Source organism: Kribbella sp. NBC_00889 (genome assembly GCF_045207705.1).
Taxonomy (GTDB): Bacteria; Actinomycetota; Actinomycetes; order Propionibacteriales; family Kribbellaceae; genus Kribbella.
The window spans coordinates 790852-1021537 of the sequence record NZ_CP108783.1 but is presented as its reverse complement, the minus strand read 5'-3'; the positions used below and the strand labels follow the sequence as shown (position 1 = coordinate 1021537).

The window sequence follows — 230686 nt, the reverse complement described above, 5'->3', positions numbered from 1 at the left end:
GTAGCCCGCCCACTCCGGGATGCGGACCCGCAGTTCCTCCACCGGCTCGTTGATGTGGAGCTCGACCTTGCCCTCGACCGGCAGGTGGCTCAGGACGTCGACTGCGTGATGCGCGCGGGTGAGGAGCAGGTTGACGCGGGTGACCTCGGCGTCGCCGGTGACGATGCTGTTCCACGCCCAGAAGAGTCCGCGAACGCCGGAGCCGACGCAGCAGGCTTGTACGTCGTTGGTGTGACCACGGCCCAGGGGTACGTCGGAGACGTAGTCGTTCGGAGCGCCGTACCCGCAGAACGCGCCCAGGACCCGCTCGCCCACGTCGACGTACGTCCGCCAGCCCGGCTCGTCACCCGACCGATCCGGGGCGGACTCCACCCAGCTCACGTCGCGCAACTGCGACGCTGCGAGGTGGTTGCGGACGAATCGCTCCACCACTGACCAGTACGACGTCAGTCCGTTGCCGGCGAGCGTCGTACCCAGTCCGATGAGGTCGACGAGCGAGCAGGTCTCGTGCTCGTAGCGCTGATCGGCCAGGTCACCTGGCGTCCAGCCGTACCTGGTGGCCTGGGTGAGCACCCAGTCGTAGCTGCGCCTGGTGAACTCGGTCAGTCCGTGGTCGCCGGTGTGTCTGGCGAGTCTGGCGAGTCCCTCCAGCGTGCCGACGCGCGTGTGGAAGTGGCCGCTGCGGTACGCGCGGGCCGGGTTGAAGCTGCCGTCGGGGAGGAACACGCCGCTCTTGTCGATGATGAGACGGGCGAACCACTCGCACAGCTCGAGAGCTTCGCTGTTGCCGGTCGCCTGGTGGTACCGCAGCAGCGGCATGATCAGGCGGCCGGAGAAGGACGCGGGGTCGGGCGCGAGGTGGAGGTCGATGGCGTTCGATGATGGCCAGCCTTCGGTGGTGTACTCCGAGGCCGGGTAGAACCAGACGTCGCGTTCTTTGATGGCGATGCGCTTCAGTGCCGCGACTTGTGCGTCTGCTGCCTTCTGTGCTTCCGGATCGCCGGTGGCAACGACCGTGGTCGTCAGGGCGAGCAGAGTGGCGCGCTGGTCGATCAGATTGGCGTTCGGCAGCCAGTGACCGCGCGGGTGGACGCGGCGGTACGTCAGACCGTCGTCGCCGAGCAGTGCGAACAGGGTCTGCCGGTAGCGGTCGGCAACGGCGTCCCAGCGCGGGTCCCAGTGCGAGTTGCTGTCTGGCTTGCCGCCGGTCATCTGGCGGGCCAGCAGGATCGCATCGGTCAGCCGGCCGTGGCTGGAGCCGTAGTCCCAGTCGCCGTGGTCCAGCCGGGCCGGACGGGACAGCAGGTTCGCGCTGAAGAACGGGATGCCGTCCAGGTCCTCGTCGGCCAGGCCGGTCACCGCGTTCATCGCCAGCGCGGCCCGCTCCTCGAGCAGCAGGGTCGCCGGGATCGTCGCCATGAGGAAAACCTTTACCCCCAGCCGGGGCGATGTCAACGGGCTATCCACAGATTGGCTGATCGGCCTTGTTTTCTTGAGGTTTCCCGGCGGAGACTGGCGGGACCCGATCGAAGGAGAATGCTGATGAGGGCAGCTGTGCTGGAGGCACCGCGACAGGTCTCGGTGAGTGAGGTGCCGGATCCGGACGTTGGTGGAGACGTGCTGCTTCGGATGCGTGCGGTCGGGTTGTGCGGGTCCGACCTGCATACCTGGCTCGGGCACCACCCGTTCCGGAAGCCGCCTGTCGTGCTCGGACATGAGGGTGCCGGTGAGGTGGTGGCGTCGGGCGACTCGCGCTTCGGCATCGGCGATCGAGTCGCCGTACTGCCTGCGTTGTCGTGCTGGGAGTGCACGCGCTGCGAGGCCGGGAATCCTCATCTGTGCGTGCACAAACGGGTCCCGGGCAGCGGATGGCCCGGGATGCTCAGTGAGTCCTTCGTCGCGCCGGCGCGAGTGCTGGTGCCGTTGAGCGACGAGATCGGGTACGACGAGGGCGCGATGATCGAGCCTGTCGCGGTGGCCTGGCACTCGACGTCCGGGGTGCGGGCGGGTGATGCGGTCGCTGTGCTCGGTGGTGGGGCGATCGGGGCGCTGGCCGCTGCTGTTTCGCGGCAGCGTGGGGCTCGTGCGGTGCTGGTGAGTGACATCAAGCAGCACAATCGGGACTTCCTTGCGTCGCAGGGCGTTGATGCGGTGGTGGATCCGTCTGACTTGGAGGTTGCCGGGGCTGAGGTCAGTGGTGGGGACGGGTTCGACGTGGTCGTGGTGGCGTCCGGGCATCCGAGTTGTCTGGCGGAGGCGTTGGAGCTGTGCCGGCCGCGGGGGCAGGTGGTGCTGCTGCCGATGTTCGGTGCGGCGCTGACGGTGGATCTGAATCCTGTGGTGCTGAAGGAGGTGACGATCCAGGGGTCGACGATCTACACGCCGGCGGATTTCGCTGCTGCGGCTCGGTTGGTGAACCATCGTGTGCTGGACGTCCGGCCCTACATCACGTCGGTCGTCGGGTTGGGCGAGGTGCCCGGAGTACTCGAGGCGATCGACGCCGGCTCGGACCACGTCAAGACCCAGATCGACCCGACCCGATGAGCCGGTCGGAGGTCGTCGCGACGTACCTGGTGGAGAGCTACCTCCCGCTGGAGCAGGCCGCGGACGTGATCGCAGGCGAACAGTCAACAGGCACGTTCGTAGCGGTCGCCCGCGAGACACCCGAACTACGCGACCGCTTCGCAGCCCGAGTCGTCGGGATCGACCCCGCCGCATCCTCGGGTGCTGACCTTCCTGGTGTGATTCGGCCGGCGGGGGCGCCGCGGCGGAGCGGGCTGGTGCGGATCGCCTTCGGATTGGACAACTTCGGCCCGTCCCTGCCGAACCTTCTGGCCGCGGTCGCCGGCAACCTCTTCGAACTCCGCCAACTCGCCGGCATCCGACTAGTGGACCTGTCCTTGCCTGACGCGTTCGCCGATCGCTACCCAGGTCCGCAGTACGGCGTCACCGGAACACGTCACCTGCTCAACCGACCAGACGGCGTACTGCTCGGCACCATCGTGAAGCCAAGCATCGGCCTGCCGCCCGAGGAGTTGCGGATCCTCGTCCGCGAACTGGCCGAGGCCGGCATCGACTTCATCAAAGACGACGAACTGATGGGCAACCCACCACACTCACCACTCGCCGACCGAGTCAGGGTGATATCCGAGGAACTGGACAAAGTCGCGGCCCGCACCGGACGACGCCCGATGTACGCCTTCAACATCACCGACGACCTGGACCGAATGGCCGCCAACCACGACCTGGTCCACGCTGCCGGCGGAACCTGCGTCATGGTCTGCATCAACCTCATCGGCCTCGCCGGCCTCGCGTGGCTGCGCGAGCGCTGCACCCTCCCCATCCACGGCCACCGCGCCATGACCGGCGTCTTCACGCGAGCACCACAACTCGGCATCGACTTCGTCGCCTGGTCCAAGCTGGCGCGCCTGGCCGGCGCAGACCACCTCCACACCAACGGCCTGTCCAACAAGTTCTACGAAACAGACGACGAGGTACTCCGCTCGATCACCGCAGTCCGCGAACCGCTCCTGGGCGGCTACCAAACCCTCCCCGTCCTGTCGTCAGGCCAGACCCCCGGCCTGGCCCCGGAGACCTACCGCCGAACCGGCACCACAGACCTCCTGGTCCTCGCCGGCGGCGGCATCCACGGCCACCCCGACGGCCCCGCCGCCGGCGTCACCGCCCTGCGAGCCGCCTGGCAATCCACCACCTCCGGCCGCAACCTCACCGATACCGCCCAGCAGGTCCCCGCCCTCCAACGAGCCCTGGAAACCTTCGGCCCCACCAGCACATCCGGGGCGAACGGAGGCGGGCGTGGTTGAGGTTGCGTTCTACGGGGACGACTTCACCGGGTCGACGGATGCGCTGGCCCAGTTCACCCGGGTGGGGCTCAGTGGTGTCCTGCTGGTGACGATGCCTGCGTGGGACGAGCTGCAGGCGTTGGCCCGGCAGTACGACGTGATCGGGGTGGCCGGGATCGCGCGCTCATTGCCACCCGACGAGCAGGAAGCCGAGATCCGCCCGATCCTCCAGGCCTTGCGCGACCTCGATCCGCGCTTCGTCCAGTACAAGGTCTGCTCAACCGCCGACTCCTCCCCCACTCTCGGCAGCCTCGGCCGCGCCCTGGAAGTCGGCCGCTCCATCTTCGGCCCAGCCGTCGTACCAATCCTCATCGCACAACCAGACCTGGGCCGCTACACAGTCTTCAGCCACCACTTCGCCGCGGAAGCAGGCACCATCCACCGCCTCGACCGCCAACCCACCATGTCGTCCCACCCCGCCACCCCCATGCACGAATCCGACCTCCGCCTACACCTGGCGAACCAAACCAACCTCCGCATCGGCGCCATCCACCTGACGTCCTACGCCGACCTCCCCGACCACTACACCAAGTCGACGTACGACGCCCTCATCCTGGACGCCCTCACAGATGCCGACCTCCAAACCATCGCCCGCTCAATCCTCACTCCACCCACCACCCCCACCTTCGCCATAGGCTCCGGCGGCCTCTCCAAAGCCCTAGCCACAGCCCTCACCACCCCGACCACCCAGCAGACGAACCACGCGATGCCTGGTCGGGACGGCCGAGTGTGGGTGGGCCGTGTCGCTGGGCAGGTGCTGGTGGTGTCCGGCAGCCAGTCGCGTCGGACCGCCGAACAGATCGCCCGCGCGGTTGCGTCCGGCTGGCATTCATTGCCGCTCACCTACCCACCGACCGCGGACCCCGACGGCTCACCCGCGGCCGCCCCCGAAGCAGTTCGCGTTCTGAATGGTGGTGCACCTGGGGTCGTGGTGCACACGGGCGAGGCAACTGGCCGAGCCACGGGCGAACTGCTCGGTGCCTTCAGCAAGGAACTGGCCGCAGTCGTGCGGGAAGTCGTTCGCAACACGCAGGTGCGAAGGGTTGTGGTTGCCGGCGGCGACACGTCCGGCCGTGTACTGCGCGATCTCAGAGTCACCGCACTCGAACCATCGCCCACCACCCCGAGCCACCTAGGCCAAGGCCTCACACTCTGCACCGCGATCACCGCAGACCCTCAGCTCAACCGCACCCAGTTCCTCCTCAAACCCGGCCAACTCGGCGACCCAAACCTCTTCGAAGCCCTACGCCAGGCCTGACCGCCCCACGCCCGCATTCTGCGCCCCAACAGCACCACCGGATGGCTGAAGCCGGACACTGCGCCAGACGGCGAGACCGGCGTCCCGGCGGCAGTCCCCAAGAGCCGACGCTCCCGGCTGCGATACGCCGAAACGCAGACTACGAAGCGGCTCCGCCTGCAGGTCACTCCTGCACCTACGGACGCGAGGCGGCAGAACAGAACGCCACGCGGTCCCATGCACACACTCCCACGCACCCCCGCACAGACCGACGCGACGCGGCGGAATCAGAACGCGAGGCGGGTCCATGCACACCCTCACACACCCCCGCACAGACCAACGCGACGCGACGGAAAGCAGAACGCGAGCTGGGTCCGCACAGAGCTTCATGCTCCTCCCGGACGGACGTGGCGCGACGGAAGCAGAGTGCCAGGTGGATCCGTGCAGGCCTTCACACCCCCGCGCACGCAGGTGACGTAGCGGCAAGCAGAGCGCCAAGCGGGCTCGTGCAGCTCATCACGCTCCCGCACAGGCACGACTGACGTCGCGGGAAGCAGAACGGCAGACGGATCCGTGCAGACCTTCACACCCACGCACGGACGTGACGTGGCAGAGCACGGCTGGCCAGTGCAGAGCTTCACGTTCCGCGCGGGCGGATGGGGGCTGGGGGTACTGGGTAAGCCCAGGGATCGTGATGGGCTGCTTCCGCGGGCATGGCTGGGGTGCTGGGGAGAACAGTGTGCGCGTCCGACTGGCTCGTTGAGGTGTCGCCCCAGATCGCTTGACGGGCAGCCTCTCGGAGAGCCGCAGCATCGGTGCGGCGATTGCCTGAGCGCGTAGTCACCCCTGACGCATCGCCTCCACGCCCCTCCCGCGACCGCGTACTGTCCATGCGCGCGGCGTCGTCCGACCGCGCTGCGTCTATCCGGGGCCCGTCTGACCGTACTGCGTCTAACCGCGGTGCGTCTGACCACACCGCGTCCGACCGCGGTGCGTCTGACCGCAGTCCCTCCGACCGCAGTCCGTCCGGCTGGAGTTCGTCCGATCGCGGTGCGTCTAACGGCAGTCCGTCCGACTGGCGTTCGCCTGACCACGGGTCGACGCGCGGACCGTCGTCGGGCAGGCGTCCGCGGAGGGGTTTGACCTGGGGGTTGGGAGGTGCGGCTGAGCGCGGTCTGGCGGTTGGCGATGGTGGGACAGAGTCGCGTTGTCGATGATCAGGTGCTGCGATTGGGTCGGCCCAGGTGGGGCGGGTGACGTGGACTTTGCCGTTGGTGATGGTGATGGTCCAGTGGCCGGCGTGGAGGTCGATGTGGTGGCGGCGGCAGAGCAGGACGAGGTTCCAGATGGCGGTGGTTCCGCCGTCGAGCCAGGAGCGTAGGTGGTGGGCGTCGCAGTGGATGGGTGGGGCGCCGCAGACGACGCAGCCTTTGTCGCGGGCGTTCAGGGCGCGGCGCATGGCGCGGGTGACGAGTCGTTCGGAGCGGCCGACGTCGAGGGGTTCGGAGTTGGAGCCGAGGACGAGCGGGATGATGTTGGCGTCGCAGGCCAGGCGTCTGATCGCGGCCGCGGACAGGTTGTCGCCGTAGACGAGTCCGCCGGTGGCCTCCGCGGTAGCCGACCTCAGATCCTCCAGGTCGATCGTGACGGTGATGTTCGCCTTCGCCCCGAACCCCGGAACCCAACCAGCCGGCCTCGCACCACGGCCGGACTCAGTCGTCGTACCAGCGCCAGAAGCGGTGGTGGTGGTGCCGTGGTCGGCGCCGGCTCCAGGGAGGGTGATGGCGGTGGTGCCGGTTCCGGCGGCGGTGCTGCCCGGTTCGCTGGCGGTGGAGGTGCCGGGTTCGGTGGTGCTGGTGGCGCCGGGGTTGGTGGCGGGGTTGCCGGTGGTGGGGGCGGGAGTGGTGGATCGCGCTGGGACCGGGGTGGGGGGTGCTGGGGTGGGGGGGTGAAGCCGGAGTCGGTGGCGGTGGCGGTGGCGGTGGCGGTGGCGGTGGCGGTGGCGGTGGCGGTGGCGGTGGCGGCGAGGGTTAGGGCGGTGGTGAGGGCGTCGGCTTGGCGCTTTTCGCGGGGACGGGGGTCTAGTTCGCCGTCGAGGGTTTTGTGGGGACGGGCGCCGGTGTGGATGAGGGTGCGGAGGAGTTCGGCGTTCTCGTTGGCCAGGTAGCCACGGAACTTGACGCCGTTCTCGGCGGTGATCAGGGCCAGGGATTCGCGGGCGTAGGCCTTGTGCTCATCGGGTTCGGGGCCGTCGGTGTCGAGGAGGTCGCGGATCTGCTTGGCGGCTTTGCGCAGTTCGCTGGGAGTGAGGTGGCGCGCGAGGGTGACCAGTTGTTGTTCGGCGACCTGGAGGTCTTCGACCGGGACCGTGGTGGGGACGCGTTCCAGGGCGGACACGATCGCTTCGGCCTGGGCGGGCCGCAGCAGCCACGCGGTCGAGCGATCCTCGCCGCCCGCACCCGCACCCTCACCACTGCCCTCACCAGCGCCGCCCTCACCTCCGCCCTCGCCCGCACTGGCGCCCACGCCCGCACTGGCGCCCACGCCCGCACTGGCGCCCACGCCCTCGCTGGCGCCGTCGCCCTCACCCGCGTCGGCGTCGGCGTCGGCGCGGGCGGTCTCCCCGGCGTCGGGGCTGTTGGTGACGGCCTCGGGCTCCGTCAGCCCGTTCGCGATGTCGTCGGACTCGGACTCGGACTCGGCATTTGAGGCCACGTTGTCGACGGGGGCTGTGAGGGCGGTGGTGACGGCTGGGTATTTGGGCAGGGCTCTGGCCAGGCGGACGTCTCGGTGAGCGGTGGGGCGGTCCAGGCGGTAGCGGAACGCCAGGAGTTGGGCGGTGTCGTGGGCGCCGAGGTCGGCTGCGTGGCCGGTGGTGTCCAGGGCGGCGATGAGTTGGAGGCGGTAGGTCTGACGGCGGGCGAGGTCGGCCTCCAACTCGTCGAGAGCGGTCAGCATCTCGCTGCCGCTCATCGACCAGATCGGCCGCTCAGCCAGAAGTTCCATACCGACAACACTAACCACGCCCACCGACAGTTCTCAAACCCAGAACCCCCTATCCACAAGGGGTTTCAGGAACACCGACTTGTCCACAGGGAAGCATGGGTTGTAGATGTTGCTGCGGGCAACTTCAGTCAGGGAAGTAGGCGCAGATCGGTGACCGGGGAGGTTGGGGTGTCGTGGATCTCGAGGGTTCGGGGTGCGGAGTGGACCTGCAGGTTGGTGATGGTGATGTGGCGGACGGTTGGGGCGGAGAGGGTGGGTGGTGGGGTGGGGGTGGCGTGGTTGGTGGTGATGTGGATGGCGGAGGTGGTGACGGAGTCGACCTGGGTGTCTTGGAGGGTGATGTGCTCGATGAGGCCGCCGCGGTCGGGGTGGGATTTGATGCGGAGGGCGTGGTCGATGGCGGGGCCGGTGATGTGGAGGTCTCGGGCGTGGATGGTGTGGATGCCGCCGGAGGTTTCGCTGCCGATGGTGAGGGCGCCGTGGCCGGTGCCGAAGCGGCAGGACTCGACCAGGATGTTCGCCGACGGGCGGGCGACGCGGCGGCCGTCGGCGTCGCGGCCGGACTTGATCGCGATGCAGTCGTCGCCGGTGTCGAAGGAGCAGCCAGTGATGACGACGTCCTGGCAGGAGTCAGGGTTGCAGCCGTCGTTGTTCGGACCGCGGCTGTCGATGGTGACACCTCGGACCAGTACGTCGGTGCAGAACACCGGATGCACCACCCACATCGGCGCGTTCACGATCCGGACGTCCTCGATCCGCACCCGACGGCAGCTGTGCGGCTGGATGAAGCTCGGCCGGAATCCGTGCCCAGGTGGAAACACCCGCTCGTTGACCGGTACGCCGTCGTCCACCATTCGCAGCAGCCGGTTCCAGTCGTCGACCGGCCTGGTGTCCCGCCACCAGTTGTCCGAACTGGCCCCACCGTCCAGTGTCCCGGTCCCGGTCACCGCGACGTTCACCTCGTCGTACGCGTAGATCAGCGGCGAGTAGCTCCAGCACTCGATCCCCTGCCACCGAGTACGGACCATCGGGTACGCCGAACGCTCGGTCGAGAACCGCAAGGTCGCTCCCGCCGACACCTGGAGCTCCACGTTGCTCCGCAGCCGGATCGGGCCGGTCAGGAACAGGCCGGCGGGCACCACGACCCGGCCACCGGTCAGCTCACACGCCTTGATGGCGAGTTCGATGGCTTGTGTGCAGTCCTGGTCCGGGCGGGCGCCGTACTCCGTGATGACGTGGTCAGTCATGCGGCTCCAGGGAGCGGATGCGGAGGGCGTTGGCGAGCGGGACGGCGATCACCCAGGAGGGGTTCCAGGTGTTGCTGTGGCCTCGGCGCTGCCAGTGGGTCTGGAAGAACGCTTCGCCTTGTTCGCCAGGGATCTGGAAGCCCCAATCACCAGGGCCCGCAGAGATGCCTTGGCTCATGGCACCCATCGTGGTGCGGGCTGCGGCGGCCAGGCCGGGGCGGTTGGTGGTGAGGCCGAACTCCAGGAGTTCGTACGTCGGGAAGAACGTGTCCAGGTGATGGTTCTGAACACTGACCGCCGGCCAGCCGATCGCGTTGAAGCCGGCCGCTCGCAGCGGAGAGTCGAGGTCCGGCTCCGGCGACCAGACATAGACCCAGGTGAGGAGCCAGTCGGCAGCGACCTCGGCCCACCGCGCGTAGAGGTCGTCCCCCGTCAGGCGGAACAACTCGTACGCGGCGAGGAAGTAGTACATCCCCGCCTCCTTGTCCTCGCACGCGGCGTCGAGGGTGGAGCGCGCGAACGGGCGGTCGAAGGTCCGCGCGTGCTGCCCGTGATACCGAGTCAGCCACGTCGTTGCCTCCGACAACAACCAGTCGTCCCCGAGGACGACGGACGCCTTGAGCGCCGCCAGCACGCACGGAATGCCGGCCGCGGACAGTGTGGACGCGGCGGGTTTGCCGTCGAGACGCCACCCGATCGGGAACGTGCCGTCCGGAAGCAGCGCACTGCGCAGGAACTTCAGTGCACCGGCGAGCGCATCCGGCCAGGACGGCGGTACCGGCTCACCCTCGGCGCGGAACAGTGTGATGATCGCCGCCAGGTCCGCGATCGTCTCGCCGTACGCGCGGCTCGAGACCATCGCGCGGCCGCCGCTGCGGAAACTGGTCCAGCGGCGGCTGCCGACCTGGTACGCGTTGTGCCGCAGCCCAGGCGTTCGTGTCGAGCTTCCCGCGAGGTAGAACTCGACGGCTGCGCGGCAGCGGTCGATCCTGGTCCGGTCGCCGCTCTCGAAGCCGAGCCGGGCGTCGCACCAGGCGAGCTTCAGTGCCTGGCCGGTCCAGCCGTACATGAAGTGCCGTACCTTCGCGGGACCGTTGCCGACGACGTCGCTGAACTTGGTGTAGCCGGCCACAGTCCCGTCCCGGTACCACCTTTTGTCCAGGGCAATGGTCTTGCGCGCGACGACCTCGTCCAGATCCAGTGGGTGCGCGCCAGGATCGGTGAAGAGTGAGCGGCCGGTTCGGACGAGCTCGCGGAAGGCGTTTCCGCGGTGCTCCTGCGGTCCCCAGTCGACGACCAGCCGCTGGACGTACTCCTCCCCCGGCCGCAACGTCAGGTAGCCGTCCTCGGTCGACTCCGTCTCGGCCTTGCTGACGTATCGGACGTCCTGCTTGCCGTCGAACATCAGTACGCCGCTCAGCGCCGCGATGACAGGCCCCTCCTGACGGATGACCCCGAGCGAGCCGTAGCGGACCAGCCCGTCGCCGGATCGCCGCGGCTCCGGGCGGGAGAAGACGCTCAGCCAACGGCGTTCGCGACCGGTCCGCCACTCCAGGTTCACGCCGGGGATCGGAAGCCGGTCTTCCTCGGCGACGAAGCCCCCACCGGGCTCCGGACCGATCCGGGGTACGGCGCGCGCCGGGTCCGCCGACGGGTTGTCGTTGTAGATCAGCCCGGGGACCGTCAGCTGGCTGTCGGTGACGCGGCCGAGGTCGAGCATCAGTCCGACGGCCAGATCGCCCAACCGCCGTTGGCCGGTGTTGCGCCACCGCAGCTCCAGGTCAAGCCGATCGACCGCGTCGAAGGACAGCCGGATCTCGACCGCGACGGGTCCGGTGCGACAGCCGGCCCGATGCTCACCCGGCCGCCGCGAGATCCACCAGCCCTCCGTCTGCATCACGTTGGGCTGCCATGGTCGCCCGGATGAGCACGTCAGCAGCTCGGCGACTGGGCGCTCCAGGTACGGCGTACTGGCGTCGATGGTGCCTAGGTGGAGGATTACTCCGTGGGAGGTTCGGCGGAGTTCAGCGGTTCGGGGACCGGACGTGAGGGCTGGCATCAGGAGGCTCGGCGGATCTGGATGGCCTGGTACTGGGTGCCAGGGAGGCGGACGGTGAGGGTGTCGATGACTGTCTCGCGGGTGCGGCGGACCGTGTGGTTCCAGACGTCGAGGACGTCCACCTGGTAGGTGCCGGTGGGGAGAGTGAAGGTGCGCTCGGGGAACTGGTGCTCGCCGAGGTACTGCAGGTAGTAGCTGCCAGGTACGGCGAGAGTCGGAGCGTCCCGGTAGTCGTCGATGGGCTCCACTCCGTCGGGCAGCTCGTCCAGGACCTCTCGCAGCAGGCGGAGGCGCTGCGCGACCACACCGGTCGGGCGGACGCCGCCTGCCGACCACGGTCCGCCGTCGGAGCCGACGTACCACTCGCCGTGGGTGACGTGGGCGCCTCGGACGGTTCCCTCCCAGATGCGGGTGAGCAGCTCTTCCGGTCTGAGGCTGGTGGCTGGCGTGGTGCCGTCTCCCTCGTAGCCGCAGGCGTCGACGAGGACGGGCTTGGCGTAGTCGCGGTGGAGGGCCGAGACGCCGCGCAGGTTCTCGAGCGGCACGCTGAGGTGGGTGAACCAGGGTGGACCGGGGTCTACGGCTTCTGGTGCTGCGTGGATGGCGATCAGGTGGTTACTGGAGTCGCACTCCGCGATCAGCTCGGCCAGGTGGCGCGCGGCCGGGATTGCAGATAGGCACCAGCTGACGTTGCGGTAGGCAGCCAGCCGGTTGACCAGGTCTCGGATCGCCGGCTCGTCGGATGGCAGGAGGATCTCGGCGTCGATGTCTGCTGCGAGTAGGTCCCGGACCTGAGCCTCGAGGTGCTGCGGGTTGTCGGCGCGCAGTCGGACCCGGGTGAACGGGGAGGCGGCGAGAGCGCGGGAAGCCGCGGCCCAGCGGTCGCCGGCCCCGGGACCGGTCGGGTCGAGGTGGAACCATGTGGTGGTGAGGGGGTGGTAGGCCGTCCCGTCGGCTCGGCGCAAAGTGGTGCCGTACGAGCGGATCGGCCCGGACGACGTCGCCGGGGTGCAGGTGAACGCGTGCGGGGCAACGGCGGAGCCCGGCGGCGCGTAGTGCCAGGTGCCTTCCAGACTGGGCATGAAGCGGATGAGCCAGCGGTCGTCGGCCTGGAAGGACTCCGCGTAGGCGGACTCGCCGGACTCGTGCCGGAACACCGTCGACACCGGGCCGTCGACCTGCACCTCGAGTACGCCCCAGCGTTCAACCTCGGTCATCGAGTGCCTCGCAGGACTAGGTACGGATGAGTCGGAAGCGGGATGCGGCAGGAGCTGGAGTACGAACCGGCGACAGGCGTGATGGTCAGTGCCCGGGTGTCGATCAGGTCGAACTGGAAGGGATCGCCGGAAGGAAGGTCCAGCTCGACGGCCGACGGTTGGCGGTCGCCCAGGTAGTGCAGGACGCAGCGCTCAGGATCCACGTCGCCGGAAGGCAACCGCGGCAGCTCGGCGAACACCGAGCGAAGGAACGCGATCCGCGCCGGGCTCTCGCCGTACAGCCGACCGCCGACCGAGATCCACGCTCGCGTCTCGCGATCGACGAACGATTCGCCGTGGCCGACGTACCCACCGGCCGTCATGCCCTGCCAGAAGCGGTGCACCATCTCGTCCGCGGTGAGATTCCCCCACCGACGCCCAGCGTTGCCCTCGTAGCCGATCTCGTCGATCACGACCGGCTTCGGGCACGCCCGCCACGCGGCGACCTCGGCGCCGTCCCAGTGCTGCACGCTCTGGTGGGTGATCCACGGCTTGCCGAAGTCGTACGGCGTGAAGACCTCGTACATCTTGGTCCCGTTGTGGATCGACCGCAGCCGCTGGTACGGGTCGTACCGCTGCACCACCTGCAGCAGGCGATCCCAGTCCGCGATCGTCTTCTCCCGGTTGAAGTCGTACTCGTTCGACAGCGACCACCAGACGTTCCGGTACGCCGCCAGCCGCGCGACCACATACCGCAGGTACGCCGCATCCTCCGCAGCCGTCATCCGGTCGAACCCCCAGACCCCGCGGTCGTAAGGGTGGAACAGGATCAGATCGGCCTGGATCCCCAGCGACAGCAGGTCCGCGACCCGCGCCTCGAAGTCGGCGAAGAACGCCGGATCGTACCGGCTGACGTCGACCGATCCCGGTGTGGACCCCGCGAACGGCGTCCGCTCCGGGCGCATGCCGTCGGTCGGCAGCAGGCACATCCGCACCTTGTCGAAAGGTGCCGACCGCAACGATGCCAGCGTCAGCTCCTGCAGATCCTTGGACTGGTACGTCCAGTGGTAGCAGGTGGTACCGATGCAGTCGTACCGGCTGCCGTCGGCGTACGCGAAGTGATGTGCGCCGCGCACCCCGACCGGCCCGTGGTTGCGCGGGCCGGGCGGGATGCACAGCAAGGTACCGCGATGACCGTCGAGCTCGGGTGCGGAGCTGCTCGTGACGTACGACCACTCCCCTTCCCGGTCCGGGCTGAACCGCGCCCGGTACACCCCGTCGCCGTCGTAGAATCCGTCCACCGTCAGCACCCGGTTCCGGTACCGGTAGGCGACCCGGAACTCGACATCGGCGAACGGGTTCCCGTCGGCCGGCCCGGTCAGGGTGAGCTCGTGCACTCCCCACCGCTCCACAGTCATGGCAGTCGGTCTCCCGCCTCGATCCAGTCGGCCGTCAGGATCACGTGCTTGATGGTCTTGCGCAGGTAGGAGTACGCGACGTGCAGCCGGCCGTCGCGGGTCTGCAACAAGGTCGGGTACGAGTACCCGAACTCGTTGTCGCGGTACTCCTCGTCCTGCACCTGCAGGTTCCGCCAGTACGGCCAGGACGCGCCGTCGTCCTCGGACAGCGCCAGGGTCAGCGGAGTCCGCAGCGTCTTCCGCCGTACGCCGCCCTTCCCGTCGGGCACCCAGCGGAACTGGTCCCGCTCGGCCGACGAGTCGTTGAACACGAGCACGAGCCGGCCGTCGGCCAACCGCAGCACCTGGATCGCCGAGTTGTTGTTCGGCAACGCGGTCCGCTCCGGCGCCGACCAGGTCCGGCCGCTGTCCTTCGACACGGACCGATGGATCCGGTCCGCCGCACGACTGCGGAAGTACCCGAGCAGCTCGCCCGGCGCTACCTCGATCGCACTCAGCTGCACCTGCCCGATCGCGTCAGGGAGATCGATCCGCGTCCAAGTCACACCTTGGTCTGTGCTCAGGAGGACGACTGTGGTCTCCGCGGACTTGTCGCAGTCGTAGGCCGGAAGCAACCAATCACCGTTGCTCAGGACAACGATCGGGTTGCGGACGAAGCTGCCCGGCTGGTCGAACAGGACGTCGCTCGGCCCCCAGGTCAGCCCGCCGTCGCGCGAGACGCGGCGCAGCACCCGGGAGGTGCTCTGGTCGTGCGGCTCGTTCGAGGTGTGTAGCAGCCACACCTCCCCGGACGGCGCGACAAACAGCACCGGGTTCTGCTCGGATCGGTCCGGGTCCGAAGACATCGGCACAGGCACCGTCCAGGTGTCCGAGCCGGCGGGGAGCCGGGACAGCACGATGTTCGTGTCCGGCTCCCCCTCCCCCGGCCCGTTGAACCAGGCGCACAACAGATCACCGGCCTGAGTCTCGACCAGCGTCGCCGCGTGACTGTCGCCCGGGTGAAGCGTCGGCAGGAGCGCCACGCCGTCGCGGAGGCGACCGTCGAAGCGTGGATCGATCACCATGTGAATCCGGCGGCGACCTGCGCCTTGATGTAGTCGGGGATGTCCTGCTGCTCGGCCACCTGCAGCGCCGAGTCGACGTCCATCCCGTCGATCAGCACGTGCTGCCGGAACACCTTGTAGAGCGGGATGTCCCAGTACTCGGTGTTCTGGTAGTTCTTCACCACCGCGTTGTCACCCCAGTACACGCCCGACGTGTCGATCCCCTGCAGCTCCGGAATCGCCGTACCGAACGCGTTCACGACCGCATCCGTCTGCCGCACCGCCTTCACGCCGTACGACGAGAGCCGGGTCTGCGCCTCCTCCGACACCAGGTACTTGAGGATGTCGAGGGACTCGGCCTGATGCTGCGACTGCGGCGGGATGTAGGCCGCCCGCGCGTTCGGCTGGTAGATCGCGGTCGAGCCACGCGACAGCACCGGCATGGAGGTGACGCCGATGCTCACGCTCTTGGACCACTCGGCGTAGTCCTCCGCGTCGTCCTCCTCGACGTACAGCGAGCTCAGCGCGTAGGCGTTCAGCTTCGACAGCGTGTGGACCGCCATCGCCAGGTGGCCCGGGAAGCTCATGTCGCCCTTGAAGAAGTCGTCCACCGTGGTGAAGCCGTTGCCCGGCAGCATCAGGAAGCGGTGCATGTTGTCGGCGACCCGCTTCCACTCCGTGGTGGTCAGGCTCACCTTGATGTCCTCGGGGGCCGGCTGCTCGCTGTCGCCGGGGACGAACGGGTACAGACCGAGCTGGTTCAGCGCCAGGTAGTTGTCCGGGTGCTGCATGAACCCCTTGTAGTGGTGGATCCCGTCCTGCCGGGTCAGCCGCTTGGCGATCTTGAAGATCTCGTCGTACGTCGACCCGGCGCGCGGGTAGCGGACGCCGAACTTGTCGAAGATCTGCTTGTTGTAGAGCAGCACGTGCTCGTCGATGAACAGCGGTACGCCGTACAGGCCGCCGTCGGAGCGTGATTTCACCAGTTCGACCGAGCCGAGGTTCAGCGCGGACAGGTCGATCCCGGCCTGCTGCACCATCGACGTCATGTCCTGGACCCAGCCGAGTGGCTCGAGGTCGCGGTCGATCCGGGTCCGCGGGTCGTCGATGATCAGGTCCGGCACCCGGCCGGCCTTGGCGATGTCCTCGTAGCGGATCGGGTAGTCCCAGGTGGCGTACTTCAGCTTCACCTCGGGGAACTTGGCCCGGATCGCGTCGCCGAAGACGGCGTCGAAGTACCGGGTCGCCTCGCGACCGTCGTCGTCGCCGCCGAGTTCGAACGGCTTGAAGTTGACCGCGAAGACGAACACCTCGTCGTCGTCGACGGAGAACGGCTTGCCGTACTTGTTCGGGATCTCGACGGTGCCGGACGCGGACCGAGCGCCGGCGCGCGGGGTGGCGGTGGTCGAACTGGCCGCCGCCGGGGCTGCCTGGAGTGCACCGCCGAGGGCGGCGAGACCGCCGATCAGGGCGGTGTTCCGGACGAAGCCGCGCCGGGACAACCCGGGGGTCCTGTCCTCCGGACTGTTGCCGGGGGCGTTCTGGGTGTCGGACATGGTGAGCCTTCCTAAGGGGCGGTGGCGTCCGCGAGGACGCCCTTCAGATCCAGCTGTTCGGCGAGGTGACAGGCGACCCGCCGGCCGCCGATCTCGCGCAGCAGAGGTACTTCGGTGCGGCACCGCGCTTCGGCGTACCCGCACCGTGGATGGAACGGGCAGCCGGCCGGCACCTTGGACGGATCCGCGATCTCGCCGCGCAGGACGATCCGCGATCGCTGTCCGCGCGAGGCCGGATCGGGATCCGGGACGGCGCTCAGCAGCGCCTCGGTGTAGGGATGCAGGGGCTTGGTGTAGAGCTCTTCGGTCGATGAGCTCTCGACGAGCTTGCCGACGTACATCACGGCGACGTCGTCGGCGACGTGCTCGACGATGCCTAGGTCGTGGGAGACGAAGAGGTAGGTGAGGCCGGACTCCTCCTGCAGGTCCTTCAGCAGGTTGAGGATCTGGGCCCGGACCGACACGTCGAGCGCACTGACCGCCTCGTCCGCGACCACAAGCCGCGGGTCCGTCGCCAGTGCGCGCGCGATGACCACGCGCTGCCGCTCACCGCCGCTGAACGCGTGCGGGTAGCGGTGTGCGTACTCCGCTCGCAGCCCGACACGACGCAGCAGCGCGCCGACCTTGTCGTCGATCTCGTCGCGACCGCCGCCGCGGTGCACCCGCAACGGCTCGGCGATGATGTCGCGCAGGGTCTTGCGCGGATTGAGTGAAGACTGCGGGTCCTGGAAGATCAGCCGCACCTGCGCGCGGTACGGCTTCAGTTGCTTCTCGGTGAGCGCAGCCAGATCGACGCCGTCGAACATGATGCTGCCCGACGTCGGTTCGTAGGCGCGCACGATGCAGCGGCCGAGCGTCGTCTTCCCGCAGCCCGACTCGCCCACCAGGCCGAGCGTCCGGCCGGCCCGGATCGACAGGTCGACACCGTCGACCGCCTTCACCACGCCGCGGTTGCCTCCGAAGAACCCGCTGTGCAGCGGGAAATGCATGGTCAGGCCTTCGGTTGTCAGCAGGTTCATCGGCCCTCCTCGCCGTACAGCAGGCAGGCGACGTCGATGTCGCCGGACCGCACCCGGAGCGGCACGATCTCGTCGCACTTGCCGGCCATGAACGCGTCGCAGCGTGGATGGAACCGGCATCCCGACGGCCGTTCGTACGGCGGCGGCACACTCCCCCGTACGGCAGCCAGCCGGTCCCGACCGCGTTGCCCGAGCCGCGGCACCGAGCGCACCAGCGCCTGGGTGTACGGATGCTTGGGACGGGTCAGCACAGAGGTGGCCGGACCGTGCTCGACGACCTCGCCGAGATACATCACCGCGACCTCGTCGGCGACCTGTGCTGCGACTCCCAGATCGTGCGTGATCAGCATGATCGCCATGCCGAACTCCTCCTGGAGATCCTGCAGCAGGTCGAGGATCTGGGCCTGCGTGGTCACGTCGAGCGCGGTGGTCGGCTCGTCCGCGATCAGCAGCCGCGGCCGGCACGACAGGGCCATCGCGATCATCGCGCGTTGCCGCATGCCGCCGCTGAGCTCGAACGGGTACGAGTCGACCCGGCGATTCGGGTCCGGGATGCCGACCCGGCCGAGGAACTCGATCGCTCGTTCGCGAGCCACGGCCTTGCCGACGTTCTCGTGCAGCCGGATCGCCTCGACGATCTGGTCGCCGATGGTGTGCACCAGGCTGAGCGACGCCATCGGCTCCTGGAACACCATCGCGATGTCGGCCCACCGCACCTGCCGCAGCCGCCTGTCCTTGGCGGCCAGCAGATCCTCCGGGTCGCCCGCGGACTCGTCGCCGTACAGCAGCACCTCGCCGCCGACGATCCGGGCCGGCCGTTCCACCAGGCGCAGGATCGAGCGTGCGGTGACGCTCTTGCCGCAGCCCGATTCACCGACCACGGCCAGCGTGCGACCGCGCCGTACGGTCAGGTCGACACCGTCGACGGCCTTGACCACACCGTCCTCGAGCTCGAAGTGAGTCCTGAGGTCCCGGACCTCCAGCAAAGGCATAGCCATCGGAGTCCTCCTACTTGTAGGGATCCGCGGCGTCACGGAGACCGTCGCCGACGAAGTTCATGGCCAGTACGACGACCACGACCGCGAGGCCAGGGGTCAGCAGCCAGGGAGCGGTGGCGACGGCCCGGATGTTCTGCGCGCCCTCGAGCAGAACGCCCCAGCTCACCGCCGGCGGCTGCAGACCGAGGCCGAGGAACGACAGGCTGGTCTCGCCGAGGATCATCCGGGGCACCGCCATCGACACCGACGCGATGATGTGGCTGGCGAACGACGGCACCATGTGGCCGAAGATGATCCCGCCGCGGCCGACACCGTCCAGCCGCGCGGCCATCACGAAGTCCTCCTCGCGCAGGCTGAGGAACCGGCCCCGCACATCGCGGGCCAATCCGGTCCAGCCGATCAGCGAGAGGATCACCGTGATCGCGAAGTACCGGGTCAACGGTCCCCAACTGCCCGGCAGGGCAGCCGACAAGGCCATCCACAGCGGCAGCGTCGGGATCGACATGATGAACTCGATGACCCGCTGGATCGCGTTGTCGACCCGGCCGCCCAGGTACCCGGAGATACCACCGATCAGCATGCCGAGCAGGAAGCTGGCGAACACCCCGACCAGGCCGATCGACAGCGAGACCCGCGCGCCGAGGATCAGCCGGGACAGCAGATCCCGGCCGGACTGGTCAGCCCCTAGCAGGAAGAACGGGTCGGTCGCCCTGGTCGGGCCGATCAGGTGGATGTCGGACGGGATCACCCCGAGGATCTTGTACTCGTCGCCGTGCACGAACAGGCCGACGTCGATGATCTTGGACTTGTCGACGGTGAAGGTCTGCTCGAACGTCTCGTCGTTGCGGGTGGACGAGAAGCCGTAGACGAACAGGCCGTGCTCGGTCGACACGTTCAGCCGCTGCGGCGGCGCGTAGGGCAGCGAGGTGTGGGCGGTGTCGCTGCCGGACGGCGCGAAGAACCCCCCGAAGGCCGCGACGAAGTAGATCGGGACCAGGACGACCAGACCGATCAGGGCCAGTTTGTGCCGGCGGAACTGCCGCCACATCAACCGCCACTGGGTCTGCGAGACCGTGGTCTGCTGTGCGGCATTCTGCTGGAGCATCCGGCCTATCCCTTCTGGAACCGGGCGCGGATCCGCGGATCCCACCAGGCCAGCGCGAGGTCGCTGAGCATCGTGCCGATCACCGTCAGCGTGCTGAGGATCAGCACGAAGCTGCCGACCAGGTACATGTCCTGGCTCTTCACCGCACCGAGCAGCAGTGGACCACTGGTCGGCAGGCTCATCACGACCGACACGATCGTCTCGCCGCTGATCAGGCCCGGCAGCAACCAGCCGACCGTGCTGAAGAACGGGCTGAGCGACATCCGGACCGGGTACTTGAGCAACAGCTGCCACTCCGGCAGTCCCTTGGCCCGCGCGGTCGCGACGTACGGCTTGTGCAACTCGTCGAGCAGGTTGGCCCGGGTGATCCGGATCAGCCCGGCGGTGCCGGCCACGCCGACCACGACGATCGGGACCCACAGGTGCGAGACCAGGTCGAGCAGCTTGCCCAGGTTCCACGCGGCATCGGCGTACTCCGGTGAGAACAGTCCGCCGACGCTCTGGCCGAAGTACCGGAAGCCGACGTACATCATCACCAGCGCGAGCATGAACTCCGGCACGGCCATCCCGATGAAGCCGAGAAACGACGCGACGTAATCACCGGGCGAGTACTGCCGCAGGGCGCTGTAGATGCCGATCGGGAACGCGATCGCCCAGACGAACAACAGGCTTGCGATCGACAGCACCATCGACAGCAGCACCCGGTTGCCGATCAGGCTGGCCACCGACTGGTTCCAGGCGAACGACTGGCCGAGGTCGCCATGCAGCACCACGCCGGAGATCCAGGTCAGGTACTGCACCAGGAACGGCTTGTCGAGTCCGTAGTGCCGCTTCAGCTCGGCGATCTGCGAGTCCGGGATGTCCTGGCCGCGGGCCTCGGCGTTGGCGATCACCGTTGAGGTGTAGTCGCCCGGCGGCAGCTTGATGACGACGAACGTGACGAACGAGATGGCCGCCAGCGTCACCGCCATCCACAGCAGCCGCCGGACGAGGAAATGCAGCATTATGCCCCGATCGAGAACTGTTCGGGGTGGACGATGCCGGGGGCAACTGCCTCGATCATCTGGTCCGGGACGTTGTGGAAGTCGTTCTTCGCGACGCCGTAGGTGTTCGGGACGCTGCTGGTGCCGATGTAGTAGAACTGGTCGGCCGCGATCTGCAGCACCTGCTTGCCGAGCTCGAGCGTCTTCGCCGCATCCGGCTCCTGCCGGGCCTTGGTGAACAGGTCGAGCTGCTTCTGCACCTCGGGCGGCGGCGTGATGCCTTCCTCGCCGTGCGTCTGGTACCACTGGGCCCAGCCGACGCCGTACCGGGCGCTGCCGTCGTTGGTCGGAACCCAGTAGTGGTCACCGCCGGTACCGGTCGGGAGGACGAAGGTGCCACTCGTCCAGGTGCCGGCGTCGTGGTCGTTGGCCTTGACCCGCTCCTTGTAGAGGTCCTCGCTGACGGCCTGCGTCCGCAGTTCGACCCCGACCGCGAGCCAGCGCTTCTTGACGAACTCGATCGCCTCGACGTGATCCGGGAACGACTCGCTCACCAGCACGGTCACCGACACCGGCTTCCCGTCCGCGCCCAGCCGCCGTCCGTCGGCTGCCTTCTTCGTCAGCCCGGCGGCGTCCAGGTGCTGGTTCGCCTTGGCCACGTCGAACTCCAGGTACTGCGTGGCCAGTTGCTCGTTGTAGTACGGCGAGTCCTTCGGCGGAGCACCCTGCCAGGCCTCACCCTGGCCGGCGTACACGGCGTCGATGATCTCCTTGCGGTTGATCGCGTACGACAGCCCGATCCGGAACTCCTTGTTCGCGAACAGGGCGCGCTTCACCGGGTCCTTGTGCGTCTGGTTGATGCCGATCACCATCGTGTTGGTGAGCTGGGTCGGCACCTCGAAGATCCGGTAGCCGCCCTTCTCCCGGTTCTGCGCCACCACCGGCTTGTTCTGCGGCGTACCGAAGTTGCGGTACTGCATGCCGAACTCGCCGTTCATCACCTTCAGCAGCTCGACCTGGGCGTCCTGGACCACCTCGACCCGGCAGGCGTCGATGTACGGCAACTGCCGGCCCTGGTCGTCGACCTTCCAGTAGTACGGGTTCCGGGTCAGGGTGACCGCGGAGCCCTTGCCCAGCGCGGTCGTCACCTTCCACGGCGCCAGCGTCGGCTGGTCAGGATTCGTCCAAGGGTTCTGCTTCTGTGCGAACAGGTCGGTCCAGCTGCCGACGCCGGCCTTCTTCGCGAGCGCGTTCGCACTCTTGTTGTACTTGAGGTGGAACTGCTGGAAGTAGTGCTTCGGCAGCAGCATCCCGTACGCGCCCTCGCGCAGGAAGATGCCGTCGGCGATCTGGCTGATCAGCGATGGCTGCGGCGCGGTGTAGGTGAGCTTGACGGTCCGGTCGTCGACCTTCTCGATCTTGGCGAGTTTGCCGGTGTCGGGCGAGGCGAAGGCGTCGTAGATGCCGTCCGGATGCAGGCCGGTGTCGCACTGCACCTCGAGCAGCGTGAACAGCATGTCGTCCGCGGTGCACGGCTTGCCGTCGGACCACTTGAGGCCCTCGCGCAGCGTGAAGGTGATCTCCTTGCTGTCGGCATCGACCGTGTACTCGGCGACGTTCGCCTCGATCTCGTCGTACCCCGGTTTGCCGGTCTTGTCCGGCTTCCAGCGGACCAGCGGTTCGTACGCCAGGCCGTTCCACAGCCACTGGGTGTCCTCCTGGGTCAGCATGGCCGAGCGCCAGGTGCCGCCGTACTGCGCCTTGCCTTCCAGCGGCTTGATCACCGGAGGGTTCTTCGGCAGCCGCTGCTCCAACGGCGGCAGGGAACCCTTGTCCACCAGGGCTTTCAGCATCGGCGACTCCTTCTCGCCGGCCGCGGCGACCTGCGCGCCGGAGCCGGCCGGCTTGGTGTCGAAGAAGCCGCAGCCAGGGAGCGTCGCCACTGCCAGGAGACCGAGGCCACCCTGCAGCAGCCGGCGCCGGTCGAACGTGCGTTGCTCTCGGGACATGGTCACTTCCTGCCTCACTGCTCGACCGAGATGTTGCTGAACTTCGCGGTCCCGTAGTCGACGAGGTCGTTGTCGATCTTGCCGCCGTCGATCGCGAATCCGATGTAGAAGGTCCGGCTCGGCATCACGAGCTTCTCGTAGCCGAAGCGGTCCCACGTGGTCTTGTCGGTAGAAATGAAGGCCTCGAACTCGACTTCCCTGGCCTGCGGGCGCTCGCGCCGGAGCAGCCGCAGCCAGTACTGCTTGGTCGGGTCGAGGTAGCTGTCGTCCCATGGCCAGGGACCCACACTGGGGATCGGTCCGTCGGTCTGGATCCGGATCGCCTGCGCCTTCATGCCGCCGTCGTCGGTGACGTCCGGCGCTCCGCTCGCGTTGTCGCCGACCGTGCCCATCCCGCCGGCCACGCCGAATCCGACACCGCCGTACATGAACGGCGCGGCCGGGTCCAGGCTGTCGCGGATCATCAGGCCGGCCGTGATGCCGTTGGCAACCTTCGCGAGGTTGTCGAGCCGGGCGGAGATCTGGGCGACCGATCCGGCACCGCCGACCTGGAGCTTGCGGTAGACGTAGTGGAAGTTGCTGGATCGGCCCAGAATCCGGCCGGATCCCTTGATCGTGAGGATCCCGCCGTCGAGGCTGCCCGACCCCTGTACCACCGGCTTGCCGACCGAGGCGGACGTCCAGCCCGGAGTACCGGCCTGAAGGTTGACATGCACCGGCACCGCGGTCGACTGGGTCGCTGTCCCGTTCCGGTCCGTTGCCCGCGCGGTCAGCCAGTAGGTGCCGTCAGCAACGTTCTTCCATTCGATCTTGTACGGCGCCTTGGCCGCGGTACCGATCAGCTGGTCGCCGGCGAAGAACTCGACCATGGCGAGCTCGCCACCCTTGTCCGCGGCCGCATCCGCCTGGACGGTCACGGTCGGAGCGGTCCGGCCGGGGATCGTCTGGTTGTGCCGCGGGCTGGTGATCCGCACGCTCGGGTTGCCGACCGGGTCGGGCACGATCGAGTTGAGGTAGTTCTCCAGGTAGGTGTAGCCGTTCGGCGCGATCTTCTGCGCGTCGGACGGGTCGTTGGGGTCCAGGCCGTTGGCCTGCTCCCACCAGTCCGGGATGCCGTCGTGGTCGGAGTCCAGCGGTGCCTCGGTCTGGACCAGCGACGGGAAGCCGCCGACCTCCTTCTGCGAGTTGATCAACCGGCCGGTGCCGTTGCGGACGTCGTTGACGACCCGCTCGTCGACCGCGTCCCGCCGCGGCAGGATCGCGCCCGCGTTCGCCAGGACGGCGTCGTACGCCTTGGCCGCCGGCTGCGGCTCGAACGTCCCCGGGATCGGCTGCGGCTCGGACAGTTCGACGATGCCGCCGATCGGGTACCGGATGCCACGCCGGTTGTGCGCGGTGACCTCGGGATAGCCGTCGACGTGGTTGCCGGCCACGTACCACTGGCCGCCGCGGTTGGCGCTCAGGATGACCGGTGCCACTTCGCCCACGGTGGTCGGGCCGGGCTTGTAGTAGTTGCCGACGATGTTGATGCCGTTGGCCCACTCACCGCCGTACACCGAGGTGTAGCCGTGGTCGTAGACCACGTTGTTGAAGTGGTCGACCTCGAGGTTGATGCCCTCGGTGTAGCCGAACCGCGGCTGCCGTCCGCCCTGGTGGGCGATCAGGTTGTGGTGGTAGGTGTTGCGCTCGCCACCCCAGATACCGCCGTACCCGTGCCGGTTCTTCGGGTGCGCGGACAGGGCCAGGCCCTCGGAGACGATGCACCACTGGATCGTGACGTCGAAGTTCCCGTACGGCGACAGGCACTCGTCGACGGCCCAGCTGAAGGAGCAGTGGTCGATGATCAGGTTGCGGATCTCCGGGCTGACCGAGCCCGGCACGTTGGTGTTGAAGGCGTCGTCGGCGATCTCGTTGCGGTCGCTGAGCCGGAACCGCACATAGCGGATCACGATGTCGTGCGCGCTGCCCTTGACCCCGGTCCCGTACCCGGAGACGCAGATGCCGCCGCCGGGTGCGGTCTGGCCGGCGATGGTGAGGTTGTTGCCGGCGATCAGCAGCTGGGACTTCAGCTCGATCGTGCCGGACACCCGGAACACGATGGTCCGGTCCGAGCCGGAGACGCCCTCGCGGAGCGATCCCGGGCCGGAGTCGGCGAGCGTGGTCACCTCGTACACGGATCCGCCGCGGCCACCCTTGGCCCACTTACCGGCGCCCTCGGCACCGGGGAAGGCGGGGAGCTGATCGTCGGCGGCCGCGGCGCGTGCCGTCGCGACGGTCTGGGCCGAGGCCGTCGGGGCGTTGCCGATCCAGGCAGCGGCGCCGACGGCGGCGGTCGTTCCGACGAACGTTCGCCGGGTCCAGCCGGAGGAGATTTCGGTCATCGTCCACGCCTCACTTTGGGCCTCACTTTCGCAGGGGCGGCTGCCGATTGAGCACCAGATGTGAATATCTAGTCGGCATCGAATGGATCGACGGCCTCATGGTTGCCGAGGTTACGAACGAGTGTCAAGAGCATGACGCGGACGATTTGCAATCGTTTGCAGTCACGAGATCGCTCGTCGGCAATCGTTTGCATCGAAGTCTTGCCGGGGCCTTCGCCCTGATGGTTTCCTGTCAGCCATGCCCCTTCGCCCACTCCCCCTCGGCGCCACGAAGATCACCGGCGGCTTCTGGCGGGAGCGCCAGCAGATCAACCGGACGTCGACGATCCCGGCCGCCGGCATGCGGCTCGAGGAGGCCGGAACTCTCGGCAACTTCCGTCGCGCGGCCGGACAAGAGCCGCCCTTCGCCGGGAAGCTCTTCGCCGACACCGACGTCTACAAGTGGCTCGAGGCGGTCGCCTGGGAACAGGCCCGGGAGCCGGCCGACGATCTCGCGTCCTGGCAGACGACTGCGGGCGCACTGGTCGCACAGGCACAGGAACCGGACGGCTACCTGAACACGCACACACGACTGGCACTCGGCGGCCGGCGCTTCGCAGACCTGGAGAAGGGACACGAGCTCTACTGCGCGGGCCACCTGCTGCAGGCCGCGGTCGCCCAGTCCCGCGCCACCGGCGATCGCACGCTGCTCGATGTCGCGCGCCGATTCGCCGATCTGCTGTGCAAGACCTTCGGGCCTGGGCGCTTGGAAGGCGTCGACGGTCATCCGTTGATCGAGATGGCGTTGGTCGACCTCTACCGCGAGACCGGGACGGCGTCGTACCTGGAGCTGGCGTCGTACTTCGTCGGGGCGCGGGGGCGCGGGTTGCTGGTGCCGCCGGGGCACCACGGGCCGGCGTACTTCCAGGACCATCTGCCGGTGCGCGAGGTGCGGACACTCGCGGGGCACGTCGTACGTGCGTTGTACCTGGCCTCTGGAGCGACCGATGTCGCGGTCGAGACTGGTGACGCCGAGCTGCTCGATGCGCTGCGGGAGACGTGGCAGACGATGGCCGACAGCCAGACGTACCTGACCGGTGGCGTCGGGTCGAGGTGGTACGGCGAGGCGTTCGGCGACCCGTTCGAGTTGCCACCGGACACGGCGTACTGCGAGACCTGCGCGGCCATCGCCAGCGTGCAGTGGAGTTGGCGGCTGCTGCTCGCGACCGGCGACAGCAAGTACGCCGACCTGATCGAGCGGACGCTGTACAACGCGGTGATCTCGGGGGTCTCGCTGAGCGGTGACAGCTTCTTCTACGTCAACACGTTGAAGGTGCGGCAGCACGCGTATGCCGACGATCAACGCTCCGCGGTTGCGGGGAGGCAGCCGTGGTACGGGACTGCGTGCTGCCCGCCGAACGTGATGCGTACGCTCTCGTCGCTCGACCAGCTCGTGGCGACGTCGGACGCCGATGGAGTCCAGGTGCACCTTTACGCACCGGCTGTGGTGACCGCTGAGTTGGCTGTTGGCAGGGTCGGGTTCGAGGTGGCGACGCGCTATCCGTGGCACGGCCGGGTGACGGTGACCATCACCGAGACGCCGACGGAGCCTTGGACGCTGGGTCTTCGCGTTCCTGCCTGGGCAGACGGTTCCAGCGTTTCCGGACCGCTACGACGGCAGTGGTCTGTTGGCGACCAAGTGGTGCTGGAACTGCCGGTACAGGCGCGGCGTACTGAGCCGGATGATCGGATCGATTCGGTGCGCGGGTGTGTGGCGATCGAGCGTGGGCCGTTGGTGTACTGCTTCGAGCAGGTCGACCAGGACGTCGTACTGGATGAGACGGCTGTGGTGGCGGGCGACCTGGTCGAGCGGGAACGGCCGGAGCTGCTCGGCGGGGTGACGACGGTCGAGGTGCCGGCGCGGGATGGGCAGACGTTGACCGCGATCCCTTATTACGCGTGGGCGAATCGGACGGTCGGTCCTATGACTGTGTGGGTCGATGCTCGTTAGCCAAGCGCTCGGCGACCGAGCGGTCGGTGATGAGGACGTCGACCCATCCACCCAGCAGCGCGGCGCGGATGGCGGCGTACTTGCGCATGCCGCCCGCGACGCCGACGCTGCGAAGGTCGTCGCTGCGGACCTGAGCGGCCGACAGACCGAGCACCCGCTGGTCGAGCTCGGAGCGGACCGGTTTGCCGGCCTCGTCGAAGAACCGCAGGCAGATGTCGCCGACCGCACCCTGGTCCCGCAGTACCTTCTGGTCCTCGACGGTCATCGCGTTGCCGCTCTCCTTCAGCAGCGGAGACGGCTCGAGACTGCCGATCCCGACCAGCAGCAGCGTGAGTCGAGACCAGGCGTCCATCACCTCGGTGACCACCGGGTCCTTCATCAGCGTGCGCTTCGCGCTCACACTGCCGACCAGACCGGGCACCGGCAGCAGCACAGGCGCGGCGCCGGTGAGATCCGCCAGCCGGCCGACCAGCCGGGCCGCGCGCGCCTGAGCAGCCGGGTTGCCAACGCCACCGAGGACTTGGACGACCTCCTCAGCCACCTGCGTCGACCGCGGCGTCATCGACTCGACCGTGGCGAGCAGCGTCGAACTCCAGGACGAGATGCCGATCCGGTCACCGCCGGTCAGCGTCGTCTCCAGGTACACCGACGCGGCCGCGCCGAGCGCCGGGATGATGTGCGCGTCGTCCTCACCACTGGCGTCGACGACGATCACCTCGCGCAGCCCGTAGCGCTGCTCGATCGCGTCCTCGAGCTCGGTGTGTACGCCGCTCGGCGGGATCACGACCGTACGAACGATGCCGGCCACCACGGCCTGCTTCAGCAGCCGGGACACCCGCGGCTGGGAAATGTGCAGCTGCGCGGCGATCTGTGGCTGGCGCACGCCCTGCTCGTGGTACAGCTTCGCAACCTTGGTGAGCAGCCGCAGCTGCTCAGCCGACGGCTGCCGCCGGACCCCTTGGCGTGGGCCCTCTCCCGCACTCGCCGTCGTCATGCTCAGCATGCTAGTGGCCCCTCGACGAGCCACCTACCGCATCGGAAGGTTCAGATGACCTACTACGAAGACCCTGGACCTGGGTACGGCGCTCTGCCTGCGCGCGCGGCGATCCAGACCGACGCACCGTTGATCAGCCTGAACGGGAGTTGGCGGTTTCACCTTGCGGAGTCGGTGGCCGAGGCGCCGGATGGGTTCGAGTGGGACGACTTCGACGACTCGGATTGGGCCGTTCTTCCGGTCCCGTCCAGTTGGCCGATGCACGGGCACGGGCGGCCGGCGTACACGAATCAGGCGTATCCGTTCCCGGTCGATCCGCCGTACGTGCCGACCGAGAACCCGACCGGGGACCATCGGCTGGTGTTCGAGCTGTCGCCGTCGTGGAGTGGACCGACGGTACTGCGCTTCGACGGCGTCGACTCGTGTGCGCGGGTGTGGCTGAACGGGGTGGAGCTCGGGGTGACCCGCGGGAGCCGGGTGCCTGCCGAGTTCGCGGTCGGTGAGGTACTGCGGCCGGGGCGGAACGTGCTCGCGGTCCGCGTGCATCAGTGGTCGTCCGGGAGTTATCTCGAGGATCAGGACATGTGGTGGCTGCCGGGGATCTTCCGCGACGTCACGCTGATCCCGCGACCGGTCGACGGGGTCGGCGATGTCTTCGTGCACGCTGACTACGCGGATGGTGCCGGGATCCTGAAGGTCGAGGCCAGGCCGGGCGCGGTCGTGCGCATCGCGGAGCTGGATGTCGAGGCGCCGGTCGGCCAGAGGCTGACGATCCCGGGAGTCGAGCCGTGGTCGGCGGAGGTGCCGCGTTTGTACGACGCCGTGGTGGAGACGGCTGGTGAGAGCGTCGCGTTGCGGATCGGGTTCCGCACGGTGGCGATCGTCGACGGGGTGCTCACGGTCAACGGCCGGCGGGTGCTGTTCCACGGGGTCAATCGGCACGAGCACGATCCCGTGCTGGGTCGCGTCGTACCCGAGGAGCGGCTGCGGCAGGAGCTGCTGGTGATGAAGCAGCACAACATCAACGCGATCCGGACCAGCCATTACCCGCCGGGCTCTCGGCTGCTGGAGCTGTGCGACGAGCTCGGGTTCTGGGTGATGGACGAGTGCGACTACGAGACACACGGCTTCTTCCTGCTGGACTGGCGGGGGAACCCGGCCGGCGATCCGCGCTTCCTGGACGCGTCGGTCGACCGGATGCAGCGGATGGTCGAGCGGGACAAGAACCACCCGTGCGTGGTGATGTGGTCGCTGGGCAACGAGGCCGGGATCGGCCGGAACCTCACCGCGATGGCGGAGTGGACGCGGGAGCGGGATCCGTCGCGACCGCTGCACTACGAAGGCGATCCGAGCTGTGCGGACGTGGATGTGTACAGCCGGATGTACGCCGCGCACGCCGAGGTCGAGGAGATCGGGAAGCGGGCCGAGCCGCCGCTGGACGATCCGGTGCTGGACGCGCGGCGGCGGGCGATGCCGTTCGTGCTGTGCGAGTACTCGCATGCCGGAGGCAACGGTCCTGGTGGACTGCCGGAGTACGAGGAACTGTTCCACCGGTACGAGCGGTGCCAGGGCGGATTCCTCTGGGAGTGGATGGAACACGGCATCCTGCGTCCGGACGGCACCTACGCGTACGGCGGTGACTTCGGCGAAGAGCTGCACGACGGCAACTACGTCCTCGACGGCCTCGTCTTCCCCGACCTCACACCCCAGCCAGTCCTCCTCGAAGTCCGCAAAGCCTTCGAGCCCGTCCACCTCACCATCACCGCCAACGCCCTGCACCTCATCAACAGGTACGACGTCCTGGACACCTCACACCTGTCACTCCAGTGGTCAGCCGCGGACGAAGGCGAGGTCATCGCCCGAGGAACTCTGGACCTGCCAACGATCCCAGCAGGCGGCGAGGCAACCGTCCCCCTGCCCTCGATCACCGCGCCGATGCAGAACCGTGAACGCTGGCTGACGGTCCGTGCAGTACTGAACACCGACACCGCCTGGGCATCCACGGGCCACGAGATCGCCTTCAGCCAGACCCGACTCGCGCCGCCGCCGGCCCCCACCCACCGTCCGGTGGGCCAGCCCATCAGACGGGGCGGGCCGGAGGGCGAGGTCCGGCTGGGGGGTGCGCGGTTCTGCGGGAAGACGGGCCGCCTGCTCGGGTTGTCCGGCTGGGATGTGGTGCACGTGCCGTTGGAGTTGTGGCGGGCGCCGACTCAACATGACGCCCGGACGTGGGACGCGACGACGCGAGATCGGAAGGCGCGATGGGCTGCGGCCGGGCTGCATCGGTTGCGGTACCGGACCGTGTCAGTGGAGCCGGCCGGGGACGAACTGGCCGTGGTGACGATGGTCGGCGCCGCGGCCACCGACGCTCGGGTGCTCACGACGTACCGCTGGAGTTCGGACGGCGACCGGGTGACCGCGGACGTCGAAGTCGAGCCGGTCGGCGACTGGACCGTGCCGTGGGCGCGCCTCGGGGTGACGTTCGGCCTGCCGGCAGGGTTCGACCGCGTGACCTGGTTCGGGCTCGGCCCCGGGCAGGCGTACCCGGACTCCCGGGCGGCCGCGCGGGTCGGCCGTTACACCTCGACGATCGACGACTTCCAGGTGCCGTACATCTACCCCCAGGAGAACGGCGCACGCGGCGACGTCCGGTGGGCCGAGTTGTCCGGGACCGCCGGGAAGCTCACGCTGACCGGCGAGCCGCACCTGGCCCTGACTCTCCGCAGATGGACCCTCGCCGAGCTGGCAGACGCCGGGCATCGAGAAGACCTGGTACCCACCGATCAACTCTGGATGACTCTGGACGCCCTCCAGCACGGCCTAGGCAGCCCGACCAGCGGCGCGCCGATCCTCCCACCCCACGACCTACAACCCCGCCCCCACCACTTCCGCTTCAGCCTCGGCTGAGCGGGGGTCAGTGGTAGGTCTGGCTGCTGGGTGGGGCGGATTCTACCCAGGCCAGTACGCCGGTGAGGGCTTCTTCGGTCATGGCGAAGTGGACTGTGCGGTCTTGGAGGGCGGCGTCGACTATGACGTGGCCGGCGTACGTGACGAGGGGCTCGTTGCCCATCGGGCGGCGGGTGGTGATGCCTTCGAGCTGGCGGCGGTTGACGACGAGCTTCGGCCACCAGACCAGGCTGAAGACCCGGAACCACTGCAGCTCGTCACCGACGTAGCGGGCCAGGCCCAGGGCCCAGCCGCGGCCGTGGTCCTTCTCGGCCAACTGCAGGCTGCAATCGAAAGTGCCGCCGTCCCTGGACAACCAGCGACGGCGGCACGCGAACGCGATGATCAGCAGTACGGCGGCAAGCAGACAGACCCCGACGACATCGAGGACTGTCCTCATACCTTGCCGACCTCATTCCCGGTGCCCGATAGCGTACTGCCCCGGGCACCCCGGAGAACCGTACTGTCAGTGACGATGTTCGATTATGACAGGTACCGTCAGGCCGTCTTCTCGGCGGCCCTCACCCGGGCCTCGGCGAGGCGGACCTCGTCGGAGTCCGCATCGGTCTCGCTACCGGTCGCCAGCGCTTCCTCGAGTTCGCGCCGGGCTTCCTCGAGATCGATGTCGTGACCCATCTCGGCGTTCTCGGCCAGGATCGAGACCCGGTCGTTCGCCACCGAGATGAAGCCGTCCGGCGCGGCCGCGACGAAGTACTCGTCGTCGACGGTCCGCACCTGGACGGTGCCGCCCTGCAGCAGGCCCAGCAGCGGCGCGTGGCCGGGCAGGATCCCGACGTCACCGTCCGTGGTGCGGGCGATGACGATCCTGGCCTGACCCTGCCACACGGTCCGCTCGGCCGCGACCAGCGCGACCTCGAGGTGCTTGGCAGATTCGTCGGCCATGTCAGTTTTCCTTCTGCAGCTCGGCCCACTTGCGCTCGACGTCCTCGAGCGAACCGACGTTGAAGAACGCCTGCTCGGCGATGTGGTCGCACTCGCCTTCGGTGATCTTCTTGAAGGACTCGATGGTGTCCTTCAGCGGCACGGTCGAGCCCTTGATGTTGGTGAACTTCTCCGCCATGTAGGTGTTCTGGGAGAGGAACTGCTCGATCCGGCGCGCCCGCGCGACGGTGATCTTGTCCTCTTCGGAGAGCTCGTCCACACCCAGGATGGCGATGATGTCCTGCAGTTCCTTGTTCTTCTGCAGGATCTGCTTCACCCGGACGGCCACGTCGTAGTGCTCCTGGCCGATGTACTGCGGGTCGAGGATCCGCGACGTCGAGGTCAGCGGGTCGACGGCCGGGTACAGACCACGCGACGCGATGTCACGCGACAGCTCGGTGGTCGCGTCCAGGTGCGCGAACGTGGTGGCCGGCGCCGGGTCGGTGTAGTCGTCCGCGGGCACGTAGATCGCCTGCATCGAGGTGATCGAGTGACCCCGGGTCGAGGTGATCCGCTCCTGCAGCACGCCCATCTCGTCGGCCAGGTTCGGCTGGTAGCCCACCGCGCTCGGCATCCGGCCGAGCAGCGTGGAGACCTCGGAACCGGCCTGGGTGAACCGGAAGATGTTGTCGATGAAGAGCAGCACGTCCTGCTCCTTGACGTCGCGGAAGTACTCCGCCATCGTCAGCGCGGACAGCGCGACCCGCAGCCGGGTGCCCGGCGGCTCGTCCATCTGACCGAAGACCAGCGCGGTGTCCTTGAAGACGCCGGCCTCTTCCATCTCGTTGATCAGGTCGTTGCCCTCACGGGTCCGCTCGCCCACGCCGGCGAACACCGACGTACCACCGAAGTTGTGGGCGATCCGGTAGATCATCTCCTGGATCAGCACGGTCTTGCCGACACCCGCACCGCCGAACAGGCCGATCTTGCCGCCCTGCACGTACGGCGTGAGCAGGTCGAGCACCTTGATGCCGGTCTCCAGCATCTCGGTCTTCGACTCGAGCTGGTCGAAGGCCGGCGCCTTGCGGTGGATCGGCCAGCGCTCGGCGATCTCGAACTCGGACTCGTCCTGGTTCAGGCACTTGCCGGTCACGGACCAGACCCGGCCCTTGGTGACGTCGCCGACCGGAACGGAGATCGCCGAGCCGGTGTCGCGCACCTCGACGCCGCGGACGAGGCCGTCGGTGGGCTTCATCGAGATCGCCCGGACGATGTTGTCGCCGACGTGCAGCGCGACCTCGAGGGTGATCGTCTGGGTGACGTCGCCCAGGGTGATGTCCACCTCGAGCGCGTTGTACATGTCGGGCATCGCATCCGCCGGGAACTCGACGTCGACGACCGGGCCGATCACCCGGGCGACGCGACCGACGGCAGTCGAACCGGCCTCGTTGTTCTTCTCGGTAACCGTGGCAGTCATCTCTCTCACTCGCTCCCGGCGTTCGCGTCGGCCAGCGCGCTGGCGCCACCGACGATCTCGCTGATTTCCTGGGTAATTTGGGCCTGGCGGGCCTGGTTGAGGTCCCGCGTGAGCTTCTCGATCAGGTCCTGCGCGTTGTCCGTCGCCGACTTCATCGCCCGCTGCCGGTTGGCCAGCTCGGAAGCGGCCGCCTGCAGCATGCAGTAGTGGATCCGGCTGGCGACGTACTTCGGCAGCAGCCCGTCGAGCACCTCTTCGGCGGACGGCTCGAACTCGTACAGCGGCAGTACGTCGTCCGCCGCCGGCGCCTCCGCGCCCTCGACGACCTCCAGCGGCAGCAGGCGGATCACGTCCGCGCGCTGGGTCAGCATCGACACGAACCGGGTGAAGACGATGTGGATCTCGTCCACGCCGCCCTCCTCGGTCGGGGTCAGGAAGGCCTCGATCAGCGCGTCGGCGATCTCCCGCGCACGGGCGAACGACGGAGCGTCGGAGTCACCGCTCCACGACTGCGCGACCTCGCGCTGCCGGAAGGTGTAGTACGCGATGCCCTTGCGGCCGCTGAGGTACGGGACGACCTCTCTGCCGTCCTCGCGCAGCAGCTGGTTCAGCCGCTCCCCTTCACGGATCACGTTGGCCGAGTACGCCCCGGCCTGACCGCGATCGGAGGTGATCAGCAGCACCGCGGCCCGCTTCGGGTCGGGCTTCTCGGTGGTCAGCGGGTGGTCCACGTTCGAGAACGTCGCCACCGCCGACACGGCACGGGTGAGCTCACGCGCGTACGGACCGGCCGCCTGGGCGCGCTGCTGCGCCTTGACGATCCGGGACGCCGCGATGAGTTCCATCGCCCGGGTGAGCTTCTTGATCGTCGAGACCGAGGCCTTGCGATCGCGTAGCTCCCGCAGATTGGCTGGCACCGTCGATCAGCCCCGCTTCTGCCGGACGATCTGCTCCTGCTCGACGTCCGCCTCGTCCATCGCCTCGGCCTCCGCCTCGGTGCCCAGCAGGGTGCCCTCGGAGGTCTGGAAGGTCGGCTTGAACGCGTTCAGCGCCTCGGTCACGGCCTGGGCCGAGTCGTCGTCGAACAGACCGGATTCGCGGATGCTGTCGAGCACCTTGCTCTCCCGGCGCAGGTAGTCCAGGAAGTCCCGCTCGAAGCGCAGTACGTCGTCGACCGGAACCTCGTCGAACTTGCCCGTCGTACCGGACCAGATGGAGACGATCTGGTCCTCCACCGGATACGGCGAGTACTGCGGCTGCCGGAGCAGCTGGACCAGCCGCTGACCCCGGTCGAGCTGCCGGCGGGAAGTGGCGTCGAGGTCGGACGCGAACATCGCGAACGCCTCCATCGCGCGGAACTGGGCCAGGTCGATCTTCAGCGAGCCGGACACGTTCTTCATGCCCTTGACCTGCGCGGCGCCACCGACCCGGGACACCGAGATACCGACGTCGATGGCCGGCCGGATGTTGGCGTTGAACAGGTCGGACTGCAGGAAGATCTGGCCGTCGGTGATCGAGATGACGTTGGTCGGGATGAACGCCGACACGTCGTTGGCCTTGGTCTCGATGATCGGCAGACCCGTCATCGAACCGGCGCCGAGCTCGTCGGACAGCTTCGCGCAGCGCTCCAGCAGACGGCTGTGCAGGTAGAAGACGTCACCCGGGTACGCCTCACGGCCCGGCGGGCGGCGCAGCAGCAGCGACATCGCGCGGTACGCCTCGGCCTGCTTGGTCAGGTCGTCGAAGACGATCAGCACGTGCTTGCCCTGGTACATCCAGTGCTGGCCGATGGCCGAGCCGGTGTACGGCGCGACGTACTTGAAGCCGGCCGGGTCGGATGCCGGGGAGGCGACGATGGTGGTGTACTCCATCGCGCCGGCCTCTTCGAGCGCACCGCGGACCGCGGCGATCGTGGAGCCCTTCTGGCCGACCGCGACGTAGATGCAGCGGACCTGCTTCTTCGGGTCGCCGGACTCCCAGTTCGCCTTCTGGTTGATGATCGTGTCGACCGCGATCGCCGTCTTGCCGGTCTTGCGGTCACCGATGATCAGCTCGCGCTGACCGCGGCCGATCGGGATCATCCCGTCGATCGCCTTGATACCGGTCTGCAGCGGCTCGCGGACCTCCTGGCGGTCCATCACGCCGGCCGCCTGCAGCTCCAGCGCACGGTCGCCCTCGAGGTCCTTGATCTCGCCCAGGCCGTCGATCGGCTTGCCCAGCGGGTCGACGACGCGGCCGAGGTAGCCCTCGCCGACCGGCACCGACAGCACCGAGCCGGTCCGGCGGACCTGCTGGCCCTCCTCGATCCCGTCGAACTCACCGAGGACGACGACACCGATGTCGCGGACGTCCAGGTTCAGCGCGATGCCCCGGGTGCCGTCCTCGAACTCGAGCAGCTCGTTGGTCATCGCCGAGGGCAGGCCCTCGACGTGCGCGATACCGTCACCCGCGTCGACCACGGTGCCGACCTCTTCGCGGGCCGCCTCCGCCGGTTGGTACTCGGTGACGAACCGATCCAGGGCGTCCCGGATCTCCTCCGGCCTGATCGTGAGCTCAGCCATTGTGTTCCTGCTTCCTTGACCCTGCTGGCCTGTTGTGGCTCTAAAGGCTTTCCCGACCCCTAGCGCCGCTTTATGTCGTTAAGGGGGTTCAGCCCGCGATGCGCCGTTGCGCTTCGTCGAGCCTGGCCGCGATGGTTCCGTCGATCACTTCGTCGCCGATGTCCACCCGCACGCCGCCGACCACGTTGGGGTCGACGATCACGTTCAGCTGGATGTCCCGGCCGTACTGACGGCCGAGTGCCTCGGCCAGCCGGGTGCGCTCGGCCTCGGAGAGGTCGGTCGCGACCCGGACGGTGGCGATGCTGGCGTTGCGCCGGGCCGCCGCGGCGACCTGGTAGGACCGCAGCGACGCCGCGAAGCTCCGGCCGCGTCCGTCCACCGCACGCTCGGCCAGCCGCATCGTGGCGGCGTCGGCCTTGCCCTGCAGCAGTCCGGCGAGCAGCTGCTGCCGGGCCGTGAGCGGGATGTTGTGGTCGCTGAGCTTGTCGCTCAGCCCCCGCTCCACCGCGACGATCCGGTCCAGCCGGAACAGTTCGTCCTCGACGTCGTCCAGCTTGCGCCGGGTGTCGGCGTACGCCACCTCGGCCTCGACACTGAGCTGGTCCAGCGCGTCCGCGAGGTCGCGGCTGCTGACCCAGCGGCCGGCCACGGCGGTGGTCAGGACCTCCTCCGCCGGGGTGGAGATCTTGCCGCCGAGCAACTGCCGGACCAGCGCGACGCGGGCGTCCCGCGGCCGGGCCGGGTCGGTCAGTGCGCGCCGGAGCGCGCCTGTGCCGTCCAGCAGCTTGGCCACAGAGAACAGCTCGACACCGAGCTCATCGGTCACCGTGACACCCGCCAGGGCCTCCCGGGCCTTGGCGAGTGACTCGTTCGATGCGCCGCGCATCAGCCGTCCGTTCCGACGGCCTGACGTGCGGACTCGGAGGCCTCGAGGTCGGCCAGGAACCGCTCGACGGTGCGACGCTGACGCGCCTCGTCCTCGAGCGACTCCCCGACGATGCGGCCGGCCAGCGTGGTCGCCATCGTGCCGACCTCGGCCCGCAGCGCGGCCACGGCCTGCGCCCGCTCGGCGTCGATCTGGGTCCGCGCGTGCGTGACGATCCGCTCGGACTCGGCGTTCGCCTGCTCACGCATCTCCGCGATGATCTGCGCACCCTGCTCACGCGCGTCCTCGCGGATCTTCGCCGCCTCCTGCCGGGCCTCGGCCAGCTGCGCGTTGTACTTGTCCAGAGCCGCCTTCGCCTCGGCCTGGGCCTGCTTGGCCGCATCCATCCCGCCTTCGATCGCCTGGGTCCGATCGGCGTACGCCTTCTCGAACTTGGGCACGACGACCTTGGCGAAGGCGATGGCCAGCAGGATCAGGAAGACGAAACCGAAAATGATCTCGGCGGTGTGTGGCACCAGCGGGTTGACTTGCTCACCCTCCGCGGCCAGCGGTAGCACCTTCGTCAACATGTCTGAATCCTGTCAGTCGGAGGAAAGTAGCTCAGGTACGGAAGACGAAGGCGAGCGCGATACCGATGATCGCCAGCACCTCGGTCACGCCGAAGCCGATCCATGCGATCGACTGCAGCTTGCTCTGCGCCTCCGGCTGCCGCGCGGTGCCGTTGATCACGGCGGCGAAGATCAGGCCGACGCCGACGCCCGGGCCGATCGCGGCGAGGCCGTAACCCAGTACTGCGATGTTGCCGGTGATGTCGAGTGCGGTCATTGCAGTGTGTTCCTTTCGGTACGGATAGCGGCTATCCGGATTTCCGTTACTACGGTCTGTGGGGCGGTGCAGGTACTGCGGATCAGTGCTCCTCGGCGATCGCGCTGCCGATGTACTGCGCGGTCAGCACGACGAAGATGTACGCCTGGATGCACTGGACGAACAGCTCCAGACCGGCGATCGCGAGGCCCATCAACCAGGTCACGACGCCGACGCCGGCCAGGGCGATGTTGCCGGTCTCGAAGACCAGGTACTCGCCGCCGAGCACGAAGACCAGGAGCAGGATGTGGCCGGCGAACATGTTGGCGAACAACCGCAGGCTCAAGGAGACCGGCCGGACCAGGATGTTCGAGATGAACTCGATCGGGATCATCAGCGGCAACAGCCAGACCGGCACACCGGCCGGCATGGTCTGGAGCTTGAAGTAGCCCCAGACGCCGTGCCTCCTGATCCCGACCGCGTTGTAGATCACCCAGGTCATGATCGCCGCCGTGTACGCCCAGCCGATGTGGCTGAACGTGGGGAACTGGACCAGCGGGACGGTCGCGGCGACGTTGTTCAGCAGGATGAAGAAGAACAGGCCGCACAGGTAGGGCACGAAGCGCATGTACTCCGCGCTGCCGATGGCGTCGCGGGCGATCGAGTTGCGGACGAAGTTGTACCCGAGCTCACCGGCGAACTGCAGCTTGCTCGGCACGATCGCCGCCTTGCGGGACGCACCCCAGAAGAACCAGACGATCACGACGACAGTCAGGGCGGACACCAGCACTGGCTTGGTGAACCAGTCCACGCCGTCGATGATCGGCGGAAGGTCGAAGCTTTCGGGACCGGGCGGGTTGAACTCGGTCGGAACGCCGGCAATCACCGGGTCTCCTCTCGCGTCGTGCTCAAGTCGGACGCCTTGTGGCTAAGGGCAGGGCGGCTCAGGGCATGGCGGTCAACAACGTCAGACCCGGCAGGGGTCAGGACCGCGACCCGTACCGGAAGTGCAGCAACAAAACGGTGAGCCCGGCACCGAGGACGATGCCCACCGGGAGTAAGAACTGGGTGCCCAGCAGGCGATCCAACCCGAACCCGATGGCGCCGTACACGACGACTCCGCCGATCAAGTAGGACAGGACCCGCCAGCCGTCGCCCGCATTGCCGGGTGATGGCTTCGGATCCTCGTGCTCGCTCATTGGCACCCGAAAGGTACCAGTCCGCGACACGACCGGTCACATCGGCTCCCGTAACCCTCACCACAGCAGGGAGGTGCTTGATGATGAACTCGCTCCGCTCGTTCAAGCCGCTACCCAAGGTGGTCATGCGGTGACCTCGCCGTCGAGGTCGTAGATCGGGATGCGCAGCCGCGACCAGGCCCAGATCTCGCCGGCCATCCAGCCCATCACGACCACCAGCGCACAGATCCCGAGCACGGTCAGATTCACGTGCCGGGCCAGGCCGTCCGAGCTCAGCGCGACGGCGAGCAGGCCGCCGAAGATCGCGATCCGGCCGGTGTACGACGCCATCGCGACGGCGAGTTGCATCGTCGGGGAGGTCCGGCGGGACAGGTGCAGCGCGAGCAGGCCCGCGCCGGAGAAGACGACGACGATCAAGAACCCCAGCAACGCGCCCCACAGGCCGGGCAGACCGGCCGCGACGGTTGACACCGCGGCCGCGTTGACGCCGACGACGAGCGCGGCGATCAGAGCGCCGCGCAGCATTGCCAGCGCCGGGTGCCGAGTGGCCTGGCCGGCGACTTTCGGGCTGTGAGCCGAGGGAGCCATCTGCTGGTTCCGTCCTGCTGGCGACCGGGTCTCGCGGCTCGGTCGTCGGGTGGGCGGGGTCAGGGGTGTCGCTGTTCTTTGCTGGTGCTTGTGAAAACTAGCACAAAGTCTGCGCGGTCAGCAAAACGAGCGGTCCTGCCGCTGTACACGAACACCCTATCGGTAGGCCACACCGCCGAGTGGTCTGGTCCCTGGTCGTTCTGGGTCAGACCTTGGCGAGCGGTTTCCGGGATCGCCTCGGCAGACCCGTGGTGAGCAGGACCGCGGTGACCGCGACGGCCAGCACGATCAGGGCGGTCCACCAGAACAGGACGAGCCCGAGGACCACCACGCCGTAGGCGATCAGGGCGGTCCACAGGTACATCAGCAGGACCGCGCGACGGTGCGAGTGGCCGCGTTGCATCAGCCGGTGGTGCAGATGGAGTTTGTCCGCCGCGAACGGCGACCGGCCGGCCTTGGTACGGCGTACGTAGGCCATCGTCAGGTCCAGCGCGGGGATCGCGAGCACGGCGATCGGCAGGACCAGCGGGAGCAGCGCCGGCAGCAGGCTGGAGCCGCCGACCTCGTACGGAACCGCGTTCGGATCCATCTGGCCGGTCAGGCTGATCGTCGACGCCGCGAGCATCAGGCCGATCAGCAGGGCACCGGAATCGCCCATGAAGACCCTGGCAGGGAAGAAGTTGTGCGGCAGGAAGCCGAGGCACGCACCGGCCAGCGCGACCGTGATCAGGGTCGACGTCGTCGCCCGGTCGAGGTTCTGCTCGAAGTTCAGCAGGTAGGAGTAGATGAAGAACGCGGTTGCCCCGATCGCGGTGACGCCGGCGGCCAGGCCGTCCAGGCCGTCGACGAAGTTCACCGCGTTGCAGGACACCAGCAGGATGCCGGCGGTGAGTACGGCGAGCTGCGCGGGCGATGGCGACACCACACCGCCGGGCAGTGGAAGCCAGTACAACTGGATGCCCTGGACAACCATCACGCCGACCGCGAGCACCTCGCCGGCCAGCTTGGTGATCGCGTCCAGCTCGTACAGGTCGTCGACCACGCCGACGGCGCAGATCACCACGCCGCCGATCAGGATCGCCCGTGCGTCGTGCGCGACCTGCAGGCTGTTGCCGAGGAACGGCAGGTTGGATGCGACGGCGAACGCGGCGATCAGGCCGCCGAGGATCGAGATGCCGCCGAAGTACGGGATCGGAACCTTGTGCACGTCGCGGGCCCGTACCTTCGCGACGGCGCCGTACCGCAGCGCGATCTGCCGGGCCACGCCGGTCAGCAGAAAGGTCGTGGCCATCGCCACGAACAGGACCAGCAGATACTCGCGCACTAGGTCGCAGGCCTCACATCGTCCGGTTCGGACGGCTTCTCGTCGTCCTTGGCTGGGGACGGCGGCTTGTCGTCCTGCTCGTTGGACGCCGCAACGGGCTCTTCGGTTGGCTTCTCATCGGTCTCGTCCGGCGTCGCTTCCGGCTCGTCGGCCTTCGCTTCCGGCTCGTCGGCCTTCGCTTCCGGTTCTTCGTCCTGCTTTTCTTCCGGCTCTTCGTCCGGCTTGTCGTCGTCCAGGTAGCTGGTGACGCCCGGGACGACGGCCCGGAGCTGCTCCAGCGACAGGGCGCCGAGCCGTACGACGTGAGGCGTGTCGCCGGTGATGTCGACGATGGTGGACGGCTGCCCACCGGTCGCCGTACCGCCGTCCAGGTAGACCGCGACCGTGTCCTCCAGCTGCTCCTCGGCGTCGTACACGTCGAGCGCCGCGGGCCGGCCGCTCTTGTTCGCCGAGCTGACCGCGAGCGGACCGGTCCGGGAGAGCAGTTCGCGGGTGTTCTCGTGGTCGGGCACGCGCAGCGCGACCGTGCCCTGGGTCTCCCCCAGGTCCCACATCAGCGAGGTCTGCGCGTGGCAGATCACCGTCAGCGGGCCGGGCCAGAACTCCTGGCACAGCGTGCGGCCGTCGTCGGGGACGTCGGTGGCGAGCGCGTCCAGCGACTCCACCACCGAGATCAGCACCGGCGGCGGCATGTCCCGGCCACGGCCCTTGGCATCCAGCAATCGCTGGACCGCGTCCGCCTTGAAGGCGTCCGCGGCGATGCCGTAGACGGTGTCGGTCGGAAGGACGACCAGGTCGCCGGCCTCGATGGCGTCCACGGCCGCTCGATAGGCCGGTGCCAGCTCGTCGCCGGTGAAGTCGAAGCGCTCACTCACGCACCGCATCGTGCCACCCGCGACCCCTGCGACTCCAGCCGGGCCACGGCCCGGCGGATCCTGACAAGTGATTGTGAGCTTTCCGGCGGATCGCGCCGGAGACTCCTAGGATCCCGGCATGACTGTGTCGCGTGAGTTCCTTGCCGGGTTGCCGAAGGCCGAACTGCATGTCCACCACGTCGGGTCCGCATCGCCGCGGATCGTCGCCGAGCTCGCCGCCCGGCACCCCGGGTCGCCGGTGCCGGCCGACCCGGCCGCGCTGGCCGAGTACTTCCAGTTCACCGACTTCGCCAAGTTCATCGAGGTCTACCTGAGCGTCGTCGAGCTGATCAAGACGCCCGAGGACGTCCGGCTGCTGACCTACGAGGTCGCCCGCGAGATGGCCGCGCAGAACCTGCGGTACGCCGAGCTGACCTGCACGCCGTACACGTCGGTGGTCCGTGGGATCGCGCCCGAGGCGTACTGCGAGGCGATCGAGGACGCGCGGGTCGCGGCCGAGAAGGAACTCGGGATCACGCTGCGGTGGATCTTCGACATCTCCGGTGAGGACGGGGTGCCGGGCGCCGACGAGACCCTGCGGATCGCGACCAGGATCCGGCCCGAGGGCCTGGTCGGGTTCGGCCTCGGCGGACCGGAGATCGGCGTACCGCGGCCGCAGTTCCAGCCGCACTTCGAGGCCGCGCTCGCCGCCGGACTGCACAGCGTGCCGCACGCGGGTGAGACGACCGGTCCGGAAACGATCTGGGACGCGGTCCGCGTGCTGAAGGCCGAGCGGATCGGCCACGGTACGTCGGCCATGCAGGACCCGGCGCTGGTCGACTACCTGGGTGAGCACCGGATCCCGCTCGAGGTGAGCCCGACGTCGAACATCGCCACCCGCGCGGTCGCGTCGTACGACGAGCACCCGCTGCGCGCGATGGTCGACGCCGGTCTGGTCGTCACCATCAACTCCGACGACCCGCCGATGTTCGGCACCAGCCTGACCAACGAGTACGCCGTCGCCGCCCGTCTGCTCGAGCTCGACGAGGCCGGTGCCGCCGAGCTCGCCAAGACCGCCGTGCGGGTGTCGTTCGCCGAGGACTCAGTGAAGCACGCCCTGCTGCAGGAGATCGACGCCTACGTAGCCGGTTAATTGCTCCGCGTTATCCTTCCGGCGTGAGGGGCGACCTGCGGCCGGACGAGTTGGTCGACCTCGTCTGGGGTGACGCCCCGCCGCTCGTGGTTGGCTGGAGCGATGCGGAAAGTCTGTGAGGTGCTGGCCATGGCCAGTGTGCTGGTCGGCGCGGCTGCCTGCAGTGACGCGCCCGCGAGTGTCGGCTCCGCGCCGACACCGGCGAAGACCTCTCCCCGTCCGTCCGCTCCTGCCACACCACAGCCTCCCCCACCTCCGTCGGGCAACGGCGGCCTGCCGCGGGGCGGGCGAGTGATCTTCCCGAAGTACCAACTCGTCGGGTACGTCGGCCTGCCGGGCTCACCCGCACTCGGGCCACTGGACAAGGACCTGGAGAAGAAGGCTGCGACGCTGGAGAAGCTCTCCAAGTCGTACGCCGCCGAGCGGATACCGCAGCCGGTGATGGAGCTCATCGCGGTGGTCGCGAAGGGGTCGCCGGGCAAGGACGGGCTGTATCGCGGACGGCTGGCGGACGCGGCGATCGACGAGTACCTGACGGTCGCGCGCAAGCACAAGATGTTGTTGCTGCTGGACATCCAGCCGGGCCGGGCGAAGATCCTGCCCGAGGTGAAGCGGCTCGAACGCTGGCTGAAGGAACCCGACGTCGGCCTCGCGTTCGACCCCGAGTGGGCGGTCGGTCCGGGTCAGGTCCCCGGCCGGGTCTACGGTCATACGACCGGCGTCGAGCTCGACAGCATCGCGTCGTACCTGTCGGGTCTGGTCCGCGCGAACAACCTGCCGGAGAAAGTGTTCGTCTTCCACCAGCTCTCCACCCGCATCGTCAGCAACGAGAAGGCGCTGACGAAACACCCCGGCGTCGTCACGATCAAGTCCGTCGACGGCATCGGCGCCCGCACCGACAAACTCGAGACCTGGGGCAAGCTGACGGCCACCCTTCCATCGTCGGTGCACGCCGGCTTCAAACTCTTCTACACCGAAGACACCCGGCACGGTCCGCTGATGACGCCACCCCAGGTCCTCGCCCTCGAACCCCGCCCGGAGTTCGTGGTCTACGAATAGGTGTTAGATCTTGCGGCCGGTGCTGAAGCGATGGCGGCCGGAGAGATCCAGTTGGTCGCGGACCTCGGCGAAGGCCCGGGTGGCGGTGAACACGGCCGGAGCTGATTCGCCTTGTACGTCGGCGTGTTCGCAGGCGAACCAGCCACCTGGTTTGAGCAGGCGGGCCGCAGTGGTCGCGACGACCTTGATCTCGTCGAGGCCGTCATCTCCGGACCACAGGGCCAATGCCGGGTCGTGGTCGCGTACCTCGGCGGTGACAGATTCCCAAGCGGTCAACGGGATGTACGGCGGGTTCGCGATCACCGCATCCACCTGGCCGTCGTACTCCGGGAGACAACCATCGATGTCGCCCTCATGGAGGGTCGCACCGGTGCCGGCCAGGTTGCGGCGGGCCCAGACGCAAGCCTCGGGCGACAGTTCGACCGCGTGGACCGTGCTGTCGGGACGTTCGGTTGCGACCGCACCCGCGATCGCGCCGGAGCCGGTGCACAGGTCGACGACGAGCGGCTCAGGTACATCGACCAGTCGGTCCAGGATCCAGCCGACCATCACCTCGGTCTCCGGCCTCGGCACGAAGACACCGGGCCCGACCGCCAGCTCCCGATAGCGGAAGGCCGCCGTACCGGTCAGGTGCTGGAGCGGTTCACGATGCGCGCGGCGGGCGATCAGCTCGTCGTACCGGCGTACCTGATCCTCGGTCGGGTCGCCGAGATTCAGCCGGCTGGTGCCGGTGACGAAGGCGAGCAGCTCCGCGGCGTCGAAGTCAGGTGACGCGACACCAGCGTCGCGCAACCGGGCGGCGGCGTCGGCGACCAGGATCTTGGTGCTCACTGGGATTCGACGGCCTCGAGCCGGGCGGCGAGGTCGGCGTCGGTCAGCGCCTGGATCACCGGTGCCAGGTCGCCGCCGAGGACCTGGTCAAGGTTGTGCGCCTTGTAGCCGACGCGGTGGTCGGAGAAGCGGTTCTCCGGGAAGTTGTAGGTGCGGATCCGCTCGGACCGGTCGACGGTCCGGATCTGCGAACGACGGGCGTCGGACGCCTCCTGGTCGGCGGCCTCCTGCGCGGCGGCGAGGAGCCTGGCCCGCAGGACACGCATCGCCTGCTCACGGTTCTGCAGCTGGGACTTCTCGTTCTGCATCGACACCACGATGCCGGTCGGCAGGTGGGTGATGCGGACGGCCGAGTCGGTCGTGTTCACGCTCTGCCCACCCGGACCGGACGATCGGAACACGTCGATGCGCAGATCGTTCTGGTCGATCTCGACGTCGACGTCCTCCGCCTCCGGCAGCACCAGGACACCGGCCGCGGAGGTGTGGATCCGGCCCTGCGACTCGGTCACCGGCACCCGCTGGACCCGGTGCACGCCGCCCTCGAACTTCAGCTTCGCGTACGGCGCCTCACCCGGCTCCGGAGTGCCCTTGGCCTTGACGGCGACGGTGATCGACTTGTAGCCACCGAGGTCCGACTCCGCGGAATCCAGGACTTCGGTCTTCCAGTGCTGCGACTCGGCGTACTTCAGGTACATCCTCAGCAGGTCGCCGGCGAACAGCGCCGACTCGTCGCCGCCCTCACCGGCCTTGATCTCGAGGATCGCGTCCTTGTCGTCGCTCGGGTCCCGCGGCACCAGCAGCACCTGTAGGCGCTCGGCCAGCTCCTCGCGACGGGCGGTCAGCTTCGCCGCCTCCTCCGCGAACGCCGGGTCCTCGGCCGCCAGTTCCTTGGCCGCGCCGATGTCGTCCGCGGTCCGCAGCCACTCGTCGTACGTGCGGACCACCGGCGCCAGCGCGGCGTACCGCTTGCCGACCCGGCGGGCGTTGGCCTGGTCGGAGTGCAGCGCCGGATCCGACATCTGCCGCTCCAGCTCGGCGTACTCGGCCTTGAGCGTCTGAACCGCCTCGAACATCGTGCACTCCTCCTCTCGCAACGCCCCGATATCCGAACCGCGCCAGCCCCGCACAAAGGGGGTGCGGGTGGCGAAGCCCCCGCTCGCGGCAAGCGAAGCGCAGCCGCACAACACGCGAAGGCGAGGTGGCCTGCGCTGTCCGCAGGCACACCTCGCCCATCGCCTTCGCCAGCTACTTCTTGGCGTACCGCTTCTCGAAGCGGGCCACCCGGCCACCGGTGTCGAGAATCTTCTGCTTGCCGGTGTAGAAGGGGTGGCACTGCGAACACACGTCGGCGTGGATCACGCCGTTCTCCGCGGTCGAGCGCGTGGTGAACGTGGCGCCACAAGTGCAGGTCACCGTGGTGTCCACATACGTCGGGTGGATGTCGCTCTTCAAAGGATCTCCTAGGTTCAGGTGCCCCGGGTCGCCCGCGGATGCGGACGTGAACCGGAACCGACAGACCAGTTTGCCACCCGGGCGCGGCAAACTGGTAATCGACTGCTTCTCAGTTCCCGTCGTCGGTGCTGCGGGCGCCGCCGGCCGACGGGGTCGTCTTGTTGACCTGGAGCAGGAACTCGATGTTCGACTTGCTCTCCTTGAGCTTGCCGATCAGGAGCTCCAGGGCGGCCTGGCCGTCGAGCGCGGACAGCACCCGGCGGAGCTTCCAGACCACGGTGGTCTCGTCCTTGCTCATCAGCAGTTCCTCGCGGCGGGTGCCGGAGGCGACCACGTCGATGGCCGGGAAGATGCGCCGGTCGGCGAACTCGCGGCGCAGCCGCAGTTCCATGTTGCCGGTGCCCTTGAACTCCTCGAAGATCACCTCGTCCATCTTCGAGCCGGTCTCGATCAGCGCGGTCGCGAGGATGGTCAGCGAGCCGCCGTCCTCGATGTTGCGGGCCGCACCGAAGAACCGCTTCGGCGGGTACAGCGCGGACGAGTCCACACCACCGGACAGGATCCGGCCGCTGGCCGGTGCAGCGATGTTGTACGCCCGCCCGAGCCGGGTGATCGAGTCGAGCAGTACGACGACGTCGTGGCCGAGCTCGACCAGCCGCTTGGCCCGCTCGATCGCCAGCTCCGCGACCGTGGTGTGGTCGTCGGCCGGACGGTCGAACGTCGACGCGATGACCTCGCCCTTCACGGTGCGCTGCATGTCGGTGACCTCTTCGGGCCGCTCGTCCACCAGCACCACCATCAGGTGCACTTCGGGGTTGTTCGTGGTGATCGCGTTCGCCAGCGCCTGCAGCACCATCGTCTTACCGGCCTTCGGCGGCGAGACGATCAGGCCGCGCTGGCCCTTGCCGATCGGGCTGACGATGTCGACGATCCGGGTGGTGAGCACACCGGGCTCGGTCTCCAGCCGCAGCCGCTCGGTCGCGTACAGCGGAGTCAGCTTGTTGAAGTCCTGCCGCTGCTTGGCGATCTCCGGGTCCGCACCGTTGACGGTGTCGATCCGGACCAGCGGGTTGAACTTCTCCTTGCGCTCACCCTCCTGCGGCTGCTTCACCGCACCGGTGATCGCGTCACCCTTACGCAGGCCGTAGCGCTTCACCATCGACAGCGCGACGTACACGTCGTTCGGGCCGGGCAGGTAGCCGCTGGTCCGGACGAACGCGTAGTTGTCCAGAACGTCGAGGATGCCGGCGGCCGGGACGAGGACGTCGTCCTCACTGATCGTCGGCTCCGGGTCGAACCGCTCGCCGCGGCCCCGGTTCCGGCTGCTGTCGCGACCGCTCTGGGTCTCCCGGGTGCGGTCCCGGTCCCGGTCGCGGCCCCGGCGGCGCCGGCGACGGCCCTCGCCGTCCTCGCCGCGGTCGGTCTGGTCCTGCCGGTTCCGCTGGTTGTCCCGCTGGTTGTCGCGGTCCTGGCCACCCCGGGTCTGGGTGTCCCGGTTGCGGTCGCGGTTGCCGTCACGGTTCTGGCTGTCCCGGTCACGGTTCGCGTCGCGGTTCCCGTCCCGGGTGTTGTCGCGGTTCCGGTCGCGGTTGCGGTCACCGTCGCGGTTGTCACGGTTGCGGCTCTCACCGCCCTGCTCGGCCTTCGGCTCGGCCGACTTCGGCTCGGCCGCTTCGACCGGGGCGGAGCCGTTCTGCGCGGTGCTGTCCTGCGCCGGAGCCTGCGCGGCCGGCGCCTCGACCGCGACCGGCGCTGCCGTGGCGTGGTCGGCACCGGACTGGCCGGCACCGTTCTGGCCGACGGTCTTCTCGGCCGCGGCGCGGGTCCGGCGGCTGCCACCCTCGCGCTTCTCGGCCCGCCCGGCGCGAGCGGCCGGGGCGTCGGCCGTGGGCGCCTCGGCGGCACCCTCGTCCAGGGTCGGCTGGCTCGACTTCGGGCGCGAACCGCCCGTGGAGCCACCGGCCTGGGCGGCCTTGATCGCCTCGATGAGCTGGCCCTTGCGCAGCGCGCCGGTGCCCTTGATGCCCAGCGTCCCGGCGAGCTGCTTGAGCTCGGGGAGCAGCATGCCCTCGAGGCCGCCTCCGGCCTTCCGGCGACGCGTGGCGGTGGTGGCCGCGGCGTCAGTACCCGGGGCCGGTGACGTACCGGCTCCGCTGGAGGCTTCAACAGTTTCTGTCACGTGAGGTCCTTCCCACACGGATGGACGATGTCCCTGAAAGGCTCATCGCCCGGAATCATCACCCACGACCGACGAAACGGCGACGTGGGTATCAAGAGGCTCTCGCTCGATCTGAGTCCCTCCGGACGTTTCCGGCGCAGGCGGCGCAAGATCAGTCCGCAGGAGGGTCGCCACACAACACAGGGTGCCGGGAGCACAGCCCGGATCGTGGCGAGAGTTCACCGATCACCTGGAGGGGATCGGGTGAGTCGAGACTAGCACCACTGTGGGTCGTTCTGCTGACTCGAGGGGTACAACGTGTGTGAATTGCCGATCATTCCCCTTCGGCCCCGGCACGCTATCCGGACTCCATCGACCAGACCTGTACGCCGACTGGATCAATGGCCAGGTCGTACCGCGTCCAGCCGTCCGGTGCGTCCGGCGTACCGCGGAAGAATGCGGGCTGACCTGCGGCTTTACCTGCCGGCGCAGAGGTTTCAGCTGGGCGGCCCAGTACGGCGATCGTCGGGCCGGCACCGCTGACGATCGCGGCCAGTCCGCTCCCCCGCAACTTGTGCACCAGCGCCAGGCTCTCCGGCATCGCGGGCTCGCGGTACTCCTGATGCAGGCGATCCTCGGTCGCGATCAGCAACAACTCCGGGCGCGTTGTCATCGCGGCGACCAACAATGCAGCTTTCCCCGCATTCGCGGACGCGTCACTGTGGGAAACAACGCCAGGCAACAATCCGCGCGCCTCCTTTGTCAGAACGCGATTGTCGGGTACATAGGCCACCGCGGCGAGCCCGTCCACAGGGTCCAACCTGATCGCCCGTCCGGCGTCCCCTTCGGTCCACGCGATCGTGAATCCACCCAGTGCGGCCGCGGCCACATTGTCCGGATGCCCTTCGATCTCGTTCGCCAGTACGACGATCCGATCGCGATCCACCGGTACGCCGGCCAGCCCGTACGCCGCCGCGAGTCCGCCGACGATCGCGGCCGAGGACGACCCGAGCCCGCGGCCGTGCGGGATCCGGTTCTCGCACCGCAACGTGAATCCGGGCACCGGCACACCCAACGCATCCAGGCCGGCACGGATCGAACGGACCACCAGATGCGACTCGTCCAGCGGCACCTCGCCCTCACCGGACCCGGTCACCTCGACAGTCACCCCGGATCCACCGGGCGTCACGACCAGGTCGTCGTACAGGGTCAAGGCCAAGCCGAACGCGTCGAAGCCCGGGCCGAGGTTGGCGCTGGTCGCGGGCACCCGGACCCGGACCTGGTCCGGCATCAGGCGAGGCCGGCGACGCGCGCGACGGCGTCGGTGTCGGGGGGTGTGACCGGGGACTCGTCCACCTTCGCGTGATCGAGCGCCGTGTCGATGTCCTTCAGGCCATGGCCTGTGACAGTGATCACGACGGTCGAGCCGCCGTGCAGCCATCCGTTCGCCTTCGCGTGCAGCAATCCGGCGACACCGGCCGCCGACGCCGGCTCGACGAACACGCCCTCGCGGGCGGCGAGCTCACGTTGTGCGGTCAGGATCTGCTCATCGGTGACCATCTCGATGCGGCCGCCGGACTCGTCCCGGGCGGCCTCGGCCAGCGTCCAGGACGCTGGGTTCCCGACCCGGATCGCGGTCGCGGCGGTGTCCGGCTTCTCGACGATCGCGCCGCGCACGATCGGGGCCGCACCCTCGGCCTGGAAACCCCACATCTGCGGGGTCCGCGAGGCCAGCTTGTCCTTGGCGTACTCCTGGTAGCCCTTCCAGTAGGCCGCGATGTTGCCCGCGTTGCCGACCGGGAGCAGATGCAGGTCGGGTGCGTCGCCGAGCGCGTCGCACACCTCGAAGGCCGCGGTCTTCTGGCCCTCCAGGCGGACCGGGTTCACCGAGTTCACCAACGCGACCGGGTAGTGCTTGCCGAGCTCGCGGACGATCCGCAGGCAGTCGTCGAAGCCGCCGTCGATGGTCACCAGCCGGGCCCCGTGAACGATGGCCTGCGCCAGTTTGCCCTTCGCGATACGGCCGGCTGGGATCAGCACCAGCGGGACCAGCCCGGCCCGGACGGCGTACGCCGCGGCCGACGCCGAGGTGTTGCCGGTCGACGCGCACACCACGGCCTTGTCACCGGCCTGCGCGGCGAGCGAGATCGCAACCGTCATGCCGCGGTCCTTGAACGAGCCGGTCGGGTTGTTGCCCTCGACCTTGAGCCAGACCTCACATCCGGTCTGCTCGCTCAGCCACTGCGCGGCCACCAGCGGCGTCCCGCCCTCGCCGAGCGTGACCACGGGAGTGTCCGCCGAAACGGGCAGCCGGTCCCGGTACTCCTCGATCACGCCTTGCCATTGATGAGGCCGCTGCTGAGCCATCCCTTATCCGCCTTCCACCCGCATCACACTGCTGACTTCACGAACGATGTCCATGTCGCGCAGGGTCTCCACGGTTGCGGACAATGCGGCGTCGGTCGCGGTGTGGGTGACCACCACCAACTGTGCGTCGCTCCCCCGGCCCTCCTGGCGGACGGTCTGGATCGACACGTCGTGCTCAGCGAAGGCGTGGGCCACCGCCGCCAGCACACCGGCCTTGTCGGCCACGTCCAGCGACACGTGATAGCGGGTCACCGCGTCACCCATCGGCCGCACGGCCCGCTGGGTGTACGACGACTCGCCGACCCCCGGCACACCCTTGAGCCGGTTGCGCGCGGCGGACACAAGATCCCCGAGGACTGCGCTGGCCGTCGGGGCGCCGCCGGCACCACGACCATAGAACATCAGCTGCCCGGCTGCCTTGGATTCCACGAAGACGGCGTTGTACGCGTCCCGGACGGAGGCGAGCGGGTGGTTCGCCGGGATCATCGCCGGGTACACCCGGGCACTGACCGAGTCGGTCGTCTCGTCCAGCTCACAGATCGCCAGCGACTTCACCACACAGCCCATCTCGCGGGCCGAGGCGATGTCCGTCGCGGTCACGTCGGTGATGCCCTCGCGGTGCACGTCGGCGATGGAAACCCTGGTGTGGAAGGCCAAACTCGCCAGCAGCGCCGCCTTCGCGGCCGCGTCGAAGCCCTCGATGTCCGCAGTCGGATCGGCCTCGGCGTACCCGAGCGCCTGGGCCTCTTCCAGCGCCTCGTCGAACCCGGCGCCGGTGCTGTCCATCTTGTCCAGGATGTAGTTCGTGGTGCCGTTGACGATGCCCATCACCCGGGTCACGTCGTCACCGGCGAGCGACTCGCGCAGCGGCCGAAGGATCGGGATCGCCCCGGCTACGGCGGCCTCGAAGTACAGGTCGCGCTGATACTTCTCCGCGGCCGCGAACAGCGTCGGGCCGTCCTCCGCCAGCAGTGCCTTGTTCGCCGTGACCACGGACGCGCCGTGCTCGAGTGCGGACAGGATCAGCCCGCGGGCCGGCTCCAGCCCACCGATCACCTCGATCACCAGGTCCAGGTCGCCGCGCGACACCAGGGCCTGCGCGTCGGTGGTGACCAGGGACGGGTCGACGGCGATGTCCCGCTCGCGACCGGCCCGGCGTACCGCGATGCCGGCGATCTCCAGCCGGGCGCCCACCCGGGCGGCAAGGTGATCAGCCTGCTCGGTCAGGATCCGCACGACCTCGGTTCCGACCACGCCACAACCGAGCAGGCCGACCTTCAAGGGTTTCTCGTTCACGCGTCCGCCCCCATGTCGAGTGCCAGCAGGTCGTCTTCGGTCTCTCGGCGTACGACGACCCGCGTGTGACCGTCCTTCACCGCGATCACCGGTGGCCGCGGTACGTGGTTGTAGTTGCTCGCCATCGACCGGCAGTACGCACCCGTCCCCGGTACGGCGATCAGGTCGCCCGGCCGCACGTCCGACGGGAGGAACTCGTCCTTGACCACGATGTCACCCGACTCGCAATGCTTGCCGACCACGCGGGCCAGCGACGGCTCGCTGTCGGAGTACCGGTTGGCGAGCGTGCAGGAATAGTCGGCGTCGTACAGCGCGGCGCGGATGTTGTCGCTCATCCCGCCGTCGACCGAGATGTAGGACCGGGAGGCGCCGTAGTCGAGCTCGACCTCCTTGACCGTGCCGACCGAGTAGACCGTGCACATGGCCGGGCCGACGATCGCGCGGCCGGGCTCGATCGAGACCCTCGGCACCTCGACCTCGAAGGCGCGGCACTCGTGCTCGACGATCTTGCCCAGCTCGGTCGCCAGCTGCGCCGGGTCCGACGGGTCGTCCTGGGTGGTGTAGGCGATGCCGAAACCTCCACCCAGGTCGAGATCCGGCATGTCCACGCCGAGCTCCTCGGAAACCCTTGCGTGCAAGGCGATCACGCGCTTCGCGGCGACCTCGAACCCGGACGAGTCGAAGATCTGCGAGCCGATGTGCGAGTGCAGGCCGAGCAGCTCCAGCTCCGGCGCTTCGTTGACCCGGGCAACGGCTTCGAAGGCGGCACCGGAGGTGATCGAGAAGCCGAACTTCTGGTCCTCGTGCGCGGTCGCGATGTACTCGTGGGTGTGCGCCTCGACGCCCGCGGTGACCCGGATCATCACCGGTGCGGTCGTGTTCCGCTCCCGGGCCAGCTCGATCAGCCGGGTGATCTCGTGCTGCGAGTCGACGATGATCCGGCCGACGCCGGCGTCGAGCGCCCGCGCCAGCTCCTGCTCGGACTTGTTGTTGCCGTGGAACCCGAGCCGCTTCGGGTCGGCGCCGGCGCGGAGCGCGACGGCCAGCTCTCCCCCGCTGCAGATGTCCAGGTTCAGGCCTTCTTCCATCACCCACCGGACGACCGTCGTACACAGGAACGCCTTGCCGGCGTAGTACACGTCGAAGTCCTTGAAGGCGTGCTTGAACGCGCGGGCGCGGGCGCGGAAGTCGTCCTCGTCCAGCACGAACGCCGGGCTGCCGTGCTCCGCGACCAGGTCGCGGAGGTCGACACCGCCGATCACCAGCGAGCCCTCGCCGGACTTCTTCGCCGTGGACGACCACAGCTGCGGGACCAGGTCGTTGACGTCGCGCGGGGTGCTCAGCCAGGCGGGCCCGCGGTGCCCGGCCTGCGCGTGCAGGGCCCCCGCCTCGTGCGCCCTCACATCCGCTCCGGTGCGGAGACGCCGAGCAGGTCCAGCCCGTTGGCGACCACAGTCCTGGTCGCGCCGACCAGGGTCAGGCGAGCCTTGTGCACCGGCTCCACCTCCTCGTCGCCGCGCGGGAGCACGCGGCAGCTGTCGTAGAACTTGTGGAAGGCGGACGCGGTGTCCTCCAGGTAGCGCGCGACCCGGTGCGGCTCGCGCAGCTCCGCCGCGGTCGCGACGATCCGTGGGAACTCGGCCAGCGCGCGGAGCAGGTCTCCCTCGCGCTCGTGGCTCAGCAGGCCCGGCTCGAACTCGTCCAGCTTGATGCCGAGCTCGTCCGCGTTGCGCAGGATCGACGCGAGACGGGCGTGCGCGTACTGCACGTAGTACACCGGGTTCTCGCTGACCTGGCGGGTCATCTCCTCGATGTCCAGCGTCAGCGGCGAGTCGACCGGATAGCGGCACAGCGTGTACCGCAGCGGGTCGACGCCGCCCTCCTCGACCAGCTCGGCCAGCGTGACGATGGTGCCGGCCCGCTTGGACAGCCGCATCTCCTCGCCGCCCTTGAGGATCTTCACCAGCTGGCCGATCAGGATCTCGATGTTGTGCTCGGGGTCGTCGCCGGCACAGGCCGCGATCGCCTTCAGCCGGTTCACGTACCCGTGGTGGTCGGCGCCGAGCATATAGATGCAGATGTCGAAGCCGCGCTCGCGCTTGTTCACGTAGTACGCCGCGTCGGAGGCGAAGTACGTCGGTTCGCCGTTCGAGCGGATCAGGACGCGATCCTTGTCGTCGGTGAAGTCCGTGGTCCGCATCCACAGCGCGTCGTCGGCGTCGTACAGGTGGCCCTGCTCGCGGAGCTTCTCGATCGCGTGGCCGACACCGTCCTGCTCGTGCAGGCTGCGCTCGGAGAACCAGACGTCGAACTTGGTCCGGAAGTGCTCGAGCTGCGCCTGCTGCTCCTTCAGCTGGCGCTCGTACCCCGCCTCGCGGAAGGCGACCACCTGCTCGTCGGCGGGGAGGTCGGTGATTCCGGGGACCTCGGCGACGATCTGCTTGGCGAGATCCAGGATGTACTCGCCGTGGTAGCCGTCCTCGGGGATCGGCTCGCCGTGGGCCGCGGCCTGCAGGCTGGCACCGAACTTGTCCATCTGGGCGCCGCGGTCGTTGATGTAGAACTCGCGGCTGACCTTCGCGCCGGCCGCGGTCAGCACCCGGGCCAGGGCGTCGCCGACGGCGGCCCATCGGGTGTGGCCGAGGTGCAGCGGGCCGGTCGGGTTGGCCGAGATGAACTCCAGGTTCACCGTCTGGCCGTGCAGGCTGTCGGAACCGCCGTACGCCGGGCCCGCGTCCACGATCGCCTGCGCGATCTTGCCCTGGGCGTCGGCCGCGACCCGGATGTTGATGAAGCCCGGACCGGCGATCTCCACCGCGGTGATAGCGTCGTCGTCCTGCAGCTTGCCGGCCAGCAGCTCCGCGAACTGGCGCGGGTTCAGCCCGGCGCGCTTGCCCAGCTGCATGGCGACGTTGGTGGCGTAGTCCCCGTGCTCGGGGTTCTTGGGCCGCTCGACCTTCAGCTCGCGCGGCAGCCCGCCCTCGACGGTGATGGTCCCGTCGTCGGCGAGCGCGGCCAGGGCCTGGAGGATCTTCGCAGCGAGCTGTTCCGGAGTCACCGCCTCAGCCTAATGGCCCCGCCCCGAAACCCTTGACTCACCATCCACAGCCCGGTACACGCCCGGGACAGCCAGGCCATCACTGTCAGTGGGTCGCGGTGATCTGGAATTGGGTGTTGGAGGTTAGTTCGGCGTCCCACGGGACGGGTTTGCCGTTGGCGGTGACGGTGAGGGTGGTGCAGGCGTCTGCCAGGCAGCTGCCGTCGTACTTGACGCCCCAGAGGGTGAAGAACTGTTGGAGAGTGGGACGCTCGGCGGTCGTCTTGGCCTCGACGTACACCAGGCCGTCCGCGCTATGCGTATGTACGGCGGCCTGCTCGGCGCGGACCCGGTCGACGCCGACTCCGGCCGGCACCTGCACCGCCTTGCCGTCGACCGAGACCGCGATCCTCACCGTGTACGGCGATGGGCCGGAGAAGTCGAGCGGGAGACGTTCGAACCCCGCCTTGTCGATGTACGACACCCCGTCACGCGGCGCGTCCCACGGCGGCGGACCGGTCCGGATCTCGGCCGGACCGGGCGGCGCGGGACCGACCTGGCAGCTGCCGGCCACACTCGTCACGAGGAGCAGGGCGGCCGCCGTCGCACCCGCCCGGCGCCACCTGCCTGCTCTCATGACGAGCCAGGTTGCCATGGGGCACCGGGAGTGCGGACCGTCGGGGTCAGTACTCCGACGGCATCAGGATCCAGAGCACCAGATAGATCAGGACCTGCGGGCCCGGGAGCAGACAACTGACCACGAAGATCAGCCGCATCGTGTTGGCCGAGATACCGAACCTGCGGGCCAGTCCGGCACAGACACCGCCGATCCAGCGACCGCTCGACGGGCGAACCAGTGTGCTAGCCATGAGTTCAGGTTTCCTTTCCACAGATGGACTTACCACCACTATGACTCCGAATCCGCCCGAGTCGATCCCTCCACACCGGCGATCCAGGGTCCGCTCAGGGTGCCCCGGGCACCCAGCTCGGTGACCCACCTGGGCCCGGTACGCCGGGCGCCGCGCGGAGCGCACCCGATTCGGGACTCCACGCACTTTCCTGCTACTGTTCTGCACGTTCCTGAGCCCCCGTAGCTCAGGGGATAGAGCACCGCCCTCCGGAGGCGGGTGCGCAGGTTCGAATCCTGCCGGGGGCGCGGACGATCTGGGCGATTCATGCTCGCGGAGTGCGCGAGCTGTGGATCGCCCGTCGTGTTTTGTGGGGGTGCGACCCCCACACCCCGCCCGGAGGGGCTTCGCCCCCCGGACCCCCCATGGCGGTGGTTGCTGTGGGTGCCAACGGTTCCGGCGGGAGGTTGCTGTGGGTGCCTACGGCGGTGGTTGCTGTGCCTACGGCTGTGTTGCGGCAGTGGTTGCTGTGGTGCCTGCGGCTCCGTTCGGGGCTGTGGTTGGTGTGGATAGTGCGGGTGCGGTGGGTTATTGGGTGGTTGCTCGTAGTACTGTTTTGGGCTCTCGGGTGAAGGGGACCGGGCCGCGCCAGTGTTCGCGGAGAAACTGATACGTGATCCCTGGCAGCACGAACAGGGCCAGCAGCGCCACTTGAAGCACGGTCGAGGGCGTTCCCACTCGACTGAGGCTACTGCTTGGACACCACCAGTCGGGTCAGACCGTCAGCAGGAGTGCGGCGGCCAGGACGGATCCCACGACCGCGCCGCCGTAGCACAGGATCACGATTGGTACGGCGTAGCGCTTGAGCTGTAGGCCGTCGTAGAGGGTGTAGCGGAAGCGGTGGGCCCAGTGGAAGAAGGCCAGGACGGACAGGCCGAACAGCACCAGCCGGGTCAGCGGATTGTGCAGTACGGCGAACAGGTGCGCATGCGTCGGCGGTGTCAGCCAGTCCAGCGGGAACGCGACGCCGAACAGGAAAAGCAGGATCGGGAGCATCAACGCCGCAACCATGCCGCCGGAGCTGAACAGCATCCACAGCAACGGTTCGGGCGAGCGGCGGTGGTTCATCGCAGCACCAGCCACGCGACGATTGCCGACAGCACCAACCAGGCAAGGTAGTGCGCGGCAACGATCTGCCGCGCCGGCACCCGGCGCCCGCGCGCCTTCACCACCATGGCTCGCGGCGCCAGCCCGAACCAGGTCACCACATGCAGCAGCAGGAACAGCATCGCGATCACGTTGATCGCGACCATCCACCACTCGCCACTGCGGTCCAGGAACCGCTCGTACGACGCCGGCCCGTCGCTGACCGCGTTGACCAGCAGCAGGAGGTAGACCACCGTCCACGCGACGAACACGCTGCTCAACTCGCGGAGCACGAAGAGCAGATAGGAGCGGCGCTCGAGCCACCACAACAGGTGGACCGGCCGCTCGTACACACTCACCGCCGGCTCCTCGGCATCAGCAGGCCCTTGATCGCCTGGGTCGCCGCGGTCAGCTTGTACCGCTGGATCGCGCCCGCCGGGTCCACGCCCTTCGGACACGCGGCACTGCACTCGCCGACGAAGGTGCAGGACCAGATCCCTTCCGGCGACGACAGGACGGCGAGCCGCTCGTCGGCACCCTCGTCCCGCGAGTCGAGGTTGTAGCGCTGCGCGAGCGCGATCGCCGCCGGTCCGACGAAGTCCTGGTCGAGGGCGTACACCGGGCAGGCCGAGTAGCACAGCATGCAGTTGATGCACATGCTGAACTGCTGGTAGTCCTCCATTTCCTCCGGTGTCTGCAGGTACTCGCCCTCTTCGAGCGGGCTGTGCACATCCCGGACCAGCCACGGCTTGACGGTCGGCAGCTTGTCCATGAAGTCGCCGATGTCGACGACCAGATCGCGGATCACCGGGAAGTTGTGCAGCGGCTCGATCCGGATCGGTCCGGGCGCGTAGTCGGTGAGGAAGGTCGCACAGCTCAGCTGGGGATCGCCGTTGACCGTCATCCCGCAGCTGCCGCAGATGCCCATCCGGCACGACCACCGGAAGGACAGCGTGCCGTCCAGATGGTCCTTGATGTAGCTCAGGCCGTCCAGGACCGCCCACTGCTCACGCAGCGGAACCTGGTACGACTGCATGACCGGTTCGGTGTCCACCCCAGGCCGGAAGCGCGCGACCTCGAGGGTGATCTCGTCTGCCATCACTACCTCCCGTACACGCGTTCGCCCGGCGGCCAGCGGGTGATGGTCACCGGCAGGTAGGTGACGCGGCCGGTGCCGTCCGGTTGACGGCTTACCAGCGAATGCGCCAGGAAACGATCGTCGTCGCGAGCCGGGAAGTCGGTGCGCTGGTGTGCGCCGCGCGACTCCTCCCGGCGGAGCGCGCAGGCGATGATGCTCTCGGCAACATCGAGCATGAAGCCCAGCTCGAGCCATGCGATCAGCTCGGTGTTGAAGTTCGTGCTGTGGTCGTCGATCGCCGCGTGCTGGTACCGCAGCCGCAGCTCGGCCAGCCGGTGCTCCGCCTTGGCCAGCGAGTCGCCGTCGCGATAGATCCCGGCGCCGTTCTCCATCGTGGTCTGCATCTCGGTGCGGATGTCCGCGATCCGTTCATGACCCTCGGCACGCCGGGCCAACTCCCCGGACAGCCGCCGCTCCTCGTCCCGGCCCTGCGCCAGCACAGCCTCGGGTACGGCGACCCGGTAGCGGCCGGCGAACACCGCGGCGGCCCGGCCGGCGCGGGTGCCGAACACCAGACACTCGGGCAACGAGTTCGACCCCAGCCGGTTGGCGCCGTTGATGCTGACACAGGCCACCTCGCCGGCGGCGTACAGGCCCTCGAGCGACGTGGCGCCCCGGAGGTCGGTGTGGATCCCGCCCATCATGTAGTGCACCACCGGCCGCACCGGCACCAGTTCCTTCACCGGGTCGATGTTCTGGTAGTTCGTGCACAGCTCGCGGACAAACGGCAGCTTGGCGTCGATCAGCTTCGCGCCCAGGTGCCGCAGATCCAGGTGGACGACCGGTCCGTACGGCGTATCGGTCGTCCGGCCCTTCTCCACCTCATGGACGAACGCCTGGGACAACCGGTCCCGTGGGCCGAGCTCCATGCTGCGCATGACCGGCGTCGGCGACGGCGTACCGAGGTCGTAGTCCTGCAGGTAGCGATAGCCGTCCTTGTTCAGCAGCCAGCCGCCTTCGGCCCGCGTGGCCTCGGTGATGAGGATGCCGGTGAACGGCAGGCCGGTCGGGTGGTACTGCACGAACTCCATGTCCTTCAGCGCCGCACCGGCCCGGTACGCCAGCGCCATGCCGTCGCCGGTCTTGATGTTCGCGTTCGTGGTGAACGGGTAGACGCGTCCGCACCCGCCGGTGCACACGATCACCGTGCTCGCGGTGATGGTCTCGATCCGCCCGGTGGCCAGTTCGATCGCGACCACGCCGTACGCGCGGCCGTCGTCGACCAGGATCTTCGTGACGTACCACTCGTCGTACCGGACGATGTCGGAGTACGAGAGCGCGGTCTGGAAGAGCGTGTGCAGCAGGTGGAAGCCGGTCCGGTCGGCGGCGAACCACGTGCGCTTCTTCTTCATGCCGCCGAAGGCCCGGACCGCGATCCGTCCGTCGGGCTGCCGGCTCCACGGGCATCCCCAGTGCTCGAGCCGGAGCAGCTCGCGCGGTGCCTCGGCGACGAACGCCTCGACCGCGTCCTGGTCGCAGAGCCAGTCGCTGCCGGACACCGTGTCGTACGCGTGCTCGTCGAGGCTGTCGTCGTCGGCGGCAACGCCCGCGGCGCCACCCTCCGCCGAGACCGTGTGGCTGCGCATCGGATAGACCTTCGACACGACCGCCACCCGCAGTGCAGGGTTCGTCTCGGCTACCGCGATGGCAGCACGCAGCCCGGCGCCGCCGCCCCCGATGACCACGACGTCATGGAAGGTGGTCATCAGGCCTCGTGCTCGCCGCTGTGCTCGTCGGACAGGACCTTGCCGTCGTGCCGGACGGTCCGGATCCGCACACTCCCGTCATGGAACTCGTGCTGCATGTGCCGGCAGCCGCAGGCGTAGTGCATGTCGTCGAGCCGGAAGCCCTCGAAGTCGTCCTCCTGGCTTCGGTCCGCATCGCCGAGCCGCCCACAAGGCGCCCGCTCCCCCGTGAGGTGGGTCTTCGTCCCGGTCATCCTCCTACCCCCTAACCGCTCGAGGTGTTTGTGACCTACATCACGCCTCGATAGTGCGCCTAGGTTTTCGCGGCGGCAATGCCTGAGTCGCCGGGAAGAACTACTGCTTGCGCTCTCGCCATTCGCGTTCGAAGGGGAGACGCCAGGCTCGGGGCGCGATCAACTGGTGGATCGCGTTCGGGCCCCAGGTGCCGGGCTGGTAGGGCTTCACCGGCGGCGGATCGTCCAGCAGCAGGGCCGAGCGGTCCCAGAGTGACTCGATGCCTTCCGCGGTCGTGAACAGGGTGTGGTCGCCGCGCATGGCGTCGAGGATCAGGCGTTCGTACGCCTCGAGTACGTCGCCCGCGCTCTCGGTCTCCTGGGTGGAGAACTGCATCGAGAGCTTCTCCAGCCTCATCCCCGGACCGGGGCGCTTGCCGTAGAACGACAGCGAGACCCGGGACGAGTCGGCCAGGTCGAAGGTCAGGTGGTCCGGTCCCTGCGAGCCGACGCCGGAGCCGGCCGGGAACATCGTCTTCGGGGCCTCCTTGAAGGCGATCGAGATGATCCGCTGGCCTTCGGCCATCCGCTTGCCGGTGCGCAGGTAGAACGGCACGCCGGCCCAGCGCCAGTTGTCGATGCCGACCTTCATCGCGATGAAGGTCTCGGTGTCGGAGTCCGGCGCGACCCCGTCCTCGTTGCGATAGCCGCCGTACTGGCCGCGGACCACGTCCTGGGTCTGGATCGGCAGCATCGAGCGGAAGACCTTGTTCTTCTCCTCGGAGATCGCCCGCGGCTCCAGTGCGGTCGGCGGCTCCATCGCGACGAAGGACAGCACCTGCAGTACGTGCGTGACGACCATGTCCTTGAACGCGCCGGTCGGCTCGTAGAACGTGGCCCGCTGGTCCAGCCCGAGCGACTCGGGGATGTCGATCTGCACGTGGTCGATGAAGTTGCGGTTCCAGATCGGCTCGAACAACCCGTTCGCGAACCGGAACGCGAGGATGTTGAGCGCCGCCTCCTTGCCGAGGAAGTGGTCGATCCGGAACACTTGCGACTCGTCGAAGGTCTCGTGCACGAAGTCGTTCAGGTCGATCGCGCTGGCCAGGTCGTCGCCGAACGGCTTCTCCATCACCACCCGCGCATGGTCGACCAGGTCCGCGTCGCGCAGCATCGCGATCACGGACTGGGCCGCCTTCGGGGGCACGGACAAGTAGTGCAGCCGGCAGGCGTCAGGGCCGAGCAGCGCCTCCGCCGACTTGACCGCGGCGGCCAGCGCCTCGGGGCCGGCGGTCACCGGCACGTAGTCGAGCCGGTCGGCGAACTGCGCCCACTCCGCGTCGCTCATCCGGTGCGTGCCGAACTTCTCCACCGCGTCGCGCGCCCGGGCCCGGAACTCGTCCGCGGTTAGGTCCTCGGTCGCCGACCCGATGATCCGTACGTCAGGAGCGAACTTGGACTGCTGCAGATACGCCAGACCGGGCAGCAGCTTGCGCTTGGCCAGGTCACCGGTCGCGCCGAACAGCACGATCACGTGCGGCGCCAGCGGCGCCGGGTCGCGCCGCGACGGCCTCGACCCCGGTGCCGGATACGCGATGGTCTGGGTACGGTCAGGCATTCAGTCCTCCCACGGACGCCACCGGAGCCAACATCCGCAGTGTAGGTGCCTGAGGTGACGCTAGGGGGTGTCTCCCGATCCCGCGCCGTCGCGAGCAGGTGCCCGCCGAGTGCCGCGCAGTAGGCGCGGGATCGGGAGACACCCCCTCGAGGCGTCAGGCGGTTTGCCAGAGTCCTAGGACGTTGCCTTCGGGGTCTTCGAAGTACGCGGCGAAGCCCATGTCGCCGACGGCCATCTTCTCGCCGACCTGCCTGCCGCCGAGGCTCTCCACGGTCTTCAGCGCGGCGTCCACGTCGGCCACGTCGACGGTGATCACCGGGCGGGTGAGCTCCGCCGTGCGCTGGAACATGCCGCCGTTGATGAAGCCGGGCTCGGACGGCATCGCCTGCTCGTCCACCGGTCCGGTCGAGGCCATCGTGTAGTCCATGTCGGGCATCTCCATCAGGTTCCACCCGAACGCCTCGCGGTAGAACGTTCGCGCTCGCTCACCGTCGTCGTACGGAACCTCGAAGTGCACAATTCGGCCGGTCATAGCCATTCCCCTCCCCGGGTGGTCCACTGCTGCCGACGCTAGTCCCGGCAGGTCGTTTGAGCCAGGTCTGGACGAACTACGGTGGAGCTGTCTGTTTCCGTCCGGACCGTTCGTCGGTGGGGTGAGACCGGCTGTGGAGGAGGACCATGAAGTACCTGCTGATGATCTGTGGTGACGAGTCGCATGCGAACGACGGCTGCGGCGGCTGGTCGGAGGAGATGGAGCAACGCGGCGTGGTCGCGGGCGGTGCCGGGCTGCGGCCGCCGGCGGAGGCGACGACCGTCCGGGTCCGCAACGACGAACTGCTGCTCACCGACGGCCCGTTCGCGGAGACCAAGGAGCAGATCGGCGGCTTCGTGCTGATCGACTGTGCCGACCTGGACGAGGCGATCGAGATCGCCGCCAAGCACCCGGCGGCGGGCTACGGCACCATCGAGATCCGGCCGGTGCTGGAGCCACCGCCGGGGGTGAGGTGACGTTCGAGGAGATCTACCGGCAGGAGTGGGGCCAGGTGGTCGCCACCCTGATCCGCGTGACCGGTGACTGGGAGCTCGCCGAAGAGGCCGCGCAGGAGGCATTCGCCGCGGCCCTGGAGCGCTGGCCGCGGGACGGCGTACCGGACAAGCCTGGTGCCTGGCTGACCACCACCGCACGCAACCGGGCGGTCGACTGGCTACGCCGGGAAGCGGTCGGCACCGCCAAACTGCAGGAGGTGGCTGCGATGACCGACGAGCCTGACCCGCCGTACGACGTACCGGACGACCGGCTGCGGTTGATGTTCACGTGCTGCCATCCGGCGCTGGCCATGGAGGCCCGGGTCGCGTTGACACTGCGGACGCTGGCGGGACTCAGTACGGCGGAGATCGCCCGGGCGTTTCTGGTGCCGGAGACAACTATGTCCAAGCGACTCACCAGGGCCAAGCAGAAGATCCAGCACGCCGGCATCCCCTACCGAGTCCCACCGTCGCATCTCCTGCCCGAGCGGACGCCCGCAGTACTGGCTGTCCTTTACCTGCTGTTCAACGAGGGGTACTCCGATGTCGTCCGCAGCAGTCTGAGTGCTGAGGCGATCCGGCTGACGCGGCTGCTCGTGCAGCTCATGCCGGACGAGCCGGAGGCCGCCGGACTGCTCGCCCTCATGCTGCTCCACGACGCGCGCCGTGAGACCCGCCTGACGGCCGACGGCGAGCTGATCACCTTGGAAGACCAGGACCGGACTCGGTGGGACGGCGATCTGATCGCCGAGGGCGAGGCACTTCTCGAGGCGACGCTCCGCCGCGGTGCACCGGGGCCGTATCAGGTGCAGGCCGCGATCGCCGCTTGTCATGCCACCGCGCGGACGGCGGCCGACACGGACTGGCCGCAGATCGCGGCACTGTACGGACAGCTCAAGCAGACGCCGGTGGTCGCGCTCAATCGCGCCGTCGCCATCGGCATGGCCGACGGGCCAGGCGTGGGGCTGCGGCTGGTGGATGACCTGGCCGCGGGTCCGTTGACCGGCTATCACCTGCTCCCGGCGACCCGAGCGGACTTCCTCCGGCGCCTCGGGCGCTGGTCCGAGGCGGCAGCGGCGTACCGGGAGGCGATCGAACTGGCCGGGACGGATGCGGAGCGCCAATTTCTGCGCAGAAGGTTGAGTGAGGTGTCTGTCCGGGCCTGATCCGTTCGTCGGTGGGACGAAAGGAGATTGCTCATGACTGACATCCGAGCGGCCATCGCGGGTGAGCGGACCGACCTCGCCGGCGTCCTCGCCGGTCTGCCCGCGGACGACTGGGACAAGCCGAGCCTGTGCGAGGGCTGGCGGGTGCGCGAGGTCGTTGCCCACATCACCATGCCGTTCCGCTACTCCACACCGCAGTTCCTGCTGGGGATGGTGAAGGCGCGCGGGAGGTTCGATCGGTACGCCGATCTGGCCGCCCGGCGTGACGCGGCGACCTTGAGCGCGGCGGAGCTGACGGCCTGCCTGCGCGACAACGTCGACCACGGGTGGAAGCCGCCGGGCGGTGGGTACGAGGGCGCGCTGTCCCACGACGTGATCCACGGCCTCGACATCACCGTTGCCCTCGGCATCGACCGGACTGTGCCGGCCGACCGGCTGCGCCACATCCTCGGCGACCTGAAGCCACGCCAGCTCAAGTACTTCGGCGTCGACCTCACCGGCATCGAGCTCCGCGCGACCGACCTGGACTGGACCTTCGGCACCGGCGAACCCCTCACCGGCGCGGCTCAGGACCTGCTCCTGATCCTGTCCGGCCGCTCACTCCCTCCCGGCCACCTCACCGGCCCAGCAGCCGCCCGCTTCACAACAGCAGTCACCCACTGATCAGGACAGTTCGGCGATCCACTTGCGCAGGTCGGCGTCGGACACGTCGCTGGCCAGCGTCACGTGCGCGAACGGACCGGCGGCCGTCACGAGCGCGATCGTCACGTCCGTCGGGCTGCTCGCGAAGGACGCCGCCGCCGCGCCCTTGATGTCGACGCCGACCGGGGCGGGGAACGTTCCCGCCGCCTTCAGGATCGAGTCGACAAGGGCTTTTTCGTCCTCGGGGTTGAGCAGCGAGCCCTTCCAATCCTCATCGGGAGCTGCGAAGAGGAAGCCCACCACGGCCGGTTTGCCGGCGCGCGTCATCGGCAGCACCCGGGCGAGTGTGGCGCGGATCCCGTCCGCCGGTCCCGACACGACGACGTACGGACTGCCGGCGTACAGGGCCGTGTTGATGAAGCCACCACCGACGGCCGGAAGCTCGGCGGGGTACATCCCCTGCTTTTCTTCCTCCTCGCCACCCGGCGGCTCGGTCGTCGAGAACGTCTCGGCGCCCGCCGGCACCTCAGTGGAGAACGTGTTCGGCTTGGTATCGACGCCGAAGGTGACCTCCGTCGGGGAGTCCGTGCCGTCGGCCATGAGCAGGCCGGTCGTCTCGTCGAGCGCGATCTCTCGCGCCTCCCGAGGTTCGGTTGGATCGGTCTCGCCAGGCACCACCTCGTCGCAGTGGTAGCGAACCGCGGTCCGGTCGAACAGCGTCTTGGTGCCCAGCTTCTCCGCTCCCGGACAGAACCGCTGGAACTCGTCGCTGTCGGGCCGGTAGAACCACGTGGCGACGGGAATCTCGTTTCGATCGGGATTCTCGTACCGCTGGTACTGCGGGGACTCATCCGGAAGATGCATCAGCAGGGCCTTCCCGTCCCAGACCTGGAAAACCCCGGCATCCGGACCGCTGACCGCCGTGAGCCGGTATCTCCCGCTCTGATCGGCGATGACCTCGTAGGTCTCGGAGGTGCCGCTCTCCTCGCTCACACTGCGCATCCGGACCACGTCCGACGCGGTCCCGCCCCCGTCGGTCTGCTTCTCACCACAGCCACCTGCCGCAGCGACCAGCATGGCGACGAGCACGATCTTCCACGCATTCCCCCACCACACAGCCATGACGACTGCGCTCCTCCCCTGTCGGCCAACTTCAGGGGCGGTTGAGCTCAGTGTGCTCTCCCGGGCCCTGCCTGCACAGGCTCCTCGGTCGAGGGCGGATGCTTCCGTTCGATATATTATTACCAAAGTTGGGATCAATGGAGGCCTGGCCATGAAGGAGTCGCCGACGCCGGTGGCGGATCTGCTGCTGCACCCGGTCCGCTGGCGGATCGTGCAGCGGGTGCTCGGCCGCGAGCTGACCACCACCGAGCTCAAGCACGACCTGCCGGACGTCGCGGCCACGAGCCTCTACCGGCACGTCGCCGTACTGATCGAGGCCGGCTATCTCACCGTGGTGCGCGAGCGGCGGGTCCGCGGTACGACGGAGCGCACGCTGTCGCTGGACCAGACGAAGGTCGGGCGGATCGACGAGCGGGAGGCGCGCGCGATGACGCCGGAGCAGCACCGGCAGGCATTCCTGCTGATGCTGACCCGGCTCGCCGCCGACTTCGACCGCTTCGTCGAGCGCGGCGACCTCTACCCGCGGCTCGATCAGCTGGGCTACAGCCAACTCGCCCTGTACGTCGACGCCGACGATCTCGCCACTCTTCGCGAGGGCCTCAACGCCCTCCTCGAACCCCACCTTCAGGAGCAGCCCGGCAAGGAACGCCTGACCCTTTCGCTGGTCTCGCTCCCGGACGTCTAGGCTGCCGCGCATGCGGGAGATGGTGGTGATCGGGGTCGGTGCGGGCGATCCGGAGCAGGTGACGATGCAGGCCGTCGCGGCGCTGAACCGGGTCGACGTGTTCTTCGTGCTGGACAAGGGCGAGGTCAAGCAGGAGCTCGTGGACCTGCGCGAGGAGATCCTGCGCCGGTACGCCACGGACAAGGAATACCGGGTCGCAGTCGGCCGCGACCCCGAGCGGGATCGGACCACCTCGGCGTACGTCGAAGCCGTTGACGACTGGCGGCGGCGCCGGGCCGATGTGTGCGCTGAGCTGATCGCGGCGAACCTCGGTGAGGATGAGGTGGGCGCGTTTCTGGTCTGGGGCGATCCGTCGCTGTACGACAGCACGCTGGCGATTCTGGATGACATCCTGGCTCGCGGCGACCTGGCGTTCGAGGTCGAGGTGATTCCCGGGATCAGCAGTGTGTCGACGCTGGCCGCTCGGCACCGGGTCGGGCTCAACCAGGTCGGCCGGCCGATCCAGATCACCACCGGCCGGCGACTCGCGAAGGCCTGGCCGGAGGACGTGGACGACGTGGTCGTGATGCTGGACGCGCAGACGGCGTTCACGTCGTACGTCGATGAGGACGCCGAGATCTACTGGGGCGCGTACCTCGGGACCCCGGACGAGCTCCTCATCTCCGGCCCGCTCCGCGAGGTCGCACCCGAGATCGAGAAGGCCCGCGCCGAAGCCCGCGACCGCAAGGGCTGGATCATGGACACCTACCTGTTGCGCAGAGCAGTTAAACCAAAGGTGTAGGCGGTCTGGACTTCGGGCCGACGCGGCGGGTGGGGGGTTGCGCCGAGGGTTTCGGGTATGACGAAGAGACTCTTGGCGATACTTGCGGGCGGGCTTGCTCCGGCCGCTCTTCTGGTGAGTGCGGCGCAGCCCAGTGGGGCTGCGGAACCGACCGTCGTACGGACGGATGCAGGGCTCGTGCAGAGCTCGGCCGTCGGGGATGCGCTGGTCTACAACGGGATCCCGTACGCCGCTCCGCCGGTCGGGCCGTTGCGGTGGAAGGCCCCGCAACCCGCGAAGCCGTGGGACGGCGTACGGCAGTCCAAGATCGGCAACCCGTGTCCGCAGCAGGCCAACCCGGAAGTGCCCGACGGCGCGTCTGCCGAGGACTGCCTCTACCTGAACGTCACGACCCCCGCGGCCAAGTCAGCGAAGCCGCGAGGCGTGCTGCTGTGGATTCCGGGCGGCGGTTTCTTCTCCGGCGCCGGCTACAACTACGGCGCGTCCAAGCTGGCCGCCCGTGGCGATGTGATCGTGGTGACGATCAACTACCGCCTCGGCATCTTCGGGTTCTTCGGCTACCCGGGCCTGCCGGGGTCCGGCACCTACGGCCTTCAGGACCAGCAGGCAGCACTGCGCTGGGTGCAGCGGAACGCGCGAGCCTTCGGTGGCGACCCGCGCAACGTCACAGTGGCCGGTGAGTCAGCCGGCGGCATGAGCGTGTGCGCGCAGCTCACCTCCCCCACCGCGACAGGCCTGTTCGCGAAGGCGATCATGCAGAGCGGCTCGTGCACCTTCAACTGGGACGACAACAGCCAGTACCCGGGCCAGGCGGCCGACGCCCCCTTCATCCCGGTGAGCAGAGTCCAGGCCAACGGCAAGGAATGGGCCGAGGGCAACAAGGACAAGCTCGGCTGCACACCCGGCCAGTCCATGCTCGCCTGCCTCCGGTCCGCGAAGTCCGACGTACTGGTCGAGGACATGCTCCAGTTCACCCAGGTCGCGTACGGCGGCACTGCGACGATGCCACTGAGCCCCGCCAAGGCGCTGAAGGCCGGACTGTTCCACCGCGTGCCGGTCCTGTCCGGCAACAACCACGACGAGGCCGCAGCGTGGCTGGTTGCCTTCGGCGACGTCACGGCCGAGAACTACCCGCAACTGGTGACCAACATGGTCGGCGCACGGCAGGCAGCGAAGGTACTGCGTGAGTACCCGCTCAACCGGTACGAGTCCGCCGCGGCGGCGTGGACTGCAGTCACCACGGACCGGATCTGGTCCTGCACCCAGATCGCCAGCGATCAGCAGGCCGCCGGCAGCGTGCCGGTGTTCGCGTACGAGTTCGCAGACAAGCACTCGCCCCTCGCAGACGACGGACTGGGCGCCATCCACGCCGCGGAGTTGCCGTACCTCTTCCGCCTCGGCAACTACGACTTCCCCTTCCCGGAGCCCCAGCAGCAGCTGTCGAACCAGATGATCGACTACTGGACAGCGTTCGTCCGCAGCAGCAACCCGAACGGCCCCGGCCGGCCGCACTGGTCCCCGACCACAAGTCGCACCGTCACCGGGCTCTCACTGGCTCCCACGGACCAGACCGGCATCCAGGCGGTGAACCTCAGCGCCGAGCACCACTGCGGTTTCTGGGCCGGGATCAGCTGACCTTCCGCACCAGGTCCCAGATCCGCACTACCACCGGGGACAGGATCAGCAGGAGCAGCGCGTAGAACTTGACCCCCGGGACGAGGGTCGCGAGCAGGAAGGCGATCAGCGTCAACCCGGTCAGCGCCAGGGAGCCGACCAGTTCCCGGGTGCCGACCGGGTTGTCCGGGTTCTCGAGTTCCGCATGCCCGTGGATCATCCAGGTGAGCGCCGACTGGCAGATGCTGAGCACCAGAATCGTCCCGGTGTAGAGCCCCGCGGTGAACCGGTCGCTCTCGTAGGTGCCCACGATCTCGGTCGGGAAGGGCAGGAACACGATCGTGAGCAACCAGGCGAGGTTCAGCCGCATCATCGGTGAGGTGTACGCGCGGACGTGCTCGAACACCCGGTGGTGGCCGAGCCAGAAGTTCGCGATCACCACGAAGCTCAGCAGGAACGAGAACAGCTGGGGCCAGTGCTCGGTGATCACCTCGGGCGCGTCCAGCCCGTCCGCCTTGGACTCGGTGACCACCTCGACCAGCGGCAGGATCAGCAGGGTGATGGCGATGGCGACGACCGCGTCGCTGAACAGGACCAGCCGGTCCGGGTTCCTCGTCGTACTCACGGCCGACAACAGTAACGGCCGGTCAGTTCCGCGGAGCCCTCAGCAGAGTGGTCGACAGCACGAGCGCACCGAGGACGAAGGCCGCCGCGGCGAGCCAAGCGACTCCGTAGCCGTCCCGTAGCGCCAGTACGTCGCTCGCACCGTCAGCCAGCCGGCTGGTCGTGGTGGACGCGGCCAGAGTCGCCAGTACGGCGGTCCCCACCGCGGCACCGGCCTGCTGTGCGGTGTTGTTGAGCCCGGAGGCCAGTCCGGCGTCGCCCGCTTCGGCGCCCGACATCGCGAGCATGATCGCTGCCGGGATGGCCAGGCCGATGCCGGCTCCCATCACCGCCAGGACGGGTGCGACATTGACGACGTACGAACCATCGACCGGTGCCTGGCTGATCCAGAGCAGAGCGGCCAGGAAGGCTGTCAGTCCGGCGGTCAGCATGGTGCGTGGGCCGAAACGGACGGTCAGACGTGGCGCGATCGACAGCGACATCAGCGCGTTCATGATCGGCGCCGGAAGGAAGGCCAGGCCGGTGGTGAGAGAGTCGTACCCCAGGACCCGCTGCACATAGAGCGCGGTGGTGAACTGGAAACCGAAGCCGGCCGCGAACAGCAGGACGACTACGACGTTGGCGACCGTGGTCTGGCGCTTGCGGAAGATGTGCAGTGGCAGCAGCGGATTCGTGCTCCGGGCCTGACGGAGTACGAACGCGGCCAGGAGCAGGACCGCCGCGGCGGCCAGGACGAGTGTGCGCGTGAGCTCCGCGTGCGGCTCGGCGGTCTGGACGATCGTGTAGACGGCGAGCGACAGCCCCGCGGTGACCAGGACCGCGCCGAGTACGTCGGCGCCCTTGGTGAGACCGAGCCCCTTCTCTCCTTGCAGGAGCCGTACGGCGAACGCGAGCGAGACGAGGCCGATCGGCACGTTGATGAGGAAGGACCAGTGCCAGCCGACGGTCTGGGTGATCACACCGCCCAGGATCAGACCGATCGACGCACCACTGGCCGAGGTGAAGCTGTAGACCCCCATCGCGCGTGCCTGCTCGCCCGGGGCCGGGTAGAGGCCGACGATCATGCCGAGAATCACCGCCGAGGCGAGCGCTCCGCCGACTCCCTGCAGGAACCGGCCCGCGATCAGCACCTCCGCGCTGCCCGCCGTACCGCACAGCAAGGACGCTGCCGTGAACAGGCCGAGTCCGGCCAGGAAGACCCGCTTGCTCCCGATCAGGTCCCCGATCCGCCCGGCCAGCAGGAGTAGTCCCGCGAAGGCGATCAGGTACGAGTTCATCACCCACGCGAGGCCGGCCTGGGAGAACCCGAGATCACTCTGGATCGTCGGCAACGCGACCGTCACCACGGTGCCGTCGAGGATGATCATCAACTGCATGACGCACAACACCAGCAGGGCTTTCGTCCGTCCGGCCGCCACCGGACGCCCCGCCTGAACCGCCGTTTCCACTGCCATCACCCATCTCCTTGCCCAGCTCGAAGCAGAACAAGTACGACGGTAGCAGATAGTTCCGTACTAGACGATCTTTTGGTGGACTACCTCGCAGTGTGGACTACCTTGTTCGTTGCCGGGCGCGGCGGACCGATACCGCTTCCACCGGGACGGACAGGTGGCCGTCGACCAGGTCGACGAGCGCGTCGACGAAGGGTTTGCGTTCGCTTGCGGTGAGGGCCTCGAGGACGTCGGCGTGGACCCGGTCGACGATGCGCTGCCCCTCGGCGGCGATCTTGGCGCCGGCCGGGGTGACCGCGATGATGCGCGCGCGGCGGTCGGTGGCGGAGGGTTTGCGTTCGGCGTACCCGGCCTCTTCGAGCGCGTCGACGGTGACGACCATCGTGGTCTTGTCCATGTAGGCCAGTTCGGCGATCTGGATCTGGGTGCGCTCCTCCTCCAGGGCGTGCCGCAGTACGCACTGCATCCGCACCGTCAGTCCGATCTCTGCGAGGGCAGCGGACAACTGCGTCTCGAGCACATGACCGGCATGCGTGAGGTAGCCGGTGAGGTCGGGAACCGTACGGGCTGGGGTCTTCGCCATAACCTCCAGGGTAACGCGGGATTATCTACTGCCAGATCATCTCGTGCCGATCATTCTCCGTCGGCTTGGTAGCGGGAATGCGACGTGCAGGGCGGTGTCGTGAAGTCGCGAGTGTGGGGAGTGGGTGGGCGGTTGGGTGGTGGGCATGACTGTTGTTGAGACGCGGGTGGCGGGGGTCCGGTGGTTCGCGGTTGTAGCGGTGACGTTGGGGATTTTCACCATCACCACCACCGAGATCCTGCCGATCGGACTGCTCACCCCGATCGGGTCCACCTTCTCACTCACGCCCGGACGCACCGGCTGGCTGATGACCATGCCCGGCCTGGTCGCGGGCGTCGCGGCGCCGGTGATCACAGTCGCCACCGCTCGGCTGGACCGGCGGCTGATGCTGTGCGCACTGATGGTTCTGCTGGCGGTCGCCGGCTTCCTCGCCGCGGCCGCGCCGGTCTACTGGATCGAACTGCTGGCCCGCTTCCTCGTCGGCCTGACGGTCGGCGGCTTCTGGTCGATCGGCGCCGGTCTGGCCGCGCGACTCGTCCCAGAACGGTGGACCGTCCGCGCAACCGCAGTCATCTTCTCCGCAGTCCCCCTCGGCTCGGTCGTCGGCGTACCGGCGGGCACGGTCCTGGGTGAGCTGGCCGGCTGGCGTACGTCGTTCGCCGTGCTCGGAGTGCTGTCGCTGGTGGCGCTCACTGCTCTCTACCTCACCGTGCCGCCGCTACCGCCGCTGCAGGTGACCAGGCTCGTCGTACTCCGGGATGCGCTCCGTCGGAGCAAGGGCGCGATCGTCGTCACGTGCATGGTCGTGACGGCGCACTTCGCCACCTACACCTACGTGACGCCCTTCCTCCGCGAGGACGTCCGACCGGAGCTGATCGGGGTGTTCCTGCTGGTGTACGGCGCAGCCGGCCTGGTCGGCAACCTCATCGCGGGTACGGCGGTCGCTCGCAGCGTCCACCTCACCTTCGCCGGATGCGCCGCCTGCATCGCCACCGCGACCCTCCTGTTGCCGGTCCTGGGTCGCAGTACGGCGGGAGCCCTGGCCCTGCTGATCGTGTGGGGCATCGGGTACGGCGGTGTGCCGGTCTGCTCGATGAACATGTTCGCCAAGGCTGCACCGGCCTCGCGGGAGGCGGCGACCGTCCTGTTCACCGGTTCGTTCCAGGCCGTGCTCTCCACCGGTGCGCTGCTGGGCGGTCTGGTGGTGGACGCCTGGTCGGTGTCGACCGTCATGGTCGCGGGCGGGGTGTGCGCGGCGCTGACCGCCGGAGTGCTGCTGTGGTCCAGAGCACAGGAGGCGGGGACGTAGCATCCCGGTTGTGTCGAGGACTCAGACGGATCGGTGCCCGGGTGTGCTGGCGGTGCACCAGGCTGCCGACGGAGGACTTGCCCGCGTTCGCCTGCCGGGTGGCGTGGTCCGTTCCGACCAGTTCGACGTACTGCGGACGGCCGCTGCGGACCTCGGGGACGGGCGGCTCGAGCTGACGTCGCGGGCGAACGTGCAGATCCGCGGACTCGCGCCTGATGCGCCGGTGGAGCTGTCTCAGCGGTTGTTCGAGGCCGGACTGTTGCCGTCAATGCCGCATGAGCGCGTGCGGAACATTCTGGCGTCGCCGCTCTCCGGTCTGGACCAGGAGAGCCGGTACGACGTTCTGCTGGTGGCGGCTGCGGTGGACCGGGAGCTGTGTGCCCGGCCTGGGTTGGCTGAGCTGCCGGGGCGGTTCCTGTTCGCGCTGGATGACGGGCGCGGGGATCTGGCCGGGGTGCGGGCGGATGTGTTCGTGCGGGCGGTGGATGAGCGTGAAGGGCTGTTGAGCCTTGGCGCTCGCGGTGTGCGGGTGGGCTGGAGTGATGTGGCTGAGGTGATGGTCGCAGCGGCTGAGGCGTTCCTGCAGGAGCGTGAGGGGCAGGAGTGGCGGATCGCGGAGCTCGAGTGTGGTGAGGAGCGGATCCTCGACCGCCTGGGGTTGCAGGCTACGGAAGAGCTGCCGACTGCTGTGACCACAGTCGGGGCAGGCAAGCATGGAACGGCGCTGGTGGTGACTGTGCCACTTGGGAGCCTCAGCCAGGAACAGTCCGCGGTGCTCGCCCACCTGGGTCAGGACTTGAGGGTGACTCCTTGGCGGTCCGTCGTGGTGCCGGCGGAGGCTGGTGCGGGGTTGGATGGGGTTGGTTTGGTCACAGATCCTGAATCGGCCTGGAACGGTGTGACAGCGTGTGCGGGGCAGCCTGGGTGTGCGAAGGCGCTGGCAGATGTACGGGCCGACGCCGAGCGGGTGACGCCACGGCTGCCGCGGCACGAGCGGCCGATGCACTGGTCCGGCTGTGAGCGGCGCTGTGGCAAGCCGGCCGGCGAGTTCGTCGACGTACTTGCTGTGGGCAACGGATATGTGATCGACGGTGAGCGGATGGGGACGTGGTGAGCGGGTTCGAGTACGTGCGCGACGGCGCGGAGATCTACCGGCGGTCGTTCGCGACGATCCGGGCGGAAGCGGCGCTCGGCGACCTCCCGGCCGACGTCGCACAGGTGGCGGTCCGGATGATCCACGCCTGTGGAATGACCGACCTGGTCGCTGACCTGGCCTGGTCGCCGAACGTGGTCAAGAACGCCCGGACCGCACTCCAGAACGGCGCACCGATCCTGTGCGACGCGCAGATGGTGGCAGCCGGCATCACCCGGCGGCGCCTGCCCGCGGACAACCAGGTCATCTGCACGCTGAGCGAGCCGGGTGTCCCGGAACTGGCCCAACAGCTGCAGACCACCCGCAGCGCTGCGGCCGTCGATCTCTGGCACGACCACCTGGCCGGTTCTGTCGTTGCCATCGGCAACGCGCCGACCACGCTGTTCCGGCTGCTCGAGCTGCTCGAGGACGGCGCGCCGCGACCGGCCGCGATCCTCGGCATCCCGGTCGGTTTCATCGGTGCCGCCGAATCCAAGGACGCGCTGGCGGCGAACGACCTCGGCCTGGAGTACCTCGTCGTCCGCGGCCGCCGAGGCGGAAGCGCGATCACGGCGGCCGCCGTCAACGCCATCGCAAGCGAGGAAGAGTGACAGGCAGACTGTGGGGCGTCGGGCTCGGCCCGGGCGACCCCGAACTGGTCACGGTCAAGGCAGCCCGGTTGATCGGGGCCGCCGACGTGATCGCGTTCCACAGCGCGCGGCATGGCCGCAGCATCGCGCGCTCGGTCGCGGCGCCGTACCTGCGGGACGGCCAGCTCGAGGAGCACCTGGTCTACCCGCTGACCACCGAGACGACCGATCACCCCGGCGGCTACCAGGGTGCGATGGACGATTTCTACACCGACTGCGCGGCCCGGCTGGCTGCGCATCTCGACGCCGGCCGGGACGTCGTCGTACTGGCTGAGGGCGATCCGTTGTTCTACGGGTCCTATATGCACATGCACAAGCGGCTCGCCGACCGGTATCCGTGCGAGGTGGTTCCCGGCGTGACGTCGGTGAGCGCGGCGGCCGCCGTACTCGGGCGACCCTTGTGTGAGCGGGACGAGATCCTCACCGTGCTGCCGGGCACGCTGCCGCCCGACGTACTCGCGGATCGGCTCCGGAACACGGATGCGGCCGCGGTGATGAAGCTCGGCCGCACGTTCGACAACGTGCGGGAGGCGTTCGAGCTGGCCGGGCGCGCCGACGAGGCCTGGTATGTCGAACGTGCGACGACGGAGGCGCAACGCACGGCTCCCCTGGCCGAGGTGGATCCCGAGAGCGTGCCGTACTTCTCGCTCGCGCTGCTCCCGAGTCCGATCAACAACACCTTCACCGCGCCGGCACCCAAGACCGCCACGGACGGATCCGTCACCGTGGTCGGACTGGGTCCGGCCGGGCCGGAGTGGATGACGCCCGAGGTCCGGGCGGCGATCGCGAGTGCCGACGACCTGATCGGCTACGGCCCGTACGTCGACCGGCTGCCGGACCGCGCTCGTCAGCGCAAGCATGGGTCGGACAACCGGGTCGAGTCCGAGCGGGCCGCGTTCGCCCTCGATCTGGCCCGGAAGGGCTCGAAGGTGGTTGTGGTCTCGTCCGGTGATCCCGGCGTGTTCGCCATGGCCAGTGCGGTCACCGAGGTCGCGTCCGAGCCGGAGTACGCCGACATCGCCGTAGGCATCCTGCCCGGGATGACCGCGGCGCAGGCCGTCGCGAGCCGGGTGGGCGCACCGCTCGGGCACGACTTCTGCGTGCTGTCGCTGTCGGACCGGTTGAAGCCGTGGGACGTGATCGCCGGGCGGCTGACCGCGGCCGCCGCGGCAGACCTGGTGATCGCGATCTACAACCCAGCGTCGAAGTCCCGGACCTGGCAGGTCGGCGCCACCCGCGACCTGCTGCTCGAACACCGTTCGCCCAGTACGACGGTCGTCGTCGGCCGGGATGTGGGCGGTCCCGGGGAGTCGATCACCGTGACAACGCTGGCCGAACTGGACCCCGAGCAGGTTGACATGCGCTGCCTGTTACTGATCGGGTCGTCCCAGACCCGCACCGTGCCCCGCCCGGCCGGACCCCTGGTCTTCACTCCCCGCCGATACCCGGCGACGGACAGTGAGCCCACACCAGGGGCCGGTTAAATCCGCCCTCCGGCAGTGTCGGACCAGACTCCGTTGGGTAGGTCTGGCGCGAGGCTGACCAGTGAGGAGAAGCGGAGATGGCTCAGCAGTACGGCGACACCGCCACAGTGCAGTACACCGGCGACGCCGCCACCATGACTGCCCCCGGTTCGGCCGCGCCCGACTCGGACGCGACCACCACCCAGCGCTACGAGGAGGCACGCGCCGCGGCGCACCGTGCGATGAGCAACGTCACGATCGTCCCGACCCAAATGCCGTTACCAACGGCCACCACCGAGCCCATCACCGACCCGGACCTGCTCGCCTACCGCGGCTTCAAGTTCGGCGCTGCCTTCTTCGGCTGGTTGATCTCCATCGCGATGTCGGTACTGCTGCTCGCGGCCGCGGCCGCCGCGGCGGTCGGTACGGCGGAGGTCCTGGACTACTCCCGCGCTGACGCCGAGGCTCAGCCGGGGGCCGCGGGCATCACCGCAGCGTCGGTCGTCGTACTGATGGTGACCCTGGCGTTCTTCACCGGCGGGTACGTCGCCGGCCGGATGGCGCGGTTCGACGGCGGCAGGCAGGGCTTCGGGGTGTGGATGCTCGCCCTGCTGTTCTCGGTGCTCGCGGCCGGTGCCGGGGCCTTCGGAAACAGTCAGTACGGCTGGCTCGACGATCTGAACCGGCCGGACGTGGCGCTGTCCAACGACACCCTGGCCATGGGCGGGATCGTCGCCGCCGCGACCCTCGTCGTCCTCGCGCTGCTGTTCGCGATCCTCGGCGGCAAGGCCGGCCAGCGCTACCACGACAAGATCGACACCCTGCTGGACTGACGGTCACTGACTCACCACGCATGGTCGACGCCCCTGAGGGGTACCGGATGGGGCGACACGGGGCCTGTCTGGTGAGGAGAACTGACCATGGTCCAGCAGTATCGGGACGACACTGACACTCAGCAGGTCGACGAGACGCGTTCGCTGCGCCGAGGCGAGCACGACCATGACTCGCGGCCGGTGGGCCACGTCGACGACGACGTTGACAACGACCGGGACACGCAGCCGCTGCACAGGGCGAACATCCGGACGTCCGCCGCGACCGAGGTGGACCCGGCGTACCGGGGCTTCAAGGGCGGTTCGGCCTTCTTCGGCTGGCTGGTCGCGATCGGGCTGATCGCGCTGCTGACCGGGATCGTCGGCGCGGTCGCGGCTGCGGTCGACTACGCGACCACCATCGACTGGAACGCGGCCGAGTCCGACGCCGGCACCATCGGCATCGCGTCCGGCGCGGTCCTGCTGCTGATCCTCGCGATCGCCTACTACAACGGTGGGTACGTCGCCGGCCGGCTGGCCCGCTTCGACGGTGCGCGGCAGGGCTTCGGCGTCTGGCTGATCGGTTTCCTGGTGACGGTCGTCGTCGCGGCGATCGCCGCGCTGGCCGGTTCGCAGTACGACGTACTGGACCGGGTGGACCTGCCGTCGGTGCCGATTGCGAACGAGACCCTGACCACCGGTGGAGTGATCGCGGTCGTGGCGGCTGTCGTGGTGACGCTGCTCGCCGCGTTGATCGGTGGCAAGGCCGGCCAGCGCTACCACCGCCGCATCGACAGCAGCGTCGACTGAACGGCCTCCGGCCGGTCTGTGCTACAACAGGCCGTAACCAAAGGGGCCCTCGTGGACCAGTCAACGCTCGGCGTCATCGGCCGTTCCCGCAAAGAGAACGAGTACCGGCTGCCGATCCATCCGCACCACTTCGACCGGATCGACGAAGAGCTGCGGCGGCGCATCGTCCTCGAGTCCGGGTACGGCGAGCGGTTCGGGATCTCCGACGAGCAGTTGGCCAAGTCCGTCGCCGGGGTCGTCGACCGGGACGAACTGATCGCTGTCGCCGACGTCGTACTGCTGCCCAAGCCGCAGCCTGAGGATCTCGCCGAGCTCCGGACCGGACAGGTGCTCTGGGGCTGGCCGCACTGCGTCCAGGATGACAAGGTCACCCAGCTCGCGATCGACCGCGAACTCACGCTGATCGCGTTCGAGGCCATGAACCACTGGACCGCCGACGGCCGGTTCAGCCTGCACGTGTTCCACAAGAACAACGAGCTCGCCGGCTACTGCTCCGTGCTGCACGCGCTCGAGCTGATCGGCTCGACCGGCGACTACGGGCGCCGGCTGCGGGCGGTGGTGATCGGGTTCGGCGCGACCGCCCGGGGAGCCGTCACCGCCTTGAACGCGCACGGCGTGCACGACGTCGACGTCCTGACCGGGCGAGGCGTGACCGCGGTCGGTTCGCCGATCCACTCGGCCCGGATCATCCAGTTCGACCACGACGACCCCGAGAACGACGACCCGCGCCTCAGCCACGCGCTGACCGACGAGGGCAGAGTGCCCCTGGCCGGATTCCTGGCCGAGCACGACGTGGTCGTGAACTGCGTGCTGCAGGATCCCGACGCCCCGCTGACGTTCCTGGTCGAGGAGGATCTGGAGCAGTTCGCGCCGGGCAGCCTGATCGTCGACGTCTCGTGCGACCTAGGCATGGGGTTCAGCTGGGCCCGGCCGACCGGGTTCGGCGATCCGACATTCGTGGTCGGTGACCACATCACGTACTACGGCGTCGACCACAGCCCGTCGTACCTGTGGAACTCGGCGACCTGGGAGATCAGCGAGGCCGTGCTGCCCTTCCTCCGCCCGGTGCTCGGCGGCCCCGCCGCCTGGCACGCCGACGCCACCCTCGGCCCCGCGATCGAGATCGAGGCCGGCGTCATCCGCAATCCCGGCATCCTCACCTTCCAGCACCGCTCCCCCGACTATCCCCACCCACGGCTCTGATTCCGGGCATTCGGACGAGCCTTGACCGGCCCGTGCTCCGGATCGGGCCGATCCGGAGCACGGGTACTTCTTGCCGCCTGCACGAGCGGCCACGAAGCTGAGCTGCATGTCCGCTCGCACCGCTCTCGTCGTCGGAGGCACCAGCGGGATCGGCGCGGCGACGGTACGCCGACTCAGCGCCGACGGGCTGCAGGTCGTCGCCGCAGGTCTTGATGCCGGTCCGGCCGAGGTGGAGGTCGACCTGCGTGAGCCAGGCGCACTCGAGCAGCTGATCGGTTCGCTCGACCGGCTGGACATCCTGGTGAACGCGGCCGGCATCATCCGCCGTGGCGACGAGCACCAGCCCGACGTGTTCCGGGAGGTCCTCGAGATCAACCTGACCGGCGCGCTGCGGGCGTCCGAAGCCGCGCACGACCTGCTCGCCGCGAGCCGCGGCTGCATCGTCAACCTCGCCTCGATGCTGAGCTACTTCGGTGGTCCACTCGTTCCGGCGTACAGCGCCAGCAAGGGCGGCATCGTCCAGCTGACCAAGTCCCTCGCGGTCGCCTGGGCGGCCGACGGCATCCGGGTGAACGCGGTCGCACCCGGCTGGATCGCCACGGACCTGACCGCCGCACTGCAAGCCGATCCGGCCGCCGCCGACCGGATCATCTCCCGTACGCCGATGGCCCGCTGGGGAAAGCCCGAGGAGGTCGCCGGGGCGATCGCCTTCCTGGCCGGCCCGGACGCGGGGTTCGTCACCGGCGCCGTCCTGCCCGTGGACGGCGGCTATCAGAGCATGTGAAGGAGCAGTCGATGATCCCGGTTTCAGCAGGTGTTCCGGCGGAGATCGCCGTACCCGCGGTGCCCGACGACGACCGGTTGTGGGTTCAGCAGGCGCCCGGGGTGTGGTTCCGGCCGCTGATGCTGAACACGGTCACCGGCCAGTGGTGCAACCTGCTCAAGGTGACCCGGGCCGGCATCGTGTCCCGGCACCGGCATCCGAGCGCGGTCTTCGGCTACGTGATCAAGGGCAAGTGGCAGTACGACGAGCACGAGTGGGTCGCGGAGACCGGGTCGTTCGTGTACGAGCCGCCGGGCGAGATCCACACGCTGCGGGTGCCGGAGGACTGCACCGAGATGATCACGTTCTTCAACATCTCCGGCGCGATGATCTACGTCGACGAGGCCGGCAACCAGACCGGCTACGAGGACACGTTCACCAAGATCCAGCTGTGCCGCGACCACTACGGCGCGAACGGCCTCGGCGCCGACTACGTGGACCAGTTCATCCGCTAGCCCGGACGACGAGCTCGGTCGGCAGGATGCGGGGACCGTCGTCGGTCCCGTCGATCCGGCGCAACAGCACCTCCACCATCTCCCGGGCGACCAGCTCGAGCGGTTGCCGGATCGTGGTCAGCGGCGGGTCCGACTCCCGCGCGATCCGGGAGTCGTCGAACCCGCCGACGGCCACTTCCTCCGGGACCCGCCGACCTCTCCCTGCCATGCCCGCATCGCTGCCTCCCGGACTGCGCCGGGTCGAGATCGGCTGCCGCGATCTCGACCGTTCCCTCGACTTCTACCAAGCCCTGCTGGGTTTCCGGCCGATGCCGGACGCTCCGCGACCGGCCGACCGCAGACGGTTGCTCGGCCACGGCACCGTGGTCCTCGAGCTCGTCGAGGTCGGGGCCGACGGCAACCAAGGCGGTTGGGTGAACGACGATCTGCAGGGCGGGATCCGGCACCTCGGGATGAAGGTGGCCGGGGTCGACCGGCAGATCAAGCGGCTGGAGGACGCCGGGGTGACCGTGCTGTCGCAGCCCCTCGACGTACTCGGCGACGTACGGATCGCGTTCTTCCTCGACCCTGACGGTGCGCGGCTGGAGTTCATCCAGGGCAATCTGAGCTACGAACGGATCTCGTCGCCGGTGCTCGCGGCGGCCGAGGCCGCACAGGTCCCCGGTGAGGAGCCACGGTTCGATCATGTTGCGGTGACGGTGTCGGACCTGCCGGCCGCACTGGACTTCTGGCGCGACCGGTTCGGGTTCGAGGTGATCGGCGAGATCAGGCATCACGGGGATCCACGGGGGTTCCTGATGACGTATCTGCAGGCCGGTCCGGCGGTGCTCGAGGTGTTCAGCTTCGACGTACCGATCGTGCCGAACGAGCTGTCGGCTGCCGGTCCTGCTGTTCTCGGGCCGCGCCGGCTGGTCCTCGATGCGCCGGGTGACCAGCAACTGGTAGCACCCGATGGGGTGCCTGTCACGATGGGAGGCTCACGGTGAGCCGCATTCTGGTCACCGGATCGAACGACGGGATCGGAGCGGAGATCGCCTGGGTCCTCGACGCGCAGGGCCACGAGGTGATCCGGCACGCACGAAGCGCGGAACGCGGCGGCGGTGCTGGGTTCGTGGTCGGTGAGCTGTCGTCACTGCGGTCGACGCGTGAGATGGCGGCCGACGTACTGCGGCTCGGGGCGCCGGATGTCGTCGTACACAACGCGGGATGGGGTTCCAAGGACGAGAGCCGGCCGGTGACCGAGGACGGTTTGGAGCAGACGTTTCAGATCAACGCGCTGGCGCCGCTGCTGCTGACGGCGTCGTTGCCGAAACCGCGGCGGATCGTGTTCGTCAGCTCGGACTCGATCTCCCGCGGCCGGATTCGCCTCGACGACCTTCAGCACGAGGACGAGTGGACGCAGGACGCGGCGTACGCCGACTCCAAGCTGGCGATGACCGCGCTGGCCTTCGCGGTGGCCCGGCGGTGGCCGGACGTGCTGTCGAACGCGGCCCATCCCGGGTGGGTGAGCACGAAGACGAGCGGCTACGCCGCGCCGCTGACCGTTGCCCAGGGCGCCGATACCCCCGCCTGGCTGGCGGCGTCGGACGATCCGGAAGCGCTCGTCACCGGCACGTTCTTCCAGGACCGCAAGGCGATCGAGGTCAACCCACAGGCGTACGACGTTGACCTGCAGGACGCGCTGCTCACGCGCTGCCTGGAGCTGTGTGAGGCCACTCTGCCCTAGGGCCAGGTCGGAGGTTGCACGGCCTGGACCGCCGTGATGACCTGCTCCAGCGCGGGAGTCCGCGGCCGGTCGCGGTGCACGAAGATTGCTACCTGCCGTTCGACTCCCGCGTCCCTGATCGGGACCAGGCGTACGCCAGTGAGGTTCGCGGTGGTGACGGCGAGCGCGTTGGTGACCCCGGTGCCCAAGCCGTGGCGGACCAGCGAGAGCAGCGTCTGGGGTTGGTTGGTGCGGTAGACACTCTCGGGATTGAGCCCGGCGGACGCGAAGGCCAGGTGTGACTCGAACTGGCGTCCACCGGAGGTCTCCCCGATGGAGATCAGCGGCAGGTTCGCCAACTGGTCGAGCCCGACCGACTCCGCGGAGGCCAGCGGATGGCCTTGCTGGAACACGGCGACCAGCGGCTCGGTCCAGAGGACCTCGTGGTCCAGCGACTCCGAGGCGACCAGCGGATGCACCGGGCGGATCGCCAGGTCCACCTCGCCCCGGCCGAGCGCGCCCTCGAGCTCGATGCTCGGCCCCTCGACCAGATGCAGCCGAACCTCTGCCGGGAGGCGCTGCGCGACCTGCGGGAAGAGCCACGCCGCGGCGCTCGGGTACGTGCCGAAGCGAACCTCTCCCCCGGCGGACGCCAGGTCGTTGAGGCGGCGAAGAATCTCCTCGGCGTGCGGTACCAGAGCCCGTCCTTCCGGGGTGAGGCGCGCCGGGTGAGCCGTGCGGTCGAACAGCTGGACGCCGAGAGCGCGCTCCAGCTCGGCGACGTGCTCACTGATCCGGGACTGGCCGCGGAACACCGCCTTGCCCGCAGCGGAGAAGCCGCCGTGGCGGGCCACCGCGACGAAGCTCACGATCCAGTCCATCCGGAAGCCGTACGCGGCGGTGAGATCCATGCCACAAACGCTAGCCGGGAAGACGCCGCCCGGCCGGGACGTTGGACGTGAGGTGCGAGAGGTCGAGGTGGTGGTGATCGGCGCCGGGCAGGCCGGACTGTCGGCTGCCTACCATCTGGTCCGGATGGGATTCACGCCGTACGACGAGGTCGTCGTACTCGACCGGAATCCGGCGCCCGGTGGAGCGTGGCAGCACCGGTGGGACTCGTTGACCATGTACGACGTCCACGGGATCGCGAATCTGCCCGGGGTGCCGGTGCCGCCGAGTGCTTCCGATGCCCGTGCCAATGAGTTCGTGCCGGGGTATTTCGCGGACTACGAGAAGCGGTTCGGGTTGCCCGTCGTACGGCCTGTCAGCGTTGAGAGCGTGCGGAAGGTGGACGGGCTGTTCGAGGTGCGGACGTCTACTGACACCTATCGTGCGGACGCTGTGGTGAACGCGACGGGGACGTGGAATCGGCCGTTCATTCCTTGGTATCCGGGGATCGAGAGCTTTCGTGGACGGCAGTTGCACACGGCGGACTACCGCGGGGCGGCTGAGTTTGCGGGGCAGCATGTCCTCGTCGTTGGCGGTGGCGCGTCGGCGGTGCAGTTGCTCGCTGAGATCTCCGAGGTCGCGACGACTACCTGGGTGACCCGACGGCCGCCGGAGTGGCGGACCGGTGAGGACTTCAACCCGGAGTACGGGCGAAAGGTCGTGGCCAAGGTCGAGGAACGCGTTCGCGCCGGCCTCCCCCCACGAAGCGTCGTCAGCGTGACCGGCCTCCACCTCCGGGAGCAGGAGCAGGCTGCGTTGGAGCGCGGCGTCTACACCCGCCTCCCCATGTTCACCCGCATCACCTCCACCGGCGTCGACTGGGCGGACGGGCGACGGTTGGACGTCGACGCAATCCTGTGGGCCACCGGCTTCCGCGCGGACCTGGCCCACCTCGCCCCGCTCCACCTCCGCGAACCCTCCGGCGGAATCCGCATGGACGGCACCCACACAGTCCTCGAACCCCGAGTCCACCTCGTCGGCTACGGCCCGTCCGCCAGCACGATCGGCGCCAACCGAGCCGGTTTCACCGCAGCCCGCTCCCTCCGCACCCTCCTGAAACCAGCCGCCGCCTGAACGGCCGTCAGGTGGTGGTGGCCAGGTGGGGTTCGGTGGTGGTGGGCCAGTGGGGGTGTTTGCGGACGGCTATTGGGAGCAGGGTGCCGGTGAGCAGGAAGATGGTGGCTGTCAGCAACCAGCCGGGCCAGCCCCAGCTGACGGCGATGGTGGTGAGGATGAGCGGCGCGATGAGGTCGCCGACTTGGTGACCCATGGCGTAGGCGCCTTGGTATTGGCCCTGGGCGCCGGGTGGGGCGAGTTCGAAGCTGATGCCCCAGCCGCCTGCCGACTGCAGCATCTCGCCCAGGACGTGGATGAGGGCTGCGACGACCAGGAGGCCGACGGTGACGGCGCCTGAGGTGACGTCGGTGAGAGCGAGGACGACGCAGGCTCCGGCGAGGAGTACGCCGGCCCGGCGGCCGGCACGGGCGGCGCCGGGGAGGTGTTCGGTGCCTCGGGCAACGCGGAGCTGGAGCAGGATCACCGCGACCGAGTTGATCACGAGCAGGACGGAGATCAGCCAGCGCGGAGCGTCGGTCGCGGTCGCCACCCACAGCGGGATCGCGATCTGTGCCATCGCGTTGTGCATGCTCAGTACGCCGTCCAACGCGACGAAGGCGAGGAACGGCCGGTCCCTCAACGCGGTCAGTCCGGACGGACCGGTTGCCGACGACACCTTCTTGACCTCGGGCAGGCCGAAGCGGACCAGAGCCGCGGTGATCACGTACGTCGCCGCGTTGGCGAGCAGTGCGGCGACGTACACCTCACGCCGGTCAACCGCGAGAACGACGCCGGCAACAGCCATGCCGGCACCCATGCCGATGTTGGTCGTCACGCGAAGGATCGCCCGCGTGCGGACCCGCTGGTCGGACGGCGACAGACCCGCGATCAGCGCTCCCTTCGCGCCACGTTGACCGGAGTCGGCGATCGCGGTGATCCCGGCGACCACGACGTACGGGAGGAACGAGCGGACCTGCGTCAGCGCGCTCATCGTGATCGCTTGCAAGATTAGGAAGCCGACGTACGCACGGTTCGGTCCGAGACGATCCGCGACCACGCCGAGCGGAGTGCTGGCCACGAGCCCGACCAGGCCCGCGATAGTCAGGCCGATGCCGACATGTCCGACGGACAGGCCGGCTGCCCGCGTGAGATAGAGGGCGCCGACGGCGGCGTACACACCGTTCCCGAACGTGTTGACGAGAGTCGCGCCGATCAACCGACGTACGGCAGGCGGAAGAGAAGCTGTCACCCCCTCACCCAACTACCGCCCGCCCCATCCGCCCGCTGGACTGACAGATCCCGTCAATGCATCAGCCACCGAAGCATTCCTGTGCCGATGTCGCTCGATTCAGTTCCCGACGGTCGTCGAGCTGGCGCCCATCCCCGTCTGGTGGGCTGACCCGCCGGCCTGTGGGTTCGCACACCGCACGCGCCAGGCCAACCCACTGCCTGGTGGGTTAGCCCATCAAACGGGACCGGGTGGTTCGACGACGATGTTTTGTGGCTCGCACGCGATCCCGTGGGGCCGTTTCGGGCGTTGACCACGGCGGTGTTCCGGGCGATCCGCGACATCCCGCTCAGCGCATGATGAGGTTGAGGAGATCCGCGCCTAGGTGGTTGAGGGCGGATTCGTCCAGGCGGTAGGCGACGAAGCGACCCTGGCGTTCGGCGGTGACCAGGCCGACTCGGGTGAGGGCTCGGAGGTGGCGCGTCACCTGAGTCGGGTGAAGGCCCCACAAGGCCGCGATCTCGCCGGCTGTGCGCGGTTCGCTGGCGACGGCTCGGCAGACCTGAAGGCGGTCGGGGGCGGCGAGGGCTTCCAGGCGACCGAGCATCTGTTGAGCGGTCGGTACGGCGGTCCCGACGCCCACCACCGGGTAGATGACAGTCAGCGGCTCCCCAGGGATCTCCCCCAGGAACAGATGCGGCGCGATGTAGTTGCTAGGGACAAGCAACAGCGACCGCTTCGACAGATCGATCCGTTTGCTCTGCACCTTCTGCACCACCGCGCTGTCCCGATCGCGCACGGAGACAGACCCATCCAGCGACCGCAGCATCGCCAGTACGCCGTCCCGCATCGCCAGATCACGGTCCTGCCGCCCACGCGCCGCCAGCGCGTCCCGCGACTCCTCCCACACCGCAGCGAACCACTCCGCCCAGCAAGCATCGAGTAAATCGAGGAAGCGACGTACAGGCTCCTCCGGATCACTCAGCAACGAATCAACCAGCGCAGCGACAGCGCGACCCCGGCTGCGGGCCCAGTGGCGTACGGCGTCCGTGTCTGTGGTCCGACTGCTCAGCGGACGCCCACGCAACGGCCGCACCAGCTCAGCCGCGAGCTCCTCCGGCGCCCGAGCCCGCAGCGCCGCCAGTTCGTCCTGCCACGACGGCATCCCGGTCCCTCTGCTCGTCGCGAAGAACCGCGCCCGGACAGCCCGCACAGTCCACGTCCACTGCGACAACTCACACCGCAGTACGTCGGGCAGTCGTACGGCGGCCGCCCACTCGACGCGATCGTGGTGGGCGGGCTCGGCGAGCACGTGGAGGGCGCAGCCAAGCTCGATCAGGGGTGAGGCGACGTGGCGGATCCGCTCAGGGTCCAGACGGCTCAGGCCGGCGAGAACGGTGGGCACCTAGTACCTCACCCAGGAACGGCCCACTAATCCTTCAGCTTGAACTGCAGTTCGGTGTCCCAGTCGGCCATGTCCGGGACCTCGCGCGGGTCGGACTTGTAGACCTCGAGCCGCGCGGTCCACCTGTCGCCGTCGGCATCCCACTCGAGGCCCTTGTCGTCCGCCCAGGCCAGCAGGTCGCGGGTGGCGTCGACCAGACCGTCCGGGTGGCCGTGGTACGTCGTACTGGCGTAGCGCCCGGCCGGGAGGACGCCGGTGACGATCTCGCCCTCACCGCTGTGCAGATCGTCGACCGGGAACCCGATCTCCAGGACCAGGCCGGCTTCCATGTCAACCACGTCGTACTTGAAGAACGGTGCGTCGTTCGGCGCGATCTCCCGGGCGGCGAGCCAGTCGATCACCTCGCGCATCCGGTCCGCGAACGCACTGATCTGGTTCATGGCGACCTTGCCCCGCAGCGCGACGTACGGCCGCTCCCCCAACTCCACGATGTCCGGCATTCCACAGTCCTCCCGGCTCGGCAACGCGATGACAGACTCAACCTAACGCCTGCTGGATCGCAGCGGTGTTGTGATACTCGCGCCAGCCCGCGATCTTCCCGTCCCGGACCCGCAGTACGCCGATGAAGCGGGCGGCACCGCGGTGCCCGGTGGCGGTGATCTCACCGGCCAGTTCGTACTCGACCACCGCGACCTCGGGATCGAGCGTCTCGTGCAACGCCAGCATGGTGAAGCGGTCGAACCGCACCGGGAACCCGGCCCGCGCCGGTTCCGCGAACGCGAGCCACTCCTCCCGCCCGTCCCACCGCGTCGGCCCGCCTGGTGCGAACGGCACCTCCATCACCACGTCGTCGGCCAGCAGGTCGTCCATGGCGCCCGGATCACCTAACCACCCCTGGCCCATCCGCTCGATCACCGCGTGCAGTTCCGGCATGACACCCCTCCAGAAGATGAGTCACCACTCAGGTTCAGCACCGACTATAGTGAGTGGCCACTCAGGTTTCTAGTCCCGGAGGTCGGATGGCGCGGGCCGATGCGCAGCGGAACCGTACGGCGATCCTGGCCGCCGCAACCGAGGCGTTCGCCGAGCACGGACCGAGGGCGACCACCGAACAGGTGGCGATCCGGGCCGGTGTCGCGGTCGGCACCGTGTTCCGGCACTTCCCGACCAAGGACGCGTTGCTGGTGGCAATCATGAAGGAGTCGCTCCGGCGACTGACGGAACTGGCGGCCGAGTCCACCTTGTTCGAGTTCCTGACCGCGGTCGTCGACGAAGCCATCCGAACCCGGACGGTCGTAGCCGCGCTCGCCGGCCCGGAGCTCGACATCGGCGACGCGTTGCGTGGGTTGACCGACGAGATCGAACGGCTGCTCGAGCAGGCGAAGGAGGCGGGCGAGGTACGGCCCACTGTCCGGGTGGACGAGGTGATGGCCTTGCTGACAGCAACCACCCAGGCCGCGCAGCACAGCACGTGGTCTACAGACCTTCAAGAGCGGACCCTGGCGATCATCTTCAGAGGTCTTGCCTAGGCCCACCCCGCGGCCGTCTACTGAGACTGGGGGGTGCCGCTCATGACGCGGATCAGATTCAAGGTGGCCGCCGCGGCGGTTGCCGTACTACTACTAGGCCCGTCAGCGTCGGCCATGGCTGAGCCCACCACGCCGCTCACCTATGGAGCCGGTACGACGGCCACCCGGTTCACCGGACTCGCGTTCGACACCTGTACGGCGCCGACTGTTGCGCAGATGACTGCATGGAAGGCATCGCCGTACAAGGCGATCGGGATCTATGTCGGCGGGGTGAACCGGAGCTGCGCACAGCCGCAGCTCACCCAGAGCTGGGTCAGCAGTGTGACCCGCATGGGCTGGCGTCTCATCCCGATCTACCTCGGCTACCAGGCTCCCTGCACGTTCCGCTCGAACGCGGTGAAGATCACCGCAGCGTCCGCGGCCGCACAGGGAGCACTCCTGGCAGGTGACGCGGTCACCAAGGCCAGAGCGATCGGACTACTGGCGGGCAGTGCGATCTACGCCGACATGGAGCACTACAACACAGCCGACGCGACCTGCCGGGCCACAGTGCTGCGGTTCCTGTCGTCGTGGACGAAGGAGCTGCACCGCCGCGGCTTCCTCTCCGGCGTCTACGCACACCAGGATTCCGGTGCCCGTCACTTGGCCGAGGTCTACAACTCGACCGCGTACGCCCGGCCGGACGCAGTCTGGATCGCCCGCTGGAACCTCAGCTCGTCGCTGACGAACTGGCCGCTGATCTCCAACCGCTACTGGCTCATCGGCCAGCGAGCCAAGCAGTACCGGGGCGATCACACCGAGACGTACGGCGGTGTCACCCTCAACATCGACAACGACAGTTTCGACGCACCTGTCGCCTCGGTCTGGTACTCCTACACGGTCCGAACGACGATCCATACTTACAGCGGCCCGGGGACCTCCTATCCGGTGCGAGGGACGATCGCCCTGAACGCGGGCGTGCGAATCGTCTGCCAGACGTTCGGCCCGAAGATCGGCGTCACCACGGTCTGGGACAAGCTGATCGACGGGACCTACATCACCGACTACTACGCCAGGACACCGACCAAGCCTGGCTACAGCGCACCGATCCCCGGCTGCAGCAACCCGTTCCAGACGACCGTCGACAACCTGAGCCGCCGGCACGGCCCGGGAACGTCGTACGCCACATACCCGGGCCTGCTGCCGATCGGGTCGCTGGCGTGGGTCACCTGCCAGCGCCCTGGTTCCAAGGTCGGTACGACGTCGGTGTGGAACCGGCTGAGCGACGGCTCCTACGTCACCGACTACTACGTCGCCACGACGAGCAACACCACCTACTCGACACCACTGCGGCGGTGCTGACTCATTGAGCCCACGGCGGCTGGATCGTCGTACCTTCGGCCATGGTGGCGGTGAAGCCGGCGGTGATGGCGACGTGGAGCTCGGCGATGTCCTCGCCGAGGTTGGTCAGCGAGATCGCCTCGCCGGCCGGTACGACGACCGCGTCGCCGGCCGCGAGCTTCTCGCCGTCCGGGGTGACCTGGACGGTGCCGCTGAGCACCATGAACACCTCGTCGCGGTCGATGGTGTGCGGCGCATCGCCGCGGACACCGCGATCGATCGTCAGCTTCCACGTGCACAGACCGGCGGACCCACGGCTCGGCGCGGCCAGTCCGGTGAACTCGACCCCGGGCAACCGGAACCGCGGCGCCTCGGTAGCGCGAATGACCTGCATTGCTTCCCCCTATCAGAGATAGTCAAGCCAACTTGACCAAGTCGGCTTGACTATCATGGCGGTCATGACGCGTTCGGGCAAGCCTGATTTCGGGATCCTGCTGGTGCTGGCGGACCAGGAGTTCGTCGGCGCACTGCGGGCGGCGACGGCGGAGCAAGGGTTCGACGACCAAGGCCGGTCGGACGGTTTCGTACTGCGCACGCTCGGTGCCGGACCGACGACGATCAGCGGGCTCGCGGCGCGGCTGGAGATCACCAAGCAGGGCGCGAGCCAGATCGTCGACGATATGGAACGCCGCGGTTACCTCGAACGCCGCGCGGACCCGTCCGACGCACGGGCCCGCCGGCTGCACCTCACCGACCGAGGCGAGGCCGCACTGCAGGCGGCCCGGAAGTTCCACCAGGCCTACGAACGCAAGCTCCGCCGCAGGTTCGGCGACGAAGCGATCGACACAGTGCGCGGCGTACTGACCGAGATGGCCGGCGAGGCCCAGGTCAGTACGCCGCACTTCAGAGCATTGATGTTCTAGCAGCCCGAGGCGGTGAGTCGCACCCGCCAGACGGGGTTCCATAGGAGTCGTCTGTTCGGACCGGCAACGCTGTTCGGCCTCGGCCGAAACGCCGCAACTCAGGGGAAGTAGGTCGGGAAGAGGTCGTTGGTCGGCCAGGTCTTCACGCCATTGGCAGCGGTCCACAGCGCCGCGTCGATGTCGCCGTACGACTTACCGCTCGCGTCGTCACGGCGGTTGAACAAGGCGGCCCAGCTCATCCCGTTGTAGGTGCGGACCACGATGCTGAAGGTGCCGGGCATGCTGCCGGTGTGCCAGGTGTTGCGGCCGGTGCCGCCGCTCGTGGTCGGACGGATCTGCCAGCCGAGGCCGTAGTACCACCCGTCGGGCTGGATGCCGATCTCGGGCTTGGCCCAGACGCTGTTCAGCGACGTGGTGTTGAGCACGCTCGACGACGCGTCGAACATCTTCGCGAACCGGACCAGGTCCGGAGCGCTGGCGATCCAGCCGCCGTTCGAGTCCTGGATGCGCATGCTGAACGATCCGTACGGCGCGGCAACGATCTTGCCGGTGTTGTCGAGCACCGTCGGCCCGGTGTACTGCGACTCGTACGGCACCTCGCCGGTGTGCTTGGCGATGGTCCAGCCCTGCGCCATCCGGGTGATCTTCAACGGAGCGAGCAACTTCTGCTTCACGTACGTCTCGTAGCTCAGCCCGCTGACCTTCTCGATCACGCGGCCGGCCAGCACATACCCGAAGTTCGAATAGGCGTACTTGCTGCCCGGCGCGAAGTCGAGCTTCTGCCCGGCCATGTACTTGATCTCGTCGGCGTGCTGGAGCTCCATCGGGACGCCCAGGGCCTTGGCGATGATGGCGTCCTTGAAGTTCGGGTCGCCGGAGACGTCGCGGTCGAACCCGCCGAGATGCTGCAGCAGCCGCTTGATCGTGACCGCGGACCAGCGGGTGTCCTTGGTCTGACCGGTCGGCGGCGTGATCGCGATGATGTTGCCGACCGGCGTGGTCAGGCTCAGCTTGCCGTCCTGCACGAGCTTCATGATCGCGGCCGCCGTGAACATCTTCGACACGCTCGCGACGCGGAACAGCGAGGTCGGCTGGACCGTCAGCGCGGTCGACGTACTGTAGCCGCGGGCAAGCACCAGCCGGCCCTTGTACGTCACCGCGAGCTGCCCGCCGGTCACCCCGCGGGCCAGCATGAAGGCCTTCATCTGGTTGTCGAAGCCGGCCAACGCCGACACGGCGGTGCCGGTGGTCTTCCAGGTCGCGGCGGCATCGGCCGAACGACTCAGGGCCGTCCCGGCTCCGGTGCCGACGGCGGCGACCGCCCCGGTTGCGAGCACAAGCTTGCCGAGATTCCGGCGCGTCAGCTCCACGAACGTGTTCTCCTTCGGGTGTTCAAGGCAGGGGTGTAGTGCCCGTGAAGTCTGTCACCGCAAAGGTTCGTTCTAGGGCTCGTCGACCATCGAGGCGTACGAGATCACACCACGACGGATCTGGTCGACGACGGCCCGCGCCGTACCGCGCAGCGGCGTCGGGCCGGCCGCGTCCGCGACCTGCTCGGTCAGATCGATCAGTTGCTTCACCCAACGAACGAAGTCGCCCGCGGCCAGGTCGGACTCGTACAGCACCTCGGCCAGCGACGCACCGGACGCCCATCGGAACGCCGGCCAGCAGAATCCGAGATCCATCGACCGCAGGAAGTCGACCCGCATGTCCCGCTCCAGCGCCGACAGGTCCCGCCAGATCGACCCCATCCGCTCCAGCGCCAGTCGTACGTCGCCGCGCGGCAACCGTGGCGACGTCGGCTCGTCCTTCGACCGCGCCTCGTAGACGAGTGCGGCCAGACACGCGGCCAGCTCCGGGACGGCCAGGTCGTCGAACACTCCTTGCCGAAGGCACTCGGCGGCGACCAGGTCGAGCTCGGTGTAGATCCGGGCTAGTCGATCGCCGGCCTCGGTGGTCTTGTCACCGTCCAGGTAGTGCAGCGCGTCCAGCACCTGGCAGACCCGGTCGAACTGACGGGCGATGGTGTTCGTCCGCTGCTCGATCTTGCGCTGCACCTCGCGGTTCTCCCGGTCGAGCCGGAAGTACCGCTCGGCCCAGCGGGCGTGGTCCTCCCGGTCCGAGCACCCGTGGCACGGATGCGCGCGCAGCTGCGCCCGCATCTCCTGCAACTCCGGATCGTCGGCGTGACTGACGACGTCTCTGCCGCGGGCGCGCGACGGCGGCCCGTCCTCACCGAGCATGTCGGAGCGAGTGCGCAGTACCTGCGCGAGCTCGCGCCGCTGCTGCGGGTTGCGCGGGTTGAACTTCTTCGGGATCCGCAGGCTGCCGATCGCCTCGACCGGGGTCGGGAAGTCGATCATGGACAGCTTGCGGACCTGCCGGTCAAGCGTCAGCACGGTCGGCCGCGGGCCTTCGCGCTCCGACCGCATGCCCGGGTCGAGCACCAGCGCCCAGCCCGCACTCCGGCCGGCCGGGATCCGGATGATGTCGCCGATCCGCAGCTTCTCGATCGACTCCTGCGCCTCGACCCGGCGGTCCAGCTTGCGCCGCTTCGATCCGGAGGCCTCGCGCTCACCGATCCTGCGGCGCAGGTTGGCGTACTCGAGGAAGTCGCCGAGGTGGCAGTCGATGGACTCCTTGTACCCCTCCAGCGCCTCGGTGTTGCGCTGCACCTGGCGGGCCAGACCGACCACGGCCTGGTCGGACTGGAACTGCGCGAACGACAGCTCGAGCATGTCGCGCGCCCGCGTCCGCCCGACCTGGCGGACCAGGTTCACCGCCATGTTGTACGACGGGGAGAACGACGAGCGGAGCGGATACGTACGGGTCGACGCCAGACCGGCGACCGCGCGCGGATCGAACCCGGGCTGCCACAGCACGACCGCATGCCCCTCGACGTCGATGCCGCGGCGACCGGCCCGCCCGGTGAGCTGCGTGTACTCCCCCGGCGTGATGTCGACGTGCGCCTCGCCGTTCCACTTCGAAAGCTTCTCGAGGACGACGGTGCGCGCGGGCATGTTGATGCCCAGGGCAAGCGTCTCGGTGGCGAACACGACCTTGATCAGGCCGCGCGCGAACAACTCTTCGACGACCTCCTTGAACGCGGCCAGCATGCCCGCGTGGTGCGCCGCGATGCCGCGGCTGAGCGCCTCGGAGAAATCGTGGTACCCGAGCACGCCGAGGTCCTCGTCCGGCAGGTCAGCCGTCCGCTCGGCCAGCACCCGCTTGATCTCGTCCCGCTCACTCGGCTTGGTCAGCCGCAGGCCGGACCGCAGGCACTGCAGCATCGCGTCCTCGCAGCCCTTCCGGGAGAAGATGAAGTAGATCGCCGGCAGCAAGGCGCCCGCGTCCAGCTCCTCGACCACATCGGACCGGTACGGCGTGAAGTGCGTCCGGGTCGGCCGGCTCTTCGGGAGATCCCGGCGCCGGCGGGGTTTGCGCGAGTCGTCCCGAAAGATCCGGTTGTCGTCGCGCGCGATCCGGACCAGCTGCGGGTTGACCAGGTCCTTGATGTCGACCTGGTTGGCTTTCGCAGGGTTGCCGGACTTCGCGGGCTTGGGCGCACCGACGCGCGCGGTCGGCGCCTCGCCGGCGAACAGGTCGTGCAGCCGCTTGCCCACCATCACGTGCTGGAACAGCGGCACCGGCCGCTTCTCCTCCAGGACGACGACCGTGTTGCCGCGGACGGTCTCCAGCCAGTCGCCGAACTCCTCCGCGTTGCTCACGGTCGCGGACAGCGACACCACCGAGACCGAGTCGGGCAGGTGGATCAGCACCTCTTCCCACACCGCGCCACGAGCCCGGTCGGCCAGGTAGTGCACTTCGTCCATCACGACGTACGAGAGTCCGAGCAGGGTGGTCGACGCGGCGTACAGCATGTTGCGCAGGACCTCGGTCGTCATCACGACGATCGGCGCCTCGGAGTTGATCGAGTTGTCGCCGGTGAGCAGGCCGACCTTGTCGGAGCCGTAGCGGCTGACCAGGTCGGTGTACTTCTGGTTGCTCAGCGCCTTGATCGGGGTGGTGTAGAAGCACTTCTGCCCGCGCTGCAGGGCCAGATGTACGGCGAACTCGCCGACCAGCGTCTTCCCGGAGCCGGTGGGCGCGGCGACCAGCACCTGGTGGCCGTCCTCGAGGGCGGCACAGGCGCGCAGCTGGAACTCGTCCAGCTCGAAGTCGTAAAGCGCCCTGAACTCCTTCACCGCAGGATGCTCCTGGTCCGAGCGGAAGACAGCATATTTCTCGGACGGGGTGCTCATACCCCCAGGCTATGCGACGCCACCCACAGGAAGGCGCAGGGTCAGGAAATGAGCGGCCCGGTCCAGGGCCTCGTCGGCCTCGTCCATGACGCCGGCCATCAGCGGGTAGACGTGCGGTGCGCCGGCGACGACGTCCAGGCTGACGTCGACGTCGTGCTGCGCCGCGCGGACCGCCAGGCGCAGTGAGTCGTCGAGCAGGACCTCGGCCGATCCGACCTGGATCAGCAGCGGTGGCAGACCGGTCAGATCCGCAAGCAGCGGGCTCGCCAGCTCGTCGCTCGGATCGTGACCGGCGAGGTAATGCTCGGCGTACCCGGCCATGTGTGCACGGCTGAACAGCGGGTCGAGGTCCCCTCGCGCGTCCATGCTCTCGCCGGACAACGTCAGGTCGACCCAGGGCGAGAAGACGGCGGCAGCCACCGGCAGCGGCAGACCTTCACGGCGTGCGGCCACCAAGGTGGCGAGCGCTGCTCCCCCACCAGCCGAATCACCCACGATGACAATTGGCCGCCCACTCCCGAGCAGTTCCTTGTACGCCGCCAACGCGTCGTCGACCGCCGCCGGGAACGGATGCTCCGGCGCGAGCCGGTACTCCAGCGACACCGCAGGCAGACCGGTACGCCGTGCGAGCGGCGCGGCGAGGTTGGCCCCGGTCCGGGCCGAACCGACCACATAACCGCCGCCGTGCAGATAGAGGATCACCGCGTCGCCATCGGCACCCGCGACCTGCACGTCCAGAGCGGGCCGGCCGCCCAGCGTGCGGGGAGTGAGCGTGACGTCGTCGCCCAGCGGACGGTCGGCGAAGATCGCGTCGAAGTCGGCCCGCTCCTGCGCCGGGGTCCGGTCGGGGTCCCGCTTGGTCATCATCGATCGCGCCGCAGCGCGTTGGTCCTGGCTCATCGTCGGTCTCCGTCGCTCAGTGATAGATTCCAGGGAATACAGTTCCTGACAACTACATTCCAAGGAACCTAATTCCCACGAAGCAGGATCTTCCTGTGACTGATCTCACATCATTGTTCACGGACCTGGTCCGGCTGGAGACGCGGCTCTACAACGTCCTCGACGCCCGGCTGAAGACCGAGCACGGCCTGCCGCTCGGCCAGTTCGAGTTCCTGCGCTTCCTGGCGTCCCGCGGTACCGCCCGGGTCTACGACCTGGCGCAGTGGGCCGCGATCACGGTCGGAGCCACCAGCAAGGCCGTCGACCGCCTCGAGGCCGCGGGCCGCTGCCGGCGGATCGCGAACCCGGGCGACCGCCGTTCCTCCCTGATCGAGCTCACCCCCGCCGGCACCGAGATCCTGACCGCGGCGACACCCACTGTCGACGCCGAGCTGGTGACCTGGGTCGGCTCGGTCCTCCCGGCCGAGAACCTCGAGCAGCTCGCCACGATGGTCTCGATGCTCCGCCAGCGCGCGGAGGCCGACCCTCGGACCGACCGCGCCGAGCCCAAGGCGATCCCCGGGAGCTAGGCGGTGCCTCGCGCCGGAAGCATCGTTGCCGGGAGCAACGTCACGGCCGTGAAGAGGAGCACCCACCAGAACGTGTCGGCGAACGCCGCGGCGGGATCGCCGGCGTGGTGGCCGAGACGCGACTGCAGGATCGCAGTCACCACGGCAGCCCCGGCCGAAGCGCCGAGGGTCGTCACCGTGGTGATCAGACTCGTCGCGCTGGGGATGGCCGCTGGGTCCAGACCGTGATAGGCCGCGACCGATACCGGCACGGTGGCCGCCGCGATTCCCATCCCCCAGACCAGCAAGGCGATCGCGAGGACGACGAACGAACTCGTGTCCGTCACCTGCGTGAAGGCGACCGTCGCGACGACGGTGATCCCGACTCCGGCGAGAGCCACGGGCCGGGCGCCGATGCGGTCGGTCAACCTGCCGACGAGAGGCAGGGCAAGCACCGTGCCCAGACTCTGCGGGGCGAGCAGCAGCCCCGCCTCCAGTGCACTGTGACCACGAACCTGCTGGAGGTACAGCGGCATCAGGAGCATCGCGCCGAACACCGAGAAGCGGGACAAGAAGTTCAGCACTGTCGCCACGGTCACCGGACGGTGGCCGAACAGCCTCAGGTCGAGCAAGGGCATCGTCGACCGCAGCGCATGCACCGCGAACGCCGCGAGCAGCAGCAGACCACCGATCGCCGACGGCCACGTCGCCGTACCGCTCAGGGACAGGATGAGGAGTGCGATCGCCGGTGAGACGAGCGCCAGCCCGATCAGATCCAGCCCAGTCGAGCGACGTACGGCGTCGGCCGGAACGGTCCTCCAGGCGAGTGCGATCGCGGTCAGCCCGATCGGCAGGTTGACCAGGAAGATCCACCGCCAGCCGATCGTGTCCACCACCAGGCCACCGAGCGGTGGACCGGCGATCGGCGCGAGCTGGGCGGGAATCGCGACCAGGCTCATCACCCGGCCACGACGGTCGGGACCGGCGGCCTTGGCGAGGATCATCATGGTGAGCGGGATGATCATGCCGCCACCGAGCCCCTGCAGGACGCGGAACGCGATCAGACTGCCCGCCGACCAGGCCGTGGCACACAGCGCCGACCCGGCACAGAAGACAGCCAGCGCCGTCAGCCACATCGCCCGGGCACCGAACCGCTCCACCAGCCGGCCTGTCGTCGGGATCGTGATCGCGATCGACAGCAGGTACGCCGCACTGACCCATTGGACGGTGACCACGGACGCGCCGAAACCGGCGGCGATCCGGGACAGCGCCACGGTCACCATCGTCATGTCGAGCAGCGGGGTGAGAGCTCCGACCATCACCACGCCGCCGAGCTTGAGAATCGATCGATCCAGGGCAACGTCGGTCATCCCCAGCACACTACACCGTGCAGTGTAGTAGCGCTACACTGCACGGTGTAGTCGATCGGGGAGGAGCACCCACGGTGGTCAGGGAAGGGTCGCCGGCCAAACGGGCCGCGATCGTACGCGCGGCGTTGAAGGTCTTCCTCGCCGAGGGCTACGCCCGCGCCGGCGTCGACGCCATCGCCGCCGAGGCCGGTGTCTCCAAGCGCACGATCTACGACTACTACGGCGACAAGGAGCGGCTGTTCCTGGCGGCGATCGCGGAGACGCGCGCGGGCCACGAGAAGGGCTTCGAGGCACTGCTGCAGGAGACCATCGACGACGTCACCGACCTCGAGGACGCACTCTTCCGCTTCGGGCGCGTGTTCGCGACCGAGGTGGCGAAGTCGGCCGAGCGGACCGAGATCCTGCGGCTGATGATCGCCGAGGCGGCCCACTTCCCGCGCTTGCTGGCGGACCGGCCGACCAGGACCGCCCTGGCCGACCGGCTCGAGGCACTGCACCAGCGCGGCCTGCTCGACGTACCGGATCCGGTCGAGGCGGCCGAGTTCCTCGGCGTCCTTGTCACCGGTCCCGTCCAGAACCGGACCTGGTACGGCGCGGTTCCGGTCGATCAGGACGAGATCGATCACCTGGTCCGCAGCGGCGTACGGATCTTCCTGGCCGCCTACGGCAGATGACCGCCGGGCAGGGCGGTCGGGCGGCGGTCGAGGATCAGCCGATGTGGTACGGGGCGCCGTACACCTTCCAGTCGAGTGGGGTGTTCAGGTCGAGGTTCCCGTTGCGGAGCCAGACTCGCTGGGCGGTGTCGACGCGGCTGGTGTCGCTGTGCGCTTCCTCCTGCTTCATCGCCCAGACGCGGGCGTCGAGGAAGGCGTTCAGGTACGTCGTCTCGTTGCCACCCTGCGCCGGCGGCTTGGCCGTCTGCAGCGCGCGACTGCGGATGCCGCCGAAGCTGGTGCCGCCGTTGCCGGGACCGTGCATGACAATCGCGTCGTAGTAGCAGAACTGGCCGAGGGTGCGCAGTCCGTCGGACTTGCCCCGCGACACCGACGGGTTGAAGTAGACCCGGTCACGCTCGTCGTTCTGGCACTGCTGGAACGCGGTGTCATTGGCCGCCGTCTTCCAGTCCTTGGTGAAGTTCGGGTCCAGGCCGTCGTGCGAGTCGCTGCCGTCCACGTCACGCAGGGCGGGCAGGTACTTCTGCAGCACGTTGCCCGGCTTGCGGTCGGCGTACAGCTCGACGAGTTCGAGCATGTCGCCGGTGCCCGAGCAGAATCCGATGATGCCCGCGGTGTAGCCACGGCCGTCGTCGATGTCCTCGATGTAGGTGTACTGCGCCTTCCAGTCCAGCGAGGAGTTCTCCGCGCTGCAGACGATCTGCATCGCGATCCCCTTCTTCGCCGGATCGTCGAGGCCGGTCGCCTGGACCGCGGCGTCGGCGGGCGAGGCGTAGCGGGAGACAAGGGCGGTCGCCGGGGCGGCCGCGAGGGTCAGTCCGAGCAGCAGCGCGGTCCTGCGCGTGGGGCGGGTCTGCATGGTTCCTCCGAGGGGCGTCCGAGGATTACTGTTAGGAAGCTTTCCTATCAGACCAGAGGCAGAGATGAGAACACTTCACTCCGTGAAGATTGTGTCTCAGGCGAAAACGGTCAGTGCACCGGGAGCGATGCCGATGTCGACCGGGAGCGGGCCGAGCACCTCGCCGTCGGCGTACGCCGTGATCCCGGGCGACTCGATCCGGACCGAGCGGCCGCGCGCCGTTCGCAGCATCGGGTGGCCGACGTGGGTGCCCTTGGACAGCTTCGGGAACATCTGCAGCAGGGTGAACCGCGACACCGGCTGGATGATCGTCACGTCGAGCAGTCCGTCGTCGATCTCCGCGCCGGCACAGATCTGCAGTCCCCCGCCGTACGTCGGCCCGGTGCCGACCGCGACCAGCATCGCCTTGGTCTCGATCACCTCGCCGTCGACGGTGACGACGTACTCGAGGGGTTTGAACGTGCGTAGTTCGGCCAGGGTGGCGATCGTGTAGCGAGAGTTGCCCTTCGGCCAGCTCATCGCGTTGGCGCGCCTGTTCACCAGCGAATCGAAGCCGCCGGCCACGACCGTGGTGATGTACTCGTCCTTGGCCACCGCGAGGTCGATCGCGCGGGTCTTGCCGGCCACGATCAGGTCGGCCGCCGCGGCCGGATCCTTCAGTGGTACGCCGATCCCGCGGGCGAAGTCGTTGCCGGTGCCGGCCGGGATCACGCCGAACGGCATCCCGGACTTCGCCAGCACCTGGGCGCCGAGATGGACGGTGCCGTCGCCACCGATCAGCGCGACCGCGTCCGCACCGGACGCGACCACCTCGGCCGAGATCCGGCCGACGTCCTCCGCGCAGGTAGTGGCGTGAACGTCGACGGTGATCCCCGCCGCCGCGAGGCGTTCGCGGACCACCGGAGCCACGCGGGCACCGAGGCCGCGGCCGGAGGTGGGATTCACCACCAGCGCGATCCGTCTGGTCATCAGTCGGCCAGCAGTTCCTCGGCCCTGCGGGCCTTGCGCTTGTCGAGGATCCGCGTGAGCACCTCGGCAATGAAGAACAGCAGACACATGGGGATGGCCAGCAGGCACATCGTGAACGGATCACCTGACGGTGTGGCGACCGCGGCGAAGACGAAGATCACCAGCACGATGTACGGCCGGAACCGGCGCAGCGCGGACGACGGCACCACACCGAGCATGTTCAGCAGCACGACCACGAGTGGGATCAGGAAGGCGACGCCGAACACGATCATCGTGCGCAGCACGAAGTCGAGGTAGTCGGGCAGCTCGACCAGGTTCTGGATGTCGAGTGGGGTGAAGCCCAGCAGGATCTCGATGCCCTTCGGCAGGGTCCAGTACGCGACCCAGATGCCGGCCGCGAACAGCGGAGCGGCGATCCCGGAGAACAGGTAGGCCCACTTACGTTCGTTGCGGTGCAGGCCCGGCGCGATGAACGCCCACAACTGGTAGAGCCAGACCGGCGAAGCAAGGATCAGCCCGAACAGTGCCGAGATCTTGATCCGGAACGTCAGCGCGTTTCCGACGCCGGGGAACGTCAGCTGCGGGGTCTTCACGTTCCCCGCGTCCTTGGCCATCTCGGCGACGCTGGTCAGGAACGGCTTGGTCAGGAACTCGAAGGCCTGGTTGTAGAAGGCCCAGCCGACAATGGTCCCCACCACGATCGCGAGAACGCTGATGAGCAGGCGGTTGCGCAGCTCGATGATGTGCTCGCGCAGGGTCATCCGACCCTCGTCGTCCTTCGGGCGGCGCTCCTTCTTCTCCTTACGCCGCCCGAACTTCACCATTGACACAGCTGGGGCGCTCGGCTCAGTTGGCCGTGTGCGTCGGCGGCAGGCCGTCGCCCGGCGCCTGGCCGTTGACCTGGTTCGGCTGCTGCGCCGGCTGGGCCTGCGGGGCCGCCTGCTGTGTCGGAGCCTGGGCGGACTCGTTGCTGCCCTCGGTCAGCTCCGAGTCCTTCTTCTTCGGGCCGACCTCCTCTTCCCAGATCTTCTTCGACTTGCCGAGCTGCTTGACCAGCGCCGGCAGCTTGGCCGATCCGAACAGCAGCACGACGATCGCGAGGATGACGAGCCACTCCGCGCCCTGCGGCATACCGATGAGCGGTGCTGCCATGTCGATCTCCCTTTCACACACACTTGCCTGGTGGCTCAACGCTGAGTCGTGGGCCGAATACTACGCCGGGGCGTGCTCGCCCCGATGGGTCTGTCCGGACCCGGCCGCGGACTGCGCTGCCTCCAGCTTGGACTGGGCGGCGACCAACTCACGCGTCAGCGCCTTGGCCTGGCCCCATACCTTCTTCGCAAGCAGAGCGAGGACGGATAGCCACACCGCCACGACTGCGAGAAAGAGCAGGAACCAGTACATACCCAGGAGCCTAGCCGGTTCCCGGGCATCGCCCACGCCCCGCGTGGCGTCTCGGCGGACAACGGTGTCGGAACGTGATGGTAAAACCGAGTGTCTCCAGCGGGACATGGCCCGGGCCCGGCGAGTGGGCAGGGTCCGCGGGGACGAGGCTGCGGTACGGCGAGACGAGGGGGCGGTTGATGGTGCGGATCGGGGTCGAGGAGCGGCGGACCCGGCTGGGCCGGCGGCACCGGCTGCTGTCTTCCTGCCACGCGGCGGATCCGGTGGAAGCTGCGGCAGCGATGGTCGCCTTGCACGCCACCGATCCGGCGACCGTGCACCTGTCTGTGGCCGCTCGCGTACCAGGAAGTGACGTGCTGGGCACGGAGCGTGCACTGTACGACGACCGCACGCTGATCCGGATGCTCGGCATGCGCCGGACCGTGTTCGTCGTACCGACGCCGTTCGCGCCGATCGTCCAGGCGGCGTGCACCGACGACATCGCGGTCAAGCAGCGGAAGCTGCTGGTCAAGCACCTGACCGAGTCCGGGGTCGGCCCCGACGCGGACGCGTCCGAGAAGTGGTTGCGGGCGGTCGAAGAGTCAGCCGCGACCGCGCTGACACTGCGCAGATCGGCGACGGCACAGGAGCTGTCCGCTGACGAGCCGCGGCTGCGGACCCGGCTCAACCTGGCGGTCGGCAAGGCGTACGCCGCTCAGCCGTATGTGACGAGCCGCGTGTTGTTCCAACTGTCGGCCGAGGGGCGGATAGTGCGCGGACGGCCGCTGGGGACGTGGCTGAGCGGTCAGCACCATTGGTCGCCGGCGGAGGACTGGCTGCCTGGCGGACTCGGCGACAAGCCCCCGGCCGAGGAGGCCCGGGTGACGCTGGCGCGGGCGTGGCTGTCGACGTTCGGACCGGGAACGGCGGCGGACTTGCAGTGGTGGAGTGGGTGGACGGCCGGCCAGACGAAGAAGGCGCTGACCGCGGTCGAGGCGGTCGCGGTGGATCTGGACGGCCAGGTCGGGTACGTGCTGCCCGGCGACGAGGCGCCTGAGGTGCCGGTGGAGCCGTGGGTCGCGTTCCTGCCCACGCTGGACCCGACACCGATGGGCTGGAAGGACCGCGACTGGTACCTCGGCGAGCACAAGGCGAAGCTCTTCGACAACACCGGCAACATCGGCCCGACCATCTGGGCGGACGGCCGCATCGTCGGCGGCTGGGGACAGCCCGAGTCAGGCGAGGTCCGCTTCCAGCTCCTCGAGGACGTCGGCCGCGAAACCACCCAACTGATCGAAGCCGAAGCCGCCCGCTGGACCACCTGGCTCTCCGGCGTCCGAGTCACCCCACGCTTCCGAGCTCCGTTGGAAAAACAGCTGAGCCAGAACTGACCCGCCCCGCTGTCCCCAGCCCTCCCCCGGCCCCGCTGTCCCCGGCCCTGCTATCCCACCCCAGCCCTCCCCCGGCGCGGCTGTCCCCCTGGCCTCCCGGCTCCGGCTCACCTTCTCTCACCGCGGTGCATTTGAACGGACAACCCCTGAAGTTGCCGCTTGTCCGGTCGTAATTCGACGGGAGAACGGGCAACCCGAGGGGATATCCGCTCAAATGCCCGCACGCGCGGCGGGGACGCTGCCCGGGCTCGGGCGGGGCGCGGGGGTGGAGGTGTCGTCGTACGCGGCGAGCTCACGCTCAGCATCCGGTGCCTGGCCGCATCTGGGGGATACCCCGACTTTCTGGCGATGCTGGCCGGTCGAAGCGAGATCGGGGAGTTCTGCCTGCCGAATCCGGTACACCGCGCTCCCCGGTCCGGCCCTGCAGCTGTTGATGTGCAGATGGACAGGTAGTGCACCGGCGAAACACTGTACGCGCGAGGCGTTTCAGCTCAGGTGCACTGCGGGCTGCTTGACACTTCCTGTCCGAATGCACAGTCCGCCCTCCCGGTGCCTCCTCCGGACGCGCTCACACGACCACGCGCGGAGGGAGAGGGGATCTCCCCTCGGGTTAGGCCCGCTCCCCTTCCATACGAACGGAGAAGGCACCGTTTGAGGGGACATTCCCTCAAACGCACTCGGGCAGGCCGGGGACGGGCGGGGTGGGGCGGGTGGCTGGGGTGGGCTAGTCGTCGTAGGCCGCGAGGGCTTCTCGGGCTGTGGCGGCTATCTGGGTGGTGAGATCGGGTGGGTCGAGGACTGTGGCGGCGCCACCCAGGCGGAGGACGAGGCGCTGGAGCCAACCGGTGTCGGCGACGCGGAGCTTGACGATCAGGGAGTTGCCGGGACCCTCTTCGACGGACTCGTTGGGGTAGTACTCGGCGACCCAGCGGGCCGGCGGGTCCAGCTTCACCGTCGCCAGCAGGTCGCGCTCGGACGGCTGGAACATCCCGTTGGACAGGTCACGTGGCGTCGCCTCGGGCGGCGGTTCGCTCGGCAGGTCCAGCAGCTTCACAGCCGCGATCCGGTCGAGGCGGAACAGCCGCACATCCTCGGCCAGCCGGCACCACGCCTCGAGGTACGTACGCCCCTCCGAGACGACCAGGCGCATCGGGTCCACGTCCCGCTCGGTGGTCTCGTCCCGCGACGGTACGTCGTACGTGAGGTGCAGGCGGCGCTTCCCGGCCAGGGCGCGGTTCACGGTGTCGGCGATCCCCGGGTCGGCCGGCTCGACGTGCACATGAGCGGCCGCGCCCTCGCTCGCCGCCGCAGCCTCGCCGGCAGCGCGCTCCAGCTTGCCGATCGCGCGGTCGACCGCGTCCCGGTCGTTTCCGGCCGTCACCTCACGCAACGTCCGCAGCGCAGTCAGCAGCGCCAGCGCCTCGTCCGCGGCCAGCCGCAGCGGGCGAGCCAGGTAGTCGGCGTTGTTGATGTGGATGACGCCGTCGCCCTCGGCGGCCTCGATGTCGATCTCGATCAGATCGCCCATCTGCGCGCCGGGCAGACCGCAGAACCACAGCACCTTCAGGTCCGCGATGATCTGCTTCGGCCGTACGCCGAACTCCTTCGCGACATCGTCGACTCGGGCGCCGTCGTTCTCCCGCAGATAAGGCACCAACGCCAGCAACCGCTGCACCTGATCCCGAGCATTACTCATCCGCCCGCCACCGTCCGCAGCCTCCACAAGACGCCGTCCAGCACGTCTCCAGGGCCTTCGACGACCGCGTCCGGGCCGTACGACGCGATCTCCTCGGCGAGCACGCCGGAGTCGGCGTACGGGACGTGCAGCAGGTCCCAGCCCTCCTCGTACGGCTCGATGGCGTTGGCGCGGCGGCGCAGGCTGACACAGGAGCCGGTGCGGGCGCGGACCTTCGCCTCCGACGTCGGACGCGGCGGACCCAGCTCGGACACCAGTGAACGCAGGTCGGTGCCCTCGGGCACGGTGAACGCGCGCGGCTCGCCGACCGTCTTCACATCCCCGCCGATCCGGGACAGCCGGAACATCCGGGTCGCCTGACGGTCGCGATCCCGGCCGACGACGTACCAGCGGCCGTGCCAGGAGACGATCCCCCACGGCTCCAGGGTCCGGGTGGTCGGCTCCGAGGCGCCGCTGCGGAGGTGCTGGAAGCGCACCACGGTCCGGCTCACGACCGCCGACCAGAGTGGGTCGAAGGCCGGCTCGGACGCGCCGACGTGCGGCTCGATCGCGCTCAGCGCGGACTGGTCGGTCTGGATCCCGGCGGCCTTCAGCTTCAGCACCGCGGAGGTCGTCGCCTCGGCCAGGCTGGCGTGCTGCCAGACGCGGGCGGCAACGCCGAGTACGGCGGCCTCGTCCGGCTCCAGGTGGACCTCGGGCAGTTCGAACACGTCCCGGCGGATCCGGTAGCCGACCTCGTCGGAGAAGAACTTGTCGATCGTGCCCATCTCGATCGGGATGCCGAGGTCGCGCAGTTCGTCCTTGTCCCGCTCGAACATCTTCTCGAAGGCGTCGTCGGTCTGGCCCGCGTACCCCTCGACGACCTCGCGGATGCGTTCCTTGGTCACGTAGGTGCGCGCGACCAGCAGGCAGATGACCACATTGAGCAGTCGCTCACTCTTGCGCGCCGACACCCGACCACCTTACGGCCTGAGAGCGTCAAATCCCGCCCTCCCGCACCGAAATCTTCGAACACCGGTTCGACCCGATACTCTCGCCCTGTGATTCGGTGGCGGGACGGACAGGTCGTGCAGATCGGACGAGCCTGGGCAGGTGCGGTCGAACTGACGGTAGCCGTGGGCGAACAGACCGTGCGCGCCCTGGCCTATCCAGAGCTGGTCGGTACGCCGGAGCCCGGCGACCGGGTGCTGCTCAACGTCGGCGCGCTCGACAAGGGCCTCGGAACGGGCGGCTACGCGCTGGTGGTCGCCGTACCGGACCGGCTGCCGGCCGACCCCCCAGAGCGCGGTCACCTGGTGAAGGCCCGGTACACGCCGCTGCAGACCATGGTGCTCGGCGCGGACGAGCAGGACTCACCGGACCACGACGTACTGCGTGACGCCGACGACCTGTTCGGTACGCCGGTCGTGGTGGCGGACCTGCATTCGGCGCTGCCCGCCGTACTGGCCGGGGTGTACGAGGCACGGCCGACCACGCGGGTCGTGTACGTGATGACGGACGGTGGGGCGTTGCCACTCGCCTTCTCGCGCACTGTGGCGTCGCTGCGGGACAGCCGGTGGCTGGGTGGGACTGTCACGGTCGGACAGGCGTACGGCGGCGATCGGGAGGCGGTCACGGTGCACACCGGTCTGCTGACCGCCGTACACGTGCTGGCGGCAGAGCTCGTCGTACTGACGCAGGGGCCGGGCAACCTCGGGACCGGGACTCGCTGGGGGTTCTCCGGTGTGCAGTCCGGTGAGGCGGTCAACGCGATCGGGACGCTCCACGGGCGGGCGGTGGCGTCCCTGCGGATCTCTGAGGCGGACCCGCGGCCACGGCACCGGGGGATCTCACACCACAGCCTGACGGCGTACGGCCGCGTCGCCCTGCAGCCGGCGGACGTCGTCGTACCCGATCTGCCCGGTGACTTCGGGGACGCCGTACGGGACGCAGCCGAGCCGCTGAAGGCCCGGCACCGGGTCGTGCGGGTCGGACTGGACGGCCTGTACGACGCTCTGCGGGCCGCACCGGTCAAGTTGTCGACGATGGGACGGGACCTCGACGGCGACCGCGCGTACTTCGAGGCAGCGGCGGCGGCTGGGCGGCACGCAGCGGGTCTGGTAGACGTTCCACCACCTGGAGTGGGGTCTCAGTACTCCTGATCCGGGCGGCTGCGGCGGCCACGCTGGAAGCATGGCAATCATCGCTGCTCCCGAAGCCCCGCTGACCGCTCGGTGGGCCACTCTGCTGTGGCTGCTCGCGGTCGGTGCCGGGGTTGCGGAATCGGTGGTCGGAGTCGCCGGGGCGATCGCAGATGGTGTGTCACCGTCGGCCCTGGTGATGCAGATCGCCGTCCGCAGCCTCATCTACGGCGCACTGTTCGTCGTCATCGACCGATTCTTCCGCCACGGTGTCCCCTGGTCGCGCTACCTCCTGGCCGGCCTGCTGGGCACGGTCGGTATCGCGTCTCTCGTCTATGGACCGGTGACCTGGCTGCTCGACGGCGGAGACTTCACGACGCTGCAGTGGTCTGTGGAGTTCGTGGCCTCAGTTGCGGTGCGCAGTGTGCACATCACCGCGGTGGTGACTGCGCTGGCGCTGACCTTCCACCCCGACACAACCCGCTGGTTCCGCCGCTGAACGCACCAAGGGCCGGTCCCCACCTGGGGAGACCGGCCATTGGGGTAAGCGACTACTGGCCCTGCTGCTTCGGAGCCGGGAACGCGTTCAGTACGTCGATCACCGCGAAGGCGGAGATGGACTTGCCGGAGGCGTCCTTCGACGGGGGCAGCTCGACCAGGACGCGGCTGCCGATCGGCATACCGGCCAGGCCGTCGACCGGACCGGCCTGACCGTTCGGGCCGGGTCCGACCTGGAGCTGGTCGGTCGGGGCCGGCGGCTGCGCCGGCGAGGTCTGGGTGGCGGGCTGGCCGTCCCAGGTGCTGGCCTGCTTCTTGCCGGCGTAGTCGAAGACGGCGTACCGGGTGATCAGCTGGCTGCCCTTCTCGATCGGCTTGCCCTTGCCGAGCGCGATCACAACCGGCTTGCCCGGCTTGGCCGGCGCCTTGAAGCCGGCCGGGACGGTCGCCTTCGGCTCCGCGTTCAGTCCGCCGGTGATCTTGATCTTGGTCGCCGCCGAGGTGGCCGGCGTCGCGTCCAGCGGGGTGTCGTTCCCGGCCGCGCCGACCAGGTCGACGACGAAGATCAGCGTGTCGTCGCCCTTGATCCCGGCCTGCTCGTTGCCCTGCTCCTTGTAGCCCTTGTCGGACGGGATGGACAGCATCACCCGGCTGCCGATCTTCTTCCCGACCAGACCCTCGTCCCAGCCGCCGATCACGCCGCCGACCCCGATCGGGAACGACGACGGCGCACCGCGGTCGTAGGAGTTGTCGAACACCTTGCCGTCGCGCCAGATCTGACCGAGGTAGTTCGCGGTGAGCAACTCGCCCTTCTTGACCTCGGGACCGTCGCCCTCCTTGAGGACCTGGGTCACCAGGCTCTTCTCCGGGTCACCCTCGCGATGGGTGACGGTCGGCTTCTGGCCGAAGTCAGACGTCACCTTGATCCCGCCCGCCCCGAACTCGGGCTTATCCGATCCGCAGGCCACCAGGGAGGACCCCAGTACCGCCACAACGACCAGACTCAACAACTTGCGCACGAAACCAGCACCTCGAAACATCCCGGCGCGCTCCGCGCCGCTCGACACACAGGGGGCAACAACGCGGCCAACCCTAGCCTGCGCGACCAACCCCGCCACCGCCCGGCCGCGTCACCGTTCGGTCACGCCACGCACAGTCACCCGGCCCAGCGACGTACCTGACCTGCGACTACATGCTGGCGATGAGTTTCTCGACGCGCTCGTCGTGGGACTTGAACGGGTCCTTGCAGAGCACGGTGCGCTGGGCCTGGTCGTTGAGCTTCAGGTGCACCCAGTCGACGGTGAAGTCGCGGCGGCGCTCCTGCGCACGCTTGATGAACTCGCCGCGCAGCCGAGCCCGGGTGGTCTGCGGCGGCACCGACTTCGCCTCGAAGACGCGCAGGTCGTCGACGACCCGGGTGACCGCGCCCTTGCGCTCGAGCAGGTAGTACAGCCCGCGCGGCCGGTGGATGTCGTGGTAGGCCAGGTCGAGCTGGGCGACCCGCGGGCTGGCCAGGCCGAGGTTGTTCTGCTGGCGGTAGCGCTCGATCAGGCGGTACTTGATCACCCAGTCGATCTCGCGCTCGATCCCGCTCAGGTCGCCGGACTCGATCGCCTTCAGCGTCCGCTCCCACAGCGACAGCGCCCGCTCGACCGCCGGCGTCCCGAGCTCGCGGCGGTCGACGAAGTCGCGCGCCTTGGTCAGGTACTCCCCCTGGATGTCGAGGGCACTGGCCTCGCGCCCGTTCGCCAGCCGGACCTCGCGGCGGCCGGTCATGTCGTGGCTGATCTCGCGGATCGCGCGGATCGGGTTGTCCAGGGTGAGGTCGCGCATCACGATGCCGGCCTCGATCATCCGCAGTACCAGGTCGGTGCTCGCGACCTTGAGCAGCATCGTGGTCTCGGACATGTTCGAGTCGCCGACGATCACGTGCAGCCGGCGGAACCGCTCGGCGTCCGCGTGCGGCTCGTCGCGGGTGTTGATGATCGGCCGGGACCGGGTGGTCGCGCTGGAGACACCCTCCCAGATGTGCTCGGCCCGCTGTGACACCGAGTAGACCGCGCCGCGCGGCGTCTGCAGCACCTTGCCGGCACCGCAGATCAGCTGCCGGGTGACCAGGAACGGGATCAATACGTCGGCCAGCTTGGCGAAGTCGCCGTGCCGGCTGACCAGGTAGTTCTCGTGGCAGCCGTAGCTGTTGCCGGCCGAGTCGGTGTTGTTCTTGAACAGGTAGACGTCGCCGAAGATGCCCTCGTCGTGCAGCCGCTTCTGCGCGTCCACGAGCAGACCCTCGAGGATCCGCTCACCGGCCTTGTCGTGCGCGATCAGGTCGGTGACCGAGTCGCACTCGCCGGTCGCGTACTCCGGGTGGGAGCCCACGTCGAGATAGAGCCGCGCCCCGTTGCGGAGGAACACGTTGCTGCTCCGCCCCCAGGACACGACGCGCCGAAACAGGTACCGCGCCACCTCGTCGGGGGTCAGTCGGCGCTGACCGCGAAAGGTACAGGTGACGCCGTACTCGTTCTCCAGACCGAAGATTCGCCGGTTCACACACCCCACAGTACGGTGCCGCTCCGACAACCGGGCCATGTCTCAGGCGCGCCGTTCCCCGGCGTTACCCCTTTGATGTCAACCAGCGCGGGCCGAACGGACGTACGCACCTGACTTTCCGCAAGCGACTGGCATCGGGGCAGGTAGGAATTTCCTGGGATAGAGAGATGAAGCGGGCGTGCCGGGCCAGGCGAGTGCGGCGCCACCGGCGCTGGCCGGGGGCTGCACGCTGAAGGTCGGGCCAACTGGTGGATCAGGTCTACAAGCGGAAGATCGGCGGCGGGCGGCCGGCGGAGCCGGGACTGCCGCTGCCCACTGGCTTGGGCAGCGGCTGTCTGTTGTGTCTGAGCTCGTGGCTAGCATCCGGTGGGTGACGGACGTGCGGGCGTACGTCGAGTCCGGCGTACAGCTGGCGATGGACGACGGGACAGCCGCGTGGGTCTTCGAGCCCGAGCGGTGGGGGCGCTGCGGGCAGGGCGCCGACGAAGCTGCGGCGCTCCGCGATCTTGGTGCGGAGCTCGGAGCCGACCTGCGGTGTGTGGTGGTGGAGCGGGTGGTGGGTGACGAGCAGGCGTTCGAGCGGGATCTTGTTCCTGCGGCGGGCGCCGAACGGGCCGCGACGTTGAAGCTTCTCGAGGAGAGCCGGCGGGAGACGGCTGCGCTGATCTCGTCCTGCTCCCCAGCGATGCTCGACTTCGATGATGCTGATCGGGTGCTGCTGTCGTTCGCCGGGTGGCGGACGGTGCGGCAGCTCGCCTGGCACATCGTCGACACCGAGAGCCGGTACTACCTCCCGTCGGTCGGTCTGCCCTACCGGGAGCCGTTGGAGAACTTGGCTGACGAGTTGGAGCAGTCAGCTGAGCATGTCCGCCGTACCGTCGCCACGATGCCGGCGGACCTGGTACGACGGGTCGACGGCGAGGTGTGGACGACAGTGAAGGTCCTCCGCCGCCTCGCCTGGCACGAGCGGTCGGAACTACGCACGCTCCGCCGCCTGGTCGCCCTCGCTCTGCGCTAGCTAGCGCGATCTTCGGAAACAAAGTTGCACCCAGCGACGAACAGTTTCCGGTGATCGGTGCGGGCGCTCTGGGGGTCAGAGGTCGACGAGGTCCAGGAGTTGGCCTAGTTCCTTGGGGTCGAGGGGGCGGAGTTCGCCGGTGTGGAGATTGCCTCGGCGTACCGGGCCGATCGCCGTACGGGTGAGGCGCTTGACCGGGTGGCCGATCGCGTCGAACATGCGGCGGACGATGCGGTTGCGGCCCTCGTGCAGGCTGATCTGGATCAGGGTGCGGCCGCGGATGCTGGAGACGACCTTCACCGTGTCCGCCTGCGCCGGGCCGTCGTCGAGTTCGATCCCGTCGAGGAGCGTGCGGAGTACTGCCGGCTTGACGTTGCCCTCGACCTCGGCGACGTACGTCTTGGAGACCTCGTACGACGGGTGCGTGAGGCGGTGCGCGAACTCACCGTGGTTGGTCAGCAGCAGCAACCCCTCGGTGTCGGTGTCGAGCCGCCCGATGTGGAACAGCCGCTCCGGCCGGTCCTGCACGTAGTCCGCGATACACGGCCGGCCCTGCGGATCCGCCATCGTGGTGACGACGCCGCGCGGTTTGTTGAGCACCAGGTACACGTGCGCACTGACCGGCGGAATCCGCTCCCCGTCGACCCGGATCACCGAGACCTCCGGATCCACCCGCACCCCGAACTCGGTCACCACCGCCCCGTCGACCTCGACCCGCCCCTGCTCGATCAGCAACTCGGCATTCCGCCGACTCGCCACCCCCGCCTGAGCCAAAACCTTCTGCAGCCGAACCCCGTCCTCACCCATCAGACCGACGAACCCCAACCACCCCAGAATCCAACCCACTCACGCCTTCGCCGTCCCCGTCATCCACAGCACCGGACCCACCAGCCCCCCACCCGTCCTCACCCGAGGTCCCGTCCACATCCGAGGCCTCGTCCACATCCGCGGTCTCGTCCTGGTCCGCAGCGTCATCCTGGACCGCGACGTCCAGGTCCCCGTCGTCCGGCCCACCAGCCGCCTGCTCGTCCCCACCCGCGCTCTCGTCCTGCTCCACGGCGTCCAGGTCCCCGTCAATCCCAGCGTCCGCCTCATCCGCAGACTGCCGCTCTGCCGCGTCCGCGGGACCCGCGTCGTACGCCGCGCTCGCGGCAATCTCGCCCTCGAGCTCACCCGGCCCGTCGGAATCCCCTTGGCCGGCGTAGCCGGAGTCCGGATCATCCGCACCCGCGGAACTCAGGTCCCCGTCGATCCCGGCAGCCGCTTCGTCCGCCTCGTCCGCGTGCTCGTCGACCGGTGCCGGCCCAGCGGCAGCAGCTGCGCCCTCACCAGACTCATCCGCCTCGACGGTACTCAGGTCCCCGTCGATCCCAGGGTCCTCGGCATCTGCGGTGTCCAGATCCCCGTCGATCCCGGAATCCGCCTCGTCCTCCGGCTCGCGCTCGACGAGTTCGCCTCCGTCAACGTACGCGGGGATCTCATCCCCCGGCTCCCCCGGCTCCCCCGGCTCCCCGGGCTCCCCGGGCTCCTCGGGCTCCTCGGGTTCTTCGGGATCCTCGGGTTCTTCCGGCTCTTCGGCGGTCGCGGTGGCGGCCTCGGTGGCAGGTGCTTCGGTGGCGTCGTCGGTGGGCTGGTTGGAGGGGGCGGGGATGGTTTGGGCGGCCAGTTCTTCCTCGATGTCGTCCATTTCAGGGAGGTACGGCGCCAGTTCGGGGAGGTCGTCGAGGGACTGCATGCCCATGCGTTCGAGGAAGTACGTCGTGGTGCGGTAGAGGATCGCCTGGGATTCGGTGTCGGCGCCGGCCTCCTCGACCAGGCCGCGGGCGACGAGGGTGCGCATGACCCCGTCGACGTTCACGCCACGGATCGCGGAGACGCGCGCCCGGCTGACGGGTTGCTTGTACGCGACGACCGCGAGGGTCTCGAGTGCGGCCTGGGTCAGGCGTGCTTGCTGACCGTCGAGGACGAAGCGCTCGACGTACGGCGCTGCCTCGACGCGGGTGTAGTAGCGCCAACCGCCACCCACCTCACGGAGATCGAACCCGCGGCCTTGCTCGGTGTACTCCTCGGCCAGCGTGTTCAGGGCTGCCGAGATGTCACCGGTCGGGCGGCCGACCGCCCGAGCCAACGTCAGCACAGGCAACGGCTCGTCCGTCACCATCAGAATCGCTTCCAACGCCCGCCGCATGGTGTCGTCGTCGACAACAACCTCATCCCCCACCGGCACCTCGGTCTGCCCCGAAGGCAAGTACTCCTCGTCATCCCCCACCAGGTCGCCCTCGGCCGAACCGCTGTCCCGGTCTGCCAGGTTCGCATCTGCGATCTGGGGAGCGCCACTGCCCGATTCCGGCAGGTTATCCTCCCCGGTCTCGGCTGAGTCGCTCCCCGAACCGGTTTGGGGAGCATTCTGGCTGCCGGAGTCAGCAGAGGCGGCGTCGTCCGTGGAGGCGGTGGGGTCTTCGGTGGAGGCGGTGGCCACGGTGGTGTCTTCGGGGTTGGTCACTGGGGCACCGTCTCGTCGTCGTCGGTGGGGGGTTCGGCGGGTTCCAGGAAGTCTGGGTCGTCGGGGACCTTGGGGGCTTCACCGTCTTCGGGGTCGGGTGGGTGGAGTTCGTCGAATTCGTCGCTGACGTCGATCTCGCCTTCGTCGGTGCCGGTCCAGCGAATGGTGAGTTCGCCGAGCGGGGTGACCTGGTCGAAGGCGACGGCGGCTTCGCGGAAGAGTTCCAGCAACGCCAGGAAGCGACAGACAGTGGTGACGGTGTCCGGCGAGTCAGCGACCAGCGCACGGAACGTGGTACTGCGCTGCCGACGGAGGCGGTCGACGATGACGAGGGCCTGTTCGCGGACTGTGACCGTCGGCGCGTGCAGGTGCGCCAGCGACACGCCCTCCGGCAGGTTGTCCTTCCGAGCCAGCGCACGAGCAGCCAGCGCAGCCAGCCCGGCCGGATCGATCCCCAGCAGTACCTCGGGCAGCAGCTCGGCGAACCGCGGCTCCACCCCGACCGCCCGTGGGAACCGCCGCGACTCGGCCGCCATCCGGTCCTGTATCAGCGCCGCGATCTGCTTGAACGCGCGGTACTGCAGCAGACGCGCGAACAACAGATCCCGGGCCTCGAGCAGCGCCAGGTCCTCGTCGTCCTCGACCTCGCCCTTCGGCAGCAACCGCGCCGCCTTCAGGTCCAGCAGCGTCGCCGCGATCAGCAGGAACTCCGACGTCTGGTCCAGGTCCCACTCCGACCCGAGCGCCTTGATGTGCGCGATGAAGTCGTCGGTGATGACCGACAGCGCGATCTCGGTGATGTCGAGCTTGTGCTTGCTGATCAGCTGCAGCAGCAGGTCGAACGGCCCTTCGAAGTTGACCAGGTGAACGCTGAACCCCTTGCCCTCGGCAACAGCCGGGGCAGCGTCGTCCGCGCCCAGGTCGAGAGGCAGCGAGTCCGGCGCCACGGTCACTCCGAGGCCTTGAGCCGCCGTACCAGCACCGAGTCCGGTCCGTGGTCGACGAAGTCGGCCAGCAGCACGTCGATCGCCTCCCGGACGATCCGGCCGCGATCGGCGTTCAGGCCGTGCTCCTCGCGCAACGCGAGTCTGGTCTTCTCCAGGCCGATCAGCTCCTCCTCCGTCACGTACACGGTGATCTTCGTGTCGTGCCGGATCCGACCGCTGGACTTGCGGTCGTCGACGACAGCCGTGCGCGACCGGACTCCGGCCGGCGTCGGGCTGTCTGTGGTGGTGCGCTTCTCGGGTCTGGTCTGCTTCGGTGCCGCACCCCCGAAGAGTTCACTGGCACCTGGCAGGCTCACCCGGCGGGACAACGCGCCAGCACCTCCTTGGCAAGGTCGCGGTACTGGGTAGCCGCTTGGGACGAGGGGGCGTACGTCGTGATGGGCTCGCCGACGACCGTGGTCTCGGGGAACTTCACGGTACGCCGGATGACGGTGTGGAAGACGCGTTCGTCGAAGGCCTGGACCACTCGGTCGAGGACCTCCCGGGCGTGCGTCGTACGCCCGTCGAACATGGTGCCGAGGATGCCGACGATCTCCAGCTTCGGGTTGAGCCGGTCCTGCACCTTGCCGATCGTGTCGGTCAGCATGGCCAGGCCGCGCAGCGCGAAGAACTCGCACTCCAGCGGTACGACGATGCCGTTCGACGCGGTCAGCGCGTTCACCGTGAGCAGACCGAGCGACGGTGCGCAGTCGATCAGGATCACGTCGTAGTTGGGGATGATCGGTTCGAGCACCCGCTGCAGGGTGTACTCCCGGGCGACCTCCTGGACCAGCTGGACCTCGGCCGCGGACAGGTCGATGTTGGCCGGCAGCAGGTCGAGGTTCTCCACCCGGGTCGGCCGGATCACCTCGTTCGGGGTGATGTCGCGCTGCATCAGCAGGTTGTAGACCGACAGTTCCAGGTCGTGCGGCTGGACGCCGAGGCCGATCGAGGCGGACCCCTGCGGGTCGAAGTCGATCAGCAGCACCTTGCGCCCGGTCTCGGCGATCGCCGCGCCGAGGTTGATCGTGGTGGTGGTCTTGCCCACGCCACCCTTCTGGTTGCACATCGCGATGACCTGGGCCGGGCCGGTCTTGTCCGGCCGCTGCGGCACCGGCAGGTCCGGTAGTGGCCGGCCGGTCGGCCCGATCTTGTTCCTCGGGCCGTGCGCATCAGTCACAGGTGCGATGTCCTCCGCGGTGAGCTTGGCCGTCGGCCTGGGCATCTCCGCATAGTTGTCGGGTACGGTCAGATTCCGCTGCGGCGCGATCGGTTGGGCAGGCGTCGGCAGCTGCTCGGTGCCCGGGAATGTCGACTCGTTCATGACTCGTCAAACCTTTCAACCGATACGGGCGATCCCAGCGACTGTAAGCGTGCATTCAAGCACTCTCAACCAGCCACTCCGCACCGGGGTGGGGTGGTTTGTCGACATGCCTCCAGACGCGGTCCATCACCGCGCCAGGATGACCAACCGTAGTCAGATGATCGCACACCGTCCCTGAAACGACCGCATCGGCCCTGCCGGGGCTCCCGCGGTGGTGAGCGGTGCCGGAGGCTCAGGACGACAGGGCACGGGGATGTGATGTTGCGTAGACCTCGCGGAGTTTGTCGACGGTGACCAGGGTGTAGACCTGCGTGGTGGTGACGGACGCGTGGCCGAGGAGCTCCTGGACCACGCGGACGTCGGCGCCGCCGTCCAGCAGGTGGGTGGCGAAGGAGTGGCGCAGCGTGTGCGGTGAGATCTCCTTCGCGATCCCGGCGCGCTGTGCGGCCCGGCGCAGTACGGTCCATGCACTCTGCCGCGACAGCCGACCGCCTCGCGCGTTGAGGAACAGAGCCGGCGTACCGCGCCCGCGCTGCACCAGATCCGGACGTCCACGGACCTGGTACGCCGACAACGCGTCGCGGGCGTAGGACCCGACCGGGACGACCCGCTCCTTGCTGCCCTTGCCGCGCAGCAGCACCGCACCGGTTTCCAGATCGATGTCGTCGACGTCCAGTCCGACCGCCTCGGAGATGCGGGCGCCGGTCCCGTAGAGAAACTCCAGCAACGCCGCGTCCCGCGTTGCGAGTACGGCGGGTTCCGCTTCGGCTCCCGCGGCCGCGGCGAGGATGCGCGTGACCTCGTCGACGGAGAGTGCCTTGGGCAACCGCTGCGGTGGCGCCGGCGGCTTCACCGCGGCCGCCGGATCCACTGCGGTCAGCCCTTCACGCAGACAGAACCGGTGAAACCCCCGGACCGCGACCAGAGTGCGGCCCGCACTGGACGCGGTGAGCGGCGGGTGGTCCGCGTCGCCCTCCCGCAGCCGCATCAGGAAGTCGCTCACCACGGCCTCGGTGACGCGGCCGAGATCGTCGATCCCGGCCGCGGCGAGGTAACCGTCGTACCGGCGCAGGTCACGCCGGTACGACGCCAGGGTGTTCGCGGCCAGGCCGCGCTCGACCGTGAGGTGGTCCAGGTACGCGCTGACCGCCCGGCCGATGCTCAGACCAGCACCTCGTCGAGCTTCAGCTGCGGCAGGTCGTGCGCCTCGGCGACCGGGCCGTAGGTGACCTGACCGTCGAAGGTGTTCAGACCGAGGGCGAGGCTGTGGTCGCGCCTCAGCGCTTCCCGCCAGCCCAGGTTCGCCAGCTCGACGGCGTACGGCATGGTCACGTTGGTGAGTGCGTACGTCGAGGTGTTCGGGACTGCGCCGGGCATGTTCGCGACGCAGTAGAACAACGAGTCATGGACCTGGTACACGGGGTCGGCGTGCGTCGTCGGGTGCGAGTCCTCGAAGCAGCCGCCCTGGTCGATGGCGATGTCGACGAGCACGCTGCCCGGCTTCATCCGGCTGACCATGTCGTTGCTGACCACCTTCGGTGCCTTCGCCCCCGGAACCAGCACCGCGCCGATCACCAGGTCCGCCTCGAGCACGGCCTTCTCGATCTCGAACGCGTTCGCCGCGATCGTCAGCAGGTGCCCCTGGTAGATCCGGTCGGCCTCGCGCAGCCGCGCGATGTTGCGGTCGAACAACTGCACCTGCGCCTGCATGCCGAGGGCGATCGCGGCCGCGTTCATCCCGGCGACACCCGCGCCGATGATCACGACCCGCGCCGGGTGCACACCGGAGACGCCACCCATCAGCACACCGCGACCACCGCCGCTGCGCATCAGGTGGTAGGCACCCGCCTGCGGAGCGAGCCGACCGGCCACCTCGCTCATCGGGGCGAGCAGCGGCAGCGACCCGTCCGAGAGCTGGACCGTCTCGTACGCGATACCGGTGATCCCCGACGTCAGCAGCGCGTCGGTGCACTCGCGGCTGGCGGCCAGGTGCAGGTAGGTGAACAGGACCTGGTCCTTGCGCATCCGGTGGTACTCCTCGGCCACCGGCTCCTTCACCTTGAGCACCAGCTCGGCCTCGGCCCAGACGTCGTCCGCGGTCGGCAGGATCCGTGCCCCGGCCCCCACGAACTCGTCATCGGGGATCAGCGAACCGGCCCCCGCATCCCGCTCGATCAGAACCTCGTGCCCGCTGCGCACGAACTCGTGCACACCGGCCGGGGTGATAGCCACCCGGTACTCGTGGTTCTTGACTTCCTTCGGAACTCCGACCTTCACAACTCGCCCTTCTTTCACATTCCAGGTGTGCGGCCCACGTCGTTGTGTCCGCGGCCCGGCGGTGAGGGGTGTGCTGCCAGGTCGCTGCCGAGTGTAAGCCCGCGAAGTTCATACCACCTGATCGGATGGTCTGATCGTGACACGACTCGCTGAATCATTGCCCGGCGGTTCGGTTACACTCTTGTAGGACGCCGTAGCGGGCCGTGACGTTTACGCCGGAATCCCTTATCCCGCAGGCTTTGCGCAATCTTGACGCAATCTCCATTTCTGTCTTAACGCCAGTTTTGCACTGCCCGGAAGGGCAGCGTCCGTCGCTCGTCCGGTGCCCCGTTTGAAACGCTTGAGGAAGGTCGTGACATGGAGCATGAGATCGCTCTGCCGGGCGGCAACGTCGGTGGTGCCGTCCGCGTCGGCGACACCGTGCGGCGGGCCACCGGACCGTGGACGCCGGCCGTTCATGGACTGCTCGACCACCTGGCCGCCGCCGGACTGACCGGCGTACCGCGGGTGCACGGTTTCGACGACAGCGGACGCGAGATCCTCGACTTCCTGCCAGGTACGTCGTACGGCCCCGAGGTGCCCGACGACGTGCTGGCCGACGCGATGCACTGGCTCGCGCAGTACCACCGCGTAGTCGCGTCGTACCGGCCTGTGGGCGAGGTCGTCTGGCGAACGAGCCGCGGTGAACTCGCGGCCGGCCAGATCATCTGCATGCACGACTACGGGTACTACAACTGGATCGGCACCGAGGACGGGTTCAGCGGCGTGATCGACTGGGACATGGCCGGCCCGGGTGTGCCGCTGGACGACATCGCCTTCACCGCCTGGAACACAGCGCCACTCGCGATGCCGATGGATCCCGCCTACCAGGCCGGCCGACTGCGGCTGATGGCCGAGGCGTACGGCGGTGACGTGTTCACGCCACTGCAGATCCTCGAGGGCGCTCCGTTGCGCGCGCAACGGTCTGCTCGCGTCATCCGCGCCGGTCAACTGGCCGGCGATCCGGGCATGCTCAACCTCGCGACCGTCGGCGAACCCGAGCGCACCGAACACCGGTTGAAGGACCTGCGGCGACGGGTCCCGGAGATCGCCGCCCACCTTTGACGTGACAACGATCATTGACGCCCCCTCCGCGTCGTCGGGGATGCTTGTCCGTGGAGCCCGCCCGCTCCGGGTTGCACCCTGAGATCGGTCGACGAGAGGAGAACGACGTGGCGGTCGAACTGGGACGGTTCGGGGTCTGGCACGGATCGCCGCACTGGGGCCCGGAACTGGCGGCCGGGCTGGAGCAGGCCGGGTACGGCACCCTGTGGCTGGGGGCATCGCCCGAGGCGGACCTGCGCGATGCGGAAGTGTTGCTCGCATCAACGAGTTCGGTTGCTGTGGGCACCAGCATCGTGAACATGTGGAAGTCGCCGGCGGCCGAGGTGGCGGCGTCGTACCACCGCCTGGAGGACGAGCATCCGGGGCGGTTCCTGCTCGGGGTCGGCATCGGCCACCGGGAGCGGACCGGCGAGTACCGGTCGCCGTACGAGACGATCGTGAGCTACCTCGACGAACTGGACGACGCGAAGGTGCCGGCCGACCGGCGAGCGCTGGCCGCGCTCGGCCCGAAGGTGCTGCAACTGTCGGGCAGCCGGACTGCCGGCGCGCTGCCGTATCTGACGACGCCGGAGCACACCCGCGAAGCGCGCCGGACCCTCGGCGGCGGGGTGCTGCTCGCGCCGGAGCAGATGATCGTGCTGGAGACCGACGACGAGATCGCGCGGTCCACGGCTCGCGACCGGCTGGCGTCGTACCTGCAGTTGAGCAACTACACCTCGAACTTCAAGCGGCTCGGGTTCACCGACGACGACATCGCCGACGGCGGCAGTGACCGGCTGGTCGACGCCATGGTGCTGCACGGTTCGGCGGTGGAGGTCGCCGACGGTCTGAACGCACATCTGGAGGCCGGTGCGGACCACGTCGCGATCCAGTTGCTGGGGCCCGAGGGGGTCGATCTGCTGCCCGGGTACGAGGCGTTGGCAACGGTTCTCGGATAGGGATCGGCGGAGCCGTCCGACGACGCGCCTGTTCGCCGGACGGCACCCCTTGAATCCCCGCCGGAACGAGGGAACATCGGCAGTAGACGCACCACATCGTGCGGTGCGCTGTGGAGGTGTTTCCCCATGACTGAGCGACATGAGTTGCGTTGGGGCGGCTTCGCCGGACTGGCCTTCGTCGTCCTGGCTCTCCTGGGCAGATTCCTGCCCGGCACCCCTCCGACGGTCGGCGATTCGGACGGAACCATCACCGGCTGGCTGACCGACCACCGGAACTCGATCCTGATCGGCTCGCTGATGTGGTGCGCTGCGGCGGGGTTGATCATCTGGTTCGCCGCCGCGTTCGCCGAGGCGATGCGGGAGCGGGCCGAACGCAGTGACGTCCACCTCGCCCTGCTGGCCGGCTCGGTGCTGGTCGGCAGCGCGATCTTCGTGAACGCCGCCCTCACCGGCGCGACCGCCTTCGGGGTCGACGGCCGGGACGCCGGGTTCTCCTTGATGCTGTTCGAGGTGACCGCGGTGATGAGCACGATGATCGGCTTCGCGGCCGCTCTGCCGTTGGCCGCCGCGGGCATCGGCGTACTGCGGACCCGGCTGATGCCGAACTGGCTCGGGTACCTGGGCCTGCTGGCCGCGGTGGTGTCCTTCGCCGGTGCCTTCGGGGTGTTCGTCTCCGACGGCACGTTCGTTGCCGGTGGCACCTTGATGACCACGGTCCCGTTGCTGCTGTCCTCGGTCTGGCTGGTCTGCGCCGGCGGCTACATGGTGCGCGAACATCTTCCGGAGGTGACCACCGGCGAGGCCGCCGTACCGCAGACCTGAGTGCCTAGAGCATCCTGAAGTCCGCGAAGTCGAACCCTGGTGAGACCACACAGGACACCAGGACGGGTTCGTCGTCGGCCGGACGTGCCGCTTGCCACGCGTTGGGTGGGATCACCACCTGAGGTCGCTGGCCGGCGCGCACGTCCGGTCCCAGGGTGACCGCCTCAGCGGTTTCCGGGGTTTCGCCGTACTCGAGGGTCAACGGGCCGCCCGAGTGCCACAGCCAGATCTCCGCCGAGCGCACCTGGTGCCATCGCGACTCTTCGCCCGGCGCGAGCAGGAAGTAGATCGCGGTCGCACTGGCGCGCGTTCCGCCGTACCCCTCGGGTTCGAACTCCACCTCCGAGCGCCACGTCTCCCGGTACCACCCGCCCTCGGGGTGTGACTCCAGGCCCAGCACATCCGCCAACGCAGGCTTGTCCATGCGTTCATTCTCGGGCCAGCAAGGCTCGCACCGCGGCCACGTCGGCTCCGTCCAGCGATCGGACGAAGCGCCGGAGGACCTCGGCCTGATCCGCTCCGAGTTCCAGAGCCGCGCGCATCTGCTCCGCGACGAGTTCCGCGGCGTCCTTGGTCGGGTGGTAGCGGGCCTGCACGCGGGCGACCAGGCGCTTGCGGCCGAGCCGGGTCAGGATGGTGTGAACCGTGGTGTAGGCGAGGTCGCCGGCCATTGCGGCATGCACTTCGACCGGCGACAACGGTCGCTCGGCGGCCCACAACGTGGCGAGTACCGCACCCTCGAGTTCGCCCGCGCCGCGTCTGGTCCTCATGTCCACCACCTACATCTACAAGCGTTCTCCCGGCCTCCCTTCCGCCTGACGGGTGAGTGCGGGGGTGAGCCGAAGATCAGCCTTGTGCGCTTGTGAACGGAGCCGGAGACTCGGAGCTCCCAGCCCCCAGCTCGCGAGGTGCACCGATGCGAACACTCTTGAGTGAAGTCGAAGAACGCCACGCTGCTCTGCTGAATCTGCTGCAGGCCGCCGCACATCGCGGGTCGCCGCCCCAGCCCGGCGAGGCCCGGATGAACACCGACAGGTTCCTCGCCGAAGCCAGCCGCCACACCGCCGCGGCCACCCGGGTTCTGCTTCCGTCGATCGCGAAGCATCTCCCGGCCGGCCGGGCCGAGGTCCGCGACCACCTGCAGGCGATCCGGCGTCTGGAAGTGACGCTGGTGAAGGCCAAGGCGAAGGAGTACGGCCAAGCCCAGACAGTCCCCCTGCCGTGGGCTTCGGTGTGGGCCGGGGTCCGCACTCACCTCGCCCGGACCATCGCCGCCGAGTGCCGTCTCGCGGCGATGCTCGCCGAGCATCTCGAGTCCGGCGACGACGCCCGCCTGCGCGAACGGTTCACGCGGGCGATCGCCACCTCGCCGACCCGGCCGCACCCACACCTGCCGCACACCGGCCTTCCGGGCTACTGCACGCGCGTGGTCTGGGCGAAACTCGACGCGCTCTGGGACGAGGTCGAAGGCCGGGTGACGTCGGCCGCGCCGACCCGACGGGTGAAGCCGGCCGGCCGGCGGGCACTGGACACACTTCCCCGCCGGTGGCAGACCGGCACGCCCTACTGAGCCTCGCAGGCCGTCTCCGCCAGGAACACGCTGCTGCCGTAGATGTCGTCGGCCGTCAGCGTGATCAGATCCTCCTTACGCAACGGGCGCCGGAGCTCGACCAGCCGCCGGGCCTGCCGGAGACGGGACCGCTCGATCGCGTTGCGCACACTGAGCGCGTTGGAGAACCGAGGCCGGCGCATCCGCTTGGTCAGGTACTCCGAGAACGCGGACTGCGCGGCGTCGTCGAAACGGAAGTTCTCCGACGTCAGCATCAGGTCGGCGATCTGCACGAGTTCGGTGTGGTTGTAGTCGTCGAAGCCGATGTGGTGCGGAACCCGCGAACTCAGGCCGGGGTTGGCCGAGAAGAACGTCGCCATCCGGTCCGGGTAGCCGGCGAAGATGACGACCAGGTCACCCCGCTCGTTCTCCATCTCGGTCAGCAGGATCTCGATCACCTCCTGCCCGTAGTCGCGTTCGTTGTCCGGCCGGAACAGGTAGTAGGCCTCGTCGATGAACAGCACCCCGCCGGCCGCCCGGGCGATCGCCTCCTTCGTCTTCGGCGCGGTGTGGCCGATGAACTGACCGACCAGATCGTCGCGGGTGACGGTGTGCACCCGCGGCGCACGGATGTACCCGAGCGCGTGCAGGATCGCGGCCATCCGGAGCGCCACCGTCGTCTTCCCGGTCCCGGGTCCACCGGTGAAGCTCATGTGCAGCGTGGGCCGCGACGACGTCAGCCCGAACTGACGACGTGCGCGGTCCACCAGCAGGAGCGAGGCGATCTCGCGGACCCGGCGCTTGACCGGGGCGAGCCCGACCAGCTCCGCGTCGAGGGCGGCCAGGGTCTCCTCGACCCTGGCCGCAGCCTCGTCGACCGACAGGTCGAGCTCGGCGTCGTCCGTCAGCACCTCCGGTTCCGCGGCCTCGGCGGCCGCCTCCGGAACCGGGCGAGGGACACCGAAGCCCTTCGGCGTGTCCATCCGTCACCCGTCCCCGTAGCGCGCTCCGGCCGGTCGCGTCGTGGCGTACGACGAGAGGGCGTAGCGCTGGGTCCGGTCCGGCCCCTCGACCCGGGAGAGCAGGAATCCTGGCTCTTCGGCGGGCTTCTGGACGATGAAGTGCATGGCCGTTGTCTGCCGGCCGAGGCTCGCGTCGTACGCGAGCACCCGGACGTAGTGGTTCGGGTACGTCGCCCGGCACTCGTTGATCTGGGCAAGGACACCGTCGGGCTCGTCCAGGTCGAACAGCGGCAGCCCCCACATCTCCCAGTAGACGTTGCGCGGGTGCGGGTCGTCGGTGTACTCCACCGAGACCGGCCAGCCGTTGCGCAAGGCGTAGCGGATCTGGTCGGCGATCTCGTCGTCGGTCAGCGCGGGCAGGTAGGAGAACGTCCCGTGACGCAGTTGCATGATCGTGCTCCCTTCAGTGACTTGCCGTGGCGGTCGGGACGATGTCCGGTGCGTCCGTGCTGGTGTAGTCGAAGGTGACGTCGCCCCAGGTGGACAGCGCGGCCTCCAGCGGTGCACAGGACTTGGCGGCGATCCGCAGTACGTCGGGTCCTTCGCGGAGCAGGTCACGACCTTCGTTGCGGGCCTTGACGACGGCCTCGAGCGCGACCCGGTTGGCCTCGGCGCCGGCCGCGATGCCGAACGGGTGGCCGATGGTGCCGCCGCCGAACTGCAGGATGACGTCGTCGCTGAACAGGTCGAGCAACTGGTGCATCTGGCCGGCGTGGATGCCACCGGACGCGACCGGCATGACTCCGGGCATCGAGGCCCAGTCCTGGTCGAAGAAGATCCCGTTCTGCAGGTTGGCCGGCACGTGGTCGTCCCGCAGCGTGTCGTAGAAGCCGCGGGTCGTGGCCGGGTCACCCTCGAGCTTGCCCACGACGGTCCCGGCGTGGACATGGTCGACTCCCATCAGCCGGCACCACTTCGAGATCACCCGGAAGCTCACGCCGTGCGTCTTCTGCCGGGTGTACGTCGAGTGCCCGGCCCGGTGCAGGTGCAGGAGTACGCCGTTCTGCCGGGCCCAGTGCGCCATCGACTGGATCGCGGTGTAGCCGATGGTCAGGTCGATCATCACGACGACGCTGCCCAGCTCCTTGGCCAGCTCGGCCCGGTTGTACATCTCCTCCATCGTCCCGGCGGTGACGTTCAGGTAGTGGCCCTTGACCTCGCCGGTCTCGGCCACCGCCTTGTTCACGCCCTCCATCGCGTAGAGGAAGCGGTCCCGCCAGCGCATGAACGGCTGCGAGTTGATGTTCTCGTCGTCCTTGGTGAAGTCCAGGCCGCCGCGGCAGGCCTCGTAGACGACCCGGCCGTAGTTGCGGGCGGACAGCCCGAGCTTCGGCTTGATGGTTGCCCCGAGCAACGGGCGCCCGTACTTGTTGAGCAGCTCGCGTTCCATCACGATCCCGTGGGCGGGACCCTGGAACGTCTTGACGTAGGCGACCGGGATGCGCAGGTCCTCCAGCCGCAACGCCTTGAGCGGCTTGAAGCCGAACACGTTGCCGATGATCGAGGAGGTGAGGTTGGCGATCGACCCCTCCTCGAACAGGTCGATGTCGTAGGCGATGTAGGCGAAGTACTCGCCCGGCCGTCCGGGGACGGCGTCCACCCGGTACGCCTTGGCCTGGTAGTGGGTGTTCGCGGTCAGCCGGTCGGTCCAGACCACCGTCCAGGTCGCCGTCGAGGACTCGCCGGCGACGGCGGCCGCGGCCTCGATCGGCTCGACGCCGTCCTGCGGTGTCACCCGGAAGACCGCGAGTACGTCGGTCTCCTTCGGCTCGTAGTCCGGGTTCCAGTACCCCATCCCGGCGTAACTCTGCACCCCCGGGTCCCAGCGTTCCTTGGTCATCGATCGCTCCTTCCAGCTGTCGAGTCACCAGCGTGCGCCCTTCGATACGTCAACTACAATTGAGACTTCTCCGCTGACCGTTAAGCGATAGGTGCACAATGAACTTGCCGGTCGCCGCGACCTGGGGACGCCTTCAGACCTTCCTCGCGGTCTACGAGGGAGGCAGCATCCGCGCGGCGGCCGAGGCTCTGCACGTCACTCCGCCCGCCGTGTCCGCCGCGATCGCGGCACTGGAGACGGCCTTGGGTACGGCGCTGTTCACCAAGTCCGGCCGTGGCATCGTCGCGACGGACGCCGGCGAGACGTTCGCGTCGTACGCGCGCAAGCTGCTCGGTCTTCTCGCCGAGGCGGCCAGTGCCGTTCACGACGCCGATCGAGGCCGGCTCCGGATCGGCGCGGTGGCGACCGCGAGTGAGTATGTCCTGCCGCGGCTGATGGCGTCGTTCGCCGAGGAACATCCGCAGGTCGAGCTGTCGCTCTCGGTCCTCCCCCGCGACGAGCTCTTCGCCCTCGCCCGGGACCACTCCGTCGATGTCGTCCTGGCCGGACGACCGCCGCGCGGGTCCGGCCTGGTCACGCGCGCCCGCCGGGCGAACCGCCTGGTGCTGGTCGGCCGGCCCGGTCGCGACGACGACCCACTCACCACCACCTGGTTGCTCACCGGCCAGGGTTCAGGCACGCGGGACACCACGCTCTCGTTGCTGAGCCGGCTCCAAGCGGCGCCACCGCTGCTGACCCTCGGGACGTCAGGGGCGGCGGTCGCAGCGGCTCGCCAGGGACTGGGCCTGACCTTGGTCCATGAAGAGGCCGTGCTCGGGCAACTCGACGCCGGCGAGCTGGCGCCGTACGCCGTACCCGGGACTCCCGTCGATCGGCCGTGGCATCTGTGCACCACCGCCGACCCGACCGCCGCGAGCCGCCTGTTCCTGCGGCATGTCTGCGATCCCGAGCGGGTGGGGACGGCCGCGTTTCACACCCGGTCTCGCCCGAAGGGGTGAGTACGGCGCCGTCGTACGACCGCATGCTGCTCTGCATGACCACGACGCTGCGCACCGACCTCCCCACCCTCGCCGACACCGCCCGTCGGATGGCCCACGCCGGTCGCGGCATCCTGGCCGCCGACGAGTCCATCAAGACCATGTCGTCCCGGCTCGAACAGGAAGGCATCGCATCGAGTGAGAAGGCGCGACGGGACTACCGCGAGCTGCTGATCACCGCCGAAGGGCTGTCCGACTCGGTCAGTGGGGTGATCTGGTGCGACGAGACGTTCGGGCAGGACCTCAGCGACGGCCGCCCGTTCCCGCAGGCCGCGCGCGAGCTGGGCATCCTGCCCGGTATCAAGGTCGACACCGGCACGAGCAAGCTGCCGGCTGGTGGCGGAGCGCTGATCACCGAGGGGCTCGACGGCCTGGGTGACCGGCTCGCGTCGTACGCCGAGCGCGGAGCCGCGTTCGCGAAGTGGCGTGCGGTCGTCGACGTCGCCACGATCACGCCGTACTCGGCGCGGGCCAACGGTCACGCGCTCGCGCGGTACGCCGCCCTGTGCCAGCAGCACGGCATCGTCCCCATCGTCGAGCCGGAGGTTCTGTGCACCGGCGACCACAACCTGGGTGCGTCCGCACAGGCGTCGAGCCTGGCCCTGAGCGTCCTCTTCGACGAACTCGCCCAGGCCGACGTCGACCTGTCCGGCATCGTGCTCAAGCCGAACTTCGTCACGCCGGGTCTCAATGCCCCCGCTGCTACCGCACGCACAGTTGCCGCCGCGACCTTCGGCGTTCTGTCCGACACAGTTCCGCCTGCGGTGGCCGGAATCGCGTTCCTGTCCGGGGGTCAGCCGACGAGTCACGTCTGCGAGGCGCTTCGGGAACTGCATCGCCTCGGCGACCGCCCGTGGCCGGTCACCTTCTCGTTCGGGCGCGCGCTGGTCAGTGACGCCCTGAGTGCTTGGGGTGGCGACGTACGGAACGTGGCGACTGCCCAGCAGATCCTGGTGGACAACTGCCGTCAGGCCGGCCAGGCGATCCGCTAGAACGGCAGCTCGACCAGCACCGTCGTCCCTCGATCGGGCACCGATTCGATCCGGAGTGACGCTTCGATCAGGGCACAGCGTTCCGCGATCGAGCTGAGCCCGAAGTGCTGCGCACCGTCCGCGTCCCGTGCGCGGGCGGTACGCCGTTCCGCGGGGTCGAAGCCCTTGCCGTCGTCGGCGCAGCCGAACACGATCGAGTCGCCGACCCGCCGCAGTGACAGGACGACGCGATCGGCCTCGGCGTGCTTGACCGCGTTGGCGAGTGCCTCCTGGGCGATCCGGTAGAGGGCCGCGGCGACGTGGTCGGGGATCACGTCCAGGGCCGCCGAGGGATCGACCAACAGGTCGATCGAGGGTGACTCCCCGCCGCTCGCCGCCGTCTGCACGAGGGACTCCATCGCCGCGACCAGGCCCAGGTCGTCCAGCACGAGACTGTGCAGACCGGAGATCGCGGCGCGCGTCTGATGATAGGCAAGATCGGCCAGCTCCCGGGCACTGACGAGCTCCGCCCGGGCCCGCTCGAGCTCCTGCTTCGCCGGTGTCGCAGCCTTGGGGTCGCTGAGCTCGGAGACCGTCAGGTCGGCCGCCGAGAGGTGGAACGCCATCGACGCCAGGGCTGTCGTGACACCGTCGTGGAGATCGAAGGCGATCCGCCGGCGCTCGGCTTCCTGGGCCGAGATCGCCTGCTTGATCAAACGGTCCCGTTCCGTCCGGTGGCGGTTCACCGCCAGCCACAGCTGTTCGGCATGCAGCCGCAGCCCGAGCACGGCGGCGTACGGCTCGGCGAGGGCGAGGTCGTCGGGACCGAACGGCAGGCGCGGACTGCGATGTGCCGCCAGTACGCCGACGATGCGGTCCTCCAGACCGCGCAGCGGCAGGACCATCCTGGCGACGGTTTGCCGGGGCTCCAGCCGCAACAGCTGCCGGTGCAGCGCATTGCGCGGCGAGTCGGATGCAAGGACAACCGGTGTGCCGTTGCGCGCCACCTGTCCGGTCACTCCGAAGCCGACCGGCATACTCAACGCGGCTGCCGACGGGTGCGGCGGCCAGAGGTCAGCGACCGTGAGCTCCTGGCCGTCGCTGGCCAGCAGCAGTACGCCGTCGGCCCGCAGCAAGCTCGCGAGCTCGGCAGCCGTGGGCACGGCGCCTGTGGCGGTGGTCAACGGAACAGACCCTCGCGGAGCGCGACAGCTATGGCGCCGCTGCGGTCGGAGACTCCGAGCTTGCGATACAGGCCACGGATGTGGGTCTTCACAGTGTCCTCACTGACGACGAGCTTGCTCGCGACGCCCTTGTTGGAGTGACCGGAGACGAGGAGCTCCAGCACCTCCGACTCGCGTTGGGTGAGGCCGAGGTGTGCGCCAGGCCAGAACTCCCCCGCGCTGAGCCGCGCCGCGGAGAGTGCCACGCGGCCGGCCAGCGCATGGTCGATGACGGTCTCGCCGTCGCGCACCCGGCGCAGATGCGCCACCAGCTCCTGCCCGTCGATCCGCTTGAGGATGTAGCCGGAGGCACCGACCCGCAAGGCCTGGTACAGGTAGTGCTCGTCGTCGTACACCGTCAGCAGCACTACCTTGGTCTCCGGGTACTGCGCGGTGATCTGACGGCACAGATCGAGCCCGCTCTCCTTCCCGATCCGTACGTCGCACAGCACGACGTCGGGCCGCTCGTCGGCGACCAGTGTGAGAGCCGCCGCGGCTGTGGTCGCCTGTCCTGTGATGACCACCTCGGTGGCGAAATGACCGAGCATCGCGACCAGGCCGTGCAGCACCATCTCGTGGTCGTCCACCAGGACCAGTCGCAGCGGTGCCGTCATAGACCAAGACTAAGCGGAGCAAGCCCGGAAACCTTGTGTTCTCAAGGGGATTCACCCGCATCTCCACCCGGCCGGGTGAGTGCCGGAAGGGGTCTGGCGCGGTCCGCTGGGAGTTCTCCGACCAGGAAGGCCGCACCCATGACCGAACCCACCCCTCGCGTTCCCCCGCCGCTGATCGTTCCGTCGGTCCTGCCCGCGGACTTCGCCTGTCTCGGCGACGAGATCCGCGAGTTGTGCGACGCGGGCGTCGACCGGATCCAGTGGGACGTGATGGACGGGGTGTTCGTCCCGAACCTCACCTTCGGCCCGGATGTGATCGCGGCCGCCCAGCAGCACAGCCGGGTCGCCTTCGAGGCGCATCTCATGGTCGTCGAGCCGGACGAACTGCTGCCGCGGTACGTCGAGGCGGGCTGTGAGCTGGTCATCGTGCACGCGGAGGCCTGCACGCACCTGCATCGCACCCTGGGCCGGATCCGGGACCTCGGCGCCCGCAGCGGTGTCGCCCTGAACCCGCACACGCCCGCCGACCTGGTGGAGAACGTCCTGACCGAGACCGACCTGGTACTGGCGATGACGGTCAACCCCGGCTTCGGCGGTCAGGCGTACATCCCTTCGATCGAGAAGAAGGTGGCGCGGCTGCGGCGGATGATCGACGACTCCGGCCTGCCGATCGAGCTCGAGGTCGACGGCGGGATCACCGCGGAGACCATCACCGGCGCGGCTGCCGCCGGCGCCGACGTGTTCATCTCCGGTTCCTGGATGTCCGCCCACCAGGACGGGAAAGCAGCGGCGGTACGGCAACTGCGCGCCGCCGCGGCGAGTGCTGCACGGAACGAGGAGGCTGCCTGATGACCGAACTCCTGCAGCGGTCCACATCGCCGTCCGTCGAGACCGACCGGCTCGCTGTCGACACCCTGCGGTTCCTCGCCGTCGACATGGTGCAGGCCGCGAACTCGGGGCATCCCGGTATGCCGATGGGCGCCGCGCCGATGGCGTGGGCGCTCTGGAGCCGGCACCTGCGCCATGACCCGGCCGCACCGGACTGGGCCGATCGCGATCGCTTCGTTCTCTCGGCCGGGCACGGATCCGCGCTCCTGTACGGCCTGTTGCACATCTTCGGGTACGACCTTCCCGAGGCCGAGCTGCGCAGCTTCCGGCAGCTCGGGTCGCGCACCCCCGGGCATCCCGAGTTCGGTCATACGGCCGGGGTCGAGTGCACCACCGGTCCGCTCGGACAGGGACTTGGCATGGCGGTCGGGATGGCGCTGGCGGAGCGGATGGAACACGCCCGCTACCCGGAGATCACCGGCCATCACACGTACGCGATCGTCGGCGACGGCTGCCTGATGGAGGGGATCAGCCACGAGGCCGCCTCGCTCGCCGGGCACCTTGGCCTGGGCCGGCTGGTCGTGCTCTGGGACGACAACTCGATCACCATCGACGGAGCTGTCGATCGGTCCTGCAGCGATGACCAGGCAGCCCGCTTCGCGGCGTACGGCTGGCACACACAGACAGTTGCTGACGGCACCGATGTGGACGCCGTCGACGCAGCGATCACCCGCGCCAAGGCCGACCCGCGTCCGAGCTTCATCGCCGTCCGGACCATGATCGGTCACGGTGCACCCGGCGTGGCGGGTACGTCGAAGGCACACGGTTCGCCGCTCGGTGAGGAGTTGGCCGCGGAGGCCAAACGACTGGCCGGCTGGGAGCATGCGCCGTTCGCTGTTCCGGAGCAGGTGCGGGCTGTCTGCGATGAGCTGGCCGCGGCAGGTGCTCGCGAACATGACGCGTGGGACGCGGCGGTTGCGGCGTACACGCCGGAGCGTGCGGCCGAATTCCACCGCAGTCAGGCTCGGCGACTGCCCGATGGCCTCGGAGATGCGTTGCTCGCGGTCGCCGGCGATGCGCCGCGGGCCACGCGGCAGTCGTCCCAAGCCTGCCTCAAGGCGGTGACCGCGCTGATGCCGGAACTAGTCGGCGGCTCGGCGGACCTCGCAGGTTCCACCGGGACTGCGACCGGAGGTGCCGTGGTGACGCGAGACGACTACTCCGGCTCCACGATCGCCTTTGGAATCAGGGAGTTCGGCATGGCCGCGGTCATGAACGGACTCAGCCTGCACGGCGGATTCCGGGTGTACGGCAGCACGTTCCTCGCGTTCGCCGACTACCTGCGCCCCGCGCTCCGGCTCGCTGCTCTGATGCGGCAGCCGGTCATCCACGTGCTGACCCACGACTCGATCGCGGTCGGCGAGGACGGTCCCACTCACCAGCCCGTCGAGCAGATCGAGTCGCTGCGCCTGATCCCCGGACTGCAGGTACTGCGTCCTGCCGACGACGCCGAAACCGCACGGGCCTGGCGGCTCGCGCTGGAGCGGACCAACGGACCGACCGCCCTGATCCTGTCCCGTCAGTCGCTCCCCCAGACCACGCCACTGGATGACCTCGGCCCGCGCGTCGCGGTCGAGCTCGTGGCTACCGGATCCGAGGTCGGCCTCGGCGTGGAGGTCGCGAAGGCGCTGACCGCCGAGGGGTACGACGTTCGCCTGGTCTCGGCAATGGACCGGTCGACGTACGTCGCGGATCCGCACGCGACCACGGTCAGCCTGGAGGCCGGTAGCACCATGGGCTGGAAAGGCGTGGTCGACCTGGCCATCGGGATCGACGAGTTCGGTACATGTGGTCCCGGGGATGAGGTGATGGCGCATCACGGCTTCACCGTGCCGGTGGTGGTCGAGCGGATCCGCGAACACCTGCGGTACCTGAGGTGAACCGGCTGGCCGCTGTCGTGTTCGACGTCGACGGAACGCTGGTCGACAGTGAACGCGACGGCCACCGGGTCGCCTTCAACGCCGCCTTCGAGGAGGCAGGACTGCCCGACCACTGGGACATCGCGACGTACGGAAGGCTCCTCCGGATCACCGGGGGAGCCAGACGCTTGGCAGTCTGGTTCGAGCAGACGGGTCGGTCGTCCGAGGATGCCCGGCGCCTGGCGGAGCGCTTACATGCTCGCAAGACCGCGATCATGCGGGACTTGATCGAGGACGGGAAGGTGCAGGCGCGGCCAGGAGTTCACCGCTTGCTCGACGAGCTCGAGGCGGGCGGCGTACCGGTGCATGTGGCAACGACCGGTACTCGGGCGTGGGTCGAACCACTGCTCGACCGGGCCTTCGGTCCCCGCTTCCAGATCGTTGTCACCGGCACCGAAGTACCCGACCTCAAGCCGAGCCCGGCGGCGTACAACGAGGTGCTGAGGCTGGCCGGCTGTCCGGTCGACCGGACTGTGGCCGTCGAGGACTCGCAGAACGGCGTACGGGCGGCTGTGGCGGCGGGCCTCCGTGTTGTTGCCGCCCACAACGAGTACACCCGGGACGACGATCTGTCCGGGGCGGATCTGGTGGCGGACGGGTTCGAGGATCCAGACCTGGTGGCCTGGTTCCGGCAGTGAAGATGCTGGGAACACGACGGTGCCCCGCAGCCTCGCTGCGGGGCACCGTTGGGTCAGACCGTCCAGGTCGCCAGGACCAGGGCGCGGTCACGCCAGGCCTGGATGTTCGCGTCCAGTACGTCGAGCGGGTTGAACGGAGTGACGCCCTTGATCAGGTCGTCCTCGCGCATGCCGTAGAGGGCGCCCATCGCGAACCGGCACGCGTAGACCTTCGCGCCTTCGTCGATCAGCGTCCGCAACTGCTTGTTGTAGCCCAGGTTGCCCGGGAAGCCCTCGTTGCCGACGGCCGGGTAACCACGGGCCGCCGACGCCATCAGGACGCCGGGTCCGTAGAGGACGAAGGTGAGGTCGAACCCCTTCCGCTGCAGCCGGGTGGCCGTGAGCATGTTGACCAGACCCACAGAACCCTCGAAGGGAACGGTGTGCATGAAGACGTACGCCTTGTCGCCTTCGTTGGCCTGGTAGTCGGGGAATACCTTCTCCTCGACGTCGAAGAGGATGTCGCCCTCCTGGGGCGGTTCGATGGTGACCGTCTTCGGCATGATGCTGACTCCTTCGAGGTGTTGACGGTGCGGAGATGATGGGAGGACCTGCGCCCGGGTCGGGTGCAGGGGTTCACTGGTCGCCGGGCGGGAGGTACTCCGGCTTCGGCCATCCCATCCGGTGGCTGCCGGGCATCGCCTGCATGGTGGCCCGGCGCAGGCCCCAGGGGAGGAACCGGTACACGGGGGCGAAGACCTGTCGCCACCACCGGTCCTTGAGTCCGTGTGGCCGGGCCGGCGGGTTGGCGTCGTACCTGGCGGCCACGCGGCGTTGCGCGTCGCTGAGCAGGGCGTGCTCGGAGTTCGAGCGGAGCCAGCGGAAGAAGGACATGCCGGCCGCCTCAGAGCTTCGCGACGAGCGCTTGCGCGGCCATCGCGATGGGTTCGTTCAGCGCGCCGATCGCGGGCGAGTAGACGTTCTCCATCGTCGCCAGCGTGTCGATGGTGACGCCGGTCCGGGCCACGATGCCGAGGAAGTCCGCGCGCTCCTTGATCCCTTCGCCGCCGATCATCTGGGCGCCGATCAGCCGCCGGGTCTTCGGATCCGCCAGCAGCTTGACCTTGATCGGCTTCACGCCCGGGTAGTAGCGCGCCCGGGTGATGCCGTCGGCGACACCGGTCACGAAGGGCAGGCCGAGCGCGGTGGCGAGGGTCTCTCCGAACGAGACTCCGCCGATCATCCACTGCCCGGCGAGCATTCCCCAGGGCACATAGACCGGGTTGTGCACCCGGTTGCCGCCGGCCGCGTTGATGCCGGCCGTCTTGCCCTGCGCGTACGCGTGGCTGCCCGACAGTCCCTGCAGCGGCACGTTCGAGACACCATGCGGGATCTCGGCGCAGTCACCCGCGGCGAAGACGTTCGGGTCGGACGTGCGCATGCGTGGGTCGACCGCGATACCGCCGGTGCTGCCGAGCTTGATCCCCGCGGCGCCGGCCAGTGCGGTGTTGGCGACCTTGTGGCTGCCGATGACGGCCAGTTGCGCCGGTACGTCGCCGAACGTCGTACTGACGTGGGTGAGCGTGTCCGTGCCGTGGAAGGCGGTCACCCGCTCGCCGAACTTGAGCGTCACGCCCGAGTCGGCCCAGTCCTTGCGGACCGGTTCGACGATGTCCGGGTCGATCACGTCGGCCATCGGCCACGGACCGGGATCGACCAGCGTGACGTTGATGCCTCGGTGCTGCAGGGCCGAGACCATCTCCATCGCGATCGGGCCGGACTCCACCACCACGGCCGACTCGACCGTGTCCAGGTACTTGTCCCACTCCATCGCGGCGCGGATGTTCTTGACGTGGTAGATGCCGCCGAGCTCGACGCCGGGGATGTCCGGGGTGTCGTAGTTCCAGCCGGTCGCGAGGATGAGCTTGTCGTAGCCGACCTCGCCCTCGCCGCCGACCTTGATCGTGCGGGACCGGGTGTCGATGCTCTCGACAGTGGTCTCGTAGTGCACGTCGATGCCCTGGGCAACGTACTGTTCCTTGGTGGCGAGGAACAGTTTCTCGAACGACTCGATCTCCTTGCCGTGCACGAACGGGATCCCACACGGGCTGTACGCGACGTCCTCGTACTCGGTGTAGACCACGGTCTGCACCGACGGGTCCTGGCCCTTGGCGGCACCGGCCACCCCCAGGCCGGCGGCTCCGCCGCCGATCACAACGATCTTCACGAGTACTCACTTCCGTCAGTAGGAACAGCGGCGGTGGACACCGCCTGGGTGCTCAGTCGCACACCGGAGCGAAGGGTGTTGGTCACGTAGCAGACCCGCTCGGCCACCTCGACCAGGCGCTCGAGCTCGGCCTCGGGTGCACCGATCCGGGCGTCGACCCGGATGGCGCCGAACTGCAACCCGTCGTACGTGCCGGTCGCGCGGACCGACAGCTCCGTCAGCTCGATCGAGCGCTTCCGCGCCGCATAGCTGAGCGCCAGCGTGAAACAGGAGGCGACCGAGGCGAGGAGCAGGTCGGTCGGCTGCGGTCCGAGGTCGGTACCGCCGACGCTCAGGGGTTCGTCGACCTCGATCGTGAAGGACCCGGCCTCGACGGAGCAGTGGTATCCGCCGTGCCAGACACCTTCGACGGTGCGGTCGGCTGCCACCTTGCCGTCAGTGCGTGTGGTCGCCATGGCCGTCGTCGCGATGATCATGACCCGCGGGTCGATGACAGAGAACGTCGGCGCGAACGTCGATGTCGTCCGCGGACACCACACCACGCTCGGACAGCAGCGCCTCGAGCGCACCGAGCCAACGGTCGTAGTAGCTGTACTCCCCCGGCTCCGCCTCGCGCCGGGACACCTCGGCGATCAGGTTCTCCTGGAAGTCCTTCCAGGTGAACAGCCCTTGATCGGCCAAGGCCGCCGCGATACCGAAGGCCCTGCTCTCCCACGGTTGCGCGAAGACCAGCTCGCCGTTCGACCGGGGCAGCCCGGCAACGGTGTCTTCGAGTGCGTCCGCGGTCATGAGACCACCTCGGCGACGCCGACCATGGCGTCGCGGGTCACGAGGGCGGCGAGCTCCTCCTCGGACAGGGTTTCGGTGTGCGCCGGGCGGCGTGGCAGAACGAAGTACCTGTTCTCGGCGCTGGAGTCCCAGACCTTGATGGCGATGTCGTCGGCAAGTTGCAGCCCCATCTCCGCGAGCAGCGCCCGCGGCTCCCGGACAGCCCGGGACCGGTACGCCGGATCCTTGTACCAATCCGGCGGCAGCCCGAGCACCGGCCACGGGTAGCAGGAGCACAGTGTGCACACGACGAGGTTGTGCACCTCCTCGGTGTTCTCCACCACCACGATGTGCTCGCCCTGCGGACCGGCGAAGCCGAGCTCCTTGATGGCACCGGTGCCGTCCGCGAGCAGCCGCTCACGGTAGTCCGGATCGACCCAGGCCTTGGCCACGACCTTGGCGCCGTTCAGCGGGCCGACGTCGTTCACATAGCGATTGATGAAACCGTCGAGTACCTCGGTCTTCACCAGGCCGCGCTCGGTGAGCAGCTCCTCGAGCGCCTCGGCGCGCAGGGCGGCCGGTGGCCTGTCGACGGAACGTGGATCAGAACTCACTGGCTCTCCTCCAGGTAGCTCTCGAAGAGGTCGATGAGCAGGGTCGAAGGTTCGGCGTCCGGGCCCCACAGCTCGGTGGACTCGAAGCGAACGGTGTACACGTGCTGGGCGTCCTCGCCGGTGAAATGGGCCGTGCTGTCGGGCAGTACGGCGGCCGGACGGCGAGCCTCGACGGTCCCGGTGCGACCGCGGACATACGCGGGCATCCGGGTGTGGCCGGACTTGTACAGCTCACGGGCCCGGACCCGCTGCCCGGTGTCGAAGGCCGGCTCGTCGTCGATCTGCCGCAACGAACCGGGCCCACCACGCTGGTACGACGGTTTGTTCACCTCGGTGCCGGCCGGCTCGGTGACGTCCTCGCCGGCCAGGCGACGTGCACGGGCTTCGACCGCACCCGGCGCGAGCACACCGCTGTCGACCAGCAGCAGCTCGGCAGCGCACAACCAACGCCCGTAGTACCCGTCGGACAGGTAGTCGATCGGGTGCAGGCGCTCGAGCGCGTGCCGGAATGCGTCCAGGTTGGTCCCCGAGGCACCCATCGACGCGAGGCTGAGTGCGAACGTGCGAGCGTGCCAGTCCTCGGCGAAGACAGGCTCGTCCGGGTCGACCGCAACCGTGCCCCAGCCGTGGGTGCCACCCATGTCGTGAATGCCGTCCACAAGCGGTTCTCCTCGCGTCCGGTGGAATGACCCCGAATCTCTTATCGGATAAGCTAGTACACTATGAGACACACAGATATCCGTCAACCATCGGATAGACTGCGTCTACTAAACGCCGGGGTCGACCGGCAGACGACGAAGGAGCGACCAGTGACACCTCCATCGCAGCGGGCCGCACGGGCCCGCGACGACGCGCCGGCCGAGCGACCCACCGGGCCACCTCTGTCGGAGTCGGCCGTCTCCGAGGTGGTCTCCGGCATCGGCCCGAGGCTGCGCGCTCTGCGCGCCCGGCTCGGACTGTCACTCCAGCAGCTGGCCGAGCGCTCCGACGTGTCGCCGGCCGCGATTCACAAGGTGGAGCAGGGCACGATGGTCCCGACCATCACCACGCTGCTCAAGCTGGCGGCGGCCTTCCAGGTGCCGGTCGCGCACTTCATCGACGAGACCGACGCTCCGGCCACGCCGGTCGCCTTCACCCCCAAGGACCAGCGGCGGATCCACACGTCACACGATGGAGATGTGGTGCTCGGATCGATCTCCGCGGACTCAGGGCCCTTCGACCTGACGGCGAGTGTCAACGAGATCGCAGCGGGCGCACAGTCGGCCGATGACGAACGGCGCTCGGCGGGCGAGACCTTGGTGCATGTCCAGTCAGGATCGCTGGAGCTGACTGTGGGTGCTCAGACCTACCGCCTCACCGCGGGCGATTCGCTGCACTTCCGCTCCGAGGAGAGCCATTCCTGGCGCAACCCGTCCGGCCGCGCCACCAAGGCGGTCTGGGTGTCGCTCCCCGAACGCCGGAACTGATCACCGCACCAGAGCGGAGTGGGGTGTGCCCAGGTCGGTCACGGGGCGCCTGACGTTGGTGCGCAGCGTCACCATCTCGACCAGGTCGAGCAACCGGTTGGCGTAGCCCCACTCGTTGTCGTACCAGCCGAACACGCGGACGGCGTCGCCGTGCGACTCGATGTCCTGCAGGGACACGACGCAGGACCGCGGGTCGCCGATCACGTCGCTGGAGACCATCGGCATGTCACTCACGCCCACGATGCCGGACCATCGCTCGGACAGCGCGGCCTGGATGAAGGCGTCGCGCACCTGCTCTGTGCCGGCCCGGCTGCGGAGCATGCCCACGACATTGCTGAGCGAGCCGTCGGGCACCGGGACGCGCACCGCGACGCTGTGCACGCGGTCCTTCAGGTGCGGCAGTACACGCGCGAGCGCGGTGTCCGCACCTGTTCCGGTCGGGATGATGTTCTGACCCGCGGCACGGGATCGGCGCAGGTCGTGGTGCGGCAGGTCGAGCAGTTGCTGGTCGTTCGTGTACGCGTGCACGGTGTCGACCCAGCCACCCTCGACTCCGAAGGCCTCGTCGAGGATCGCGAGGATCGGCGCGACACAGTTCGTCGTACAGGATGCGTTCGAGATGATCCGGTCCGAGTCCGGGTCGAGACTCGCCTCGTTGACGCCGAGGCAGATCGTCGCCTCCGCCGAGTCGGTCGGGGTGGAGATCACCACTCGCTTCGCGCCGGCCCGCAGATGCCCTCCGGCCCGGTCCCTGCTGGTGAAATGCCCGCTGCACTCCGCGACCACGTCGACCCCGAGCGACGACCACGGCAGGTTCCCCGGGTGGTTCGCCCGCAGTACCCGGATCCGCCGGTCGCCGACCATCAGCTCGTCGTCGGTCGCCACCACCGGTACGCCGAGCCGGCCGTGCACCGTGTCGTGCTGGAGCAGGTAGGCCAGCGTCGACGCGGGGGTCAGGTCATGGACGGCGACGACGTCGACGAACGAGTCACGGGCGATGATGGAGCGCAGCAGCGCACGGCCGATCCGGCCGAGGCCGTTGATCGCGATCCGGGGTGCATCGGTCATCGGGATTCCTCTCGGGGTCTCACACCGAAACCAGCACGGGCACGGCTCTGGCGCCGGCCGTGGAGCGCGCTGGTGGCACCAGGGAGGCAAGTGCCACCAGCGCGTCGAACACGCGGTCACCGTCGGTCCACGCGTGCGCTTCGGCGAAGTCGATCCATTCGCTCGGGGGGATCACCGGCTCGAACTCGCCGTACTCGATCTCACCCCAGGTGGCGGCCATCTCGATGAGCTCCACCAAGGAGGTCATCGGCTGCGCCTCCAGGGACATCAGGCGCCGATGGTGCGCCGGTGCACTCTGCTCGAAGCGGCATCCGCAGCAGTCAGGTCCAGCGATGTACGTGTCCATGAACGGATGCTGCCCCCTGCTGTTGCACAGGTGTTGCACGGCGTTGCAACGGGCCCGGACACGACCTAGTCGTTCCGTCCGGCGGCCACCTGTTCCGCCTCGGCGAGCAGCCGGGCCTCCGCGGCGGCGTACTTCTCGAGCGCGTGATTCGCCCGGTAGCCGAGGTCCACGGCCTTGGCCAGGTACTCCTCGGTCATCGACTGGACGGCCTCCGGCGCGGCGCCGCCGAGGGCGCTGCGGGTCGCGACGATCGCCCGCGGATCGAGGACCGTCCTGATCTCCTCGGCATCGAGATCCAGCGTGCGCCCCACGACCGATGTCGCCGCGCGATCGAGGTCGTCGGAACTGATGTCGACACCCCGGACCCCGCGCCGGCTGGCCTCGCGCACCACCTCGCCCACCACCAGGTACGCCGCCCGGTAGTCCAGGCCGCACCGAAGCATGACGAACTCGGCCAGATCCGTGGCCTGCGTGTACCCCTCCTCCAGCCGCTGCCACATCCGGTCCTCGTTGACGCTGAGCGTGTCCACCACGCCTTCCATCAGCGCGGTGATCCGGGTTGCGAACTCGACCGCCTTGGGGATCTCGCCGTACGCGAAGATCAGGTTGTCGCTGCGGGCCGACGGGCTCTTCACGACCGCCAGGAATCCGGTCAGCCGCCCGATCAGTACGCCGCCACCACCGCGAACGATCGACAACGCGTACGGGTTGCGCTTCTGTGGCATCAGCACCGAGGCACGGGTGTACGGGCCGGCCAGGTCGACGTAGTCGAACTCCTGACTGGACCAGATCTCGAGGTCCTCGGCGAGCTTGGACTGGTTGGACAGCAGGCTGACGCTGGTGCTCAGCACATCGACGAAGGTGTCGGTCTGCCACATCGCGTCGCGGGTGTGCGTGATCACGTCGTCGAACCCGAGCAGGTCCGCGATCACCCGCCGGTCGTCCAGCAACCGGCTGCCGTTGACACACCCCGCGCCGCCGGGACTCGTGTTGACCTGGGCCAGGGCGTCCATCAACCGATCGCAGTCCCGGATCGCCGGCGGCACGAACCCGAGCAGGTAGTGGCCGAACGTCGAGGGCTGCGCCTGCTGGAGGTACGTCTGGTCCGGCATGTACACCTCGCGATAGCGAGCCGCCGTACGGCACGAGGTGGCGGCGAACTCGGAGGCGGCGACCGCGAGCCGGGCGGTCAGTCCGCGCAGGAGGATCCGCAGTGCGACCCGGGCCGCCTCGCGCCGGGGCCGGCCGGCGTGCAACCAGCCGGCGTCGTCGCCGATCGTGGCGACGAAGTGGCGCTCGCGCGAGTTGTACGGTTCACCGTACGCCGCGTCGTACGGGAAGTCCTCGGGCTTGGTGCGATGCGTGTCCAGCAGTACGCCGAGCAGCGCCGCGGCCGCCCGTTCCGGGATGATGTGCCGGTGGCGGAGGTCGAGTACGTGGGCGATGTCGGCCATGTTCAGACCGTGGTGCAGCAGCGGTGCGTCCGCGATCTCCCAAGCGAACCCCGCGTCGATGAGTTGCTGCGCGGGGCGGTCCTTGGAAGGCCCTTCGACCCGTCGGCCCGAGTTCACCGCTGTCATGACGTTGCCTCCTCGCCGACGGCCGTAGGAGTGGCCGCCGGGGTGGTGAGTTCGTCGGCGGCGGCGAGTGCCCCACCGGTGCTCCAGTACAGGACGGGTCCTGACAGCTCGCTGCGATGACTGCTCAGCCACAACAGCGCCTTCGCGTTGTAGACCGGGTCGGCGACGAAACCGCTGTGCTGCAACAAGGCGCCCGCCAATTCGTCAGCCTCCGGCCATCCGCCGCCGTACCCAGGGCCGCGTCCGTCGACCACCCGCCAGCGCGGCAGCGGGCCGGTGGCGCCGATCAGTCGGGCGCACTCATCCGCGCGGGTCGAAACCTGCGCCTCGATCTCCGCGACGGGCCGGGAGACCGAGACACCTACGACCTCGATCCCGGTAGTCGACGCGAGGCCGGCGAGCAGTCCGGCGATGCTGCCTCCGGAGCCGACCGGGATCACGACGCTCGCGGCGCCGATCCGTCGTTCGGCCAACTGCCAGACCAACTCCGCGGCTGCGACGGCGAACCCGCAGGCGCCCACCGGTGTCGCTCCTCCGCGAGGTACGACGTACGGCCGTCGGCCCTCTGCCCGTAGCCGTCCGGCCAGCGCGCCCGCGTACTCGTCCATACTGCTGCGATCGGCGGAGCCGGTGAACTCCACGGCCGCGCCTGCCCTTCTCGACAAGGCCAGCGCGGCTGCACCATCGCGCGGGTTGCCGTAGCAGACCTGCACGACCGCGATGCCCTGACCGGCGGCAGCAACGGCCAGGAGAGCGGCGAAGTTCGAAGGGGGACCACCCGCGACCACGATGGTGTCGGCGTGCAGCGACACCGCGTCCCCGAGGACGTACTCGAGGGTGCGCACCTTGTTGCCGCCCCAGGCGAACCCGGTCAGATCGTCGCGCTTGACGAGTACGTCGCGCAGTCCCGGCGTACCCGCGAGATCCGCGACGTGCTGCAGCGGAGTGGGGAAGGTCCCGAGCGGCACGCGGGGAAGGTCGGTCAGCGCCACGACGCACTCTCCCCGGCGCGGCGTCGGGTGGCCCGCGCCACCACCTCGTCGGCCATGGCAGCAGCGGCACCGGTGTCGAACCGGTCGAGTTCGGCCAGCTCGGCGGGCTCGATCTGCCCGTCGAGCACTGCCGTGAGAGAACGGCCGGAGCCGATCGCGGCGCGGTAGGCGTCCTGCAGCGTGGCCTGCGCTCGGTGCTTACCCAGCCGCGCCGACATCACGCTCAGCAGCCGCTCCGAAGACGCCGTCCCGGTCGCCTCCAGGTTCGCGAGCATCCGTGCCGGGTCGACCTCGAGCCCGCCTACCAGCGACCGCGTCATACCGGACGCGGCGAGAAGGTAATGGCTGAGCTCCGGCAGCACGACCCACTCGGTCTTCCACGAGCGGCCGTCCCGCTCGTGCTCGCCGATCAACGTCTCGGCGAGCACACCCGCCGAGGATCGAACCAGCCGGGCGAGGGTGACGATCTGCTCGGACACCTCGGGATTGCGCTTGTGTGGCATGGAAATACTGCCCACCGTGGTCGACGGCGTCGGCTCGCGCACCTCGGCCAGCTCGGCGCGGGCGAGCATGTAGACCTCGTTGGCGATCCGGGCCATCGCACCGACCGCAACGGCCATCACCTGAGCGAACTCCGCGAGCCGGTCGCGAGTGGTCAACCAGGAGATGGCCGGCTCGGCCAGCCCGAGTCGATCGCAGTACGCCGCCCGCAGCGGCAACGCCTGCGCACCGAAGAACCCGAGCACGCCGACCGCTCCACCAAGCTCGGCCACCAGCCAGCGGTCACGACCCTGGCGAAGACGTTCCAGACTGCGCCCGATCTCGTCGGCCCACGTCGCAGCCTTGAACCCGAACGTGATCGGAGCCCCCGGCTGACCGTGGGTGCGGCCCAGCATCGGCGTCTCGCGGTACCGCGCGGCAAGGGCCAGGAGCTCCGCCTCGATCCCCCAGAGATCCCGCCAGACCAGCTCGCCGACCTCGGCGATCTCCAGCACCTGTGCGGTGTCCGAGATGTCCTGGACGGTGGTGCCGTAGTACACGTGCTCGGCCGCGTCCGCGGGCAGCATCCGCTGCAGCACCTGGATCAGGCCGAGCGTCGAGTGCGAAGTCGTCCGGGTGCCTTCCGCAACGGCTTCCAGATCCAGCTCGTCGCCGCGGAGCCCCGCGATGGCAGCCGCCGACGAGGCCGGGATGATGCCGACGTCCGCCTGGGCCTCGGCCAGCGCGATGATCACGTCGAGCCACCGAGCAACCCGGGTGGATTCGGCGAAGATCCCGCGGCTCTCCGCGGTACTCCACTGGTGCCCGAAGACCGCGGAATCGATCAGATGTGCGTCCATGCGACCCCCGACCGATCGACGATCGTCTCGAGCGCCGCCCGAACCTCGGCCAGCGAGGCACCCCAGGGCACGACCGTTCCGGTCGACTCGCTCTCGATGCCCTCCTGGAGCAGGCAGCAGCGGGTGAGCGTACGCCGGCCGTCCGCCGTCAGCCACTGGCGCGGACAAATGTCGACGCGTTCAGGCGTGCTGCCGTAGAACCACTGGTGGATCTGATTGGACCGTTCACACCCGAGCAGCGTCCAGCCACGCTCCGGTGGTCGCTCGTCCAAGAACGACACCGTGCTGCCCGGGAAGTCCATCCCCGAACCACGACACGGGATCAGCACATCGCGCGGAGGTACGTCGTACGCCTCGGCGAGAAGACGTCGGCTGTCGACCAGCTCCGGTACGACGACGATCGGCGGGAGATCCTCGGCCGTCGCGAGCACCCGGCGTACCTGGTCGAGCAACTTGGCCGGGCCGGGCGGAACGACGTCGACGAGCCTGATCCGGATCGGTGCCGGATTCAGGATGAAGCTCACGTGGGAGTAGGACCCCTCGACCACGACGCACCGGACGCCGGGAAGGGCCTCCGCGGCGGCAGCCAGCTGCGACGGAACGGCGGTGTCGACGGTCTCGTCGACGACCACGGCGCAGTCGTCGGGGCCGGCCAGTACCCGGGCCGCGACGGTCAGCGTGAACAGGTCCGCGGACGGCTTGCGGTCCACCTCGACGAGCGCGACGCGACCTTCGTGCCGGGCCACGATGAACCGGGTCCGGAAGTACACCTCGCGATCGGTGAAGTGATCGGTCAGCCAGACGGGGTCGAGGGTCGGGACGGCCGCGACGGCGACCTGGCGGTAGCGCGACGGGACGACGTTCGGTGCGCCCGGATCCGTCGGCCGGATCAGGACCGGCTCCTCAGTGCGCACGAGCCGAGCTCTCCAGCGTCGCGCCGAGCCCGATCGTGTCGGAGCGGAGTCCGCGGCGCAACGTCTCCAGACCCATCACGTCGTCCACCGCGATGTTGCCGAGGTTCACCTCAGGGCCGAGCCGCCGGATCAGGTGCGCCTGCTGCGCTCGCTGCGGCGCTTCGTAGATGATCAGCTCGGCAGTGGCGGACGAGGCGAGCGCGTCGAGCAGGTCCTCGCGGAGGTAGCCGCCCGCGTCGTACAGACCCACGGTGCCGCTCTCGCGACCCTCGGCCACCAGCCAGCCGGCGCCGGCCTCCAGATCCGTCTCGAGTTCGGTGACCCATTCGGCCGCGGACACAGCGTCACCGGGGTTCTTGCTGCCGACCTCGGCGAAGACCTCGAACCCGAGCGACCGGGCCTGCCGGATGATCCGGTGCTTCTCGGCCAGCAGCATGTCCGTGCTCCCCCGGGACACCTCGACGCACTCGAAACCCGCCCAGGTCGCGAACTCGAAGAACTCGTCCACCCGGCCCTGCAGCCAGGCGATCTCGAGCAGCGTGCCGCCGGTGCACGGCTTGACCTGGTGGTCGCGCAGCGCCCGGACCTTCTCGGCCAGCGCGGGCTCGATGTAGGCCGTACCCCAGCCGAGCTTCCAGACGTCGATCCAGCCGGAGTACGCCTTGAGTACGGACTCCACCCGGTCCAGGGAATACCCTTTGTCCAAGACATGGGTCAGCCCGGCCGACCGTGGCTTGGCGGGTCGCTCCGGCAGCGTCAGGAAGCTCGGACCAGCTCCAGCCATTGCGCCTGCCTCTCCAGCCGACTCGCCCGGGAGGACCGCCCGTCCTCCACTATCAGTGATGTATTTATACCATAGGAGATGGTCGGAGAAACTGGGGAGAGAGGAGCGTCATCCTGATGCCGAGCCATGCGGCGCCCTCGACCGTCTACGTGCTCGGGGCCCTGACGGTCACCGACGCCGACGGTCGTCAGCTCGGCCCGATCCCGGCCGGCCGGGCCGGGATCCTGCTGCGCCGGCTGGTCGCCGCCAGTGGCGCACTCGTGGACATCGACGCTCTGGTGGACGCCCTCTGGGACGAGGACGCTCCGCACAGTGCCGACCGCGTGATCGCCTCGCTGGTGAGCAGGGTGCGCCGGGCGGTCGGTTCCGACGTCATCACCGGGTCCTCGTCGACCGGCTACCGCTTCAACTGCGGACGGGCGTGGACCAGTGACCTCGCGCTCCTGGAGGAGCTGACCAAGTCCGCCCAGGCCCGCGCCGCCCTGAGCCCGGCCGTGACGGTCACCGCGGCGCGCCGTGCCTTCGGCCTGCTCACTCGTGGCCATCCCGAGCTACCTCCCGCCGTCGCCCAACGGACCTGGGCTGAGGACCAGCAGCGCCACGTGGACGCGCTCGCCCGCCGCCTGAACCGGGCCAGCTGGGATGCCCAGGCCCGGCTCGGGATGTGGAGCGAGATCGCGAACCAGGCCGAGTCGGTCCTGTCCCGCTTCCGCCACGACGAGCAGGCCGGCCGCGCGCTGATGAACGCGCAGTGGCACCTCGGCGACCGCGCCTCGGCGTTGCAGACCTACGACGAACTCCGGCTCGAGCTGCGCCGGGAGCTCGAGGTGGAGCCGAGCCCGGAGACCGACGGGTTGTTCAGTGCCATCGTCAGCGGCGCCGACCCCGGACCGATCCTGACGCCTCGCCCAGCGTCCGTCGCGGGCAGCTCCACCCTGATCGGCAGACAGGACGAGTACGCCGCCATGGTCGACCGGTGGCTTGTCGCGGCCGCCGGACAGGCCGGATCGATCGTCGTCACCGGAAGTCCCGGCTCGGGATGCTCCTCGCTCGCGCAGGAGCTGGCCGACTACGCCGAGCGCGGCGGCGCGCGGGCGATCAGGGTGGACTGTTTCGAGGGCGAGCGATCCTCACCGCTCCAGCCGCTCCTGACTGTGCTCAGCCGGATTCTTCTCTCCACCGCTCCCGATGCCCTGCCGGCCATGCTCGGTTCCTGGACGGACACCGCGGTGGAGCTGGTGCCGGACCTGCGTGACGTCGTGGGCGTCACGGAGTACCGGCGTGCGAGTCCGGAGATCGAGCATCGGCGAATCCTCAACACGCTGCGCCATGTGCTTGCGACCGCCGCGGAGGACCAGCCGCTACTGCTGTACTTCGACGACCTGCACCTCGCCGGCACGGCCACGGTGGAGGCACTTCAGTGGCTTCTGCACACGATCGACGACGTACCACTCCTCGTGGTGGCGACCGTTCCGTCCGACCGCCTCGACCCGGAGCTGCGCGCACTGGCGGGCAACGGCGTACTGGTCGAGCTCGGACCGCTGGACGAGTCGGACGTGGCCCTGCTGGCACAACAGGCTGGAAGTGCCACCGAGGCAGCCTTCGTCTGGGAGCTGACGCAGGGCCACCCGATGTTCGTGGTCGAGGTCCTCGCCGCTCTCACCCGCGGCGAGAACAAGGCGGAGATCCCCGGCACGCTGCGCTCGATGGTTCTGGACCGGGTACGGCGCAGTGGCAGCGACGTCGAGGAACTACTCCAGTCCGCATCGGTGATCGGGACCGCGTTCGACGTCGACACCCTCGAGCAGCTCGTCGGCCGCCCGGCGGTCAACCTGATGCCCACCTTGCAGAAGGCGATGGCGGCCGGACTGCTTGCCTCTCGCAATGAGTTGTTCGTCTCGTCGCCGCCGATCCTGGGCCAGGCCCTGTACGACAATCTCCCGGGACCGGTCCGGGTCCTGCGGCACCGTCAGCTGGCGGAGATCTTCTCGGCGCGACCGGAGCTGCGGGCACATCACCAGCAACGAGCCGGACTGACCGAGGCCGCGGCGAGGTCGTGGTACGAAGCGGCCACACTGGCCCGCCGTTCGTTTGCGAACGCCGATGCGGTGCGCCTGTTCACGAACGCCCTCGACACCGCCCGCCAGGCAGACGACCAAGAGCTCGAAGGACTCGCGCTGATCGGACGCGGCGCGGCCGAGGAAGAGCTCGGAGCCTTCGACGCGGCGACGGACGATCACCAGGAGGCCGAGGCGCTCGCGGTCGCCCGAGGTGACCGCTCGCTCCGGGCCACCGCGGTCGAGCGGCTCGGCTGGACGGCGTACTACCGACGCGACGTCGAGGAGGCGGTGGCGCGCGCGGACGAAGCCTCCCGGATGCCCGGCGCCCGACCGAGCGCATGGAATCTGCTCGGGCGGACCAAGCACTGGGCCGGCGACTTCGACGCCGCCCATCGCGCGTACGAGCGGGCCCTGAACGAGAACGGCGACGAGGACGGAGCGGTGAAGGCCTCGGTGTCGAGCTGTCTCGGCGCCCTGCTCGCCCATGCCGACCGGTACGGCGAGGCCATCGAGGTGCTCGACGACGCGGTCGCGGTCTCGAACAGCATCGGCGCGTTCCATCCGCTGCTGCGGGCACTGTTCTTCGCCGGCCTGGCCAGGGGCAACGCCGGCGACCTGTCCGGTGCCCTGACCGTCCTGCAGACGAAGGCACAGATCCTGGAGCGGTACGACGTTTCGTTCTACCGAGCGCGGACGAACACGACCTTGGCCTGGGTGTGGCGCGAACTGGGCGAACCGCTCCGGGCGCACGAGTTGTCGGAGCTGGCCCTGAGTCAGTCCCGTGAGGTGGAGGCGGGCAGCCTGCAGATCGAGCAGGAACTGCATGCCCTCTGCTCGCTGGCGGACAGCGAGCGTCTGGACGGCCAGGCCGACCGCGCGGCCGAACGCCTGGAGATGGCCGGGCGCCTGATCGAGCACTGGCTGCCGTTCCGGTGGCGAGCGGACCTGCGGGTCCGCGAGGTGGCCTGCCGGATGGGGCTCCAGGACCCTGAAGCGCTGCTCGTGGCCGCGCGTGCGGCGAGTTCACTCAAGTACCAGGCCCTGGCGTTCCATCTGCTCGGACGCGGCGAGGAGGCAGCCACCGTCGCCCGGCAGACCGGTTCACTCCTGCTCCTCGGTGAGGTCGGAGCTCCCGACGAGGCACGTACGGCGCTGCGTCGCCTGGAGGCAACGCTCCCCCGCCAGCTCAGGTCGTGCTTTGCGCAGGCGGGGCGGCTGCCGCGCGCCAACTCCTGAGGGTGCCGGCCGCGCCGGCGGCCAGTCCGATGCCCCAGAGCAGCGCGACTCCTGACGATCCGCCGATCGCCGACACCGTCGCGACCGCATGGACGAACGCCGGTTGATCGTGAACTGCCGCGTGCGCCATCAGGTCGTGCACGGGCGCCAGGCTCTGCCCCTGTGCCGCCCAAGTGAGGAACGACCGGCTGAGGTTCGTGGTGGCCGCGGCCCGCGCAACCTCCGACAACCCCTGCGGATCGTCGCCTCGCCAGGCGTGCACCAGCAGGATGCCCGCGAGGACGTCGTCGCCGGTCGGTGTCAGGCCGCCGCCACGACCTTCGAGCAGTTCCCTGGCCGCGGTCAGATCGTCGGTGGCCACGGCACGGCGTACCGAGTCCCAGCAAGAGTGGAGATCGTCGGGCACAGCGAGCCGGCCGCGCATCGCATTGAGTGCGGACGCCGCCAGCTGGAGGTCCCGCGGGCCGGGCATCCGTGGCCTGAAGAGAGCAGCCCCGGCCAGGTCGATCTGCCACTCGGTCGAGCGCAACCGCCCGCCGTCGCGCCAGACCGCGAGTCCTTCCGGTACCCGAGCGGGAGCCTGCTCGACGATCAGGTGGATCGGCCCGGGTGCGACGGCAGGTCCGGCCACGGCGTACATGCCACCGTGGACCTGCACGTAGCAACCGTGCCGGAAGGTGCCGACAACGGTCCCGTACGCGCCGTCGGGATGGGCGGCTGCGACGCCCGCCCCGGCGACGATCGGCGCTAGGTGGCTTGTCACGCGTCAGGCGCGAGACGTCGGTCGAGATCGAGCAAGGCGTCGGTGAAGCACTCGATCGGAGCCCAGGCCACGCCCGCACCGACCTGTCCGGTCCCGGCGGTCGCGTGGATGATGCCGGTGTTCACGGCCGGGGTGATGCCCAGCTCGACCACCTTGCGCACGTCCACGCCGACCGGCGTACCGACGTTGTCGAGGATCGGCAGCCTGAACCGTGGGCTCTCCCCCGCGCAGATGCGCTGCATGCTCCGGGTGGCCGCGATCGCATGGGACATCCGGCCACCGAGGAAGCCGGCCACGGCAGGCGAGTTCGCCGCCGCCGGTCCGCCCAGTCCGACCAGCTCGAGCACCGCGCTGTCACCGATGTCCGGCGCGCTCGTCTCCGGGCCGAAACCCGGGTAGTACAAGGCGTCCTGGATCGGCGGAGAGGGCGCGAGGAACCAGTCGTCGCCACCGCCGGCAAGGCGTACGCCGTACGTCGTCCCGTTGCGGGCCATCGTGGTCACGATGCTCGAATCGCGTACCTCGCCGGCCCATTCCACCAGCGACTTCGCCGCGGCCATGGCCACGTTGAGGAACATCAGGTGGTTGCCACTCAGGAAGGTCGCCACCTCAGCCGTCGCGGGGTGCATACCCCGAACCAGGTAAGGCAGCAGGTCGCGCAGGAACAGGTTGGTCGTCGCCTGCACCCGCATGTGTACGTCGTCGCCCATCGGAACGCCTTGTGCGGCGAGCGCGAACGCATCCACAGGCCCGTGGTTCGACAGCGCTTCCGCCAGCACCGGCCCCACCTTGTCGCGGACGAAGCGGATCCGCTCGATGGCAGCGTCGCTGTCGACGCCGAACCACTGCACTGCCCCCGATCCCTGGTTGATGCTCGAGTACGCCGTCACACCGCCGAGCTCGTTCTGCACGACGTACACCGGCGCGGACGGACCGATCGATGTCGCCATCGGTACGACGGTCCGATGCTCGTTGGCCGGCGCCAGACGGACCTCGCCCGACTCGACCAGCTGTCCTGCGGCCGCCACATCAGGAGCCCAACCCTCCGCCACCACGGCAGCCCGCACCGAGCGCTGGAGCGGATCCGGCATGTCTTCCCACGCGATGGACGGGCCGCAGTGCAGGATGTCGCGCTCGCCCAGGCCCTCGATGACAGCACCAGCGCGGTCGATGCCGACCAGCAGTGGGACGCCCTCGTTGAGCCGTCGGAGCACCTCCGCGTTGGCCTGGTCGATCCGGGCCGCCTGCGGGCCGAGCAGCCGGGACAAGGCCGCCACGGTCCGCGCCTCGCCGCCGCCCGGGATCCGCCAGTCCACGCCGATGACCGGCAGGCCCTGGTCGCGCAGCGCGCTCTCGAACAGGGGGAGCCCGATGTTGATCACATCAACGGCGGCCGGCAGCTCGACGACGGGAGTCTGACTCATCACGTGGCCTTTCCAGGGATGACAGCCGGAGCGGATATCTCTCGACCGATATGGACGTTTATTATAGGATACGAACCATGACCGAGCCAACCCTCACCAGCACCCAGCCGCCCCCAGCACTGGACGAGGTGGTGGCGGTCGTCCGTCAGCACGCGGGCGTGTCCGGGAAGGGCGCGATCGCCCAGGTGTCCGGCTTCGTCGACACCGGCGATCCACTCCACGGCCCGGGTGACGACGGTGCCGTGGTGAAGCTCGACGGAGCACGTGCCGTCGTCTGCGGCGAGGCGATCTCGCCACCCTTCGTGCGGTCCGACCCGTACGGCGCGGGCGTCGCCAGTGTGCTTGCCAACGTCAACGATATCGCCGCGATGGGCGGCGTTCCAAAGGCGATCGTGAACACGGTGATCGGCCGCGACACCGAGGTCGCCGAGGTGTTCCGCGGCATGTCCGACGCCGCGAGGATGTACGACGTACCGATCGTCGGAGGCCACCTGACCCGGGCCGAGACCGACACCTCGCTGTCGGCGTTCGCCCTCGGACAGGTGCGGTCACCGCTCTCGATGGCCCATGTACGACCGGGTCAGGCGGTCATGTTCGCGGCTTGCCTGAACGGCACGATGCGGCCGGACTTCCCGTTCTTCACCTCGATCGAGGAGCAGGCCGAGACCCTGGCCCGCGATGTCCGGCTGCTCGCCCAGGTGGCCGACGACGGCCTGGCCGTTGCGGCGAAGGACGTATCGATGGCCGGCGCGCTCGGTTCGCTGGCCATGCTCCTGGAGTTCACCCGCCACGGCGCCCACATCGACCTGGACCGGATGCCCGTCCCGGCCGACACCGACCCGTTGCGCTGGCTGATCGCCTTCCCGACGTACGCGTTCTGGCTGACCACTCCGGCCGAGCGCGCGGCGGACTGTGCGGCGGTGTTCGAGGCCCACGACCTGGTCTGTGCGCAGGTGGGTGAGGTGACCGAGACGAGTCTGCTGACGATCGGATCCGGCGGCCGCAAGGCGACCCTGATGGACCTGGCCACCGAGACGATCACCGGCCTGTGGGCCTAGCCGGCGCGCAGGTCCTGTACTTCGGCGAGCGGCTCGAGGACGAGCTCGTCCGGTCGGCCTGGCCAGGTGGTGACCGGCGCCTGCGTCAGGTCGTAGACCATCGGCTGATGAGGTAGCCCGCAGTACGGCGCTGCGGCGCCCGCACGTGTCCAGCCGAGACGTTCGAAGAAGCGCACGTTGGGCAATTGAATCTGCGCGAGCATCTGCGCACCGCCCAGCCCGCCGGCCGTCGCGACCGCGAAGCGAACGAGCTCGGCCCCGACCATCGACGACCGGTGCGAGGCAAGGACGGCCAGCCGGTCGCCCTGCCACAGCTCGCCGTCCAGCGGATACAGCCGCACAGTGCCTGCCGCACAGGACCCCTGGGCGGCGAGCACATGGATGGTGCGGGTGTCCCGGTCGTGCGGATCGAGGTCGGTGAACTCCATGATCCGCTGTTCGAGCACGAAGACCCGTTGCCGGATCGCATAGTGCTTGGCCAGATCACGGTCGAGGGCCCGCCAGACGCCGATCTCGGCCGACCGTGTGGTCATGATGCGCTTCGCACCGGCAGGCCGGGCATACCCAGCTGGATGGTTCGCTCGAGGGATCCCAGCGCCGAACACGCCTGACACCGCGCGCAACCGGCCGAGACCTTGTCCGCGGTCAGTCCTCGCTTGACCAGTTCGGGCGCCACCACCCGGGCGATGCTCTCGGTGTAGGCGCGGCTCGGCGGGACGGAGTCGGCCATCAGGCTCCCCGGCACCGGGCGCAGCGGCACGATGAACGGGTAGACCCCGATGTCGATGGCCCGCTTGCAGCCGGCCAGGGTGACCTCGGGATCCTCGCCCATGCCGAGGATGACGTACGTCGACACCTGGCCTTCGCCGAACCGCTCGACGGCGTACTCCCAGGTCTCGAAGTAGCGCTCGATACCGGTACGGGCCTTCGGCGGAGCGACCCGGGCCAGCACCTGCGGATCGAACGACTCGACATGGATGCCGAGCGAGTCGATGCCCAGACTGTGCACCTTGTCGATGACGGCCAGATCGGTCGGCGGCTCGAACTGCACCTCCACCGGCAACCCGGAGGCCTCCTTCATCGCGTGGCCACACTTGCTGACGTAGTACGCGCCGCGGTCCTTGCCCCAGGTCGATCCGGTGGTGAGCGTGATGTCCACGGCACCGTCGAGGTCGCGGGCGGCGACCGCGACCTCGGCGAGCTGCTCGGGCCGCTTCACCTTGACCGTGTTACCCGATGCGAGCGAGACGCCGATGCCACAGAACTTGCACTGGTCGTCGTTGCCCCAGTACGCACAGGTCTGCAGAACGGTGCTCGCCAGCGAGTCCAGATGCATCAGCGCGAGCTTCCAGTACGGCGTACCGTCCGCGGTCTCCAGGTCGTAGAAGCGCGGCCGCCCAGCCGGTGTCGCGGAAGCCAGTCGCACCCCGTCGCGGTAGATCCCGTGCCCGGAGTCCTCCGCCTCGAGCGAGTACGGTGTGTTGGCGACGTACGCGGCGTCGACCGGGACTGTGACAGGCGTGCCCTCGACCCAGATCATGCCCGCGTCCGAGGGCCCGGCACCGCCCGGCCTGCGCTCCAGCGGGCCGCTGACCGTGAGCCCCTTCTCCTGGAGCTCGAGAATCAGGTCACTCAGCCGACTGCCGTCGTCGACGGTGGCGATGGGGGTGCGGGTCTGTGCCGTCTGGGTCACGGGAGGTCCTTCCGAGCGTGTCGACGTGGCCGAGGGTTCGAGGAGCGCAGTTGACCTACCGTATCTCCTGACCGATACATTCGTCTATCATCCGATACGTTCGGCCGCGGCCGTCTCCTCCACGACCTCACGCAGCGCGGCCTCTCCGCTGCGGAACGACGCACTGTCGGAGTACGCGAGGTCCGCGATGCCGGGATCGTCGTCGACGAGGTCGCCGGTGCGCGGGTCGAGCCGGACGACCGTCAGAGTGCGAACCGCCACCCCCGTGCTCAGATCCGGCTGCACCGCGGCGACGATCGCGAGACCGGACCCGAGATGCATCCGGGTGGAGCCATAGGGATCCGCGAACCCGGCCAGCAGATCACCGCTCTCATGCAGGACGACCCAGTCGGCACCGTCAGACCGCGCCGCGGCGATCAGCTCGGTCCTGGCTCGCCTGGTCTCCTCGGCCTGCAGCGCGGCGTGACGCAGCGCGAAGGACGCACCCGCGACCTGATCCAACGGCAGTGCGCCGAGCGCGAGACCCGTGCCCTCCAGTGCGCCGGCCACGATCTCGCCGGCCTGCGGCCAGCGGTCGACCAGCTCGTCGGTCGACCCGACGCCACCCAGTTCGTCGACGATCGCGCGGACCAGCCGGACCGCGAGCTGATAGCGCTCGACGTCGCCGCCACCGATGGAGTACAGGCTCTGTTCCGAGGCTCGCCAGGAGGATCGGAGCGCACGGGCGGTCATCTCGTCAGTCATCGCAGTTCTCCCTGGTCGGTCGCCTCGATGTCTACTATACGACACGTCCATCTGCTATGTTGTGCCATCCGAACGAGGCGGACGCACAGCTGACGTGCACGACAGTAGGAGCCGGATCTATGAGCGACATCGCGGTCATCGCCCTCGGTGGCAACGCACTCACCCGCGAGGACCAGCGGGGCACCTTGGACGAGCAGTACTCGAACGCGCTGGCGATGGCCAAGTCCGTTCGCTCGCTGTTGCGCAAGGGCTGGCAGATCATCATCGTGCACGGGAACGGGCCGCAGGTCGGGAACCTGGCGATCCAGCACGAGGAAGGTGCCCGGCTGGTGCCGGCGCAGCCGCTGTACTCCCTCGGCGCGATGACCCAGGGAGCACTGGGAAGCCTGATCTGCCTGGCCCTGCACGAGGTGTGCGGCCGAGAGATCTCCGGCGCGGTCTCCGTCGTCACGCATATCGTCGTCGACCGCGACGACCCCGCGTTCGCCGCCCCCAGCAAGCCGATCGGGCCGTTCTTCGGTCAGGCCGAGGCAGAGCAGTTCGCGGCCACGCGCGGCTGGACCATGGTCTCGGACGCGGGCCGCGGCTTCCGCCGGGTCGTTCCCTCCCCCACCCCGCAGGCGATCCTCGAGGCGAACGCCGTCGCGGCGCTGACCCAGTCGGGTCACATCGTCGTCGCCGCGGGCGGCGGCGGCATCCCGGTGGTCGAGGAGAACGGCGCCTACCGCGGCGTCGACGCCGTCATCGACAAGGACTTCGCCGCCGAGCGGATCGCCGTCGCGGCGAACGCGACCGCACTCGTCATGGTCACCGGTGTCCCATCGGTGAAGCTCGACTTCGGTACGCCGCAGGAGCGGTCCGTCGAGCAACTGACCGTGACCGAGGCCCGCCGCTACTTGGCCGACGGGCAGTTCCCGCCCGGGAGCATGGGCCCGAAGATGAGCGCCGCGATCAAGTTCGTCGAAGGCTCGGCCTCCGTCGAGCGGCCGCGCTTCGCAGCCATCACCACCCCTGAGCTCGTCTACGCGACCCTCGACGAGCCGCACGGAATCGTCGAGGGCACCCGTGGCACTCGGATCCTGACCGAGGACGTCCCCACCCCTGCCACCACCAAGGAGCTGGTCGGATGAGCACCCGCGTCGCCGTACGCAAGAACTCCTACAAGGACAGCGTGCGCCTCCTCGAGGCCACCCGCGCGATCCTCGGATCGCCCGGAGTGTCCTGGGGCTGGGCCCTGATGGCCACCCCCGCCAACCTCGAGACCCTTGCTGAGCAAGGCATCGCCGGCGATGTGGAGGGCGCGGCGGCCAACGATCTCGTCCTGGCCGTCCGGGCCGAGGACGACGACTCGGCCGCGGCAGCGCTCGACACGGCCTCGGAGACACTCTTCGCCGCGACAGCGCAGGAGGCGGACGGCGACGTACCGAACGCCACCGATCTGGGCGAGGCGCTGGCCGAGAGGCCGGACGCGAACGTCGCGATCATCTCGGTGCCGGGCTCGTACGCCGCTCTGGAGACCCACAAGGCGTTGACGGCTGGTCTGAACGTGTTGCTCTTCAGCGACAACGTTCCGCTGCAGGAGGAGATCGAGCTCAAGCAACGCGCCCGCGACCTCGGCCGGCTGGTGATGGGTCCCGGTGCCGGTACGGCGATGATCGCCGGCGCCGGACTCGGATTCGCGAACCGGGTCAGCGCCGGACCGGTCGGCATCGTTGCCGCCGCGGGGACCGGCGCGCAAGAGGTGATGAGCCTGCTGGACCGCTGGGGAATCGGCGTCTCGCACGTCATCGGCGTGGGCGGCCGCGACCTGTCTCCCGAGGTCGGCGGCCTGATGGCCGAGTCCGCGCTGCGCGCGCTCGACGCGGACGAGCGGACGCAGGCGATCCTGCTGGTGTCGAAGCCGCCGTCCCGTGAGGTCGCAGAACGGCTGCTGAAGGTGCCGTCCAAGCCCACGGTCGCCGCGCTGATGGGCCTGCGGGACAGCCTCTCCACTCCCGACCACGTGACAGTGGTCAACACCCTCGAACGAGGCGCCGCCGAGACGATCGCTCTGGTCGGCGGATCCACTCCGGACCTGGTTCAGGGGACGGCTGAGCAGGTAGCAAGTTTGATCACCGGGCTGGCACCGACGCGACGCAAGGTCGTCGGTCTCTACAGCGGCGGAACGCTCTGCTACGAGGCTCTGACGATCGCCACCGATCACCTGGGGCCGATCCACTCGAACGTCCCGCTGGACAAGTCGCTCACCGTCGACTCGGCGAAGCCCGACTCGCATCTGTTCCTCGACCTCGGCGAGGAGGAGTACACGGTCGGCCGGCCGCACCCGATGATCGATCCGCAGGCCCGGATCGAGTTCCTGGAGCGTCAGGTCGACGACGACGGTGTCGCCGCGGTTCTCCTCGACGTCGTGATCGGCGACGGCGCGCACGACGATCCGGCCGGCATGCTCGCGCCCGCTATCGAGAAGGTGACCGGCTCCGGCGCGATCGTCGTCGCCTATGTTCTCGGCACCGAACTCGACCCGCAGGGGTTCGCGTCCCAGCAGGAAACGCTGCGCCGAGCCGGATGCATCGTCACCGAGACCGCTGCCCGGGCGGCGCTCGCCGCGTCCGCGATCGCACTGCGCGACCCCGCTCTGGTTGCGGCGGAGCTGTAGGCGGTGGCTGCGGTGGATCGCTTACGCCTCGCGCTCACGACGTACTCGGTGAAACCACGCGGTGGGGTCGTGCACACGCTGGAGCTTGCGGAAGCACTGCAGGCCGCCGGGGTGGACGTCACCGTGATCGCGCTGTCCGATCAGGGCAAAGGGTTCTTCCGGGAGGTCGACGTACCGGTACGGCTGGTCGATGCGCCGCCACCGGCGCCGACGCTGGAGGAGCGGGTGTTCCAGTCGATCGCGACGCTGACCGACTTCCTCACCGAGATCGGCGACCAGTTCGACATCGTGCACAGCCAGGACTGCATCTCGGCCCGGGCCGCCGCTCGGGTCCGGGACGCGGGGACGCCGTTCCGGCTGATCCGCACGGTCCACCACGTCGACGACTTCACCACACAGGCGCTGATGGACTGCCAGCGCAACGCGATCCTCGAGCCGGACGACGTACTCGTGGTCAGCAAGCTCTGGCAGGACCTCCTGCTGCGCGACTACGGAGTCGAGGCGCGCATCGTCACCAACGGCGTCCGCACCGACCGGTTCGGCGCCGGCGTCAGCGAGCTGCGTCGCAAGGAGCTGCGGCAGCGGATCAACGCCGGCGACCGTTTCGTCTATCTGACCGTGGGTGGCATCGAGCCGCGCAAGGGCACCGCCTATCTCGTCGAGGCCTTGGCCCGGCTGAAGGCGACGCACCCGAATCCGCCGATGCTGGCGATCATCGGCGGTCATTCCTTCCAGGACTACCGGGCCTACCGCGAGACGGTGCTCGACTCGCTCGAGCCGAGCGGGCTGCGGCTCGGTACGGACGTCGTACTGCTCGGCACCGTCTCCGACGAGGAGCTGCCGGAGTGGTTCGGCGCCGCGGACGGCTTCGCGTTCCCCTCGATGAAGGAGGGCTGGGGTCTGGTGGTCCTGGAGGCGATGGCCGCCGGACTCCCCGTCGTCACGTCCGACATCGACGTCTTCCACGAGTTCCTGACCGACGAGCAGGACGCACTGATGACCGGCGCGGGTGATGCGGCTTCACTCGCACAGGGTCTGGCGCGACTGGTCGACGACGAAGCAACCCGGCACCGGCTGGCCCGACGCGGGCCGGCCGTCGCCGCGGCGTACCCGTGGTCCGGCACTGCCGAGCAACACCTCGAGGTCTATCGCCGAGCACTCTCATCACACACCGAAGGAGAGCCCGACACATGAGCAATGTGACCACCACGGCCGAGCGCATCCCGGTCTGGGCGTATCTGATCGCCGTACTGTCGTTGATCGCCTTGTATCTCATGCTCCAGGACAACGGTGCGGTGCTGTCCACCGTCGCGCCGTACGTCCACGAGTTCACCCACGACGGACGCCACATCCTCGGCGTGCCCTGCCACTAGGGACGCCGCGATGAACCTCTGGCCGTCAACCTTTCGTGCCTCACTCGCCGGCGGACTCGCGGCGGGTGGGGTCGCCGCGGTCTTCAGCTTCGTGGTCGTCGAACCGACCGTCCGGCTCGCCCTGGAGGTCGAGGAGAGCCGCGCCGCCATCGAGCACGCGCAGGGCGAACATACGCATGAGGCCGAGCTCGTCTCGCGCGGCCTGCAGCAGGTCGGCGGAGCGATCGCGGTGATCGTCGCCGCCCTGCTGCTGTCCGTGCTGTACGCCGTCGCCCTGAGCCGCTTCCGCCGGTCGTCGAAGCTCAGCGACCTGACCAGCGCGCTGGTCGTGGCCGGAGGCGGCTTCACGATCTTCGCCCTCGCCCCCGGCCTCAAGTACCCCGCCAACCCGCCGGCCGTCGGCGACCCGGACACGGTCACCGAACGCACGCTCCTCTACGGCTGCGCAATCGCCATCGCGGCTCTGACGGTGGCCGCGTTACTCGCGATCATCCGCACCGCCCGGCGGCGCGGATGGTCGACCACTCGCCTCTCCTGGAGCATCGTCGGCGTTGTGGCTGCCGGTTGCGTTGTCCTCTTCGCCGGACTGCCGGCCGCCCCCGACGCGATTCCCACCGACGTCGGGGCCGGCCTGGTCTGGCAGTTCCGGCTCAGGTCACTCGGCACGCTGGCGATTCTCTGGACCACCTTGGGTCTGGTGACCGGCACGCTGCTGGCCCGGGCGCATCACAGCGCCACGGCGTACGACCGCACTCACCGGGTCCTGAACGGCCGCTGAACAACGTCAATGCCGGGGAGGGACTTACCTTCGCCCGACTCGTCACCCACTGCTTCAGCAACCGATGCTTGCCCGAGGCAACCTGCTGGCCACGTCACGGTCGGGATCCGTGTCATGGGGCGCCGAGGAGCACAGCCTCAGCCAGGTCGTGATCAATGACGATCCCGTTGATCAGTCCAGATGTCAGCGCGGCTCGAACGGCGTCACTCTTGCGTACGTCGAAGGCGATACCGATCCGCGTGGGCACGGAACGCAGCTCGGCTTCGGAGATGCCGATCATCCTTTCGTCGAGCGGCGTCTGCACTTTGCGGCCTTGATCATCCAGGAGGTGACCGACGACCTCTGCACACACCCCCAGCTCTCGAGCAGTTTCCCGGTCGCGTGCCGACGCTGCCTCATAGACCGTCGACAGTCCATCGCCCCACGCGCCGATGCCGATGGCGCAGACTGTCAACTCACGAAACAGCTGTTGGCAGCGCACGAAGTCGGGTTGCTTCCGATAGATTTCCGGACCTGAATCACTCGGGCACACCATCGGCGCGTAGTAGAGGTAGGCCGGTCCCCCACCGGCCCGCGTGAACCGACGTACGGCTTCCATCACATCCCACGCGTCGATCCGCGACACCGCGCCGGTGATCTGCACGACAGCGCACCTGCTGAATCCACCCGGAGGATCTGGGAGTCCCATCAGCGTGCGGGTAGATGAAATGCCCACGACGTCGCGATCGGTCACGATCTCTTGCAGCAGCGAGGTTGCGGCTTGCCCGACGATGCCCCGCAACAACTCCGGAGAGTCGGCCGGCGCCTGGGTCACGGCGCAGTACCGCAGTCCGAAGCGATCCTGCAACTGGACGGACAGATCCATCTCCAAGTCATCGGGCAGGCCGATCTCGATCCGGACCAAGCCAGTCTCCCGAGACCGTTCCAGCAGCCGGCCGACCTGGAACCGGGACAGGCCGAGTTCCTCCGCGATCTGCACGCGAGAACGCTCCTGGAGGTAGTAGCGCCTCGCCACCGCAGCCATCAACAGCATCTGGCTCTGTTTGCCGCGTAGTCGCCGGCCGTCAACCTTCTGCAGGTCAGCACCATCGTCGGTATCGCTCATGTGAGCACTCTAGACCTCATATTGATTCGAGTCATTGTCAGGCAGGCGCCGCGAGTGCCTTAATTCGATGTCCACTCGCTTCCACTGGACCGATCAGATGAGCGATACCGAGAGGCTCTTCGCATGGAACGACACCCCCTGATCGCCGGCACGCGCTGCCGGCGGCGACCTCGACCGGCGGCAGCGCCGTGACCGGCATTCTGGCCGGCCGAACTGGCACGGTCACAGCGTCGGCAACCGCGAAGGCTGCTCCGCACTGGAAACGTGCCTTACAGCGGCACGGCAAGGAGTACCTTCTCTTCGCGGCGTTGGTCGGACCGAACCTCGCACTCATCCTGGTCTTCTCGTACTGGCCGGTGATCTACAACCTCTATCTGAGCTTCACCTCGTGGGACATGATCTCTCCGAGTCCGACCTGGGCCGGTCCGGCGGAGTACCGCGAGCTGTTCACCAGCTCCGACTTCGCCCAGGTGCTGCTCAACACGTTCAAGTTCGTGGCACTGATCGTTGTCGGTGCCGTTGTCGGGGGACTGGCAACGGCTTTGGTCCTCAACCAGCGACTCATCGGCCGTGGTCTGGTGCGAACGGTCAGCTTCGCACCACACATCGTCTCCGGGGCTGCGATCGCCACACTCTGGCTGTTCATCCTCGACCCGAGCTTCGGCCTGCTGCGCGCAGTCCTGGAGCCACTGGGGATCACCTCACCTCAGTGGACGACCAGCTCTCACTATTCGCTCTATGCCCTCGTGATGGTGTACCTCTGGAAGGGAATCGGCTTCTGCGCGATCATCTACGTCGCCGGCATGCAGAACCTCCCCAGTGACCTGTTCGAGGCCGCGACGCTGGACGGTGCGGGTGGCTGGTCGCGCTTCCGCTACGTCACTGTGCCGCTGCTGTCCCCGGTCACCTACTTCCTGGTCGTGACATCGGTCATCGGCACCTTCCAGGCCTATGACGTCACCGCCATCATGACCGGGGGCGGTCCAGGCATCTCTTCGACGACCTTGAGCTGGTTCATCTACCAGAAGGCATTCCAGGCATCCGATGCCGGCCTGGCAGCTGCCGCGGCAGTGGTCATGCTGATCATCCTGCTGGCGATCACCTTCCTGATGACCCGATTCGCCGAGCGGAAGGTGACCTACCAGTGAGCGCCAACACCTCAGCACGGCGAGACACCGCCGGCAGAGCAGTCTCCAGACAGATCGTCATCTACGCACTACTGGTGCTGATCGCTGCTGTCTTCATCATGCCGCTGTACTGGCTGCTCAGCTCAGCGGTCAAACCCAGCGGCGAGATCTACCGCTTCCCACTCCAATGGATCCCGCAGCACCTGCACTGGTCGAACTTTGCCAACGCCTGGCACGACGCGCCGTTCGGATCCTTCTTCATCAACTCGATTGTCGTCACCGTCATCGGAACCACCATCAAGATGCTGTTGGCAACCGGCTCCGCCTACGCCTTCACGTTCCTGCCGTTTCCCTTCAAGCGGGGCATCTTCTTCCTGCTGCTCGGCGCACTGATGACCCCGGGCACGATCACGTTACTGCCCAACTATCTGACCGCCTCCCACCTCGGCTGGGTCGACACCTACGCGGGGCTCATCATCCCTGGGGCCGGATCAGCGTTCGGAATGTTCTTGTTACGCCAACAGATGATGAGCCTCCCGCGCGAGGTGTTCGAGGCCGCCAGCGTCGACGGAGCCGGCCACCTACGGATCCTTCTCCAACTGGTCGCGCCCATGTCTCGGCCGATGATGATCACCGTCACGCTGATCTCGGTCATCGAAGTATGGAACGACTTCATCTGGCCACTGATCATCACCACGACAACCCAGATGCGCACCTTGCCGGTCGGCCTGCTCTACCTGAAATCCCAGGAGGGCTACAACGACTGGGGCGCCATCATGGCCGGCACCGTCATGGTCGCCGCACCCATGATCATCGTCTTCCTCCTGGCACAGCGCTACATCGTCGCCGGATTCTCCGGCGGCGCGATCAAGGGCTGACCCACTCAATGCCGTCACAGCTGGAAGGACCACATCACATGTCCGGAAACAACTCCCCCCTCAGCCTTGGGACCGGGTTGAGCAGACGCTCACTGCTCCAACTGGCCGGCGCCGGCGCTCTCGCAGCTCCTGCTCTTGCGGCCTGCTCAGGTGGCGGTGGCGGCGGAGCAGGGGGCGGGTTCGCTGCAGTCGACGTCAAGGTGCCGGAGAAGTACCGCAAACGCGGTCAGAAGGTCGTCCTGTGGAGCTCGTGGAACGGGAAGCCGGGCAACGTTCTGAACGAGCTGATCAACAAGTTCAACGACTCACAGAACGACATCTACGCCCAAGCACAGTTCCAAGGGAACTACTTCGACGCCACTTCCAAGGTCACCGCCGCTTTGCGAGCGAAGGCCGTCCCCGACATCATGGCGTTCGGTCAGACTGCCTGGCAGGTCTTCTTCCTCAACGAAACGCTCGAAGAGCTCGACAGCTACGTCGACGACGCGTTCACAGCGTCGTTCTACCCGAACCTGTTCGACGCCGGCGTGATCAAGAACAAGCTGTACTGGATCTCGTTCGCCCGCAGCACACCGATCATGTACTACAACAAGGATCTGTTCGCCAAGGCCGGACTACCCGACCGCGGACCTGAGACCTGGACAGAACTGCGGGAGTGGGGACCTGCGCTGATCCAGCAGAAGGCCGCCGGCAAGCCCGTGAAGGTGACCGAACTGTCCGGTGGTGACAGCTGGGAATTCGAAGCCAGCGTGTGGCAGTTCGGCGGACGCATCTCCAAGGGCCTCGACGTCACCATCAACAAGGACGGCGCCGTCGAGTGTGCCGACTGGATGCGAAAGCTGATCTTCGACGACAAGATGGCCGTCCTCTCCCGTGATTATGGGACGAACTTCAACAACGGCCTCGTCGGCACCTACATGAACTCGACCGGGGCGTTGGCCGGCACCTACGAGGCAGCCAAGTTCGAGGTCGGCGTCAGCCCACTGCCCAAACAAGTCACCCATGGAGTACCCACGGGCGGCGGCGGGCTTTCGATCTTCAAGGGCATACCCAAGGAGCGCAAGGAAGCCGCCTGGGAAGTGATCAAGTTCCTCTCCTCACCAGAATCGGCCGCAACCTGGTCATTGGGCACCGGTTACCTACCGGTCGTGAAGGAGGCAGTGAGTCGGTCCGAATACCAGACCGCGCTGAAGAAGGACCCCAACCGCGGCGTGGCCATCGCCCAGTTGGCGCAGGCCGGCCAGCTCGATGAGGTCGACGCCTACGTGCAGAACGCTTCACCCATCATCTACGGGGGGCTGCAGAAGATCTACGGCGACAATCAGCCGGCCCAACAGGTGCTGGACGGCGTCGCCGAGCAGCTCAAGGCCGGCGCGGAGAAGATCAAACCGAAGTACGACAAGCTCGCCGGAGACGAGGGCTGACACCGGTGGCACCGTTTCGCATCACCGGTCACCGCGGCGCCATGGGCTACATGCCCGAGAACACAATCCCCTCCTACCTTCGCGCTGTCCAGGACGGCGTGGACGAGGTCGAACTCGACCTGCGCCTCACCAAAGACGGTCACATCGTCCTCATTCACGACCCGACAGTCGACCGCACAACCAACGGTCACGGCGCAGTCGATGAACTCAGTCTCGCCGAACTGCAACGCCTGGACGCCGGCAACGGCGAGCACATCCCCACCTTCGAAGAAGCGATCGAAGCCCTGGACATCACGATCCTGGCGGAGATCAAAACCGACGCGGTGGTCGAGCCACTGCGCCGCCAGTTGGCCGACCGCGCGGAATTGCGACAGCAGATCCAGCCGATCAGTTTCCACGCCGAGAGGCTTGAACCCCTCGCCGAGGCCTTCGGCGACCTACGCTGCGCACTGTTGTCCGAGACCGGGTCCGAAGAACTGCTGGAGCAGGCACTCGCCATCGGTACCCAGTGGGTCGGGGTCGGATGGCAGGGAAGCAGTCCGGAGCTCATCAAGCAGGCCCACGACAAAGGGCTGGAGTACTGCCTCTGGCCGGCGCCGACCCGAACTGAAGTCGACCGAGCCATCGCCTGGGGCGCAGACGGTGTCACCACCGATCACCCGGCTCGAGTCATCCGGCCCAGTACCGGATCCGTTCCCGTCCCATGAACCTCACGAGGAGACCCGATCTTGAACCAACCAGCCCTCCAAGCGGTCCTGTTCGACATGGACGGAACCTTGTTCGACAGCGAACGCATCTGGGACGTCAGCCTTCAGGACCTGGCGAGCAAGCTAGGCGGCACCTTGTCTCCGCAGGCACGGCTCCGGATCGTCGGCAGCAACCTGCTCAACACCGTCCGCATCATCCAAGACGACATCGGGGTCGACGGCGACGACCAACGCTTGGCGAAGTGGCTGCTCGACCGGACACAGGAACTCTTCTCAGTCGGTGTTCCTTGGCGCCCGACGGCCCGTGAGCTGGTCGCCGGCGTACGTTCCCACGGGATCCCCACCGCATTGGTGACCGGGAGCTACCGGGTGCTGGTCGACGTCGTCCTCGCACAGCTTCCACCGGATACCTTCGACCTAGTGCTGTGCGGTGACGAGGTCGCATACCCCAAGCCCCATCCGGAGTCGTACCTGACTGCGGCGTCCAGACTCGGAGTGAACGTGCACAACGCCGTCGCGATCGAGGATTCGCAGAACGGCATCGCGTCAGCTGCCGCTGCTGGATGTGTGGTTGTCGCCGTCCCAGAGGACCCACGGACTCTCCCCGAAGGACACGGTGCCACCATCGCTGCCTTGTCCTCGATCACCGTCGATTGGTTGAGCATGCTGGTGGCATCACCAACCAGGCCGGCCGGTCATGGCCCGCGCCGGCAAAGTGATGACTAAAGGTTGAGCCGTCGTACTCGTACGTCGTCGTCGCTGGTTGGCGTCGGCTCAGAGGCTCGCGCCGACGTGGGCGACGAGGTCGGCGAGCCGGTTGGAGTAGCCCCACTCGTTGTCGTACCAACCGACAACCTTGACCTGGTTGCCGATCACCTTGGTCAGCGGAGCATCGAAGACGCAGGACGCCGGATCGGTGACGATGTCAGACGAGACGATCGGGTCGGTGGAGTAGCGGAGGTAGCCCTTGAGGTCTCCCTCGGCCGCCGCCTGGACGATCTCGTTCACCTCCTCGACGGAGGTGTCCCGCGCCGCGTCGAAGGTCAGGTCCGTCGCCGATCCGGTCGGCACCGGCACCCGGATCGCGTACCCGTCCAGCTTTCCCTTCAGCTCGGGCAGCACCAGCCCGATGGCCTTCGCAGCCCCGGTCGACGTCGGTACGACGTTGATCGCGGCAGCCCGCGCCCGGCGCAGGTCCTGGTGGATGTTGTCCTGCAGGTTCTGGTCGGCGGTGTAGGCGTGGATCGTGGTCATCAGGCCCTTGGTGATCCCGAGCCCTTCGTGCAGGACCTTGGCCATCGGCGCGAGGCAGTTCGTGGTGCAGGAGGCGTTCGAGATCACCGTGTGCGCTGCGGCGTCGTACTGGTCGTGGTTGACGCCCATGACGATCGTGACGTCGTTGTTGGAGGCGGGTGCCGAGATGATCACCTTCCGGGCGCCGCCGCTGTCGACGTGCGCGCGGGCCAGGTTCGCGTCGGTGAAGAAGCCTGTCGACTCGACCACCAGGTCGACCCCGAGGTCCTTCCACGGCAGCTTCCCGGGATCGCGTTCGGCCAGGGCGACGATCGACGCGTCGCCGACGACGATCGCGTCGCCGGTCGACCGGACGTCGGCGTCCAGCCGGCCGAGGATCGAGTCGTACTTCAGCAGGTGCGCCAGCGTCGACCGGTCGGTCAGGTCGTTGACGCCGACGATCTCGATGTCGGCCCCGCAAGCGCGGACGGCACGGTAGAAGTTGCGGCCGATCCGGCCGAAGCCGTTGATGCCGACACGAACAGTCATGAAAGGGAGCCTCCAGAACCTCGGGGAACAGGGATCAGCGGGTCTTGCCCTGGCGGTCGAGCAGGCGCCAGAGCATCGGGGTGAAGATCAGCTGCATGGCCAGATCCATCTTTCCGCCGGGGCAGACGATGGTGTTCGGACGCGACATGAACGAGTCGTGCAGCATCGACAGCAGGTAAGGGAAATCGATCCCGCGGGGGTCCTTGAACCGGATCACGAGCATCGACTCGTCCGGCGTCGGGATCGTCCGCGCGATGAACGGATTGGACGTGTCGACCACCGGCACCCGCTGGAAGTTCACGTGCGTACGGGAGAACTGCGGGCACATGTAGTTCACGTAGTCGTGCATCCGCCGCAGGATCGTCTCCGTCACGGCCTCGGTCGAGTAGCCGCGCTTGTCCTTGTCCCGATGCAGTTTCTGGGTCCACTCCAGGTTGATCACCGGCACCACGCCTATCAGCAGGTCGGCGTGCTGCGCGACGTCGACCTTCTCGGTGACCACAGCGCCGTGCAAACCCTCGTAGAACAACAGATCCGTAGCACCGGGGAGCTCGGCCCAGGGTGTGAACGTCCCGGGATCCTGCGAGTACGGCGCTGCCTCCTGCTCGTCGTGGAGGTACCTGCGCACGCGGCCACCGCCGCTCTCGCCGTACTGCCGGAACAACCCTTCCAGCTCTTCGAAGAGGTTGGCGTCGGGACCGAAGTGGCTGAAGGTGTGATCCCCCTCGGCGAACGCGCGGGTCATCTCGTCCTTCATCCCCATCCGGTCGTGGCGGTGGAAACTGTCGCCCTCCACGAAGGCGGCGTTCACCTGCTCGCGCCGGAAGATCTGCTCGAAGGTCCGCATCACCGAGGTGGTGCCGGCTCCGGACGAGCCGGTGATCGCGACAACGGGGTGCTTGGCTGACATGGGACCAACTCCTCAGGCGGTGGCGCGGTACAGACCGCGGAAGCCGTACAACGGATTGCCCTGCTGCTCGGGGTCGCCGCCGGACACGGCGTGGTACCGCTCGATCCGGTCGACCTCCTCGCGCGAGCCGAAGATCAGCCCGATCCGCTGGTGCAGTTGCGTGGGCCTGACCTCGAGTACGCGTTCGCGTCCGGTGATCGCGCGGCCGCCGGCCTGCTCGATCAGGAAGGCGATCGGGTTCGCCTCGTAGAGCAGCCGAAGCCGGCCTTCCTGTGCGGGGTCCCTGGAGTCGCGCGGGTACAGGAACACGCCGCCACGGGTCAGGATCCGGTGCGTCTCGGCCACCAGCGAGGCGACCCAGCGCATGTTGAAGTCCTTCTGCCGCGGACCCGTCGTGCCGGCCAGGCACTCGTCGATGTAGCGCTGCACGGCCGGCTCCCAGAACCGGCGGTTCGAGGTGTTGACCGCGAACTCGGCCGTTGCCTCCGGCACCTTGATGTCCTGGCGGGTCAGGAAGAACTCCCCCAGACCCGGGTCCAGCGTGAAGGCGTGCACGCCGGTTCCCACGGTGAGCACCAGAACGGTCGACGGACCGTAGATCGCGTAGCCGCCGGCGACCTGTTCGGTTCCGGGCTGGAGGAAGTCGGCGACCTGGACGTCGGGGCCGGTGACCGGAGCGGCCAGGATCGAGAAGATGCTCCCGACGGAGACGTTGACGTCGATGTTGGAGGATCCGTCGAGCGGGTCGAACACGAGCAGGCAGTTGCCGCGCGGATGGTGCGCCGGGATCTGGTACGGCGCCTCGAGCTCCTCGGACGCCATGCCCGCAACGAGACCGCCCCACTCGTTGGTGCGCATGAAGATGTCATTGGCCAGTACGTCGAGCTTCTGCTGCTGCTCGCCCTGCACGTTGGTCGCCCCGGCAGCGCCGAGTACGCCGGCCAGCGCACCGGACGCGACCCGCTTCGAGATTGCCTTGCAGGCCAGCGCGACGTCGAGGATCAGCGAGTCGACTTCTTCACTCGCACCGGTGTGACGACGACGGTCCTCGGTCAGGAACTGGGTCAGCGTCTGGCGTTCGGTCAGCATGGGCACTCCTTGCGGCAGGGGTGGGCTGCCCCGAGCACACCATTGCCTCCGCCACGCGGCATCCACCCGAGGGGTGACCGCGGGGGTGGGAGTCGTACGCCGGATCACCCACACACTCAGCCCCGCGGGTGAATCGAACCTGCGCACGGCCGCTTACCGTCGATGCAACGCCGTACATCCGTTGCAGGGAGGCCGAAATGCCCACGATGCACGAGACCGCCGCCGCGATCCTGGCACCACCCAAGGGAATGCTGGTCGTGGACGAGTACGCCGAGGCTCTCGTCGGCGCCGACCAGGCTCACTCCTTCGCCGAGGCGGTTCTGCGGACGGAAGGCCTGAGCAACTACGTCTCGGCGGTGCTGCTGACTCCTGGGACCTTCGCCGCGCTCGGGACGACGGAGGCCGCGCCGCTGATTGGTGTGCGCATGACGTCGGCGGAGGTCGACGTACCAGCGGGCGCGTCGTTCGTCGAGTGGCGCGAGAACCTTTCACCGCTTGACGTCCCGCGCGGCTCTGTCCACGTCGGTGTCGAGACGCTGGCGCTGGGCGCGGCGGCGGCGCAGGCCAAGGGAGTCCTTCCCGTCCTCACGATCGCGATGCCGGAGCTCGGCGCGTCCAGCATCGGTGTCACCCAGGCCGTCACGACCAACGCGCTGCTCGCCCTCCGCGCCGAGCTCGACCGGGTCGGCGTCGATCCCCACCACCTGTTGCTGCGGATCAACATGGTCGTGCCCGGACTCACGAACCCGGTGCCGGCGGACTCCGAGCAGGTCGCTCGAAGGACCGTGGCCCTGCTGGAGAAGGGTGTTCCGGCACAGACCCCCGGCGTACTGCTGCTTTCCGGCGGGCAACCTCTCGACCGAGCCTGCGCGCACCTGGAGGCCGTCGCCTCGGTCCCGGGCCAACCCTGGCGAGTGACCTTCGGATTCTCACGCCCGCTGATCGCCGCGGCCGCGGAGGCCTGGCGCCGTGACGCCGACTATGAGCGCGTACTGCTCGACAACTGCAGGCAGGCCAGCGAGGCCGTAGCCGCCGCGCTGGTGTCCGGAGGAGCCGCTTCGTGAGCCATCTCCACGACACGGCCGTCATCGACAGATCCCAGCCGGTCCTGGCGAAGTACCGCGGGGTGATCTGCGATCTCGACGGTGTGGTGTACCGCGGTGCACAGGCAGTGCCGGGTGCGGTTCCGAGTCTGAACGCGATGATCGCCGGCCAGGTGCCAGTCGTGTTCGCGACCAACAACGCATCCCGTTCCCCCGCCGCTGCTCACGAGCATCTGCGCGAGTTGGGGCTCAGCGACGAAGGCTGGTCCGTCGTCACCAGTTCACAGGCGGCTGCGGCGTACCTGGCCGAACGGCTCCGGCCAGGAGCGCCGGTCTTCGCCGTCGGTGGACCCGGCGTACCTGAGGCACTCACCGAGGCAGGCCTCACACCACTTCGGGTCACCGAGCTCGCCGACGGGCAAACAGTCGACGCGGTTGTCCAGGGAGCAGGGCAGGACGTGACCTGGCGCGACCTGGCCGAGGTCGCCTATCTGGTCCAGGCGGGCGCAATCTGGGTCGCCACGAACCTCGACGCGACGGTGCCGACCTCACGCGGACTGTCGCCGGGCAACGGCGCCTTCGTCGGCGCGGTGCAGACGACGACGCCGGCCGCCCCGCACGTGACGGGCAAGCCTGGTACGGCGCTGTTCGACCTCGCCCGTTCCCGACTCGGCTCCGATCGTTCCGAAACCATCATGGTCGGCGATCGCCTGGACACCGACATCGCCGGGGCCGGCGCGGCCGGCGTGGACTCGATGTTCGTGCTGGGCGGCGCCAGCACCCTGCGCGACCTGGCCTTCGCCGAGGACAACGCGCGACCGACGTACTTCGGATTCGACCTGTCGGGTCTGCTCCAACCGGGCCTGTGCCGGCGGCCCGGACCCGACGACGCCGTCGAGCTGTCATCCGAGGGCGTGCTGTCGCTACGACGTCCGGTCGCGCGACATCGGTTGCTCCAGGCAATCGTCTCGGCCGCGTGGCACGCGCGCGACCACGAACTCCCGCTCGTCGCGGACAGCGCCTCATGGGCGGCACTCGAACGCCGGCTGGGCGTCTGAGGCCCGCTCCACCAGCCGCGCCAGGCGCAGCAAGCCCGCATCCCTGGCCGGCAGTCCGAGCAGCTCGAGGCCGACCGGCAGACCCTCGTCCGTTCTGCCCACCGGCAGCGTCAACGCCGGCAGATCGGCCTGCGACGCCACCAGGGTGTTGACGGGCAGCGCGCGGCTCGGCAGTCGGAGCCGGTCCCGGTCCCGCCGCGGCGCAGGCACGCGAACCGTCGGGTACACGAGTGCGTCGAGGCCGCGGCTGGTCATCACATTGACCATCGCTTCGCGCAGCCGGCGCCGCCCGGCCAGCAGTTCCACGCGACCCCGAACACTGGGTGACGAGCGGGTCGCGAGCAGCTCGGCCAGATCCAGCTCTTCGGGAAAGACCCCCTCGTCGTACAGCTCGGTGAAGGACCTGCCCCGAAGCGCCGGACGTGAAGCGAGGAAGGCGTCGAGGTCCGCTCGCGCCGCAACGACGTACGGCGAGCTGTCCCGCAGCAACCCTTCGAGCGCCGGCACCTCGACGTCGGCAACCGGGACGCCGAGTCGTGCGAGTGCTTTGCCGAACACTGTCGAGACCTGGTCCGAGCCGTCCCACCCGACCGGACCGTCCGGCCGGAGGAGGTGACCCAGCCGGTAGCTCTCCAGCGGTCGCGTCGGTTCGCTCACCGGCAGTCGCCCGTCGGAGAGCACGGCCAGGAGGAGCTCGGCATCGTCGACACAGCTGGTCAGTGGACCTGGGGTGTCCTGCATCGACACCAACGCGGACAGCCCGTGGGCCGGCACCAGGCCAGGGGTCGGCCGCATTCCGACCACCCCGTTGAAGGACGCCGGGACTCGCACGGATCCGCCCGTGTCGGACCCGAGTGCGGCCGGCACGAGTCCGGCCGCGACCGCGACCGCCGACCCGCTGCTGGAGCCCCCTGCATCGTGCTGCGGCGACCGGCCGTTGACGGTCCGGACGCCGATGGACGAGTCGAACAACCACGACATCGCGAAGTCCGGGGTCGCGGTCTTGCCGAGAATGATCGCGCCGGCCGCCCGGAGTCGCCGTACAGCTTCGGCGTCGGCCTCCGGAAGGTAGTCACGGAAGGCGTGGCAGCCGAAACTCGTCGGGATCCCGCGCGTCTCGAACACGTCCTTCACCAGGATCGGGATCCCGTGCAGCGGACCGAGGACCTCGCCTGTTCGTGTCAGGTGCTCGTCGGCGGCCGCCGCGTCCGTCGTTGCCAGCGGATTGAGCGCCAGTACGGCGCCCAGCCGCGAGTCGAGCTCGGCGATCCGGTTCAGACACTCGTTGACCAGGGCAACAGAGGTGACGTCGCCGGAGACCTGGTCGCGCCGGAGTGTGGCCAGGTCCGGCCACGCAACTGTCATCACCAGCTGCAGTAGGAGCAGGAGCCCGACGCGCCGGTGTAATAGCCGCAGTCGTGGGATTCCGGACGGGCCGGGCCGACCCATCGCCGGATGATCGTCGCGAGGCTGCACCGCCGGCAGGACGTCCGGGTGACCAGCGTGCCGGAGTCCGGCGTCTCCCAGTACGCCACGGTCTCGGACTCGTGCTCGCCTTGCCGGCCGTCACACTCCGACGACTCGCAGGCCAGCACCACCTCATCCACTTCTGAGCTCTCGATCAACACGGGACTCACCTCCTCAGATCGGAACGCCCCAGGGCCGGGTCTCGAGCTCGAGGCGGTCGGCATCGGCCCGCAGCATCCGGGCCGCGCTCCGATGTGCCTCGACCGATGCCGGGAGCGACGCCCAGTACGGCGTACGCGCGGCCTCGTCCGCCGCAGCCTCCTCCTCGCGCTTCGCGAGGGCGTAGAGCTGCCGGCACAAGGCTGTGATGACGTCTGGCTTCCAGTGGCCTTCGCTGGTGCGGTTCATCGGATCTCCTGGCCTGTGGGGGTCGTGAGGAGATGGTCCGCTGCCCTGTTGCACGGCCGTTGCAGAGGTCTGCAACGGCCGCCAGGGGCTCGTCACACCTCGACCGGCACACCGATCAGAGAGCCGTACTCGACCCAGGAACCGTCGTAGTTCTTGACCGACGGCTGGTCCAGCAGCTCGTGCAGCACGAACCAGCTGTGTGCACTGCGCTCACCGATCCGGCAGTAGACGACGATGTCGGAGGCAGGCTCGCCGCCGGGTCCGGCCAGCGCGAGTCCGGCGCCGGCGTACAGGTCGCGAAGCTGTGCATCGGTGCGGAAGGTGCCGTCGTCGGCCACGGCCTGCGACCACGGCACGTTGACCGCGCCAGGAACATGGCCCGGAACCTGAGGCTGCTCCTGCGGAAAGTGCGCCGGGGCCAGGATCTCGCCGGAGAACTCAGCCGGCGACCGGACGTCGAGGATGCTGTCCCTGCCGATGGCGGCGATGACGTCGTCCCGGTAGGCCCGCAGGCTTCCGTCGGCGGGCTGTGCGCGGTACGCGGCCGGGCGCGGAGTACGCCGACGTACGGTCTCCGCATCGGTCAGCGGCCGCCCGTCGAGCTCCCAGCGCTTGGTGCCACCGTCGAGCAGGCGTACGTCGCGATGACCGTAGAGCTTGAAGTACCAGTAGGCGTACGCCGCGAACCAGTTGTTGTCCCCGCCGTACAGGATCACCGTGTCGTCCGGCGTGACCTGGTGCGTGGTCAACAGCTGCTCGAACGCGTCCTGGCCGATCAGGTCGCGACGGAGCGGGTCCTGAAGATCGGTCCGCCAGTCGAGGGCGAGCGCACCCGGGATGTGCCGAGCGGCGTGCGCGCCACTGTTCTCATCCACCTCGAAGACCACCACGGCGGGATCGTCCAGCTGCTTCTCGAGCCAATCGCCATCGACCAGCACGTGCTCTCGGGCCATCGTTCCTCCTCGTTAGTTAGTGTACTAATCATTAGCGTACGCAAGATTGGTACACTCACGGTGTGGCCGAACGACAGATGAGACAGACCGACCTCGAGAACCCGCTGGCGCTCGAGCACCAGGTCTGCTTCGCGCTGGCGATCGCCGCGCGCAGCGTCATCGCGCTCTACCGGCCCGTCCTCGAGCCGATGGGGCTGACGCACCCGCAGTACCTCGTCATGCTGGCGCTCTGGGAGTTCGAGCCGGTCTCGGTCAAGGACCTGTCCGGGATGCTGCAGCTCGAGCCGGCGACGCTGTCCCCGCTGCTCAAACGTCTCGAGAGCGCGGGCCTGCTGCGCCGGGATCGGGACACCAGGGACGAGCGTTCACTCGCTGTCTCCCTGACGGAGAAAGGGCGGGACCTTCGCAAGGAGGCGCTGAAGGTGCCACCGGCAATCGTCGACCGCCTGGGCATGGACGTCGGCGAGCTGATGCAGCTCCACGAACGCCTGACCCGGGTCATCGCCGCCGCGAAGGAACCCAGCTGACCCGGCCCTGCCGGTCGGGCACAATGCGGGGATGACCGAGCTTCCGTCCGAGTACCACCGCCGCCTTCCGTACGGCGAGCGCATGTCAGCCGAGCCCTTGCTGGGTGGGCCGTTCTTCCCGTTCGAGGGAGATCTCCAGGTCGTCCCGCTGGCCGATCCGGTGTTGCCGGAGCCGCCGCGGCGGGGTGAGGAGGGCGGCGAGCCGTGTCCGAAGTGTGCGGATCCGGATCGGTTCGCGATCTGGCGGGACGAGCAGTGGCAGTTGAAGACCTTCGCTGCGGGTGGGCTGCCGTTCGTAGCGGTTCTGGAGCCGCACGAGCACTACCGGCTGGACAACCTGCCGCCGGAGCTGACCGCGACGCTGGGGCCGCTGATCCAGCGGGTGGCGAACGCGATCCGGCAGATCGATGGCGTGGGGCGGACGCATTTCAGCCGGTGGGGTGACGGGAGCGAGCACTTCCATCTGTGGTTCCTGGCGCGGCCGGCCGGGATGATGCAGCTCCGCGGGGCGATGATCGCGGCCTGGGACGACGTCCTGCCGAAGATCCCCGACGAGGAACTCACGGCCAACGCGCGGCTGGTCGCCGCCGCCCTGGTCGAGGACGGCGGCGAAGCCGTGGGCATCGGCCTGAGCTGACTACCTGACGCCGAGCGACCCGGCGACCAGGATGTCGGTCTTGCGCTGAGGCGCACCGTCGACCGGCGCCGGGTCCTCCGGGGTCGGTACGACGCCGCCGGCCGCGACCCGATCCAGGACCTTGAGGCCGAGCCGGTCCACGGACCCGAAGACGGTGTAGTCCGGGCGCAGCCGCGAGTCTCATGGTCAATCCCCTCAGCCGGTGGCCAGCGTGAAGATCCGCAGGTCGCGGTTCTCCGGAACCGTGATGCTGACCGGAACCTTCGTCAAGGTCACGGGCGCCGTCGCGAAGATGTGCGTGGTGACGTCGTCCCTTCCCCCGCCGGACTCGTTCCGGTACGGCGTGGTCGCGACGATCACGTTGCCGAAGTGGACGGTGTCACCACCCCCGCCGAGCGTCCAGTCGCTGAAGGACAGGTCGACCTGGCTGGTGGTGCCATCGGAGTAGGTCAGCGTCGCGCTGCCCTCCTGGTTGCCGTTGACCGCGCTGCCGACGAACGACAGTTTCGTCGTACCGGCCGGGACGTCCAGGTTGAGCAGTTGCCCGTCGGCCGGGATGTTGTCCGGGTCACCAGTCGGTACGTCGGGCCAGGTGAAGCTCAGGCCCTGCACAGTGGTCGTACCACCGGGTGCCAGCCCGGCCGCAGCCAGCGCTTGTCGCGAGTAGCTCACGCCGCCACCATCGAAATCGGCCTCGGTGTGGTCGCCTGTGTCGTCGGAGCTGGCGACACCTTCGCGCAGTACGAAGAACGAGTTGGGCTGACCGACGACCACCGTGAAGCCGACCTGCGGAAGCAGCGTGCCGTCGGCTGCCTTCATCGACACGGTCACCGGATAGCGGCCGTTGGGTGTGCCGACGGCCGCCGTGATCGTCACGGGTGCGCTGCCGTCCTGGTCCACAGGGAAGGTGCCGCTGGCCGGCGATGCAGTGAGACCTGTCGGAGTCGTGACTGTGTAGCTGACGTCCTGAGCCGTCCCGCTGAGTCGGTGTGCCTTCACCGCGATCGGCGCGCTGGTGGTGCCGGGGGCAACGACCACCCGGCTCGCGTCCGTTGAGGTTTGGAACGGGATCTCACCGGTCCGCCACGATGGCGGTGCGTCCGCCGCGCTGGCACCCCACTGGGTGTTGGGCGTCGTCCCGAGCGTGAAGTCCAGGGTCCCGCCGTGCTGCACGAACGACTCCGGCAGCCACGGCTTGGTCGTCGTACGTCCGTTCACCTTCAGGGATCGCACGTACGGCGCGTCCGCACCGGGAGCGTTGATGCGGATCGTGCGGCCGCCGTCCCGGTGGACGACAGCCTGCGAGAACAGCGGCGCCGCGACCTGCAGCTCCGCGCGGCTCGGTACGTCGGGGTAGAGCCCGAGCGCGGTCCACACGTACCAGGACGACATCGCGCCGAGGTCGTCGTTGCCGGGAATGCCGCCGGTGCTGGTGTTCCACAGCTGGTTCATTGCCTGGCGCAACGTCTCCTGCGTCTGGTACGGCTTACCGGTGTAGTTGTAGATCCACGGCGTGTTGATCGACGGCTCGTTGTCCATCTCGGCGTGCAACTCGCCGGCGCCGGTCAGCGCCCAGGTGCCATCGGGGTTCTTGAAGAACGCGTCCAGCCGCTGGTTGGCCTTGTCCACACCACCCATCGCGTCGACCAGCCCGGCCCGGTTGTGCGGGATCATCCACGTGTACTGCGCACTGCTCCCCTCGGCGAACCCGTCACCCGTCGACGGCGTGAACGCGGGCCAGGCGCCGTTGTCGTCCCGGTTCTGGATGTAGCCGCCGTTCTCCGGGTTGAACACGTTCTGCCAGTACTGCGACCTGTCCAGGAAGCGCTGGTACGTCGCCTGGTCGCCGGTGCGCTGGGCCAGTTGGGCCAGGGCGAAGTCGGCGGTCACGTCCTCGAGCGTCTCGACCGCACCGCCCCAGGCGTTCGACTTGGTCGGGACGTAGTGCAGCGCGAGGTACTTGTCGAGCGACGGCCGCTGCCCGATCGACATCACCGGCTTGCCGGCCGAGCTCAGGTCCTTCTCGGTCGGCACGGTCGCCGCCTTCACCAAGGACTCGAGCGCCGCCCGGGCATCGAAGTTCGTGCCGCCGAAGGCGTAGATCCCGGCGACCGAGGGCGCGGACGGATCTCCGGTCATGACCGACGTACTCCCGGCGGCGTGCGTCCAGCGATCCCAGATCCCACCGTTCTGCGACGCCTGGTTGAGCAAGGATTGCGCGATGTCGCCGGCCTTGCGCGGCTCCAGCAACGTGAGCAGTTCCAGCTGCGAGCGGTAGACGTCCCAGCCGGAGAAGGTCGCGTATTGCGCCTGCTGGCCGTGCGCGAGGCGATGCGGCTTCTGGTCGAAACCCCAGTACTGCCCGTTGATGTCGCTGAACACGTTCGGGTGCAGCAGTGCGTGGTACAGCGCGGTGTAGAAGGTGGTGCGCTGGTCCGCGGTTCCGCCGGTGATCTCGATCCGACTCAGCTGCGTTCGCCACGCCTGCTTGGCCTTCGCGGCAGTCGCCGAGACCGACGTACCGCGCGGGTTCTCGGCGCGCAGGTTCTGCAGAGCGTTGGCCTTGCTCACGTACGAGGTGCCGATGCGCATCGTCACCTTGCTGCTGTCGAACCCGACGTACCCGCCGGAGCCCTTGTCCGGCGGCATCCAGCCGTCGACGCCGTACGACGTACCGCCGCGGGCGCTGGTGCTGCCCGGGGTGACGGTGGTGTCGGTCCAGGTGCCCTGGTTCTTGAACGGCTGGTCGAACTCGGCGACGAAGTGCAAGGTGTAGTAGCTGCGGCGGCCGACGCTGGCGAGGTAGCCGCAGAAGTTGCCGCTCGTCACCGATCCGGAGACTGTGCGCGTGGCCGGGTCGATGCTGATGTCCGCGTCGCTGGAGCCGACCTCGGAGTTCGACGTACGGAAGAGCAGGGTCTTCGCCTTGTCCACGGGGAACGTGAACGCGGCCGAGCCGGTCCGCGTGGTCGCACTCAGCTCCGCGGTCGCTCCCGAGTCGAGGCCCACCTTGTAGTAGCCCGGTTCGGCGACCTCGTTGGCGTGGTCGAACGTACTGGCGTAGATCGCGTCCTTCGCGTCGGACTGCGGCGAGCTGGTCACGTCACCGACGTACGGGAAGATCGGGATGTCGCCCGAACCACCGGCGCATCCGGTGCCACTCATGTGGGTGAGGCTGAACCCGCGGATCGTGGTCGCGGAGTACAGGTATCCACCCGGCGCGGCTGTGCGGTACGCACTCCCCCGGCTCGTCTCCGGGCTGAACGAGAACATCCCGAACGGCGTCACCGCTCCCGGGAACACTTCCCCGAGATTCGACGTACCGATCAACGGATCCACGTGGTCAGCCGGATCCGCCGACACCGTGGTGATCCGGCTGCTCCCGACCACCTCGGGCACCCGCAGTCCGGCAACCACCGGATCAGGCGGCGGCGCGATGGTCGGCCAACCATGGCTTCCACGGCTTCCAGGGCTTCCAGGCGACGGCACGGCCTGAGCCGCGGGAGCCAACGCTGCGATCAGAACACCGGCGAGCAGAAAGCTCGCACGACGGGACGGGGCGGAACGGCGCATGAGCGGCCAACCTTCGACGTCGGAACGGGGCGGAGTGACATCGTTGTCAGCAACAAATACCCTCGCCCGCCCCGCAGGTCAACCCCCAGCAGCTCCCGGAACCGCCGCCCGATGGCGGCTTCTTTCACCACTGACGGCAAGTTGTCCCGCCACCCGTCAAACAACCCGCCAGCGGAACTGGCGAACCCGGGGTCAGCAGGCCCCGGCGTTAGTGGTCCTTGGCGGGCCAGGGGGCGTCGGCGGGTCGGAGGGAGTCGAAGCCGGGGCCGTTGAGGGCGGTCCAGGCGGCGAGGGAGCCCATGACGAGGATGGGGTTGTGGAGATGGCCGGCCAGGGCGGCGCCGACGACGTCGACCAAGGGGGCCCAGACGGTCTCCATGTCCGCCTCCTCGTGGCGGCGTTCGAAGGCCTCGGGGGCCTCGGACAGGTCGCGGGCCAGGAAGATGCGGATCGCTTCGTCGGTGAGGCCGGGTGAGGTGAAGGCGTCGACGAGCACCCGCCAGTCGGCGGCCTTCGTGCCGGTCTCCTCCCACAGCTCCCGTTCCGCGCCGAGCCGGTACTGCTCGCCCTGTACGTCGAGCAACCCCGCGGGCGGCTCGAGCAGCCGGTAGCCGACCGGGTGCCGGTACTGGCGGACCAGCAGCATCCGGTTGGCGCCGTCCAGGGCCACCACCCCGACAGCGCCGGGGTGGACGACCACATCACGCACGAACGAGTCGCGACCGTCCGGCTGCACGGTGTCGCGCCGTACCGAGATCACCCGGCCGGTCTCGTGCACCACCTCGGACGAGGAGACCGGCCACCGCTCGGGGACGTCCTCCAGCCCGCCGCCGAACCGCAGCTCGGGGTGCTCCTTCATCGAGCCTTGACCGCTTCTGGCTTGGCCTTGGCCGCGGGCTTCTTGGCGACGGCGGGCTCCTCGACCGGCAGCCGGGACTCGCGCTGGCGGACGAGCGCCGCGGCGACCAGGCCGGAGAACAGCGGGTGCGGCTTGGTCGGCCGGGACCGCAGCTCGGGGTGGGCCTGGGTGGCGACGAAGTACGGGTGCTGCGACCGGTCCAGCTCGATGAACTCGACCAGCTCGTTGTCCGGGGACAATCCGCTGAACACCAGGCCCGCGGTCTCCAGCTTGTCCCGGTAGGCGTTGTTCACCTCGTACCGGTGCCGGTGCCGCTCCTGCACGGACGGAGCGCCGTACAGGTCGCGGACGATCGAGCCGTCGGCCAGATTCGCCGGGTAGAGGCCGAGCCGCATGGTGCCGCCGAGGTCGCCAGAGCCGGAGACGATGTGCTTCTGCTCCTCCATCGTCGCGATCACCGGCTGCTCGGCGTCCGGGTCGAACTCGCTGGAGTTCGCCTCTACCAAGCCGGCCAGGTCGCGGGCCACCTCGATCACCATGCACTGCAGACCGAGGCACAGGCCGAGGATCGGGATGCCCTGCTCGCGGGCGTACCGGATCGCGCCGATCTTGCCCTCGATGCCACGGACGCCGAAACCGCCCGGGATGCAGACCGCGTCGACGTCACCGAGCAACCGCGCGGCCGCCTCCGGGGTGGCGCACTCGTCGGACGCGATCCAGCGCAGGTTCACCCGCGCGTCGTTGTCGAAGCCGCCCGCCCGCAGCGCCTCCGCGACCGAGAGGTACGCGTCCGGCAGGTCGATGTACTTGCCGACCAGCGCGACGGTGACGTCGTCCTTCGGGTGGTGCACGACCCGCAGCAACTCGTCCCAGCGCGTCCAGTCGACGTCGCGGAACGGCAGGTTCAGCCGGCGTACGACGTACGCGTCGAGGCCCTCGGTGTGCAGGACCTTGGGGATGTCGTAGATGCTCGGCGAGTCGACGGCCGCGACCACGGCCTCCTGGTCGACGTCGCACATCAGCGAGATCTTCCGCTTCACGCCGTCCGGGATCGGCCGGTCGGCGCGGCAGACCACCGCGTCCGGGGCGATACCGATCGAGCGCAGGGCGGCGACCGAGTGCTGGGTCGGCTTGGTCTTCAGCTCACCGCTGGGCGCCAGGTACGGGATCAGGGAGATGTGCAGGAAGAACACGTTGTCCCGGCCGACGTCGTGCCGGACCTGACGGGCCGCCTCGAGGAACGGCAGCGACTCGATGTCGCCGACGGTGCCGCCGATCTCGTGCAGGACGACGTCGACGTCCGCGCCGGCCATCGCCAGCATCCGTTCCTTGATCTCGTTGGTGATGTGCGGGATGACCTGGACGGTGTCGCCGAGGTACTCACCGCGGCGCTCCTTGGCGATCACGCTGGAGTAGACCTGGCCGGTCGTGACGTTGGCGACCTGGGACAGGTCACGGTCGAGGAAACGCTCGTAGTGCCCGATGTCCAGGTCGGTCTCGGCGCCGTCGTTGGTGACGAACACCTCGCCGTGCTGAAACGGGTTCATGGTGCCGGGATCCACGTTGAGGTACGGATCCAGCTTCTGCATGGTGACCCGGATGCCCCGTGCCGTCAGCAGACTGCCGAGGCTTGACGCTGTCAGCCCCTTGCCGAGGCTGGACGCCACACCACCGGTGACGAAAACGTGCTTGGTCTGCTGGGAGTTCGAAGCCCTGTCCACGGGCCTTCAGCCTACCTGCTGTCAAGGGGTGGTCGAAACGAGACCCGCATAGATGTCGAGCAGATTCTTCGCCACGGCGTCCTCGTCCGGCCATCTGGCGGCCAACTCCCGGCCCCGCGTCCGCATAGCGTTCGCCGTGTCGGGCTCGGCCAGCACCGCCCGGACCCCGTCGGCCAGCCCGTCCGCATCGCCGGGGAACGCCAGTACGGCGCTGTCGCCGACCAGCTCGGGTACGCCGCCGACCGCCGTGGCCACCACCGGCACGCCGACCTGCATCGCCTCCTGGAGGACCAGGGCGCGGGCCTCCCAGTGGGAGGTGAGCAGGAAGACGTCGGCCGCGCCGAGGAGGTCAGCCACGTCGGACCGGTGTCCCAGCAATCGCACCGGCGGTTGCTCAGCGTCGATCCGCGCCTGCAGGTTGTCACGCAGCGGTCCGTCGCCCACAACCACGAACACAGCATCCGGAGTGGACTCGTGCACCCGGGCAGCCACGGAGAGCAGGGTCGGATAGTCCTTCTGCGGCGCCAGGCGACCCACAGTGACCACGAGAGGCTGGTCACCGAGTCCGAGTGCCTGACGTACGTCGGCGGCCGGCGTACGGACCTCTGGGAGCGCTGGAGCCGCGACGGGCGCCAGCCGCGCCTGCCGGGCGCCCAGGCTCTTCGCCAGGTCCACCAGGTCGCTAGAGGCTCCTAGAGTCAGGTCCGCGCCCCTGGCCACGAGCCTCTGGCCCAGCCGCATGACCAGTCCGCGCGGTCCAGGTGCGATCACCGCGTTGTGCCAGGTGACGACCAGCGGCCGTAGCCGCGACCGGTCCCGCAGCGCGGCCATGCCGGCGCGGTAGCCATGAGCATGGATCACATCGGACCCGCGGAGCGCGGTCGCCTGCGTCACGACCGTGGCAGCACCGAAGTCGAAGTGCTCCGCAGTACCGGGCGGTGCGCACACGACGACCTCGTGGCCGGCTGCCACGAACCGCGGTACCAGTGAGGCGACGTGCTGCCCGATGCCACCCCGCGACTCCGCGAGCAGCAGGCCGATCCTCATTGCGTCTCCTCTACGAGATTCCGGCGGAGCAGTGCGCGAGTGTCCGCGCGATCCAGTGCGACCGCGACGGCTGCGTACACGATGACGACGGCCAGGCCCGCGAGGACCGCGAACACGAGTGCTCGGCCCACTCCGGCGTCGGCGGCGGGCAGAGCGACCGCCCAGCCCGCGGCACCAGCCAGTACGGCGCCAACCAGCGCAGCCAGCGTGGCACGGGTCAGTCCGGCCAGCACGGCTGGACCGACCTCACGCCACAGGACCACCACCAGGACGACCGCACCGACGACCATGCCGACCGACATCGCGGCCGCCAGCGCGGGAACGGCGTCCCATGACGTCGTCAGAACCACACCGGCCACAGCCACCAGCAGCCACGCGGCAGACGTGACCACAGCGACCTCGCGGCCCGCGTGCCGTGCGTAGAGCACTCGGCCGACGTGCATCAGCACCGCGAATCCGATGACAGCTGGACCAAAGGCGACCAGAGCGTTGCCCAGTGACGTCGCTCGGGCCTCCTGCACCGCACCGTCGTCGTACGCGAAGATCCTCGCGACCGGAACCGCTGTACCGACGAGCAGCGCTGCGCCGACCCCACCGGCCAGCATGACTGCGCGCGTCGACGCAGAGGCGTAGACCTCGAAGCGCTCCCCCGAGTCGAACGCCGCAGCGAGCCGCGGAAACACCGCTGTGGTGATCGGCACGGCCAGTACGGCGTACGGCAGCAGGTAGACCGCGTTCGCCCAGGAGTAGACGGCAATGCTGCCCGCAACGCCTCTGTGGTTGGCCAGATAGGTGGTGACGACGAACGTGAGCTGCTGCGCGATCAGTACGGCGAGACCGGCCAGCGCGAGCCTCCGCAGTACTGGACCGACACCAGGGTCCAACCGCAGCGTGGGCTTGATCGGCAACCGCAGCGTCAGCATCGGGATCAGCACCGTGAGCGCGAGCGCGGCAACGCCCGCTGTGGTTCCCCAGGCCAGGAAATTGGTGGCATCGCGCGACGCCGCATCCGCGTCAGGAGCGTACGCCGCGAAGAGAAGGTAGGTGCCAACGACCACCAGGCTCGAGATGAGTGGCGCCAACGCGCCGGCTGCGAAGCGCTTGTGGGACTGGAGAACGGCGGTCGCGATCACAGCGATCGCGTAACCGAAGACCTGTGGCACGAAGATCACCAGCATGCGCGTCGCGGTTGCGGTGGTACCGGCGCACTCCGCACCGGGATCGAGCATCGCACCTGTGTAGCTGGACGCCAGAACCCACGACAGCAAGGCGAACGGCGCCAGCAGCACGAACGACCAGGACAGCAGCGCGCCGATGATCCGGCCCTGTGCGGCGCGATCGCCACGCATGACCGGGCCGGCCAGCACCGGAATCACCGCACCGGCCAGAGCTCCACCGGCGACGACCTCGAACAGGATGTTGGGAAGCTGGTTGGCGGTCGCGTAGGCCTCGGCCAGGCAACCCGCGCCGACAGTCTTGGAGAACACCAGCCAGCGGCCGAATCCCACTACCCGCGCCAGCACGGTCACCGCGGCGATCAGCAGTGCGGCGCGGGCGACCCGACCGCCCGTGCTCACCTGGGTCGTCGGCCCCACTGGTCGATCTTGTCCAGCACCGGGTTCTCGGCGATGACCTTGGTGAAGCTGACCTTCTCGCTGGCCAGGTTCAGGGCGACGACCGCGGCCAGCGCCAGCGTCTTCAACGGCCGCGGCAACGAGGCTGCCAGCGCCGTCCCGGTGATCGCGCCCAGACCGTTCGCGCCGCAGTCGCCGAGCATCGAGCGCTCACCCAGATCGGACGGCGCCGAGGCCACAGCCGCACCGACGACCGCGCCGGCCGGACCGTTCACGGCCGCCAGCGGAGCGTTCACCGCGGCCACGGCCTTCAGCGCGCGGCCCGGCCGCAGGTCCAGCAGGTTCGTCAGGTTCGCCGTACCCGCGATCAAGGCGCCGTCGGCAACGACACCGGCCAGCGCCTTCGCCCCGGTCGACTTCCGCGGCAGCAATGCGGCAGCGGCCAGGCCGGCGGCACCGACGCCGAGGATCTTCACCGCGCCGCTGGTCACCTCACCGCGCTTCAGTGCACTGAGGTGGCCGCGGAAACCCTTGGCCTGCGTTGTCCCGCGCAGATCGTCGTACGCGCCGACCGCGCCGGAGACCGAGCCCGCGAGGATCGCGGCGGCCTTCACCTTGCCCGGCGTCTTCCCAGCGGCGGCTACACCGGCCAATGCACCGAGGACCGCGATCGGACCCTCCAGCAGGGTGACCGATTCGCCCCGGTGGTTCGTCCGCTCGAACGGCGCCCGGTTCTCCTTGGGCAGCTTCTCCGCGGCGCGCTCGAGCGCAGCGGTGGCGGCTGCCGCGACGGCAGCGCTCAGAATTCCCACGTCAGTTGTCCTTCGTCTGTACGGCCGACGGCGCTACGCCGTTCTTCGCGTCCATGGCGCCGTACTGCCCCGCCTTGCCAGTCGCCTGCTCGGCCAGCGCGAAGACAACAGTCATCCGACCGGAGGGGATGTCGGCCACGTCCACAGAGGAAACGATCTTGGTGGCCTCGGAGTCACTCCGCAAGGCCTTGAGCAGACCACCGTTCTGCGCGGTCTCCGGCGTACCGGCCACCACGACCCCGCCGCTGGCCTGGTCGAGGCCGGTGATGAAGTCCACCGCGTCGCTGTACGACGAGTTGTCCGGCGTCGGGGTCGGCGGCTTCGCAGCGACCACGACGATCAGGCTGGCCCGGTCCTTGATCTGCGACGGCTTGAGCGACAGCAGCTTGGCGCCGGTCAGCCCGCTGAGGATCTTGGTCGACTCGGCGTCGGCCGGCCTGCCCTCTTCCTTGGCCGCGACACCGCGTGCCAGGATCAGCCCGGCCCGCTCGTACGTCGTACTGTCCGGCGGGAACGGGGTGTCCGCGGTGACCAGATCGGTGACGAGCGGCTCGACCAGCTGACGCTGACCGGGGTCGAACAGCTTCGCGTCCAGCGAGACCCGGGTGGTCACCTGGCCGCCGGACTTCTCCAGCTCGTCCTGCAGGCCGTTGGTCAGGTCACCGTCGGCGCCGGGCATGGTGACCACGACGACGCGCTTGCCGTCCAGCTTGCCGTCGGTGAGCCCGGCGGTGACCTTGGCGACGAAGTCGTCGCGGTACTTGTCCAGCGCCTTCACCTGGACCAGCTCGGCCCTCGCGTCGGCGAGCTGCTGGCGGTCCTTCTCGGCCTGGCTCTGGACGAGCTCGCTGCCGGTGCCCTTCAGCGGTCCGGCACCCAGCACCACACCGGCGCCGAGGGCGAAGAAGATCGCCACGATCGAGACGATGTGGTAGCGAAAGTCGATCACGTGAACAGCTCCCGGATCCAGTAGACGAAGTCGCTCCAGCGCGCCCGCAGGATCGACCACAGCACGTCGTCGGCGCCGGCGGCGACCAAGGCCACGCCGAGCGCGAACAGGCCGGCCACAGCCAGCGCGACCACCTGGAGGGTGGACACCCGGCTGCGGTACAGCCGGCTGACACCCTTGGCGTCCACCAGCTTGGCACCGACCCGCAACCGGGTGATGAAGGTGCTCGACATGCCGGGGCGTCCCTTGTCGAGGAACTCCACCAGCGAGTTGTGGGTGCCGACCGCGACGATCAGCGAGGCGCCCTTGGAATCGGCCATCAGCATCGCGACGTCCTCGCTGGTGCCGGCGGCCGGGAACTCGATCGAGTCCACGCCGAGCCGCTCCAGCCGCTCCGAGCCGGGCGCCCGGCCGTCGCGGTACGCGTGCACGACCACCTCGGCGCCGCTCTTGAGCGTCTCGTCCTTGACCGAGTCCATGTCGCCGACGATCAGGTCGGGGACGTAGCCGTTCTCCACCAGCGCGTCCGCGCCGCCGTCGACCCCGATCAGCACCGGCCGGTACTCGCGGATGTACGACCGCAGCGCGACCAGGTCCTCGCGGTAGTCGTACCCGCGGACCACGATCAGCACGTGCTTACCGTCCATCGGCGTATGGATGTCGGGTACGCCGACACCGTCGAGGAGCAGATCACGTTCGCGGCGCAGATACTCCAGGGTGTTGGCGGTGAACGCCTCGAGCTGCGTGGACAGTCCGGACCGGGCTTCGTCCATCAGCTCCGCGACCGACATGCTGTCCTGCGTGATGCCCTTGGCGACGACCTCCTCGCCGCGGTACAGCGAGCCCTCGTTCAGCCGGACCCGCTCGCCCTCGTGCAGCACCGAGAACACCTCGCGGCCGACCCCGTCCACCAGCGGGATCCCGGCCTCGACGAGGATCTCCGGGCCGAGGTTCGGGTAGCGGCCGCTGATCGAGTCGGCGACGTTCACGACGGCAGCGACCCGGCAGTCGACCAGCGCCTCGGCGCTGACCCGGTCCAGGTCGACATGGTCGATGACGGCGATCTCGCCCGGCTTGAGCCGTTTGGTGAGATTCTTGGTACGGCGATCGAGCCGGACCACACCGGTGGTCCCGGGCAGTTCAGTGGGTCGTGCTCTCCGCAGGCTGGGCAGTTTCATCGCGCTCTCATCCTGCCATGTCAAGAGCCCCTATCCGGTCCATTTACCCGCGCGAGGCCTCCTTCACGCACTGAATTAACGGTGACTGTGCGTCAAATCATCCTTTGGGACGATTCTTCTTCCGCGGTTTGTGCCGTTCGGCGGCGAGCGCCAGCAATTCTTCGGCGTGCGCCTGGGCGGCGTCGGAATTCTCCAGGCCGGCCATCATCCGGGAGAGTTCCTTCAGCCGCGCGTCCTCGTCCAGCGCGACCAGACCACTCGTGGTGACCGAGCCGTCGTCGCTCTTCAGCACCACAGCGTGACGGTCCGCGAACGCGGCAACCTGCGGCAGGTGCGTCACCACGATCACCTGCGTCTTCTCCGCCAGCCGGGCCAGCCGCTTGCCGACCTCGACCGCGGCCCGGCCTCCGATCCCCGCGTCGATCTCGTCGAACACCAGCGTCGGCACCGGATGCGTGTCGGACAGGATCACCTCGAGCGCGAGCATCACCCGGGACAACTCACCGCCGGACGCGGCCTTCTGCAGCGGGCGGGCCGGGCTGCCCGGGTTCGCCGCGAAGCAGAACTCGACCTCGTCGATGCCGAACGGCCCGGCCGTGGTCTCGTGCACCTCGACCGACAGCTTCGCGTGCGGCATCGCCAGTCCGGTCAGCTCCTCGGACACTGCGACGCCGAGTCGCTCGGCCGCCTCGATCCGCGCTTCCCGCATCTGCCGGCCGAGCTTCGCGAGCTTCGCGTCGAGCTCGGACAGCTCAGCGGTCAGGAGCTCGACGCGCTCGTCGCTGCCGTCCAGCTCGGCCAGTCTGGATGCGGACCGCTTTGTCCACTCGAGCACCTCGTCCACAGTGCCCTGCTCAGCGCCGTACTTGCGAACCAGACTGGTCAGCAACGCCCGCCGCTCGCTCACCACCGCCAGCCGTGCCGGATCGGTGTCCACATCAGTGGCGTACGACGAGAGCTCGCCGGCCAGATCAGCTGCCAGGTAACCGAGCTCGCCGGCCCGGTCCGCGAGATCCGCGAGCTTCTGGTCGTGCTCGCGTTCCGCGTCCAGCACCTGCTTGGTGAGGGCGAGCAGACCGAGTACGTCGTTCGGCCGGGTGGAGTCCTGGTCCTCTTCGGAGGCCAGCGCGTCGGCTGCCGTGGTGGCCGCCGTACGCAGGCCGTCGGCGTACGCGAGACGGTCCTCCTCGGCGGCGAGCTCGGTGTCCTCGCCCGGCAGTGGCTCGGCCTTCGCGACCTCGTCGAGGCCGAAGCGCAGCAGGTCCGCCTCGGCCAGACGATCACGCTGGCGCGTGGTCAGCTCGATGAGCTCGGCCTCGACCTGACGGTGGCGCTTGTAGGCAGCGACGTACTCCTGCAAGGGCACGAGCAGCGGCTTCCCGGCGAAGGTGTCGAGAGTCTCGCGCTGCCGCGCGGGCTGCAGCAGCCGCCACTGGTCCGCCTGGCCGTGGATCGCGACCAGATCGCCGGACACCTCGCCCAGCACGGACACCGGTACGGATGCACCGCCCAGGAACGCGCGGGATCGACCCTCGGCGGACAGCTCGCGGGCGATCAGCAGCTCGTCGTCGTCCAGCTCGCCGCCGCGGTCCTCGGCCTGCTGCACGATCGACTTCGGCACGCCGCTGGCCCGGCCCTCGACCCGGGCGCGACGGGTCCCGTGCCGCACCAGGCCGCTGTCCGCACGCCCACCGAGCAGCATGTTCACGCCGGTCACGACCATCGTCTTGCCGGCGCCGGTCTCGCCGGTCACCGCGGTGAACCCCGGATCGAGGTCCAGCGTGGCGTCCTCGATCACGCCCAGCCCGGTGATGCGGATCTCAGAGAGCATCAGGTCTCCTGTTGGCTGTTGCTGCCGTTGTCGCCGTTGCGGTGGGTGCTGCCGTTGCGTTTGCGCTCGGCGGCGCCGCGCCAGCCGAGCACCGGGAGGTCGAACTTCGCCACCAGCCGGTCGGTGAACGGCGCCTCGTGGGCCCGGGCGAGCCGGACCGGGGTCGTGCCGCGCCGGACCTCGATCTCGGCACCGGGCGGCACCTCGACCATCCGGCGGCCGTCGCACCACAGCACGCCGCGACCATGCCAGGACGGGACCAGCTCGATCGACAGCCGCGACGTCGGTGCCACCACGATCGGCCGGGAGAACAGCGCGTGCGCGCTCAGCGGCACCATCAGGATCGCCTCGACCTCGGGCCAGACGATCGGACCACCTGCGGAGAACGCGTACGCCGTACTGCCGGTGGGTGTCGCCACGACGACGCCGTCGCAGCCCCAGCGGGACAGCGGGCGGTCGTCCACCTCCACCAGCACCTCGAGCATCTTCTCGCGGGCTGCCTTCTCGATGCTCGCCTCGTTCAGCGCCCAGGTGTCGAAGATCAGCTCGCCGGCCAGCCGGACCTCGACCGCCAGCGTCATCCGCTCCTCGACCGTGTAGCTGCGATCGACCACCACCTGGACGATCCGCTCCAGGTCGTCCACCTCGGCCTCGGCCAGGAACCCGACATGGCCCAGGTTCACCCCGAGCACCGGCGTACCGTGCGGGCGGGCCAGCTCGGCACCGCGCAGGATCGAGCCGTCACCGCCGAGCACCATGATCAGCTCGACGTCCAGCGCAGCCTTCTCGTGGTCGTCGACGACCTCGGCCGGCTCGAGCTTCAGCGCCTCGGCCTCGTCGCCGAGCAGGCGGACCTGCAGACCGGCGTCGGTCAGCAGCCGGTGCGCGGCCCGGGCCACCTCGACCGCCTGCTCCCGGCCGGTGTGCGTCACCACCAGCACGCGCCGCGGCTCGTGCTCTACCACCCTGCCTCCTTCACTGCGGACCGCGCTCGATGGCGGTCTGGAGCATCGTCTCATCGAGAGGCGGTGCATTCCGGCGTATCCACAGGAAGTATTCGACATTTCCTGACGGACCAGGCAACGGGCTGGCGGCCACTCCCTGAATACCCCAGCCGAGTTCCTGGGCCTTGGCCGCAACGCTCCGGACCGCGTCCGCGCGCAACTCCGGGTCGCGGACGACGCCGCCCTTGCCGAGCCGCTCCTTGCCGACCTCGAACTGCGGCTTCACCATCAGCATCAGGTCGCCGTCCGGCGTCACCACCCCGATCAGCGCGGGCAGAACGAGCGTGAGCGAGATGAAACTGAGGTCGCTGACGACGAGCTCAACCGGTTCACCGCCGATGTCGTCGAGGGTGAGCGTACGGACGTTGGTCCGGTCCATCACCGTGACCCGCTCGTCGGTCTGCAACGACCACACCAGCTGGCCGTACCCGACATCGACGGCGATCACGTGCGCTGCCTCGTTGCGCAGCAGTACGTCGGTGAATCCGCCCGTGGACGCGCCCGCGTCGAGGCACCGGCGACCCTTCACCTGAACAGCGCTGAAGGCCTCCAGCGCACCGACCAGCTTGTGCGCGCCACGGCTCGCGTAGCCGGGGTCGTCTGTTTCGGAGGTGTCGACGACGATCGGGGCGTCGGCACCGACACCGGTCGCGGGCTTGGAGGCGACGGTGCCGGACACCTTCACCTTGCCCGCCGCGATCAGCTCACTAGCGTGCTCCCGGGACCGCGCCAGGCCGCGCCGTACCAGCTCGGCGTCCAGCCGGGATCGCTTGACTCCTTTGGCCACTCAGACCTTCCGGTCAGCCACGGTCGCCGTGCTCGGCATCCGCTTCCACCAAGGCACTCTGCAGTCGCTCGTGCAGGTCGGCGTACACCTCGGCGTGCTCGTCTACGGGCCGCTCGCGCAACTCGTCCAGCCGGCCCATCACCTCATCCACCAACGGATGCCCCGCCTCACCTTCGTGCTGGTCGGCCTCGGCCTGATGGTGCTCGGGCTCGGCCTGGTGCTCCGGTTCGGCTTGGTGCTCGGGTTCGGCTTGGTGCTCGGGTTCGGCTGATTCGGCTTCGTAGGGGTGTTCGTATTCCTGCCCAGGCTCGCGGGCGAACTCGGGCCCGAACTCCACCTCGGCCGGATCCACATGCCCAGGCTCACCGGACTCGTCGCCGGATGCCTCGCCTGCCGAGTCGGCGTACTCGAAGCTCTGTGAGCCGGGCTCGGCGTCGTAGTCGGGGACGGCGGGCGCCTCCTCGGCCGGGTGCGGCTCGAACCCCGGCTCGACGTCGGGGTCGACGTCCGGCGGGAACTGCTCGCCAGGATGCTCGGTCACGTCACGCCTTCTTCGCCGTCTTCTTGGCCGCCGCCTTCTTCGCGGCAGCCTTCTTCGCCGCCTTCTTCGCCGCGGACTTCTTGGCCGGATGCTTCGGTGCGTGTACGGCGACATCGCCGGCCGGCCCGGCGGCACGCTCCTCGGCGAGCTCCCTCTCCAGCTTCTGCACCCGGCGGGTCAGCCCTGCGACCTCCTCCGAGCGAACGAACCCGAGCCGCGCCACCGCGCCCTCGACCTCGTTCGACACGATCGCCTGCAGCAGCTGACGGTTGCTCTTGCTGGTGGCAACGATCTCGTCGGTCAGCTCGCTCACCTTGCTGGTCAGCCCGGTCGTCAGCGTGTCCGCGCCGGTCTGCTGCAGCAGTGCCTTCGCCGCCGCCTGGGCTCTCTGCCTGGTGACCTCGGTCAGTCCGCTCGCCAGTTGTACGTAGCCTCGCAGTGCGTCCAGAACCATGACTGCCTCCTCGCTTCGTCCCAGCAACGGTATCGCCTCCCCACCCCAACACCACCCTGCCACCGCCCTTGAGCGGTTTAGCGCCTCAGGTTTCCAGGCCGATGCGGTGGAGCGCGGCGTCGATCGCGATCGAGTCGGGGGTCGGAGCGGGCTTGGGCAGCGGGCGGCGGCTGCGGCCGGCGGTTTTCGCCGTCTTGGCGGCCGGCTTCGGCGGCGCGTCGACCGCGGCCCACACCGCGGACAGGATCGCCCGCAGGCCGTCGTACGGCGCGCCCTCGCCCTTCACCGACACAGCGTTGTTCACTACCTCGGCAGTCCAGCCCTCACACGTGTGCTTGCCGCCCTCGACCGTCACACCCGGCTGCTTCTGCGCCAACGCCCCCAGGCCGGGCGCGATGTACGTCGGACGCTGGTTCTTCGGCGCGCGAGCCAGGTCGTGAGGGTCATTCACACCGGTCGCGACCCACAGGCTCGCGATGCCGACCGCGTGCGCACCCGCGATGTCGGAGTCCAGCCGGTCCCCGATCATCAACGGCCGCTTCGCCTCGAGCCGCTCGATGCTCGTCTCCAGCAGCGGCGGCTCCGGCTTGCCCGCCACGATCGGGTCCACGCCGACGGCGGCCCGGATCGCCTGTACCAGCGTCCCGTTGCCCGGTGCCATCCCGGCCGCGGTCGGGATGGTCAGGTCCAGGTTGGTCGCGTACCACTTCGCGCCCTCGTTGATCGCATGCGCGCCGTCCGCGAGCATCACCCAGTTCACCTCCGGGTGGAATCCCTGAACGACCGCCACCGGGTGCGAGTCGCTGCTCCGGACCGGGTTCATCCCGTACTCCTCCAGCGCGGAGTACAGCCCTTCCCCGCCGACCACGAGCACCGGCGAGCCCTGCGGGAAGTCGTTCGCGACCAGCTTCGCCGCCGCCTGCGCGGACGTGACCACGTCGTCGGCGATCACCTCCAGACCGAACGACGCGAGGTGCTCGGCAACGACCCGCGCCGGCCGGCTCGCGTTGTTGGTGATGTAGCCGATCCGCATGCCCTCCTTGGAGGCCTTGCGCAGGTTCTCCGGCGCGTCCGGAACCGGATCCGGCCCGACGTAGACGACACCGTCCAGGTCGAGCAGCGCCACGTCGTACCGGCTGGCGAGCGGTTCGTCACACGCCGACAGCGGCGGGGGCGCATTTCGTTCCGCGCTCATGCTTCCCGCCGTACGATGCCGCCCATGCCGGATTCGAGGGGGAGCGTGCTACGACTCGACCCACTGCGTGCCTGGCGGTTCGTGGCCGGGAAGGTGAGCGCGCTCGGCGCCGTCACCTCGCCGCCGTACGACGTACTCGAACCCGCCATCGTCCGGCGGCTGACTGACTCTGATCTGCACAACATGGTGAGGCTCATCCTTCCACGCGATCCGGAGCTCGGTTCCGGCCGGTACGACGAGCCGGCCCGACGGCTCGCCGGTTGGCAACGCGCCGGTGTGGTTGTGCAGGACCCACGGCCCGCCCTCTACGTGTACGAGCAGCAACTGGGCAGCGCGCTGCTCTGCGGCCTCGTCGGGTCACTGAGCCTGGATCCGGCCCGCCAAGTGGTGCTGCCCCACGAGGATGTGATGCCGCACTGGGTCGACGACCGGCTCCAGCTGATGGAGGCCACGGACGCCGACCTGGAGCCCATCCTGCTCGCGTACGCCGACGGAGGCGCGGCCAGCGACGCTGTCGACGCAGCACGGGCCGGAGAGCCGTGGGTTGAAGCCGAGACGCAGAACGGCACCGCCCTGCACCGCATCTGGCGCATCGAGGACCCAGCTGTGCTGGCAACCATCTCCGGCGAACTGTCGAAGCACGAGGCGCTCATTGCCGACGGCCACCACCGCTACGCGGCGTACCTGGAACGGCTGAAGCGTGAGCCCGGACGGCAGGGGGCGTCGGTCGGTCTGGCCATGCTCGTCGACCACGGCCGGCACCCACTCACGTTGGACCCGATCCACCGCGTCATACCGGGTCTGGACCTGGCCACGGTCCGCTCCCGTACGCCGGCCGGCTGGCAGGTGCTACCTGGACGCGTACAGGGTGTACCGGACCGGATTGCGGTGACGGATGGGGCCAGCTGGGTGACAGTGCGGTCAACAGCCGGGCAGGAGGCTCCGACGGTCTCGATGCTGCATCGGGAGCTGCTGCCGGTGTGGGGCGTCGTTGAGGAAGACATCAGCTTCCACCACGCGCTGTCAGACGCTCTGGCGCTGGCTGGTCCACAGCAGGCGGTTGTGGAGCTCACAGCGCCCCGGATGGACCAGGTACTGCGCTCCGCCGCGCAAGGCATTGTGCTGCCACAGAAGGCAACATCGTTCGGCCCCAAGCCGCGGGTCGGGCTGCTGTTCCGGACGCTGTGACCGGCTAGGGCCTGTGGTAGAGGCTCAGGAACTCTTCGCGGAGGGGCCTGCGGGCGGCGCGGTGGCGCTCTGTGAGGCGGCCGAGGGTGAACGAGAGCTCTGGGTCGTCCTGGGCTGCTGCGTCCGCTGCCATGGCGGTCAGCGCGTCTGCGGCGGCGCAGTGGTCCTGGTGCTGGCCGAGCAACTCCTGGTACTTGGCGGCCTGGGTCGCGGTCGCCTTCGCTTCGTCACCGAGCACAGCTGCGCTGGTGTCGGCGGCGTACCGGACTCTTTTGGCCAACAGACGCACCTCGTGCCAGTGGTCGTCAACTGTCCAGGGCTTGAGCTTGTCGGCTTCCTGTGTGAACGCCTCGTTCGCCGCGGCCAGCAGCTCAGGCAGGACCTCGCCGCAGGGCTTGCTCGCGTCGGGCTTGAGGTCCGGCGCCGCCGCGACCACTTCGAGGGTCTGCAGGAGTTCCGCCGTACTCTCACCGGTCACGACCTCGGCCGACCGCTTGGCAGCCCGATCCAGGCCCACGGTCAGCGTCGTCAGGATCGTCTCGACGTGCTCCTCGTCGTCCTCGCTGTTCGCGTTCTCACGAACGAGCGCCGCGATCACCTCGAGATCGCGGGCCTCCCCACACGCGTTCGCCAACGCGGACAGGTCGCTCCGCAGCTCCTTCGACCAGTCGCCCGCCAGCAACTTCCGAAACAGCTTCAGATCACTCCGCAACCGCCGGCACGAAACCCGAACCTGGTGGATGGCGTCGTCCTCACCCTTCTCCACCATCAAAACCGCCCCTTGCAACCGAGCAGCCCCCTTGGTGAGCGCGTTCCCCACCAACACCCCCACCGGAGCCTCCGCACTCAAAGCCCCGGCCCAACCACCCAAACTCTCACCCATCACCCCATTCTCCCCGCATCAACCAACAAGCAGAACCTCACCGCCCCACAGTCTCGCTTCCGTGCCCCCGCACGCATCCCACCGCAACTCACGAGCCCCCGCGCAGCCCATCCGACCGCACACTGACGCGGCTCCGTTAGTCTCGTGCTTCGCAAGCTCCGTGCCAGCGTGCTCATGCCCTCGGCGACGCCACGCTCCCGCCATGTGCGTCTTCATCACCGCCCGGCGACACGCGGCGCAGTCTCGCGGCCGTGGCCGCTCTCCCACCGCCGCGCAAACGCGTGTAGCACGGCTGCGCCACGTTCGAGCGCCCGCCGTGCCACTCCCGCTCTCCATCACCGCACAAACCCGCTCGGTGCGCCTGCGCCAAGCTCCAGCGCGCCGTAGGCTCTTCAGCTCCCCGCGGCCGCGCGCAGCGCGGCTATGCGGTTAGTTCTCGGGCTTCTCGGGCGTTTCGGTGTCGGCCGGCGCGGGCTCGTCCGGAAACTCTGCCTCGTCGGCGGGCACGTCGTCTTCATCCACGAGCTCGGCTTCATCTACCAGGTTGGCTTCGTCGGCGGGCTCGTCCACGAGCTCGACTTCATCGGCCTGGTCGGCTTCGTCGGCGGTCTCGGGCTCGTCCGCGAGCTCGGCTTCATCGGCTAGGGCGGATTCGTCCGCCGATTCGGCTTCATCGGTCGTGGCGGGGTCGTCCGCCAGCTCAGTTTCGTCGATGGACTCGGCTTCATCCACCAGCTCGGGCTCGTCGATGGACTCGGCTTCATCTACCAGCTCGGGCTCGTCGGTGGGCTCGGATTCGTCCACCAGGTCTGCTTCGTCGGTGGGCTCGTCGTAGTCGTCGTCTTCGTCCAGGTCGGTGAACTCGAGGCCTTCTAACTGGGCGGCTCGTTCGGCGGCGCCGGTGGAGCCGTCGGCGTCGGCGCCGGCGGCGCGGTGGAACCACTCGAGGGCGTCTTCGGTGCGTCCGGCTGCTTCGAGGGCGTCGGCGTACGCGTATCGCAGCCGCGGCAACCACTCGGCGCGCGTGCGCTTGGTGAGTTCCGGCACCTCGAGTGTCTGGATCGCCGCCGCGAGCTGCTTCATGTCGCGGCGCGCACCGGCCGCCACGATCAGCAGTTCGATCTGCGTGGCCTCCGAGACGTCGTGGACGTGCTTGTCCCGCGCCAGCGCGAGCGCCTTGTCCGGCCGCCCGAGCGCGCGCTCGCAGTCGGCCATCATCGCGAGAACCTCATGGTTCCCGGTCATCCGCCGTACCGCCCGGAACTCGGTCAGCGCCTCGTCGTAATGCTCAGCCAGGTACGCCGTGATCGCCACAGCTTCCCGTACGCCGCCGAGCCGCGCGGCCAACCGCCGTGCGGTACGGGCGTGCTTGTACGCGAGCTCGGGATCGTCGTCGAGGAGCCGCCCGGACGCGACCAGGTGCTGCGCGACGAGGTCGGCGAGGCTCCGCGGCAACGACCGCAGCTCGGCCTTCACACCGCGGTCGAGCTCGGCTCCGGTGATCCCTTCCGGAATCGCCGGGTCGTCCCGACGCGGGCCGGCCTTCTCCTCGCCACGCTCGTCCCGCCGGAACCCGCCGCGGCGGTCATCCCGCCCGTCGCGTTGAGAACCACCGCGGCCGCGCGAGTCACCCCCACGCTCATCCCGCCGAAACGCGCCACGCTCGCCACGAGCCGGCCCGCCCCCACGAGCACCGCCCCGCCCAGACCTCTCGTCAGACCGCGACCCGCCACGCTCATCACGCCGGAATCCGCCCCGATCGCCGGCCCCAGACCGGTCAGCTCCAGACCGGTCAGCTCCACGGAAGCCGCCTCTGTCGCCAGAGCCGGAACGGTCGTCCCGCCGAGCACCGCCACGGTCGTCGCGCCCGGATCGGTCGTCGCGCCGGTAGCCACCACGGTCGTCACCGCCACGCTCATCACGGCGATAGCCACCACGATCACCAGCGCCAGGACGCTCGTCACGCCGGAACCCCTGGTCGTCGCGCCGACTGCCGCCACGCTCATCACGGCGATAACCACCGCGGTCCCCGGCCCCGGCGCGGTCATTCCCGCGATACCCGCCGCGGTCCCCGGCCCCGGAACGGTCATTCCCGCGATACCCGCCGCGGTCCCCGCCCCCGGAACGGTCATTCCCGCGATACCCGCCGCGGTCCCCGGCCCCGGCGCGGTCATTCCCGCGATACCCGCCGCGGTCCCCGGTCCCAGAACGGTCATCCCGGCGATAGCCGCCACGGTCGCTTGACCCGGAACGCTCGTCACGCTTGAAGCCACCGCGGTCGTCGCGCCCAGCGCGGTCGTCCCGTCGGTAGCCACCGCGATCGTCACCACCACGGTCATCCCGTCGGTAGCCACCGCGATCGTCGCCGCCCCGGTAGCCGCCGCGGTCACCGGAGCCTGACCTGTCGTCGCGGCGGTAGCCGCCGCGGTCGCCCGAGCGCTCGTTACGGTCGTCTCGACGGGGACCACCGCGGCCGCCGCCGGAACTACGGCCCGCACCGCCTCGGTCGTCCCTGGTGTAACCGCCAGAGCGGTCGTCTCGACCAGAGCCGCGTCCACCGCCGTCCTGACCGGACAGCTGACCACCGAACGGATCCCGGTCACCCTTGTCATCGCCACGTCCGCCGGCAAAACCCCGCCGGTTCTCGGAACGCGCGTCATCACGATCCCCGTCCCGGTAAGACCCACCAGAACGCGAACCCCCACGTGGCCCGCCGGCCCGTGGTCCGTCGCCGCGACTCGAGGCGCCCCGATAACCACCAGACGAACGCGGCCCACCAGAGCTGCTGGAGCCACCAGTCCCGCCGGCACGCCCACCGCCCGAGGATCGCGGGCCACCAGAGCCGGAACGACCCGAACCGAACCCAGAACGACCGGAACCGGAGTCCGAACGCCCACCACCGGCACGGCCGGAACGGCCGCTGCCTCCGGAGGAACCGCGACGGTCCCCTGAACCGGAGTGAGGATTGCGAGGTGGCGTCGCCACGGTGACTCCTAACGATGCTGAAGTGCAGTAATCGGACAAACGTACCGCCACCTACAACGATCAGCCCCATCGAGGGCTTCCCTGCAGGCGGCTCGTGTGCCGAAGTTGTCCGGACAAATGTTAAGGGCCACCCCTTGTGGGGTGGCCCTTAACAGTGTGAATGTCCGGCGGCGTCCTACTCTCCCACGACCTCCCGGTCGCAGTACCATCGGCGCTGTCGGGCTTAACTTCCAGGTTCGGAATGGAGACTGGGTGTTTCCCCGACGCTATGGCCACCGAAACTCTATCGAAATATCAAACCAACCACTACTGCTCAAACCACACACACCCCCGGCGGGGTGCGGGTGAGGCTGGGGTTGACCGTATTCCGGGAACCGTACAGTGAACGCGAACAACTCTAGTTACATAGCGCAGCTTGAAAGTCTCGGTCCACACACAAGTGTGTGGGTGTGTGACAAGCCCTCGGCCTATTAGTACCAGTCAGCTACACACCTTGCGATGCTTCCACTTCTGGCCTATCAACCCAGTGGTCTACTGGGGGCCTTACCCGGTTAACCCGGTGGGAGACCTCATCTTGAAGCGTGCTTCCCGCTTAGATGCTTTCAGCGGTTATCACTCCCGAACGTAGCCAACCAGCCGTGCTCCTGGCGGAACAACTGGCACACCAGAGGTTCGTCCACCCCGGTCCTCTCGTACTAGGGGCAGCCCTTCTCAAGTCTCCTGCGCGCGCAGCGGATAGGGACCGAACTGTCTCACGACGTTCTAAACCCAGCTCGCGTGCCGCTTTAATGGGCGAACAGCCCAACCCTTGGGACCTACTCCAGCCCCAGGATGCGACGAGCCGACATCGAGGTGCCAAACCATCCCGTCGATATGGACTCTTGGGGAAGATCAGCCTGTTATCCCCGGGGTACCTTTTATCCGTTGAGCGACGGTGCTCCCACATGCCACCGCCGGATCACTAGTTCCGACTTTCGTCCCTGCTCGACATGTCTGTCTCACAGTCAAGCTCCCTTGTGCACTTACACTCGACACCTGATTGCCAACCAGGCTGAGGGAACCTTTGAGCGCCTCCGTTACCTTTTAGGAGGCGACCGCCCCAGTCAAACTACCCACCAGGCACTGTCCCTGATCCGGATAACGGACCAAAGTTAGACAGCCAGAACAACCAGAGTGGTATTTCAACGATGACTCCACCCGAACTGGCGTCCGAGCTTCACAGTCTCCCACCTATCCTACACAAGTTGTACCGACCACCAATACCAAGTTGTAGTAAAGGTCCCGGGGTCTTTCCGTCCTGCTGCGCGTAACGAGCATCTTTACTCGTAATGCAATTTCGCCGAGTCCACGGTTGAGACAGCGCCCAAGTCGTTACGCCATTCGTGCAGGTCGGAACTTACCCGACAAGGAATTTCGCTACCTTAGGATGGTTATAGTTACCACCGCCGTTTACTGGCGCTTAAGTTCAAAGCTTCGCCGGCCGAAACCAGCTAACCTGTCCCCTTAACGTTCCAGCACCGGGCAGGCGTCAGTCCGTATACATCGAATTACTTCTTCGCACGGACCTGTGTTTTTAGTAAACAGTCGCTTGGGCCTGGTCTCTGCGGCCATCACCGCTTCCCCCAGCAAGTGAGGTAACGGTTCCGGCCCCCCTTCTCCCGAAGTTACGGGGGCATTTTGCCGAGTTCCTTAACCATGGTTCACTCGATCGCCTTGGTATTCTCTACCTGATCACCTGTGTCGGTTTGGGGTACGGGCGGCTCTAACACTCACTGCGAAGTTTTTCTCGGCAGCATGGGATCATCCACTTCCCCTAAACGGGTCCGCCTCGGCTCTCAGGCTCAATGAGACACGGATTTGCCTATGCCTCGCCCTACCACCTTGCCCGCGGATCAGCTTACGCCTACCATCGCCGCGGTTGGACTACCCTCCTGCGTCACTCCTCAATGCACCTACTACCACCTCGGGTCAAACCGTCCACCACTCAACCCGAAGGCCTTGTGGATTCTGGCTCTTAGCATCAGCGGGTTCGGTCGGGTCGTGTTAATGCCGGTACGGGAATATCAACCCGTTGTCCATCGACTACGCCTGTCGGCCTCGCCTTAGGTCCCGACTTACCCAGGGCAGATTAGCTTGACCCTGGAACCCTTGATCATTCGGCGGACGGGTTTCTCACCCGTCATTCGCTACTCATGCCTGCATTCTCACTCGTGCAGCATCCACAACTCCATCACTAGGCTGCTTCACACGCTGCACGACGCTCCCCTACCCATCCACACACCTGGACCACACCCCGAAAGGTGAAGCCGGGTACGAGTGTGAATGCCACAGCTTCGGCGGATTGCTTGAGCCCCGCTACATTGTCGGCGCGGAATCACTTGACCAGTGAGCTATTACGCACTCTTTCAAGGGTGGCTGCTTCTAAGCCAACCTCCTGGTTGTCTGGGCAACTCCACATCCTTTTCCACTTAGCAATCGCTTAGGGGCCTTAGCTGGTGATCTGGGCTGTTTCCCTCTCGACTACGGAGCTTATCCCCCGCAGTCTCACTGCCGCGCTCTCACTTACCGGCATTCGGAGTTTGGCTGATTTCGGTAAGCCGGTAAGCCCCCTAGACCATCCAGTGCTCTACCTCCGGTAAGAAACACGCGACGCTGCACCTATATGCATTTCGGGGAGAACCAGCTATCACGGAGTTTGATTGGCCTTTCACCCCTATCCACAGGTCATCCCCCAGGTTTTCAACCCTGGTGGGTTCGGTCCTCCACGCGGTCTTACCCACGCTTCAACCTGCCCATGGATAGATCACTCCGCTTCGGGTCTAGAGCATGCGACTAAAGCGCCCTATTCAGACTCGCTTTCGCTACGGCTACCCCACACGGGTTAACCTCGCCACACACCACTAACTCGCAGGCTCATTCTTCAAAAGGCACGCCGTCACACCCCACAAAGGAAATGCTCCGACGGATTGTAGGCAACCGGTTTCAGGTACTATTTCACTCCCCTCCCGGGGTACTTTTCATCTTTCCCTCACGGTACTAGTCCGCTATCGGTCACCAAGAAGTATTTAGGCTTAGCGGGTGGTCCCGCCAGATTCACACAAGATTTCAAGAGTCCCGTGCTACTCGGGAAAACACTCGAGAGTCACCGTCTTACGCCTACGGGGCCATAACCCACTACGGCTCAACATTCCAGAAGATTCGACTTCAACGATGATTTATAACTCTCCGACACCACGGCATTAGTGTCTGAATGCTCCCACAACCCCACATACGCAACGCACGCCGGCTATCACACGCACATGGTTTAGCCTCATCCGCTTTCGCTCGCCACTACTCACGGAATCACTGTTGTTTTCTCTTCCTGCGGGTACTGAGATGTTTCACTTCCCCGCGTTCCCTCCAGAACCCTATGTGTTCAGGCACTGGTAACTGGCTTTAGAATGCCAGCTGGGTTTCCCCATTCGGACACCCCCGGATCACAGCTTGGTTGCCAACTCCCCGGGGCTTATCGCAGGCTCCAACGTCCTTCATCGGCTCTTGGTACCAAGACATCCACCGATTGCCCTTAGTAGCTTGTCACAAAACAAAACAACAAAATTACGCTACAAAGAGATGCTCGCGTCCACTATACAGTTCTCAAAATACGGGCAGGAACACCAGCCCTTCCATCACCACCTATCGAGTGAACACCCAGCCCCAGGGAAACAACACACCCAGAACAAGACACCCACACCAACGGTTTGGTGAGAGCCGGCCCCAGCCACCCACCACACCAAACCCTCACGGATCCAGTGCGATCGTGACCCAGAGACAACCAGTCCAACTCCCCCACCAAGGGGAAGCAGGCCCGATTTCTCAGGACCCAACAGCGCGCCTCGGCCTCTCACCCGGTCTCACTCACGTTCCACGCACCCACCCACAAGGAGCAGCTGCAGTACTAGATTCGATCGATCGGGATCCAGGCCTAATGGTCAATGTTCCACATTCCGAAGCACCGTCGCCCTGGAACGAACGTCCAGGAAACAACGAATTGACGACCACCCTTGCGGGTCGATCGCCGAATGCTCCTTAGAAAGGAGGTGATCCAGCCGCACCTTCCGGTACGGCTACCTTGTTACGACTTCGTCCTAATCGCCAGCCCCACCTTCGACGGCTCCCTCCACAAGGGTTAGGCCACCGGCTTCGGGTGTTGCCGACTTTCATGACGTGACGGGCGGTGTGTACAAGGCCCGGGAACGTATTCACCGCAGCGTTGCTGATCTGCGATTACTAGCGACTCCGACTTCATGGGGTCGAGTTGCAGACCCCAATCCGAACTGAGACCGGCTTTTTGGGATTCGCTCCACCTTACAGCTTCGCAGCCCTTTGTACCGGCCATTGTAGCATGCGTGAAGCCCTGGACATAAGGGGCATGATGACTTGACGTCATCCCCACCTTCCTCCGAGTTGACCCCGGCAGTCTCCTATGAGTCCCCACCATAACGTGCTGGCAACATAGGACGAGGGTTGCGCTCGTTGCGGGACTTAACCCAACATCTCACGACACGAGCTGACGACAGCCATGCACCACCTGTATAGGACCCTTACGGACCCCCCATCTCTGGAGGATTTCCCTATATGTCAAACCCAGGTAAGGTTCTTCGCGTTGCATCGAATTAATCCGCATGCTCCGCCGCTTGTGCGGGCCCCCGTCAATTCCTTTGAGTTTTAGCCTTGCGGCCGTACTCCCCAGGCGGGGCGCTTAATGCGTTAGCTGCGGCACGGAGGACGTGGAATGTCCCCCACACCTAGCGCCCAACGTTTACGGCGTGGACTACCAGGGTATCTAATCCTGTTCGCTACCCACGCTTTCGCTCCTCAGCGTCAGGTAAGGCCCAGAGAGCCGCCTTCGCCACCGGTGTTCTTCCTGATATCTGCGCATTCCACCGCTACACCAGGAGTTCCGCTCTCCCCTGCCTACCTCTAGTCTGCCCGTATCGGAAGCAGGCTCGGAGTTAAGCTCCGAGTTTTCACTCCCGACGTGACGAACCGCCTACGAGCCCTTTACGCCCAATAATTCCGGACAACGCTCGGACCCTACGTATTACCGCGGCTGCTGGCACGTAGTTGGCCGGTCCTTCTTCTGCAGGTACCGTCACTCTCGCTTCGTCCCTGCTGAAAGAGGTTTACAACCCGAAGGCCGTCATCCCTCACGCGGCGTTGCTGCGTCAGACTTTCGTCCATTGCGCAATATTCCCCACTGCTGCCTCCCGTAGGAGTCTGGGCCGTGTCTCAGTCCCAGTGTGGCCGGTCGCCCTCTCAGGCCGGCTACCCGTCGACGCCTTGGTAGGCCATTACCCCACCAACAAGCTGATAGGCCGCGAGCCCATCCCCAACCGCCAGAACTTTCAACCCCCCACCATGAAGCAGGAGATCATATCCGGTATTAGACCCCGTTTCCGAGGCTTATCCCAAAGTTGAGGGTAGGTTGCTCACGTGTTACTCACCCGTTCGCCGCTCGTGTACCCCCGAAGGGGCCTTACCGCTCGACTTGCATGTGTTAAGCACGCCGCCAGCGTTCGTCCTGAGCCAGGATCAAACTCTCCGTTGAAATCTATATGTCAACCACAACCCCAAAGGGGCCGCAGACAACAGACAAACGAAAAACGATCCTTCGAATCAGAAACAATCAAACTGACTGAATCCATAAAAATACTTCAAAGGAATCCGCCACAGACAACAAACAACCACCCACCGAAACACCATCAAGGCATCCCAGCAGAAAAATCATCCGAAGCCCATGAACGGGGATAATGCATCTTTCGGCATTGACTTTCGGCACGCTGTTGAGTTCTCAAAAATCGGGCGCACACCGCGTCCAGGCTTCTCAGCCAGGACCCCGGGGCAACCTGCGCTACTTTACCGGATCAGAACCACCGGGTCAAGACCCAATTTTTCTGACCTTCCACCCGCATCCAAGCTACCGCCCCGGGTCAGACGACACGGTTCGGCTCAGCTAGCCTTGGGGGGTTCGGAGCGACCGGCCACTTTCGCGTCCCGCGCCTCGCTCCAACAAGAAGAACATTACGTGGCTCGCAGGTAGCCGGTCAAATCGGTTCCCGGTGGGCTGAATCACACGGCTGTAATTTGCTCTCGGCAACCCAGATGTGGGAGTGGAGCCGGCCACCTCAGCCCTGCGCCGCCGACGCCAGAACGCCTGCAAACGAACGCTTCCCGCGCCGCAGCACCAGCACGCCACCCGGCAGCAGGTCATCCGTCCCCGGCACGTACTCGGCGTCCTTCACCTTCTCGTTGTTCAGGTAGCCGCCACCTTCGGCCACTGTCCGTCGGGCCGCGGACTTGCTGGCGACCAGGCCGGACTTCACGAGCAGATCGGCGTACGTCGGCATTGGTTCGTCGGCGCCGAGTTCGACGTGGGGTGCTTCGCGGAGTGCGGCGACCAGTGTGGAGCCGTCCAGAGACGCGAGCTCGCCCTGACCGAAGAGCGCCTTGGACGCCTCCTGCACTCGCCTGGTCTCGTCCTCCCCATGCACAAGCGTGGTGACGTCCTCTGCGAGTAGCCGTTGGGCCTCGCGCGCCTGTGGGCGTTCCTCTGTCGCCTGCTCGAGCGCTGCGATCTCCTCCGCCGTACGGAACGTGTAGAAGCGCACCAGCTGCATCACATCGCGATCGTCGGCGTTGAACCAGAACTGGTAGAACGCGTACGGCGAGGTGAGCTCCCGGTCCAGCCACACACTGCCGGACTCCGTCTTCCCGAACTTCGTCCCGTCGGCCTTCGTCACCAGTGGCGTGGCCAGTGCATGCGCCTTGCCCGACTCAGTACGGCGGATCAGCTCCACACCAGCGGTCAGGTTCCCCCACTGGTCGCTCCCCCCGGTCTGCAGCGTGCAGCCGTAGCGCCGGAAGAGCTCCAGGTAGTCCAGCGACTGCAGCAGCACGTAGCTGAACTCGGTGTAGCTGATCCCCTGCTCCAGCCGGGCCTTCACCACCTCACGGCCGAGCATCCGGTTCACTGGGAAGTGCTTGCCGATGTCCCGGAGGAAGTCGAGGGTGTTGAGGTCCTTGGTCCAGTCGTAGTTGTTGACGATCCGGGCCGGGTTCGGCAGCGCGGTGTCGAAGTCGACGAACTTCTCCACCTGGACGCGGACCTTCTCGACCCACTGGTGGACGACGTCCTTCGGGTTCAGTACCCGCTCGGAGCTCTCCTTCGGGTCCCCGATCAGGCCGGTGGCGCCACCGACGAGGCCGATCGGGTTGTGGCCGGCGAGCTGGAGGCGGCGCAGCGTCAGGAGCTGCAGCAGGTTGCCCATGTGCAGGCTTGGTGCCGTCGGGTCGAAGCCGACATAGGAGGTGATCGGTCCGCTCGCCATGGCCGCCCGGAGAGCGTCGGGATCGGTGGAGTGCGCGATCAGGCCGCGAGTCTCCAGGTCGTCCAGCACCTGGGTACGGCGTTCGGTCCCGCTGTCGGTCACTTGTCTCTCCTCGAGTACGACGGTCAGCTACAAGTGTCCTGTACGACGGGGTGCCGGGGTCAGGTGGGTTCCGGGCGGGTGAGGACGCTGCGGAGTTGCGGACGGAGCGCATGTCCGTCGGGGCCATGGACTGTGGCGGCTGTCGGGCGTTGTGGGTCGTGGGCACCCGGGTCAGGGTTGGGGACGGGCAGACCGTGTGACAGCACCTGCTCAGCAGGCGTGAGCTGACGGATGCCGATCGCCCGGACGTGATCCGGGTGCGTCTGCGCGAAGTCGCCGTACAGCTGAGGGTCGTGCTGGCCGTCGTCGCCGACAAGGACCCAGCGGACGTTCGGGAACTCCTTGGCCAGCCGGCGCAGGGCGGTCCGCTTGTGCTCCTGCCCGCTGCGGAACCATCCGGTGTTGGTCGGCCCCCAGTCCGTCAGCAGCAGCGGGCCCACCGGGTACCCGTGCCGGGCCAGGAAGCGGGTCAGCGTTGGAGCCGTGTTCCAGGCACCGGTGGACAGGTAGAAGATCGGCGCACCCGGGTGGTCCGCGAGCAGCTCGTCGTACAGCTGGGCCATGCCCGGTACGACGCGCCGCGCCTGCTCGTCCCGGACGAACGTGTTCCACGCCGCGATCATCGGACGCGGCAGCATGGTCAGCATCACCGTGTCGTCGATGTCGCTGACCAGTCCGAAGGTGGCGTCCGGGTCGGGCACGAACACCCGCGCCCGCGCTTGCCGGTCGCCGTGCACGCCGAGGTCGATCTCGTGCCATCCCGGCGGCAGCACCACCGGCACGGTCAGGTCGACGAATCCGCCCCGGTCCGTGACGGCGTCGAACGTCTGCCCGCCGACGGTGACGGTCACTGCCACCTTGGTCGCCGGCGCGGTGACGAAGACGCGCCAGCCCCGCATCACCTGGTCCTCGTCGTACCGCGGCTGGTTGCGCGGGTCGCGACCGAAGACGACCCGGGCCAGCACCCGGACGAACTCGGAGGTGCCGTAGCCGACGTGCGGAATGATCCGCTCCCGCCAACCGCGCCGCCGCAGCACCGCTTGCACCCCGATGTTGAACCAGTCCTCGAGACGGGACGCGTAGTGCGGACGGGCCATACTCCGAACCTACCCGGACCAAGGTCCCCTACGCCTGCTCTCCCGGCGGCGCGGGACGACCTTTACCAAACTGCTCGGGAAGCCTCTGGAGAACTGTCGGAGCAGCCTCCTAAGGTCTTCGCATGACACAGACCTCAGCCGCTGTCGGGATGTGCTTCCCGCGGACGTTTCCTGCCGCCCTGGTGACCGACGTGGCCCGCCGCCTGGACACCGGCGGCGCGGATGAACTGTGGATCATCGAGGACTGCTTCTACACGGCCGGACCGTCTCTCGTCTCGGCCGCGCTGACGTCGACCGAGCGCCTCACGGTCGGCCTCGGCATCGTGCCGGCGGTGGCGCGTACGGCGGCTGTCACCGCGATGGAGTTCGCCACGCTGGAGGCGCTCGGCCCGGGCCGCTTCCTGCCTGGCATCGGCCACGGAGTGCAGGAGTGGATGGGGCAGATGGGCGTCCGCCCGAAGTCGCCGCTCACCACGCTCGAAGAGGTGACGACCACGGTCACCAGGCTCCTCGCCGGCGAGAACGTGAGCTTCCAGGGCAAGGCCGTGTACCTCGACGACGTGAAGCTGGACGCGCCTCCGGTCGAGCCGCCGCCGATCCTGCTCGGCGTGATGGGACCGAAGTCGATGGCGTTGGCCGGCCGCGTCGGTGGCGGCATCGTCCTCGCCGAGCCGGCCACTCCGCCGTACGTGCGGCAGTCGGTCGAGTACGCCGGATCGCCGGAGGGCTTCGTGGTCGCGGTGTTCAGCGCCATGTGCATCCGCAGCGACCGGAAGGCGGCTTACGAGTGGACGGCGCCGTGGCTGGGGTGGCGGATCAACGACAACCACCCTGGGGTGACCGCGCTGCCGTTCTTCGCGGACATGAAGAAGCTGTACGACGAGTCAGGCGCCGAGGGTCTCGTGGGGATGCCGACCGACTGGTGGACCGAGATCGGCGCGATCGGGACGCTGGACGACGCGGCCACGCACATCCAGGCGCTCGAGGGGGCTGGGGTGCACCACATCGGTCTGTTCCCGGACCCCGAGGTCGAGCACGGACTCCCCCAACTCGACCACGTGCTGGAGCTGGCGAGTCGCTAAGCCCGACGCTTCGGCACGTGCGGCCGGTACGGCGAGACCGTCGGGTCACCGGGGATCCAGAACCGCCAGTTGCGGTCGGCAGCTTCCCGGAGACCGACCCGAGGACCGGTGGACGGCTCGCCGTCGAAACCGGGACCGGGCAGCAGTTGCACACTCGAGCCCCTGGCCAGCAGGTCGACGCCGTTGTGGTCCCGGCCGATGCCGAGGGCAACGCACAGCCGCGCCGGCCCGCGCGCCAGGTCGCGGTCCGGGTTCACCTTCGGACGCTTGACGGCCGGCCCCTGCCGCACGCCGGATTGGTTGAACTTCACCTGTTGGGTTTCCAGCGGCCCGCGACGTACACGGGCCAGCTCGATGCCCTCGACGATCTCGCCGGCCCGCAGCAGGACGGCCGACGGCTGACCGTCCGGGCCGACGCTGACATTCATGCAGAAGTGCATGCCGTAGGTGAAGTAGACGTACAGGAAGCCCGGCGGGCCGAACATCACCGCGTTGCGCGCGGTCTGACCCCGGTACGCGTGCGAGCCGGGATCGTTCGGGCCGTCGTACGCCTCGACCTCGGTGAGGCGGACTGCCACCGTGCCTTCGTCGGAGGTACTGCGCAGGACCATGCCGAGGAGCTTCGGGGCCACTTCGAGGACGGGATCCGCGAGCAGCGAGCGGCGTACGGGCATGCGCAGCACCCTAAGCGAACGGGCCGACAGAAACTGCCTTCACCCGAGGCGGGTGCTGTGAGCCGTGACCCGGGCCCGAAGCTCCGCGAGTTGTTCGACGACGCGTTCCTGCGCCGTGCCACCGCGGGTGTTGCGGGAGGCCAGCGAGCCCTCGACAGTCAGCACCGAGCGGACCTCCGGCGTGAGGTACGGCGAGATCGCGGCAAGGTCCTCGTCGGTCAGGTCCCACAGCTCGATCCCGCGCTTCTCGCACTCCTGCACGCACGCGCCGGCCAGCTCGTGAGCGACCCGGAACGGGATCTTCTGCCGGACCAGCCACTCCGCGATGTCGGTCGCGAGCGAGAAGCCCTGTGGCGCCAGCTCCTCCAGTCGCTCGGCGTTGAAGCGCAGCGTCCGGATCATCCCGGTGAACGCCGGCAGCAGCACCTCTAGCGTGTCGATGGAGTCGAAGACGGGCTCCTTGTCCTCCTGCAGATCGCGGTTGTAGGCGAGCGGCTGCGCCTTCAGCGTCGCCAGCAGGCCGCTCAGGTTGCCGATCAGCCGGCCCGCCTTGCCCCGCGCGAGTTCGGCGATGTCCGGGTTCTTCTTCTGCGGCATGATGCTCGACCCGGTCGAGAACGCGTCGTCCAGCTCGACGAAACCGAACTCCTTCGTCGCCCAGATGATCACCTCCTCGGCCTGCCTGGACAGGTCGACGCCGATCTGCGCGGTGACGAACGCGAACTCGGCCACGAAGTCGCGTGCGGCGGTCCCGTCGATCGAGTTCGCCGACGAGTCGGTGAAGCCGAGCTCGACAGCGACGAACTGCGGGTCGAGGCCCAGCGAACTCCCCGCCAGCGCACCCGATCCGTACGGCGAGTCGGCCGCGACGCGAGCGTCCCAGTCGGCGATCCGGTCGAGGTCACGGATGAGCGGCCAGGCGTGCGCGAGCAGGTGATGCGAGAGCAGGACCGGCTGTGCGTGCTGCAGGTGGGTCCGGCCCGGCATGGCGACGCCGAGGTGCTTCTCCGCCTGCTCCGCGAGCGTGTTCACCTGCTCCAGCAGCAGCCGGCTGATGACGCGGCCGTGCTCGCGCAGGTAGCTCTTGAACAGCGTGGCGACCTGGTCGTTCCGCGACCGGCCGGCGCGCAGTCGCCCGCCCAACTCTGCTCCCAGCCGATCGAGCAGACCGCGCTCGAGCGCCGTGTGCACGTCCTCGTCGTCCTCAGCCGGCAGGAACTTCCCGGTCAGCACGTCGTCGAGCAGCCCGTCCAGACCGGCCAGCATCGCCGACAGGTCCTCGTCGGTCAGCAGCCCGGCCCGGTGCAGCACCTTGGCATGCGCCTTCGACCCGGCGATGTCGTACGGCGCGAGTCGCCAGTCGAACTGCGTCGACTTGCTCAGCGCTGCCAGCGCATCCGCCGGCCCTCCCGCGAACCGTGCACCCCACAGGGCCACACCTTCTCCGGTACTCAACTCACAGTTCCTTACTTGGGTTCGCGGGCTGCCAGGGACAGGAAGCGGGTGGCGAGGGCGGGGCCGCCGGTGGGGTTGCGGGACACGACCATCACGGTGTCGTCACCGGCGATGGTGCCGAGTACGTCGTCGAGGCCGACGTGGTCGATGGCCGACGCGAAGTACTGGGCCGCGCCCGGCGGGGTGCGGAGGATGACCAGGTTCGCGCTGCCTTCGGCCGACACCAGGACTTCGGATGCGACTCTGGCCAGGCGCGATTCGAAAGCGGCGGCCTCACCGGCTCGCGGCGTACGGTCGCCGCCTTCGCCTGGTACGGCGTACACGAGTTGGCCGGACGAGTCGCGGACCTTGACCGCACCGATCTCGACCAGGTCGCGGGACAGCGTGGCCTGGCCGACGACGAGTCCGGACGCGGCGAGCAGGTCGGCGAGCTCGGTCTGCGATCGCACCGGCTGCCGGCCGAGCAGATCGACGATGCGCTGCTGGCGCGCCGCCTTCGTAGTCGGTACGGCGATGCTCATGCGCCGAAACTCCTCGCGAGCAGCCAGGACAGCAGCGCCTTCTGGGCGTGCAGCCGGTTCTCGGCCTCGTCCCAGACGACCGACTGCGGTCCGTCGATCACGGCCGCCTCGATCTCCTTGCCCCGGTACGCCGGCAAGCAGTGCAGCACGATCGCATCGGCGGCAGCCTTCGACATGAGCTGCTCGGTCACGGCGTACGGGACGAACGGCGCCTCCCGCGCGCCCGCCTCCGCCTCCTGCCCCATCGAGACCCAGGTGTCGGTGGCAACCACATCGGCGCCATCGACGGCCGCGTAAGGATCCCCAGTCCAGGCGACCGAGCCACCAGTCTCGGCGGCGATCTCCGCGGCGCGAGCCAGGATGGCCGGGTCCGGCTGGTACTCCGCCGGTGAACCCACCACCACGTGCATCCCGGCCGTCGCGCCACCCAGCAGGTACGAGTGCGACATGTTGTTCGCGCCGTCACCGAGGTACACGAGCTTGAGCCCGGCCATCGTGCCCTTGTGCTGCCGCACGGTGAGCAGGTCGGCGAGGATCTGGCATGGGTGGAACTCGTCGGTGAGTGCGTTGATCACCGGCACCCGGGACGCCGACGCCATCTCCTCGATCCGGCTCTGCCCGGACGTCCGCCAGACGATCGCCGCGACCTGCCGGTCCAGCACCTTCGCGGTGTCGGCGATCGGCTCGCCGCGCCCCATCTGCGAGGTCTGTGCATCGATGATCAGCGGTACGCCGCCCAGTTCGGGGATCCCGACCGCGAACGAGATCCGGGTGCGGGTCGACGTCTTGTCGAAGATCACCGCGACCGTCTTCGGCCCGGCCAGCGGCTGGTGTCCGTAGCGGTCCTGGGACAGCTGTTGCCCGAGCGTCAGGACCTCGTCCTGCTCGACCGGGCTCAGGTCGTCGTCGCGGAGAAAATGCCGGACAGTCATGCCGCCTCCACGTGGTCGAGCAGCCCGGGCAGGGCCGCAACGAAACTGTCGGCATCAGCCTTGCTCAGGATGTACGGCGGCGCCAGCCGCAACGCGTTCGGAATCGGGTTGTTGATCACGAACCCGGCCTCCAGCGCCAGCGCGGCCACCTGGTCCGACACCGGCCGGGTCAGCTCGATCGCCAGCAGCATCCCGCGGCCGCGCACGTCGGCGATCAGCGGGTGGTCGAGCGCGATGATGGACGAGGCAAGGTGGTTGCCGACAGCATTCACCTGCGCCAGCAGCCCGTCCCGCTCGATCACGGTCAGCACCGCCAGGCCGGCGATCGCGGCGACCGGGTTGCCGCCGAACGTCGTCCCGTGGTTGCCCGGCTGCAACAGCTCCGCCGCGGCACCCAGCCCGATGCAGGCACCGATCGGGATCCCCGCGCCGAGGCCCTTGGCCACCGTCACGAGGTCCGGCGTGATCCCCTCGGTCTCGTACGCGAACCAGGTCCCGGTCCGGCCGATCCCGGTCTGGATCTCGTCGATCCACAGCAGCGCGCGGTGCTCGGAGGTGATCCGCCGCGCCGCCCGCAGGTACCCCGGCGGCGGTACGACGACGCCGTTCTCGCCCTGGATCGGCTCGAGGATGACAGCCGCCGTCTCGTCGTCGACCGCTGCCGCCAACGCGTCGGCATCGCCGTACGGCACGAACTCCACGTCTCCGGGCAGCGGCGCGAACGCCTCGCGGTACGCCGGTTTCCACGTCACCGCGAGCGCGCCCATCGACCGTCCGTGGAACGCGCCGACGGTGGAGACGATCTTGGTCCGGCCGGTCCGCCGGGTGATCTTGAACGCCGCCTCGTTCGCCTCGGTGCCCGAGTTGGTGAAGAACACCTTGCCCGGAGCATCGAACAGACCGAGCAACTTCTCGGCCAGCGCGATCTGCGGCGCGGAGGCGAAGAAGTTCGAGACATGGCCGAGGGTCGCGAGCTGCGATGTCACCGCGGACACCACGAACGGGTGCGCGTGGCCGAGGCAGTTCACCGCGAGCCCACCGAGCAGGTCGAGGTACTTGTTGCCGTCGGCGTCCCACAGGTAGGCGCCTTCGCCCCGCACCAGCACGCGCTTCGGCGCGCCGAACGTGTTCATCAGCGCGCCCGTGTAGCGCTCGGTGAGCGCCGCCTGGGTGCCGTCGACAGTGAGCAGTTCGGTCATGACGGAATCACCTGGGTCCCACTTCCGGCGTCGGTGAAGATTTCCAGTAGCAGCGAGTGCGGCACCCGGCCGTCGATCACGGTCGCCCGGGAGACGCCCGACTCGACCGCGCGCAGGCAGGCCTCCATCTTGGGCACCATCCCGGAGGCGAGCCTGGGCAGCAGCTCGGCCAGTTCGGTGGTGTCGATCTGGGTGATGATCTCGTCGCTGTCCGGCCAGTTCCGGTACAACCCGGCCACGTCGGTCAGCACGACGAGCTTCTCGGCGCCGAGCGCGGAGGCCAGCGCGGCCGCCGCGGTGTCGGCGTTGACGTTGTGCGCCTGGCCGTCCTCGTCGGGCGCGATCGTCGACACCACCGGGATCCGGCCGGCGTCGATCAGGTCGATCACCGCCTCCGGCCGGACGTGGACCACGTCGCCGACCAGTCCGATGTCGACCGACTCGCCGTCGACCAGCGCGCTACGACGCTCCGCGGTGAACAGGCCGGCGTCCTCACCGGACATGCCGACCGCGAACGGGCCGTGCGCGTTGAGCAGCCCGACCAGCTCCCGGCCGACCTTGCCGACCAGGACCATGCCGACGACGTCCATCGCCTCGGGCGTGGTGACCCGCAGCCCGCCGCGGAACTCGCTGTCGATGCCGAGCCGGCTGAGCATGTCGCTGATCTGCGGCCCGCCGCCGTGGACGACGACGACCCGGACCCCGGCGTACCGGAGGAAGACGATGTCCTCCGCGAAGGCCCGCTTCAACTTGTCGTCGACCATCGCGTTGCCGCCGTACTTGACGACCACCGTCTTGCCGTGGAACTGCTTCAGCCAGGGCAACGCCTCGGTCAGGACCGCAGCCTTCTCCACCGCATCCGCGTGACTGGTGCTCATGAGGAGTACGCCGAGTTCTCTTCGACGTACGCGTGGGACAGGTCGGTGGTGAGCACGGTGGCTGATGCTGGGCCGGCGTGCAGGTCGATCACTACGTCGATCTCCAAGCCGCTCAGGTCCGCTTCGGAACGGTCGACGCCCTTGCCGCCGGCAACGCAGATCGGCGCGCCGTTCAGCGTGATGTCGAGCAGCGACGGGTCGAACGCGGTCGGCGCGTTGCCGACCGCCATCGCGATCCGGCCCCAGTTCGGGTCGGAGGCGAAGAAGGCGGTCTTGCAGAGATTGTCCTCGGCAACGATCTTGGCGGCGGCCAGCGCCTCGGCCTCGGTGGCGGCGTTCCGCACGGTGATGCTGACGTGCTTGGTGACGCCCTCCGCGTCGGCCTGCAACTGCTTCACCAGGTCGGCGGCGAGCGTTGTCAGCGCGGCCTCGAAGGCCTCCGGCGTGACGGTGACTCCGGACGCGCCCGAGCTCAGCAGCAACACCGTGTCGTTGGTCGACGTTCCCCCGTCGACGTCGAGCCGGTTGAAGGTCTTGCCGACCGCGTTCCGCAGCGCGTGGTCGAGGTGCGGCTGATCGAGTACGGCGTCGGTCGTGATCACGCTGAGCATGGTCGCCATGTTCGGCGCGCACATGCCGGCGCCCTTCGCGAACCCGCCGATGCTCCAGCCGTCCGAGTGTTTCAGCACGGCCTGCTTCGGCACGTTGTCGGTCGTCATGACCGCCGTCGCCGCCGCCAGGCTGTGCTCCGGCCCATCGCCAAGGGCGGCCACAGCTTTGTCGATGCCTGGGATGAGCGACGACATCGGCAGCCGCTCGCCGATCAGGCCGGTCGAGCAGACCCCGATCTCGGCCGCTCCGACCCCGAGCACCTCGGCCAGCTTCTCCGCCGTCCGGTGGGTGTCCTGGAAGCCCTCCGGTCCGGTGCAGGCGTTGGCGCCCCCGGAGTTCAGCACGACGGCTTTCAACTTACCGGCGGTCAGCACCTGCTGGGACCAGAGCACCGGCGCCGCCTTCACCTTGTTGGTGGTGAAGACACCGGCTGCGACGTCGTACGGTCCGTCGTTGACCACGACGGTGAGGTCCGGCGTGCCGGCCGGTTTGATCCCCGCGATCACCCCGGCCGCACGGATGCCGGCCGGCGCGGTGACCCCGGCGCTCCGATCGACTTGGGTGGACGGGGTGACAGCAAGCGTCACGGTGCAACTCCGATGAGGGGAAGGGCCAGGGTCTCGTCGAGTCCGGCGGCCAGGTTCATGCACTGCACGGCGCCGCCGGCAGTGCCCTTGGTGAGGTTGTCCATCGCGGCCACGATCACGGCGCGGCCGGTGCGCTGGTCGAGCGTGACCTGCAGCTGCACGGTGTTGGCACCGAGAGTGGCCTGTGTCTGCGGCCATTGCCCCTCGGGGAGCAGGTGCACGAAGGGCTCGTTGCGGTAGGCATCCTCGTAGGCCTGCCGCAGCGTCGCGAGATCGGTGCCGTCGGCAACCGGCGCGCTGCAGGTGGCGAGGATGCCCCGCGACATCGGCACGAGCACGGGGGTGAACGAGACACTCACCGGCTGCTCGGCGTACGGCGTGAGGTTCTGCTCGATCTCCGGGGTGTGCCGGTGGACGCCGCCGACGCCGTACGCGGAGGCGGAGCCCATCACCTCGGCGCCGAGCAGATGCGGCTTCGGCGCCTTGCCCGCGCCGGAGGTCCCGCTGACCGCGACCACCACCAGCTGGCTGGGATCGACGAGGCCCTGCTGTACGGCGGGGAGCAGCGCGAGAGTGGAGACGGTGGGATAACACCCCGGTACGGCGACCCGGTTCGACCCGCGGAGCTTGTCCCGTTGACCCGGGAGCTCCGGCAGTCCGTACGGCCACGAGCCGGCGTGCTCACCGCCGTAGAACTCGACCCACACCTCGGCCTCGGTCAGCCGGAAGTCCGCGCCGCAGTCGATCACGGTGACGTCCTCGCCGAGTTGCTCGGCGATTCCGGCGGACTGTCCGTGCGGCAAGGCCAGGAACACCACGTCGTGACCGGCCAGCGTCTCCGCCGTGGTCTCGACCAGGATGCGCCCGGCCAGAGGCACGAGGTGGGGGTGGTGGGCGCCGAGCGCCGTACCGGCGTTTCCTCCGGCGGTGAGGGCTCCGATCTCCACCTCGGGGTGCCCGCTCAGCAACCGGAGCAGCTCACCTCCTGCATACCCACTGGCACCGGCGACCGCCACCTTCACGCTCATGTGAATGAGTATGCCATGGCTTGGAAAAATATCCAACCGATCCCGGTGTGCCGCCCTGTCCATCCTGGCCTGTGACACGCGCCATGTCACGGCCGGGTGGGTCCCGCGTGTCCGCAAGGGGGACGACGACCTGAGGGAGGACGGGATGGCCCGGATCGAGCTGGAGCATCGCAAGACGTGGTTCGTGCGGACGGTCGAGTGGAGCAGCCGGAGGATGTACCGCAAGGTGCCGGATCCGGTGAAGGTGGCGCTGCACAACCGGCGGGTGCTGGTGTCGACGATGCTGCTGGAGGGGTCGGCCGCGCGATGGAAGAAGCTGGACCCGACACTCAAGGCGCTCGCGGTGATGATGCCGTCGGCGCAGATCGGCTGCAGCTGGTGCATGGACTTCGGCTACTGGGAGTTCCACCACGAGGGTGTCGACCCCGCGAAGCTGCGCGATGTGCCAGGGTGGCGGGACAGCGACGTCTACACGGATCTGGAGCGCGCGGTGATGGAGTACGCCGAGGCGATGACGGTGACCCCGCCAACGGTCACCGACGAGCAGGTCGAGCGCCTGCGCCAAGACCTGACCGACGAGCAACTGGTCGAGCTCACGGCACTGGTCTCACTGGAGAACTTCCGGTCCCGCAGCAACGCCGCGCTCGGCCTGACCAGCCAGGGCTTCAAGGAGTTCTGCGAGCTGAGGCCGGCCACGTGACTGATGATCAGCCGGGTCGCGCCGACGAAGAACTCGCTCGCGAGTTCGACGAACACCGGGCGGTCCTGGTAGGAGCGGCGTACCGGGTCGTGGGCAGTGTCACCGACGCGGAGGACGTGGTCCAGGAGGCCTGGCTGCGGTGGGCCGCGATCGACCACGGCGACATCCGCGACCCGCGGGCGTACCTGATCCGCATCACCACGCGGCTTGCGCTGAACCGGCTGCGGGAGCAGAAGGCCCGGCGGGAGCAGTACGTCGGGCCTTGGCTGCCCGAGCCGATGTCGCCGGAGCTCGCGGCACCCGATGCGGATCCGGCGGCGGTCGTGGAGCTCGCGGACTCGGTCAGCATGGCGATGCTGGTCGTCCTCGAGACGCTCTCGCCGCTCGAGCGTGCCACGTTCGTCCTGCGCGAGGTGTTCGATCTCCCGTACGACGAGATCGCGGACACGCTCGGCCGGTCCGAGACCGCGGTCCGGCAACTCGCCCACCGGGCCCGGGAACACGTGCAAGCGCGGCGGCCGCGGCATCACGTCGACAAGGCGCGGCACAGCGAGCTGACGGTGCAGTTCATGGCGGCCGCCGGGACCGGCGATTTCGAGCAGGTCGTGTCGCTGCTGGCGCCGGATGCGGTCCTGATCAGCGACGGCGGCGGCAAGAAGAAGGCGGCCCTCCGGCCGATCCACGGCGCGGCGAAGATCGTTCGCTGGCTGTTCGCGGTGATCGCGGAGAACCCCACCTTCGAGATCCGGATGGGGACGCTGAACGGCGAGACCGCGGCCATCGCCTACGACGGCGACGAGCCGGACACCGTCGCCTTCTTCGAGATGACCGACGGCCTGATCACCGAGATGTACCTGGTCCGCAACCCCGACAAACTCACCGCGGTCCCACCCCGCCACACCCTCGATGCGCAGTCGTAGAGTATCTGCAACTGAGTCGCATCTGGAGGTGGAGTGAAGTACGTGGAGGTCGAGCCGGACGAGGCTCTGGACCCGGCGCTGCGGGCGGATCTGCTGGACACCTGGATCACGGCCACGGACGCCGGTGGCGCGGTCGGCTTCACTGCGCCGGCGCCGGCCGAACAGGTGGCGGAGACGCTGGACGACGCGCTCGGCCGGGTCGCGGCCGGCCTGGACGTGCTCGGCGTCCTGCACAACGGGGAGCGGTACGTCGGGATGGGGCTGCTGGTGACGCGGGGCAGCGCCCTCCAACCGCACTGGCGCACGATGCTGCGCGTGATGGTCCATCCCCAGCACCAGGGCAACGGTGCCGGCCGCCTGTTGATGGAAGGGCTGCGCAGCTCGGCCGTCGATCTCGGTCTGGAGCAGCTCCAGCTGACGATCCGCGACGGCCTGGGCCTGGAGAAGTTCTACGAGCCGCTCGGCTACCGCGTCGTCGGCCGTCATCCGCGCGCGATCCTGGTCGCTCCCGGCGAGTACCGCGACGAGATCATGTTCGTCCAAGACCTCTGACCCAGGTGTCCAACCGCCGAGTCGTGGCGATCGGTCACGAATCGGCTGATGACTGAACCACAATCCACGACTCGGCGTACCCACCAAGGGCTAGCGGCGGGAGCGGACGAGGGCCAGGAGGGTGGCGCCCAGGGCGGTGAGGAGGGTGCCTAGGGTGACGAGGATGGCCGGCGGGCCGCCGGTGGCGGGGAGCTGGGTGTTGTTGAGGGGTTGAGGGTCGGTCGTGGGTGGCGCTCCCAGGGTGACCTTGACCGGGGCGGTGACTGCGGCACCGGTTGCGTCGGTGCGCTGGTACGACACCTTCGCGGTTCCCGTGAAGCCGGCTGCGGGCGTGAGGCTGATGGTGCCGTCCGGAGCGACGGTCCAGGTGCCGGATGCGTCGGTGACGCGCTTCGTGCAGGTGGCCGAGCCGGTGCGCAGGCAGACCGTGCTGGGGTCGATCGCGCCGTCGTCGTTGAGCAGTGGGTTGACCGCGACCGGGTTGCCCGGCGTACCGGTGGCCGTGTCCGCTGTTGCCTTCGCGAGGATCGGCGCTGCCACGGTGACGTCGACCAGCGCCGTGTTCGACGTACCGTTCGCGTCGGTGACCCGGTAGGCGAGGGATCGCGTCGTACCGATGAAGCCCTTCGCCGGGGTGAACGTGATCGTGCCGTCCGCGGCCACCACGAAGCCACCCTCGTCCGGAACGCTCACCGCCTTCTTGTCCTTACCGTCCGCCGGATCACGCAGTACGACGGAGGCCGGCGCGAGCGGCGCGGACGGGTCACCGGGCTTGTCGTTGCCGAGCACCTGGATGACCACGGCCTGGCCGAAGCCGGTCCGGGCGCTGTCGTCGACGGTGACCGGACGCACCGGCACCACTGTCACCGTGATCGTCGCGCGCGCCGAGTTCCGGTTGCTGTCCTTCACCTCGTACGCCGCCGGCCGCGCCGTACCCGTGAACGTCGCCACCGGACTGAAGGTCACCTTGCCCTTGGCAACCGACCACTCACCTTGCCCGGCGACCGTCACATCGTCGACCAACGCGCCGGCCGGACCGACCAACAACAACGTCGCCGGATCCAAGGTCGCATCCGGTCCCGGCTTGTCGTTCGCCAGCGGGTCGACCGTCACCGCCACATGTTGTTTGGTCCGCGCCGCATCAGGCGTCGCCACCGGCCGAGCCTGGACCGCGATCGTCAGGGTGGCCGCACTGATTGTGCCGTTGCTGTCGGCCACCTGATACCCGACCGGCGTCGTCGTACCGGCGAAACCATCCACCGGCGCGAACCTGATCCCACCCGAGGGCTGGACAGTGAACAGGCCTTGCCCCGGCACCTCCAGCGAGGTCACGGCATCGCCGGTCGCCGGATCGAGTAACCGCACGTCGGCGACCGCGAGCGATGCCGAAGCGTCGCCTGCCTTGTCGTTGTCCAGCACCGCGACGGTCACGTCAGTCTCGAAGGGAGTCGACGCCTTGTCGTCCGCAGCGACGGGCACCACCGGCGTCACCGCCACGGCGACGGTCGCGGTCGCCGAGTTCCGGCTCGTGTCAGCGACCCGGTAGACGATCGAGACGACACCGCGGTACGCCGGCGCCGGATCAACCGTGAGCTTCCCGGTCACCGCATCCACCGCGAACGCGGCCTGTCCGGCGATCGTTGCCGTCCGCCCCCAGCGCCCCGCGCTCGCGTCGTACACCTGGACCGAGGTCTTCTCCAGCTGAGCAGCCGTACCCGGCTTGTCGTTGCTCAGCGGATCGACCGTCATCTTCACGTTCTGCTTCGTGGCTGCCGTGTCCCCAACCGCCTCCGGCCCCTTGCCGACCGTGAGGAACAACAGCCCCTCGGCGATCGACCCGTTGTCGTCGGTGATCCGGTACGTCGCCGGGGTCGTCACCCCCTGGTAGTCCTTGACCGGAGTGAACGTGATCGACCCATCATCCGCAGCGGTGTAGCTGCCCTCGCCAGGCTGGGTGATGGTCTTGCGATACCCACCGGCCATGTCCTTCAGCACCAGGCTCGTCCGAACCAGCGGCGCGGACGGGTCGCCCGCCTTGTCGTTGGCCAGCACGTCGACCGTGATCGCGTGGTTGTACGGCGTGATGCCCGAATCGTCCACGGCGACAGGCCAGACCGGGGTGACTGTCATCGTCAGCGTCGACGCGGAGAAGATCCCGTTCGAGTCAGCGACCCGGTAGTTGATCGCCATCGCCTTGCCGCGGAAGGCCGGCAGCGGGTCGAACACCACAGCCCCACTCTGCTGCACGGTGTACGTGCCCTGATTGGCGACCGTGACCTTCTTGAGGTACCCCGCCATCCGAGCAGCCGGGTCCAGCAGGCCGACCGACGCCGGATCGAGCCTGGCGTCAGTGCCCGGGCTGTCGTTGGACAGTAGGTTCACGGTCACGGTGACGTCCTGCAGCGTGGATGCGGTGTCGGCGACGGCGACCGGTGGCAGACCGACGGTGATCCACAGCTTCGCGGTCGCCGGCGTTCCGTTGCTATCGGCCACTTGATAGGTCAGCGGCGTGCCCGGTCCGCGGAACGTCGCGCCCGGATCGAAGGTCACCACTCCCCCGGCCGCCGTGTAGACACCCTCGTTCGGGATCGCGACCTTCGCCTTCAACGAGCCATCCGCCGGATCGGTGAGCAGAAGAGTCCCCGGAACCAGCGGCGCGGTCGCGTCACCCGGCTTGTCGTTCGCCAGCACCTTGACCGTGACGGTCTTGTCGTACGGCGTTGTCGCCGCATCGTCGGCCGCGATCGGAGTGACGGGAGTGATCGTCACCGTGATGGTCGACTTGGTGGCCTGACCGAACCAGTCCGTGACGCGATAGGTCAGCGTGGTCGCCGTACCGGTGAAGCCTGGCAGCGGATCCACGGTGACGGTGCCGTCGGGATTGACCTGGTAGCTGGCCTGACCAGGGATCTTCACCAACTTCTTGAGGGAGCCGTCGGCCGGATCGAGGAGGGCCAGACTCAGCCGGTCGAGGCCGGTGCCCTGTCCGGCCGTGTCGTTCGCGAGCGGGTCGACGTTCAGCAAGAGGTTCTGCTTGCCGGTTGCGGTGTCGGGCTTCGCGGTCGGTGCGGCCGGCTTCGCGATCGTGACGGTGAGCGTCGCGGTGGCCAGCGTGCCGTTCACGTCCGAGACGCGGTAGGTGATCGGCGCCGTGACCCCGGTGTACGTGGGCAGCGGGTCGACCTCGATCCTCCCATCCGGCTCGACCGTGAACGTCGCCTCGCCGGCGACGACCGCCGTCGTCTTCGGCTGATGCGTCTTCGGGTCGAGCAGCCGCACACTGCTCGGGACCAACGGGACCGCCGGGTTGCCCGCGGTGTCATTCGCCAGCACAGCGATCGAGGTAGTGGTGTCGTACGCCGTACTCGCGGTGTCGTCGGAGGCATCGGGTTGGACCTTGGTCACCCGGACCGCGAGGATCGTCGTTCCGAGCGCGCCGTTGCCGTCGGCAACCTGGTAGGCCACCGGTGTCGCCGCGCCGCTGAACGTCCGGACCGGCTCGAACAGGATCCGGCCGTCCGGTTTCGCGGTGTATTTACCCTGGCCCGGAACGACGACCGACGTCCTCGGCTCGGAGCGCGTCGGCGCGTTCAACCGCACGCTGCCCGGAACCAGCGCCGACCCGGTCGGGCCAGGCTTGTCGTTGTCCAGGACGGGAACGAGCACCGACGCACCCTGCAGCATCGTGACCGCGTCCGGGTTCGCAACCGGCGGACCGGGTGCGTCGACCGAGACCGTCAGCGACGCCCACGCCGCGGTCCCGTTCCTGTCCAGCACCTGGTACGTCAACGCCGTGCCAACCCCGTGGAAGCCGCGCACCGGACGAAACGTGACCTTGCCGTCGGCCACCAAGTACGTCGCCTGCCGCGCGATGGTCACCTGGTCGACGAGCTTGTGGCTGAGCGGGTCGACCAGTCGCAGGCTGGCGGGATCGAGCGGAGCATCTGGAGAACCGGGCAGGTCGTTGTCGAGCACCGGTACGACGGCATCCGTGTCGAACGGCGTGGACACGGAGTCGCCGTTGGCCGTGGGATTGACTGGGGTGACCGTGACGACGAGCGTGGACTCGGCGGTCTGCCTGGTGGTGTCGGTGACGCGGTAGCCGATCGACGTACCGACACCGGTGAACTGCGGCTTCGGCACGAAGTCCACGGCGCCGCTGGGCTTGACGGCGTACTCACCCTCGCCGGGGATGACCACCGTCGTCTTGAACGTCGCGTCGGCCGGGTCACGGAGTACGACGGAGCCGGCGACGAGGGTGACGCCAGGGGCGGCGTGGTCGTTGGCGAGTGGCTTCAGCGCGATGCTGACGTTCTGCGGGGTGGTCGCGGTGTCGGGCGTGGCGACCGGACCGGCGGGCAGCGCGACGGTGACGGTCAGCGTCGCGGTCGCCGTACTGCCGTTGCGGTCGGCAACCCGGTAGGTGACCGGCTTGGCCTTGCCCACGAAGCCCGGGACCGGGTCGACGTCGATCGTGCCGTCGGACCTGGCGACGTACTTGGCCTGGCCGACGACGTTCACCATCTCGACGCACTTGTTGCCGTCGACGAGGCAGAGGGAGCCCGACTTGAGCGTCGCGTCCGGGTCGCCGGGCTTGTCGTTGCCGAGCACATCGACGATCCGTCCGGTGTTGAACTCGGTCGTCGCGGTATCGTCGAGCAGGATCGGCGGAGGCGGTGGCGCGATGGTGATCGGGTGGTCCTCGACCTCACCGGCGTCGGCGGCACCGGTCGGTTTCTCCACCTGTGGGTCGTTGTAGCCGATGCGCACCCGCGCGTACGACGCTCCGGCCTTGGGACGGGCGAGCTTGGTCCAGTTGAGAGTGGCCGCGCCCTGACCGGGGGCGAAGGTGGTGCATGCGCGCTCGGCGGGTTGGAAGGAGCCGTTGCGGTCGAGGTCGATCCACGCGCAGACCCGGCCCGACTTGGACGCGCCGCTGAGGGCGACGATCGCGGAGTAGGCGGCCGCGTTCGTGCGGAGCGGCTTGAAGGTGCCGCCGTCGTCAGCCTGATCCGGGGCCTGAGGACCGGTGGTGCCGTTGGCAACGGTCACGTTGTCCTCGGTTGCGTCCTTGCCGAGGTGTACGTCGCTGAGCACCGACCAGGCAGCGCCGTACGACTCGGGGGCGTCGCCGAAGTCCTCGCCGGTGGACGCGAGCAAGGAGAACGCGTCGCCGGAAGCCGGGGTGTTGAACGCCGGGAGCTTCGGGTGCTTGGTGAAGATCGCGGTCACGTCGAAGCTGAGCTTGGTGGCGACGCCGTTGATCCGGACGGAACCGCAGGCGGCGCTTGCGGTGGCGTCGGGGCCGCCGGCGCCGGTCTTGGTGTTGCTGCAGTTCGGGCCGGCGTCATGGTTCGCGGCGGTGATCGTGTCGCTGGTGACGGCGAGATTGTTGCCCTGGCCGACCTTCGTGAGGCTGAGGCCGGCGGTGGTGAGCTTGAGCACCGAGTGCAGCTCGGATTGGGCGGCGGGTTTGTCGCTGACGGTCTGCGTGACCGCGCCGCCGATCCCGGCCAGATGGAGCACCGGGTTGCGTACCGGCTGCGAGAACGCGATCGTCACCGTGCCGCGGTCGCCACAACCTCCGGTGGACGCGCAGGTCCCGGTCTTCACCACGAGATCCTCAGCCGGGGTCGTGCGCGCTATCGGCGGCGCGTACGTGGTCGGCCCGGTCCCCCGCACGCCCGCCGTCGTCGCATCCACCAACTCCGTCTGCCCAGTCACGGTGATCGTCTGCTTGAGTCCCGACCCAGGCATCACCGCGGTCGCCGAGTCCCCCTGCGCGAAAGGCGCCGACGGCACTTCATAGGCGGTTGCGTCCACGCACGGCAGGGCGAGCAGGCCCAACACCAACAGAATGGATGCGCCCGGTCGCGTCGCCCGCATGTGCAGCCCTCCCGAGCAATCACGTTTCCGCATGCTTCGGCCGCGGGGCGGGCGGGCCAGCGTAGAGGTAACGGCCTACGCTGGCCCAATGTTACGGGCTAATCACTCTCCGAGGTCGTAGATCCGGACCTTGCCGATGCTGTGTCGCAACGTGGCCAGCCGGTCGAGCTCGGTGGACACGGTCCCGTCGCGGGCGTCGACGTACAGCCAGCGGACGTCGTACTCGTCGCGGAGCCGACGGAGGCGGTCCGGTGTCGGCGTGGCGAGGGCCTCGGTGGTGAGCGTGACTCGCTCGGGCCAGGGCGACAGCTGTTCGGTGTACCGGCGGCCGCCGACGCCCTGCTCGGCCATCGCCTGGTTCGTGTACGCCCAGCCCTCCATCACGGTCCGGCGACCAGCGATCCCACTGACCAGATAACCGCGGGCATCACACCCAGGCGTCTGCGGTCCGGCCGGACGACACCAAGTGTTCGTGGCAACGACATCGGTCGGCGCGGAGTTCTTCTCGAGCCACAACGCCGCCGACGCCTCGTCCCGATACACCCACCAGTGAGGCGCCCGGTGCGTCTGCGACTTCTCGGTGTCCCCATGCGCCGCGCTCTGCAGGAACGAACTGATCGGCGAGATCGCCAGCAACATCAGTACGACGAGCAGCCCGCCACCCGCCTGCCGGAAGAACAGTCGCCACACCAGCAGCAGCACGACCGTCAACGCGAGTACGACGAGCAGCACGCGCGTGCTCAGCCACAGTTGACGGCCCGGCGAAGCGGCCGGCACACCCCTCGCCCACACCAGCAGACCAGCACAGACCACCGACACGATGAACGCCGTGACCGCCACCGGGATCGGCCGTTGGGCCGCACGCACACTGACGGCCGCGAACCAGCCGGCTGCCGCGAGGCTGAACGGCGCGCTCGTGTAGATGAAGTAGGACTCGCTCACGGACGGGTGGTCGATCAGGAGGTACCCCGCCCAGCCGGCGATCATCGCTCCCAGTAGGAACCACGCGACCGGATCCCGCCGGCCGGCGACGCCGAAACCGGCCCATGCCATCGCCTGAAGAGTGAGCAGTACAGCCAGCAGCAATGTCAGCGTCCCGATCACCGCACCATGCGCCAGCGCGGGCAGGATCAGACCGCCCTCCCCGGGTGGCGTCGTATCACCGGTCGCGGCCGTGTAGACGGGTAGCGACTTCAGAACCGCAAGGAACTGCAGACTCGAACCTTTGGTGCTCCCCGCAACCGTCAGCAACGTCCCGGCACCGACCGCCACGAGCACGACACCGGCGACGATGATCCGCCGCGGCACTCGCCGGGTCGTCACCAGCAGGAACACCGCGGACAGCCCGACGCCCGCGATCAACAGCGGCAACACCGTCGGCTTCGACCCACCGCCGACGATCGCGACGCCGATCACGACCACCCACAACCAGCCCCCGGCGTTCCTGAACAACAGCTCGATCAGCAACACCGCCGCGGTCACACAGGCGACCAGCCCGAACGTCTGCGAGGGACTCAGGAAGCTGACCGGCGGCGCCAGATTCACACTCGTGTCGAAGAACAAGTACAACTGCGGCGCGGCCAGGGCGATGGCCGCGAGCAGGCCGGTCCACCAGGTGCGACTCACGGTCCGCGCCAGCGTCGCGCACACGAGCAGTACGACGACCAGCCACGGCAGCAGCCACAACCGGAACAGCACGATCATCGGCGTCAGCCGGGTAATGTCCACGGCCCCGGCCATGTCGGCGTCCGCGAACCAGTGGTACTCCAGCCGCTCCCCCACCACCTGCGGCAACTCCGGCGGGACCGACCGGGTCAACTCGTTCACCAGTGACAGGTGGTAGAGCAGGTCCGGGTAGTACGCCGACCCGTCCGGCGGCATCGCGTGGTACGCCAGCACGCCGACGGTGGTAGCGCCGACCATGACCGTCGCCGACACGGCCAGTGCCCAGGTCCACGCGACCGGCAGTGGTTTCGGGTCGGCGATACGCCAGCACTCGCGCAGGCGTCGTACCGAGGCGAAGGCGATCAGTACCAGCAAGGGCCAGATGATGAGCCAGCGCTGCCAGCCGAGTGCGGTGAACAGAGCCCAGCCGATCAGCTGCCAGGTCGCACCGACGACGGAGCCGAGGCCGAGGTCCTCCGCCCAGTTGCCTGTACTACGCCAGGCCGCGCGCAGGAGGAGAGTGCCCGGGAGCGCGATCGCCAGCGCGAAGTAGACGGCGTACTTGACGATGGGGCCTGGACCGACGTCGACCGAGAGCAGCCCGATGACCGCGACCAGGAACGGCAGCAGCCAGGGAAGGGACCGCTTCATCGGTGGTGTACCGGTTCCTGATGTCCTTGGTCTTCGAGGCTGTCGTAGCCGACGAGGAACTGCGGCCGGCGCTGGCTGGACTGGAACAGACGGGCGACGTACTCGCCGAGCAGGCCGAGGCAGAGCAGTTGGACCGCGCCGATCACGCTCACCGCGAGCACGGTCGACGTCCACCCGGGGATGCCGCGGCCGGTGAGCTTGATGACGAGCGAGCCGACGACGAACATCACCGACAGCAGGCCACCGAGCAGCCCGAGCCAGGTCGCCAGCCGCAGCGGAGCCGCGGAGAACGCGGTCACGCTGTCGAACGCGAGCCGGAGCATCTTGGTCAGGTTGTACTTCGTCGTCCCGGCGGCCCGCTCGGCCCGGACATAGCGCACCTCGGCGCTCGGGAAGCCGAGCCACGGGATGACCAGGCGGAACACGCGGCCGTCCTCGGGTAGCGCGTTCACCGCGTCGACCACCCGCCGCGACACCAGCCGGAAGTCGGCCGCATCGAACGGGATGTCCTTGCCGACCAGCCGGCAGATCAGCCGGTAGTAGAGCCGCGCCGTCGTCCGCTTCGGCCACGAGTCACTCGACCGGTCCGAGCGAACGCCGTACACGACGTCGACGTCCTGCTCGCGCGCCGCGGCGAGGAACTCGGGGATCACCTCCGGCGGGTCCTGCAGGTCGGCGTCGATCGTGACGACGTACCGACCGCGGGCGCGCCGGAAGCCGGCCGATTGCGCGGCCTGATGACCGCTGTTGCGGAGCAGCCGTACGACGCGCAGTTGCGGCCAGTCCTTGGCTGCCTCGAGGAGGAGCGCGGCGGTCCGGTCCCGGCTGCCGTCGTCGACGACCAGCAGCTCGTAGCTGATCCCGAGTCCGTCCAGCAGCGGGTGCATCCGCTCGAAGAAGATCGGCAGCACTTCTTCCTCGTCGTACATCGGTACGACGACGGAGAGCTCAGGGTCCCGCATGGTCTACAGACCTTCCAGTTCGAACGGCCGAAGGGATGACCTTACTCATGACGCGATCAGGTCGGCGGCGAGATGGCGACCCCGCCGGTCCGCCGCGGATCGCCGACCGCGACCAGCCCGTCGACCGGATCCCAGAACGCGGCCGCGACACCGCCGAAGTACATCGAGTGCGGCGGCATCGGCCGGGTCGGCAGCGAGGTCGTGCCGGACACCGGGAGGTCGTCCTCGTAGTCGACCACCACGTCCTGCCGGACCCGCACGTGCAGCCGCGGATGCTCGACCGCGTCGGCCAGCGGCAGGCCGCCGTGCGTGTAGAGCGCGTACACCTGCGCCAGCGCGGTCGGGATCCGGTCCGATCCGGGTGAGCTGATCGCGAGCACCGCACCGTCGCTGTCGCGGCGGGCCACGCTCGGGGCCATGTTGGAGGTCAGCCGTGTCCCGGGCGCCAGGCTGTGCGGTCCGCCGTGGAGCAGCTCCTGCTCACCGAGCGCGTTGTTCAGCCAGATACCGGTGCCCGGCGTCAGTACGCCCGATCCGTAGCCGGACGAGACCGTGATCGCGCAGGCATCGCCTTCGTCGTCGACCACCGAGACGGTCGCCGTACTGGGTGAGCTCAGCGCACGCAGGTCACCAGCCGCAGCGAGGTCCAGCAGCTTCTTGCTCTCCAGCTGCCGCAGGTCCTCCCCGTCGAGCTCTGCGAGCCGTTGCCCGAGTACGGCGTGCTGCACCTCGACGAGCCGCTCGAGCTCGGACTGGTTCCAGCTGCCGTCCGCGGGTACGCCGTCCAGCAGCGCGAGCATCGCGGCGACTGCGACTCCCCCGACGGCCGGCGGCGGGTTGGTCGCCAGCCGCCACCCGTTCTGCCGGACCATCAGCGCTGGACGTACGACGGCCTCGTACGCCGCCAGGTCCTCGGCGGTCAGGATGCCGTCGTTCTCGGCCATGTCGTGGATCAGCAGCTGGGCGAGCTCACCGGTGTACATGGTCTCGGCGCCGTCGCGGGCGATCAGTTCGAGCGCTTCGGCCAGCTCGGGGATCACCAACGTGGTGCCGGCCTTGATCACCGAACCGTCTTCCTCGTGCACGACCCGATGGCTCGGGTGGTGCCAGCCGAAGATGATCTCGTGGGTGAAGCCGAGGTAGTAGCCCGAGGTCCGGCTCAGCGGGAACCCGTCGCGGGCGACATCGATCGCGGGCTGGACGACCTCACGCCAGGGCGCCTTGCCGGAGCGCCGGTGGGCCAGATCAAGTGCCTTCATCCCGCCGGGGGTCGCGACCGACCCGTGGCCGACGGTGGTCGTCGTCCCGCCGCCGTAGTCGGTGGTGACGTCCCAGACGCCCTGGCCGAACCGCTCGGCGGGCAGACCGCGGCCGGGCATCTCCACCCAGCCGTCGATGGTGACGGCATCGCCGCCGGCGACCTGCAGGGTGACGAAGCCGCCCGAGGCCGGCGAGACCACGCCGATCTCGTTCACCATCGTCACCAGGGTGGCCGCGATCGCGGCATCCACCGCGTTGCCACCTTCGGCCGCGACCCGGACCCCCGCCTCGGCCGCCGCCAGGTTGGGCGCGGCGACCGCCACCCGCGGGTGCCCCCGCCCGGCCATATGACTAGCCGACCCGCTGGACGGCGCCGAAGCGATCGACGGCGACCTGGACCGCGGCCTGCCGCGCGTCGGCCACCTCGTTCTCCTTCAGCGTCCGGTCCGCCGCCCGGAAGCGCAGCGCGAACGCGAGCGACTTCTTGCCCTCGCCGATCTGCTCGCCGGTGTACAGGTCGAACAGCCGGACCGACTCCAGCAACTCGCCGGCGCCCTCGACCAGCGCCGCCTCGACCTCCGCCGCGGCCACGTCGGCCGGGACGATCAGCGCCACATCCTCCTTGGCCACCGGGTACGACGAGAACGGGTGCGCCGCGATCGACGCCGGGCCGGCCGTGATCAGGGCCTCGAGGTCGAGCTCGACCGCACTCGACCGCGCGGGCAGCCCGAATGCCTGGCACACCTTCGGATGCAGCTCACCGGCATGACCGACGACCTTGCCATCGACGGAGAACTCCGCGCACCGGCCCGGGTGCCACGGTGCCTGCTCGCCGTTGCGGACCTTCGGCTCGACACCGACGGCCGCTGCGATGGTCCGGGCGAGCTGGACGGCGTCGGCCCAGCCGACCGGCTGACCCTTCCCCCACCAACCCGTCGGCGTCCGCGAACCGGTCAGCACGACACCGACGTGCAGCGGCTGGTCCGGGAGCGCGTCGTTCAGGGTCTGGATCTCGGCGTCGCTCGGGCGATGCTCGACCGGCAGCAGCGGCGCCGGCTTCGACTCGCGCTTCGGCAGGAACACCAGACCGGTCTGGAAGATGGCCAGGTCGGTGGCGCCACGGCCGACGTTGCGCTCGGCGGTCCGCAGCAGCGTCGCCAGCAGCATGGTCTGCATCGACGGCTCTTCGTCGGATATCGGGTTGACCAGCTTGACCGTCGTACGACGTGGGTCGTCGGCGGGCAGACCCATCGCGTCGAAGTCCGCCGCACCGGTGAACGGGTAGGACACGACCTCGGTCAGGCCGGCACCGACCAGCGCGGTGGCGACCCGGCGGCGACGGCGCTGCGCCACGGTCAGACCCTGACCGCCCGGCGCGGCTGGCAGGATCGACGGCACGTTGTCGTAGCCGAACAGGCGGATGACTTCCTCGGCGAAGTCGTTCGGATCATGCAGATCCGGCCGCCACGACGGCGGCGTCACACTCAACAAGTCGTCCCCGGCCTTCTCGATCGCCGCGACGTGCACTCCCGCCGCAAGCGGAGCCGGCACGGCATCTGCAGGGGCCGGCTCGACAGTGCAGCCGACCGAGCGCAGGTGGCGCAGGGTTTCCTCGATGGTGATCGGGGCTCCGGCCACCCGGGCCGAGTGGTCGGCGCGGATGGTGGTCGGCTCCGGGAGTGCGTGCGTGTCGACGACGGTCTCGTCGGCCTCGATCGTGCCGCCGGCCAGGTCGGCGAGCAGATCGGCGACGCGCTGGGCGGCGTACCGCGGCAGCAGCGGGTCGACCTCGCGCTCGAACCGCCGGGACGCCTCGGACGACAACTTGTGCCGTCGCGACGCGCGGGCGATCACGATCGGGTGGAAGTGCGCGGCCTCGATCACCACATCGGTGGTGGCGTCGGAGATCTCGGTGGACGCACCACCCATCACCCCGGCGACGCCGATCGGGCCCGAGTCGTCGGTGATCAGCAGGTCCTCGGCGTCCAGCTCGCGGGTCTGGTCGTCCAGCGTCATCAGCTTCTCGCCGGCGGTCGCCCGGCGTACGACGATCTCGCCGCTCAGCCGGGCCTTGTCGTAGCCGTGGATCGGCTGACCGAGCTCGAGCATCACGTAGTTGGTGATGTCGACGCCGATCGAGATCGGCCGCATCCCGGACGCGAGCAGCCGCTTCTGCATCCAGCGCGGCGACAGCGCCTTCGGGTCGATACCGGTCACCGTGCGCGTGACGAACACGCTGCACGCCTCGGCATCGTCCACCCGCACCGGGTAGCCGCCCTGTCCCGAGCCGGTCAGCGTGAGACCGGCCGGATCCTTGAGCTCCACGCCGTACGCCGTGGCCGCCTCGCGCGCGACGCCACGGATGGACAGGCAGTAGCCCCGGTCCGGCGTGACCGCGATGTCGAGTACGTCGTCGCGCAGGGCCAGCAACTCGATCGCGTCGTCACCCGGCACGGCCTCACCCGGCTCCAGGACGACGATGCCGTGCGTGCCGTCGTCACCGAGACCGAGCTCCGAGCTGGAGCAGATCATGCCGCTGGAGACATGGCCGTAGGTCTTCCGCGCGGAGATCGCGAACCCGCCCGGCAGCACCGCACCCGGCAGTACGACGACCACCAGGTCGCCGACCTCGAAGTTGTTCGCACCGCAGACGACCCACTGCGGCTCGTCCTTGCCGATGTCGAGCGAGCACCAGCGGATCGTCTTGCCGTTCTTCTGCGGCTCGTCCTCGTACGTCAGCACCTTGCCGACGACCAGTGGCCCGGTCAGGTCCGACTCCTCGACGGTCTCGACCTCGAGGCCGGCCCGGATCAGCTTCTCCCCGACATCGCGGCCGGTGACCTCGGCCGGGAGGTCGACGTACTCACGAAGCCATGACAGTGGGACCCGCATCAGATCTCCATCCCGAACTGGCGGCTGAACCGCACGTCGCCCTCGACCATGTCCCGCATGTCCTCGACCCCGTTGCGGAACATCAGCGTCCGCTCCAGGCCCATCCCGAACGCGAAACCGGAGTACCGGTCGGTGTCGATGCCGCAGGCCTGCAGGACGCGCGGGTTCACCACGCCGCAGCCGCCCCACTCGATCCAGCCCTCGCTGCCACAGGTGCGGCACGGGCGGTCCGGGTTGCCGACGGACGCGCCGCGGCAGACGAAGCACTTCAGGTCCACCTCGGCCGACGGCTCGGTGAACGGGAAGAAGTTCGGCCGCAGCCGGGCCTCCAGGCCCTCGCCGAACATCGAGACGACGAAGTGGTCGAGCGTGCCCTTCAGGTGCGCGAGCGTGATGCCCTCGTCCACCACCAGGCCCTCGACCTGGTAGAAGACCGGCGTGTGCGTCGCGTCCAGCTCGTCGGTGCGGAACACGCGGCCCGGGCAGATCACGTAGATCGGCGGCTTGCGGGTCAGCATCGACCGAGCCTGCACCGGGGACGTGTGGGTCCGCAGCACCTTGCCCGATCCGGCCGGCTCGACGAAGAAGGTGTCCTGCATCTGCCGGGCCGGGTGGTCCGGCTGGAAGTTCAGTGCGTCGAAGTTCAGCCACTCGGCCTCGACCTCGGGGCCTTCGGCGACGTCCCAGCCGAGCGAAGTGAACACGTCGGCGACCTGCTCCGAGATCAGCGACAACGGGTGCCGGGCGCCGAGCTCCGGGGTGTGCCAGGGCAGCGTCGCGTCGACCCGCTCGGTGGCGAGCATCCGCTCCTCGTGCTCGGCCTCCAGTACGGCGAGCCGGCCGGCGAACGCCTCGTTGATCGCCTTCCGGGCCGCACCGATCCGCTGCCCGGCCTCCTTGCGGGCCTGCGGCGGCAGCGCGCCGATCTCCCGGTTGGCAAGCGCGATCGGCGACTTCTCTCCCAGATGCGCGCCCTTCGCGTCCTGCAGGGCGGCCAGATCGGCCGCCTCGGTAAAGGCCTTCAGGGCCTCGTCGCGGGTCCGCTCCACCTCTTCGGCGTGCAACGGCGTCACTTCGACCGGGTCGTAATCAGTGTTGGGACCGGACATGGCTCGCTCTCGATTCGGAACTTCTGCGGATTGCAGTCTAGGAACCTTGACCCGCCAAGCGTGAATCGGCTGTCCATCCAGCGGCGACCCGCCCCGGCGCTGGAGCGCCGGGGCGGGGTATCGGGATCAGGAAGGTGTGTCGGCGGTCGCTGCCGGCACCGGCTCCTCAGGCGCGTTGTCGCTCCGGCGCTTGGGCAGGGCAAGCAACGCGACCACGGCACCGGCCAGGGCGCCGATCCAGCCGACCGTCATCGAGATCGACATGGCCTTGGTGAAGGCGGTGCGTGCGGCGTCCAGGAAGTCCGGCCCCAGTGCGATCGTGTCCGCGATCGACGTTCGGGCCTGCTCCGGGACCGAGTCCGGCAGGGACGAAGAGTAGGCGGCCGCCAGGACACTGCCCAGTACGGCGACCGACAGCGCGGCACCGGTCTGCTGGACCGTGTCGTTCATGGCCGAACCGACGCCGCGGTGGTCCGCCGGGACCGCCGACATCAGCAGCGTGTACGCCGCGGGTCCGGCCAGACCACCGCCGACACCCATGACCAGCAGCCCGACGATCAGCAGGCCGTAACCGGTCGAGTCGGACACCTGGGTGAGGATGCCGAAGCTCCCGGCGATGACCGCCAGACCGATCACGATCAGCGTCCGGTCCGCCAGCTTCTTGCCCAGGGTCGCCCCCAGACCGTTGAACACCGTGGCCGCAACGGCGTACGGGATCAGCGCGAGGCCGGCCTTCAGTGGGGAGTAGCCGAGGACGAATTGCAGGTACTGCGTCAGCGCGAGCAGCAGTCCGCCGGCGGTGAAGGACAACAGCACGATCGAGAAGCTCGTGCCGCTGAAGTTGCGGTCCCGGAAGAGCGCGAGCGGCACCATCGGGTGCTCACTTCGCTTCTCCCACAGCGCGAACCCGGCCAGACCGATCACACCGACCGCCAGCCCACCCAGCACCTTCGCCGAGCCGATCCCGTCGGCCGGGATCGAGATGATCGCCC

213 protein-coding genes, 1 tRNA gene and 3 rRNA genes (2 of these 217 running past the window's edge) are annotated in these 230686 nt (G+C 68.5%); 66 read left to right on the top strand and 151 right to left on the bottom strand.

What is annotated here, in order from left to right; all coding sequences use genetic code 11:
• On the bottom strand, positions 1–1419 hold the 5' portion of the coding sequence (locus OG817_RS05140) for a hypothetical protein (protein ID WP_406052477.1). It extends 309 nt beyond the left edge of the window; the window shows 1419 of its 1728 coding nt (coding positions 1–1419); its start codon is at positions 1417–1419; its stop codon lies off the left edge, out of view.
• Positions 1420–1542: 123 nt separating this feature from the next.
• Between OG817_RS05140 and OG817_RS05135 the strand changes: the two genes are divergently transcribed.
• From OG817_RS05135 to OG817_RS05125, 3 genes are read left to right on the top strand one after another with little or no spacing between them, the layout of a single operon-like run.
• The gene (locus OG817_RS05135) at positions 1543–2544 is read left to right on the top strand and encodes a zinc-binding dehydrogenase (RefSeq protein WP_406052476.1); all 1002 of its coding nucleotides are present in this window, start codon (positions 1543–1545) and stop codon (positions 2542–2544) included.
• A complete protein-coding gene (locus OG817_RS05130; protein ID WP_406052475.1) occupies positions 2541–3824 on the top strand; it encodes a RuBisCO large subunit C-terminal-like domain-containing protein in 1284 nt (427 codons plus the stop codon). Before OG817_RS05135 ends, OG817_RS05130 begins: the two co-directional genes overlap by 4 nt.
• Positions 3817–5121, top strand: a complete 1305-nt coding sequence (locus OG817_RS05125) for a four-carbon acid sugar kinase family protein (RefSeq protein WP_406052474.1) — start codon at positions 3817–3819, stop codon at positions 5119–5121. Before OG817_RS05130 ends, OG817_RS05125 begins: the two co-directional genes overlap by 8 nt.
• A gap of 616 nt (positions 5122–5737) precedes the next feature.
• Here the strand turns inward: OG817_RS05125 and OG817_RS05120 are convergent.
• The 14 genes from OG817_RS05120 to OG817_RS05055 all read right to left on the bottom strand — a co-directional run bounded on the left by OG817_RS05120 (position 5738) and on the right by OG817_RS05055 (position 25120).
• Positions 5738–6727, bottom strand: coding sequence for a DUF222 domain-containing protein (locus tag OG817_RS05120; RefSeq protein ID WP_406057385.1), 990 nt, complete (start codon positions 6725–6727; stop codon positions 5738–5740).
• Entirely contained in the window at positions 6724–8106 is a 1383-nt protein-coding gene (locus tag OG817_RS05115; protein WP_406052473.1) for a DUF222 domain-containing protein, read from the bottom strand. The genes OG817_RS05120 and OG817_RS05115 overlap by 4 nt, the downstream gene beginning before the upstream one ends.
• Positions 8107–8234: 128 nt before the next feature.
• Positions 8235–9353 (bottom strand): glycoside hydrolase family 28 protein, encoded by a 1119-nt coding sequence (locus OG817_RS05110; RefSeq protein ID WP_406052472.1) that lies wholly within the window; start codon positions 9351–9353, stop codon positions 8235–8237.
• On the bottom strand, positions 9346–11253 hold the full coding sequence (locus OG817_RS05105) for a hypothetical protein (protein ID WP_406052471.1): 1908 nt from the start codon (positions 11251–11253) through the stop codon (positions 9346–9348). The genes OG817_RS05110 and OG817_RS05105 overlap by 8 nt, the downstream gene beginning before the upstream one ends.
• A gap of 158 nt (positions 11254–11411) precedes the next feature.
• Entirely contained in the window at positions 11412–12629 is a 1218-nt protein-coding gene (locus OG817_RS05100) for a DUF5605 domain-containing protein (protein WP_406052469.1), read from the bottom strand.
• On the bottom strand, positions 12626–14026 hold the full coding sequence (locus OG817_RS05095) for a DUF5060 domain-containing protein (protein ID WP_406052467.1): 1401 nt from the start codon (positions 14024–14026) through the stop codon (positions 12626–12628). Before OG817_RS05095 ends, OG817_RS05100 begins: the two co-directional genes overlap by 4 nt.
• Positions 14023–15090: an exo-alpha-sialidase gene (locus OG817_RS05090; protein WP_406052466.1), complete on the bottom strand. Its 1068-nt coding sequence runs from the start codon at positions 15088–15090 to the stop codon at positions 14023–14025. Before OG817_RS05090 ends, OG817_RS05095 begins: the two co-directional genes overlap by 4 nt.
• Positions 15084–16625, bottom strand: coding sequence for an ABC transporter substrate-binding protein (locus tag OG817_RS05085; protein ID WP_406052464.1), 1542 nt, complete (start codon positions 16623–16625; stop codon positions 15084–15086). The genes OG817_RS05090 and OG817_RS05085 overlap by 7 nt, the downstream gene beginning before the upstream one ends.
• Positions 16626–16636: 11 nt before the next feature.
• Positions 16637–17644, bottom strand: coding sequence for an ABC transporter ATP-binding protein (locus tag OG817_RS05080; RefSeq protein WP_406052463.1), 1008 nt, complete (start codon positions 17642–17644; stop codon positions 16637–16639).
• A complete protein-coding gene (locus OG817_RS05075; protein WP_406052461.1) occupies positions 17641–18642 on the bottom strand; it encodes an ABC transporter ATP-binding protein in 1002 nt (333 codons plus the stop codon). Before OG817_RS05075 ends, OG817_RS05080 begins: the two co-directional genes overlap by 4 nt.
• 10 nt (positions 18643–18652) lie before the next feature.
• Positions 18653–19747, bottom strand: coding sequence for an ABC transporter permease (locus OG817_RS05070; protein WP_406052460.1), 1095 nt, complete (start codon positions 19745–19747; stop codon positions 18653–18655).
• A 5-nt stretch (positions 19748–19752) separates the two neighbouring features.
• Positions 19753–20751 carry an ABC transporter permease gene (locus tag OG817_RS05065; RefSeq protein ID WP_406052458.1) on the bottom strand — a complete coding sequence of 333 codons (999 nt, stop codon included), beginning with the start codon at positions 20749–20751 and terminating at the stop codon, positions 19753–19755.
• Positions 20751–22739 carry an ABC transporter substrate-binding protein gene (locus tag OG817_RS05060; protein ID WP_406052457.1) on the bottom strand — a complete coding sequence of 663 codons (1989 nt, stop codon included), beginning with the start codon at positions 22737–22739 and terminating at the stop codon, positions 20751–20753. Before OG817_RS05060 ends, OG817_RS05065 begins: the two co-directional genes overlap by 1 nt.
• Before the next feature lie 14 nt (positions 22740–22753).
• Positions 22754–25120: an Ig-like domain-containing protein gene (locus OG817_RS05055; RefSeq protein WP_406052456.1), complete on the bottom strand. Its 2367-nt coding sequence runs from the start codon at positions 25118–25120 to the stop codon at positions 22754–22756.
• Positions 25121–25358: 238 nt separating this feature from the next.
• Here OG817_RS05055 and OG817_RS05050 point away from each other — a divergent pair, with 238 nt between their 5' ends.
• Positions 25359–27110 carry a glycoside hydrolase family 127 protein gene (locus OG817_RS05050; protein ID WP_406052454.1) on the top strand — a complete coding sequence of 584 codons (1752 nt, stop codon included), beginning with the start codon at positions 25359–25361 and terminating at the stop codon, positions 27108–27110.
• Here OG817_RS05050 and OG817_RS05045 read toward each other — a convergent pair.
• Positions 27082–28104 carry a sugar-binding transcriptional regulator gene (locus OG817_RS05045; RefSeq protein WP_360440092.1) on the bottom strand — a complete coding sequence of 341 codons (1023 nt, stop codon included), beginning with the start codon at positions 28102–28104 and terminating at the stop codon, positions 27082–27084. The genes OG817_RS05050 and OG817_RS05045 overlap by 29 nt on opposite strands.
• Positions 28105–28158: 54 nt before the next feature.
• Here OG817_RS05045 and OG817_RS05040 point away from each other — a divergent pair, with 54 nt between their 5' ends.
• Positions 28159–31011 carry a glycoside hydrolase family 2 TIM barrel-domain containing protein gene (locus OG817_RS05040; RefSeq protein ID WP_406052453.1) on the top strand — a complete coding sequence of 951 codons (2853 nt, stop codon included), beginning with the start codon at positions 28159–28161 and terminating at the stop codon, positions 31009–31011.
• A gap of 7 nt (positions 31012–31018) precedes the next feature.
• On the opposite strand, the gene OG817_RS05035 is transcribed toward OG817_RS05040, so the two are convergent.
• The 13 genes from OG817_RS05035 to OG817_RS04975 all read right to left on the bottom strand — a co-directional run bounded on the left by OG817_RS05035 (position 31019) and on the right by OG817_RS04975 (position 41655).
• The gene (locus OG817_RS05035) at positions 31019–31450 is read right to left on the bottom strand and encodes a DUF2550 domain-containing protein (protein WP_131356041.1); all 432 of its coding nucleotides are present in this window, start codon (positions 31448–31450) and stop codon (positions 31019–31021) included.
• A gap of 98 nt (positions 31451–31548) precedes the next feature.
• Positions 31549–31953 carry a F0F1 ATP synthase subunit epsilon gene (locus tag OG817_RS05030; RefSeq protein ID WP_131356043.1) on the bottom strand — a complete coding sequence of 135 codons (405 nt, stop codon included), beginning with the start codon at positions 31951–31953 and terminating at the stop codon, positions 31549–31551.
• A gap of 1 nt (position 31954) precedes the next feature.
• Positions 31955–33409, bottom strand: a complete 1455-nt coding sequence (gene atpD, locus OG817_RS05025; RefSeq protein ID WP_360446564.1) for a F0F1 ATP synthase subunit beta — start codon at positions 33407–33409, stop codon at positions 31955–31957.
• 5 nt (positions 33410–33414) lie between these two features.
• On the bottom strand, positions 33415–34326 hold the full coding sequence (locus OG817_RS05020; protein ID WP_406052451.1) for a F0F1 ATP synthase subunit gamma: 912 nt from the start codon (positions 34324–34326) through the stop codon (positions 33415–33417).
• 6 nt (positions 34327–34332) lie between these two features.
• Positions 34333–35970 carry a F0F1 ATP synthase subunit alpha gene (atpA, locus tag OG817_RS05015; RefSeq protein ID WP_360446562.1) on the bottom strand — a complete coding sequence of 546 codons (1638 nt, stop codon included), beginning with the start codon at positions 35968–35970 and terminating at the stop codon, positions 34333–34335.
• Between the two features lie 88 nt (positions 35971–36058).
• A complete protein-coding gene (locus OG817_RS05010; protein WP_406052449.1) occupies positions 36059–36856 on the bottom strand; it encodes a F0F1 ATP synthase subunit delta in 798 nt (265 codons plus the stop codon).
• A complete protein-coding gene (locus OG817_RS05005; protein WP_406052447.1) occupies positions 36856–37425 on the bottom strand; it encodes a F0F1 ATP synthase subunit B in 570 nt (189 codons plus the stop codon). Before OG817_RS05005 ends, OG817_RS05010 begins: the two co-directional genes overlap by 1 nt.
• A gap of 31 nt (positions 37426–37456) precedes the next feature.
• Positions 37457–37681 carry an ATP synthase F0 subunit C gene (gene atpE, locus OG817_RS05000; protein ID WP_131356058.1) on the bottom strand — a complete coding sequence of 75 codons (225 nt, stop codon included), beginning with the start codon at positions 37679–37681 and terminating at the stop codon, positions 37457–37459.
• A gap of 82 nt (positions 37682–37763) precedes the next feature.
• Positions 37764–38546 carry a F0F1 ATP synthase subunit A gene (gene atpB, locus OG817_RS04995; protein ID WP_396393785.1) on the bottom strand — a complete coding sequence of 261 codons (783 nt, stop codon included), beginning with the start codon at positions 38544–38546 and terminating at the stop codon, positions 37764–37766.
• Between the two features lie 97 nt (positions 38547–38643).
• The gene (locus OG817_RS04990; protein ID WP_393395545.1) at positions 38644–38859 is read right to left on the bottom strand and encodes a hypothetical protein; all 216 of its coding nucleotides are present in this window, start codon (positions 38857–38859) and stop codon (positions 38644–38646) included.
• Positions 38860–38982: 123 nt separating this feature from the next.
• On the bottom strand, positions 38983–39447 hold the full coding sequence (locus tag OG817_RS04985) for a hypothetical protein (RefSeq protein WP_406052445.1): 465 nt from the start codon (positions 39445–39447) through the stop codon (positions 38983–38985).
• A gap of 205 nt (positions 39448–39652) precedes the next feature.
• A complete protein-coding gene (locus tag OG817_RS04980; RefSeq protein WP_360446556.1) occupies positions 39653–40771 on the bottom strand; it encodes an MraY family glycosyltransferase in 1119 nt (372 codons plus the stop codon).
• Complete coding sequence (locus tag OG817_RS04975; RefSeq protein ID WP_406052443.1) at positions 40771–41655, bottom strand: L-threonylcarbamoyladenylate synthase; 885 nt, start codon at positions 41653–41655, stop codon at positions 40771–40773. The genes OG817_RS04980 and OG817_RS04975 overlap by 1 nt, the downstream gene beginning before the upstream one ends.
• 109 nt (positions 41656–41764) lie before the next feature.
• Here OG817_RS04975 and OG817_RS04970 point away from each other — a divergent pair, with 109 nt between their 5' ends.
• Positions 41765–42778, top strand: a complete 1014-nt coding sequence (locus OG817_RS04970) for an adenosine deaminase (protein ID WP_406052441.1) — start codon at positions 41765–41767, stop codon at positions 42776–42778.
• Positions 42779–42907: 129 nt separating this feature from the next.
• A complete protein-coding gene (locus OG817_RS04965) occupies positions 42908–43837 on the top strand; it encodes a hypothetical protein (RefSeq protein ID WP_406052440.1) in 930 nt (309 codons plus the stop codon).
• A gap of 3 nt (positions 43838–43840) precedes the next feature.
• Here OG817_RS04965 and prmC read toward each other — a convergent pair whose 3' ends face one another.
• The 11 genes from prmC to OG817_RS04910 all read right to left on the bottom strand — a co-directional run bounded on the left by prmC (position 43841) and on the right by OG817_RS04910 (position 55847).
• On the bottom strand, positions 43841–44668 hold the full coding sequence (gene prmC / locus OG817_RS04960) for a peptide chain release factor N(5)-glutamine methyltransferase (protein ID WP_406052438.1): 828 nt from the start codon (positions 44666–44668) through the stop codon (positions 43841–43843).
• Positions 44665–45741, bottom strand: coding sequence for a peptide chain release factor 1 (gene prfA / locus OG817_RS04955; RefSeq protein WP_360446551.1), 1077 nt, complete (start codon positions 45739–45741; stop codon positions 44665–44667). Before prfA ends, prmC begins: the two co-directional genes overlap by 4 nt.
• Positions 45742–45913: 172 nt before the next feature.
• Positions 45914–46120, bottom strand: coding sequence for a 50S ribosomal protein L31 (gene rpmE / locus OG817_RS04950; protein WP_130387310.1), 207 nt, complete (start codon positions 46118–46120; stop codon positions 45914–45916).
• Positions 46121–46229: 109 nt separating this feature from the next.
• Positions 46230–48299, bottom strand: coding sequence for a transcription termination factor Rho (rho, locus tag OG817_RS04945; RefSeq protein WP_406052437.1), 2070 nt, complete (start codon positions 48297–48299; stop codon positions 46230–46232).
• A gap of 337 nt (positions 48300–48636) precedes the next feature.
• Positions 48637–49569 carry a homoserine kinase gene (gene thrB / locus OG817_RS04940; protein ID WP_406052436.1) on the bottom strand — a complete coding sequence of 311 codons (933 nt, stop codon included), beginning with the start codon at positions 49567–49569 and terminating at the stop codon, positions 48637–48639.
• Positions 49569–50645 (bottom strand): threonine synthase, encoded by a 1077-nt coding sequence (gene thrC / locus OG817_RS04935; protein ID WP_360446548.1) that lies wholly within the window; start codon positions 50643–50645, stop codon positions 49569–49571. The genes thrB and thrC overlap by 1 nt, the downstream gene beginning before the upstream one ends.
• Positions 50646–50648: 3 nt before the next feature.
• Complete coding sequence (locus OG817_RS04930; RefSeq protein WP_360446547.1) at positions 50649–51941, bottom strand: homoserine dehydrogenase; 1293 nt, start codon at positions 51939–51941, stop codon at positions 50649–50651.
• On the bottom strand, positions 51938–53344 hold the full coding sequence (gene lysA, locus OG817_RS04925; RefSeq protein ID WP_406052434.1) for a diaminopimelate decarboxylase: 1407 nt from the start codon (positions 53342–53344) through the stop codon (positions 51938–51940). Before lysA ends, OG817_RS04930 begins: the two co-directional genes overlap by 4 nt.
• Positions 53341–54999 (bottom strand): arginine--tRNA ligase, encoded by a 1659-nt coding sequence (gene argS, locus OG817_RS04920; protein WP_406052432.1) that lies wholly within the window; start codon positions 54997–54999, stop codon positions 53341–53343. Before argS ends, lysA begins: the two co-directional genes overlap by 4 nt.
• An 85-nt stretch (positions 55000–55084) precedes the next feature.
• The gene (locus OG817_RS04915; RefSeq protein ID WP_406052431.1) at positions 55085–55615 is read right to left on the bottom strand and encodes a hypothetical protein; all 531 of its coding nucleotides are present in this window, start codon (positions 55613–55615) and stop codon (positions 55085–55087) included.
• Positions 55616–55661: 46 nt separating this feature from the next.
• A complete protein-coding gene (locus OG817_RS04910; protein ID WP_131356108.1) occupies positions 55662–55847 on the bottom strand; it encodes a PspC domain-containing protein in 186 nt (61 codons plus the stop codon).
• Between the two features lie 215 nt (positions 55848–56062).
• On the opposite strand from OG817_RS04910, the gene OG817_RS04905 reads away from it, so the two are divergent.
• Positions 56063–56134 (top strand) — tRNA-Arg (locus OG817_RS04905).
• A gap of 280 nt (positions 56135–56414) precedes the next feature.
• On the opposite strand, the gene OG817_RS04900 is transcribed toward OG817_RS04905, so the two are convergent.
• The 8 genes from OG817_RS04900 to OG817_RS04865 form a co-directional block, all read right to left on the bottom strand.
• Complete coding sequence (locus OG817_RS04900; protein WP_406057383.1) at positions 56415–56546, bottom strand: DUF6338 family protein; 132 nt, start codon at positions 56544–56546, stop codon at positions 56415–56417.
• 54 nt (positions 56547–56600) lie between these two features.
• Entirely contained in the window at positions 56601–56954 is a 354-nt protein-coding gene (frdD, locus tag OG817_RS04895) for a fumarate reductase subunit FrdD (RefSeq protein ID WP_396393772.1), read from the bottom strand.
• The gene (locus OG817_RS04890) at positions 56951–57331 is read right to left on the bottom strand and encodes a fumarate reductase subunit C (RefSeq protein ID WP_406052428.1); all 381 of its coding nucleotides are present in this window, start codon (positions 57329–57331) and stop codon (positions 56951–56953) included. Before OG817_RS04890 ends, frdD begins: the two co-directional genes overlap by 4 nt.
• A complete protein-coding gene (locus OG817_RS04885) occupies positions 57328–58071 on the bottom strand; it encodes a succinate dehydrogenase/fumarate reductase iron-sulfur subunit (RefSeq protein ID WP_396393770.1) in 744 nt (247 codons plus the stop codon). Before OG817_RS04885 ends, OG817_RS04890 begins: the two co-directional genes overlap by 4 nt.
• 2 nt (positions 58072–58073) lie before the next feature.
• Entirely contained in the window at positions 58074–59816 is a 1743-nt protein-coding gene (frdA, locus tag OG817_RS04880; RefSeq protein WP_406052426.1) for a fumarate reductase (quinol) flavoprotein subunit, read from the bottom strand.
• Entirely contained in the window at positions 59816–60049 is a 234-nt protein-coding gene (locus OG817_RS04875) for a hypothetical protein (protein WP_131356142.1), read from the bottom strand. The genes frdA and OG817_RS04875 overlap by 1 nt, the downstream gene beginning before the upstream one ends.
• A gap of 100 nt (positions 60050–60149) precedes the next feature.
• Positions 60150–61646, bottom strand: a complete 1497-nt coding sequence (zwf, locus tag OG817_RS04870) for a glucose-6-phosphate dehydrogenase (protein WP_396393768.1) — start codon at positions 61644–61646, stop codon at positions 60150–60152.
• 154 nt (positions 61647–61800) lie between these two features.
• Positions 61801–62178, bottom strand: coding sequence for a VOC family protein (locus OG817_RS04865; protein WP_406052424.1), 378 nt, complete (start codon positions 62176–62178; stop codon positions 61801–61803).
• Between the two features lie 146 nt (positions 62179–62324).
• Between OG817_RS04865 and OG817_RS04860 the strand changes: the two genes are divergently transcribed.
• From OG817_RS04860 to OG817_RS04850, 3 genes are read left to right on the top strand one after another with little or no spacing between them, the layout of a single operon-like run.
• Complete coding sequence (locus tag OG817_RS04860) at positions 62325–62654, top strand: YciI family protein (RefSeq protein WP_360446535.1); 330 nt, start codon at positions 62325–62327, stop codon at positions 62652–62654.
• Positions 62651–63838, top strand: a complete 1188-nt coding sequence (locus OG817_RS04855) for an RNA polymerase sigma factor (protein WP_406052423.1) — start codon at positions 62651–62653, stop codon at positions 63836–63838. Before OG817_RS04860 ends, OG817_RS04855 begins: the two co-directional genes overlap by 4 nt.
• 33 nt (positions 63839–63871) lie before the next feature.
• On the top strand, positions 63872–64501 hold the full coding sequence (locus tag OG817_RS04850; RefSeq protein WP_406052422.1) for a maleylpyruvate isomerase family mycothiol-dependent enzyme: 630 nt from the start codon (positions 63872–63874) through the stop codon (positions 64499–64501).
• On the opposite strand, the gene OG817_RS04845 is transcribed toward OG817_RS04850, so the two are convergent.
• On the bottom strand, positions 64502–65602 hold the full coding sequence (locus tag OG817_RS04845; RefSeq protein ID WP_406052421.1) for a hypothetical protein: 1101 nt from the start codon (positions 65600–65602) through the stop codon (positions 64502–64504).
• Between the two features lie 151 nt (positions 65603–65753).
• On the opposite strand from OG817_RS04845, the gene OG817_RS04840 reads away from it, so the two are divergent.
• From OG817_RS04840 to OG817_RS04830, 3 genes are read left to right on the top strand one after another with little or no spacing between them, the layout of a single operon-like run.
• The gene (locus tag OG817_RS04840; RefSeq protein WP_406052420.1) at positions 65754–66287 is read left to right on the top strand and encodes a hypothetical protein; all 534 of its coding nucleotides are present in this window, start codon (positions 65754–65756) and stop codon (positions 66285–66287) included.
• Between the two features lie 10 nt (positions 66288–66297).
• Positions 66298–67068 (top strand): precorrin-6A synthase (deacetylating), encoded by a 771-nt coding sequence (gene cobF, locus OG817_RS04835; RefSeq protein WP_406052419.1) that lies wholly within the window; start codon positions 66298–66300, stop codon positions 67066–67068.
• A gap of 57 nt (positions 67069–67125) precedes the next feature.
• Positions 67126–68703, top strand: a complete 1578-nt coding sequence (locus OG817_RS04830) for a carboxylesterase/lipase family protein (RefSeq protein WP_406052418.1) — start codon at positions 67126–67128, stop codon at positions 68701–68703.
• Here OG817_RS04830 and OG817_RS04825 read toward each other — a convergent pair.
• The 3 genes from OG817_RS04825 to OG817_RS04815 all read right to left on the bottom strand — a co-directional run bounded on the left by OG817_RS04825 (position 68696) and on the right by OG817_RS04815 (position 71340).
• Positions 68696–69307: a TMEM175 family protein gene (locus OG817_RS04825; protein WP_406052417.1), complete on the bottom strand. Its 612-nt coding sequence runs from the start codon at positions 69305–69307 to the stop codon at positions 68696–68698. The genes OG817_RS04830 and OG817_RS04825 overlap by 8 nt on opposite strands.
• A 22-nt stretch (positions 69308–69329) precedes the next feature.
• Positions 69330–70760, bottom strand: a complete 1431-nt coding sequence (locus tag OG817_RS04820) for an MFS transporter (RefSeq protein ID WP_406052416.1) — start codon at positions 70758–70760, stop codon at positions 69330–69332.
• 97 nt (positions 70761–70857) lie between these two features.
• Positions 70858–71340, bottom strand: coding sequence for a MarR family winged helix-turn-helix transcriptional regulator (locus tag OG817_RS04815; RefSeq protein ID WP_406052414.1), 483 nt, complete (start codon positions 71338–71340; stop codon positions 70858–70860).
• Between the two features lie 145 nt (positions 71341–71485).
• Between OG817_RS04815 and OG817_RS04810 the strand changes: the two genes are divergently transcribed.
• From OG817_RS04810 to OG817_RS04770, 9 genes are all read left to right on the top strand, one after another.
• Entirely contained in the window at positions 71486–72649 is a 1164-nt protein-coding gene (locus OG817_RS04810) for an MFS transporter (protein WP_406052412.1), read from the top strand.
• Between the two features lie 10 nt (positions 72650–72659).
• The gene (locus OG817_RS04805; RefSeq protein WP_406052411.1) at positions 72660–73763 is read left to right on the top strand and encodes a precorrin-3B synthase; all 1104 of its coding nucleotides are present in this window, start codon (positions 72660–72662) and stop codon (positions 73761–73763) included.
• Positions 73757–74392, top strand: a complete 636-nt coding sequence (locus OG817_RS04800) for a precorrin-8X methylmutase (RefSeq protein WP_406052409.1) — start codon at positions 73757–73759, stop codon at positions 74390–74392. The genes OG817_RS04805 and OG817_RS04800 overlap by 7 nt, the downstream gene beginning before the upstream one ends.
• Positions 74389–75915, top strand: coding sequence for a precorrin-2 C(20)-methyltransferase (locus tag OG817_RS04795; protein WP_406052407.1), 1527 nt, complete (start codon positions 74389–74391; stop codon positions 75913–75915). The genes OG817_RS04800 and OG817_RS04795 overlap by 4 nt, the downstream gene beginning before the upstream one ends.
• Before the next feature lie 77 nt (positions 75916–75992).
• The gene (locus OG817_RS04790; protein ID WP_406052405.1) at positions 75993–76727 is read left to right on the top strand and encodes a hypothetical protein; all 735 of its coding nucleotides are present in this window, start codon (positions 75993–75995) and stop codon (positions 76725–76727) included.
• A gap of 87 nt (positions 76728–76814) precedes the next feature.
• Entirely contained in the window at positions 76815–77513 is a 699-nt protein-coding gene (locus OG817_RS04785) for a hypothetical protein (protein WP_406052404.1), read from the top strand.
• Between the two features lie 51 nt (positions 77514–77564).
• On the top strand, positions 77565–78716 hold the full coding sequence (locus OG817_RS04780; protein WP_396393751.1) for a N(5)-(carboxyethyl)ornithine synthase: 1152 nt from the start codon (positions 77565–77567) through the stop codon (positions 78714–78716).
• Between the two features lie 106 nt (positions 78717–78822).
• The gene (locus tag OG817_RS04775) at positions 78823–79500 is read left to right on the top strand and encodes an SDR family NAD(P)-dependent oxidoreductase (RefSeq protein WP_406052402.1); all 678 of its coding nucleotides are present in this window, start codon (positions 78823–78825) and stop codon (positions 79498–79500) included.
• An 11-nt stretch (positions 79501–79511) separates the two neighbouring features.
• Positions 79512–79994 (top strand): 2,4'-dihydroxyacetophenone dioxygenase family protein, encoded by a 483-nt coding sequence (locus tag OG817_RS04770; protein WP_393395433.1) that lies wholly within the window; start codon positions 79512–79514, stop codon positions 79992–79994.
• Here OG817_RS04770 and OG817_RS04765 read toward each other — a convergent pair.
• Entirely contained in the window at positions 79984–80202 is a 219-nt protein-coding gene (locus tag OG817_RS04765) for a substrate-binding domain-containing protein (RefSeq protein WP_406052400.1), read from the bottom strand. The genes OG817_RS04770 and OG817_RS04765 overlap by 11 nt on opposite strands.
• On the opposite strand from OG817_RS04765, the gene OG817_RS04760 reads away from it, so the two are divergent.
• Both OG817_RS04760 and OG817_RS04755 read left to right on the top strand, forming a co-directional pair.
• Positions 80201–80980, top strand: coding sequence for a VOC family protein (locus OG817_RS04760; protein WP_406052399.1), 780 nt, complete (start codon positions 80201–80203; stop codon positions 80978–80980). The genes OG817_RS04765 and OG817_RS04760 overlap by 2 nt on opposite strands.
• Positions 80977–81720 (top strand): SDR family NAD(P)-dependent oxidoreductase, encoded by a 744-nt coding sequence (locus tag OG817_RS04755; RefSeq protein ID WP_406052398.1) that lies wholly within the window; start codon positions 80977–80979, stop codon positions 81718–81720. Before OG817_RS04760 ends, OG817_RS04755 begins: the two co-directional genes overlap by 4 nt.
• On the opposite strand, the gene OG817_RS04750 is transcribed toward OG817_RS04755, so the two are convergent.
• Positions 81717–82610, bottom strand: a complete 894-nt coding sequence (locus tag OG817_RS04750) for a LysR family transcriptional regulator (protein WP_360446482.1) — start codon at positions 82608–82610, stop codon at positions 81717–81719. The two genes, OG817_RS04755 and OG817_RS04750, sit on opposite strands and share 4 nt — an antisense overlap.
• Here OG817_RS04750 and OG817_RS04745 point away from each other — a divergent pair.
• Positions 82609–83721 (top strand): oleate hydratase, encoded by a 1113-nt coding sequence (locus OG817_RS04745; protein ID WP_406052396.1) that lies wholly within the window; start codon positions 82609–82611, stop codon positions 83719–83721. The two genes, OG817_RS04750 and OG817_RS04745, sit on opposite strands and share 2 nt — an antisense overlap.
• A 7-nt stretch (positions 83722–83728) precedes the next feature.
• Here the strand turns inward: OG817_RS04745 and OG817_RS04740 are convergent, their stop codons facing one another.
• The 4 genes from OG817_RS04740 to OG817_RS04725 form a co-directional block, all read right to left on the bottom strand.
• A complete protein-coding gene (locus tag OG817_RS04740; protein WP_406052394.1) occupies positions 83729–84952 on the bottom strand; it encodes an MFS transporter in 1224 nt (407 codons plus the stop codon).
• Positions 84953–85280: 328 nt separating this feature from the next.
• Positions 85281–86336: a DUF5937 family protein gene (locus OG817_RS04735; RefSeq protein WP_406052392.1), complete on the bottom strand. Its 1056-nt coding sequence runs from the start codon at positions 86334–86336 to the stop codon at positions 85281–85283.
• Positions 86337–86362: 26 nt separating this feature from the next.
• Positions 86363–86836 carry a GyrI-like domain-containing protein gene (locus tag OG817_RS04730; RefSeq protein ID WP_406052391.1) on the bottom strand — a complete coding sequence of 158 codons (474 nt, stop codon included), beginning with the start codon at positions 86834–86836 and terminating at the stop codon, positions 86363–86365.
• 37 nt (positions 86837–86873) lie between these two features.
• Positions 86874–87269 carry a nuclear transport factor 2 family protein gene (locus OG817_RS04725; protein WP_406052390.1) on the bottom strand — a complete coding sequence of 132 codons (396 nt, stop codon included), beginning with the start codon at positions 87267–87269 and terminating at the stop codon, positions 86874–86876.
• Positions 87270–87355: 86 nt separating this feature from the next.
• Here OG817_RS04725 and OG817_RS04720 point away from each other — a divergent pair, with 86 nt between their 5' ends.
• Positions 87356–87865, top strand: coding sequence for a TetR family transcriptional regulator (locus OG817_RS04720; RefSeq protein ID WP_406052389.1), 510 nt, complete (start codon positions 87356–87358; stop codon positions 87863–87865).
• A gap of 42 nt (positions 87866–87907) precedes the next feature.
• On the top strand, positions 87908–89206 hold the full coding sequence (locus OG817_RS04715; RefSeq protein ID WP_406052388.1) for a glycoside hydrolase domain-containing protein: 1299 nt from the start codon (positions 87908–87910) through the stop codon (positions 89204–89206).
• 1 nt (position 89207) lies between these two features.
• On the opposite strand, the gene OG817_RS04710 is transcribed toward OG817_RS04715, so the two are convergent.
• Positions 89208–89579, bottom strand: coding sequence for a cupin domain-containing protein (locus OG817_RS04710; protein WP_406052387.1), 372 nt, complete (start codon positions 89577–89579; stop codon positions 89208–89210).
• 64 nt (positions 89580–89643) lie between these two features.
• On the opposite strand from OG817_RS04710, the gene OG817_RS04705 reads away from it, so the two are divergent.
• Complete coding sequence (locus tag OG817_RS04705; protein ID WP_406052386.1) at positions 89644–90108, top strand: MarR family winged helix-turn-helix transcriptional regulator; 465 nt, start codon at positions 89644–89646, stop codon at positions 90106–90108.
• A gap of 98 nt (positions 90109–90206) precedes the next feature.
• Here the strand turns inward: OG817_RS04705 and OG817_RS04700 are convergent, their stop codons facing one another.
• The 3 genes from OG817_RS04700 to OG817_RS04690 form a co-directional block, all read right to left on the bottom strand.
• Positions 90207–91478 (bottom strand): serine hydrolase domain-containing protein, encoded by a 1272-nt coding sequence (locus OG817_RS04700; RefSeq protein WP_406052384.1) that lies wholly within the window; start codon positions 91476–91478, stop codon positions 90207–90209.
• Positions 91479–91550: 72 nt separating this feature from the next.
• Positions 91551–94370, bottom strand: coding sequence for a DEAD/DEAH box helicase (locus OG817_RS04695; RefSeq protein ID WP_406052383.1), 2820 nt, complete (start codon positions 94368–94370; stop codon positions 91551–91553).
• 9 nt (positions 94371–94379) lie between these two features.
• Positions 94380–95270, bottom strand: a complete 891-nt coding sequence (locus OG817_RS04690; RefSeq protein WP_406052382.1) for an alpha/beta hydrolase — start codon at positions 95268–95270, stop codon at positions 94380–94382.
• Positions 95271–95365: 95 nt separating this feature from the next.
• Here OG817_RS04690 and OG817_RS04685 point away from each other — a divergent pair, with 95 nt between their 5' ends.
• Entirely contained in the window at positions 95366–95839 is a 474-nt protein-coding gene (locus tag OG817_RS04685) for a MarR family winged helix-turn-helix transcriptional regulator (protein WP_406052381.1), read from the top strand.
• On the opposite strand, the gene OG817_RS04680 is transcribed toward OG817_RS04685, so the two are convergent.
• Complete coding sequence (locus tag OG817_RS04680) at positions 95836–97188, bottom strand: DHA2 family efflux MFS transporter permease subunit (RefSeq protein ID WP_406052379.1); 1353 nt, start codon at positions 97186–97188, stop codon at positions 95836–95838. The two genes, OG817_RS04685 and OG817_RS04680, sit on opposite strands and share 4 nt — an antisense overlap.
• 74 nt (positions 97189–97262) lie before the next feature.
• Here OG817_RS04680 and OG817_RS04675 point away from each other — a divergent pair, with 74 nt between their 5' ends.
• The gene (locus OG817_RS04675) at positions 97263–97862 is read left to right on the top strand and encodes a TetR/AcrR family transcriptional regulator (RefSeq protein WP_406052378.1); all 600 of its coding nucleotides are present in this window, start codon (positions 97263–97265) and stop codon (positions 97860–97862) included.
• Positions 97863–97896: 34 nt separating this feature from the next.
• Here OG817_RS04675 and OG817_RS04670 read toward each other — a convergent pair whose 3' ends face one another.
• From OG817_RS04670 to OG817_RS04650, 5 genes are all read right to left on the bottom strand, one after another.
• The gene (locus OG817_RS04670; protein ID WP_406052377.1) at positions 97897–98721 is read right to left on the bottom strand and encodes a chitosanase; all 825 of its coding nucleotides are present in this window, start codon (positions 98719–98721) and stop codon (positions 97897–97899) included.
• A 96-nt stretch (positions 98722–98817) separates the two neighbouring features.
• A complete protein-coding gene (locus OG817_RS04665) occupies positions 98818–99690 on the bottom strand; it encodes a diacylglycerol/lipid kinase family protein (RefSeq protein ID WP_396393723.1) in 873 nt (290 codons plus the stop codon).
• Positions 99690–100514, bottom strand: a complete 825-nt coding sequence (gene tatC / locus OG817_RS04660) for a twin-arginine translocase subunit TatC (protein WP_406052375.1) — start codon at positions 100512–100514, stop codon at positions 99690–99692. Before tatC ends, OG817_RS04665 begins: the two co-directional genes overlap by 1 nt.
• Positions 100515–100536: 22 nt before the next feature.
• Complete coding sequence (locus OG817_RS04655; protein WP_396393721.1) at positions 100537–100842, bottom strand: twin-arginine translocase TatA/TatE family subunit; 306 nt, start codon at positions 100840–100842, stop codon at positions 100537–100539.
• A 60-nt stretch (positions 100843–100902) separates the two neighbouring features.
• A complete protein-coding gene (locus OG817_RS04650) occupies positions 100903–101094 on the bottom strand; it encodes a hypothetical protein (RefSeq protein ID WP_131356273.1) in 192 nt (63 codons plus the stop codon).
• A gap of 179 nt (positions 101095–101273) precedes the next feature.
• On the opposite strand from OG817_RS04650, the gene OG817_RS04645 reads away from it, so the two are divergent.
• Positions 101274–102464, top strand: coding sequence for a winged helix DNA-binding domain-containing protein (locus tag OG817_RS04645; protein ID WP_406052373.1), 1191 nt, complete (start codon positions 101274–101276; stop codon positions 102462–102464).
• 724 nt (positions 102465–103188) lie between these two features.
• Here the strand turns inward: OG817_RS04645 and OG817_RS04640 are convergent.
• Complete coding sequence (locus OG817_RS04640; protein ID WP_396393719.1) at positions 103189–104160, bottom strand: helix-turn-helix transcriptional regulator; 972 nt, start codon at positions 104158–104160, stop codon at positions 103189–103191.
• Positions 104157–105113, bottom strand: coding sequence for a helix-turn-helix transcriptional regulator (locus OG817_RS04635; RefSeq protein ID WP_396393718.1), 957 nt, complete (start codon positions 105111–105113; stop codon positions 104157–104159). Before OG817_RS04635 ends, OG817_RS04640 begins: the two co-directional genes overlap by 4 nt.
• Before the next feature lie 87 nt (positions 105114–105200).
• On the opposite strand from OG817_RS04635, the gene OG817_RS04630 reads away from it, so the two are divergent.
• Both OG817_RS04630 and OG817_RS04625 read left to right on the top strand, forming a co-directional pair.
• Positions 105201–106301 carry a DUF3866 family protein gene (locus OG817_RS04630; RefSeq protein ID WP_406052372.1) on the top strand — a complete coding sequence of 367 codons (1101 nt, stop codon included), beginning with the start codon at positions 105201–105203 and terminating at the stop codon, positions 106299–106301.
• Positions 106302–106332: 31 nt separating this feature from the next.
• The gene (locus OG817_RS04625) at positions 106333–106779 is read left to right on the top strand and encodes a hypothetical protein (RefSeq protein ID WP_406052370.1); all 447 of its coding nucleotides are present in this window, start codon (positions 106333–106335) and stop codon (positions 106777–106779) included.
• 52 nt (positions 106780–106831) lie between these two features.
• Here OG817_RS04625 and OG817_RS04620 read toward each other — a convergent pair whose 3' ends face one another.
• Positions 106832–107797 (bottom strand): FKBP-type peptidyl-prolyl cis-trans isomerase, encoded by a 966-nt coding sequence (locus tag OG817_RS04620; protein ID WP_396393715.1) that lies wholly within the window; start codon positions 107795–107797, stop codon positions 106832–106834.
• Between the two features lie 169 nt (positions 107798–107966).
• Positions 107967–109328, bottom strand: a complete 1362-nt coding sequence (pafA, locus tag OG817_RS04615) for a Pup--protein ligase (protein ID WP_112239386.1) — start codon at positions 109326–109328, stop codon at positions 107967–107969.
• 370 nt (positions 109329–109698) lie between these two features.
• Here pafA and OG817_RS04610 point away from each other — a divergent pair, with 370 nt between their 5' ends.
• Positions 109699–110346, top strand: a complete 648-nt coding sequence (locus tag OG817_RS04610; RefSeq protein ID WP_406052369.1) for a DinB family protein — start codon at positions 109699–109701, stop codon at positions 110344–110346.
• Positions 110347–110421: 75 nt separating this feature from the next.
• On the opposite strand, the gene OG817_RS04605 is transcribed toward OG817_RS04610, so the two are convergent.
• From OG817_RS04605 to ald, 7 genes are all read right to left on the bottom strand, one after another.
• Positions 110422–111156, bottom strand: a complete 735-nt coding sequence (locus tag OG817_RS04605) for a pseudouridine synthase (RefSeq protein WP_360446569.1) — start codon at positions 111154–111156, stop codon at positions 110422–110424.
• Positions 111146–112849, bottom strand: coding sequence for an SMC-Scp complex subunit ScpB (gene scpB, locus OG817_RS04600; protein ID WP_406052367.1), 1704 nt, complete (start codon positions 112847–112849; stop codon positions 111146–111148). Before scpB ends, OG817_RS04605 begins: the two co-directional genes overlap by 11 nt.
• The gene (locus OG817_RS04595; protein WP_406057380.1) at positions 112846–113796 is read right to left on the bottom strand and encodes a segregation and condensation protein A; all 951 of its coding nucleotides are present in this window, start codon (positions 113794–113796) and stop codon (positions 112846–112848) included. The genes scpB and OG817_RS04595 overlap by 4 nt, the downstream gene beginning before the upstream one ends.
• Positions 113797–113798: 2 nt before the next feature.
• Positions 113799–114164 carry a hypothetical protein gene (locus OG817_RS04590; RefSeq protein WP_131356301.1) on the bottom strand — a complete coding sequence of 122 codons (366 nt, stop codon included), beginning with the start codon at positions 114162–114164 and terminating at the stop codon, positions 113799–113801.
• Positions 114149–115159 carry a ParA family protein gene (locus OG817_RS04585; RefSeq protein ID WP_396393712.1) on the bottom strand — a complete coding sequence of 337 codons (1011 nt, stop codon included), beginning with the start codon at positions 115157–115159 and terminating at the stop codon, positions 114149–114151. Before OG817_RS04585 ends, OG817_RS04590 begins: the two co-directional genes overlap by 16 nt.
• Before the next feature lie 232 nt (positions 115160–115391).
• The gene (xerD, locus tag OG817_RS04580) at positions 115392–116324 is read right to left on the bottom strand and encodes a site-specific tyrosine recombinase XerD (RefSeq protein WP_406057378.1); all 933 of its coding nucleotides are present in this window, start codon (positions 116322–116324) and stop codon (positions 115392–115394) included.
• Positions 116321–117436 carry an alanine dehydrogenase gene (gene ald, locus OG817_RS04575; protein ID WP_406052365.1) on the bottom strand — a complete coding sequence of 372 codons (1116 nt, stop codon included), beginning with the start codon at positions 117434–117436 and terminating at the stop codon, positions 116321–116323. The genes xerD and ald overlap by 4 nt, the downstream gene beginning before the upstream one ends.
• 357 nt (positions 117437–117793) lie before the next feature.
• Here ald and OG817_RS04570 point away from each other — a divergent pair, with 357 nt between their 5' ends.
• From OG817_RS04570 to OG817_RS04560, 3 genes are all read left to right on the top strand, one after another.
• Positions 117794–118540, top strand: coding sequence for a phosphotransferase (locus tag OG817_RS04570; protein ID WP_396393710.1), 747 nt, complete (start codon positions 117794–117796; stop codon positions 118538–118540).
• 107 nt (positions 118541–118647) lie between these two features.
• Positions 118648–119478, top strand: a complete 831-nt coding sequence (locus tag OG817_RS04565) for an LLM class F420-dependent oxidoreductase (RefSeq protein WP_406052363.1) — start codon at positions 118648–118650, stop codon at positions 119476–119478.
• Positions 119479–119604: 126 nt separating this feature from the next.
• Entirely contained in the window at positions 119605–120300 is a 696-nt protein-coding gene (locus OG817_RS04560; RefSeq protein WP_396393708.1) for a DUF4386 family protein, read from the top strand.
• A 4-nt stretch (positions 120301–120304) separates the two neighbouring features.
• On the opposite strand, the gene OG817_RS04555 is transcribed toward OG817_RS04560, so the two are convergent.
• The gene (locus tag OG817_RS04555) at positions 120305–120724 is read right to left on the bottom strand and encodes a cupin domain-containing protein (RefSeq protein ID WP_396393707.1); all 420 of its coding nucleotides are present in this window, start codon (positions 120722–120724) and stop codon (positions 120305–120307) included.
• Positions 120725–120728: 4 nt separating this feature from the next.
• Positions 120729–121070, bottom strand: coding sequence for a BlaI/MecI/CopY family transcriptional regulator (locus OG817_RS04550; RefSeq protein ID WP_396393706.1), 342 nt, complete (start codon positions 121068–121070; stop codon positions 120729–120731).
• A 146-nt stretch (positions 121071–121216) separates the two neighbouring features.
• On the opposite strand from OG817_RS04550, the gene OG817_RS04545 reads away from it, so the two are divergent.
• The gene (locus tag OG817_RS04545) at positions 121217–121870 is read left to right on the top strand and encodes a hypothetical protein (RefSeq protein ID WP_406052361.1); all 654 of its coding nucleotides are present in this window, start codon (positions 121217–121219) and stop codon (positions 121868–121870) included.
• Here the strand turns inward: OG817_RS04545 and OG817_RS04540 are convergent.
• The 3 genes from OG817_RS04540 to OG817_RS04530 are packed head-to-tail and all read right to left on the bottom strand — an operon-like array spanning position 121864 to position 124711.
• The gene (locus OG817_RS04540) at positions 121864–122832 is read right to left on the bottom strand and encodes an AAA family ATPase (RefSeq protein ID WP_406052360.1); all 969 of its coding nucleotides are present in this window, start codon (positions 122830–122832) and stop codon (positions 121864–121866) included. The genes OG817_RS04545 and OG817_RS04540 overlap by 7 nt on opposite strands.
• A gap of 3 nt (positions 122833–122835) precedes the next feature.
• Positions 122836–123261: a ribulose bisphosphate carboxylase small subunit gene (locus tag OG817_RS04535; RefSeq protein WP_396393703.1), complete on the bottom strand. Its 426-nt coding sequence runs from the start codon at positions 123259–123261 to the stop codon at positions 122836–122838.
• Positions 123262–123274: 13 nt separating this feature from the next.
• The gene (locus tag OG817_RS04530) at positions 123275–124711 is read right to left on the bottom strand and encodes a form I ribulose bisphosphate carboxylase large subunit (RefSeq protein ID WP_396393702.1); all 1437 of its coding nucleotides are present in this window, start codon (positions 124709–124711) and stop codon (positions 123275–123277) included.
• 98 nt (positions 124712–124809) lie between these two features.
• Between OG817_RS04530 and OG817_RS04525 the strand changes: the two genes are divergently transcribed.
• Both OG817_RS04525 and OG817_RS04520 read left to right on the top strand, forming a co-directional pair.
• Complete coding sequence (locus OG817_RS04525) at positions 124810–125709, top strand: LysR family transcriptional regulator (protein WP_406052357.1); 900 nt, start codon at positions 124810–124812, stop codon at positions 125707–125709.
• Between the two features lie 35 nt (positions 125710–125744).
• Entirely contained in the window at positions 125745–126740 is a 996-nt protein-coding gene (locus OG817_RS04520) for a class I fructose-bisphosphate aldolase (RefSeq protein WP_406052356.1), read from the top strand.
• On the opposite strand, the gene OG817_RS04515 is transcribed toward OG817_RS04520, so the two are convergent.
• A complete protein-coding gene (locus OG817_RS04515) occupies positions 126737–127903 on the bottom strand; it encodes a GAF domain-containing sensor histidine kinase (protein ID WP_406052355.1) in 1167 nt (388 codons plus the stop codon). The genes OG817_RS04520 and OG817_RS04515 overlap by 4 nt on opposite strands.
• Entirely contained in the window at positions 127900–128556 is a 657-nt protein-coding gene (locus OG817_RS04510) for a response regulator transcription factor (protein WP_360446396.1), read from the bottom strand. The genes OG817_RS04515 and OG817_RS04510 overlap by 4 nt, the downstream gene beginning before the upstream one ends.
• Before the next feature lie 138 nt (positions 128557–128694).
• Between OG817_RS04510 and rpe the strand changes: the two genes are divergently transcribed.
• The 3 genes from rpe to OG817_RS04495 are packed head-to-tail and all read left to right on the top strand — an operon-like array spanning position 128695 to position 132001.
• Positions 128695–129405, top strand: coding sequence for a ribulose-phosphate 3-epimerase (rpe, locus tag OG817_RS04505; RefSeq protein ID WP_406052354.1), 711 nt, complete (start codon positions 128695–128697; stop codon positions 129403–129405).
• Positions 129405–131324 (top strand): transketolase, encoded by a 1920-nt coding sequence (gene tkt, locus OG817_RS04500; RefSeq protein ID WP_406052352.1) that lies wholly within the window; start codon positions 129405–129407, stop codon positions 131322–131324. Before rpe ends, tkt begins: the two co-directional genes overlap by 1 nt.
• On the top strand, positions 131321–132001 hold the full coding sequence (locus OG817_RS04495) for an HAD family hydrolase (protein ID WP_406052350.1): 681 nt from the start codon (positions 131321–131323) through the stop codon (positions 131999–132001). Before tkt ends, OG817_RS04495 begins: the two co-directional genes overlap by 4 nt.
• Before the next feature lie 53 nt (positions 132002–132054).
• Here the strand turns inward: OG817_RS04495 and OG817_RS04490 are convergent, their stop codons facing one another.
• The 7 genes from OG817_RS04490 to nthB form a co-directional block, all read right to left on the bottom strand.
• Complete coding sequence (locus OG817_RS04490) at positions 132055–132543, bottom strand: MSMEG_0572/Sll0783 family nitrogen starvation response protein (protein ID WP_360446389.1); 489 nt, start codon at positions 132541–132543, stop codon at positions 132055–132057.
• A gap of 73 nt (positions 132544–132616) precedes the next feature.
• The gene (locus OG817_RS04485) at positions 132617–132874 is read right to left on the bottom strand and encodes a hypothetical protein (RefSeq protein WP_360446387.1); all 258 of its coding nucleotides are present in this window, start codon (positions 132872–132874) and stop codon (positions 132617–132619) included.
• A 10-nt stretch (positions 132875–132884) separates the two neighbouring features.
• Positions 132885–134207, bottom strand: coding sequence for an FAD-dependent oxidoreductase (locus tag OG817_RS04480; RefSeq protein ID WP_396393694.1), 1323 nt, complete (start codon positions 134205–134207; stop codon positions 132885–132887).
• Entirely contained in the window at positions 134204–134662 is a 459-nt protein-coding gene (locus OG817_RS04475; RefSeq protein ID WP_406052347.1) for an OsmC family protein, read from the bottom strand. Before OG817_RS04475 ends, OG817_RS04480 begins: the two co-directional genes overlap by 4 nt.
• Positions 134643–134996, bottom strand: a complete 354-nt coding sequence (locus OG817_RS04470) for a nitrile hydratase accessory protein (protein ID WP_396393692.1) — start codon at positions 134994–134996, stop codon at positions 134643–134645. Before OG817_RS04470 ends, OG817_RS04475 begins: the two co-directional genes overlap by 20 nt.
• A complete protein-coding gene (gene nthA, locus OG817_RS04465) occupies positions 134993–135589 on the bottom strand; it encodes a nitrile hydratase subunit alpha (RefSeq protein ID WP_406052346.1) in 597 nt (198 codons plus the stop codon). Before nthA ends, OG817_RS04470 begins: the two co-directional genes overlap by 4 nt.
• Positions 135586–136248: a nitrile hydratase subunit beta gene (gene nthB, locus OG817_RS04460; RefSeq protein WP_406052345.1), complete on the bottom strand. Its 663-nt coding sequence runs from the start codon at positions 136246–136248 to the stop codon at positions 135586–135588. The genes nthA and nthB overlap by 4 nt, the downstream gene beginning before the upstream one ends.
• A 150-nt stretch (positions 136249–136398) precedes the next feature.
• Here nthB and OG817_RS04455 point away from each other — a divergent pair, with 150 nt between their 5' ends.
• Positions 136399–137055 (top strand): helix-turn-helix domain-containing protein, encoded by a 657-nt coding sequence (locus OG817_RS04455; protein WP_406052344.1) that lies wholly within the window; start codon positions 136399–136401, stop codon positions 137053–137055.
• Here OG817_RS04455 and OG817_RS04450 read toward each other — a convergent pair whose 3' ends face one another.
• The 7 genes from OG817_RS04450 to OG817_RS04420 form a co-directional block, all read right to left on the bottom strand.
• Positions 137056–138123, bottom strand: a complete 1068-nt coding sequence (locus OG817_RS04450) for a type I glyceraldehyde-3-phosphate dehydrogenase (protein WP_406052343.1) — start codon at positions 138121–138123, stop codon at positions 137056–137058.
• 19 nt (positions 138124–138142) lie between these two features.
• The gene (locus tag OG817_RS04445) at positions 138143–138469 is read right to left on the bottom strand and encodes a hypothetical protein (protein ID WP_131356373.1); all 327 of its coding nucleotides are present in this window, start codon (positions 138467–138469) and stop codon (positions 138143–138145) included.
• A 65-nt stretch (positions 138470–138534) separates the two neighbouring features.
• Positions 138535–140049, bottom strand: coding sequence for an argininosuccinate lyase (locus tag OG817_RS04440; protein ID WP_406052340.1), 1515 nt, complete (start codon positions 140047–140049; stop codon positions 138535–138537).
• Positions 140046–141041 carry a pyridoxal-phosphate dependent enzyme gene (locus OG817_RS04435; RefSeq protein WP_406052339.1) on the bottom strand — a complete coding sequence of 332 codons (996 nt, stop codon included), beginning with the start codon at positions 141039–141041 and terminating at the stop codon, positions 140046–140048. The genes OG817_RS04440 and OG817_RS04435 overlap by 4 nt, the downstream gene beginning before the upstream one ends.
• Positions 141032–142381 (bottom strand): adenylosuccinate lyase family protein, encoded by a 1350-nt coding sequence (locus tag OG817_RS04430; protein ID WP_406052337.1) that lies wholly within the window; start codon positions 142379–142381, stop codon positions 141032–141034. Before OG817_RS04430 ends, OG817_RS04435 begins: the two co-directional genes overlap by 10 nt.
• The gene (locus OG817_RS04425; RefSeq protein ID WP_406052336.1) at positions 142366–143295 is read right to left on the bottom strand and encodes a hypothetical protein; all 930 of its coding nucleotides are present in this window, start codon (positions 143293–143295) and stop codon (positions 142366–142368) included. Before OG817_RS04425 ends, OG817_RS04430 begins: the two co-directional genes overlap by 16 nt.
• Positions 143285–144079, bottom strand: coding sequence for a phosphosulfolactate synthase (locus tag OG817_RS04420; RefSeq protein ID WP_406052334.1), 795 nt, complete (start codon positions 144077–144079; stop codon positions 143285–143287). The genes OG817_RS04425 and OG817_RS04420 overlap by 11 nt, the downstream gene beginning before the upstream one ends.
• Before the next feature lie 116 nt (positions 144080–144195).
• Between OG817_RS04420 and OG817_RS04415 the strand changes: the two genes are divergently transcribed.
• Positions 144196–147375, top strand: a complete 3180-nt coding sequence (locus OG817_RS04415) for an ATP-binding protein (RefSeq protein WP_406052332.1) — start codon at positions 144196–144198, stop codon at positions 147373–147375.
• On the opposite strand, the gene OG817_RS04410 is transcribed toward OG817_RS04415, so the two are convergent.
• Together OG817_RS04410 and OG817_RS04405 are read right to left on the bottom strand one after the other, a co-directional pair.
• Positions 147326–148138 carry a DUF2877 domain-containing protein gene (locus tag OG817_RS04410; protein WP_406052330.1) on the bottom strand — a complete coding sequence of 271 codons (813 nt, stop codon included), beginning with the start codon at positions 148136–148138 and terminating at the stop codon, positions 147326–147328. The genes OG817_RS04415 and OG817_RS04410 overlap by 50 nt on opposite strands.
• Positions 148135–149562: a DUF1116 domain-containing protein gene (locus OG817_RS04405; RefSeq protein WP_406052329.1), complete on the bottom strand. Its 1428-nt coding sequence runs from the start codon at positions 149560–149562 to the stop codon at positions 148135–148137. The genes OG817_RS04410 and OG817_RS04405 overlap by 4 nt, the downstream gene beginning before the upstream one ends.
• A gap of 77 nt (positions 149563–149639) precedes the next feature.
• On the opposite strand from OG817_RS04405, the gene OG817_RS04400 reads away from it, so the two are divergent.
• A complete protein-coding gene (locus OG817_RS04400; protein ID WP_406052327.1) occupies positions 149640–150620 on the top strand; it encodes an AIR synthase related protein in 981 nt (326 codons plus the stop codon).
• Here the strand turns inward: OG817_RS04400 and OG817_RS04395 are convergent.
• From OG817_RS04395 to OG817_RS04385, 3 genes are all read right to left on the bottom strand, one after another.
• A complete protein-coding gene (locus OG817_RS04395) occupies positions 150617–151153 on the bottom strand; it encodes an MSMEG_0567/Sll0786 family nitrogen starvation N-acetyltransferase (RefSeq protein ID WP_406052325.1) in 537 nt (178 codons plus the stop codon). The two genes, OG817_RS04400 and OG817_RS04395, sit on opposite strands and share 4 nt — an antisense overlap.
• A complete protein-coding gene (locus tag OG817_RS04390) occupies positions 151150–152313 on the bottom strand; it encodes an MSMEG_0568 family radical SAM protein (RefSeq protein WP_396393677.1) in 1164 nt (387 codons plus the stop codon). Before OG817_RS04390 ends, OG817_RS04395 begins: the two co-directional genes overlap by 4 nt.
• An 87-nt stretch (positions 152314–152400) precedes the next feature.
• The gene (locus OG817_RS04385; protein WP_406052324.1) at positions 152401–153057 is read right to left on the bottom strand and encodes a hypothetical protein; all 657 of its coding nucleotides are present in this window, start codon (positions 153055–153057) and stop codon (positions 152401–152403) included.
• 119 nt (positions 153058–153176) lie between these two features.
• On the opposite strand from OG817_RS04385, the gene OG817_RS04380 reads away from it, so the two are divergent.
• The 5 genes from OG817_RS04380 to OG817_RS04360 are packed head-to-tail and all read left to right on the top strand — an operon-like array spanning position 153177 to position 157864.
• A complete protein-coding gene (locus OG817_RS04380) occupies positions 153177–154187 on the top strand; it encodes a carbamate kinase (RefSeq protein ID WP_406052323.1) in 1011 nt (336 codons plus the stop codon).
• Positions 154184–155713: a hypothetical protein gene (locus tag OG817_RS04375; protein WP_406052322.1), complete on the top strand. Its 1530-nt coding sequence runs from the start codon at positions 154184–154186 to the stop codon at positions 155711–155713. The genes OG817_RS04380 and OG817_RS04375 overlap by 4 nt, the downstream gene beginning before the upstream one ends.
• Before the next feature lie 12 nt (positions 155714–155725).
• On the top strand, positions 155726–156907 hold the full coding sequence (locus OG817_RS04370) for an MSMEG_0565 family glycosyltransferase (RefSeq protein ID WP_406052321.1): 1182 nt from the start codon (positions 155726–155728) through the stop codon (positions 156905–156907).
• Positions 156904–157086, top strand: coding sequence for a CbtB-domain containing protein (locus tag OG817_RS04365; protein WP_396393672.1), 183 nt, complete (start codon positions 156904–156906; stop codon positions 157084–157086). The genes OG817_RS04370 and OG817_RS04365 overlap by 4 nt, the downstream gene beginning before the upstream one ends.
• A gap of 10 nt (positions 157087–157096) precedes the next feature.
• Complete coding sequence (locus OG817_RS04360) at positions 157097–157864, top strand: CbtA family protein (protein WP_406052320.1); 768 nt, start codon at positions 157097–157099, stop codon at positions 157862–157864.
• A gap of 112 nt (positions 157865–157976) precedes the next feature.
• Here the strand turns inward: OG817_RS04360 and OG817_RS04355 are convergent, their stop codons facing one another.
• Positions 157977–158768 (bottom strand): sugar-binding transcriptional regulator, encoded by a 792-nt coding sequence (locus OG817_RS04355; protein ID WP_406052319.1) that lies wholly within the window; start codon positions 158766–158768, stop codon positions 157977–157979.
• 389 nt (positions 158769–159157) lie between these two features.
• Between OG817_RS04355 and OG817_RS04350 the strand changes: the two genes are divergently transcribed.
• The 5 genes from OG817_RS04350 to OG817_RS04330 all read left to right on the top strand — a co-directional run bounded on the left by OG817_RS04350 (position 159158) and on the right by OG817_RS04330 (position 163831).
• Positions 159158–160117, top strand: a complete 960-nt coding sequence (locus OG817_RS04350; protein WP_360446335.1) for a sugar ABC transporter permease — start codon at positions 159158–159160, stop codon at positions 160115–160117.
• Positions 160114–160974, top strand: a complete 861-nt coding sequence (locus OG817_RS04345; protein ID WP_360446333.1) for a carbohydrate ABC transporter permease — start codon at positions 160114–160116, stop codon at positions 160972–160974. The genes OG817_RS04350 and OG817_RS04345 overlap by 4 nt, the downstream gene beginning before the upstream one ends.
• Before the next feature lie 77 nt (positions 160975–161051).
• Entirely contained in the window at positions 161052–162398 is a 1347-nt protein-coding gene (locus OG817_RS04340; RefSeq protein ID WP_406052318.1) for an ABC transporter substrate-binding protein, read from the top strand.
• 41 nt (positions 162399–162439) lie between these two features.
• The gene (locus tag OG817_RS04335; RefSeq protein WP_360446566.1) at positions 162440–163105 is read left to right on the top strand and encodes a glycerophosphodiester phosphodiesterase family protein; all 666 of its coding nucleotides are present in this window, start codon (positions 162440–162442) and stop codon (positions 163103–163105) included.
• A gap of 21 nt (positions 163106–163126) precedes the next feature.
• Positions 163127–163831: an HAD family hydrolase gene (locus tag OG817_RS04330; protein WP_406052317.1), complete on the top strand. Its 705-nt coding sequence runs from the start codon at positions 163127–163129 to the stop codon at positions 163829–163831.
• A 48-nt stretch (positions 163832–163879) separates the two neighbouring features.
• Here the strand turns inward: OG817_RS04330 and gap are convergent, their stop codons facing one another.
• Genes gap through OG817_RS04315 form a run of 3 tightly spaced genes read right to left on the bottom strand, consistent with a single transcriptional unit; the run spans position 163880 to position 166886 of the window.
• On the bottom strand, positions 163880–164887 hold the full coding sequence (gene gap / locus OG817_RS04325) for a type I glyceraldehyde-3-phosphate dehydrogenase (RefSeq protein WP_406052316.1): 1008 nt from the start codon (positions 164885–164887) through the stop codon (positions 163880–163882).
• 34 nt (positions 164888–164921) lie between these two features.
• Positions 164922–165797, bottom strand: a complete 876-nt coding sequence (locus tag OG817_RS04320) for a phosphoribulokinase (RefSeq protein ID WP_406052315.1) — start codon at positions 165795–165797, stop codon at positions 164922–164924.
• Positions 165798–165809: 12 nt separating this feature from the next.
• Positions 165810–166886 carry a class 1 fructose-bisphosphatase gene (locus OG817_RS04315; RefSeq protein ID WP_406052314.1) on the bottom strand — a complete coding sequence of 359 codons (1077 nt, stop codon included), beginning with the start codon at positions 166884–166886 and terminating at the stop codon, positions 165810–165812.
• Positions 166887–167083: 197 nt separating this feature from the next.
• On the opposite strand from OG817_RS04315, the gene OG817_RS04310 reads away from it, so the two are divergent.
• Positions 167084–167950 carry a class I fructose-bisphosphate aldolase gene (locus OG817_RS04310; protein ID WP_406052313.1) on the top strand — a complete coding sequence of 289 codons (867 nt, stop codon included), beginning with the start codon at positions 167084–167086 and terminating at the stop codon, positions 167948–167950.
• Positions 167947–168987, top strand: coding sequence for an HAD-IIA family hydrolase (locus OG817_RS04305; protein WP_406052312.1), 1041 nt, complete (start codon positions 167947–167949; stop codon positions 168985–168987). Before OG817_RS04310 ends, OG817_RS04305 begins: the two co-directional genes overlap by 4 nt.
• Here the strand turns inward: OG817_RS04305 and OG817_RS04300 are convergent.
• The 4 genes from OG817_RS04300 to OG817_RS04285 form a co-directional block, all read right to left on the bottom strand.
• Positions 168952–170352, bottom strand: coding sequence for an amidase (locus OG817_RS04300; RefSeq protein WP_406052311.1), 1401 nt, complete (start codon positions 170350–170352; stop codon positions 168952–168954). The two genes, OG817_RS04305 and OG817_RS04300, sit on opposite strands and share 36 nt — an antisense overlap.
• A complete protein-coding gene (locus tag OG817_RS04295; RefSeq protein ID WP_396393659.1) occupies positions 170352–170615 on the bottom strand; it encodes a hypothetical protein in 264 nt (87 codons plus the stop codon). The genes OG817_RS04300 and OG817_RS04295 overlap by 1 nt, the downstream gene beginning before the upstream one ends.
• 13 nt (positions 170616–170628) lie before the next feature.
• A complete protein-coding gene (locus OG817_RS04290) occupies positions 170629–170862 on the bottom strand; it encodes a hypothetical protein (RefSeq protein ID WP_406052310.1) in 234 nt (77 codons plus the stop codon).
• Positions 170863–170954: 92 nt separating this feature from the next.
• Positions 170955–171815 (bottom strand): sulfurtransferase, encoded by an 861-nt coding sequence (locus OG817_RS04285; RefSeq protein WP_406052309.1) that lies wholly within the window; start codon positions 171813–171815, stop codon positions 170955–170957.
• Positions 171816–171877: 62 nt separating this feature from the next.
• Here OG817_RS04285 and OG817_RS04280 point away from each other — a divergent pair, with 62 nt between their 5' ends.
• Entirely contained in the window at positions 171878–172342 is a 465-nt protein-coding gene (locus OG817_RS04280) for a MarR family winged helix-turn-helix transcriptional regulator (RefSeq protein WP_406052308.1), read from the top strand.
• Positions 172343–172373: 31 nt separating this feature from the next.
• Positions 172374–172979 carry a hypothetical protein gene (locus OG817_RS04275; RefSeq protein WP_406052306.1) on the top strand — a complete coding sequence of 202 codons (606 nt, stop codon included), beginning with the start codon at positions 172374–172376 and terminating at the stop codon, positions 172977–172979.
• Here OG817_RS04275 and OG817_RS04270 read toward each other — a convergent pair whose 3' ends face one another.
• The 15 genes from OG817_RS04270 to OG817_RS04200 all read right to left on the bottom strand — a co-directional run bounded on the left by OG817_RS04270 (position 172980) and on the right by OG817_RS04200 (position 190504).
• Positions 172980–173120 (bottom strand): hypothetical protein, encoded by a 141-nt coding sequence (locus OG817_RS04270; protein ID WP_406052305.1) that lies wholly within the window; start codon positions 173118–173120, stop codon positions 172980–172982. It abuts the gene before it with no gap.
• 54 nt (positions 173121–173174) lie between these two features.
• Positions 173175–176552, bottom strand: a complete 3378-nt coding sequence (locus OG817_RS04265; protein WP_406052303.1) for a GH92 family glycosyl hydrolase — start codon at positions 176550–176552, stop codon at positions 173175–173177.
• A gap of 208 nt (positions 176553–176760) precedes the next feature.
• On the bottom strand, positions 176761–177411 hold the full coding sequence (locus tag OG817_RS04260; protein ID WP_360446302.1) for an NUDIX hydrolase: 651 nt from the start codon (positions 177409–177411) through the stop codon (positions 176761–176763).
• A complete protein-coding gene (locus OG817_RS04255; RefSeq protein ID WP_131356450.1) occupies positions 177408–179132 on the bottom strand; it encodes a CTP synthase in 1725 nt (574 codons plus the stop codon). Before OG817_RS04255 ends, OG817_RS04260 begins: the two co-directional genes overlap by 4 nt.
• A gap of 21 nt (positions 179133–179153) precedes the next feature.
• Complete coding sequence (locus OG817_RS04250) at positions 179154–180179, bottom strand: glycosyltransferase family 4 protein (protein ID WP_406052302.1); 1026 nt, start codon at positions 180177–180179, stop codon at positions 179154–179156.
• A complete protein-coding gene (gene murJ, locus OG817_RS04245; RefSeq protein ID WP_406052300.1) occupies positions 180176–181774 on the bottom strand; it encodes a murein biosynthesis integral membrane protein MurJ in 1599 nt (532 codons plus the stop codon). The genes OG817_RS04250 and murJ overlap by 4 nt, the downstream gene beginning before the upstream one ends.
• Complete coding sequence (locus tag OG817_RS04240) at positions 181753–182565, bottom strand: hypothetical protein (protein ID WP_406052299.1); 813 nt, start codon at positions 182563–182565, stop codon at positions 181753–181755. The genes murJ and OG817_RS04240 overlap by 22 nt, the downstream gene beginning before the upstream one ends.
• Position 182566: 1 nt before the next feature.
• Complete coding sequence (locus OG817_RS04235) at positions 182567–183514, bottom strand: copper transporter (protein ID WP_396393647.1); 948 nt, start codon at positions 183512–183514, stop codon at positions 182567–182569.
• Entirely contained in the window at positions 183511–184692 is a 1182-nt protein-coding gene (gene steA / locus OG817_RS04230; protein ID WP_406052298.1) for a putative cytokinetic ring protein SteA, read from the bottom strand. Before steA ends, OG817_RS04235 begins: the two co-directional genes overlap by 4 nt.
• A 97-nt stretch (positions 184693–184789) precedes the next feature.
• The gene (gene recN, locus OG817_RS04225; protein ID WP_406052297.1) at positions 184790–186523 is read right to left on the bottom strand and encodes a DNA repair protein RecN; all 1734 of its coding nucleotides are present in this window, start codon (positions 186521–186523) and stop codon (positions 184790–184792) included.
• Positions 186523–187488, bottom strand: a complete 966-nt coding sequence (locus OG817_RS04220; RefSeq protein WP_406052296.1) for an NAD kinase — start codon at positions 187486–187488, stop codon at positions 186523–186525. Before OG817_RS04220 ends, recN begins: the two co-directional genes overlap by 1 nt.
• Positions 187489–187498: 10 nt before the next feature.
• A complete protein-coding gene (locus tag OG817_RS04215) occupies positions 187499–188314 on the bottom strand; it encodes a TlyA family RNA methyltransferase (protein WP_396393643.1) in 816 nt (271 codons plus the stop codon).
• 13 nt (positions 188315–188327) lie between these two features.
• The gene (locus OG817_RS04210) at positions 188328–188855 is read right to left on the bottom strand and encodes a hypothetical protein (RefSeq protein ID WP_406052295.1); all 528 of its coding nucleotides are present in this window, start codon (positions 188853–188855) and stop codon (positions 188328–188330) included.
• A 1-nt stretch (position 188856) separates the two neighbouring features.
• Positions 188857–189309, bottom strand: coding sequence for a polyhydroxyalkanoate synthesis protein PhaF (locus OG817_RS04205; RefSeq protein WP_396393641.1), 453 nt, complete (start codon positions 189307–189309; stop codon positions 188857–188859).
• Positions 189310–189394: 85 nt separating this feature from the next.
• A complete protein-coding gene (locus OG817_RS04200) occupies positions 189395–190504 on the bottom strand; it encodes an HAD-IIA family hydrolase (RefSeq protein WP_406052293.1) in 1110 nt (369 codons plus the stop codon).
• A 24-nt stretch (positions 190505–190528) separates the two neighbouring features.
• Between OG817_RS04200 and OG817_RS04195 the strand changes: the two genes are divergently transcribed.
• On the top strand, positions 190529–191692 hold the full coding sequence (locus OG817_RS04195) for a DUF1015 domain-containing protein (protein ID WP_406052292.1): 1164 nt from the start codon (positions 190529–190531) through the stop codon (positions 191690–191692).
• A gap of 4 nt (positions 191693–191696) precedes the next feature.
• Here the strand turns inward: OG817_RS04195 and OG817_RS04190 are convergent, their stop codons facing one another.
• The 8 genes from OG817_RS04190 to OG817_RS04155 form a co-directional block, all read right to left on the bottom strand.
• Positions 191697–192575, bottom strand: a complete 879-nt coding sequence (locus OG817_RS04190) for a CHAD domain-containing protein (protein ID WP_406052290.1) — start codon at positions 192573–192575, stop codon at positions 191697–191699.
• 429 nt (positions 192576–193004) lie between these two features.
• Positions 193005–194051, bottom strand: coding sequence for a hypothetical protein (locus tag OG817_RS04185; protein ID WP_406052289.1), 1047 nt, complete (start codon positions 194049–194051; stop codon positions 193005–193007).
• On the bottom strand, positions 194048–195187 hold the full coding sequence (locus OG817_RS04180) for a hypothetical protein (protein ID WP_406052288.1): 1140 nt from the start codon (positions 195185–195187) through the stop codon (positions 194048–194050). The genes OG817_RS04185 and OG817_RS04180 overlap by 4 nt, the downstream gene beginning before the upstream one ends.
• A gap of 535 nt (positions 195188–195722) precedes the next feature.
• Positions 195723–195840 (bottom strand): 5S ribosomal RNA (gene rrf / locus OG817_RS04175).
• Positions 195841–196010: 170 nt separating this feature from the next.
• Positions 196011–199139, bottom strand: a 23S ribosomal RNA gene (locus tag OG817_RS04170).
• 493 nt (positions 199140–199632) lie between these two features.
• Positions 199633–201150: ribosomal RNA gene (locus OG817_RS04165) — 16S ribosomal RNA — on the bottom strand.
• Together the 16S, 23S and 5S rRNA genes form the textbook arrangement of a ribosomal RNA operon.
• 577 nt (positions 201151–201727) lie before the next feature.
• Positions 201728–203032, bottom strand: a complete 1305-nt coding sequence (gene tyrS, locus OG817_RS04160) for a tyrosine--tRNA ligase (RefSeq protein WP_406052287.1) — start codon at positions 203030–203032, stop codon at positions 201728–201730.
• Positions 203033–203091: 59 nt separating this feature from the next.
• Positions 203092–204129, bottom strand: a complete 1038-nt coding sequence (locus OG817_RS04155) for an App1 family protein (RefSeq protein WP_406052285.1) — start codon at positions 204127–204129, stop codon at positions 203092–203094.
• A 122-nt stretch (positions 204130–204251) separates the two neighbouring features.
• Between OG817_RS04155 and OG817_RS04150 the strand changes: the two genes are divergently transcribed.
• Entirely contained in the window at positions 204252–205211 is a 960-nt protein-coding gene (locus OG817_RS04150) for an LLM class flavin-dependent oxidoreductase (protein WP_406052283.1), read from the top strand.
• Here OG817_RS04150 and OG817_RS04145 read toward each other — a convergent pair.
• Genes OG817_RS04145 through argC form a run of 8 tightly spaced genes read right to left on the bottom strand, consistent with a single transcriptional unit; the run spans position 205208 to position 213097 of the window.
• The gene (locus tag OG817_RS04145; RefSeq protein WP_406052281.1) at positions 205208–205885 is read right to left on the bottom strand and encodes a DNA-3-methyladenine glycosylase; all 678 of its coding nucleotides are present in this window, start codon (positions 205883–205885) and stop codon (positions 205208–205210) included. The genes OG817_RS04150 and OG817_RS04145 overlap by 4 nt on opposite strands.
• A 39-nt stretch (positions 205886–205924) precedes the next feature.
• Positions 205925–207340 (bottom strand): argininosuccinate lyase, encoded by a 1416-nt coding sequence (gene argH / locus OG817_RS04140; RefSeq protein ID WP_406052279.1) that lies wholly within the window; start codon positions 207338–207340, stop codon positions 205925–205927.
• 11 nt (positions 207341–207351) lie between these two features.
• Entirely contained in the window at positions 207352–207861 is a 510-nt protein-coding gene (locus tag OG817_RS04135; RefSeq protein WP_360444117.1) for an arginine repressor, read from the bottom strand.
• Positions 207858–208793 carry an ornithine carbamoyltransferase gene (gene argF / locus OG817_RS04130; RefSeq protein WP_406052277.1) on the bottom strand — a complete coding sequence of 312 codons (936 nt, stop codon included), beginning with the start codon at positions 208791–208793 and terminating at the stop codon, positions 207858–207860. The genes OG817_RS04135 and argF overlap by 4 nt, the downstream gene beginning before the upstream one ends.
• Positions 208790–209992, bottom strand: a complete 1203-nt coding sequence (locus OG817_RS04125) for an acetylornithine transaminase (RefSeq protein WP_360444123.1) — start codon at positions 209990–209992, stop codon at positions 208790–208792. The genes argF and OG817_RS04125 overlap by 4 nt, the downstream gene beginning before the upstream one ends.
• Positions 209989–210870 carry an acetylglutamate kinase gene (gene argB, locus OG817_RS04120; protein ID WP_396397853.1) on the bottom strand — a complete coding sequence of 294 codons (882 nt, stop codon included), beginning with the start codon at positions 210868–210870 and terminating at the stop codon, positions 209989–209991. The genes OG817_RS04125 and argB overlap by 4 nt, the downstream gene beginning before the upstream one ends.
• Positions 210867–212069 carry a bifunctional glutamate N-acetyltransferase/amino-acid acetyltransferase ArgJ gene (argJ, locus tag OG817_RS04115; protein ID WP_406052274.1) on the bottom strand — a complete coding sequence of 401 codons (1203 nt, stop codon included), beginning with the start codon at positions 212067–212069 and terminating at the stop codon, positions 210867–210869. The genes argB and argJ overlap by 4 nt, the downstream gene beginning before the upstream one ends.
• Entirely contained in the window at positions 212066–213097 is a 1032-nt protein-coding gene (gene argC / locus OG817_RS04110) for an N-acetyl-gamma-glutamyl-phosphate reductase (RefSeq protein ID WP_406052272.1), read from the bottom strand. The genes argJ and argC overlap by 4 nt, the downstream gene beginning before the upstream one ends.
• A 145-nt stretch (positions 213098–213242) precedes the next feature.
• Between argC and OG817_RS04105 the strand changes: the two genes are divergently transcribed.
• From OG817_RS04105 to OG817_RS04095, 3 genes are read left to right on the top strand one after another with little or no spacing between them, the layout of a single operon-like run.
• Positions 213243–213797, top strand: a complete 555-nt coding sequence (locus OG817_RS04105) for a carboxymuconolactone decarboxylase family protein (protein ID WP_406052270.1) — start codon at positions 213243–213245, stop codon at positions 213795–213797.
• On the top strand, positions 213794–214717 hold the full coding sequence (locus OG817_RS04100; RefSeq protein ID WP_396397850.1) for an RNA polymerase sigma-70 factor: 924 nt from the start codon (positions 213794–213796) through the stop codon (positions 214715–214717). The genes OG817_RS04105 and OG817_RS04100 overlap by 4 nt, the downstream gene beginning before the upstream one ends.
• A 33-nt stretch (positions 214718–214750) precedes the next feature.
• Positions 214751–215269, top strand: coding sequence for a GNAT family N-acetyltransferase (locus tag OG817_RS04095; RefSeq protein WP_406052268.1), 519 nt, complete (start codon positions 214751–214753; stop codon positions 215267–215269).
• Between the two features lie 90 nt (positions 215270–215359).
• On the opposite strand, the gene OG817_RS04090 is transcribed toward OG817_RS04095, so the two are convergent.
• The 7 genes from OG817_RS04090 to OG817_RS04060 form a co-directional block, all read right to left on the bottom strand.
• Positions 215360–220993, bottom strand: coding sequence for an Ig-like domain-containing protein (locus OG817_RS04090; RefSeq protein WP_406052266.1), 5634 nt, complete (start codon positions 220991–220993; stop codon positions 215360–215362).
• A gap of 264 nt (positions 220994–221257) precedes the next feature.
• Positions 221258–223471: a hypothetical protein gene (locus OG817_RS04085; RefSeq protein ID WP_406052265.1), complete on the bottom strand. Its 2214-nt coding sequence runs from the start codon at positions 223469–223471 to the stop codon at positions 221258–221260.
• Positions 223468–224433 (bottom strand): glycosyltransferase family 2 protein, encoded by a 966-nt coding sequence (locus OG817_RS04080; RefSeq protein ID WP_406052263.1) that lies wholly within the window; start codon positions 224431–224433, stop codon positions 223468–223470. The genes OG817_RS04085 and OG817_RS04080 overlap by 4 nt, the downstream gene beginning before the upstream one ends.
• A gap of 56 nt (positions 224434–224489) precedes the next feature.
• Entirely contained in the window at positions 224490–226040 is a 1551-nt protein-coding gene (locus tag OG817_RS04075; protein ID WP_406052261.1) for a gamma-glutamyltransferase, read from the bottom strand.
• Between the two features lie 4 nt (positions 226041–226044).
• Positions 226045–228585: a phenylalanine--tRNA ligase subunit beta gene (locus OG817_RS04070; RefSeq protein ID WP_406052259.1), complete on the bottom strand. Its 2541-nt coding sequence runs from the start codon at positions 228583–228585 to the stop codon at positions 226045–226047.
• The gene (gene pheS, locus OG817_RS04065) at positions 228585–229694 is read right to left on the bottom strand and encodes a phenylalanine--tRNA ligase subunit alpha (protein ID WP_406052257.1); all 1110 of its coding nucleotides are present in this window, start codon (positions 229692–229694) and stop codon (positions 228585–228587) included. Before pheS ends, OG817_RS04070 begins: the two co-directional genes overlap by 1 nt.
• A 126-nt stretch (positions 229695–229820) precedes the next feature.
• Positions 229821–230686 carry the 3' portion of an MFS transporter gene (locus OG817_RS04060; protein ID WP_406052255.1) on the bottom strand. The gene runs 658 nt beyond the window's last position, so only the last 866 of its 1524 coding nucleotides appear in the window; the start codon falls outside the window, past its right edge; it ends in the stop codon at positions 229821–229823.

What these genes read in the sequence shown, in the direction of transcription:
- OG817_RS04725 (WP_406052390.1), bottom strand. Translation starts at nt 87,269, where the DNA reads ATGCCGGAACTGCACGCGGTGATCGAGCGGATGGGCCAGGGGTGGTTA.
- OG817_RS04720 (WP_406052389.1), top strand. Translation starts at nt 87,356, where the DNA reads ATGGCGCGGGCCGATGCGCAGCGGAACCGTACGGCGATCCTGGCCGCC.
- zwf (WP_396393768.1), bottom strand. Translation starts at nt 61,646, where the DNA reads ATGCCTGACCGTACCCAGACCATCGCGTATCCGGCACCGGGGTCGAGG.
- OG817_RS04070 (WP_406052259.1), bottom strand. Translation starts at nt 228,585, where the DNA reads ATGCGGGTCCCACTGTCATGGCTTCGTGAGTACGTCGACCTCCCGGCC.
- OG817_RS04555 (WP_396393707.1), bottom strand. Translation starts at nt 120,724, where the DNA reads ATGGACAAGCCTGCGTTGGCGGATGTGCTGGGCCTGGAGTCACACCCC.
- atpD (WP_360446564.1), bottom strand. Translation starts at nt 33,409, where the DNA reads ATGACTGCCACGGTTACCGAGAAGAACAACGAGGCCGGTTCGACTGCC.
- OG817_RS04665 (WP_396393723.1), bottom strand. Translation starts at nt 99,690, where the DNA reads ATGACCAGACGGATCGCGCTGGTGGTGAATCCCACCTCCGGCCGCGGC.
- OG817_RS04970 (WP_406052441.1), top strand. Translation starts at nt 41,765, where the DNA reads ATGACTGTGTCGCGTGAGTTCCTTGCCGGGTTGCCGAAGGCCGAACTG.
- OG817_RS04540 (WP_406052360.1), bottom strand. Translation starts at nt 122,832, where the DNA reads ATGGACACGCCGAAGGGCTTCGGTGTCCCTCGCCCGGTTCCGGAGGCG.
- OG817_RS05035 (WP_131356041.1), bottom strand. Translation starts at nt 31,450, where the DNA reads ATGAGGACAGTCCTCGATGTCGTCGGGGTCTGTCTGCTTGCCGCCGTA.
- OG817_RS05030 (WP_131356043.1), bottom strand. Translation starts at nt 31,953, where the DNA reads ATGGCCGACGAATCTGCCAAGCACCTCGAGGTCGCGCTGGTCGCGGCC.
- OG817_RS04420 (WP_406052334.1), bottom strand. Translation starts at nt 144,079, where the DNA reads ATGGCTGGAGCTGGTCCGAGCTTCCTGACGCTGCCGGAGCGACCCGCC.
- OG817_RS04810 (WP_406052412.1), top strand. Translation starts at nt 71,486, where the DNA reads ATGACTGTTGTTGAGACGCGGGTGGCGGGGGTCCGGTGGTTCGCGGTT.
- OG817_RS04860 (WP_360446535.1), top strand. Translation starts at nt 62,325, where the DNA reads ATGAAGTACCTGCTGATGATCTGTGGTGACGAGTCGCATGCGAACGAC.
- OG817_RS05060 (WP_406052457.1), bottom strand. Translation starts at nt 22,739, where the DNA reads ATGTCCCGAGAGCAACGCACGTTCGACCGGCGCCGGCTGCTGCAGGGT.
- OG817_RS04490 (WP_360446389.1), bottom strand. Translation starts at nt 132,543, where the DNA reads ATGCCGAAGACGGTCACCATCGAACCGCCCCAGGAGGGCGACATCCTC.
- OG817_RS04875 (WP_131356142.1), bottom strand. Translation starts at nt 60,049, where the DNA reads ATGACCGGGACGAAGACCCACCTCACGGGGGAGCGGGCGCCTTGTGGG.
- OG817_RS04865 (WP_406052424.1), bottom strand. Translation starts at nt 62,178, where the DNA reads ATGACCGGCCGAATTGTGCACTTCGAGGTTCCGTACGACGACGGTGAG.
- OG817_RS04750 (WP_360446482.1), bottom strand. Translation starts at nt 82,610, where the DNA reads ATGGATCTCACCGCCGCGTACGGCTTCCGGATGGACTGGATCGTGAGC.
- OG817_RS04380 (WP_406052323.1), top strand. Translation starts at nt 153,177, where the DNA reads ATGAGCGACATCGCGGTCATCGCCCTCGGTGGCAACGCACTCACCCGC.
- OG817_RS04400 (WP_406052327.1), top strand. Translation starts at nt 149,640, where the DNA reads ATGACCGAGCCAACCCTCACCAGCACCCAGCCGCCCCCAGCACTGGAC.
- OG817_RS04275 (WP_406052306.1), top strand. Translation starts at nt 172,374, where the DNA reads ATGACCGAGCTTCCGTCCGAGTACCACCGCCGCCTTCCGTACGGCGAG.
- OG817_RS04530 (WP_396393702.1), bottom strand. Translation starts at nt 124,711, where the DNA reads ATGACCAAGGAACGCTGGGACCCGGGGGTGCAGAGTTACGCCGGGATG.
- OG817_RS04125 (WP_360444123.1), bottom strand. Translation starts at nt 209,992, where the DNA reads ATGACCGAACTGCTCACTGTCGACGGCACCCAGGCGGCGCTCACCGAG.
- OG817_RS04545 (WP_406052361.1), top strand. Translation starts at nt 121,217, where the DNA reads ATGCGAACACTCTTGAGTGAAGTCGAAGAACGCCACGCTGCTCTGCTG.
- argB (WP_396397853.1), bottom strand. Translation starts at nt 210,870, where the DNA reads ATGAGCACCAGTCACGCGGATGCGGTGGAGAAGGCTGCGGTCCTGACC.
- OG817_RS04715 (WP_406052388.1), top strand. Translation starts at nt 87,908, where the DNA reads ATGACGCGGATCAGATTCAAGGTGGCCGCCGCGGCGGTTGCCGTACTA.
- OG817_RS04205 (WP_396393641.1), bottom strand. Translation starts at nt 189,309, where the DNA reads ATGGTTCTGGACGCACTGCGAGGCTACGTACAACTGGCGAGCGGACTG.
- OG817_RS04585 (WP_396393712.1), bottom strand. Translation starts at nt 115,159, where the DNA reads ATGAACGAGTCGACATTCCCGGGCACCGAGCAGCTGCCGACGCCTGCC.
- cobF (WP_406052419.1), top strand. Translation starts at nt 66,298, where the DNA reads ATGCGGGAGATGGTGGTGATCGGGGTCGGTGCGGGCGATCCGGAGCAG.
- OG817_RS05005 (WP_406052447.1), bottom strand. Translation starts at nt 37,425, where the DNA reads ATGTTGACGAAGGTGCTACCGCTGGCCGCGGAGGGTGAGCAAGTCAAC.
- OG817_RS04405 (WP_406052329.1), bottom strand. Translation starts at nt 149,562, where the DNA reads ATGAGTCAGACTCCCGTCGTCGAGCTGCCGGCCGCCGTTGATGTGATC.
- OG817_RS04450 (WP_406052343.1), bottom strand. Translation starts at nt 138,123, where the DNA reads ATGACCGATGCACCCCGGATCGCGATCAACGGCCTCGGCCGGATCGGC.
- OG817_RS04150 (WP_406052283.1), top strand. Translation starts at nt 204,252, where the DNA reads ATGACACAGACCTCAGCCGCTGTCGGGATGTGCTTCCCGCGGACGTTT.
- OG817_RS04190 (WP_406052290.1), bottom strand. Translation starts at nt 192,575, where the DNA reads ATGGGTGAGAGTTTGGGTGGTTGGGCCGGGGCTTTGAGTGCGGAGGCT.
- OG817_RS04415 (WP_406052332.1), top strand. Translation starts at nt 144,196, where the DNA reads ATGCCGAGCCATGCGGCGCCCTCGACCGTCTACGTGCTCGGGGCCCTG.
- OG817_RS04570 (WP_396393710.1), top strand. Translation starts at nt 117,794, where the DNA reads ATGGAGCATGAGATCGCTCTGCCGGGCGGCAACGTCGGTGGTGCCGTC.
- OG817_RS04640 (WP_396393719.1), bottom strand. Translation starts at nt 104,160, where the DNA reads ATGAGTAATGCTCGGGATCAGGTGCAGCGGTTGCTGGCGTTGGTGCCT.
- OG817_RS04990 (WP_393395545.1), bottom strand. Translation starts at nt 38,859, where the DNA reads ATGAGCGAGCACGAGGATCCGAAGCCATCACCCGGCAATGCGGGCGAC.
- OG817_RS05135 (WP_406052476.1), top strand. Translation starts at nt 1,543, where the DNA reads ATGAGGGCAGCTGTGCTGGAGGCACCGCGACAGGTCTCGGTGAGTGAG.
- OG817_RS05080 (WP_406052463.1), bottom strand. Translation starts at nt 17,644, where the DNA reads ATGAACCTGCTGACAACCGAAGGCCTGACCATGCATTTCCCGCTGCAC.
- recN (WP_406052297.1), bottom strand. Translation starts at nt 186,523, where the DNA reads ATGCTCTCTGAGATCCGCATCACCGGGCTGGGCGTGATCGAGGACGCC.
- OG817_RS04075 (WP_406052261.1), bottom strand. Translation starts at nt 226,040, where the DNA reads ATGGCCGGGCGGGGGCACCCGCGGGTGGCGGTCGCCGCGCCCAACCTG.
- tatC (WP_406052375.1), bottom strand. Translation starts at nt 100,514, where the DNA reads ATGGTGAAGTTCGGGCGGCGTAAGGAGAAGAAGGAGCGCCGCCCGAAG.
- OG817_RS05055 (WP_406052456.1), bottom strand. Translation starts at nt 25,120, where the DNA reads ATGACCGAAATCTCCTCCGGCTGGACCCGGCGAACGTTCGTCGGAACG.
- OG817_RS04790 (WP_406052405.1), top strand. Translation starts at nt 75,993, where the DNA reads ATGGCTCAGCAGTACGGCGACACCGCCACAGTGCAGTACACCGGCGAC.
- OG817_RS04650 (WP_131356273.1), bottom strand. Translation starts at nt 101,094, where the DNA reads ATGTACTGGTTCCTGCTCTTTCTCGCAGTCGTGGCGGTGTGGCTATCC.
- OG817_RS04195 (WP_406052292.1), top strand. Translation starts at nt 190,529, where the DNA reads ATGCCGGATTCGAGGGGGAGCGTGCTACGACTCGACCCACTGCGTGCC.
- steA (WP_406052298.1), bottom strand. Translation starts at nt 184,692, where the DNA reads ATGAAACTGCCCAGCCTGCGGAGAGCACGACCCACTGAACTGCCCGGG.
- OG817_RS04135 (WP_360444117.1), bottom strand. Translation starts at nt 207,861, where the DNA reads ATGAGCATCGCCGTACCGACTACGAAGGCGGCGCGCCAGCAGCGCATC.
- OG817_RS04820 (WP_406052416.1), bottom strand. Translation starts at nt 70,760, where the DNA reads ATGGCAGTGGAAACGGCGGTTCAGGCGGGGCGTCCGGTGGCGGCCGGA.
- OG817_RS04830 (WP_406052418.1), top strand. Translation starts at nt 67,126, where the DNA reads ATGACGAAGAGACTCTTGGCGATACTTGCGGGCGGGCTTGCTCCGGCC.
- OG817_RS04510 (WP_360446396.1), bottom strand. Translation starts at nt 128,556, where the DNA reads ATGACGGCACCGCTGCGACTGGTCCTGGTGGACGACCACGAGATGGTG.
- OG817_RS04785 (WP_406052404.1), top strand. Translation starts at nt 76,815, where the DNA reads ATGGTCCAGCAGTATCGGGACGACACTGACACTCAGCAGGTCGACGAG.
- atpA (WP_360446562.1), bottom strand. Translation starts at nt 35,970, where the DNA reads ATGGCTGAGCTCACGATCAGGCCGGAGGAGATCCGGGACGCCCTGGAT.
- OG817_RS04705 (WP_406052386.1), top strand. Translation starts at nt 89,644, where the DNA reads ATGACGCGTTCGGGCAAGCCTGATTTCGGGATCCTGCTGGTGCTGGCG.
- OG817_RS04745 (WP_406052396.1), top strand. Translation starts at nt 82,609, where the DNA reads ATGCCACAAACGCTAGCCGGGAAGACGCCGCCCGGCCGGGACGTTGGA.
- OG817_RS04290 (WP_406052310.1), bottom strand. Translation starts at nt 170,862, where the DNA reads ATGAACCGCACCAGCGAAGGCCACTGGAAGCCAGACGTCATCACAGCC.
- OG817_RS04965 (WP_406052440.1), top strand. Translation starts at nt 42,908, where the DNA reads ATGGCCAGTGTGCTGGTCGGCGCGGCTGCCTGCAGTGACGCGCCCGCG.
- OG817_RS04655 (WP_396393721.1), bottom strand. Translation starts at nt 100,842, where the DNA reads ATGGCAGCACCGCTCATCGGTATGCCGCAGGGCGCGGAGTGGCTCGTC.
- OG817_RS04850 (WP_406052422.1), top strand. Translation starts at nt 63,872, where the DNA reads ATGACTGACATCCGAGCGGCCATCGCGGGTGAGCGGACCGACCTCGCC.
- OG817_RS05070 (WP_406052460.1), bottom strand. Translation starts at nt 19,747, where the DNA reads ATGCTCCAGCAGAATGCCGCACAGCAGACCACGGTCTCGCAGACCCAG.
- thrB (WP_406052436.1), bottom strand. Translation starts at nt 49,569, where the DNA reads ATGCCGGACCAGGTCCGGGTCCGGGTGCCCGCGACCAGCGCCAACCTC.
- OG817_RS04560 (WP_396393708.1), top strand. Translation starts at nt 119,605, where the DNA reads ATGACTGAGCGACATGAGTTGCGTTGGGGCGGCTTCGCCGGACTGGCC.
- OG817_RS04365 (WP_396393672.1), top strand. Translation starts at nt 156,904, where the DNA reads ATGAGCAATGTGACCACCACGGCCGAGCGCATCCCGGTCTGGGCGTAT.
- OG817_RS04180 (WP_406052288.1), bottom strand. Translation starts at nt 195,187, where the DNA reads ATGACAAGGGTGACCGGGATCCGTTCGGTGGTCAGCTGTCCGGTCAGG.
- OG817_RS04985 (WP_406052445.1), bottom strand. Translation starts at nt 39,447, where the DNA reads ATGGCTCCCTCGGCTCACAGCCCGAAAGTCGCCGGCCAGGCCACTCGG.
- OG817_RS04430 (WP_406052337.1), bottom strand. Translation starts at nt 142,381, where the DNA reads ATGGACGCACATCTGATCGATTCCGCGGTCTTCGGGCACCAGTGGAGT.
- OG817_RS04265 (WP_406052303.1), bottom strand. Translation starts at nt 176,552, where the DNA reads ATGCGCCGTTCCGCCCCGTCCCGTCGTGCGAGCTTTCTGCTCGCCGGT.
- OG817_RS04360 (WP_406052320.1), top strand. Translation starts at nt 157,097, where the DNA reads ATGAACCTCTGGCCGTCAACCTTTCGTGCCTCACTCGCCGGCGGACTC.
- OG817_RS04695 (WP_406052383.1), bottom strand. Translation starts at nt 94,370, where the DNA reads ATGAGCACCCCGTCCGAGAAATATGCTGTCTTCCGCTCGGACCAGGAG.
- OG817_RS04765 (WP_406052400.1), bottom strand. Translation starts at nt 80,202, where the DNA reads ATGGCAGGGAGAGGTCGGCGGGTCCCGGAGGAAGTGGCCGTCGGCGGG.
- OG817_RS04105 (WP_406052270.1), top strand. Translation starts at nt 213,243, where the DNA reads ATGGCCCGGATCGAGCTGGAGCATCGCAAGACGTGGTTCGTGCGGACG.
- OG817_RS04485 (WP_360446387.1), bottom strand. Translation starts at nt 132,874, where the DNA reads ATGTCCTTCTTCCGCTGGCTCCGCTCGAACTCCGAGCACGCCCTGCTC.
- thrC (WP_360446548.1), bottom strand. Translation starts at nt 50,645, where the DNA reads ATGGCTCAGCAGCGGCCTCATCAATGGCAAGGCGTGATCGAGGAGTAC.
- OG817_RS04445 (WP_131356373.1), bottom strand. Translation starts at nt 138,469, where the DNA reads ATGGACACGTACATCGCTGGACCTGACTGCTGCGGATGCCGCTTCGAG.
- OG817_RS04645 (WP_406052373.1), top strand. Translation starts at nt 101,274, where the DNA reads ATGGTGCGGATCGGGGTCGAGGAGCGGCGGACCCGGCTGGGCCGGCGG.
- OG817_RS05085 (WP_406052464.1), bottom strand. Translation starts at nt 16,625, where the DNA reads ATGTCCGACACCCAGAACGCCCCCGGCAACAGTCCGGAGGACAGGACC.
- OG817_RS04320 (WP_406052315.1), bottom strand. Translation starts at nt 165,797, where the DNA reads ATGTCAGCCAAGCACCCCGTTGTCGCGATCACCGGCTCGTCCGGAGCC.
- OG817_RS05095 (WP_406052467.1), bottom strand. Translation starts at nt 14,026, where the DNA reads ATGACTGTGGAGCGGTGGGGAGTGCACGAGCTCACCCTGACCGGGCCG.
- OG817_RS04085 (WP_406052265.1), bottom strand. Translation starts at nt 223,471, where the DNA reads ATGAAGCGGTCCCTTCCCTGGCTGCTGCCGTTCCTGGTCGCGGTCATC.
- OG817_RS04625 (WP_406052370.1), top strand. Translation starts at nt 106,333, where the DNA reads ATGGCAATCATCGCTGCTCCCGAAGCCCCGCTGACCGCTCGGTGGGCC.
- tkt (WP_406052352.1), top strand. Translation starts at nt 129,405, where the DNA reads ATGACCGAACTCCTGCAGCGGTCCACATCGCCGTCCGTCGAGACCGAC.
- OG817_RS04885 (WP_396393770.1), bottom strand. Translation starts at nt 58,071, where the DNA reads ATGGCAGACGAGATCACCCTCGAGGTCGCGCGCTTCCGGCCTGGGGTG.
- argC (WP_406052272.1), bottom strand. Translation starts at nt 213,097, where the DNA reads ATGAGCGTGAAGGTGGCGGTCGCCGGTGCCAGTGGGTATGCAGGAGGT.
- OG817_RS04770 (WP_393395433.1), top strand. Translation starts at nt 79,512, where the DNA reads ATGATCCCGGTTTCAGCAGGTGTTCCGGCGGAGATCGCCGTACCCGCG.
- OG817_RS04845 (WP_406052421.1), bottom strand. Translation starts at nt 65,602, where the DNA reads ATGGCTGTGTGGTGGGGGAATGCGTGGAAGATCGTGCTCGTCGCCATG.
- frdA (WP_406052426.1), bottom strand. Translation starts at nt 59,816, where the DNA reads ATGACCACCTTCCATGACGTCGTGGTCATCGGGGGCGGCGGCGCCGGG.
- OG817_RS04910 (WP_131356108.1), bottom strand. Translation starts at nt 55,847, where the DNA reads ATGGCTAGCACACTGGTTCGCCCGTCGAGCGGTCGCTGGATCGGCGGT.
- gap (WP_406052316.1), bottom strand. Translation starts at nt 164,887, where the DNA reads ATGACTGTTCGTGTCGGCATCAACGGCTTCGGCCGGATCGGCCGCAAC.
- OG817_RS05090 (WP_406052466.1), bottom strand. Translation starts at nt 15,090, where the DNA reads ATGGTGATCGATCCACGCTTCGACGGTCGCCTCCGCGACGGCGTGGCG.
- OG817_RS04395 (WP_406052325.1), bottom strand. Translation starts at nt 151,153, where the DNA reads ATGACCACACGGTCGGCCGAGATCGGCGTCTGGCGGGCCCTCGACCGT.
- OG817_RS05045 (WP_360440092.1), bottom strand. Translation starts at nt 28,104, where the DNA reads ATGACGACGGCGAGTGCGGGAGAGGGCCCACGCCAAGGGGTCCGGCGG.
- OG817_RS05100 (WP_406052469.1), bottom strand. Translation starts at nt 12,629, where the DNA reads ATGACCGAGGTTGAACGCTGGGGCGTACTCGAGGTGCAGGTCGACGGC.
- OG817_RS05115 (WP_406052473.1), bottom strand. Translation starts at nt 8,106, where the DNA reads ATGGAACTTCTGGCTGAGCGGCCGATCTGGTCGATGAGCGGCAGCGAG.
- pheS (WP_406052257.1), bottom strand. Translation starts at nt 229,694, where the DNA reads ATGTCCGGTCCCAACACTGATTACGACCCGGTCGAAGTGACGCCGTTG.
- OG817_RS04975 (WP_406052443.1), bottom strand. Translation starts at nt 41,655, where the DNA reads ATGCGGTGCGTGAGTGAGCGCTTCGACTTCACCGGCGACGAGCTGGCA.
- OG817_RS04335 (WP_360446566.1), top strand. Translation starts at nt 162,440, where the DNA reads ATGGGCTACATGCCCGAGAACACAATCCCCTCCTACCTTCGCGCTGTC.
- OG817_RS04775 (WP_406052402.1), top strand. Translation starts at nt 78,823, where the DNA reads ATGTCCGCTCGCACCGCTCTCGTCGTCGGAGGCACCAGCGGGATCGGC.
- OG817_RS05075 (WP_406052461.1), bottom strand. Translation starts at nt 18,642, where the DNA reads ATGGCTATGCCTTTGCTGGAGGTCCGGGACCTCAGGACTCACTTCGAG.
- OG817_RS05010 (WP_406052449.1), bottom strand. Translation starts at nt 36,856, where the DNA reads ATGCGCGGCGCATCGAACGAGTCACTCGCCAAGGCCCGGGAGGCCCTG.
- OG817_RS04730 (WP_406052391.1), bottom strand. Translation starts at nt 86,836, where the DNA reads ATGCCGGACATCGTGGAGTTGGGGGAGCGGCCGTACGTCGCGCTGCGG.
- OG817_RS04915 (WP_406052431.1), bottom strand. Translation starts at nt 55,615, where the DNA reads ATGAGAGCAGGCAGGTGGCGCCGGGCGGGTGCGACGGCGGCCGCCCTG.
- OG817_RS04680 (WP_406052379.1), bottom strand. Translation starts at nt 97,188, where the DNA reads ATGACCGACGTTGCCCTGGATCGATCGATTCTCAAGCTCGGCGGCGTG.
- OG817_RS04260 (WP_360446302.1), bottom strand. Translation starts at nt 177,411, where the DNA reads ATGAAGGAGCACCCCGAGCTGCGGTTCGGCGGCGGGCTGGAGGACGTC.
- OG817_RS05110 (WP_406052472.1), bottom strand. Translation starts at nt 9,353, where the DNA reads ATGACTGACCACGTCATCACGGAGTACGGCGCCCGCCCGGACCAGGAC.
- OG817_RS04535 (WP_396393703.1), bottom strand. Translation starts at nt 123,261, where the DNA reads ATGCAACTGCGTCACGGGACGTTCTCCTACCTGCCCGCGCTGACCGAC.
- OG817_RS04385 (WP_406052324.1), bottom strand. Translation starts at nt 153,057, where the DNA reads ATGACTGACGAGATGACCGCCCGTGCGCTCCGATCCTCCTGGCGAGCC.
- OG817_RS04250 (WP_406052302.1), bottom strand. Translation starts at nt 180,179, where the DNA reads ATGAGGATCGGCCTGCTGCTCGCGGAGTCGCGGGGTGGCATCGGGCAG.
- OG817_RS04815 (WP_406052414.1), bottom strand. Translation starts at nt 71,340, where the DNA reads ATGGCGAAGACCCCAGCCCGTACGGTTCCCGACCTCACCGGCTACCTC.
- OG817_RS04710 (WP_406052387.1), bottom strand. Translation starts at nt 89,579, where the DNA reads ATGCAGGTCATTCGCGCTACCGAGGCGCCGCGGTTCCGGTTGCCCGGG.
- OG817_RS04080 (WP_406052263.1), bottom strand. Translation starts at nt 224,433, where the DNA reads ATGCGGGACCCTGAGCTCTCCGTCGTCGTACCGATGTACGACGAGGAA.
- OG817_RS04670 (WP_406052377.1), bottom strand. Translation starts at nt 98,721, where the DNA reads ATGCAGACCCGCCCCACGCGCAGGACCGCGCTGCTGCTCGGACTGACC.
- OG817_RS04525 (WP_406052357.1), top strand. Translation starts at nt 124,810, where the DNA reads ATGAACTTGCCGGTCGCCGCGACCTGGGGACGCCTTCAGACCTTCCTC.
- rpe (WP_406052354.1), top strand. Translation starts at nt 128,695, where the DNA reads ATGACCGAACCCACCCCTCGCGTTCCCCCGCCGCTGATCGTTCCGTCG.
- OG817_RS04760 (WP_406052399.1), top strand. Translation starts at nt 80,201, where the DNA reads ATGCCCGCATCGCTGCCTCCCGGACTGCGCCGGGTCGAGATCGGCTGC.
- argF (WP_406052277.1), bottom strand. Translation starts at nt 208,793, where the DNA reads ATGACTGTCCGGCATTTTCTCCGCGACGACGACCTGAGCCCGGTCGAG.
- OG817_RS04285 (WP_406052309.1), bottom strand. Translation starts at nt 171,815, where the DNA reads ATGGCCCGAGAGCACGTGCTGGTCGATGGCGATTGGCTCGAGAAGCAG.
- OG817_RS04145 (WP_406052281.1), bottom strand. Translation starts at nt 205,885, where the DNA reads ATGCCCGTACGCCGCTCGCTGCTCGCGGATCCCGTCCTCGAAGTGGCC.
- OG817_RS04690 (WP_406052382.1), bottom strand. Translation starts at nt 95,270, where the DNA reads ATGAGCCAGGACCAACGCGCTGCGGCGCGATCGATGATGACCAAGCGG.
- OG817_RS05130 (WP_406052475.1), top strand. Translation starts at nt 2,541, where the DNA reads ATGAGCCGGTCGGAGGTCGTCGCGACGTACCTGGTGGAGAGCTACCTC.
- OG817_RS04550 (WP_396393706.1), bottom strand. Translation starts at nt 121,070, where the DNA reads ATGAGGACCAGACGCGGCGCGGGCGAACTCGAGGGTGCGGTACTCGCC.
- OG817_RS04300 (WP_406052311.1), bottom strand. Translation starts at nt 170,352, where the DNA reads ATGACAGTTGCGTGGCCGGACCTGGCCACACTCCGGCGCGACCAGGTC.
- OG817_RS04840 (WP_406052420.1), top strand. Translation starts at nt 65,754, where the DNA reads ATGAAGGAGTCGCCGACGCCGGTGGCGGATCTGCTGCTGCACCCGGTC.
- OG817_RS04310 (WP_406052313.1), top strand. Translation starts at nt 167,084, where the DNA reads ATGCCCACGATGCACGAGACCGCCGCCGCGATCCTGGCACCACCCAAG.
- OG817_RS05065 (WP_406052458.1), bottom strand. Translation starts at nt 20,751, where the DNA reads ATGCTGCATTTCCTCGTCCGGCGGCTGCTGTGGATGGCGGTGACGCTG.
- frdD (WP_396393772.1), bottom strand. Translation starts at nt 56,954, where the DNA reads ATGAACCACCGCCGCTCGCCCGAACCGTTGCTGTGGATGCTGTTCAGC.
- OG817_RS04470 (WP_396393692.1), bottom strand. Translation starts at nt 134,996, where the DNA reads ATGACCGCGGACGCACTCGAAGACACCGTTGCCGGGCTGCCCCGGTCG.
- atpE (WP_131356058.1), bottom strand. Translation starts at nt 37,681, where the DNA reads ATGACCGCACTCGACATCACCGGCAACATCGCAGTACTGGGTTACGGC.
- OG817_RS04440 (WP_406052340.1), bottom strand. Translation starts at nt 140,049, where the DNA reads ATGACAGCGGTGAACTCGGGCCGACGGGTCGAAGGGCCTTCCAAGGAC.
- OG817_RS05050 (WP_406052454.1), top strand. Translation starts at nt 25,359, where the DNA reads ATGCCCCTTCGCCCACTCCCCCTCGGCGCCACGAAGATCACCGGCGGC.
- OG817_RS04155 (WP_406052285.1), bottom strand. Translation starts at nt 204,129, where the DNA reads ATGGCCCGTCCGCACTACGCGTCCCGTCTCGAGGACTGGTTCAACATC.
- OG817_RS04315 (WP_406052314.1), bottom strand. Translation starts at nt 166,886, where the DNA reads ATGCTGACCGAACGCCAGACGCTGACCCAGTTCCTGACCGAGGACCGT.
- OG817_RS04375 (WP_406052322.1), top strand. Translation starts at nt 154,184, where the DNA reads ATGAGCACCCGCGTCGCCGTACGCAAGAACTCCTACAAGGACAGCGTG.
- OG817_RS04520 (WP_406052356.1), top strand. Translation starts at nt 125,745, where the DNA reads ATGACCACGACGCTGCGCACCGACCTCCCCACCCTCGCCGACACCGCC.
- OG817_RS04200 (WP_406052293.1), bottom strand. Translation starts at nt 190,504, where the DNA reads ATGAGCGCGGAACGAAATGCGCCCCCGCCGCTGTCGGCGTGTGACGAA.
- OG817_RS05040 (WP_406052453.1), top strand. Translation starts at nt 28,159, where the DNA reads ATGACCTACTACGAAGACCCTGGACCTGGGTACGGCGCTCTGCCTGCG.
- OG817_RS04475 (WP_406052347.1), bottom strand. Translation starts at nt 134,662, where the DNA reads ATGGCGACCACACGCACTGACGGCAAGGTGGCAGCCGACCGCACCGTC.
- prfA (WP_360446551.1), bottom strand. Translation starts at nt 45,741, where the DNA reads ATGTTCGAGGCGGTTCAGACGCTCAAGGCCGAGTACGCCGAGCTGGAG.